This window comes from Rahnella sp. ATs2 (genome assembly GCF_051851855.1).
In the GTDB taxonomy this organism is placed as follows: Bacteria; Pseudomonadota; Gammaproteobacteria; order Enterobacterales; family Enterobacteriaceae; genus Rahnella; species Rahnella variigena.
Genome location: NZ_JBLYPL010000001.1, coordinates 171,386 through 367,716 on the forward strand (window position 1 = coordinate 171,386; position 196,331 = coordinate 367,716).

Consider the following 196,331-nt stretch of genomic DNA (forward strand, 5'->3'; position numbering starts at 1 on the left):
TGGCCCCCATATTCACGGCTTCAATCAGTATGGCTTCGAGCTCTTTCTGCGTTTCACTAATATCCAGCGCGACACGACTCAGTTTCTGCAAAGAAACCAGTTCATAGATTTTGAAATACACGGCCTCGGTGACCCCACCGATCCCGGCAATCTTATGATGATGGATATCATTCATCTTACGAACTTCATACTGCAGAATATGCAGCTCTTCGATTAATGAACGCTGAGAAACGAGATACTCTTGCGTACCCGAGCGGGCAATCAGCATACGATCTTCAATTTCAGCAAAAATCCATTCGCCACTGTGAATGAAATCCTCCGTAAGCCGTATGAAATCCAGGATCACCGGGACACTTCCCTTACAAATGACTGTTGCGCGTTACTGCCCTGATGGACAGCATAGCGCTTACCGTTCGCCGTAAAAATTTCGCCAATACGTACAAATACGGTTTTTGAACCTATAGCTACCGCGGCTTGGGTGATGCCAGCAATCTGCGATAACATCATAACTCTGGGCTCTGCGGCGGCAGGCAACGGTGTGGGTTGAATATCTTTGTCCGCAGATTCATTATTCATATTGAGGATTGGCCCTTGTGTCAGCTCGGCCGCCTCACTTTTTATTTTCGCCATTTCGAGGCGCAACTTGGCGAGTGTCAGCTGCTGTGAAAGCTGATGCTCGGCCTGATTAAACGCTACGTCATCTTCCATCAACCTCGATATATGCTCCTGAATGGGCGCAGGAAGTCCCCCGGCATTCTCGCCAGTGGCTTGAATGTCATCGGCAAAACTGCCAGAAGAAAACAAAGTCATCAGTGCAGTTATTATTAATTTCCTGTTTTGCATACCATAACTCCTGTAATTTTATTATCCTTAACGCTGTCTATTTTTTGGATGATGAAAGCATCCCTGAAAGCTTGTCTCTCCAACAGGCTGGCGGTGTACAATAGCGCCATATAGTTTTTAGACTGTTTAGGGATTTCCATTTCCCAACTCAGTACATTAATCCCATAATTTTTCCCCCTCCCTTTTGCTGCTATTTTATTTTCGATAGCCTGTACAGCAGAGCCTGGTGGCGAGACAATCTTCACGATTTTTCTGGGGTCAGATACTGAGTTATAAGAATAAAGATAGTTCAGCACATCACCGCAAGAGGGCGGATAAATATCCTTTTTATTCTTGTATGCAGACAATATCGGGTTGTCATCCAGTCCTGATTTAATTCCTGCGAAATCAATGGAAGTATCTGAAAAACTGGCAGTATAAACGTTATCAAAAAATATTTTCTGTGCGAGCGTAAACACGCTACCTTTTTTTAATTGATAACTGAACGAACAATTTTTCGCATCGCAGGTATAGACTTCATTGATGTAATTAAAATCAGACAGAATACGCTGACTTTTGGAAATCTCTGCAGCTAATGTTGTAAATTTGGAAATGCTCCCGCCTGACAAATTACTCAAATAGAATTTATCAACCGTACTTATGTCATTAGCTAACTGCTGCGCTTCGCGACGCTTTATCTCATCTCGTTGTTGCGCGGGTTCATAAGCAAAAAAATACCAGCCTGCAATACCGCCGGCAATGAGGAGTAATAGCACTCCGATGGCAATTCCAGCTTTGATTCTGCGGGAAACAGGCCGGGAATTTTTGCGTAATTTAAGTCCCTTTATCATATCGTCATCCAGAAATTATACTGTACAAAAATATTGAAGATGCAATGAGTAGAATTAATACGCCACAGGCAACACCTGACCAGAACAGCCTTTGTCTTTTTTTATAAATTAGTTGATTTTCTTTGCATGATTCAGCAATGCAGTCCAGTTGTGCCGGCGTGATTTCCGATACCTGTAGTCGTGAGTATTTCGATGTGGGTAAGGTTTCCACGATTTCAGTAAAAAAATTTTCTGTAATGACGCAGTCACTTCCACTAATGATGATGCCATCCATAATCATTAACAGATAAATTTTATGATCACCTGCATCGAAATGATAAATACCATCGCCGTAAAGGTTTCGGAGATGAACTGCAAAAGATTCACAGCCCGGTGCTGTCTTTACAGAATAGCCAATCAGTTCATTTGTATTAGCTTCATCCTGTACGCGGTAAACATACATGCGGTGACTTCGCCGTATATTCACCATCCATCTCATATAACCGGCATCCATATTGTCGTGACCGGATGGTTCCCAGATTAACCCTGTCAATATATTATTACGTGACAATGTATTTAACATGATAGCCATCTCAATAAATTAACGATTTAAAGGCGCACGGTAATAGTCAATTCCTACGACCATGACAACGGTATGTTCATTGTCCTCAGTACTTTGTCCATAACCCAACATCTGGTACTGTTTATTTTTACTCAGTTCGTTCATTTCATATTTTGCAACCATGAGTAAACTGCCAGGATTAACCGCCGTGGAGTTAAACATTTCCGTCGTTGTCACATTAGGTAACTGAACGGTATCAAATACATCTATCGAGTTTAACTGGCTCTTGGTAAATCCACTGGTGACTTCCACACGGCCATCCGTCATGACACGCGGAGTGATAATAAAACTGGTGCCGGTGATTATTTCAGCTGTTTCGATCTCGACATCTTCATCACCGCTGTCTTTATTCACCGTCCGTGTACGTCCGGAGACATAGTGCTGAGAATTGGTCATATTGAGCGGAATTGGGGTGTTATTCCGTGTTACAAATGAACCACTCTGCAGCACTTTGCTCCCGGTAAGTGAATACAGTGCGTTCAGTTTAGCGTCGATGCTCAGTGCGCGATCAGCCCCGCCCGCGATAGTCATTCCCCCTCCCAGCATATCCATTATTGCTGTATCGATAATGACGCTGCTGCCCCCATCAACGTAAGACATATTCAGGCCGGCACCATATTCTTCCATTTTTTCTTTATTAAGAGTGAAGATTTTGTAAGTTACGACGAATTGACGATTATTATCATCCTGGTATTTTTTTAATACATCACTCAATACCTTATATTCTGACGGGCGACCGGTGAGCGTAACAATTGAGGCATCTTTAAATATGCTGTACATGCCGCTTGAAACATATTTTTCTGCCATGTTCTCAACGTCATCCCAAAAAGAGGATTCAAATTTAGTTTCAGATTTCCCTGCCAGGCCACCACTGCTGACTGCGTCATTGGATAAATCCAGGCTGGCTTCGAATTTGTTATTTTCGCCGTAAAAATCAAGCTTAATAGCATAAACACTAAACGCATCAATCTTAAGAATATTATTCTCATCCAGATAGGTTTTAACATCATAAAGGGCAGAGACATAGCGCATAAACTCCTCAAAGGTGCCAGTGAAATTAATGCTATGTGCTTCAACATTGACTTTTCCGGCATCGGCACCTTTTACACCCGGGATGTCTAAATTAATCCTATGGCTGACTCCTGTTTGTGCCAATAAAACATCCAGAACGGTGTTCAGGTCTGTAGGTTCATAAGAGTTTATGGCGACTTTTTTAGCAAGCAAGTGCTGACGTGTTGAGCTGTAGTCAACTTTTTTTCCTAAATAAGCTGTGTCATATTTAATATACGGTTTGACCTTCATTTCATCTGCGGACGTCGCACCCGGCAAGGCATCTTTAACATTACTGCGTGAAAAATGTTTATTAAAACTTCCCGCGCAGCCCTGCAAAAGAAGAGTCAATATCATAAATCCAATTTTGGTTTTCATATCCCTATCCTGAACTTTTCAGTTACATATCATCAATAATTAGTACACGATTCTTCTGATAGTTTTTTATAATCAACCCATAGTTTTCAGAAGAAAATAGCTTGCCTAGCTCTGTCAGTACTTCGTCATCATCTTTACCGGCGAGAATGATGTGGCTATAAATTAAATAATCATTTTTGCTCTGCCAGAGAAGCTTATATCCCAGACTTTCTGCCCATTTTTTAATTCCCTGACTCAAAAGTTCACCACTATTGAGTGTCAGAGGGAATGTCAATGGAACCGGTGCGGGCGACAACATCGTTGTAGTAGTAGGTGAAGTAGCGGCTTTCTCTCCACCAGAGAAAGGATTGTGTGGTGTCTCTGGCGAGATATTTGCGGGAACGGGCGTCAGGTTTAAGTCCGCATTAACCGCTGCCTGAGCAAATTGCCCGAGGGACAGTAATAAAGTAATAAACCATCCCAGTAATCTAATTTTCATTTTCTTCATCCTGAAATTTTCAAAAATATACTTACAACCCGTTGGCGATATTCAATCAATTTGGCGGCATGGGTATGGAATCATTTAACTCTGGTTGTTTTATCGAACTACACCATGAGGTCAGTACAACGGAAAGTGAACTCGGGTTAATAACGCTAACACCTTGCCCTGTCACATTGTCAAAAACACCGCTGGTTGCACTGATCACCCAGTAATCACCGTTGGCATCATCATTAATAAAATTCACTTGCACGGCGACGCCACTTAAATGATCCAATACACCTGTAGTGGTTCTCCGGTTATTTTCACTATTGGAAAAGTCGGTGAAGTCTCCACCGTCTTCATCTTCGCCTTCTGATGTTTCCAGCTTACCCACATCAGCCGCTATAGAAGAAATGGCGGCAGCCATTCTTGGGTAAAGCTGTCGCGGCACTTTCTGCGGATCAGCGGGATCGGGCGGAGCCTGAGGGCAAGTTTGTACGGGAAGCTTGATGTGGCCTGGTTCATCAGTGACTTTTTTATTGTAATTATCCGGGTCATTAACAATGACATCATTAGTACCGGTGTCCTTTTTATTGCCAAAGGATTGGTAGGAAACCACCGGGCTGGTCATTAATGCGACGACATTCCCTTTTTCCGGGTCAAATGCTTCACCTTCGAAAATGACATTGGCCATCAACGTACCTGTGACTATCTGATTATTCGCGTTTTTAGCCGTCAGATGCATCACGCCCTCATCCTGATTGCGTCCTGAGCCGTTCTCTGTCTCAAGGCAATGTGCCATCAAATTCTCTTTGTAGTTCCAACATAATTTTTTTGCACCCACAGAACCATCGGCTTTCAGATACTTCCCGACTCCAGCCTCAAAACTAAACCGTATGCCAAGTTGCTCTATATTATTAGGAATATCCTGTATATAAGTACCCAGGCTACCGAAAGGAACTGCATTATCAGTGGGTGATGCACCATTGAGCTTGAGTAAATTCCAGCCTTTGCCATAATTTTCGGCTGTGCTGCTTTTAGCTGAGGAGCGGTAAATCATTTCGCCATGGGAATAGACCAGTCCATAATGAGAAAATGATTCGCTAAACGCTGAAGAGAAATTTTCTATTGAGAACTTATCAATATCCTTCTTTTCACTATGTCCGGGGTTATAAGCCACAATAAAATCAATACGATTGATCGTATGTGTGATGTCATCGCCGACTAAATCAACCCTTTCAAGGACTAAATTGCGATCAGCGCTGCCTCTTGGTTGATTACAAAGAATATATTCTTTGAAGAAAGTGGCATCCGCAGTTCTGCCAGCAGGACTTCCGCATGCCTTACTGGTAAAATAGCCGCGAGACTGGCTGTTATCCCACTGCATGTAATAATCCGTATTCAATGTGTCTGTAATTTTCACGTTTGATGTGCGCTGGCTGTAGGTTTTATTTTTTTGATCGCCAGATATTACATAATTTTTATTGTAAAGTGGGTTTTCGAGAGTTCCAGCGTCAGCTTCACCATCTTTATCTTCATCAACATAAATATAATCTTCATTTGCAAACTTCAATACACCATAGATTTCGCTCACAATAATATTAGTCAGATTTTCCCGAGCAATCGCTTCAATCTGTTTTCTTTTATACACAGTAAAAGTAGCGAGGATAATCCCCATAATCCCCATGACGATAATCATTTCTAAAAGTGTGAAGCCTTTGTTATTACTCGTCGCGGACATTTTACTTACCATGTGGTTCTGTATATAAACTAACTCCTCCAAAAAAGAGGAGGAGTTAGTTATTGATAAATTAACGGCTACCCAGGATCACTGCGTTTGTGCTGCTATTTGCACAAACCATAGAGTAATCAGCAGTCGTCAGATCAGCAGGTGGAGTTGTTGGTACGTCGAGGCTTTTCAGAATACCCACCATGTTTGTAGTCACTGGACGTGTTGAGAGGGCAGGAGAAGCAAGACTCGTTGGAGCAGCAGGTGATGCCCCTGCTGCTGCAGAACTGATTTCAACATATTCCCAATCAGCAGCAACCTGGCTTACAAAAGCACGGCACTCTTGCATATCAAGCCCATTCACGGATACATAGAAACCTTTCAAAGGCGCTCCAGTAGTAGTGGATGTTGCTACGCCGCGGATTTCGAAATAGTCACCAGAAATACCATTTCGGGCTTCGCCATTCGAAATTTTACCCAACTTATAGAGTGTAGAAAGAATATCGCCTGTAGCATCAGTCTTCAGTGCGTTTTCATTCGCAAAACCTAAAGCAGCTGCGCCACCTACTGGGTAAACCCCATCTTTCCCAAACGCATCGACGACGGATACATGGATGGTATTGGTGTTATCACTCAGGTCGGTAATATCCTGAGTGAAGAACGCACGTTGAGCCAACACAACTACACCGGCTGCAATAATACCGATAATGCCCAGAACGATGATGATTTCCAGTAAGGTAACACCACGCTGTTTTTTAAGTTCCTGATACTGATTTGCTTTACGCTTTAATGCAGTAATTGCATTTTTCATACCTTAATCCTTAGGCTTGAAATAAATTTTATAAATCACGTAGTAATACGATCCCGCTGGAATAGAGCAAGATTCTTATAAATAAGAAATATATAGACTAACGTCTTAATGTTATTACTAACGTTTTAAAGGCAGTAGTTCATGGCCATTCCCTTTATAAAAAATCAATCCCGTTAACCAGCGCTGGAAATCATAGAGCAAAAAAAAGAATGCGTACATATAATAAATCGGATCAAACGAATTAAATGCAATCTATATGAGCTGTTGGGGTGTGTTAATATTATGATCATTTTGATGAATATTATAAATATAGTCATTGCCTGACTTGTAAATATAAATTTGAGTGATCATTCTGGGTTGGCTTTTCTATGAGGTAATGAAGGTTTTGTACAGAATTATCAATAATATAGGTGGGTTTAAACTCGATCTCTCAACCCGTTTTTTCGAGTGATTCTATCGGGTAACGACTGCTGTGAGATGAGTCATTTATTACGGATTTTCGTAACTCTTTTTACGAAATAATGTTATTTAAGCATTTAAAAACGCCGGGCAGATTACCCTGCGCGGCGTTTATTTTCCCAGTATTCCTGAAACGTCACACAGGCATATCAATTAGCAGTGCGCGTAACGGTGTAATGGCGGAAACCGTCAGACTGTTTTCCTGATGGATAAATGCGCCATCACCACAGGCCAGTTTTTGTAGCTCGCGGCTGGCCGAACCCTGTGCATCTATCTGTCCGTGAATCGATTGCAAATAGGCGCGAGGTCCGCGTACTGGCAGCGTGATTTGCTCACCCGCCCCTAAATCAAGGTGATGGATCCACACGTTTTGCCGCAGTTGCAGGCTGCCCTTTTCACCGTCCGGTGAGGCCAGCAGAAAATGCGTGGTGTCCGGCAGCGTCATTTTCTGGGTGAGTGCATTTTCATGCTCGGGACAGGCATCCAGCCACAACTGCATCCGCGTTAGCGGCTGACTGGCACTGGTGTTCAGTTCGCTGTAACTGACATTGGGCTGTGCCGATAATAATGCCGCTTCACCGGCTTGCGCCCGGATGCTGTTGCCTGCGCTGTCGCGATATTCCGCGGCGCCCTGCAGGATGATATTCAGAACATCAACTCGCGGATAGGTACGTGGCTGGAAACTGGCACCCGGCGCCAGCACTTCCTGATTCAGAACGCGCAGTGACGCATAGCCCATAAGCTTCGGATCAAAGTAGTGGCCAAAGGAAAATGTATACCGTGCCTGGAGCCAGCCAAAGTCAGCGGTACCGCACTCTTTTGCCGTTCTGCTGGTGATCATGGCGGTCGCCTCTCTTAAAAATTTCGATGTATAAATGGTAAGCGTCTGGACGTGTGATTGTTAGCCAGTTAATCTGGTCGCTATATTCAAATTTCCTGAAAGAGAAAAGAATGGCTAAGGATCGCGCACTCACACTGGAAGCCTTACGGGTCATGGATGCCATTGACCGCCGGGGCAGTTTTGCAGCTGCCGCCGACGAGCTGGGCCGCGTCCCGTCTGCATTGAGCTATACCATGCAGAAGCTGGAAGAGGAGCTGGATGTGGTGCTGTTTGACCGTTCAGGTCATCGGACAAAATTCACCAACGTAGGCCGGATGCTGCTCGAACGCGGACGTGTGTTACTGGAAGCAGCCGATAAGCTGACCGTCGATGCCGAAGCCTTAGCGCGCGGCTGGGAAACCCACATCACTATCGTGTGTGAGGCTTTATCGCCGGCTGCGCAATTGTTCCCGCTGATTGAAAAGCTGGCGCTGAAAGCCAATACGCAGGTGTCATTGATAACGGAAGTGCTGGCCGGTGCGTGGGAGCGTCTCGAGCAGGGGCGTGCGGATATCGTCATCGCGCCCGATATGCATTTCCGCTCTTCCACCGAAATTAACAGCCGCAAGCTCTATAAACTGGTCAGCGTGTATGTTGCTGCGCCGGACCATCCGATCCATCTCGAGGCCGAGCCATTATCTGACGTCAGCCGGGTGAAATACCGTGGCATTGCCGTGGCGGATACCGCCCGTGAGCGTCCGGTGCTCACCGTTCAGTTGCTGGATAAACAGCAGCGCCTGACCGTCAGTACCATTGAAGAGAAACGCAAAGCGTTGCTTGCAGGATTAGGCGTGGCGACGATGCCTTATCCAATGGTCGAGAAAGATATCGAGGAAGGGCGTCTGCGGGTGGTCAGTGCGGAATATAACCGCGAGACGGACATCATCATGGCGTGGCGCCGTGACAGCATGGGCGAGGCAAAAGCCTGGTTCCTGCGTGAAATTCCAAAGTTACTGGCGACGCGGGAAGTGAAGTAAACTGTCCTTCCCCTTATGAAAGGGGAAGGCGCAGAACTCAATCAAAAACGTGTATCGCGGCCGTGTTCAGACTCTAAATCCTGTGCCGGTCCGGTCGAGATAATGCCGTAAGGGTTGATGGTTGCGTGACTGCGGTAATAGTGATTACGGATATGGGCAAAATCCACCGTGTCACGAATGCCCGGCATCTGATAGATATCGCGCAGGAAACCGTACAGATTCGGGTAATCGCTGATCCGGTAGCGGTCACACTTGAAGTGCGTGACGTACACCGGATCAAACCGCACCAGCGTGGTCCACAAACGGAGATCGGCTTCAGTCAGCTGATTTCCGGTGAGATAACGGTGTTTACTCAGCAGTTCTTCGGCCCGTTCCAGCGCGGCAAAAACACCGTCAACCGCTTCATCGTAAGCGTCCTGAGACGTCGCAAAACCCGCCTTATACACACCATTGTTGATCTGCGGATAGACCCACTCATTAATCTCATCAATCGCCGGACGTAACGCCCCGGGATAATAATCTCCGGCTTTTGCGCCCACAGCATCAAACGCGCTGTTGAACATGCGGATGATATCGGCGGATTCATTGCTGACGATGGTTTGCTGTTTTTTATCCCACAGGATGGGCACGGTAACGCGACCCGTATAATCATTCTGCGCCCGCAGATAGATCTCATAGGCGTAGTTGAGATGATACAAATCATCGCCGGTTGCCGCCGGGAAATCAGTGCCGAAAGTCCAGCCATGTTCCAGCATCAGCGGATGGACGACAGAAACCGGAATAAACTCTTCCAGCCCTTTCAGCGTACGCATCAATAATGTGCGGTGCGCCCACGGACAGGCCAGTGAAACATACAAATGGTAGCGGTCACGCTCTGCGGCAAAACCGCCCACGCCATGTTCGCCCGGCGAGCCGTCCGGCGTTATCCAGTTGCGAAACTGTGCTGCTGAACGTTTGAAATGACCGCCGGTCGACTTGGTGTCGTACCAGGTGTCCTGCCAAACGCCATTGACGAGTTGTCCCATATTTCCTCCTTCCCCGTCATCCTTCGAGCCGTAACCCGAATGATTCAGGCGAGATTTACAGATAACTAATAAAAAAGGGCGAGGTGATAAATCACATCGCCCTGCAGGTCACTCTTTTGTCTTATTTAATTATAGCGTGGATGTTGCTCCCTGGTGCCGGGGCAATTACCAGTTTTTCTTGATCAGGCGGTCGATGCTGAATGCGCCCGGGCCGGAAGCAAACAGTACGAAGAAACCACCGGCAATGGACAGGTTTTTCATGAACATCATCTGGTTCACGCCCTGTGCGAAATCAGTGTGGAAAATCAGTGCAGTCAGAATGGTGAAGATTGCAGTGATCAGCGCCGTAGTACGGGTGAAGAAACCAAACAGAATCGCCAGACCGCCGCCGAATTCAAGCAGGATAGTCAGTGGCAGGAAGAAGCTTGGCACGCCCATAGACGTCATGTAACCCGCAGTCGCGGTGTAACCGTTGATTTTGCCCCAGCCTGCAACGATGAACAGGATTGGCATCAGAATACGGGCAACCAGCAAAGCAGTGTCTTGTAACTTGTTCATTTTCTACTCCAGATTAATATGCCCAAGGCGGGCTAAAATGTTACCGGTCCGGTCAGAAAATGTTTCATGCCGTTACCGCATCAGTTGATGACGAGATAATAAGTCGGATGGTTACGCTTTGTTAGCAAGTAAAACTGTTGGAATGCTTCAAATAAATTGAACAGCTGAGAGATTGTTATTCAAAAAGAAAAGGGCTGATTGTTTTCCAATCAGCCCTTTTAACAGGAGGAGGTTGAGGCTATTTGTTGCCGATGGTTTTACGGAACAACCTGACGGTGCCCCAGATGCCAAAAGCACGCCGTGACCAGCGGACGACCGCACTGGGATGGCGGATACCATAAACTGCCAGCAGGCTTGAGCCCACGACCAGATATTTACGCATATCTACCAGTTTTACCCAGTAATGGTCTACTTTCGCGGTGGCCTCCAGCCAGTCAGAACCGGCCTGAGAAAGCTCGCCACGCTGACGCTCGATTTTGCGCAGCAGTCTGACTTTTTCGATAGCGCGGTCCGGAATACTCATTGCTCGTCATCCTTTTCCAACAGGGCGCGATCAACGTCCAGTTGCTTGCGGGTGAGGCTGAGCAACGTGGAGCGTTTGGCTTTCGCCAGCGTCATTGCGCCAAGGATCACTGCCAGAAGCAGCAATACGCCCGTCGTCGTGGCTATCGCCGTAAGACGATAGGCCGGATCGATGGCCCAGAACAACACCACCAGCAAACTCATCAGACCAAAAGCGGTAAGTATCAGGGTAATCCCGACCATGAGCAGTAATTGGAAAATATTGGCCTTTTCCTCTTCCAGCTCGATAACGGCCAGCCTGACACGCGATTCAACAATGCTCACCATGACAGTAGCGATGCGTGAAACGATGTCAAACAACCCTTTTCCTGGTCCTTGTGGTGCAGGTTTAATTGGCTCAGCCATAATTAGCGGCGGGCTAACAGAACGCCGATGACAACGCCGACTGCGGCACCAATACCAACGCCAGTCCAGGGTTTTTCATGTACGTAATCGTCGGCTTTACCGGCAATTTCTTTAGTCTGATAGGCAATCTTATCGCCCGTATCGCTCAGACGTTCGCGGGTATCTTTAAGCAGGGATTCTGCTTTGCCACGCAGTTTATCGAGTTCAGCTTTCGGCTTATCGGTAGAGGTCTGAAGAACTTCTTCCAGCGTATCTGCCAATGACTTGAGTTCAGCGCGCAGTTGTTCTGATGTATTACTAGCCATGTGTAAGTCACTCCATACGTTAACTGATTCGAACTTTTAACATAGCGGATATTCAGGTTATCGCAAATACGAATTATCTGTTAACACCCACAGAAACCCTGAAAAATCCGCTATATCGCGGTAAATCTAACTACGGAAATCGACTCTGGCAGAAAGGATTACTTCGCTTCAGCTTCTTTCAGTTCAGACTTCGCTTCGTCCAGTTTATGCTGCTTTTTGATGACTTTGTCATGATCGCCTTTCGCCTGAGCTTCTTTCAGCTCCTGCTCACGTTCCGCGACTTTTTCACGTTTTTCTTCAATTTTTTTCTGCTTTTCAGCTTGCAGACCGGCTTCGGTGCAATGTTCTTTATTCTCGCGCAGCGCTTTTTCCAGTCCGTCTACACGGTTCTGATTGTTGTGCGCACGAGCTTCGTCGATTTGCTTTTGGATTTCGTTTTGCTTAGTGGCGCAGGTTTCTGGCTGCGATGCCGCAAAGCTGGCCGTGGTGAACAACAGGGCAGGGGCGAAAACGAGGGCGGTTAATGTCAGTTTCATCTTGTAGCTTCCTTTTAATGATTAAGTGAGTGTGGCACTTAATTTCCCAAATGATTAGTTGAGTGAATAACTCGCTTTGAATGATATCACCGCCGAATGAGCGGCGATATCAGATGAATCCCCTTTTGTCGCTAAGGGAATTACCCAAATTTCAGACGGTCGCGATCCAGTTTATGGATCCACGCTTTTGCGGTCGGCTGTTCGTAGTACTGAATCATAAATCCCGGCGGCAGAATATCCTGCAAGGCTTCTTCTGCCAGTTTGCGCTCAGATGAAGAATCAAGCTGAACCACCAGCCCGTCATTGAGCGGCGTAATACTTTTGATATGGATGCCCCGCTGACTGAGGCTCTGGTAAACATAAAATCCGTCAGGCAGTGACGTCCCGGTTCTGGCCGGGCGAATTTGCAGTGCGCTGGCAGGCACCGGCAGGTGCCATAATGCCAGTCCGAACATGGCCACAATCGCGACCAGCATCAACATCCCCGGCCAGATGAATGACCGGCTTTTCAGCCTCTGGCTCATGATGCGCTCTTACCTTTGTTCTGACGATCTGCATGTTTTTTGCGCCACAACACGACGATTGATCCCACCAGTCCGCCGATTAACAACAGCACTGGTAACAGCATCAGGCAATTCATGACCTGATCCTCATACTTGAGGAACAGCGGCGTTTTACCGAGGAAATATCCGAGCGAGGTCAGGATCAGGATCCACAACAAGCCGCTGACCCAGTTGAAAAACTGAAAACGACTGTTGCTCAGTCCTGACAGGCCGGCAATCGTTGGCAAGAGTGTCCGGACAAAGGCCAGAAAACGGCCAACTAACAGCGCCGAAAGGCCGTGTTTATGGAAAAGAGCATGCGCGCGTTCGTGATAATGCACGGGGAGATGTGCCAGCCAGCTTTGTACTATTCGCGTATTCCCCAGCCATTTTCCCTGCGCGTAACTGAGCCAGCAACCCAGGCTCGCCGCACTGGTGAGCAGGAACAGCGTTAACGGGAAATTCATCGCGTCTTTGGCTATCAGAACACCGACCAGGATCAGCAGGCTGTCACCGGGCAAAAAAGCCGCAGGAAGCAGGCCGTTTTCCAAAAAAATGATCATGAATAAAATCAGGTACAGCGCCCAGACCAGTGAAGGGTCTGCGAGGGTTTTATAATCCTGTTGCCAGAGGGCATCGATGAGCGAGGTGATAATTTCCATCTGTCTTGTGAAACTCCATCATTTTCAGTGAGTCAGCAAAAGCATCAGCGGAGAAATTGTCTCGACGCTGCCTGCCTGGCTGATAGGGGAGCCAAATCCCTGGCGGGTTCTTTGTTCTGATGCCGTTGTTTCAGATCCAATTAATTTTAATGGCATTGTATTTACGCGTCATTTTGCTTTCTGAAACGCAGCTCAAACGGGTAAAAAAAGTGGTCTAACTGTAACAAAATACCAATAGCTCAGACAGGTAAATATAGCGCGTTGAGGCCGATCATTTAAGTCTGAAGCGCGTTTGGGAAAGGGTTTTACATTGGCTGACACTACTCGACAGTGTCTGACAGGTTCTGCGGGCGAGCGGGGGAGAAAGTGTAAAACGGCAGGTTGGGGGAATTAACCTGCCTTAAAGGGAATTATTTGGTGTTAAGCGCAGGAGGATCGAGATGCACGACCGGGTTTTCTGAGTACAGATAACGGTCTACGTTGAACTCGAAATCATCACTTGTGGCGCGGAAAAGCATTTGCTTGGTGTTTTCCAGATGCTGCCACATCGCCAGTTTCGCCGCGTGCGGATCACGGCGGATCAGCGCTTTCAGGATCAGGTCATGATCTTCGCACCAGCTTTCAATCGACTTCTCATCGATATGCTCATGCAGTTTGCGCCAGTAAGGATTGTGTAACCGCTGGCTCCACATCTTCTCAACAATGGTCGCCAGTGCGCTGTTTTGCGTCGCCTGTGCAACCTGCACGTGGAATTTTAAATCCCACTCGGAATCACGGAAACGGTCTTCCTGCCGCGCATGTTCCTGAATCTCCATCAGACGCATGATGTCTTGTTTCGTCACCTGAGTCGCGGCGAATTCAGCGATGTTACTTTCTATCAGCTGACGTGCCTGTAAAAGCTCAAACGGACCGGAGGTTCCAAACTCACTACCACAATCCGGCACCACCAGATGGCGCTGCTGGTTTGACATGACATGAATGCCCGACCCTTTACGCACTTCCACGTAACCTTCAACTTCGAGCATGATAATCGCTTCACGCACCACGGTGCGGCTGACATCCATTTCATCGGAAATCAGACGTTCGGCCGGTAACTTCTCACCAACCGGGTACAAACCTGTTTCGATGCGTTCCTTGAGCGTAGCAGCCAGTTGTTGGTATAGACGTCTGGTGTCTGTGGATTCCATATGAGTGCTCTTTAAAGTAGTGAAACCTGTAAGAAGTAAGTGTCGGACAGACCTGTGAACTTATTATACAAGTGCCAGTATACGATTTACGAAAGGCTGTTGCACCGTGCATTGGGCAGAAAGGCTTTGGAGAAATGTCAGAAAACAGCAAAGCCCGGTAAAAGCATTACCGGGCTTTAATACGATGGATCAGGCTTTTGCGGTTTTGAGCGGAGCCGGAGCCACTTCTGCTGCTGAGCGGTTTTGCAGAACAGTCCAGATGATGATTGCACCGAGCAGGTCAAAGACCGCGAGCGCTGCAAACAGCGGGCTGAAACCAATGGTATCGGCCAGCGCACCCACCACCAGAGCAAACATGGTACTTGCCATCCAGGCCGCCATCCCGGTCAGGCCATTGGCTGTCGCCACTTCGTTACGACCGAACACGTCAGAAGACAATGTGATCAGCGCACCGGACAGTGACTGGTGAGCAAAGCCACCGATACACAGTAAAGCGATGGCTGCGTAAGGGCTGGTGAACAGGCCGATCATGCCAGGGCCAATCATCAGAACCGCACCCATGGTGACCACCATTTTACGGGAAACGATCAGGTTAACTTTGAAGTATTTTTGGAATAACGGTGGCAGATAGCCGCCCAGGATACAGCCGAGGTCTGCAAACAGCATCGGCATCCAGGCAAACATCGCGATTTCTTTCAGGTTGAAGCCATACACTTTGAACATGAACAGCGGGATCCAGGCGTTGAATGTCCCCCAGGCGGGTTCAGCCAGGAAACGTGGCAGCGCGATGCCCCAGAACTGACGGTTACGCAGGATCTGCATGGCAGACATTTTCTTGCCGTTGTCAGTCTGATGCTGTGCTTCCTGACCTTCCAGAATGTAATCACGTTCTTCTGTGCTGAGTTTCTTCTGATCTTTAGGATGCTTATAAAACACCAGCCAGCCCAGTGCCCAGACCAGACTTAACGCACCGGTAATGATGAAGGCCAGCTGCCAGCTGTGCATCACGATACACCAGACGACCAGTGGTGGCGCAATCATCCCGCCGATAGAGGAACCGACGTTGAAGTAACCGACGGCAATTGAACGCTCTTTGGCCGGGAACCATTCGCTGCTGGCTTTCAGACCGGCAGGGATCATGGCGGCTTCGGCCATACCGACCGCACCACGGGCGATAGCCAGGCCACCCCAGCTGCTTGCCAGCGCCGTTGCCATACAGAAGATGGCCCACATGATAGCGAACATCGCGTAACCGACTTTGGTGCCCATTACGTCGAGCACGTAACCCGCCACCGGCTGCATCAGGGTATAACAGGCGGAATAGGCGGCGATAATGTAAGAATATTGCTGTGTGCTGATGTTCAACTGGCTCATCAGCGTAGGTGCTGCGGCGGCAATAGCGTTACGTGTCAGATAACCCAGTATCGTGCCGCAGGTAACCAGCGCGATCATGTACCAGCGTAACCCTTTAATCTTAGCCATTTAACTCTCTCCCAGTAAATAATCCGGCGATGACAGCGACAGGCTGTCAGGGCGTTTTTCGCACCACCTGAATAAGCGTGGGGTTCTGGCTTTCCTTAACGTTTTCCGGGTACCACGCCGCCAGAAGATTTCACTGGGAGCTGCCCGATGCTTGACGCACTGCTTTATTGTTATTTGTGCGTTTGGATCCGATGAACGTCCTGGACACCAGAAAGAATGCTTCGCCATGGTCTGATTGAGCCCGGGAAGTGATTTGCCCGGGCAACAGCGAAAGGACGTGGCAGGTAATCTCTGACGCTCTTGTCCGGGCGAAGCAAAGATAACTTGTCATACAGATTTAAAATTTGAATGACATCACAAAACCACATTTATATTGTGTGGTTACTTAACTTTTTTAACTACAGAGTTATTTACTTGATTTTACAATGAAAAGTGCATTTAACATGATGCGGTTCACATTTTTCAGAAACTGATTAACAAAGATAACGAAATTATCGAAACGTAATTGGTGTAACAACTTTACCGAATGATCACATTTAATCTGAACAGTTAATGAACAGGATTGTTTTTCCAAAATGACTGATAAGTTGTCGGTAAGTGTAAAAATGCATTAACAAAGCCCTGAGCAGCAGGCTTCTGGCGCGATATGAAGCGCAGGCGGTAAATGAGTAAGGGGCAAAACGCTGTTTTGTCATATCTGGTACGAATTAACTTGTCATACAGATTTAAAGTTTGAGTGACATCACAAAATGACACTCTGATTGTGAGGATAATAGGTCACAGCGGTTTATAGCTTTAACGCTATTATTTTACAGAGAGTTAGTGGGTTTTTATGGTCTCGGATCGCCCGCTTCGGCAGGGTTAACCCCCTAAAAAGAGCTGGACGACAATCTAAATTGGTGTGATAACTTCGCACCATTGAGTGATAACTCTACAGAATTCATGATGAGGAACCTAAGATGGCGCAGTTTTTAACGGAAGACTTCCTTCTCGACACAGAATTCGCACGTCGCCTGTATCACGACTATGCGAAAGATGAGCCAATTTTCGACTACCACTGCCATTTGCCGCCTGAGCTGATTGCACAGGACTACAAATTTAAAAACCTGTATGACATTTGGCTGAAAGGCGATCACTACAAATGGCGCGCGATGCGTACCAACGGTGTGCCTGAGCGTATGTGTACGGGTGATGCCAGCGATCGCGAGAAATTTGACGCCTGGGCTGCAACGGTTCCTCACACTATCGGTAACCCGCTTTACCACTGGACGCACCTTGAATTGCGCCGTCCGTTCGGTATCACCGGCAAACTGCTTTCCCCGTCTACCGCGGGCGAAATCTGGGAACGCGGTAACGAACTGCTGGCGCAGGATGACTTCTCTGCCCGCGGCATCATGAAACAGATGAACGTGAAAATGGTCGGCACTACCGATGACCCGATCGATTCTCTGGAACATCATAAAGCGGTGGCACAAGATCCCAGCTTTGATGTCAAAGTGCTGCCAAGCTGGCGCCCGGACAAAGCTTTCAACATTGAAGCGGACACGTTCGTCGATTACATGAAGAAACTGGAAGCGGCGGCAGATGTCTCCATTACCCGTTTCAGCGATCTGCGTGATGCCCTGAAAAAGCGTATGGATCACTTTGCGGCGCACGGTTGCAAAGTCTCTGACCATGCGCTGGACGTGGTCGTTTACGGCGAAGCGGATGACGCGACGCTGGACGGTATTTTGTCCCGTCGTCTGAACGGTGAAACGCCGACAGCGCAAGAAATTGCTCAGTTCAAAACCGGTGTTCTGCTGTATCTGGCTTCTGAATATCAGCGTCGTGAATGGGTACAGCAGTATCACATTGGCGCGCTGCGCAATAACAACACCCGTATGTTCCAGCTGATTGGCGCAGATGTCGGTTTCGACTCCATTAACGACCAGCCGCTGGCAGAACCGCTGTCAAAACTGCTGGGCGCGCAGGGTCTGGCCGGTGGCCTGCCTAAAACCATTCTGTACTGTCTGAACCCGCGTGATAACGAAGTGATCGGTACCATGGTCGGTAACTTCCAGGGCGAAGGGATGCCGGGCAAAATGCAATTCGGTTCCGGCTGGTGGTTTAACGATCAGAAAGACGGCATGCAACGTCAGATGACACAGCTTGCCAACCTGGGCTTACTGAGCCGCTTTGTCGGCATGCTGACCGACAGCCGCAGCTTCCTGTCCTATACGCGTCATGAATATTTCCGTCGCATCCTGTGCCAGATGATCGGTCGCTGGGTGGAAGATGGCGAAGCACCGGCAGACATCGAACTGCTGGGCAATATGGTGAAAAACATCTGCTTCGACAACGCCAAACAGTATTTCCAGATCGAACTGAACTGATCTGCATGAACCAGGCAGTCATCACTAGACAGTAACGGAGCGCAGATCCCTGCGCTCCTGAAACAAAATCATAAATAACAAATAATTATCCCAACAAAGAACGACGGCCACGGGGCAATTTTTCCGCCCTCAAAGACCGGAGTCTGAGCAAATTAAGGTGAATGTGAGATGCAAAGGTTAAATCGCCGTGACTTCCCTGGCCGTCAGCACCCGGACAAAATTATTCAATTTGGTGAAGGTAACTTCTTACGTGCGTTTGTTGACTGGCAAATCGACCTGCTGAATGAACATACTGATCTCGATGCCGGTATCGTAGTGGTGCGCCCGATTGATACTGATTTTCCGCCTTCACTGAGCACTCAGGATGGTCTGTATACGACCATCATCAGCGGTCTGAACGAGCAGGGTGAAACGGTGCGTGATACCCGCATCATCCGTTCTGTTAACCGTGAAATTAATATCTACCATCAGTTTGATGAATATCTGGCGCTGGCCCGCGACCCGAATATCCGCTTCGTGTTCTCCAACACCACCGAAGCCGGTATCAGCTATGTCGAGAGCGATCGTCTGGAAGACGCGCCTCCGGCAAGTTTCCCGGCCAAGCTGACCCGTTTGCTGTTCGAACGTTTCACGCATTTCTCCGGTGCGGCTGATAAAGGCTGGGTTCTGCTGCCTTGCGAACTGATCGACTACAACGGCGAGGCATTGCAGGAACTGGTGCTGCGTTACGCGCAACAATGGGCGCTTCCGGCGGCATTCACCCAGTGGCTGGAAAACAGCAATACATTCTGCTCAACGCTGGTTGACCGTATCGTCACCGGTTATCCGCGCAGTGAGGTCGACAGCCTGCAGGAAGAACTGGGCTATCAGGACAGCTTCTTTGACAGCGCGGAGCACTTCTACCTGTTTGTCATTCAGGGGCCAAAAAGTCTGGCTCAGGAACTGCGTCTGGACAAACTGCCGCTGAATATCCGTCTGGTTGACGACATCAAACCGTATAAAGAACGCAAAGTGGCGATCCTCAACGGCGCGCACACTGCGCTGGTGCCGGTGGCCTTCCTGGCAGGACTGAATACTGTGGGCGAGTCGATGAATGACGCGCAAATCAGCCGCTTCGTCGAACTGGCGATCGCCGAGGAAATCTCGCCGGTGCTGGACCTGCCGCAGGATGAACTGACGTCGTTTGCACAGGCGGTGCTCAGTCGTTTCCGCAATCCGTTCATTCAGCATCAGTTACTGTCGATTGCCCTGAACGGCATGACCAAATACCGCACCCGTATTCTGCCGCAACTGCTGGCGAGCCAGGCGAAGAATCAGCTTCTGCCTCCGCGTCTGACCTTTGCACTGGCGGCGTTGCTGGCGTTTTACCGTGGTGAGCGTAACGGAGAAGTTTATCCGCTGCAGGACGATGCACACTGGCTGAGCCGTTTCTCCGGCCTGTGGAGTGATGTGCGTAACGGCAGCCTGCCGTTAATCGGGCTGGTCGAAACTGTGCTGGCTGATGAAGAACACTGGGGACGTGACCTGAATACCGTGCCGGGTCTGACGGCGAAAGTGACCGAGCAATTGCAGGCGATTGATGATCGCGGCATGCGTGATGCGTTGGCGGCTTACAGCTAAGAGAGCAACTATGCAAAGTATCATTCAAATTCATACCGCTGATAATGTCGCTGTGGCCTTGCGCGATATCGATGCGGGCGAGCAGGTTGAAGCGGGCGGGTATTCCGTTGTTCTGGTTCAGCCTGTGGCGCGTGGTCACAAGTTTGCCCTGCGCCCGATTGCGGCCGGGGAAAACGTTGTTAAATACGGTTTGCCGATCGGGCATGCGCTGGCGGACATTGAGGCGGGCGTGCATATTCACTCGCAAAATGGCAAAACCAATCTCAGCGATCTGGACGAATACCAGTATCAGCCTGATTTCGCCACTGTACCTGAACAGATGGCGGATCGTGATGTGCAGATCTACCGCCGTAATAACGGTCAGGTCGGGATCCGTAATGAACTGTGGCTGATCCCGACCGTTGGTTGCGTCAACGGGATCGCCCGTCAGATCCAGACACGTTTCCTGAAAGAAACCAATGACGCGGAAGGCACCGACGGTGTTTACCTGTTTACGCATCCGTTTGGTTGCTCTCAACTGGGTGACGACCATGTGAACACCCGTACCATGCTGCAAAACATGGTGCGTCACCCGAATGCGGGCGCGGTGCTGGTGATCGGCCTCGGTTGTGAAAACAATCAGGTGGATGTATTCCGTGAAACGCTGGGCGACGTTGACGAAGAGCGTGTGCGTTTCATGACGCTGCAAAAATTCGACGACGAAGTGGAAGCAGGACTGGAACGTCTGCGCGAACTGTATGCCGTGATGCGTGACGATAAACGCGTGCCCGGCAAACTCAGCGAGCTGAAATTTGGCCTGGAATGCGGCGGTTCTGACGGCTTGTCAGGCATCACCGCTAACCCGCTGCTGGGACGTTTCTCTGATTACGTGATCGCCAACGGCGGGACTTCCGTGCTGACAGAAGTGCCTGAAATGTTTGGTGCGGAACGTATTCTGATGAGCCGTTGCCGCGATGAAGGTACATTTGAGAAAACCGTTCACATGGTGAATGATTTCAAACAGTACTTCATCGAACATAATCAGCCAATTTACGAGAATCCGTCTCCGGGCAACAAAGCGGGTGGTATCACCACGCTGGAAGAAAAATCGCTGGGCTGTACGCAGAAAGCCGGTCAGAGCCCGGTGATGGACGTGCTGAAATACGGCGAACGTCTCACCACGCCGGGGCTGAACCTGCTGAGTGCGCCGGGTAACGATGCCGTCGCCACCAGTGCGCTGGCGGGTGCCGGTTGCCATATGGTGCTGTTCAGTACCGGCCGCGGTACGCCATACGGTGGTTTTGTGCCGACGGTGAAACTGGCAACCAACAGCGAACTGGCGGCGAAAAAACCGCACTGGATCGATTTCGATGCCGGACAACTGATCCACGATGTCAGTATGGATCAGCTGCTGGGTGAATTTGTGGATCTGATCGTGGCGATCGCCGATGGCCGCAAAGCCAAAAACGAACTCAATGATTTCCGTGAATTAGCCATCTTTAAAAGCGGTGTCACATTGTAACCGCTCAGGTTTATCGTTAGGATGAAACGGCGTTTCAGTTATGAAGCGCCGTTTGCTTTTGCAGCGCAAGACCTCCACGTATGAGACTCCTGACAAATGACGTATTACTGGTTTGCCCAGTCAATTGGTGTTGTGGCCTTCGTGGTCGGCATCACGATGTTTTTCAACCGCAGCGACCGTCGCTTCAAACAACAGCTTTCTGCCTACAGCGCCATTATCGGCGTGCATTTCCTGATGATGGGCGCAGCTCCCGCAGGCATGAGCGCCTTACTGAATTCCCTGCGCACGCTGATTTCACTGCGCACCCGTAACCAGTGGATCATGGTAGTTTTCATTGTGCTGACGCTGGTGTTAGGGCTTAGCCGCGCCCATCACTGGGTAGAATTATTGCCGGTCGGCGCGACAGTGGTCAGTACATGGGCGCTGTTTCGCACCAGCGGGCTGACCACGCGCTGCATTATGTGGTGCTCAACCTGCTGCTGGGTAGTGCACAACATCTGGCTCGGTTCGATTGGCGGATCGCTTATCGAAGGCAGTTTTCTGGTCATGAACGGCTTTAATATCATCCGCTTCCGCCGCCTGCAACTGCGCGGTATCGACCCGTTCGAGGTCGAGAAGAAGATAGTTCAGAAGATGGATGCAAATAAAGCAGCGGAGTGAGATATCACTCCGCCAGAAGCGGATTTACTCGTCTAATTTCAGCGGCGGTAACTGACCAAAAATGCTCAGCAGGCCTTCGCCCCAGCCTTTGCGGATCATGTCGAAATACGGGTGCGTTTCGGTGATGCGGTGCTGTTGCGCGGCACTGAAGCTGTCGGTCGGATAGGTCATCACATCCAGCGGCAGGCCGACGGAAAGATTACTGCGCAGCGTCGAATCCATCGAAATCAGCGCACATTGCATCGCCTGATCCAGCGCGGTGTCGTAGCTCAGCACCCGATCGATAATCGGCTTGCCGTACTTACTTTCACCAATCTGGAAATACGGCGTGTCGTGTGTGGCTTCGATGAAATTCCCCTGCGGATAAATGTGGAACAGCCGCAGGCCTTCGCCCTTAATCTGGCCACCGAGCAGCAGGTTGCAGCTGAAATCCGTGTTGCCGCCCTGATTCGCGCCGCTGTCCCGTGCAATCACTTCACGTACCGTTTCACCCAGCAGGCTGGCGGCATCGTACAGCGACTTCACGTTCAGCAGGTTTTCCCGCTCATCGTCTAAGCCGCGGCGATGCAGCAGGCTGATAATGCTTTGTGTGGTCGCCAGATTTCCGGCGCTCTGGATCACCAGCACGCGTTCATCACTTTGATGAAAAACATGCAGTTTACGGAAGGTGGAAATATGGTCCACTCCGGCATTGGTGCGTGAGTCTGACACAAACACCAGGCCTGAGGACAAGCGCATGGCCACACAGTAAGTCATAAAAAATTTCCTCAGGCGTCAGGTTTATTGTGGTACGTCGAGCATGGCAACGGCCGCGACAGTGCGCATGTCTTCGCTTCCTCCACCCAACCGGATACCGCGGACCGGGCATGCATCAAGATAATCTATGCCGATAGCCAGTTTCAAATGCTGATTCGGTTTACAGGTGTTATTGGTGACATCAAAGCTCTGCCAGCGGTCATCCAGCCAGGCTTCCGCCCAGGCGTGCATGGCCACGTGTGTCGAATCTTCCGAGTAAAGATAGCCGCTGACATAGCGCGCCGGAATGCCCAGACTGCGGCAACAGGCGAGGAACACGTGGGTGTGATCCTGACACACGCCGGTTTGCGCCGAAAACGCCTGAGAGGCGCTGTCTTTGACCGTGGTAGTGCCGGGGTTATAGGGCATTTTCAGCAGCAGTTCGCCCATCAGACTGCACAGACTTTCGTGCTGCGCCTGCGGGCGGTAATAGCGGCTGGCGAAATCGCGGATCGCGCCGTCAGCCAGCGTCAGCGGGCTGGTGCGTAAAAACACCAGCGGCGAAAGATGCCCGCAGTTGTCATCCTCCGTATTGTCTTCAATCTCGACCACACCGTTGGCGACGATGGTGATCGCCTGATGCGGCTGATCCAGTGTCAGAACATGCAACACATTGCCGTAGGCATCCAGCGTGCGGGTGGCATATTCCGGTAACGTCAGATCCCATGACAAAATCTTCTGATGGCTGGAATCCTGCGGGGTCAGGCGCAGGTATTGCGTGCTGTGTTTAACCTGCTGCGCATAGCTGTAATGCGTCTGATGCGTGACATTCAGTTTCATTATTGAGCCTCCAGATAGGTTTGATGAATGCTCTCAGCGATGGCATTGGTCTGGTCAAGGAATTGCATTAACCAGGGACTGAGGCCCATCTCAACAATTTCATCCATTTCGGTGAAACGCAGCTGAGCGTGAAGGGTATGAACACGGCGGCGGGGCAGATTACCCGCCGTGCCGCCGATTTCCTCCAGCTGTTCGGCCATAATTTCGATGCACGAAAGCAGTGAACGCGGTAGCTCGCGGCGCAACACCAGCAGTTCGGCGATATGCTTCTGGCTGAGTTGTTGCTTGTATAACGTGTGGAACGCTTCGCGGGCGCTGACGGCACGCAGTAATGTGTCCATCCGGTAGTATTCGCGCACCGGATCTTCATCGGCATTCAGCAACTGATTTTTGGCATCAAGCAGGCGCGCGGTGCTGTCTGCGCGTTCCAGCATGGTGCCGAGGCGGATAAAGTTCATCGCATCACTGCGCAGTAAGGTACCGAACATCGCGCCACGAAACAGATGTGAGCGTTCCTTAACCCAGTCGAAGAAAGAGTCTGCACCGGCAGAACCGACGCCCTGACGGCGGATCAGTTTCATCTCAATCCAGGTGGCATTGATGCTTTCCCAGACTTCAGACGACAGGCTGCCGCGCACCGCATGCGCATTGTTCCAGGCCATTTGCAGGCAACTGAAAATGCTGCTGTGGTTGAAACTGTCCAGTGCGAAAAAGTTGAGCAGATTGCTCATCGATTCCTGCGGATAGTGCTCACTGAATAACGTGCGGGTGCCGGTCATGGTCAGCGGCACCAGCAGATCATTGTTTTCATCGCGGGCGTTGACGTCACGGATCGACATCATCGACAGCTTGTTGGTCACGTCCAGCAGGCGTGCGATATTTTCGGCGCGTTCCAGATAACGCGCCATCCAGTACAGTTCGCTGGCTGTTCTGCTTAGCATGCGTCATCCTCCGTTGGATTTTCTTCCAGCACCCAGGTGTCCTTGGTGCCGCCGCCCTGTGATGAGTTCACCACCAGCGAGCCTTCTGCCAGCGCCACGCGGGTTAAGCCGCCCGGTACCAGACGGATTTCCGCGCCGGTCAGGGCAAAAGGCCGCAGGTCGATATGACGCGGTGCCAGTCCGTTGCCGACAAACGTCGGGCAGGTGGAAAGCGCCAGCGTTTCCTGAGCGATGTAGTTTTCCGGGCGGGTACGCAGTAAATCGCGGAAGCGTTCAATTTCCGCTTTGCTGGCGGTCGGGCCAATCAGCATGCCGTAACCGCCTGCGCCATGAACCTCCTTCACCACCATTTTTTCCAGATTCGCCAGCACGAAAGACAGATCGCTTTCCTTGCGGCATTGCCAGGTCGGCACGTTATTGAGGATCGGATCTTCCGCGAGATAGTAGCGGATCATCTGCGGCACATACGGGTAGATCGATTTGTCATCCGCTACGCCGGTGCCGATCGCATTCGCCAGCACCACGCCACCGGACCGATAAACTGAAAGCAGGCCGGGAACGCCGAGCATGGAATCGGCGCGGAACGCCAGCGGATCGAGGAACGCATCGTCGATACGCCGGTAAATCACGTCAATTTTGCAGGGGCCGGCGGTGGTGCGCATAAACACCGCGCCGTCTTTCACGAACAAATCGACGCTTTCCACCAGTTCAACGCCCATTTGCTGGGCGAGGAAACTGTGCTCGAAATAGGCGCTGTTAAAGCGGCCTGGCGTCAGTACCACAACGGTCGGATCGTTGACTGGCGTGCTTTCGCGCAGGGTTTGCAGTAAGTGGGATGGGTAGCGGGACACCGGCGCGATACGCTGTTCGGCAAACAGTTCGGGGTATAACCGCATCATCATCTTGCGGTTTTCCATCATGTACGACACGCCGGACGGCGTACGCAGGTTGTCTTCCAGCACGTAATATTCGCCATCGCCGCCGCGCACCATATCCGTTCCGGCAATGTGGGCGTAAGTATCGCGATGAAGATCAATGCCCTGCATGCACGGCTGATACTGATCGTTGGCCAGCACCTGTTCCGCCGGGACGATCCCCGCTTTGAGGATCTTCTGGTCGTGGTAAATATCGTGCAGAAAAGCATTCAGCGCCTGAACCCGCTGGCAGATCCCGCGATCGAGCATTTGCCATTCGCTGGCCGGAATAATGCGCGGCACGCTGTCGAACGGGATCAGCCGTTCCGCACCGTCATCTTCGCCGTAAACGTTAAAGGTAATTCCCACCCGATGGAACAACAGCGCAGCTTCCTCTTTTTTGCGCTGGACTGCCTGTTGATCAGCTTGCTGCAACCACTGCCAGTAGGCCTGATAATGGCTACGGTGCTTGCCATCCGCCATTAACATCTCATCAAAAAAGGGTGAATCGGAAAGGTCAATCTTGATCATCATCACCTCACAAACTGGACAGGCTGCAATTGAATCGTTCAATAACAATGAAGATCAGGCATAAAGTGTGCCAGCGTGCAAAACGGGCTGAAAATCGGGGGAAAACAGACGGGACTGCTTAATTATAGAGCGTGAAAGGGTTTCTTTGCCTGAAAATGGGGCAAAAAAAACCAGCCCGCAGGCTGGTCTGGTGCATGGCTGGCGCGAATTAACGGCGGACGGCGATGGCTTCGATTTCGATTTTTACGTCTTTTGGCAGACGGGCAACTTCAACGCAGGAACGCGCCGGGAACGGAGCGTTGTGTTCAGTGAAGAACGCTTCGTACGTGGCGTTAACGGTGGCGAAGTCATTCAGATCTTTCACGAAAACGGTAGTTTTGACGATGTCTGAAACTTTCAGGCCAGCGGCTTCAACGATCGCCTGCACGTTTTGCAGTGACTGACGTGCCTGCGCAGCGATATCGTCGGCGACCGCGCCGGTTTTAGGATCCACAGGGATCTGGCCGGAAGTGATGATCATGCTGCCCAGATCCACGCCCTGAACGTAAGGACCGATAGCGGCAGGGGCGTTTTCAGTGCTGATTTCGCGGGACATAATGTCTCCTGATTTGAGTTAAAGTGAATAAAAAATTATCCCTCAGTATAAAGGGTTAATCATTGTTCAGCACCACCTGATGCTCAAACTCTTTCTCGCAGTATTTGCATTTCAGGTGCACGCCGTCCGCACGTTGCTTGACTGCAAAGCTGGAATCCACCGGTTCAAAACGGCTGATGCAGTTGCCGTTCGGGCAGCGCAGCACGCCGACAATACGGTCCGGCAGCGTCGGCATCAGCTTCTTCACCACGTCGTAATTGTCGATGCGGTTCACCGTTGCACGCGGGGCATATACCGCCAGCTGATTGACCTGTTCGTCGGTCAGGAAGGTGTTTTCGATTTTGATAATGTCTTTGCGGCCAAGTTCGCCGGACGGCAGGTTCAGGCCGACGGTCACACGTTGTTCAGTCTGGGTAAACTTGAACAGAGACAGCAATTTAAACCCGACCTGTGCCGGAATATGGTCGATAACGGTACCGCATTTGATCGCTTCAACCTGAAGTTTATTGTCGTGCGTCATAAAGTTTTCTCCTCAAGTTTACTGTGCAGTGTCTGCGTTCAGAACCAGCGCCAGCAAAGCCTGACGCGCAAAAATCCCGTTTCCGGCCTGCTGGAAATACCAGGCGTATGGCGTCTTATCCACATCCGGCGTGATTTCATCGATACGCGGCAGCGGATGCAGTACTTTCAGGTGCGGCTGAGCATTCGTCAGGTCGGCGGCGCGCAGCACAAACTGGGCTTTCACGTTGGCATATTCCGACGGATCCAGACGCTCTTTCTGTACGCGGGTCATGTACAGGATGTCGATTTCAGAAACCACTTCATCAATGCTGCTGTGCAGGCTGTATTCGATGCCTTTCTCTTCCAGCAGGCTCAGGATATAGCCCGGCATTGCCAGCGCATCCGGGGCGATAAAGTAGAAACGGTTACCGTTAAATTTCGCCAGCGCCTGCGCCAGGGAATGTACCGTGCGGCCATATTTCAGGTCACCGACCATGGCGATTTTGATGTTGTCGAGACGCCCCTGCGTTTCCTGAATGGTGAACAAATCCAGCAGGGTTTGGGTCGGATGCTGGTTCGCACCGTCCCCGGCGTTGAGCACCGGAATACCGCCGGAGAATTCGGTTGCCAGACGTGCCGCGCCTTCCTGCGGGTGACGCATCACAATTGCATCGACATACGTGCTGATGACCGAAATGGTGTCGGCCAGCGTCTCGCCTTTTTTACCAAGCGACGTGTTGCTGCTGTCGGAGAAACCGACCACCGAGGCACCCAGACGATGCATTGAGGTTTCAAACGACAGGCGGGTGCGGGTTGAGGCTTCGAAGAAACAACTGGCGATCACTTTGTGTTTCAGCAATTCAGGCTGCGGGTTGGCTTTCAGGCTGGCAGCGGTATCGAGAACCAGCTCCAGCTCTTCACGACTGAGATCGTTGATCGAAATGATGTCTTTCTGATACAGCGGATTGGCCATAGTCATTCTCCTGTTCTTTACGCGTAAAAAGTGGGGCACTCAAATTCCGGACAAAAAAAAGCCCCTCAATGAGGGGCTTTCAATAAAACGGTAATACCACGGAAGAACAACGGCAGCGGGCTGCCTGATGGCACGGCGTTTGGTCGATCATCTGAGCACAAAACGTGGCGATTGTTCATGGGTTCTCCCGGCAAATTGTGGCGCATTATAGGCGGCTCACTGACGGCGTCAAGCGGAAAAATGGCCTAGGGCAATCGGTTGCTGCTGTGGTTTTCCTTTATCGCCAGTATCCGCCTGATTGTCCTGCAAACTCTGTCCAGCGCTGTCGTTTCCCGTGGTGCTACCAGCACGGAAGTGCTCGACGCGATCACCCCGAGCACCTCCGGCAAACGGTGCTGATCGATAATCCGTCCCACGGCGCGGCCATAGCCCGACATGACATGGACCACCACAAACTGAGGGTTGTGATCCACATCGGTGACCATTTCACTTACTGACCTCAGGGCATCAGGAACAAGCTGAGACTGCTCATTCAGGGCATAAATCTTTTTGCCTTTGGCATTCTGCACCTTCATCACACCCAGCGTTTTCAGTAATTGTGAAATGGTGGACTGGCCGATATTCCTGTATCCCGCCCGCTGGAATTCCTGCCGCAATTCTTCCTGTGATGAAAAACTCCGGCTGGCAATCAGCTGATGGCAGAGGATCAGTTGCTGGTGTTCTTTTTCAAGTGCAGACAACGTTCTTTTCATGGTTATATTCCCGGTAAATAAAAGGACGTCAACATGGCAAAAAAATCATTTTCTACAAAGACTTAAATCAAAGAACCGAGACTTAACGCTAACATCAGTAATACCAGTAATATCCCCAGTAAAGGTGCGACCCATTTCAGCCAGCGGACATAAGGCACCCGCGCGATGGCCAGACCGCCCATCACGACGGCGGAGGTCGGTGTGACCAAATTGACCAGGCCGGATGCGGACTGATACGCAGTGACCACCAGTTCACGGCCGATATGCGCGAAATCGGCCAGCGGCGCCATAATCGGCATGGTCATCACCGCCAGACCGGAAGAAGAGGGCACCAGAAAGGACAGCACTACTTCGAGCAGGAACATGACGTTGATGAAGATCACGTTGGATAATCCGGAAACGATGCCTTCGGCGCTGTGCAAAATAGTGTGGGTAATCATGCCGTTGTCCATGATCACCACAATGCCACGGGCAATACCGATGATCAGCGCCACGCCGAGCAGGTCGCGTGCGCCATCGATAAAGGTGGAAGTCAGCTCCTCTTCACTCATCCGCGCAACCAGCCCCACCAGGATCGCCGCAGCCAGGAAAACGCCGGAGATTTCCCCCATCCACCAGCCTTTTACCGATACGCCATAAATCATCACCACAAAAGCCAGTGCGAAGATCAGCAGGATGATTTTGCGCACGCCGGTAAAGGGCAGCAGTTCATCGCTGCGGTTTCCGAGAAAGTGGGCGCGGTTGCTTTCCTGCTGATCCGCCACGATGGAGAGTGAGGGATCGCGGCGCACTTTACGGGCATAGCGCATTACCCAGATCACGCAGATCAGCCAGCCGACGATCAGGATCGCCACGCGCAGGCCGATCCCGCTGGTAAAGGGGATCCCGGCGGCGTTGGCGGCAATCACCGTCGCAAAAGGATTGATCGTCGAACCGAGCGTCCCGATGCCTGCACCGAGCAGCACGGTAGCCGCAGCCACCAGCGGATCGAAACGTGCCGCCATCATCACCGGCACCAGCAGGGTATAAAACGGCAATGATTCTTCGGCCATGCCGTAAATGGTGCCTCCGGCGGCGAACAGTGCCATCAGAATGGGGATCATCCACTCTTCTTTGCCCTTCAGCCGGACGGTAACCCGCTCTATTCCGGCGTCGATGGCTCCGGTTTTGGTCACGATGCCCAGAAAACCGCCGATGATCAGAATAAATAAGGCGACATCAATCGCGCCGGCCTGACCGGTGGTGTGGTTGTACAGGCCATCAATGGGCGCGAGGAAAATATCCACCAGCCCCTGCGGATTGCCGGTCACGGCGTGATAGGTGCCTGAGACGGGGACTTCTTTACCCAGTCCGGCATTCATCGCCATGTCGTACTGACCGGCGGGGATAATCCAGCTCAGGCCTGCAACCAGCGCGATAAGCACAAATAAAATGGTGTAGGCAGAAGGGAATTTGAATGTACGCATAAACGTAATCCTTAAAGAAGGCGTGAAGGCAAAACGCCTTCACGCAAGGGGCTTAGTCATCGCCAAGCGTGGCGACCATGACCGCTTTTATGGTGTGCATACGGTTTTCGGCTTCATCAAAAACGATGGAATGCGGGGACTCAAAAACGTCATCCGTCACTTCCAGCCCTTTCATGCCGTAAGCGATTTCCAGCTCCTTTCCGAGTGTGGTTTCTTCGTTATGGAAAGCGGGCAGGCAGTGCATAAATTTGACGTCAGGATTGCCGGTGGCGTTAAGCACCGCGGCGTTAACCTGATACGGGGTCATCAGGCTGATACGTTCTGCCCAGGCAGTTTTTGCTTCGCCCATCGACACCCAGACATCGGTATAAAGAAAATCGACGCCCTGTACACCTTCATCAACGTGTTCTGTCAGCAGGATCCTTGCGCCGGTAGTGCGGGCAATATCGCGGCAGACAGCGACCAGCGTCTCTTCCGGCCAGAAGGATTTTGGCGCGACCAGACGGATGTCCATCCCCATTTTCGCCGCGCCGACCATCAGGGAATTCCCCATATTGTTTCGGGCATCGCCCAGATAAGCGAAGCTGATCTGACTGAGTTCTTTGCCCGGCGAGTGTTCAAGCATGGTCATCAGGTCGGCCAGGATTTGGGTCGGATGAAACTCATCGGTCAGCCCGTTCCATACCGGTACGCCGGAGAATTCCGCCAGCTCTTCCACAATCTTCTGCGCAAACCCCCGGTATTCGATGCCGTCGTACATTCTGCCCAGCACACGCGCGGTATCTTTCATCGACTCCTTGTGTCCGATCTGGCTGCCGCCAGGGCCGAGATAGGTCACGTGTGCGCCCTGATCAAACGCGGCGACTTCAAACGCACAGCGGGTGCGGGTGGAGGTTTTCTCAAAAATCAGCGCAATATTTTTTCCGCGCAGGCAGGGGCGTTCCTGTCCTGTTTTCTTATCGTCTTTCAGCGCCAGCGCCAGGGTGATCAGTTGCTGAATTTCTTCCGGCGTGAAATCAAGAAGCTTAAGGAAATGACGGTTTTTCAATGTAGTAGTCATAAAATCATCCTGAAATAATGAAATGGGAGCGGGTTATTCCGCGCGGATACAGGTGCCTTTCAGGCCGGCCAGAATGGCTTCGCCATCCTCCAGTGCGCCGATCCCCGCCAGCCCGTGACAGGCATCGACAAACTGGCAGGCGGCATTGACTTTCGGCCCCATGGATCCGGCATCGAAGGTCATAGCAGCGAGATCCCGCGGCGTGATGTGATGCAGCGGCCGCTGCTCAGGCGTGCCCCAGCCGAGGTACACCGCATCGGCATCGGTCAGGATCAACAGCGCGTCGGCCTGTAACTGACGCGCCAGCAGCGCCGCCGAGAGGTCTTTGTCGATGACGGCTTCCACGCCCTTCAGCCCGTCATTGGTCTGATGAACCGGCACGCCGCCGCCGCCATTGCAGATGACCAGATAGTGCTGATCCAGCAAGGCCCGGATGGCATCAATCTCGAGGATGCGCTGTGGTTGAGGGGAAGCGACCACGCGGCGAAAATGCTGCCCGTCGGCTTTCATCGCCCAGCCTTTTTCGGCAGCCAGATTTTCCGATTGCGCCTGCGTATAAACCGGGCCGATGTATTTCGTCGGGTTATCAAAGGCCGGATCGAGCAGGCTGACTTCCACCTGCGTCAGCAGGGTGCAGACGCGACTTTCCGGCAGACAATTTTTCAGCGCCTGTTGCAGCAGATAGCCGATCATCCCCTGAGTTTGTGCTACCAGAATATCGAGCGGGTAGGGCGCGACTGCCGGACAGGCGCTGTTTTGCAGCGCCAGTAATCCGACCTGCGGGCCGTTGCCGTGTACCAGCACAACCCGCCATTTCTGGCATAGCGCAGCCAGCGTTTTTGCCGCCACACAGATGTTTTTGCGTTGAAGTTCGGCCTCTAGCGGTTCGCCACGGCGCAGTAATGCGTTGCCGCCCAGAGCGACAACCAGAACAGGTTTGTTCATGAAATTTCCCCGGAGTCAGTGATCAGATGTCGTCGCGTTCAAGCGGGCAGCTCATGCAGCGCGCGCCGCCGCGGCCTCTTCCCAGTTCATCGCCCGGAATGGGGAGAACGGTGATCCCGGCTTTATCGTATTTTTCGTTAGTCCAGGTGTTGCGCTCGTAGCCGATCACCACGCCGGGGCGCACGGTCAGGACGTTATTGGCATCGTTCCATTGTTCGCGTTCGGCCTCGAAACTGTCGCCGCCGGTGGTGATGAGTTTGATGTCATCAGTGCCCAGCGCCTTACCGATTGCCCGCACGAACTGCGGTTCTTCGGTGCGGCGCAGGCCGCCGTGGCCGTCATCGGTCAGCGTCCAGCACTGGGTGGTGTCGCGGACGACTTCCGGGTAGACGGAGAAGGTGTCGAAGTCGATATGGGTCATGACGGTATCGAGGTGCATGCAGGAGCGATGTTTGGGTAATTCCAGTGCAATCACTTTGGTGGCTTGCTGATGTTTGAACAGCGAACGGGCGAGGAACTCCACACCCTGCGGCGTCGTACGTTCGGATAAGCCAATTAATACCGCGCCACGACCAATGACTAATACATCACCGCCTTCCAGTGTCGCGTGGTCATAATTAAATTCATCATCGCCAAAGTAAGTAATAAATTCGTTATCGGCAAAGTGCGGATGCCAGCGATATATGGCTCGCAGATTATTGGTTTCCCGTTTACGCGCCTCTTTTGCCATCGGATTCACCGATACGCCGTTATATATCCAGCAGGAGGTGTCGCGGGTAAATAAATGATTGGGTAATGGATTAATCACAAAATCATTTAACTGATGTGTATCCGTGACCATATTATGAAAAGTATCGGGGATTTCGCTGTAAGTTAATCCGCCGCTCATGAACCGGGCCGTTTGCCGGTGGGGTAAATCTGCCAGCCAGCCGCGGATTTCTTCGGCAAATTGTGGCCCCAGCCGGTAATCCGAGATTTGCCGGCTGAGCAGCCAGTCTTTGGCCTCGCGGTTGTCGAGGGTTTCAGTCAGCAGGTCAGTCAGCAATAAAACTTCCACGCCTTGCTGGCGCAGGGTCTGGCTGAAAATGTCATGTTCTTTCCCGGCCCGCTCAACAGACAGCACATCATCGAATAATAATTCCTGACAGTTGGAGGGGGTCAGTCGCTGCAAACTTAAATTTGGCCGGTGAAGCATCACGCTGCGAAGTTGGCCTATTTCGGATCCTACATAATGCCGTTTCATATTTATCCCTTTTAAAAGACGAAATAATGTTCCGGTCAATTTCAGCTAAATTTCAGCTTAATTTCAGATGAAGAAATCCCGTGGAGAATAAAACGCGTTATTCAGCCTGGAAGGAAGTGCGCCCGGAACGGAGTGAATAATATTCCGCGCAGGCATTTAATATGTGACTTCGATCGCATCAGAATAAAACCATGGTGATGGTTACCTGTTGATTGATAAACATCATTGTTTTATTTATTAGCATATTCAGTAAAGTGAATAATCACCGGAATATGAGAGTAATTATTTCTTCTGACAGTGAGTGACCGTATGAGATAATATTTATTCAATCCTAATCCACTAAAAAATAAAGGGTTTATTCTGAGTTTGCATAGAATGGCTTTTTTTGTGATTAAAGATTTATAACTTCTCAAAAATCCTAAATAACTATTATCTGTTTTCGCTGCTTTGGATTTAATTAAATATGTGACCGGCGGGTGAGTTTTTAGAAATAGTCCGTAAGACCAACAGGATGAAAGCGGCATACTGAATATGCTCGCAGGGTTTATGCAATCTTACTGCATAACCATTGTTTCCCGGCTGGGGGTGACGTTCAGCCGCAAAAATATTTCCCATGAAGTTAAAATCTTGATCCCGCTCTGGCAACCGGACAGCAAACAGGATTAGTATTTATGAAACGCTGTTTCACTCATGCATTACAAACCCGAGGTTATGATGATCACAGGAAACATCCACGCGCTGCATCTCGTTCCTTATCTGCCCGCTGAATTGTGCGAGGCCATTGAATACGTTAAGCAACACATCACTGCGGACACGCCGCTGGGCAAACACGATATCCGTGGTGACGATGTGTTTGTGCTGATTTCCAATGATTCCACCGCGCCGCAGGCCGACCGCCGTGCCGAATTCCACGCCCGTAATCTGGATATCCAGATTGTGCTGAACGGCACCGAAGGCATGACGTTCAGCAACTTACCGGCAGGTTATGTGGATACTGACTGGCTGGAAGATAAAGACATCGCGTTTCTGGCCGCCGGTGAGCAGGAAAAAACCATGATCATGCAGACCGGCGATTTTGTGGTGTTCTATCCGGGTGAAGTGCATAAACCGCTGTGCGCGGTGGGCGAACCGGCCCATGTGCGCAAAGCGGTGGTAAAAATGAACGTCAGCGCATTGTCCGCTTGATGCTTATCGTGTAGCGCTTCGTGCGTTTGATCAGCTTCATCCGCCAGCGGCGCAGTCTGCCGAGGCGTTCCGGGGCTTTAAGTTTGTGTTTGATCCACACCACCTGCCACGGCTGGAGTCGCATCTGGCCGTTAAACGCTTCCCCGCTAATCAGATCTTTCCCTTCCACTGCCAGTTTCAGAACCTGCGAATGATCGCTGATATTGAATACGCAGCTGATCCGATCCTCCGTTTTGGGATCATAACGTTCCATCGCAAACAGCGATTTACCCAGATCAAACACCCGTTGCCCCGCCTGTGGCGAAAATGCCGGATGTTCGCGGCGGTGCTTAATCAGCGCCTGTAAACCGTAAAAAACGCGGGCACTCAGACTGTCCTTTTTCTCCAGTTCTGCCTCAACTTTTCCCAGCTCCAGCTTTTTACGGTTAATACGGCGGTTGATGCCGGACTGATGCATACCGTCAAGATCGTTCTCGCTGCCCAGCAGGCTGTGGATATAAATCGCCGGTACGCCGATAAACGACAGCAACAGCGCCTGTGCGGCGAGAAATTTGCGCGCTTTCAGTCCGGTATCGTCATCCGGTTCGGTCAGCGCGCTGAGGTAATTGATGTTCAGTTCATAAGGCGAATGCGTGCCATCGCCGTTGTCTTTATAAGAGACGCGGCCTTCTTTACGCAGGGTTTCCTGCGCCATGTATTTGCGTTCGTCATCGCTGAGGAAGGTTTCTGTCGGACGCAGACCGATGCCGTCGTGACTGGCTAAAAAGTTGAAATAGGTGGTGTCAGGATAACGTGCTTCGGCATTCAGGCTTTGCGCCCACTGGGTGAGCGTGCTGGTGTCCTGGCGTAAAAAGGCGTGCAGCGTGAGCGGCGGCAGCGGGAACTGATACACCATGTGTGCCTCATCGCCTTCACCGAAATAACTGATATTTTCGTGATGCGGCACGTTGGTTTCGGTGATGATCCGCGTGCCGGGAATCACTTCATCAAGGATGGTCCGCCAGACTTTGATGATGTTATGCGCCTGCGGCATGTGAATGCAGCGCGTCCCGGCCTCCTTCCAGATATACCCAATCGCATCGAGGCGGATCGACTGCCCGCCACTGGCGGCGTACTGCAGCAGTACATCAATGCTTTCCAGCAGAACCTGCGGATTTTTGAAATTGATATCCACCTGATCTTCACTGAACGTGGTCCACAGGTATAACTCATTGCCGTCGGCTTTGATAAACGGCGTCAGCAGCGGCGAGGCGCGGGGGCGCACAACGCGGCTGTAATCCAGCTCGGGATTCGAGGCAATAAAGTAATCTTTGTAATAAGGATCGTCATGCAGATAGCCTTTCATCCATTCGCTTGAGCGGGAGATATGGTTAATCACGCAGTCAAACATCAGGTTGAAATTCGCGGAAAGGTGATGAATATCCGACCATCCGCCGAGATGTTCGTCGATACGGCGGTAGTCGATGACGCTGAAGCCGTCGTCGGTGCTGTACGGATACATCGGCAGAATATGGATGTCGCTGATAATCTCGCGCAGATAGGTATTGGCGAAGTGATTCAGCGTCGCCAGCGGCGGTTGTTCACCGTGACGTATATTGTCGCCGTAAGTAATCAGATAAATGTTGGTGCCATCCACCCAATCGGTGGTGCGGTGCTTGCCGTAATTCCATTTGTCGGCGAGATGCAGGATTTTTTTCAGCAGGTCGGCGATGTGTTCCCTGGGGTAAATCCTGCTTAACAGGCTTTCCAGCCGCAGGACATACTCAAGATTAACTGAGCTCATATCGGTTCCTTCTTACTGCGTTTCTGTTTTTTCTATTGAACAGGTTAAAACCAAAGCGCTCTAAAAAGGGTAGTTGAAAATGAGGTCTTCTGACGGGAACAGGCGGGATAAAGTGCAAAACGTTGTAAATATTGCGACGTGCAGAAAGTTCATCCTTACTGCACGTCGGGGATAAATCAGGCGTTGCCGAGCGTAGCGACCATCACCGCTTTGATGGTGTGCAGACGGTTTTCAGCCTGATCAAACACCACGCTGTGGCTGGACTCAAAGACGTCATCCGTGACTTCCATGCCGCCTTGCAGGCCGTATTCTTCCGCCATTTGCTTGCCGAGCGTGGTCTGGTCGTCATGGAATGCAGGCAGACAATGCAGGAATTTCACCTGCGGATTGCCGGTCAGTGCCAGCATTGCGCTGTTGACCTGATAAGGGCGCAGCAAATTAATACGCTCTTTCCAGACTTCTTTCGGCTCGCCCATGGAAACCCACACATCGGTATACAGGAAATCAGCGTCTTTCACGCCGGCTGCAATATCTTCGGTCAGGGTGATATTGCCGCCATTTTCTTGTGCCAGATGCGTGCAGGTGGCGACCAGTTCGGCTTCCGGCCAGCAGGCTGAAGGCGCGACCAGACGCAAATCCAGACCGCATAACGCGGCTGCTTCCAGCAGTGAATTGCCCATATTGTTACGGGTGTCGCCCAGATACGCCAGACGCATACCTTGCAGCGGCTGGCCCGGTAAATGCTCCTGCATGGTCAGCAGATCAGCCAGCAACTGGGTCGGATGGAATTCATTGGTTAAACCATTCCAGACCGGCACACCGGCGTATTGCGCCAGAATTTCGACTTTATCCTGACCGAAACCACGATACTGAATACCGTCGTACATGCGGCCGAGGACGCGGGCGGTATCTTTCATCGATTCTTTATGGCCGATCTGGCTGCCACTTGGGCCAAGATAGGTGACTTTCGCTCCCTGATCATAAGCGGCAACTTCGAAAGAGCATCGGGTGCGGGTTGAGTCTTTTTCGAAGATGAGCGCGATGTTTTTGCCTTGCAGACTGGCTTTTTCGGTGCCGTTCTTTTTAGCGGCTTTTAATTCTGCGGAGAGTTTCAGCAGTGACGAAATCTCTGACGGGGTAAAATCCAGTAACCTGAGAAAATGACGTTTACTCAACAAACTCATGATGTAGCTCCATAGCGCGTAAGCATTTCGGATTGAATTAAAATTCAATTTAACTGGATGAATATGCAATTACAACCCCGCCGAGAAAACTTTCTCTTTAATAGTGGAGACGCGCCCTGCGGTGTGTGAAAATAGCGTACAAACGTCACATTGATTGAGGACAGAGATATGGCAAACCGTGAATTGCTGGAAGAACAACGTGAAGAGACTCGCTTAATCATCGAAGAACTGCTGGATGATGGCAGTGATCCTGACGCGCTTTACACTATCGAACACCACTTATCTTCAGAAAAGTTTGAAGTTCTGGAGAAAGCCGCAGTCGAAGCTTTCAAGCTGGGTTACGAAGTGACTGACCCTGAAGAACTGGAAGTAGAAGACGGTTCTGTTGTGATGTGCTGTGACGTGATCAGCGAAATCGCGCTGAAAGCGGAACTGATCGACGCTCAGGTTGAACAGCTGATGAACCTGGCTGAAGCCAACGGCGTTAACTACGACGGCTGGGGCACTTACTTCGAAGGCGATGACGACGAAGAAGGTGAAGAAGGCGAAGACGAAGATTTCGTTGATGAAGATGATGACGGGAAACGTCATTAATCTGGCTCCCTCCCCTGCGAAGGGGAGGGCTGGGGTGGGGTATTGATGATAACTCTACATTTGATGTTGTCAGCTAAACCCCCTCCCGACCTCCCCCTTCGCAGGGGGAGGAGTTAATTAAAGCACTTCCCCGTTGCTCTCAATCACTTTCTGATACCAGCCGAAGCTCTCTTTTTTCGAGCGAGCCATGGTGCCGGTGCCATCGTCATTTTTATCCACGTGGATAAAGCCATAGCGTTTGCTGTACTGACCGGTGGTAAACGACACGCAGTCGATGCAGCCCCACGGCGTATAACCCATCAGATCCACACCATCTTCCAGCACCGCTTTTTTCATCTGCTCGATATGTGCTTTCAGATAAGCGATACGGTAATCGTCGTGAATGACGCCGTCATCACCCGCTTTGTCGATAGCACCAAAGCCATTCTCGACAATAAACAACGGCTTCTGATAACGCTCGTACAAAATATTCAGGGTGTAACGCAGCCCGACGGGATCAATCTGCCAGCCCCAGTCAGACGCTTTCACGTGCGGATTTGGCACGCTGCCAGCAAAGCCTGACAAGCCATTATCATCACTCGGATTGTGCGCTGAAATCGCGTTGCTCATGTAATAGCTCAGGCCGATGTAATCCGCGCAGCCGTCGCGCAGCGCCTGCAAATCGCCGTCTTCCATTTTGATGTTGAAGCCGCGACGTTCCCACTCTTTCAGCGCATACGCCGGGTAATAACCACGCATATGGACGTCGCTGAACAGGAAGCGTTCGTGCATCGCCTCAACGGAATACATTACGTCGTCCGGATGGCAGGAGAACGGATACAGCGGCACCATGGCGATCATGCAGCCAATCTGGAAATCAGGGTTGATTTCATGACCGAGCCTGACCACTTTGGCGCTGGCAACGAACTGATGATGCAGCACCTGATACATCGTTTCTTCCGGATTTTCCTCCCCGGTAAATACCACACCGGAGCAGCAATAACCGAACAACGGATATTTCCAGTTACGCTGGTTATTGATCTCGTTGAAGGTCATCCAGTATTTCACTTTGCCTTTGTAGCGTTCCATTACCACCTGGCTGAAACGTACAAAGAAATCCACTACCTGACGGTTTTTCCAGCCACCGTATTCCTTCACCAGATGCCACGGCATTTCGAAGTGGGAAAGGGTGATCACCGGCTCGATATTGTGTTTGAGCAGTTCATCAAACATGTCGTCATAGAATTGCAGACCGGCTTCATTTGGCTGTAATTCGTCACCGTTCGGGAAGATGCGCGTCCAGGCAATCGAGGTACGGAAACATTTGAAGCCCATTTCTGCGAACAGAGCGATGTCTTCTTTGTAGTGCGAATAAAAATCGACTGCTTCGTGATTCGGATAGCTGTAGCCGTCAAGCACGCCGTCGGTCATTACACGGTCAACGCCGTGCGCGCCGCCGGAAAGGACATCACAGATGCTGATGCCTTTGCCGCCTTTGTTCCAGCCGCCTTCCACCTGATGCGCCGCGACTGCGCCGCCCCATAAGAAATCTTTCGGTAACTGATGACTCATTTGATTCTCCCTGGATACTTATTGAGGGCAGATTGCTTCTGCCCTGTAGATCGTAATGTCAGATTTAATTCATTTCTGCCTGAGTGGTACGTCGGGTTTCTGCCTGTACTTTTTTGGTCGCGGCAACGTCGGGTTCATCTTTAAATCCGACCAGCCAGGTAAACAGCGCACCGAGCACAAAGGCGACGGTAATCGACAGCAGGAAACCGAGGAACTGCGGCATGTGGCCTTCTTTGAAGAACACCGGCAGTACGGCGATACCCGGCAGACAGTAGCTCCATGACACGGCGTTAAAGGAACCGGCGATCGCACCGCCGATACCGCCCGCGACACAGCTGCACAGGAATGGTTTTTTCAGGCGCAGCGCCACACCGTAAATTGCAGGTATCAGTGATACCAAACAGGCCGGTGACGCCAGCGGACAGCGAGATACCTTTCATTTCGCGGCTGCGGGTTTTCAGGTACACGCCAAACATACTGCCGGTCATCGCGAAGACTGCGGAGGCCTGCAGACCGGTAAAGGTGTCATAACCCAGCGTAGCGTAGTTGCCGACGGTGACCGGCGTAATACCCCAGTGAACGCCCAGCGTTACCAGCGGCTGCCAGAATGCACCTACCACGAAACCGGCAATGGTCGGGCTGAGGTGATAAAGCGTGTTGTATACGCCGCCAATCGCGCCACCAATCAGGTTTCCGACCGGGCCAAACACCAGCAGCGTCATCGGTACCATAATCGCGATACAGAACATCGGTGTGAACAGATTGCGGATAACCACCGGCAGCACTTTATTAAAGAAGTGCTCGATATACGACATTGCCCAGACCATCAGAATGATCGGGATAACAGACGCGGTATAGCTCAGGTATTTCACCGGAATGCCGAGAAAATCGAGCGTCGGCGCGGAAACCGGAATACCGACTACATTCTGCAGGATATTCGCCATATCAGGATTGCTGACCGCTTCACGCATCAGCTGTTGCATGGCCGGATCGGCGGAGTTGATCGACGTAATCTTAAACGCCGTCACCATATTCATGTAATCAGGGCTGATCAGCGCACAGGCCGTAATCACTGCGGTAAACGGATTGACGTTGAATTTTTTGGCTGCGGTAAACGCAATCATCACCGGCAGGAAGGTAAACGCTGTCCAGGACACAAAGTTGAGAATACGGTAGGTGCCGCTGTTCGCGTCCATAATGCCGACGGCAGCGAGGAAGGAGATAATTCCCTGCAAAATACCGCACGCCGCAAGCTGATAAAGGAACGGTGTAAAGATGCTGGAGATAACATCCATCACGCGGCTGACGATGCCCACATTGGGCGCGGAAACCGGTGCGTTTTCGTCAATCTCAATCAGTTTCAGAACCTGTTTATACGCGTCGCTCACATGGTTGCCGATCACTACCTGCATCTGGCCGCCGGCTTCGATAACTGTAATCACGCCTTTCACGCGTTTTAATTCTTCTTTATCGACGGCGTTATTATCTTTCAGAACAAAGCGTAAACGGGTGGCACAATGTGTGATGCTAATCACATTATTATCGCCGCCAATATATTTAACAATATCCTGAGCTGTCTGAGCGTAATCAATAGCCATTATTTATTATTCTCCTGCGGGTATACAGAGGTGAGCTTTTTTGTTTTTTTACTCGTTGGCAGGAGTGTAGCAAAAGAAAGGGTATTGTCACGATATAACAAAAAACAATTCGGGTGATTTGTTACATCTTAAAAACACCCTGTTTTTTCATTGCGCTGAGTCACGTTTTATTAAAGGTAATTTTTTTCCGATGGTTTCAATAATATAAAGTACGGGGATCTGAGTGGTAATATTATATTGGCCTTCGAGCACGATTTGCGGCATGTGGTAGGAGATGTTGAGGTCTGCCATCCGAGCCAGCGTTGAGGTTTCGCTGTTGGTCAGGCTGATGATCTTGCAGTTATGCTGGCTGAACTGCGTGGCAAAACGCAGGACTTCTTCCGTTTCACCGGAGACAGAGAGAATAATGGCGATAGCATCTTTATACATATCGCTGTTGATCGGAAAATAAGGGTCGTCAATAAAGGTGCTGAATTTCCCGACATTAGAGAAAAAGCGTGCGCTGTATTTTCCGAGTGAACCGGATGTTCCTACGCCAACAAATATAATACGCTGGGCATTCGCTATTTGTTTTGCCGCTTCATCTAATAACTCATCGAACTCGCTGTTATTAATACTTTTGAAATAGCTGATGATCTCGCTAATTCCAAATGAAACAGGTGGCTTTTCTTCATGTTCTAAAAACAGTTTAAAACGGATACGAAACTCAGAGTAACCGTCGCAATCCATTTTCTTGCAAAAGCGCAGAACGGTTGTCGTTGAGACGCCCGCCGCATCAGCCAGTTCACGAATGGTCATGTACATGACCTTATCGCCATTTTTGACGATGTAGTTATAGACCGTCAGTTCCAGTTCGTTTAACGCTGAAATGGCTTTGTGTGTGAACATGTGATGCCTGTTTGCAAAGAGCTGATAAAGAAAGAAACGGTGTCAGAGATGTTTTAACATCGTCACTTCACAGTCGACATGGCCGGTATTGCCCATTGCGCCGTCAATGTGTTGAAAACCCAGACGCTCATACAGCGCGATAGCCTGTGTAAGACTGGCGGTGGTTTCCAGATAGCAGCGGGCAAAACCCTGTGAGCGCGCATGTTCAATGGCCTGAAGCGCCAGACGTTTCGCCAGCCCCTGACCGCGCAGGGAAGGCATGAAATACATCTTCTGTAATTCACACAAATCGTGTTCAGCGCCTGAGAGCGGAGCAACACCGCCGCCACCGGCGACCACACCATCCAGTTCCACCACCCAGTAAGCACAACGCGGCTGGCTGTAGCTTTCATACAGATGATCTAAATTCGGATCAGCGACGGTATAGCCTTTATCGGCAGTCAGGCCAAATTCGGCTGAAACGTGGCGGATTACGTTAGCGATGGCGGCATTATCTTCGGGACGGATCGGGCGCACCAGCACGCTGACAGGAAAGGTGGTCGTCATGTTGCTCACTTAGTTCCCACAATGAATAATCAAACAGACCGTTTTAATACCATCTTAGGGCGTGCAGATGCAACGCCGCAGGCGTGTCCCGCTGATTTTACTTATCTCAAATGAGAATTTTTTTCATTGGCAGAGCCAATAATTCGTTGCCTGCAAGGTCAGGGGCGTGATTAAATCTTCGGCGTTATATATCGTGCTACGCAACCTTCTTTTTTAAGAAGGGTGTTTCTCATTCCTTTCAGGACGAAAGATAAAAATGTCAGATAATAATCACTACAACGATAACCTGCATCAGGTGCGTTTTCATGGCAAGGGCGGGGAATATTTCGCAATATGGCTGGTTAATGCATTATTAACCATCATTACTCTGGGGATTTATTCTGCCTGGGCGACCGTTCGTCGTCGCCGTTATTTTTTAGGTAATACCGAAATTAACGGAGATCGTTTTGACTATCATGCAAAGCCCATTCAAATATTGAAAGGGCGTCTGCTGGTGATCGGCGGCATTATTGTTTTCTATATTCTGGCGGCGATACTCCCTCAGTTAGCATTGTTGATTGCGCTGGCTTTTCTGGCGTTACTACCGTGGGTAGTGATCCGCAGCTGGCGCTATAACGCGATCATGACCAGCTTCCGCGGTGTGCGTTTCAACTATCACTGCAAAGTGGGGCGTGCTTACTGGACAATGTATCTGTGCCCGATTTTATTAATGCTGGCGTTGTATATTCCGATTACTGCCGTGGTGTTGATTGCAGTTCAGATGGCCAGTATTAGCGCCATATTAATAAGCGTCGTAATAGTTGTCGTGGCCTTGGTTCCGGGCGTTGCGGCGGTTCAGGGTATTATCAGCGCGATGACGCATGACTTGTACATCAATAATCACTTTTTCGGAAATACTGCTTTCCGCGCAGAGCTGAAAAAGTCGACCTTTATTAAGTACAGTTTATTAGCCATCGTATTATTCCTGCCTTTCCTGATTGTGGCGTTCTGGCTGATGGGCTCGTTCTTCACCACGATGTACCAGATGGTTGCGATGGGGGTGATGTCTGATGATATGGCCGGTGCAATGCTGTTAAGTAACTTGTTCAGCTTCCTCATGGCTTTCGTCGTGCTGATCGTCGGTGCATTGGTTGTGGCCAGTTATCAGGTGGTCGCCGTACGTAATTATGTCTTAAATCAGACGCACATCGGTGAGCGTGTAAAACTGCGTTCATCCATGAAAACCGCTTCTTATCTGGGACTGCTTTTCACCAATGCGCTGATTGTGGTCTTCTCGCTGGGTCTGGCAACGCCAGTGGCGCATGTCCGCGCTGCGCGATATATGGCGGAGCGCACTGCGGTGGTAGGCGATCTGTCCTTGCCTGACGTTAATGCTCATCATGATGCGGCCAATACAGCGGTAGCAGAAGAAGTCGCGCAGGCATTTGATCTCGGCATCGGTATGTAAAACATGATCATCGAAGGCTTTTATCAGCCTGCGGGACGGGCAGCACGTGAGGCTGCCCGCCTTTTTTTGGACGACGATCAGCGTCTGACTCTTGATGCGCCACCTGCAATTCAGGTTTTTTCTCTGCGCGAGATTGAGGTTTCTGATGCGCTGGGTTCCATTCCTCTGTTTCTTACTTTCCCCGACGGTGGCCGTTTTGTGCCTGCTGATGACAGTGCGTTCCGGCGCTGGCTGCGGCAGCATCGCAGGCCGGGCTGGATATACCGCATGGAAAGCCATAAACGCGGCGTGCTTCTCACACTGGCAGCGACCTGCGTGCTGGTGGCCTTTTATATCTGGGGCGTGCTGCCGTGGACAAGCAATGTCATTGCGCAGCGAATTCCGACGACGATAGAACAAAATCTAGGGCGTCATACGCTGGCACTTTTGAGAGCCAGTGATTTCCGGGATTCGGCGTTGCCTGAGGAAAAACAGATAGCCCTTCAGCGGCTTTTTCAGCAACTGACGCCGCCTTCATTACGCCATGACCGTACGCCGGTCAGACTGAAATTGATGAATATCCCGGACCTCGCCAACGCGTTTATGCTGGCAGATGGCACGCTGATCCTCAGCGATAAACTGGTGGCATTGAGCCCCGGAGATGACGCACTGGCAGGTGTGATGTTGCACGAAATGGGTCATCACGCTTACCGGCATCCGATGCGCATGCTGGTGCGATCTTCGCTGGTATCACTGACGTTGTTGTGGATGACCGGCGATGTCAGCGGGATCGGGGATACGTTATTACAGACTGCATCGCTGGCGAATGAATTGCAGTTTTCGCGCGGGATGGAGCGTGAGGCGGATGACTGGGCGATTGTTGAAATGAAGCGGGAAGGGCGCTCGCTTGCGCAAATGGCTGAGATTTACCGTCGTTTGTCCGCAGAGGCGCAGAATGAGAAAGCGAATAAATATCTACCTGACTGGCTGAGTACGCATCCGGCTATGGCGTCGCGAATAGAGCATATCATGGAGGCTGAGAGGGAGTAGGTGTTGTTAGCAAAGGTGTCTGACGGGCTCTGCTAAAAGAACCCGTCAGACGTTAAAGCTTATTCGTAGGTTATGGTAAAGTTCGCCACCGCATTGGCTGGACCAGGTGCAATATCATCGGCAGTTTGTATATATGCCGCCGTCAGGGGAATGTCTAATGCCCCTTGTTGGGTGGTTGTGGCAACAAATAATTTTTTGTCAAATTCAACCGGCGTATTATTCATTTTCAGCTGAATCCCTACGCCTTCCGCCCCGCCTTTGGTTAAATCAATAATACCGTTTCCCTGAGTAGAGGTGGCATCGAAGCTGATATTCACCGTGGTGTCTGCCAGGCATTGCAGAGGGATCTTGATATTTACCGGTGTGAGCGTTGAATTTTTACCGGTAAAATCTTCTTTTTTGGCAGTGCCCATCGGGACCGGAATAGCACTTGAACCGGTGATATCACACGATCTCCTTTTCACGTATATATCACCCATTTGTATTGTAAAATACTTATGGATTCCAGTACTGTCCTCAATTTGTACAGGGGCAAATATCCCCTGAGGTACGGTGCCGGGGACGATTTCCCCTGTATTAATAAATTCCACCCTGACCGTATTAATATAATAAGGGGTTTTGCCGTCCCCCTGAATGGTTACATACGAACCAGCTGAGGTTACGATCCGGTCATTCACATAAACCCGGAGCCCTACTCCCTGGACACCACTGTTACTGGTTGTTGGATTAATGGTGGAATACTGTGCAGTATTTATTGGTATGCTCATTTTATATTCACCGGAGCAGGATTCAGTTATCTTAAGGTTCAGGTTGTAATTTTTGGTTGCTAAAACCCCGCCCACCGGAACGCTCTCATTTGCGATAACCTCGTCGTTTACCATCAGTATCACTGGGTTAGGTACAAAATCACAGGTGCCCAGCGCCATGGCGTTATTCACGCCACCGATCAATAACAGTAATCCCAGCAGTAACCGGAGACCTGGCTTGACAGCGCCGATTTTTTTTAAAATATTGCTCAAATTCTTCATGTTACTTCCTCATGCCTTAGTGGCATTGCGCCGTAATTTGTTTGATCAGCGCAGACGGGTCACTGGCATTACTGCCAGCCAGCGTGTAAGCGCCTTTACACTGCTCGTTGCTGCCGTTGCCCCATTTCGCCATGATGTTGCCGGTTTCCGGCAGGCCGGTCAGGTACACTTCGCCGTTGTCACTGACAATGCCGGTGACGGTGCTGTCGTTATCCAGCAGGCTGACGGTGGCACCAAATGGCACCGGTTTACCCATGAACAACATTTGCACTAAAGCACGCTGGCCGACGCGGGTTTTGAAGTCCGCACGCACTACCGCGCCGCGGGTTGGGATCACCGTCTGGGTGTTCATGTCCATATCCACATCATCAGCAAAGCTTTCGGTTTCCAGCGTCACGCTGTTTTTACGGTATGGCTGGGCATACGGCACGACCGCATAGCCGCGCCAGTCGGTGTGCACGCCGCTGTTGTTTTCGACATCAACGTCATCGGCTCCCGGCGCTTTCACCAGCGCGATGGTATCGCCCAGCGGTTGTGACAGCGTGATGCCGTTTTCGTGGATCAGTACGCCGCCCTGAATGCCGTAGCTCCACTGGCGGGTATCCTGGTCATAGCTGTAACCGAGGCTGCCTTCGCCGGAGCCGCCTTTGTAATCCATGCTGGCATTACCGGACGCACCGCTGCCCTGATTTTCATATCCCTGCTGTGCGGAATAACTCAGGTTTTTATCATCCAGCAAGGTGCCGCTGATACCGGCCTGCTGAACGGTAGAACCATGACGTTTGGTGCTCATGTTGTAGGTTGCCCAGGTGCCGGATGGCCCCATGAACTTATCGAGCGGCACCGACATGTTGAAGGCAAACACCTGATCTGCCTCGGTCATGCCCGGGTTTTTCGAGTAGTTGTAGTTAAAGCCGTAGGAGATGCCGTAAATGCTGGTGTTGTAACCGAGCTGTAACAGCTTCTCTTTACCGTCGCCGCCCCAGTAATCCTGCTGGCTGCCGCTGACATAAATCGACCCGTAGTCGCCGATTGACTGGTTGACGGATAACTGCATTTTGCTGCGCTGGTTGTGCGAGCGGTTGTAGTTGTCGAAATCGTTGTCGGTGTCTTTCTGGTAATCCTGCACGTCATTGAAGGCGTAGTAGCCTTCGGTAGAGTAACGGTAACCGGCGATTTGCAGGTTAGTGTCCGTTGCCTCGAAGTTCTTGGCATACATCGCCCGGTAGGACTGACCTTTTTTGGTGCCCAGCGCATCATCAAACTCACTGGTGGCTTGGGTGGCATCAAATGACACAGCACCCACGGAACCTAAGTCAAAACCAACGCCGACGTTCGCCGCACGATAGTTTTCGGCATACTGCACGCCACCGTAAACGGTGGTTCGCGCCGTCAGGCCGTAAATATTGGACAGCTGAATAAAGTTAGGGGTCTGAGTATCGTCATTACCTGAACGATATTTACCCAGGGCCAGGTTGTATTTGAAGCGGCCTTCACGTTGCAAAATCGGCACGGAACTGGTGGCAATGTTGAATTTGGTGGTAGAGCCGTCAGATTCCGTTACCGTCACTTCCATATCGCCGCCGTTACCGGACGGATAGAGATCCGTGATGGCGAACGGCCCCGGCGAAACGTTGGACTGGTAGATCACATAGCCATTCTGTTTGATAGTGACCTGTGCATTAGACTTGGCAATGCCGCGCACTGTCGGCGCAAACTGGCTCATGGAGTCCGGCAGCATCTGGTCATCGGAGGCCAGTTGCGCACCGGTAAACTGGATGCTGTCAAATACGTCGGCTGGCGTGGAATATTCGCCCAGCGTCAGTTGCCCGCCCTGCAGGAAACGCACGTCTCGCTGCACATAGGTATTTATCGATTCGAACTTGCTGGTGCTGGTGTCTTCGCCGCCGTGCGAGCCGTCATCTTGCTGATTGCTGTAGGTCGAATAGTTACGCAGACGCCATGCGCCGAGGTTCGCTCCGCTGCGCAGGTTAACGAAGTTACTCTTTGACTGACCGCTGTCGTCGCGCTGCGTGGTAGAGCCGGAATAGCTGTAATTGAGCATAAAGGCGGCGATACCGTTATCCCAGCGCTTCGGGTCAACCGAGTTGCGCGGGCGCATATTTACGCCGATTTGCGGTACGGTAATGTCATAACGCTTGCGGTTTATATCAAGATTTTCAGTGGCCTGCGGCACATAGGCACTCAGTGGCTTGGTCAGCTGTGCATCAGGTGCAACGGCTTTCAGATCCGGAAATGCGTCCAGCTTGACGCCGTATTCCGCCATCTCCGCCGGGGTGATTGCCCCGTAAAGTTTACCGGGTGCATCCGGCAGGCTGACAAACTCAACGTTACGTGAGTCGACCTGCTGGTTATTCAGGTAGATATCCACCTGATAAGTGCCGGGCATCTGCCCGCCCTTTTCAGCGAAATAATCCAGATTGACGTTTTCCATATCGCCGCCATCACCGACGGCTTTAAGCATTTCCGCGTTAAACGTTTCTGCAGAAAAAGCCAACCCGGGAAGAGATAACAATATGAAAAAGGATAAGGGTTTTAATAAAAAAGAGCGGGCAGCAGCGTTACCGTTAAATGCGCCGCTCTTTCTTTTATCACCTTTTCTTCTGGTGTTGTCTTTGTCCTGACGATTTTTAATATTGTTATTTTCCATAATAAACAGACATTCCCGATTTTAATTTTTCAACTTAATTAAATTGATGCTTTGGCTTTTTCTGTTAATCCGCCGAAGTCATTAATAGCCTGCCAGACGATGCTGTTTCCCATCGGAATATTGTCAATTTTTAGCGAGGATTTTGGTGGCACCATATAACCTTCTTTTAACTCTTTGCCATTGATGCTGATTTTAGTCATGTTGACGTAATAAGGCGTCGGGTTACTGGCAGTGATTGCGCTGCCTGAGCGTGTGAAGGTCAGTTGCTGATACGCTTTGGCAATCGCGTCTTTATTGTTCAATGCCGTCGGGCGATAGATCAGTTTGATGCGGGTATTGATAGAGAACTGCAGGGAATTCTTTTCTTTAGATGCAGGAGGAATAGCCAGCGTGTTGATCCAGTAAACAGACTCTTTGTCCTGCGCTAATGACGACGAAGTTTGGGTAATACGCACGGCATTATCCTGACCTGGTTCGATGCGGAAAAGAGGCGGAGTGATAATAAAAGGTACCTTCTCACCTGCTTTGTCAGAACTTACCCAGGAGCGAATAAGATAAACATTAGAGTCTTCGGTATTTTTAACAGAGAGTGAAGCCTCTTTCATATTGCCGTTATAGATAACGCGGGTGGCACCGACAGAAAAACCAGCAAATGAAGGTGCAGATAATGCGATCAGCAATAAAGATAAAATGGACTTTTTATAAAATGACATAATTAACCTTAATAGTTGAAGGTAATGATCTCACTGTAATTTTGATGGAATTAGATGAAATGGCTGAGGGTTACCTCAGCCATTTTATTAAAAAACACACGTATTACAGAGGATATTACTCGTAAGACATAGTGAAAGTTACTGGCACATCAATAGTACCTGCAACAGCAGCACTTTCAGTGGTGGTTTTAGTTAAACCAACCAGGTAGTTCAGGGTATTTGTTGCACCAGGAACGATTTCTTGAGCACCACCAAATTCTTTTGGTGTAATTACAGTGTTGGTTGCAGCATCGGAAATCACAATACCCACGTAACGTGCAGTTGAGTTACCAACAAATACATTTGGGGTAATGCCAGAAGTTTTGCCATCAAGCTTAATTTTAGCAACAGACAAACCTTCCGGGCAGGCAGACAGCGTAATGCTGAATGGCTTCTGCAGTGATGCTGAAGTACCACCAGCAGCCATAGTATTTAATGATGATGCAGCGTAGCTATCAAAATTCACTGGCACGACAGTGCTGGTTGCAGCAACTGAACAAGAGCTTGCGCTCACTTCACCGGTGAAGTTCAGGGAACCATCATCTGCCTGAGCAGCTGAAACACCCAGACCCAACATAACAACTACAGCAGCACTTAATTTTTTCATATTCATGATCGGTTTAATCCTTTTAACCAAATTCTATTAACTTGGTGTTTAATTTTCAGCAAGCTAATAAATCGGGAAATATTAGTTGTAAGACAGAACAAAAGTAGTTGTTGCGTTGAATGCACCACCGGTAACGTCTGTAGAGGTAGACATTGCTGCCGCTTCCAGATTAATGGTCGCAACGCCGGTTTCAGCATTGATCGGTGCAGCTGCAGAAGCAGAATGCATTGGGATCAGGTCGCCGCCTTTGTTGTAAATCGCAATACCCAGGCCGCTTGCGGTTGAATCGGAAGCCAGTGCCAGCAACTGGTTGTTAGTTGCATCAGATGCACCGTTCGCAGTAAACATTACGCCAGTCTGAGAAATAGGGCATTCAGTCAGGTTCAGGACGATGTCTTTTTTCTCTGAAATTGCGCCAACTTCTGCAAAGCTTTCAGCGGACAGGGTATCAAATGGCACGTCAGTGGTGCTGCTTGCATCAACTGTGCATGAAGTTGCAATAAGAGTACCAGTAACATTCAAAGTACCAGTATCACCAGCGTTTGCGCCCATTGCTGCAACCATACCGGCAGCCAGTACACTCATTTTAAAAAACGAAGTCATTTTCATTACTATTCCTTTATTTTAACAAACACGCTCTTCATAAGAGCGGGTGGTGGATGATAAAGAGATTTTATAAGCCGGTACCCCTTATCGTTGGAGCGCATTATTCCTAGTTGTCGTATGAATCACCATGGCATTCACTGAATGTACTATTCAGTAAACTTAAGAATGGATATATCTGTATGAATCATGGTGGATTTATACGATATTTTTATTTTTGAAAAAATACGGCGGATTTCAATTTAAGTTAGTTAAAGGTATAGTTCAGTAAAGTGTATTTAATACCTGATATATCCCTTTGTTTGTTGTTATTAGTTTTATCCTTAAGAGACTATTAATAATGAATCCCCATCTTTTACTCATCAAATTATAAGAAATTTAAGTACAGGTAAGGAGACCAAAATTGAGTATCTTGACTATGATAGATGGTGAGGATGCGAACTCACGCATTTCACCAGAGATCAGAGGACTGGACAGCATGAAAGAAAACACGCTCACCGATCGTTTTAAGATGGTGAAGAATTTTGATCTCAATCTTTTAACCACCTTTGAGGCAGTTTTTATTCATCGCAGTGGGACGAAAGCCGCGGATGCACTGGGCATCACCCCTTCAGCTGTCAGCCAGGCTCTGGGGCGTTTACGTATTCATTATAATGATGCGTTGTTTATCAGGGACGGAAAGGCGCTGGCGCCGACCACCGTCGCGATTGGTATACATGAAGGGCTGGCTGAAGCTTATGACAATATGATTGCCAAGCTGCAGAATATTTCGTTTGATTCTCTGCCGACCCGACTTGTGGTTCACTGCTCGCCATACATCTCTATGTTTACGATTAACGTAATGCGTAAGGTGCTTGATGAAATCGCACCCGACTGTGAGATAGTGCACAGCATCAGCGGCAATTCGATCGCTGAAGCGGAAGATGCGCTGATTTTCCGTAAGGCTGACATTATTTTCGATATACATCCTCACGTAAGTCACTCTCGTGTCAGTCAGCATATTTCCAGTGAAATACCGGTGATGATTTGCCGGAAATCTCATCCGCGCCTGAACGGTAGCCTGACACGAGAGCAGGCCGCGGAGGAAAGCCATATTTTTGTAGATTCCGAGAGTGCCAGTCTTTTGTCTAACCGGTTGGATGTGAATGCTCTGCTGCAACTTGACAGGAAATGTCGGTTTATCAGCCCTTCGCTGCTTTCTATTATTTCGATGGTTGAATCATCCGATATGCTGGCTTTTGTTACGGAACGTTTCTATCAAAAAATGAAAGACTCTTTTGATATTCAAAGGCTCGAGATGGAAGTGACGTTGCCTTCTCAGCCGATCTATATGATTTATAATAAAGCTGCACTCAATAACCAGTTTTTCTCCACGCTGGTGAGAAAGATGACAGATATCTTTATGCAGGAGTTTCAGAACAATACCCCGCGTTAATCAGGTTGTTGCAGAAATAAAAAATGCCAGTCAGGTTTCCCTGACTGGCATTTGTTTATATAAGGTTTAACGCTTATATCAGGCTAAGATTACAGCGCCGCGATCGTGGCTTTCTGTTCTGCCAGTTTCACTTTTGCATCACCGCAGGCAGCAAGACGTTCGCGCTCTTTAGCGACAACGGCTTCAGGCGCACGCGCCACAAAACCTTCGTTAGACAGTTTGCCTTCGATGGACGCAATCTCGCCATCCAGCTTCACCATCTCTTTGTCCAGACGCGCCAGCTCGGCATCTTTATCAATCAGACCGGCCATCGGGATCAGCAGCTCTGCGCCTTCCACCAGTTTGGTGACAGACACCGGGCCTTTGTCGCCGGCAGGCAGAACGGTGATGGATCCCAGACGCGCCAGAGACTTAATGAAGCTCAGGTTCTGTTCCACACGACGCTGTGCATCGGCACTTGCGCCGCGCAACAGCAGTTCCAGCGGTTTGGCCGGAGACAGGTTCATCTCGGCACGCACATTACGGATAGCGATGATCGCCTGCTTGATCCACTCGAGATCGGCCAGCGCCAGTTCGTCTGCTTTCGCTGCATCAAACTCAGGGAAAGGTTGCAGCATAATCGTTTCTGCTGTGATGCCTTTCAGCGATTTCACGCGTTGCCAGATGGTTTCGGTGATGAACGGAATGATCGGATGCGCAAGACGCAGCAGACCTTCCAGCACTTCTACCAGCGTATGGCGGGTGCCGCGCAGTTGCGCTTCGTTGCCACCGTTCATGACCGGCTTGGTCAGCTCCAGATACCAGTCGCAGAACTGGTTCCAGGTGAATTCATACAGAATGCTGGCAGCCAGATCGAAGCGGTAGTTATCCATCGCTTCACGGTACGATTTCACCGTGCGGTTGTATTCAGCGAGGATCCAGCGGTCAGCCAGTGACAGCTCAAGTTCGCCGCCGTTCAGGCCACAATCCTGATCTTCGGTGTTCATCAGCACGAAGCGGCTGGCGTTCCACAGTTTGTTACAGAAGTTGCGGTAGCCTTCAAGACGCTTCATATCCCAGTTGATGTCACGACCGGTAGACGCCAGCGCGGCCAGCGTGAAGCGCAGGGCATCGGTGCCGTGTGGTTCGATGCCGTTCGGGAATTGCTTCTCGGTGCGCTTGCGGATTTTCTCTGCCAGCTGCGGCTGCATCATGTTGCCGGTACGTTTTTCCAGCAGGTCTTCCAGCGAGATACCGTCGATCATATCCAGCGGATCGATAACGTTGCCTTTGGACTTGGACATTTTCTGCCCTTCGTCGTCGCGGATAAGACCGGTCATGTAAACGGTGTTAAACGGAACCTGTGGCTTGCCGTTTTCATCTTTCACGAAGTGCATGGTCATCATGATCATGCGCGCGATCCAGAAGAAGATAATATCGAAGCCGCTGACGACCACGCTTGAAGGGTGGAATGCTTTCAGGTCAGGCGTCTGTTCTGGCCAGCCCAGCGTGGAGAATGTCCACAGACCGGAAGAGAACCAGGTGTCGAGCACGTCTTCATCCTGAGTCAGCACAACGTCTGCGCCCAGATTGTTTTCACTGCGCACTTCCGCTTCGTCACGGCCAACAAACACGTTGCCTTCGGCGTCATACCACGCAGGAATGCGGTGTCCCCACCACAGCTGACGAGAAATACACCAGTCCTGAATGTCACGCATCCAGCTGAAATACATGTTTTCGTACTGTTTAGGTACGAACTGGATTTCACCTTGCTCAACGGCTTCTACAGCGACTTTTGCCAGCGGCGCAGTACGCACGTACCACTGATCAGTCAGCATCGGCTCGATTACTACGCCGCCACGGTCGCCGTAAGGAACGGTCAGATCGTGAGGTTTGATTTCTTCCAGCAGGCCGGCTTCGTCAAACGCAGCGACCACGGCTTTACGCGCAGCAAAGCGCTCCAGGCCACGGAACTGCTCAGGAATATCGTTGGCACATGCATCACTTTCTTCGCCGTTAGTATCAAATACTTCAGCGGTCTGGCGGATATCGCCATCGAAAGTCAGGATGTTGATCATCGGCAGGCCGTGACGTTTGCCGACTTCATAGTCGTTAAAGTCATGCGCAGGGGTGATCTTCACGCAGCCGGTGCCTTTTTCCATGTCGGCGTGTTCATCGCCAACAATCGGAATACGACGTCCCACCAGCGGCAGAATGATCTCTTTGCCGATCAGATCTTTATAGCGCGGGTCTTCCGGGTTAACCGCCACGCCGGTATCACCGAGCACGGTTTCCGGACGGGTAGTGGCGACCACCAGATAATCTTTGCCTTCAGCGGTTTTCGCGCCGTCAGCCAGCGGATAACGCAGGTGCCACATGGAACCTTTGGATTCGCGGTTTTCAACTTCCAGATCAGAGATAGCGGTACGCAGTTTCGGATCCCAGTTCACCAGGCGTTTGCCGCGGTAAATCAGATCTTCTTTGTACAGACGTACAAACACTTCGCGCACGGCGTTGGAAAGGCCTTCATCCATGGTGAAGCGCTCGCGCTCCCAGTCCACGGAATCGCCCAGACGGCGCATCTGACGGGTGATCGTGCCGCCGGATTCTGCTTTCCAGTCCCAGATTTTGTCGATGAACGCTTCACGGCCATAGTCGTGACGGGTTTTGCCTTCTTCAGCCGCGATTTTACGCTCAACCACCATCTGCGTTGCGATACCCGCATGGTCGGTACCCGCCTGCCACAGCGTATTTTTACCCTGCATGCGCTGATAGCGGATCATGGCGTCCATGATGGTTTGCTGGAAAGCATGACCCATGTGCAAGCTGCCGGTAACGTTCGGCGGCGGGATCATGATGGCAAAGCTTTCTTTACTGGTATCACCATGCGGCTTGAAATAGCCCTGTTGTTCCCAGTGCTCGTAAAGCGGCTGCTCGATGTCTTGCGGGTTATATGTCTTATCCATTTCGCTTCGTATTTTCGTCGGTCGATGTGGTGACTGAGGGCGGCGTGGCCGTCGTCAAAGAGAAACCCACGCTGCGATAGGCTTTGTAGCGTTCGCGCGCAAGCTGTTTAAGGGAATCTTCGTAAGGAACGAAGTCTACCACTTCATGGAAAGCAGTAGCAAAATCTGCAAATTCGGGCATCAGGCTGATCAGCAGGTCGCGTGGCGCATTGCCGCGTTTGCCCGGCCAGCATAACTCGACCGGCGCACCAAAGCGCGGGCCTTCTCCGGCCAGATTGTGCGGGACAAAGTGGCTGGGATCGCGCTGCCAGAGCGCTTCATCCAGACGCTCGGCCTGTTTCTGATCTTCACAGGCCAGCAGAACACGTTTGCCCATCCGGTAACGTTCAGCGGCGACCAGACAGGCCAGCGCTTCGTGTGAGCTAAGCTCGCCACTGGCGTCGGGCGCATCGAGAAGAAAGAAGGTTGCCTGTTTCATGATGAGTTCACTGTGCTGCTGAGAAAAAAACAGGGGCGCAACTGGTGCGCCCGCCTGTAAGAGGCCTGGCGAACCAGACCCTGATACCGAAGATTATAACTTATTTAGCCGGGGAATCACTCATCGCCATCAAGCCCTGCGCGGTTCAGCAGGAACTGTGACAGCAGCGCAACCGGACGGCCGGTCGCCCCTTTATTCTTACCTGAACGCCATGCGGTACCGGCGATATCCAGATGTGCCCAGCTGTATTTACGGGTAAAGCGCGACAGGAAGCAACCGGCGGTGATAGCACCACCCGGACGGCCACCGATGTTTGCCATATCTGCAAAATTCGAATCCAGCTGGTCCTGATATTCATCAGCCAGCGGCAGACGCCATGCGCGGTCGCCCGCCTGTTCGGACGCGCCGATCAGCTCGTGCGCCAGCGGATTGTGATTCGACAGCAAACCGGTGATGTGATGGCCAAGGGCAATCACGCACGCGCCGGTCAGCGTAGCAACGTCAATCACCAGCTCAGGATCGAAACGTTCAACGTAGGTCAGCGCATCGCACAGCACCAGACGGCCTTCGGCGTCAGTATTGAGCACTTCTACCGTCTGGCCTGACATGGTGGTCAGGATATCGCCCGGACGGAACGCCTGACCGCCAGGCATGTTTTCACAGCCTGCCAGCACGCCAATTACGTTCAGCGGCAGATTCAGTTCAGCCACCACACGCATCGCACCGTAAACGGCCGCAGCACCACACATGTCATACTTCATTTCATCCATATCAGCCGCTGGCTTAATGGAAATACCGCCGGAATCGAAGGTCAGACCTTTACCGACGAGCACGATAGGCTTAGCGTCCGGATTAGGATTTCCTTTATATTCCATCACCGACATCAGTGATTCGTTTTTCGAACCCTGACCTACCGCCAGATACGCATTCATCCCCAGCTCTTTCATCTGCTGTTCGCCGATTACGCGGGTAGTGATGTTGGTGCTGAACGCATCTGCCAGCTGACGGGCCTGTGACGCCAGATAAGCAGCGTTACAAATGTTTGGTGGCATATTGCCGAGATCTTTCGCCGCTTTGATACCGGCAGAAACCGCCAGACCGTGCTGAATGGCGCGCTCACCGCTGGTCAGTTCACGGCGGGTTGGCACGTTGAAGACCATTTTACGCAGCGGACGGCGCGGTTCGGTTTTATTGCTTTTCAGCTGATCGAAGGTATAAAGCGATTCTTTCGAGGTTTCGACGGCCTGACGCACTTTCCAGTAAGTATTACGTCCTTTCACGTGCAGCTCGGTGAGGAAGCAAACCGCTTCCATCGAACCGGTGTCGTTGAGGGTGTTGATAGTTTTCTGGATCACCTGTTTGTACTGGCGCTCATCCAGCTCGCGCTCTTTGCCGCAACCAATCAGCAAAATGCGTTCTGAAAGAATATTCGGTACATGATGCAGCAAGAGGGTCTGGCCCACTTTGCCTTCAAGTTCGCCACGGCGGAGCAGGGCGCTGATGTAGCCATCACTGATTTTATCGAGTTGTTCGGCAATCGGTGACAGGCGGCGCGGTTCGAAAACGCCGACTACAATACAGGCACTGCGTTGTTTTTCCGGGCTACCGCTTTTTACGCTGAACTCCATGCACTCTCCTGAATCTTAAAGACAAGGGCGGGAGGTACGGCTAGAATGAGTCGCCGGAGACACTCTCCCGTCATTGTGTTAACGACCTGTGTTAACCTAAACGGCGTTAGTTTTTATTTTGGCGGCTATAAGCAAGTTCCTATAGGACACCCCAATTCTCGGTGTTGTAATACTATTTTAGCTGCGAAGGTTGCCATATGATGAGAATAAATGACGGATTAGCGATGAAACTAGCGATTTTCCTTCAAAAAGACAAGTTTTCACAGGCGTATTAAGCGTGATCATCATTAGATATCTGGTTAGGGAAACCTTCAAGAGCCAATTTGCCATTCTGTTCATTTTGCTTCTTATCTTCTTCTGTCAGAAGCTGGTAAGAGTGCTCGGAGCAGCGGTGGATGGCGATATCCCAACAAATTTAGTCCTCTCTCTTCTGGGCCTTGGCGTTCCGGAAATGGCGCAGCTTATTCTGCCGCTCAGCCTGTTCCTTGGCCTGCTGATGACGCTCGGTAAACTTTATACCGACAGTGAAATCACGGTCATGCATGCCTGTGGTCTCGGAAAACGCTCACTGGTCATCGCTGCAATGGTTCTGGCGTTATTTACGTCAATCTTTGCTGGCGCGAACGCTATCTGGTTGAGTCCATGGTCGTCCAAACATCAGGATGAAGTGCTGGCGGAGGCGAAAGCCAACCCAAGCATGGCCGCGATGGTCGAAGGCCAGTTCCAGCAGGCACAAAACGGCAATGCGGTTCTGTTCGTCGGCAGCGTAAAAGGCAAAGAATTCCATAACGTGTTCCTGGCTCAGCTGCGTCCGAACGGCAATCAGCGCCCTTCTGTCGTTGTGGCAGATAAAGGGCACATGCTGCAGCGTGCTGACGGCTCACAACAGGTGATGCTGGACAAAGGCACGCGTTATGAAGGCACCGCATTGTTGCGTGATTTCCGTGTCACGGACTTCACCGATTATCTGGCGGTTATCGGCCATCAGACCGTGCAGCTTGACCCGAATCAGTCTGATCAGATGTCCATGACGCAACTCTGGAACTCTAACGAACCAGAAGCCAGCGCAGAGCTGAACTGGCGTTTAACGCTGATCGTATCCGTGTTTATTATGGCGTTGCTGGTGGTTCCGCTCAGCGTGGTTAACCCGCGTCAGGGCCGCGTTCTCAGCATGCTGCCGGCTATCCTGCTGTATCTGATTTTCTTCCTGCTGCAAACCTCGCTGCGCTCTAACGGCGCGAAAGGCAAGCTGGATCCGTTCCTCTGGATGTGGGGAACGAACCTGCTCTACTTTGCACTGGCATTGGTGCTTAATGCGTGGGATACCTTGCCGGTTCGCAAGATCCGGGCGCGTCTGAGAGGAGTTGCCTGATGTTTGGCGTATTAGACCGTTACATTGGTCGCACTATTTTCAACACCATCATGATGACGTTGTTCATGCTGGTGTCACTCTCCGGCATCATCAAATTTGTCGATCAGCTGCGTAAAGTCGGGCAGGGCGGATATTCTGCCGCCGGTGCCGGGTTATACACCTTGCTCAGCGTGCCAAAAGATATCGAGATTTTCTTCCCGATGGCGGCGCTGCTGGGCGCATTGCTTGGCCTCGGTACACTGGCAACACGCAGTGAACTGGTGGTTATGCAAGCCTCCGGTTTCACCCGTATGCAGATTGCCGCTTCCGTAATGAAAACGGCAATCCCGCTGGTGCTTCTGACCATGGCGATTGGTGAATGGGTTGCGCCGCAGGGCGAACAAATGGCCCGTAACTACCGTGCGCAGCAGATGTACGGCGGTTCATTACTTTCCACGCAAAACGGTTTGTGGGCGAAAGATGGTCACGACTTTATCTATATTGAACGTGTGGCAGGTGAGAAAGAGCTGACAGGCGTCAACATCTATCATTTCAATGATCAGAACAAATTGCAGTCAGTCCGTTATGCCTCTTCGGCAACGTTTGACGGCGGTGAGTGGAAACTCTCTCAGGTAGATGAATCTGACCTGACGGACAACCTGCAGATCACCGGTTCCCAGACCCTGACCGGTGTCTGGAAAACTAACCTGACGCCGGATAAGCTGGGCGTAGTTGCGCTCGACCCGGATGCGTTGTCGATCAGCGGCCTGCACAACTATGTGAAATATCTCAAGCAGAGTGGACAGGAAGCAAAACGTTATCAGCTGAATATGTGGAGCAAAATCTTCTCGCCACTGTCTGTTGCGGTGATGATGCTGATGGCGTTGTCGTTCATCTTCGGACCTCTGCGCAGCGTGCCGATGGGCGTGCGTGTGGTGACCGGGATTTGCTTCGGTTTCCTGTTCTACGTACTTGACCAGATCTTCGGCCCGTTAAGCCTGGTTTACAACATTCCGCCGATACTGGGCGCACTGTTACCAAGCGGATTGTTCTTCGTCATCAGCATGTTCTTACTGCTGAAAAAACGATAACTCCGCAGTGCAGATAAACAAAAAGCAGGCTTCATAAGCCTGCTTTTTTTACGTCTGAAGATTGTCAGCCGGAGCGTCAGATCTCGTTATTACGCACCAGATCGGCGACCAGATCGTTCACGCCATCACTCATGTTCTTAAACTTGGTCAGTTCGCTACGGGTAACCACCACGAACACGCCAACACCGCGCTGCGGCACCATCGCCACATACGTGATAAAGCCGCCGCCACCGCCGGTTTTCTGAATGATACGCGGCAACAACGGCGTTGGCGCCATCGTTACCCAGCCCATTCCCAGCGAGTCCGCCATGCCCGGCACATCCATCCCTTTGAGCGACACCAGATCTGAACGTTTGTAATACATCTTCTGCGCCATATCGGCGGTTGTGGTGCGTTGTCCGAGGAACTGACGCATCCAGCGGCCCATATCGGCAGGCGTTGAATAAAGACCGCCACTGCCCGCTGCTGCAATGGTGTTGATGCACGGACTCGGACGCAGGCCTTCCATCAGGCGCGAACACTGACTGGCATTTGGCGTCAGCGTGGTATCGATCATGCCCAGCGGCTTGGTGATTTGATCGCGCAGCAGTTGTGTATAAGGCTGATTAGCGGCTTTTGACAGCGCATCGGAAAGCAGGTCAAACGCCAGATTGGAGTAAGACGCGCGGGCGCCCGGTGGCACAGTGAGTTTTGCGACGCTCAGCCAGGTCCAGCGATCGCTTTTCGTCGGCCAGGTAAAGACGGCACGATGCGCCGCACCGCCCGGCTGCTCACGCGGCAGGCCGCTGGTATGCGTAGCCAGATTCAGCAGCGTAATCGGATTTGTGCCGCTGTAAGCCGGCACGCGCGCACCGGCCGGAGCATATTTACGCAGCGGGTCATTAATGCTGACTTTTCCCTGCTGCGCCATTTTCACCAGCACTTCGCTGGTAATGAGCTTAGTCAGCGAGGCGATACGCACCACGGAGTCTTCACGCGGACGTAAATCGGAGCCCGGTTTTGTTTCCCCGAAGCTGCGGAAAACCTGCTGATTATTATCAACGACCACCAGCGCCATTCCCATTGCGCCACTGCCGTAAAAGATGTGTTCTGCATGGTCATCCACGACCTGCGACGCCAGACGCGCAGTAGTCTGCGCGTGGCTCCATAAAGGCGTACTGGCGAAGGCCAGCGCGAGGAGCGAAAGAGAGAGTTTTTTCAACAAGCTGGTATCCATCAACAGGGCAAGATCTATTCGTGATTTGTATACTAATGCGAAGTTTGAAAAACGGCACCGGAAAAACGCGGGCAAAACGAAGATTTTTGTCAGCAAATCCTCACCGAGTTGCGGTGTATGACTGTTTTTTCAACACTTAAACCGAACAACACGGGATAACTATTGCGTGACCCGCTGGGCTGGGTATAATGCCCACGTTTTCCGCATACTACTTTCAGTGCCGAAGTGGCGAAATCGGTAGACGCAGTTGATTCAAAATCAACCGCCGCAAGGTGTGCCGGTTCGAGTCCGGCCTTCGGCACCATATGTATGTAAATTAAGTCACCCGCGGTTGGCTTTTTTTATGCCTGAAATTCAGTCCCCGCAAGGCTTTGCCCCGCTTTTCAGTCAAAATAAGTCAACCTGATTCAATCTACATCAATTTGAAACGCCCCCGAGTCCGTAGACTAAGCAGCCTATATTTTGAGCTTCGGATAAGTTTTGGACGCATCATTTCTTCAAATGGCTGGAGAAGGGGATTTACTTTCCAGAGCCAGTTCAGTCAATGCAATCATCCTTTCATAACGCATGATCAGGTGATAAAAGAATAGTGATAGAAAGGATAAGACCATGTATCCGTAAGCAATGGCTGAAATCCAATTGTAGTTTTCCGGGATTTTTGTCAGAGCAGTAATGGTTGCGACAATGCCTGGGAGGATACCCAGCTTATCGATAGGCCCGATCAGAAGATTCATTCTTTTCTCAAGGAATACCCTTTCATTTTTTATCTCTAATAGTCCTAACTTTAACTCCTCCCTTGTTAATTTCTTCAGTGCAGGTAAATATAATGTATCTACTGATAGCTCCGTTTTTACATTAAGGTTAAGAGATTCGCATAAGGGTAAAAGAAAGGAACGTTTAATTTTTGAACGACACTGATAGGCCCTATAGATATGCATGGCTGGAATTGTAAAATAAATTAATAATAGAAGTAAAAGACCAATTAATTTTAACCATTCTATTTTTGTAAGGTAATATACAAAAGCCATTGCTACTGACAGGAAACCCAAACCCGAGATTATTAACAAAAATCGAAAATCTCTTTTGTATGTTTTCTTGTGGGATTTTCTTCTTCTTTCAGCAATTTCGATGGATTTTAATATATTGAGATATCTCATAATTATGCCCAAATTTCCTTTTCAGTAAAAAATATAATGGATACTAAACCCTCAGTTCTTAAACACCTGACTCTGATGCCATTCAATAAACCTTTCCGCCGGCCAGTAAACTTTATCTTGCGGTAAATAAAGTTGTTTTCCGTCACGCTGCCAGAAAAGGTGATCCACAACCGGGCTGCGGTTTACGCCACCGGAAATATGGATAGTCATATGCTCATCTATTCCTATCGCTCCCATATCAAAGGCGGAATGATGAAGGGAACAAAGGGCCAGCCCGTTATTCACTTCACAGGGCCCGCCGTATTGTTTCCAGCGGATATGCGCCGCCTCCAGTCCTACGAGTGCGCCATCCAGCCGCAAATCGTAGCCACATATTGCGCAGCGCGAGTGATATGCCCGCAGAACAATCTCCCTGAAACGCGGATCGCGCGCTTTCATCAGAGACGTAAAATCAAACCCGAGGCGGTCTGCGAGAAGTATCTGGAGGCTTTCCGGGAAACGCTCTGTCATGATCTGTTGCGCCAGCTTGTTAATCATTTCCGGCGCTTCACGAAGGATCTGGTAACTGCTTTCGTCAAAACCACCAGTCACATGATTCTCAATCAGCTCACGTTTTGTCGGCTGAGTATTGCCTTTGCGTGGCTTACAGCTTTCAGTATTTTCCAGTGACCAGAATCCGTCGGTTCTCAACCGCCAGAACGGCATATTCGGATAATAGTCGCGCCGCTTAGGGCCGAAGTCAGCCAGCAATTTTGTCAGCGGTTCGTGGATCTCTTGCCCATAGTCGAAGAGTCGGGGATGGCCTCTCAGGTATTGAGATAGAACATAAAGCAACAGCAGAGGTTTATGCGGCGCGCACTGGTCGCCTTTGCGCCAGACTGCCACATTTGAAATTGCCGTTTGCAGTGCTTTATGAGAGGTCATAGCTGAAGTTTAACAGGTTGAAGTTATTGCGATCATGCTCGCAAAGAATAGGTAATTCAACGCTCTTACGTTAAAAACTATGCGACGCGTCACGAGCGTGTTCTGACAGAACATCATTTGTCCAAAAGAGGTTCCCGGTATGCTGGAATGCTTTCCACCCGCCAGTTAACCGCATAAAAGAGATAAACATTCAGAGGGCGTTTGCCTTCTTTAGTGGACGCTTCAATCAGGTGGCCAAGGGCGATTGCCGGGAAAATGGCGGTTGAGAATAATGCGGGGGGGGGCCTTAGTGAATTCGTGAAGGCAGCAGAAGAGTTAAGGAGAAAGTAGTAAATCCGGGGTTAGGGCCTGGAGGGAGAGTCGGTGAAAAAGGAGTGGGGTCTCATGCCATAACGGCAGCATTGACAGGCGGCCTTTAGGATTTGTCGGCGAGGCCCCAGAAACTAATGCGCCAGCCATTCCTGGCTGACGTCTTCTTTTACACCTGTAATTCAATGAAATAGCAGTCTTCCCGGCCTTAGCATTCTATGGAAATCTACCTCATCAAACCACATCAAGTGTTATCAGTGAATGTTCTGGATTTCATCTTATTTTCTATGCCGCCAATAACAGAATATCATCGCTTTCGGCATTGATTACCTGGGTCAGTTCAGGCCGCTTCTCTGCTAATATCAGCAGGTTTGTCTGATACTCAATACCTGAAATACGCTCTTTTCGGTAGTCGAGGAAAGAACGTATGCTTCCGGCATTGTGTTGAGTCAGTGCATGTATCGTCTCTGGCGATGAAGTTAATGTCTCAACGATAGTTTCATTAATTTCCAGCCAGTCGTTTTGCATTTTTTGCATTGTCTCTATGGCGTATTTGGGCGCATTGATTTTTTGCTGAATATAGCTCAGGCACATTCCAAGATGCATAAAGCGTTCCTGAAGCAGGGATAATTCAGGTAATGAAGTGAGGAAGGTCGGATCGTTTGCTGAACGAGCGCAATTTTTTAAAATCAGGCTGGTAAATTCGTACTGCTCATTGAAAGGACGTATCAGTGTTTTCAGCTGTTCGTAATCATTCATCTCAACAAATTGCCGGGCAGTGGTGATGACAGCATTAAAACGGGCGGTCTGCTGGAATGAGGCCTTCAGCTGGGCATCTAAGGCTAATGAAAGTAGCGTGTCAAGTTTCTCAGTATGCGTATGCAGAATGGACTCGATATTATTAAGTTTCTTACAGACGATGGCGAAGCCAGCAGCTGATACGGCCAGGTTAAGTCCGGCAAGTGCAATATTGGCATACTGAAGATTTTGCAATGTCCCGAGAGAATTTTGCAAGGTGTCAATGCCGCCCTGGATATTGGAAAGTGAAGATTTCAATTTCTCTATACTTTCTGCCGTTTGCTCTGCATTACCTGGAAATTTCAAATGAGCAATAATACTTCCCGCCTTGTCATTCCCTTTTGTAACGCGAATAACACCACCATAAATAGCATAAAGCCCGGTCTTGAGGCCTTCCAAAATTTCTGGTGATTGTTGGAACGTACGGTAAAGAACTTCTGGAATCACAGACATTTTTTAAGCTCCTGGCAAAATTTATCAGTTTCCTGCCTGATATAGGCCTGACGGATACACGCAATGCGTATCACCGCGGGAAGGGTGATACGAAAGGCGGGCCCCGTGAGATCATAAGTGACCCAGGCAGCCGAAATGACTGCTGCTATCGGGTTCATCATTGCAGGAGCGCGGATCGCAATCGCTTTTCCAATCAGGGGGATCCCCGCTTTCGCTGCCACATTGAGTGCCGGAACCATCGCCGAGTTGACCAGCCGGGAAAGTGTATAGGGTCCGCAAGTGGAGTAAAGCCAGGAGACTAAATCAGCTGTCTTCCCCTTTTTCAATAATTTTTCAAGTTGCTGGTTATCAAACTTACAATTATGCGCATTAAATAACGCCTCGATTTCTTCCTTACTCTTCCCTTTAAAAGAGGTAGTCAGAATTTGTTTGATAATTAACTCCTCAATATCGCAGACTGAAGCATTTTTGGGAACTTTCACCCCCATTTTTTTGGCGACATCCGTGGCGACAGCAAGGTAAGAAGGTTGAGATGTTGAACGGAATGCATTAACCACGGTGTTTCCGCCAAACGCACAAATTTCACGCGCTAAATCCGCGCTAATAATGTGAAGTGCTCTGCGTCTCTGGTGTGCCAGAATATTTTTCTTACTGTTTTCAGTCAGTGCCAGACGACCTTTTCCTGAGTCAGTAATGATATCAGCCAGTTCAGAAAGTTGTGCAGGTGAAGCATAACGCAACAACTTATCAAGTGAGAGTGTCTTATTAATCAGAGGCATAGATTGTTCTGAACTCACTTTACTCTTCTCCCTAAAAAATGAAATGACGTGATACTTCGTGTGTTTTTAAACTGACCTTATTTAAGCCGCGCCATTGCGCTCTGGAGCAGGGCATTACTCTGAGCATGATGTGACTCACTGTTTTCAAGCATTGATACCGATGTATTCAAAGCCTGACGCGACTGTATTGGGGCTTTAATACGTGCCATCACGGCAACCGTGTCCCGATATCCCTGGTCAATCCATGAGTCGATGTTTTCAGCCGTGAATCCCAGCAGGTCCTTCATTCCTCCGAGTACGCCTTCGTTACGGCTTAGTGAAGTTTGTGGCCGGATTTCCAGGACTGTGGTATCTGGAAAATGATGGCGATCCCATAATGAACCGTCGCTCAAATGCGTGACGATCACCATATTACAACCGGCATCAACCAGCGGGGTGACCGGCGTATTACCCTGCAGGGTTGCCCATCCACCCATCCCACCATCACTGTAGTGCTTGCCGTTAATGTCGCGGGATTGAAACAGCAGCGGCAGTGCAGCTGAGGCCAACAGTGCTTCTCTTTGCAGGGTTTGAGGTAAGGCCTGAATCAGTTGGAACTCCGAATCTTGTGTTTTACCTACACCAAATTCAGCCAGTGCGCAGCTTATAATATCGGAGAAGCCTCCCTCTGTGGGATAGAGCGAAGCATATAACGGTGTTCCGCTGGCTAATGCATCGGGATCCAAAAACTGGTTCATCAATTCTATTAACGGTTGGTCAGATAATAGAGATTCATCGTCCTGCAGAGCAGAAAATGATCTTATTCCCAGACCGTTTATCAGAGCACCCAGTAATGTTCCGGATTTACTAAGCAGGGGCGAAAGCCCCATTGCGAGGCCATATTGCGTCAGTAACCGCAGATAAGCCGATTTATTGAATTTAAGCACCTCATTAGTGCCCAGATGGTGCCATATCTCACCCATTCGGGCTGCACCTTGTTCCAGCGATGCGGAGGATGAAAGAATGGCGCCATTCAGGGCACCGATGCTGGCACCGGCTATGCAGTGAATTTCCGTGCCGGACTCTGCAAGCGCTCTGATAACCCCAACCTGATAAGCACCAATAGCTCCGCCGCCAGACAGCGCCAGGCCCACTTTTATGGGTTGATTCATTTCAGGTCCTCGCTAAACACTTCGTCGACCATCGCGTCTGCAATGCGTTCTGCTGAACAAATTCGGGGCATCCTGATGGGCAGCGTTTCATAGGATTGAGTAACGGCCCAGCTAATCGGATGACTCTCTTCCTTACACCAGTTAGCCATCCAGTTAATGACCGCAGGCCAGGCTGTGTCTTGTACTGCGCCAGCCTGCCAGGCCAACCAGTTACGGACGTCATGACGCGCATTGGGTTTTGTCCCGAAATCCAGAGCCATCTGGGTCAGCGCCCTGTTTTTCAACATCTCAATAAACTGTTCAGCCTGTTTTGCTTCAGCCTGTCGGATAACATCGCCAAAAGCTCCCCAGCGCAATTCTTCAAGTGCCACGTAGCAACGCCCGGCCAGCGGAAGCGCGGCATAACGTCCTGCACTCCAGTTAGAGAAAATACGGTCTAGATGCAACTGACCCTGTTGAAGGCTATCGACGCGCTGGAGCTGCTCTTCCAGTTTGCCTACGCGTTGGTTAACGTGGCTGGCAAGCTCACGTAACTGTTCACGTGTGTCAGCGGAATATTCCGCAATTTTCGCCGTATCCTGCAACAACGCATTAACGCGTTCGTTGACCCGCGACACGGCTAAATTGGTGCCTGCCAGTGATGACGTCAGCTCGGTGAGCCAGGTAAGGGATGCCTGTATTCCGTCATTAAAAGAAGCGTTTATCGCCTGTTGTCTGGCAGCTGATTGTCCACTCATGCCCTCTTTAATTCGCTGAAAGAATGACCGGTTTTGCGAGCTGCGCAGATGATCGTTTACAACATCAATACCGTTAGCAAAATCGACAACGAATTTTTCAGGAATACACTCAAGTACCTGGCAGGCTTCAATATTAGTAAAAGTCTCTTTAAAAAGTGTCATCAGAGTAGCGCCTCCAGTTCTTCTTTCAGCGCTTTACCGTCGAGTATCATTTCCGGCGTCAGCTTCTGCAATTCATGTAAACGTTCTGTGAGCTGTTCCTGCTGCTGCTTGTCACTTTTGTGATCTTCTGTACTTTGGATCAGAGTATTGCGGAGTTGCTCAACTTTACTTTTAAACTGCTGAAAGAACAGGTCGATCTCAGCAACGATGGGGTCTTTGATTTCTTCCTGAATAATTTTATTGAGTTGTTCGAAATGTTCCTTCCTCTGAACTTTTACTGCTGCTTTTATTTTATTGATATCAACCACTGATTTGACAACCTCCACACTGTAGTCCTCCCAACCCCAGTCGTTGGTGCTAAACCATTTGCATACAGATCCCCACATACTACTGGAGCGGCGATAATGCGTTTCTTTAAACGATTTTTCTTCTAGCAATGTGGTCATACGACTTCTGACAGACAAAGGAGCCTGCAGGTTTTTAACCTGGGGGAACGAGATCTTAATTGAGAATCCACCCTCTTCCAGGCGTGAATTGATCTGGTTAGCAATATTATCTATCGCTCTTAGCGCGTTACCGTGGAAACTCTCTTCAATCCCGGCAACAATATCCGTCAGGGTCGGCTTGATGTCCCCCTCGATTTCATCCAGAAGAGACATGACTGAATTTTCAATTTTAGCTACAAAGGCCTCCGCTGCAGCACGCTCTGCAAATGTCACTACTGGATTATCAGGATCAAAGTCCCTCGTTACCGGTTTGGATCTTTTCGCCAATACCCTGGGAAATTTGCCTAGTGAAGATTCACGTTTTTTTAGCTGCGAAGATTCAATCTCTTCTTTTTCCTGACGTTTACCGTCACGGAAATAATGTTCGATTTGCCCGTCCAGTTTTAACTGAACCTGTGTCATTAAAGCTTCAGATTCCTGTTTGACCCGCAGCATGGAAGCAGTGACTTCTTTATCTACCGATTTCTGGCAGCAATTGACATTTTCGATATCAGTAAGCAGATCATTAATCTGTTGCTGCAATGTAGTAATACTCGCCCTGAGTCCCTGATGGCGCACAGACAGGTATTCTTGGGCGTTTTCAGCGTTTTGCACCAGTTTCGATGCAGCAGAATCCACGGCTAAGGCAGCTGCTTTAGCATGCGCTGCATGAATGACTTCAGTGATCAACTTATCAAACAGCGAATGGCGCCAGATCTTTTCAGCACGGTTCAGGCTCTGGACTTTATCCTGCAGGTCGCTTTCATCCCACATTTGTCCATAAGCCAGTTGGGCAAAATCCTTTACCCATTCTTCACTCATTGGTAGCGCATCAGAATGGCTAAGGACGTTTCGGGCCCGGTTGGCGAGGTATGCCTGGCGGGAAGAGCCCGGATAAACCTGCTCTGCCGTCAGAACGTCACCATCGAGCATTGCCGGAACGTTTTGCTTAACCGTCGGTGCGTCATCGCTGTTACGATCTTTCTGATCGAACTTATTCACCAGAATAAACAGGCGTCCGGCAGCCACTTCGGCAATTGCATTAAGTTCTTTACGCACATTCTGGTCGGCCAGAGAATTTAACTGGGTGTAATCGAGAACGGCCAGAACCGCGGAAGCTTTCTGCAGTTGATCTCGCATCATCGCCTGCAAATGTGGCTGGCCTGCTTCGTTTGGCCCCGGGGTATCGAGCAGGGTTAACGTGCCCTGACTGTCATCCATACTGGTCAGGTGGCTAAATTCCACTTCAATAACCGGGAGTTCATGGAATTCATCATAGGCATCAAAAGGGAATTCGACTTCAAGTTCGCTGGCAAGGCGCACAAGGTCGTTGAGATGGGTCAGACAGGAGAAAATTTCTTCCTCATCAAGATAGGTATCTTTCAACCATTCAACATTGCGGGTGATGGCCAGTAATTTTTTCTTCTCACTGTCCTTTTCCAACTGACGAACAAGATGTTTACCTTCTGGTGTGCTGATTTTCTTATTTAAATCAATCAGAAGGTTATGCAGGGCATCAGTATTATTTAGCTGTAAATCCGGGATAAGCTTACCCGGCACATGGCGAATCAATGTCGGTATTGACGTCATCGGACGATTACGATTGGGCAGAATCTCTTTACCAACAATGGCATTAATGGTGGTGGATTTTCCCGCTTTCATGGTACCGACGACGGCAAGCACGATCTCTTTACGGGCGATTTTTAACCGCTCACCCTCAAGTTCTTCAACTCTTTTCTCTGCCTTATGCCGGGCAAATAACTGCCCCAGGTCATTGGCTAATACTTTCGGTTCGTTAATCATCTTGTGCAGCAATTCAATATTTAACTGCAATAGCCGTCCGGCTTCATCACAGAGTAAAGCAACATTGTTCTCGTGCATGATCATCCTTATTAAAATGTAGAAAGTTCGGTCCCTGACGTCTGGCATTGGCGTTAACTCACAAGGTCTAAACGGCAGAAGAAAAATTTACAATTTGATTATTAGTAACGGCACATGCCTGAAAACCTTCAGGCTAATTTATCAGTCAGATAATGACGGCCTTCTGTTTTGGTTCAGGGGAGAAAAGTTCGGTGCAGCATCAATCACTGACTGCATATTTTCCCGGTTCCCGACATTGTCCTGAAGCGTGTTGACTGAAAAGGGATTGCCATGTAATTGCGCACGAAGGTTATCCCAACGCTGGTTCAGAACTTGCCAGTTCCGCTCGTCGTAAGTGCCTTTGAAGATAACCGGCATAAAATCGATGGTCGGTAACGCATCGCCGCGTTCTCCAGCGTTCAGTGCTTCCTCAAGTTTTTTCTGCCAGAGGCTGTTCAACCGATCGACCCGGCCAATCTGTTGCTCTACCACGCCAGGGTTCCATTCCGGATGCAGCATGATTACCGTTTTGCAGGCCAGATGCAGGTTCAGTCCCTCTCTGGCGACCAGCGATTGAGCGACAAGAACAGAAGGGCGGCTGTATTGGCGGTTGAAGGCCAGATTAATCAAGTTGCGACTGGCTGCCGAGGTTTGTCCATTCATCAGGCGTGCATAGTCACTTTCGCGACGGCTGTACTCTTCATGGAGCCAGTCCACAACAACTTGCCAGCGTTGCTCCGCAAATTGACTCTCCCCGTCGACTTCTTCGTCACTGTCGGGGTTATCACGATCACGCGTGGCATTAACGATATCGGTAAAAACGTCTGCCAGGCGCGCAGGGGAGCGTCGTTCTTCAGCTGTCCCGGTCAGCGAGTAAATAGCCCTGGCAACGATGACCAAATCTTCATTACCATCGCGACGTGGGGCACGTTGCTTAAAGACGTTAAACAGTGTTTTCACACTGTGGCTTTCGCAGGTCGATAATCCCTCATCAAGCCGTAAAATCAGGCTATTGCGAAATGCGATACGGCTGTTATCTAGCTCTTTGTATTGACTGGCAAGTTGTGCATTGATGTCCTTCTGGCTGGCCTCGCCGTCATATAACTGACGCCAGGCGCATTGAACGGCAGGCCACTCGGACACTGGCAACTGTTCATGTGGCCAGTAATTTTGTTTTGACTCCAGCGTTCGCAACATTTCGCGTGCATTAAGTAACTGTACCAGTGCGGTCATTGGTCGGGTAAACCGGCCAAAAACCAACACTTTTTCATCGCGAGAGCAAACCTCCTCTACGGCTTCAACCGCAGCCAGGATTGCAGGATGGGTAAAGAGGGGTGTTTCTTCACCCGTACTTAGAATGGGGGTGAGTTGGCTCTGCCACCATTTGGCACGTTGCTGGCGCTTATCCGCGTGCGCCCTGGTTCCCGGTTCAGTGACTTCTTGCTGATCCGTTTCGAACGGAGGCATCACGTCTTCCTCCGGAGCATTCAACAGCGTGGCGATACCATGCCCGTTGCCAACCGTCAGTCTAAGTCGTTGCGCTGCGCTGTCTTCGTGCATCCGGGAAACAAACGACAGCGCTTCAGCGGCGCAGATCGCCTGTCTCCAACTCATCGGCAGTGAGAAGGTATCCACCACGATCTCTTTCTTACGACGATAGGGACGGGTTGAGTGCTGATGGAATTTTTGTACGGACTCGTCTTCGCGTTTGTCACGACGCAACAGATACGGCGAAAGTGCCTGCTCAAACGCAGCGGAAGCCTGGTAATACTTCTGTTGTGACAGGCTGTTGGCATAGTTTTCCCTGATGTCTGCGACGGCGGCCTGGTAATGTTCTATGGCCTGAATGGCTTCGGGAGAACTGACCTCAATCCGGGCCAGCATTTGTGTCCATTGCTGGCTGTCGAGTTCAATGGGCGTTGCGCTGACGGCCAGTCGTCGGGTTTCACTGGCAGGCTGAATGATATTTTCCAGCAAGCGATTCAGGCTGCTGCTTTGTCCCCGGCTTTTGTGCGCTTCATCGACGATAACAAGTTCAAACGTCCCGAGCCCAAGCCCCACACTGGTTTCAAGATGTTCGCGTTGTATTGAATACACGCCAAAATCTTTATCCGACAGAGCTTTATCCCAGTCGATTTTACGCGTCAGCGATTTCATCTGTTTTCTGGCTGGATGTGCGGCGGGCAGACGACGTATCGCCGCGCTGATTTTTTTAGCAGCAAGCTTGAGATGAGGTTCGGTTAATGAAGGGCAATCACATTTTTCAGACCACCGCCAGCAGAGTTCCGGGAGCAATCCCCAGCGCCATGGATGACTATTTTCGCCCAGTCGCCAGTTCGCCATGGCGTGGGAAACAATCAGACAATTTTCCTCAAACCAGGGGGCGGATGGTATGTCCGTTTCCCACACACTCATATATTGCTTAAGACTAAGCAGCGGTGCGGAAGGGGTGACACCTACCGTTTTTAGCTCCTCCCGCCAGTTGGCCGCCAGTCCACCCGGAATCAAAACGGCGACTCTGCCGCCTGCCGCAATGACGCAACGGGAAAGTGCTGCGGCGATGCGGGTTTTTCCCATACCCACTTCGTCCGCCAGGATAATGCCATGATGTTCAATGCGATCGGCAATTGCCAGCAAGGCTGCTTTTTGCCCGGCATTAAGCTCTACCTGTTCCTGCGTAACCAGTTCGCGTAATAACTCAGTGACGACTGGCCAGCCCTGAAAGTTATTCTTCATTTACACTCTCCGAAATTGCGCAGGGAATCAACACCCCATGCTTGTTCAATACGCATCAGCATCTGCAGATAATCCTGTCCCTTATCACTCTGATCGTCTTCGGCATACACTGGTCGGAAAGGTGCTTCTCTCAGCGGACTGAGAGGATTGATACCAAGATCCATAAAGCGGGTGATATCTCCATTGTCGCTTGCCTGAATCAGTGCCTGTTCGAGACTACGGCACCAGTAAAGCCACTGGCTTTCAGGAAGCGTGGTCTGGCGCTCGGCAATACCTTCGATTAACGCCATTACCTGTCTGACCGGCTGAGAGGAGACCGGCTGGTCGTCAGAATTTATCGTGAAAGAACCCGCTGTTGAGGTTGTCAACATGCTGGTTGGATCAGCAAAATCCACATCGGGTGTGTGAGGAAAACTGGATAGCTGCCAAAGCACTTCTTCCAAATCGAGCGGCCGCAAGGGCGTTGCTGCAATGCGGCCAAGCGCATCAACAACGGGAATTTTTGCACTCTGTGTCCCGTTATCTGCCGGCCAGGCAATGTCCACCCAGCGTGGCATTTCGCCCTGCCATAGAAACCCCTGCGAAACCAAGGGACACGAAGTTCCGCCAGGCGCGAAAGCGGTGATGTTATTCTCGGGGGATCCAGAGTAATGAAGGGTACCCTGACCGTCTGCAAGGGGTGTCCATTTGAGCCAGGTTATGGGCGGTGCAAAGTAGGGAGTGCGTTCCTCCATCTCCTGTCCCGCCTGAAGGGGCATTTGCAGAGCATCACAATCAATCTCTGACTGGATGGGTAGCAACCATGCCAGGGTTTTTTCGGGAGCCAGCTTCCCAGCCGCGGTTCTCGCCAACCGTTCCGGTGAAAAAAATACGCCGGCTTCGAGATTTCCCACGCCTGTTTTCATTCGCTGCATAAAGCCAGGCCCGGTAAGATTTCCTGAGCCCATATAAAGCCAGCACTGAGTCAGCGTATCGCTGACATTGCGGTAGTTAGCACTGAAAATAAATTTGGCATGTAGGGTGCGTTCAGTCTTTGCCAACTGAGAAGGGGGTCTGACAGTGATATGTTGTTCTCTGAGCGTTGCCACATTATTAGCAACCGCCTGACAAGCCTCAGGATTAACATAGAGATCAATTTCCGGTTTTTTTGTTAATAAATCGTCGTCCTGTAAAAGCTGGACAATTTTCTGTGGCACCAATGATTTGTCGCCTTTACCCCCTTCATAGAAACCGGAACCCATCGCAAGATAATTTCTCTTTCCAGCAATGGCAGGCTGTTCCAGCCAGGATTTCAACTGATTAAAGAGTGACCTTTTGCGGTTGTCGACCAAACGGGGTTTACCGTGGGCATATTGTCGACATACGTTAAGCCATGCGTTGACATCCAGCCGCGCCAGTCCTCCGGTCGTTAGCCGGTCATTTATTTCTAATGACAACAGGCTGGTGTCACACCAGGAGGCGATATCCTCAAACAAATTTTGCGCGGCACGAAAATCTGCACAACTTTGTTGAATATCTTTGGTGACGTTCTCCAGTGCTTCACTGGAGAGATCCAGGCACCAGACCAAATCAAGGCTTTCAGTCAGTGTCTCTTTTGTCCAGTTTCCGGTGCTGACGACCAGTCGTAATCGCCAGGCATCTTCCGGTTGGTCAGGCTTAAATCCCAGCAGAGCGATTTTCGCATGAAGTAAATTCAGCGGTGGAGCTGATTTCATCTGGCAATGTAATACGCCGGGGACATCAACGGTGGAAATGGGCTTATTTCCGGCATCAAGAAAGAGTGCCAGCTTTATTTGCCCGTGATGAGCCCGCGCAGCCTGATTAAGGCAGCTAAAGCGATCCACTGCATTTTCCAGAAAGTCATCCGTTGCTGAATAACCACATAGCCAGCCAAAATGCCCCTTATAACCCTCAGGCGCATCAAAATAGTCGGCCAGGGAGGGAGGCAGTGTTGAGAAATCAGCCATTATTCATTTCCTTCTTTAACCAATCCGCCAGTTTGCCATGTAGATCAAGGTTGAGCAGGAACAGGTTGCGGATCCGCCAGGATATTGATGCAGGCCAAAAACCGGAGGCCTCTTCGGCATATTGTTCTTCACCCTCGGTGTTCTGAGCAGATTGAGAGACCCCGCTATCAAAGGCCGGGCCAGGTTCAATCACGTCGCCCTTTAGCTTGAGAATATGACCGTCACGGCTGACCAGTGCGTGCAATAAAGCCACAGGTTCCAGGGTACATTCGCTGCAAAACTGGTTTGCAGCCGCATCACTGTGTTTCAAATCCAAAAATGCTTGTGCGTCAAGTCTCAGCCTTTCAGCCGTGTCACTGATTGCAAGTGGAAGTTTCTGATGCAATGAGAGAGCAGAGCCACGCTGAGACATTTCATATTCCAGAAGATCCAGTAGTGCGAGTGCCGTGTTTTGTGTTTTGAAGAAATAGGCACCCGCCTGTAAGTCGTGCCAGTGAACTGACGAAATTTCGTCAGGGCGGTCTTTCCAGCTCAGTGGTTTAGGCGGGGACTGACGCAAACGATCCATCCATCGCAAGGCGTCCCTGCGACGCTTGCTATCCTCGTCGTTGCCAGCATTTTCCAGCTGGTTTCGTATCAGCAAGCAGGCATCTTGCGATAAGGAGATTAATGGCGAATTGATGGTTTTTGGCGGCTTTCTGTCAGGTGAGCTGATCCATTTTTTCAGCTCAGCCATTTGCGGCGTTTCAAGCCTGACAAGTTGTTCGCCCACCTGACTGCATTGAAAGGCGTTAAAGTTACGCTGAGCATGAACAAATCCCAGTGCGGGCAGTGCTTCAATCGTACTCATACGCATCGGGATGGTGACGTAGAAAGCGCGTCTTCTTGCGGCGTTAAAGGTCAGGCGGTTAGGTTCTAATCTGCGAATCTTACGGATGCCACGCAGGCGACGATCCCGGTTCTTCCCTTCATTCTCCCGAAAGCCCTGCCAACAGCAAAGCGCTTCAATGGCATTCGCGGCTTCGATATTGCTGACGTCTTTGCCCAGCTGAGATGCTATCGCCACCCCCTGTAACGCCATCATCAGTTGGCGCCCAAACCAGACGCCGCCCAAACCTGGCACAGCCCGATGATGGAAGCGCGCAACAATTTCGCTAAGTTGTAAGGTACGTGTTCTTCTAACGGAAGGTACGGTTGCAGGCGCGCAAAGACCCCAGGTAATGTTGTTCAGAGTCATTCTGCGGTGCTTCCTTCCACAACAGGCTGCCGTTGAACGTTACTGACGGCTTCCCCAAAGGCGGCTAAAAACCACTTAAGCATGGCGCTGTCTACCACTGTGGCGGAGAATTCCAGGCGTTGATTGCCGATTTCCCGATGGGTTTGATCCAGTGACAGCGGTGATTCAATCAGATGGAGTCCGGCGGTACGGTCAATTTCAAACGTCAGATATATCTGGTGACCCTCACCAAAACCAAAGCGACCATCATCATCATATTTTTTCAGGTTAAATTCGGCAGGGCGCACAAAGGTGAATGTGCTGATGCTGGCTGCCAGAATACGATTTAGCGCCAGACTCCGTTCGTTGTTATACCCTTCAAAACGGCAGACCAGATACATGCGGGGCCCCTGCTGTGCCAGGCCCAGTGGCATCACTGAGTTTTCACTCTCTTTGCCACTCGCATTACGGTAGGTGATCTTCAGCCAGCGGTTGAGATAGAGAGCTTCGCTTACCGATTCAAAAATACCTTCCGCTATCGGGGGAGGCAGCAAAGGCTGACTGGTTGCCACGACCCTGACCTTGTCCGGCCACTCCGCCTCGAGCCGCCCGGTTCCAATGTCGTGGAGATTTCGATGAGCCTGAGTAAAAAAGCCCGTCATTGATCTTATTAACCTGCTGGGCAGAATCGGCTTGAGGTGTGCTTCGGCCATGGCCAGAATCAGAGATTCCTGCGGCGTTAGCATGGGAAGGGAAACGCCTTTTGATCCCTCTAACCAGCGATATCCATACGGGCGACTGCGTAAGTCGCATTCAATATCAAAATGAGTGCAGAGCATTTCCAGATGACGCTGGATGGTGCGCAAATCGCGCTCAATTCCCGCATGAAGCAATTGTTCGTGTAATTCTTTGGCGGTGGTTTTCCTGCCGCGCGGAATTCGTCGTAACAATTCAAGAGCAAGCAGCGTTGTTTCTATTGTTTCTGGTCGTTTGGCCATGGTTTATTCCCTTTTCGGTCCATACGAAACTGATTAATGCATAAACCCAATTGCGACGTCTTCTCGTTTTTTTACCCGGCATTCCGCTTTAAGAGCGGTAACAAATGCATTAGCGGATGTCAGTGGTTTGAATGCGTGTTGGCGTGATACGACGGAAAAATCCCCAGGCGTCAACAAGGACAATCTCGCTAATTCATTGATAGCAGAAGGTGAGGGCTCACCGAGTTTCAGTTGCTTGCAGTAAAGATTCAGTAGCGCAATTGCCTGATTATCACACATAAAATTAAAGCGAATTTTCAGGTCAAAACGGCGTAATGCTGCTGCATCCAGCACATCGAACCTGTTCGTGGTGGTAATAAAAATTCCGTCGAAATGTTCTATCTGGCTGAGCATTTCATTGACGCAACTGATCTCCCAACTTTGCCGGCACTCTTCCCGGGCAGTGAGAAAACTGTCCACCTCATCAATGAGTAGCACGGCGTTATCCCGTCGGGCCTGCTCAAAAGCCGCGGCAATATTCTGCTCGCTTTCACCGACATGCCTGCCGAATAGTTGTGACGCTTTTTTTTCAATCACGGGGAGCTTCAACTGTTCTGCCAGCCAGTAAGCCCAGGCGGTTTTACCTGTACCCGGGGGGCCATAAAGACAAAAGCGGGCTGAATCGACGGGTGACAAGGAAGCGGCAATCTCGCCAAGCGGGCAGTCACTGTTAATGAATGCCATGTTATAAAATTCAGATGATTTGACTTTAGTTTTTAGCTTTATCGGCAAATGTCCCTGAGCCTTTAGGGTGCTATTAATTAAAAACATTAAATAGTGAGTATGCCTCTCTTCATCCAGTTTATCTTTGATGGAATGCAAAATTGTCCCGGCTCGATTTACAACGGCAGGTGCCAGATAGGGGATGTTGGCCAGTTGTGAAATATCATTATTCGAGAGCGTTGCACCACAAGCTTCACGCAGAATCGTTTCCCGCTGTACCCGGGGAGGGGCGGTTAATTCTAAAACGATATCAAACCGGCGGATGTAAGCGGGGTCCATTTCGCGGATCTCATTAGAGACCCAAAGGGTGGGCACCCTGTTTTCTTCAAGCAGGCGATTAACCCACGCTTTTGGCACGGGCTGGGGCGCCGTTGTTAGCGAACCCTGACTTTCACTAAAAACATCTTCTGCTTCGTCGAGCAGGATGAGTGCTTTTTCCCCACCAAAAAATCGTTGCGCTGCCCGCCATGCGCGAAGACGCCGACTGCCATTGATGGGCCTTGCAGTTTCATTTTCGCTGGTAACTTCATAAATTTCGCTGTTTAACTCTTCTGCCAGCAATCGGCAGAGCTGGCTCTTACCCGTTCCCGGTTGCCCATAAATCAGGATATTCACACCGATACGACTGGATTGAAAAGCATAATGAAGCCACTGCCTCATCACATTGATCGCTGGAATATGCTGGTAATCTTCAAATTTAAGATGTGCGGGTTCACACTGGGAAATCATCCCCCCCAGTAGCCTGGCTGGATCTGTTTCACCCGCAGACAGACGCTCATAAAAGGTCGGAGAAAATGGCTCGAGTTTATTGCGTAATGTATAGGCGCCATTGGTTTCCAGATTCACAAGACCGGTTTTTGTTAATACGCTTAACGGTCCTAATGCGAAGCGGACATCGTCCTCCGTGAGATCCAGTACTGCAGCCAGAGCCCTGTAAACTTTGGCTGAAGTCATCGCTCCAAGGTAGTCAGCGGTATCATCAAGCAGTTGCTCTTGATGGAGTTGCAAAGTGAATTCCAGAATTAAGCTTTCAGCTGGACTGAGTCCAATTCGGCGGGCCAGGCTCTCTAATGCCTGCTGAAATTCAGTAGGCTTCGCCATCGGGATTTGTCGTTCAAGCTCCGCATGACGCAAACGTAATACCCCCAGTATCGATTGCTGTAACTGATGATTGAACTCCTCATCTTCATATTTAGTCAGGTTCAGATATCCAGCCAGAGGCTGATTGTTAAATCCGTGCTGAGTCATGAATTGCTTATGCGCACCTAACCGGAAAAAAAGACGTAATATCCACAGTTGCAGAGTGTTATCACGTTCGAATGACTGAATAAGTTCAGCATTTTGAGTTTTTTGCATATTAGTCCCCTTTAAAAATCTTATTTTCTCCATCGGCGTGACAAGTTGTGTCGCAACTATTCTATTTAATTTTATTTAATATATGAGCATGGTGAGACACACTCTGTCGCAGGCTTGTGTTATGGGGGGGGGGAGATAAGGTGAATGGCGCGGATTACGGGGATGCTTACAGGAGTATCTCCCCCCTGACTTCTCCGCGATATTGGCGTAACCAGCGTTGTGATGTTGAAAGGCCTATATTCATCATTTCAGCAGTCTGGGTCACCGGGTACTTGTGCTGCAGAACCAAAATGACACATTCCTGTTTGAACTCATGGGTAAACGTTTTATTTCGCATTTTCACCTTGGTAGAGTTACTCATTATATCTCTAACAAAGTGTCCAGAATGATTAGACCATTACAGTGTGAAAATTTTAGGAATTACCATATTGATCTCTCCCACTAAAATATTATTATTAAAATTACAGGTGCTAAGAAAAGTTGCTAAGAGGTCAGCAGCCTTGAGATGGAACCTCTCAGAAAAAAGTTGCGGCAGTCTCTTAAAGATTTGAGACTTAAATGGAGAAATAGCATGACACAGAAGAAAAGCACATCCAATCAGATTGATGACTACTTTAAAGCTATGAGCGAAGGCACACTGGGTGAAAGGAAGACATATTTGCAACTTTTTGCCGAACTTACCTCAACGCATAAATCGGTCAGCCGAAAGGACATCATTCGAGGCCTGGTTAAAAAGCTTGAAATGGAGAAGGACGTAACAAAGGCCGATATTTATCGCAATATACTTGAACAGATGCATGAAACTCGGGATAACGACTAGCTAAGCAGGCATAATTTTCAATGTATAAGAGAAAAAATACCGGACGAGAAAGTTACTAAATCCACTGAGTAAAAAAATTTTCAAGACTACATTAAGCATTCAATATTTATGCTGATATTAATAAGGAATTCTATTATATACCTCTGTCATTGTAGACTGAAGATTCTATATTAAAATGATGAGTGCGCCATTTAGTGGGGTGGGGCTCGAGTTTATGAATATACCGTTGCTCCTTCGTAAATTTATTAGCCCAACTATCATACTTCGCTACATGCAATTTAAAAAGTGTGAAAAAAACTCATACATTGTTCCGTACAATGTATGAGTAAGCCAAGTGGCCAATACCAGGGAATCAAAAACACTATAATAAATAGTGAGTTAGTAAATTTCCTGAACCGGGATGAACTTATTGATTACAAGTGTCTGACCGAAATTTAAGTTCTAGAATTGTTGCATGTGAATGAGCTTAATTCTGTATTCCAGTAAAGTGCTTACTTTATATTTCTGCATAGCTGACCTTAAATGAGAGCTAACTGTTTTAGGTGTTATGCCCGTTATTGTACTTATCTCATTATGGCTTAGACCTTTCCTGAGCAGATCAGAGACTTTACGTTCCTTATTTGTTAAGGCTAAATTTTCAGTTCTTACAAAAAGATTATTCCTAATTAAAGGCGAACCAAACATAACCATTTTAAAGATGTTTAAAATCTGATCTAATCCTGTGTCAGGGGCAATAAAAAGTGCATTTTCATACCCTCTTATGCCTCTCACAACTTCTGACATTGAAAAAGTACAGAAAACGATCACTGCCCCTCCTCTATCAAGCGAAGGGCTACGTTCAGGTAACTTTTCAAATATGCTCCTGGAAGATAAGACGACAATATCAGCTTGAAAATAATCGTTATATCTTGACTCATGTCGATTAATGAGCCTTACATTTACTACATGAGAATGATATATATCATCTAAAAGTTTTTGCAAGCCAACCTTAAAGTAATAATCCTTGCAGTAAATAGAAAAAAGTGAATTTCCATATGACAACATATTCAAAGTCCATATTAATAGCAACAGCTCTAGCGAATTGCAATTGAATATCTTAAGCAATCGCTAATAAAAAAACTTAAAGATCGTTATCCTTTTTACCAACAGGAACTAACTAAAGCAACTCGTCAAAGCTGTAAGGAGAAATGACATAATGAGCATAATCCTAATGTCGAAAATGAAATAGTGGCTTCTCTTTAAATTAACAAACCAAATAAAATAGGAATATTCATACTGCACGTTGTGCCCAATTAGGATTGAAGCGATATAAACTAGGATTTTTCACATGCAGCAAGAAATAATAACATAAGTGATTAATAATAATCATAAATCACTAATTGCTAGCAACGATAGATACAATCACATTGATAGAAATTAACATTTTAAACGCCTTGATAATTTAAAATGAATAATCAATTCATTCCAAAGAATGCCCCGTTGTGGACGTTTCATCATGGTTGAAGTGAAGACGTTACTCACCCCACGGTGGGCGGAATAAGATATGCAAAAAGACAATTAAGTATAGAGTTCACTGACATCTTCCATTTCGCGTTGTTAGATTCCTGATATAAATCATGGTGACTAACTCAATTAAAGCCATCGAGAGTATCGATATGTGAAAGCTTTACTCTGTACTCTAACAAAGTCTTAACTTTAAATTTGGTCATGGCTGATCTTAAATGTAAACTCACAGTCTTTGGGTTAATGCCTGTAAATTGACTAATATCATGTTGATTTAGTCCTTTACTCAATAGTGAAGACACACGCATTTCATTACAGGTCAAGGGGGCCAAACCCGTCTTTGTAAACAAAGATTTTTTTGCTCCTTCCGTACCAAACACTAGCACACAAAAAATCTGAGCTAACTTCTCCAGTTTGACATCCATCGGAATACACGAAACGAGATCGTATCCTGTAATACCGGTGAGTATGTGTGTCATTGAGTCAGAACAAAATATTATTGCAGCGTGATTCTTTTTTTTCTTAAGAATTTTTTCAGGTATTTTCTCATATATAGCCTTAGAAGACAGAACTATGATGTCAACGACAAAATAGTCAGCGAGCTCTAATTCGAATGGAATGCCATTATTAACAGGCAATTTAACTGATGAACATATGTCCTTAAAGATTTCTTGTAATCCTATTTTAAAAAAACGATCTTCACAATGAATAGAAAATAAACAACTCCCAATTACAAACATAATCAGACCTAGTTATTGAATTTAATCTTGATATAAAATAAAATATCCGCAGCATGGCTAAAATGCATATCGTAATTAAAAAAAACACTTTAACCATCATGCATATAGAATATTTCCCATATCATTAATGAACGCCAAAAGGGAATGCTAAGTATTTCTATCTCAGAATTTTACATTACTGTTCCTGACAGGATAGTAGTGAGTGATGTTTATCATGACACTGTTTAACTAAACAGTAGTCTAACAACATCAAAGATAAAAACTTAATCCACTATTGATAACGATTTATAAATCTTTAAGATTACTGAGCCCTGCCTGCCTTACAGAACTCCGCACGTATTTATATTATTAACGCATTGTTAGTCATAAATTTAAAATCAATGTAATAATATTTCATTATCGTGTAAATTAATGTTTATGTTGGCGTTATGTATCTTGATGTGAGGAATAAGATATGTAAATTAATGAATTTTTGTACACTTAAAGTAGTTGGATGTAATTGGACATGGTTTTTTATATTCTCCGGGAAAAAGGCTGGTATTCATTCAGACTCAAAGAAACATTATATTCATGAAGTCAGAGCAAGCTGAGATATTCCATGATGTAGTAGTTATCACTGTGCAAGCTTCAATAAAATTAGCGTATTAATAACCAGACATCACTGCGTTTTCTGCCCGGCTGCGGCCACCGAAGCCTCAGGGTTTATATCCAAACCCCATCCGGGGCATGGATTTTGTTTTTATGCGTTGTTTGACAGGCGACGACTGCGCCTGTTGACAGTTATAAAACCTTACACCCGCGAATGCCTGGGAATATGTGTGGGAAAGGATCAGCATTGGGCAGCAGTGGACAGAAGTGGCTGGGATGCTGACAACCACGCGCTCAGGCTCTTTTTACCGTATTTGCAGAGAATCGATACATAATGTTGCTAGGTTATTGATAAGAATAAGTAATGCCTATCAATGATTTTGCAGTACCACTCTTTAAGTCTTTGGATGTATCACGGACGTAACTAAATCCTAAAGTAAGTGCCATCGGAAGGTTTTTGTCAGAACCCACAACACCGCCGCTGTTGCCAATAAAATACTTAGTCTGGCCGGGGATATCTTTTGCTGAGCCATCAGGACCGAAAGAAAGCTGGGTTCCGGAAGAATTCGTTAATGTGAAACCTATACCCGAAGCTGTTGAATCAGAGGTTAAGGAGGTGATAGTGCTTCGATTAGCAGGATTATTTAAATCTGAAACTGAGTAATATAGTGCGATGCTTGGATCGCAAACCAGCGAGAATGTTACCTGCTGAGTATTTATTAATTGTGATGCAGCCGAATTGAGTAAAGAAGACATGGCCACAGCCCCCATGTCAACAGAAGCTGTCACGACATTTGGGGTACAAGTTCTAATTGAAGCTCTTACATTTGCGCTACCTGTACTGATATGAATAATTTCCTGGAGGGTATTTGTTTCATCGTAACATTCGAAACGGAACATTTCTTGCCCCGGAATTAAGGTATAGCCATCATTAGGGCGGTCTGAACCTTTCCAAATATACGAACCATAAGTAGTAGGTATTCCATTATAAACGCGTGCACCATTATCATAATTACCACTCCAGACAGTAGTTCTGACTGTTTGTCCGTAAGTTATCATCGCTGCATTAGATGACACATTATAAAAGGGAATTAGTGCAAACCCCGGTGCGCCAGTATCAAACAAATACATAACACTAGAACCTGCACTTGAATAAGTCTGACCTAAATAGCTTGCAACTGGAACGTAATCAACCCTTCTAAGGCTATAATTAATTGTATTGTTCGAACATATTTTTACCTGCCTGCCTATCCCCGAACCAGCTAAGACAGTAGCAAATGCCATGCTATCCGCAGCATTATTAATAACAATGTCCCCAGAAGTATAATTCCTCGAGTAATAAGACTCAACTACAGCAAGACCTTCTTTAGGAAAACAAATTAAGGTTAATACTATAAAAAAAGGGAACAAGTAAGTGCTTTTGTTCATGATTCATCCTTATAATCAACTATTAAAATTATTCATATGTATTTTTTTAAGTATTGAGTCATCATCGTCGACTACAAAAACCCAAAAATTACATTTCTTCAATTTGCAAAATTTACTTACATTGACTTTCCCTTCAGGAATTAAAGTTATTCTGCTATCTAATTTCTCAGTGCTCGGATATTTTATATTGATAGTCAAAACGAAATTGGAATGATTTCTTAACCAAAAAATGTCATTACCTTCCTTTACCAAGGCAAGGAGCGCAGGATCAAATTTTGAGAGATTATCATGTCTGTAAATCAAATTAAAATGTGACCTCAGTGCCAATGATATTGTACTGAAATCCTTCATTTTCTTTGAGTTGGGTATAAATGCAATAGTCAGTGAATATAGTTGGTCGGCTTTAATGTTTTCTATTTTATCTGGGATCAGCATCTGTATATTAGATGTGTTCTTAGCAAGTAAAAATAAAGGAGGGGTTACGACAAAGCGACCTTCATCGTTTCCAGAAATATTGGTTTTGACTAAATAATCATTTTCATTGTCATTGATGATTTTTATAGGCAAACTTTTGGTATTTTGAGTAATTATAAAACGGGTTCCGACGACAGAAACACCTGCCAGAGAGTCCGCACTCAATATAATCAGAGACAATATTAAGATAAAAACTATTCTAGTCATAGGAGATTTCAAATGATGTGACGCCCGTGACTTTTCCGGGAGACATTTCGCCAGATGTTTTAACATAGGCAGCGTAGAAACTTAGTTTATTAATATCCGATGAATGAGTTAAATTAAAACTACTGAAATTATTCCTGATGTCCAGGTTAGTTATATTCATGTCATATAATCCAATGGCTACACCATTTGCTTCACCCTCTGCACCAGAATTAATCTGAAGCAAATTAGGCATTTTCTCATCGCTAGCTCCAGTAAATCTCACGTTGACTGTGTTAATTTCTAAAGGACAATTTTCAATTATTATATTAAATGGTGTGAGACCAAAAGGGACTCCTAAATTCTTACCATTTAAGAGTCCAGTCGTCATGTTAACAACGGAGTTATCGCTCCCTGAAGAAAGAGAGCAAGTTGATGAGCTCAACTTTGCACTGATATTTATAGTTATCTGCTCAGCACTACCTGGAAAACAGGTAAAAATAAAACTCAGACAAATTAAAAATTGTTTAATCATAATACATATCCAGGAAAAGTACTGATGACGCGTCACCAGCTGCAACAGGGACTGCGACCGCTCTGTATTGCAAGAAGAATTTTAAATTATATTTTTCGGTCGTTACAGGTGAACCCAGGGCTAACTTGGTATTCAAAGGAATTCGGTTACCTTTGTCATCTAATATTTCAATAGCAAGCCCTTGCGCAAGAGGTTCCGACATATCTGGCTGGCCCTTAATCTTTAGCAACGTCGGATCCAGTTCATTGGCCTCACCTGTAAATTGGTAAGAAATGTTGCTCGAAGTACCCAGGCAGTCTAAACCAATGTCTATCTCTTCCTTATTACTCACATTCCCTGGCGCTTTGAAGGCAGATGTATTCAAGTCAGAAAAAACAACATTCTTGGTGAGGTCTTCACTATTTACATTACAATTTTGATCTCTCAAGGCGCCATTGATACTCACCATCACATCAGCAGCGTAACTGCGTAGGTGTATAGCGTTGATCAGAACAAACAAGAACATATACTGGAAAAATTTAAGTTTCAATGCACATTCTCCTCAATGACATTCGACCTGAGTTCTATTTATTGTTCTGGATTTAAAATTCTCGTCATAATGTATTACAAATTTACAAGTGTCCTCATCATCCCATTTTACTTTATAGGTGGCATTGTTACTGACTCCAGTCAGATATACTGTTCCATCATCATTGGCAATAGCGAATGAGTTATTTCCTTCTTCGCTCACGATTGTTCCAAATCGTATAGGTTTGTTTTTATATTTAACCGAAACTAAGAAGTTATAGCCTCTTTTAACATCAAAAACTACTTTCGAGACAGCGCCTCGCGTTGGCGCCACTTTGATAACTCTGCCTTCTACATCAAAGTCATCACCAAATGTTAAAGGATCCAATTCAACATCATTATAATGATATGGCGATGCATAGGGGATAAGAGCATACCCATGCTTATCTATAGTAATGTTTTCTCCTGCCCGGTTAATTCTTGCTCCGCTAGCACCAGCAGCTTCAACCAGGATCGCAGTGTCATTCGCTTGTTGAGAGAAAACAATACCATTTTCATGTGCTAAAATAGAACCGCTAACTCCGTAATCTGCTTGTTTTGTTACAGGGGAGAATGTTAAACCTGATTTAAATCTTGCATAATCAGACCTATAATTAGCGGAAAGATATGTTGTATTGTTATCATGTTCTCTGTTAATACTTTGATTTATATTATAATCCATTCTATTGTCTAACGCAGTACCATACAAGCTTGTATTATTATTGTATGTTCCATCCTGTTTGTTATAAGTATAGCTATTGGAAATATATGCAATGTTGTTCCGCCCGCGACCGGAAAGGGGTATGGTAAAAGATACAAAAAACAAATTATTTTTTGTTTTATTGTACTCATATTTATTAAAACTTAAGGACAGCATCATGTTATTGAGTTTGTTAAAGGTTTTATTCCAACCTGCTTGAATGTTTTTCGATGTACCGCCGTTCCAATAATCCGTAGTATTACCCCATAGAGATAACTGCCCAAAATTGTTTAGATTTTGGGATATATTCCACTGATATGAAGCTTTCCTTGCACCGGAATAATTATAGTTCACTGACTCTCCAGTAAGCGGGTCAATATACTGGTTGTTATTTTTTTGAACCGCTTCATTAAGTGAGTAATAATTAGATGTTGAATATCTATAGCCGGTTATCTGTATATTTGTTCCAATATCCTGGAAAGACTTTGAGTACAACACTCTATAGGATTGTCCAACTTCTTTGTCATGCGCATCCTCAGTGTAATACGAATTGATGGCATCAAATGATAGCGCACCAATCCCACCTAAATCTTTTGCTAAACCGAGTCCTAAGGATCGATAATTTCCTGATAACTGAGTACCACCATAAATTGTAGTTTCATGCGGCAAGCCAAATGAAGCAGAACCTTGAAAAAATGATGCTTTCCTGGCAGCCTGGAGATCAAGTTCGCCTGCTGTAGCAGAATAATTATATAGTCCCGTTTTTAACAAATTAGGCAATGTAGAGTAGGGAATTATAAAATTTTTAACAGTACCGTCTGCAGCAATGAGTTCTACCTGATAATCACCACTGCTACCTACCGGGTTCAAATCCTTAATATCGTAGGGGCCTGCATCAACATAAGTTTGGTATACAATTACACCATTTTGTCTAATTGTTAACTTAGAGCGGCTATCTGCTATACCTTTAATCGGAGGTGAATACCCTCTTTCACTTTCCGGACGCATTTCTTCAGATGTAGCCAGTGTAACACCAGTATAGGTAAGTGAATCAAATAAATTAGATCCTAATGAATTTTGACCTATGATTAGATTGCTTTTAAGCCCCTGAATAGCTCTGCTCGCAAAGACGTTATTTATCTTTTTTTCATTGTGATGACTTACACCGTAATGACTCTGATTCCAGTAGATATTACCATTAAAACGCCATGCTCCGTAGTTCAGCTTATTATTAAAGCTAAAATAAGACGATGAAAAATTGGAGTTATTTGTGTTTTTTGAGTTACTCCCGGTAAAGTCATAATTACTAATAAATACGGGAATACCATCATCCCAGTCTCTTACATCAGCCAGGCTAGAGCGTGTGGCATCAAGATATATTTGAGGTATAGATATTCTCAGAAGCAGCTTCGACATCTCGACCTGATACGATGAGCCACTAACATTTTTTTGTAAGTCTATGCATTTACTATTATCTCCAATAGCTCGCAATTTCTTTTTTAGACTATCGTTAAATGGCATAAGGTCAACTAACTCAGATGTGAAGCACGGTTCAACTTTTTTTTCCTTCGAATTCACTTCGACAAAACGAATTTTACTGTTCTTGATGAATTTGTCGCCTACATAAACATCAAAATAATAAACGCCAGGTGTAACGTTATTATTTTTAGATATAAATGATAAATCATGCAGAGAAGCTACATCACTACCTAAGAACAATGGATTGAAATAATCCTCAGCATGTACCTGAGCTATGCGTACAAAAAGCAAAGCAAATGTAATAAATCTTAAGGAATACATTTCTAGATCCAATCGTTTATTTTTTAAAATTAAGACTATAACTTGCAAGTATTATTATTGACTTGCACTCCATAATCGTTGATGAAACTATATTTTATTTCTGATCCTGATGATTTTATAGCAATGCTTACATTGCCAAATGGGGCAATGGTTTCCGCCTTAGAAACTTCTTTGTTATTGATGCTAACATTGACCATATTTACGTAGTATGGTGATGTGTTTTTAATTTGTAATGTTTTACCGTTGAGCTGGCAAGCGAGCGTTTTTGCAGCATCGCTCGCTTCGCTATTCAAATCATTTGGCCTTATGAATAATTTTATTTTTGTTGTAATTGAAACCAATAGCGAGTTATTAAGCTCTTGTTCCTCTTTACTTAAAGATGGGATCACTTTAGCATTGAAATAAAAAAGTTCCTCTCTGTCATTGGGTAATTTATTTTTATCACCAGCATAAACAATACGTAATACGCTGTCAGTATTTGCATTTAACACAAATAGTGGTGGAGTTACGATAAAGTCATCGACTTTATTTCCCTGCTTATCGGTAACCCAGGATTGGACGAGGAAATTATTTTTCTTATCGTTATTAAATATTTTTATCGCAGTTTGACTTTTATCTGCCGGGTATATTAAACGAGTAGCCCCTAACGAGACCCCTTCGGCGAAAGCAGGGGGCATAATAAAAGTTAAAATGAGTAAAATTAATAAATTAAATTTCAAGGTTTTCCCCTGGGATTATTCAATTATTAGCTGGTCTCGAGTACCAGCTAATATTATTATTTAGTTATAGGTAAGCATGAAATTTGCTACGGACTGAACTTTGCCAGCACCGACTACGGCTGCAGTGGAAACATAGTCCGCTGCAAAATTAATAGTCGATGTAGCGCCTTCGTTCAATGCTACTGGTGTGGTTTGTCCAGTACCTAGAGCTAAGGCTTCATTATTTGGCCCATAAATCTGCAACCCGACATTTGTTGCAGCGCCAGCGCCTGCATTATTTGCCAGAAGGTTAGGTGAAGTCGCATCAGCTTGTCCTGTGAAACTTACGCTAACATTTTTATATGTCGTCGTGTCGCAATCCTGCAAGGAAATGGTGAATGGTTTACGTGCATTAGCTACCTGGTCTTTAGCAGTAAATACGCTTGATCTCACAGTATCCAGATTAACAATTTTATTTGTGTCGTCACTGGCAACAGAACATGCGCCTTTAGTAATTTCTCCATTAAAAGTTACCTGGCCGCCAGTTGTTGTAACCGGATCAACTTCACCCTCAGCATAAGCAGCTGATGCTGAAATTAAAAAACCGAAAGCAAAAGCAGGTAGTAACACATTCTTCATTTTCATAAAATCTTCCTTGCTGTAATTACCAATGTTAAGTGTTGAGAACGCTAACCCCGGCAGAACAGTATTTCAGACATACCGGGAAGCGGAGCAAGTTTAAGGGTATCAATTCTCCAGAATCAAGCTGGTATTAATTCCCCTGTCATCCTTCACTGATGATATTTGTGGGTATAATCCTAAAAATATCATCTTTGGCAAATTAAGATTTTCCTCGATTTGGATTTTAAAAATATATTCAGATCAATAATTTTTCGTACAGTAAACATCCAGCGGTTAGGAGTAATCGCATTTTTCATGGTTTCTTAAGTTATATAATTAGTTATAACAACCTGTCTCACCTCATAAAACGTCAGAAATTAATTGTCAAAAACATTTATAAATAACTTTTTGTCATCTTTTTTGCCCCTCAATACTGCCTTATCACCTTTATGAAGCTATGAGTTGGGTGACATCATCCACATGCTGACCGAAATCATATCTATGGAACTGCTAAAGCCACCTTTTACAACTGATTGACTGTATCCAGGGGATGGAAATCGCTGATTTTATAAATGCTAAAGCCCGTGAGGATGAGAACTGTCATCTGAGGCAGTTTTCCCAAAGCGAAGACTGGTAGTTCAGGCACATAATCGGAGGTTTGGTAGGACTCAGGCTGCTGTCACATAAATGTAATATGTCCGAATGATAGTAAAATTTGAAACTTGCCGATTTTTCACGTCAAAAAATCATTCGCAACTTCAAAATAACCAACTCAGGGGAGAGGGATGTTATTTACGTTTCTGTGAACTATCACGTTAACTGAGAAATCAGTCGCGGTTATATCTGTATTTACACAAAGCCAAGGGGGGGGAAGTGGCAGACAGATGTAATCGCTATTCTGCTATCACAAGGTTTAGAGTGCCCGAAGCTGTAAACCACCATAGAGATAATAATCTAAATATAGAAATGTACAGACGGGCAGGGGACGTTGACAATTAATCAGACTGGATTTATTAACGCTAAATATAGATTAAACACTCGTTTCATGCCCATCAGTATCTTCCTCTTATTTTTTATAAGGTTTAGCAAACCAAACCAATAAAGTGAGTGTAAGAAAAACATAAGACGAAACAGAGAATATTTCATTCGCAGAAATCAGCAGTGATTGCTGAGTAATGGTCTGATTAATGTATTCCAGCGCCTGAGAAGTGCTTAATCCTGCCGTTTTTAAACTGCTGATGTAATGCTCAAAAACAGGATTGGCAGAATTAATATTTTCTGTTAACTGGGCGTGATGCACCGATTCTCTCCGGCTCCATAACGTCATCGTCAAAGATGTCCCTACAGAACCTGACAGAGTGCGCAAGAAATTACTCAGGCTTGTAGCACTGGCCAATTTATCGTAAGAAAGTCCTGCTAAAGATATCGTTGTTAAAGGCAGAAAGAAGCACGCAACCGCAAACCCTTGTATCAACTGCGGCCAAATAATAGACGTAAAATCGATCGTCGGCGTGAAAGTAACAGAACGCCAATGATAGCATATGAAATAGACCGTAAAGCTGAATGTAACCAGCAGCCTCATGTCTATGTTCTTATTGTAGCGACCAATGAGTGGAGCGATGATCAGTGGCATTATGCCTATCGGTGCGTAAGCTAAACCAGCCCAAACTGAAGTATAGCCATATACACTCTGTAAAAGTTGAGGCATCAAAACAATAGCGCCGGAATAGATAAGATAGGCGCAAACAATACATAAAATGGCGATGCTAAAATTCAGGGATTTGAAAAGACTTAAGTCAACCAGGGGGTTTTTATCTTTTATTTCATGCAGCACGAATAAGGGCAAAGCCACAACGCAAATTATTGTGAGCGTCACAATCGTGGAGGAGCTAAACCAGTCAAGGTCTTTGCCTTTATCCAGCATTATTTGCAGAGACCCCACTCCCAATACCAGCAGGCTTAGTCCGATCAGATTGAGTTTCACTGGCTGAGTGGCAGTTTCCCGGCCCTTCAGTAAGAAAGAACAAACTAAAACTACCGCGATACCCATAGGGACATTAATAAAAAAGATCCATCCCCAATGGTAATTATCGCAAATATAGCCCCCGAGAATAGGGCCAAAAATCGGGGCGATGATAACGGTCATAGACCAGATAGCTAAAGCGTAGGTGCGTTTCTCCGGGGGATAATTGCGCAGGAGCAGGCTTTGAGATAACGGAATGAGGGGGCCTGCGACTAATCCCTGAATGATACGAAAGAAAATCAGCATATCGAGACTGGAGGCCACTCCGCAACAAAACGATGTCATGAAAAAGAGTGTGACAGACATTAAAAAAAGACGTCGTTCTCCTAAACGCAACGAAAGTCGCCCCGTGACAGGAATCGAAATAGCATTCGCCACACCAAAAGATGTAATAACCCAGGTTCCTTCATCGGAAGAAGCGCCCAATGACCCGGAAATCGTTTGGATCGCCACATTCGTTATTGTTGAGTCGAGCATTTGCATAAAAGTCGCCATTGCCAGCGCAATAGTGACAAAAATTAGGGTGCTGCCTTTCAGCGGCGGGAGTACTGATGATGAACACGCCATTATTGTGCCCCGTTTCGCGCAATAATCCCGGTGATCACACTTTCAATTCCCCGTGTTTCGACCACAAGCGCCTTACTGCTTAAGGCGGGGGTTGAGATAACATGTTTTGAAAGTGTTTCATCACCCACCTCATTTTGACCGCTGGAATAGAGCTTCGCCGTCGTGGAGAGACCAATTCGCAAGGGATGTTCAAGCAGTTGCGCTGGATTGAGTGCGACCCGCACTGGTACGCGCTGAACGACTTTAATCCAGTTACCTGTGGCATTTTGCGCAGGCAGGAGGGAGAAACTACCTCCAGTTCCCATATTTATCCCGGTGACATGTCCTTCATATGGGACTTCATCTCCGTAAATATCACTGATAATGGTCACTTTCTGGCCTAAAGAAACGCCGCTAAGCTGGGTTTCTTTGAAGTTTGCATTAACCCACATTTGTTCAACAGGAATGACTGACATCAACGTTTGCCCGGCAGAAACAGTCTGACCAACCTGCACATTTCTTTCTGCGATATACCCTGTCACCGGGCTGCGGATCACCGTACGTTGCAAAGTGATCCATGCCTCTCGAACGGCATCTGCGGCCTGCAAAACCTGCGGTTGTTCATTAATGGGCGTATCAAGCAACAATGCTTTGCTGGCTTTATATTGCTGAATGGCTGCATCTAATGCTGCTTTTTGGGAGGACACCTTATTTCGATAATGTTCAAGCGCCATTCTGGCAATCAATGCATCATGGCTCAGTCCGTTTTGACGCTCGTAATCAGTTACCGCCTGGCTGTACGCAATTTTTGCCTGAATGACATCTGCTTCAAGCTGGTCATTCTGAAAGGCAAGTTGTTGTGTTTGCCTGACAACATACGCCAGGTTATGTTTAGATTTTTTATAAGCGAGTTGTGCATCGGTATCATCAAGAACCGCCAGCACATCACCTTCTTTTACAAATTCGGTGTCAGTATGGTTAACCGTAATGACACTTCCATTAATGAGCGCTGATACCGGATTTATGTTTCCTGCTACATAAGCATCATCCGTGGTTTGCACGTTTCCCAGTAAGAGATATCTATATGCTAAGGTCACGAGGGAAATTGTTATAATCATAATAATAATGCTAGTGATGACTATTTTTTTATTCTTAAAATCTATTTTCACCGGATATTTCCACAATAATTTCTTGATGTCGACGCTGTCAGACATCAATGACAAAAAGGCAGAACTCAGTAAAGAGTTTAACTTCCTGATAACTTGGGTTTAAGCTGCACGTTCTGGAACTATTAGATAATAGAAAGGCATGGTATTTATAGAAGAATGATTCGTATTCTTTGTAGAATTTTTCTTACGTATGTAATCGATGGCTGAAATAATTAATCTAAAATTAACAATATTAAAACAATATATTGCTGAATGCGTATAGCTCTCATCTTTAACTATGCCCTCATTTATATTGCGTTTATATTCACTCCCATAATAAATGTTAGAATGTTTTTCATGTGGCAACCTCACTAATTAATATTTAACGACTCGCATATTTCAATTGTAAATGTCGTAATATGTATTTCTCATATTTTCTCGGACACAGGAAATTTGAAGGAATTGATGTTTAATTTTTGTTAAATCAAAGGATGATGATTTAATAATGAAGGCAATAATCGTAGACGACCACCCTATCGCACTCATCGCGATAAGAAATTTGCTTAATGCAAATGGAATAGACATTTTGGCAGAACTGGATGAAGGGGGAAACGTCGTCAAAAAAGTCGAAACGCTAAAACCCGATCTTCTTATCATTGATGTCGACATCCCTGTACTAAGCGGTATCGAAGTGCTGGAGCAATTACGTAAGCGTCGTTATTCAGGGGCTATTATCGTCATTTCGGCTAAAAATGAAGTCTTTTATGGACAGCGCAGTGCAGAATTAGGCGCAAATGGATTTGTCAGTAAAAAAGAAGGACTTAATAATATTATGTCTGCAATTGAAGCTGCCAATAATGGTTACAGTTATTTCCCTTTCACGCTGAGTCGTTTTTACGGCGAGACAACAAGTGAACAAGGCAAACTGGATTCACTTTCCATGCAGGAAGTAAAAGTTTTCAGATATATGATTAACGGTACTGATTATACCAGTATCGCCAGTAAAATGAACATTAGCAATAAAACAGTTTGTACCTATAAAAGACGGTTGTTAGAAAAGCTTAACTGTAATTCTTTGATGGATCTTTTTAGTTTTGCGCAAAGAAATAAGCTTGGATAAACTCATGAAGATTTTTGCGTTTATACTTTTAATTGTGCTATTCCCTGTAAATGCGGCCACGGTAAAGAATATTGAAATTAAAAATAGTTTTATTAATAATTTTGAGAGGGTCAAATTAAGTAAGGATGAAATACGCCTGATTGCCCGTAAACAGAGTCTGGTTATTGGTACATGGACGCCTGAGATTTCACCCGTTGTTTACGATAGCGTTGACCATTATTACAGAGGAATTAATGCTGATTATCTGGCGTTAATGCAAAAGAGCCTGGGTGTTAAGATCACTATTACACTGTATAGCAGCGAGGCCGAAGCACTTGAAGAACTCAGAAAAAACCACGTCGATATGCTGCTTACCCCATTGACGCGTAAAGCCTATGAAGAGGATGATTTACTGCATAGCTCGGCTTTAGTCAGAACCTATCCGACGCTCGTGACATCCTTAAAAAACGCGATGCAGCCTTTATCAACAGATAAAACGGTCACTATTGCATGCTCTGAATCATGCCCTCCTGCCGGGAGTATCAAAGCTGACTTCCCTAATGCAGTGATTAAATATTATGATACTGATTATCTCGCCATGTCATCAGTTTCAGATAATGAAAATACTTACTTTATTGGTGATAACATCTCCACCGGTAATTATATTTCTCAGTTTTTCCCTCAGTCACTCTCAGTGATACGTTACTTTCTTCAGTCAGATCTGGATAATCACTTCATTTTTAATTCTGAACAAATCATACTCTGTGAAACTATCAATAACTTTATTCATGCAATATCAAATGAAACAAATATTCAGATTACACAAAACTGGCTAGACAGAGGGAACCTCTCATTTTTAAATAAGCCAATTTCATTAACTGGCCGAGAGAAGAGTTGGCTTAAAAAACATAAAAAAATACGTGTGCTTGTCAACCCATACTATCCTCCTTTCACAATCACCAATCACGAGAATGAAATTCGCGGCATTATGGGTGATATCTTGAATCTTATCCAGATACAAACCGGTATGGAATTTGAACCGGTATTTACTAATTCAAATGCTGAAATGATTAAGATAATGCTTAAAGGGGAGTGGGATCTGATCCCCGCCGCCACTTATAGCAGTGAAAGGGTAGATCATATTTCATTCAGTGATCCTTTTATGAAAGTCCCTTTTGTCCTGGTAACGAAACTAAAACGAGCAGTGGATACTTCGCTCAAAGATATTACTCAGGTCGCAATACCTTCTCACTTTACCATTGACCGTCAACTCAGGGATAAGTACCCACAGGTAAAATGGATCTTAGTAGAAAACACCAGCATTGCTATGAATATGGTGAATAAAGGTGAGGTTGATGCAGCAGTGACAACTCAATTATCAGCACGCTATATCATCGATCACTATTATCCTAATGCATTAAATTATATGCGCCTCTCAGATATGCCGCTTGCACCAATCAGTTTTGCCTTATCCAAAAGCGATCCTGAATTGAAATCCATTTTAAACAAAGCTCTTATGTCGATTCCACCGCGAGAGATACTTCAGTTGACTGAAAAATGGTCAAAGATGCCTAAAGTTCAGATTGAAACCTGGAACCTATACAGCAAGCAATTTTATCTCGTTATCGCGTTAGCCGGAACACTGATTATAAGTAGCCTGATTTGGGGAATTTATCTGTTAAGTGAAGTACGTAAACGTAAAGAGTCCGAGCGTCAGTTGGAAATTCAGCTTCAGCTGAAAGAATCTCTTTCCAGCGCACTTGAAGAGGAAAAAAATAAAGCGATTCTTGCAACGGAAGCAAAAAGTCAGTTTCTCGCCACGATGACACATGAATTGCGCACTCCTGTCAGCTCCATTGTGGGTTTCTTAGAATTACTGGACGGTCATAAACTCGATGATCAACAACATCGGGAAGCTATTTCACAGGTATATTCCACAGCGCAATCATTGTTAGGGTTGATCGGCGAAATACTTGATGTTGATAAAGTGGCGTCAGGTAAATATCAGATTCATTACCAAAGAACCGATGTTAATAAACTGATTCTTGAAATATGCCGCTCTTTTGAGGGGATTACGCAGAAAAAAAATCTTTCATTAAATGTTAATATTACTCTTCCCAATGATATACAGATACTCGTTGACCCTCAGGCACTCAGGCAGATTGTGAATAATCTCATCAGTAATGCTTTGAAGTTTACTGATAAGGGTTGGGTTCAGGTGTGTGTGCATCAGCATAGGTTTAGCGACTATCAAACCGGAATTCAGATCCTTGTCAGTGATACCGGATGCGGTATTTCCCAGGACGAACAGGCGACACTTTTTACGCGTTACTCCCAGGCCAGGTCCGGACGTTTGCAAACCGGGTCGGGCTTAGGGCTGGCGATATGTAAAGAGCTCGTTTCGCTGATGCATGGCACACTCACGATGGATAGCCAGCCCGGCAGCGGAACGACTCTTACCCTCAACTTACCTGTGGAAATATGTGCGCCACAGCCAGACATTTCCTCAGTACCTCAAAGTGAGCCTTTAGCTCTCGCCCCTCTCTCTATTCTGATAGCAGATGACCATCCAGCTAACCGCCTGCTGCTCAGGAGGCAATTACAAAATATCGGTTATGAGGTGCATGAAGCCAGTGACGGGGATGTGGCAGAGAAAATGCTAGGGAGAATGCATTTCGATTTGTTGATTACTGACATTAATATGCCGGGCAAAGATGGAATTACACTTTCTAAAGACATACGAAAAAGCCATCCCACTTTACAAATTTGGGGACTGACGGCAAATGCTCAGGAGCACATGCGAGAGAAATGTTTGCAAAGCGGGATGAATCTCTGTCTTTTTAAACCCGTTTCCCTGGGAACTCTGACCAATGAACTCAATAAGCTTGCGCGGGGGCGTCCGGTTACACCTGCGATTTCTCATCTCAATGTGGATGTACTTAATCGCAACACTGGCGGACAAAAGGATCTGCTCAATGAGCTGATTCAGGTTTTCTATCGTGAAGCTAAGAAGGATCTGGCTGAAGCTGAGAAGGCAATCACAGTGGGCTCTTTCAGCAAGTTCAGGCAGGCCATGCATCGCCTTCATGGTGCTTCTCAGCTTCTCGAAATAGCAGAACTTAAAACAATTCTTGTCCCTGTTGAAGCCATGGATGAGATTGAGTTGACGAATGAATATTGTCTGTCAGTGCTGAAATCAGTCAGAAGCATTTTGCAGGACGTCAGTGAAGAGATCACCATTATTTGTCCGGCAGACATTCAAGAACTGCCAGACAGATAATAATAGTGATATTTCAAATCATTTGGTTAAATCTATAAGCTGGCTTTCCACCACAATTCCATCTTCTGCGCTTTTCAACATCAGATTGGCTTCGTAGTATTTGCCAGTGTTGAGCAGATGGGTGGTCTCGGCAACGGCATGGCGTGTTTGCTGTAATGGCATCAGATACTGATTTTGCACCACGCTCATGCCAGCTAAACGCAGCGTGTCGACGGCTCCTTTTGGATCGCCCTCAGAGATTTTCTCGTTTGCCTTTTTAATGGCGGCCTCTTTTTCTGGTGAGGCAACGAAGTTCTCTGAAATCGAAAAATTAGAATTAATGATAATATACTGATCGTTAATCATCTTCGCTTTATGATCCATCTTGGTGAACTTGCTCCAGTCTGTGCTGGTATCAGAGAGCAAGGTCGTCGCGTTAGCGATAAAGTTTTCGGCTGTTCCAGTATGCCCCTGAAATATGGCGACTCTGGCCAATTGTATATCGCGCATCGCATCAAATCCCTGTCCGGCCATGTGCAATACCTCTCCGGCTTCGCGTTGAACCTTTTTAACTGAAGTGGTTTCCGTTTTAACATCGGCCGTATTTTCTGACGCCCAAACTGGAGTCGCGGTCATCACGGTAGCTATCATGCTGGCTAATAATAAGTTTTTCATAATAATATCCTTTCAATAAATTGTTTCTGGAAAACATTTATAGAATAGGGTTTACATTGCCTGATGGTAATAGGACCGCCACCTTTATTGTGAGAGATATGACTTACACTTGTCATCCCTGTTTAGTATGGATTACAGATGTGAGATTGAGATGATAATGACGGGATGTTTATCCTATGTATTTTGATGAAAACAAAGAATAGATTGTCACAACAAATTCGTTATTGAAAAAATTATTATATCTTTATCTTTATCTTTATCTTTATCTTTATCTTTATCTTTATCTTTATCTTTATCTTTATCTTTATCTTTATCTTTATCTTTATCAGGCAGAGAAAATTGAATAATACCAATGAAAAAATAGCTCATCTTTCCTGGTGCGCGCTGATAGCTCTTTACATCAACAATCACAGACATCCATCACAGGATGCCGCACAAGAAGACCTTTTTTTACGTCGCTGGCTAACAAATGCCCAACACCAAAAAAGGTTTCCCAAAGAAGTGGCGGGATCACTCAATGACATTATCTGCTATAGCAGGCAGTTAAGTCGGAAGGTGAGAATAAAAGAATATTTGCTGGATATATGGAACAGTTATTCAAGGTCAGAAGAGGACCCGCTGTCGTTATGAAACTGTCGTTATGAAGCTGCCCTCAGCATCAATATATTATTTTACGGTATCCACCCGACAAGAGGCATCATGCGTGTTGGAAAAATTTTACTTTTAACTCTCACTTCTTTCATGTTGCCGCAGTCCCTGGGCTCAACTATAGCTACGGGAAATACGGTTCCGCCAAAGATGGTTACATATGAAGAGTTTATTTTCCTGGAGTCAGATGATGTGTTTCCAATGACAACTTTGGAGACTGCAAATGACAAGGTTGTCCAAAGTTATAAATTAATTAGTTCCCATAAAGTAAGGCGTTTTTTATTGCGTCTATTATCGGGAAAATAACGTATTGATTATAATTTATTTATTGCAGAATTTGAATTGTAAACAGGTAACAGAAGTCACTGACTGTGGCGCGGTTTTATTTATCGTCTGTCAGGTCATAGTCTCCATGACATAAACGCTATCGAATTCCCCCGGCACCGTTCAATCTTTGATTTGGTCATTTATTGGCGTTGCTTATATTTTTAAATAAAAAACTTTTAATGGTTTATAAAGTGAGCGAGCATATGAAAGTTACACAATCGAATAAAGATGACGTTTATGCGTCAGCAGAGTTAGCATCATCATTACCCACTTCAGTTTTTCCAATAGCAGAGTGTGAGCCTCGCAATATATTTAATGCGATTCGTGATGAATTATTACTTGATGGTAATTCACGTCAGAACCTTGCGACTTTTTGTCAGACCTGGGTAGATGATGAAATCCGGGAACTTATGGATTTGTCCATCGATAAAAATATGATCGATAAAGATGAATATCCGCAAACTGCTGAAATTGAAGCTCGTTGCGTGCGAATGCTGGCGGACCTGTGGAATTCCCCCATGCCGACAACCACGCTGGGTTGTTCCACCATTGGTTCTTCAGAAGCGGCAATGCTTGGCGGGTTGGCACTGAAGTGGCAGTGGCGCAAGAAGCGCGCTCTGCAGGGGCTTCCTTCTGACAAACCAAATCTGATATGTGGCCCGGTTCAAATCTGCTGGCATAAATTTGCCCGCTATTTCGACGTTGAACTGCGTGAGATTCCATTGGAAGGCGATCGTCTTATCATGTCGCCGGAAGAGGTACTTAAGCGTGTGGATGAAAATACTATCGGTGTGATCCCTACGCTTGGCGTGACATTTACCTGCCAGTATGAGCCGGTGAAAGCAGTAAGCGATGCTCTTGATAAACTTCAGCTGCAGACCGGGCAGGACATCCCCATGCATATTGACGGCGCCAGCGGCGGTTTTCTGGCGCCATTCTGTGCCCCGGAACTGGAGTGGGATTTCCGTTTACCACGAGTTAAATCCATCAACGCATCAGGACATAAATTTGGTCTGGCTCCGCTTGGCGCTGGCTGGGTGATATGGCGCGAGTCGTCAGATCTGCCTGAAGAGCTAATTTTCAACGTTAATTATCTGGGCGGAAACATGCCGACCTTTGCGCTTAACTTTTCACGCCCTGGCGGTCAGATCGTTGCGCAGTACTACAACTTCTTGCGTCTGGGACGAGAAGGGTACGCAAAAATCCATAATGCCTGTTACGCCACAGCCCAGCATCTGGCGGCAGAAATCGGCAAGCTTGGGCCGTTTGAGATCATTTTCGATGGCGACAGCCAAAAAGGTATCCCTGCACTGGCCTGGACGCTGAAAGAGGGTGCTTACCTTGGCGGTTACACGCTCTACGATCTGGCTGAGAAGCTGCGCGTGCGTGGCTGGCAGGTGCCGGCTTACTCCATGCCGTCCCACCGAGAAGATTTGGTGGTTCAGCGCATTCTGGTCCGTCACGGTGTGAGCTACGACCTCGGCTGCCTGCTCATTGAAGATATGAAACGTGCGCTGAATGACTTCATGAGTCACCCGCTCAGCCAGCCTTCCAGCGCATCACGCACGGGCGGCTTTAATCACGCATAAACGCGTGACTTCTCTTGTTCCGGGGTGACCCGACAGTCCCCCCCCTAAATTTCAGATTAAAACTTACTGAGAAGACTCTGCGCTTCCTTCAGGAGATCAGTTATGGCGAGCACAATAAAAAGCGCCGCACCTAAACAATTATCGTTGTTGGGCTTTTTTGCTATAACGGCGTCGATGGTGATGGCCGTTTATGAATACCCCACGTTTGCAACCTCGGGTTTTTCCCTTATTTTCTTTCTGCTGTTAGGCGGCCTGTTGTGGTTTATTCCCGTCGGTCTTTGTGCGGCCGAAATGGCGACGGTGGAAGGGTGGCAGGAGGGGGGTGTTTTCACCTGGGTTTCTAAAACGCTCGGTGAAAAATGGGGATTTGCGGCTATTTCGTTCGGTTATTTGCAAATCGCGATTGGGTTTATCCCCATGCTCTATTTTGTGCTGGGTGCGCTCTCTTACATCCTCAAATGGCCGGAGCTAAACAACGATCCGATAGTAAAAACGGTAGCGGCGCTGGTAATCCTCTGGGGGCTGGCTTTAACGCAGTTCGGCGGCACCAGGAATACGGCACGTATTGCAAAAATCGGTTTTTTTGCAGGTATCCTGCTGCCTGCATTAATTCTGGTTGTTTTGGCGCTTAGCTATTTGCATTCCGGTGCGCCGGTGGCTATCAAAATGAGCATGTCGACTTTCTTCCCGGACTTTACCCAGATGGGTACCTTAGTGGTATTCGTGGCGTTTATCCTGAGTTACATGGGTGTTGAAGCTTCTGCAACCCATGTCAACGAAATGAAGAATCCGGGTCGGGACTATCCGCTCGCGATGCTGTTGTTAATGGTTGCGGCCATCTTCCTGAGTTCTATTGGCGGGTTGTCTATCGCTGCAGTGATCCCTCACAGTGATATTAATCTTTCGGCAGGTGTAATGCAGACTTTCACCGTGCTAATTAATCACTTTGGCAGCGGTTTTGAGTGGGCTATCCGTGTTATTGCCGCGTTGTTGATGTTGGGAGTATTGGCTGAAATTGCTGCCTGGATTGTCGGGCCTTCTCGTGGAATGCTGGTGACGGCGCAAAAAGGCATATTGCCCGCGAGTTTCGCCAAAATTAATAAGAACGGTGTGCCCGTCGTTCTGGTGATTTCCCAGTTAATCATCACTTCTGTAGCTCTGATTGTTCTGACCAATACAGGCGGCGGCAATAATATGTCATTCCTGATTGCGCTGGCATTAACCGTTGTTATTTATCTGTGCAGCTATTTCCTGCTCTTCCTGGGATATATCAATCTGGTGCGCAAGCAGTCGAAAAACAAGCGAACCTTTAATATTCCTGGTGGAAAAACGGTAAAACTTAGCGTTGCGATGGTCGGTTTACTGATTTCAATGATTGCCTTTGTGGTCTCGTTCTGTCCGCCTTCTGGTCTGCCGGGCGGGGAGGCGAACCACCTGTACGCGGGTCTGCTGATCGTCAGCTTCCTGGTAGTGGTATCGATTCCGTTCATTATCTATGCATTGCATGATAAGCGTGGTAAGGCATGTAATTTAACACTTGAACCTATCACTACAGATTCAGCGCCTGAAGGACATTTCTTCATTCATCCGCGCGCGCGTTCGAAACATCATATCTTTGTAGGTGATAAAAAAATGCATTGATTGGAAACAAACAGACCAGTATGACTGGTCTGTTTACTTGTTTCGTGTCTGACCTACTTTATCGCTTCTTTCAGGATCTCATTTATAAAAGTTTGCCTGACAGCTTAATAAAGAAAAATACATCACTCAGGCTGTTAATACCTCTAAATAAATCACCGGCTGAAATGCTTTCCCTGAAGCATGACTTCACCCCGATCTTGTCCCCCACATTATTTCTAAACAACCCCAAAAAATGCCGCGCCTCCACCAGCGCATGCCGGTACAAAAACACCCTGATTATTATGTTCTGCTCCAGCCTGGCCAGCCGGATGATTTCCGCAATCACCTCTATATAGCTTTGTGCCCTGACGTCAAAATAATCGCTGCGATGCGTGATGGAATCGGCATTTACCTTATAAGTGTAATCTTTGCTGTCGGATAAACAGAATCGACCATTGGCCGCTGCAAGGTGAATGGTCCAGAGAATATCTTTGTGGCTTTTGCCGGACTGAAAGGAGAGGGAATGCTGGCGGATATAAGATGACCTGATGATCTGCAGCCACAGATAGTGTGGCCATTCGTGATGCGTCACGCAGTGGCGTATCCAGTCATGCCCGGATAGGTTTTTTCCGTAGGGCTGTTTGACATGCACAGCCGTGTTGGATGAAGAGGACCCTGTGCGCCAGGCATTGAAGATCATCACATCGGCCTGAGTGTTTATCGCGTCCTGCCAGCGTTCATAAATGAATCCGTCTTTAACGTCGTCGTCTGCATCAAGAAATATCACCCATTCGCCGCGATGGATATCCAGAGCGGCATTGCGTGCTGCATAGACGCCCTGATTTTCCTGCTCAATGAGGATGAACCGGTTGTCGCAGACATCCCGGATAAGATTGCCGGTAGCATCAGTGGAACCGTCATTAACGATAATGAGTTCAATAACGACACGGGTTTCCCTAAGGATCTTGCTGATGAGGTGACCGATGGTCTTTGCGGCGTTATAGACAGGAATGATGATGCTGACATCAATCCGTTCAGTTTGAATTTCTGAAATGAGCGTCATTCGTCATCATGCCTTTTGACCGGGATTTCTCTTCTTTCCCTGATTTCCGATTGAATATCGTAAATGCATTCCTCGCAAAGCTCTTTATCCTGAGAAAATAACCGTTCGATGAAGTTTCTTTTTTTATTGCATCGGGTGCATCTTTTCATTTTCATCTCGTATTCGCATTATTCTTCATTTGGTATTTTCGCGGCGTAACAAATCCCGGCTTCAAAATGAGCCGCTAATAATATAAGAGTTTTAATCCACGTTCAGGAACGCCAAGGATAACCAGAGCTGGCTGGCAAAAGATAATCGTTTTGATAGATCAATAAGTAAGAACTGATCGTTAGTACCGATCGACTTGCTGAGCTGGTTAACGACTTCATCGCTGCTGGCCGTCCGTCTTCCCGCAGACTGACTTCATGCACCCTGAAGCCAGTCCTTTGTGGCGCGATGACTTTGCCGGATTGCCGCCGGTTCACATCATCACGGCGGAATACGATCCGTTATGTGACGAAGGCGAGGCGCTGTACTCCCGGCTGACTGAGAAGGGTGTTGAATGTACTGCTCAGCGCTATCTGGGTGTCATTCATGGATTTTTCCAGCTCGGTGGGATCAGCAAGACAGCGCGAAATGTCATGCGGGAGATCGCCGCGCACGTCAGTTCATCGGATAAGCCGTAATTTTTTTCATACGCATCAGGCTGCTGTTGGCCTGCTCGCATAATTCAAAGAGCACAGGGATCAGATGCGCTGATGCTTTCAGGTAGCCGCTGACCTGTGCAATCCCCTCCGGTGGGATTATCTCGCAGTTCTCCAGTCCTTCACTCAAACACAATAATCCCTGACATAGTCCGCCGGCGGACTCCGATGCCAGCGCGCTGAGATCATAAAGCTGCGCTTCCCCGAAGTGGCTGAGATCCAACCCTTCAATCAGTGAACGAAAAACGGTGACAGAGTTTGCGGTGAAGGCCGTGCTGTTTTCAGTATTAGTCATGAAGATCATTCCATTGTCAGTGAGTCGAGGCCCCCTTTACTGGCGGGGTGATTGCCGCTGCCAGAGAACTGTATGCCTGTTCATGCTGCAAAGAAATAACCTGTTTATATTTACAGTGGTTTGTTGTCGGAACTGGAAGATGTCTCGCAAAATTCGCACAGAGAATCGGGGATATTCACCACCAGAATGATATCCATGAGATAAAAATTGAAATTGGTTAATTAATAACAGTCTTTTCCGGATATTATTCTGGCGATTTTGAATTAACTCAAATTCAATGTGATAATATTAAGTGGTTGTCACGTAATGTCATTATCACGCTGGCATGATTTACTTATTGATGCTATTTTTAGGATGTAATTGTTATTAAATATTTCAATTTTTTGTTCCGTCAAGTTTACAATTGCTCGTATTTTTATCATGTTGTTCTGTATTTAATCACTAAAACATAAAAATTTTCTTATAGTTACATATCACAATATTATTGTTTACTAATTACTCCCTATATACAATTTTCTTATAAGGAACTTTCTGAATTTTCACTTTGTCCCCCGTCATACCTATGTTAATTATTTATACGCGGCGCAAGACCGCACACACATCACATAAATAATAAAGACAGGGTAATAATGAGCAATTTAAAAGCGTCAATCTTAATTGGCGGCGTCGTGCTGTCGGCATTATCTGCCAGCGCCCGGGCCGAAATTACTGTTTTAGATAAAAATCCTCAGAGTAATGCTTTGCTGGCGCCATTAAGCTTGCAGGTCGGCGGCAGCATCCGTCCTGAGTGGATTTTCAATAACGGTCCGGAGCCTGGCTATTATAAAAATGGTCACGATGGTGGCACCCGTTTCCGCTTCCGTGGTGATTATAAACTGACACAAGATACCTCAGTCATCGCCTACTACGAGCTGGGTGTGGACATGGCGAACCTGCTGGGCATGAATGATCACTATCCGGAAGGTGGTCAGCGTGATACTCAGCGTCAGTTATATGCAGGCTTTAAAGATGACCGCTACGGGACATTAACCTACGGCCACCAGTACGGTATTTATTATTCTGTCGTCGGGATTAAAAGCGACGTCTGGGATAACGATGGTCATGCGGGCGGTACCGGTATTGGCATTAACGGCAGTTACGATGGTGCAAATAAGCCTAAAAACAGCATTAAATATACCAACGACTTTGGTCCTGTGACGTTATATGCCAACTACTTATTACCTGAAGATGAAATTCAGGCGGGCGAGGATCAGCACTATCGCCGTAATAATGGTGGCGGTTTAGGCTTCGATTATAAACTCACCAAAGATTTAGTCTGGAGTGCGGCGTATAGCCTGACTGACGCCACGGTGAAAGATAACCAATATAACGAAAAAGATTATCACCAGCAGTTGTCTGGTACCGCATTAACCTGGCAGCCAAACAACTGGTACATCGTCGGCACCGGCAGCTATTACAAAGATTTCGTGCCGAGCACCCGTGAAAATCCTGTTGAACATTATTTTGCTGGCAGCGGTTACGGCGTGGAAGGGTTCGTTGGTTATACCTTTAATATCGACAAACCGTTCCTGAAATCTATCCAGCCATACGTTGCAGCCGATTCCCTGCAACTGAAAGGCGGCGAAGAATATCACGCGAACCACGTCTATCTGGGCGCGGGTACCACCATCGGTTACGGCTTGTCTGTTTACGTGGAACGCACATTAGCGCACACCACCGACGACGAAGCAGACGCCACCTGGGTTACCGTCTTCTACGATTTCTAATTCACACGCCTCGTGGATCATCAGGCCAGCGCAGTTGCGCTGGCTTTTTTACGTCTGTGAATCCGCTTAGTGCGTCAGTGTTTCCGGCACTTCTATAGCCACCACGTCGTCATCGCTAAAGGGCATTTCCAACGTCTGATACAGCACTTCCAGCCGTTCACAAAGAATATATCCCAGCAGGTCTTTCGCCTGCGGATTATCCAGCGACACAATGGCATAAGACAACGCACGACAGTGATCGACGATCTCTTCCAGTTCCAGCGGGGTATTGTCGTAAAGGTTAGGCATTTTGAGTACTCCAGAAAATAGTGAGTTTGCTACCACTGGAGACGCTAACCTCGGGGTGGTAGCTCAAACAGCGTTAGCGTTACCGGTTTTCTGGATCCGGTGCTTCGTGAGAAGCCACTGTCTGAGCCACCATAATTGGGGTGAGTGCAGACCGTACCACATTGGCTCTATTTTCATAGAGTTGTAGGTACCAGAAAATGACAGAACGCTAATTCTGACTGCGGATTTTGCCGCAGCGAAGAGAGTCTAATACGTGGGAATTTGTACAGTAAGAGGAATTTTTAGGCAGTTTGCAGTTTTGCGAGATGTCTTGGAAATCGGAATGATTTCTGCTAAATACGTTGCTTAACTGACAGATTTCCTGGTGCAGACTATATAATCCTGGTATCTTTACTGATAACTTTAGAGGCTAAAATCGGTTTCATAATGAAAGAAAAATCAATTCCCATTGTCGATTTATTTGCAGGGCCAGGTGGGTTGGGTGAGGGGTTTTCTGCATATCAAGATAATCATGCGTTTAAAATAGTTGTTTCAGCAGAAAAAGATGCTGACGCACGGAAGACATTATTATTACGAGCATTTTACAGAATATTAAAACGAGAAAATGCTGAAGGCTTGCAGGACTACTATGATTTTTGTAATGGGATAGCTTCTAAGCCTTATACAAATGACACATTGGATCAATGGACAAAGGCTGATGCAGAAGCTAGGCAAATAACTTTAGGTTCAATTGAGGGAAATACTGAACTTGATGAAATAATTGAGTCAAAGATAGATACGTCTGAACCGTGGGTATTAATTGGAGGTCCCCCATGTCAGGCTTATTCTTTAGTTGGGAGAGCTAGAAATAAAGGGAATAGTGAGTATAAAGCCGAAGATGACAACCGCCATTTCTTATATAAAGAGTATCTTAGGATAATTCAACAGTATTGCCCTTCCATTTTCGTAATGGAAAATGTTAAAGGAATACTCTCTTCAAAAGTAAATGGTAAGCGCGTCTTTGATGAAATACTTACTGACTTAACTGACCCTGATGCTGCATTAAAACGTGTTGGGAAAGGTTTTAAATACAGAATATGCTCCTTAGTTAGTGAGCAGGTTTTTAAGGCTGGAGATGATCCCAAAAGTATCGATCCAAATAAATTCATAATACGTGCAGAAAATTACTCTGTTCCGCAAGCTAGACACAGAGTAATTTTAGTAGGTATAAGAGAAGATATGCCAGGTACACTGGGATCACTTTTAATCAATGACCATGTCACAGTTGAAGATGCTATTAGTGAATTACCTCAATTGAGAAGTAAATTAAGTAAAGGCAAAGATTCTGCTGAACGATGGAAAAAAATTATTAAAGATCAGCTATGCTCACTTGCGAAAATAACGACAGACAAAAGCCTATCTAGTGAACTTAAAAACACAGCTTATGAAATCATAGAAAATGGAATAACTGGGAGTTTGAGATTCCCAAAAGATGATTATTCATCAGGATGTCACTCATGTAATTCAAATTTGATAACAGAGTGGTTTTCTGATAATCGTCTTCGGGTCTGGTTGAATCATGAAACTCGCGGGCACATGGATAGCGATTTAGGAAGGTATGGTTATGCAGCTGTTTTTGCAAAAATAAACAACCGGTCACCCAAAGGACATAAGGAATTTGATATTCAGGGACTTAAACCAGAGCATAAGAACTGGGAAAGTGGCAAGTTCTCTGACAGATTTCGGGTTCAATTAAAAAAGTACCCATCAACCACAATAACAAGCCATATTTCAAAAGATGGGCATTATTTTATTCATTATGACGCCCGGCAATGTAGAAGCCTTACTGTTAGAGAAGCTGCCAGGCTACAAACATTCCCGGACAACTATTTCTTCCAAGGGAATCGGACACAGCAATTTCATCAAGTCGGAAATGCTGTGCCACCTTATTTGGCTTATCAAATCGCAAAGGTATTATTTGACTTTTTTAACAATGTCAAGAAGTGACTTTGACTGCGTTTCGTTTGGTATTTTGTGAGGAATTGATAATGCTAATTGTAAAAGAACAATTTCTTTCTCAGTTAGCAATTTTTCAGTCAGTCCCTTTTGAGCAATGTCTTTCCATTCTTGATTTGTAATCTTAATAACTTCCTTCTGCGCATATATTCCGGCATCAATTCTTTGCTGTTTTTTAGCAACTTTTTCATCTGCAGCACTAACCGAAACAAGAACTAATTCATTTTTGAACTCTTTAGAAATCAAAAGGGAAATATCGCAAGCAGTTTTTTTAATTTCATCCCAACAAGCTTCTTTTTTGGCCCATTCAGAAATATTAGATATTCCTTGAGTAGGAGAAAGCAATATTTTGTTAACATGAGATGATAGTATTTCCAATGTATTTATCATGCCATTAGAAAGACTTTGTTCCTTCCATATTTTCTCATAATTGATATTCATTTCTAATATTTTACAACATTCAGATAATAATGCTAAGGTATATGCAACTATATTTGCTCTATAACCACCATTATACCAACTTTGAGAAGAAACTAATTTTTCAGTACATTGGAAAGTTATTGCTCTTGAGATGGCCCTTTTGTAGTAATATTCATTAAATACATCAGATTTTGATTTCCACTCTTGAGCAATACGTGATGCATATTGAGTAAAGTTTTTTTGAGCTCCTAAATTTACCCATTTTGGATGTTCATCCCATACATTTTCATATTTTGCTAAATCAGTTTTAGTAAACATTTGATTTTTAGGATTTCGAGACTTAAATTCGGTTTGCTCTCTCTTGTTCATATTAGTTAGTTCATTAGCATATTGGCCACGAGCCCTTTCATAAAACCATTTAGTTTCTCTTAGTTCACCTTGTTTTGCCGGAGCCCATAATTTTCTCGAAAATTCTTGCATCCTGATATGGAAAGGATGATTAGAGAAAAAGTCAGCTGCATTTACGCGATTTTGTGTATTTGCATACTCAGATATTTTAGGCACAAACTCTTCGCTTTTACTTTGGTCAACAATCGATAGTTTCATTTGAACGAACACTTTATCGAGAGATGCCTTCTCCTTATGTTGAGTATGAAATAATGACGCCGTTGTTTGTCCACCGTTTACAATCTGAAGGTCACTGATAGTCGTTATTAATAATCCCTGGTTAGTGCTAAGTGTATCTATTTTTTTTGCAGTCGCAGTAATTCCATTATTATAAGAAAAGAACATATCAGGTTCATTTAAAATAGTCGATTTTATTCCCTTATTCACTGAACCTTTTGCTTGTAAAAAACAACGTACATTTTGTTCTAATAAACGTGCATCATATTTTTCATAAATTGAGGACAGTACCTTTCCAGGAATGACTACTAAGTAAGACTCAAGTGCATCACCGCCCATGTGAGCTGGTAAGCACGGGAGGCCGTTTCCAAAAAGACTCATAAGGTCAATTTCTATAGATTCTTTTTGGCCTTGCGAAGAAGCTTGTCTATGAAGACGGCTTATATCCCATATGTGGAATGAATTAATTACTTCGTTCTCAACAATATCTTCTATGTTTTTCACCTGAGAACTTAGAGCTCTTTCTGAGAAAATAAAATAATTAATCTTTCTTATATTTTCTCTACGATCATAAAGTTGTCTGGATAAGCTATATTCAGGGCTTGTTTCGTCTAGGCCGTCATAAAACTTATCCTTAAGGTTTATTTTTGCAAACTGTGTTACTTTCTTAAACATGGAATCAATTTCAGTTCTAGTAAGGCTCGCTAGCTCATTTCTACTATCAAAGTCAGCAATAAATAAATTAAGAATTCCATCTTCAGTAAATCCAAAACCATCGACCCTTAAAGCTAAGGTACCAGCCTTACCACGATAGTGGCATAATTCAAACTCCTCAATAACACCACAGTCTATAAGGTCTTTACTTATATTTTCCATGAAATTATAAAGTTGGAAATCATCTCCATTCATTGAACTAGCCAATAAATCTTGGCGAAAATCATGGAAAAACTCTTCAGTTGTTTGATTCATCATGATCTCCAAGTAATTTTATTCGGTATTTCGAAACGGGATATGTCGGTTAGTAAAATTTCATAACTTGTTCTGACGATGCCAACAGGAAGATTACTTTTCGTCAGTCTAGGAAAGTCATCAATTATTGAGAAAGTCTTTTCATTTTTAATTATAAATTGTGGTTTATTATATTCTTCCAATGGTAAATAACCCGCAAAAGAAAGTTTAGAGTAGAAGGTGTCTATTTCTTCAAGAGACTCAAGATGGGTAGTAATATGTTCAACTAATTGGTTCAAGGATGATCTGTTTTCAACATCCTCGCTTTCGCCAAGAGCATAAATTTTGAGTGATAGTTTTTTAAATTTACTCTCAAGTTGATCCTCGGAAGATATCTTTACAGTGCTTCTTTCATCCCCATTCAAGGATTTTATTTCAATAGCTATGTTATTAAAAATAAAATCATGTTGGACCTTTTCGGGGCCCTTCCAGGCATCTAATATACTTTGATGATCCTCAGCACTTGCTTCACTTAGCAAGGTCATTAGAAATGTCAATTCTGCATACAGCCCCCTTATTTGCGATGGGGTTAAAACATGCATTCTTTTACTTGCTAAAAATAATTTCCATCTTTTTATAGCTTCAAAAACCTTATATATAGTTTTTGATGAATCTGCTGCAGTCATTGAAAAAATAATAGAGTTAATAAGGAGTGTAAAGATGTCTTCATCAGAATCATTTTCAAGAGTTATCACTAAATTTTGTTTTTCATGACTATCTTGTCGAAGATCGATATCTAAACCAGAAATTGTAATTTTGTGTTTTTTGAAAATTAACTCTTGGTTTCCTTTAAGACATATAATGAATAATTCTTTACCATATTCATTTCTACCAATAAATAGATCATGATTGCATTTGACCGCTAGTTTTCTAACATTTAGATTGGACTGAGGAATGGAAATGCCATCCCAATTGAATAAATTATTCATCCCAATCCTCCTCTTCATCGGGGGTGTCATATACACTTCCCATGAAACTTTCTAACCATACTTTGTTGACTTTTATCTCAATGGATTTTGTGAGTAAATTTGTTGGGAAACTTATACCAAATGCCGGTACGATATGTTTTATTTCATTGTTGTCTTTATTTTCATAAAACTCTAATAGATGAACCATTAATAATGGTTTTGAGCGAACATTTCTATAATCCCAGTCAGAAATGTTCTTATTACCACAATTTTTTTCAGCTTGTACCAACTGCTCTGGGGTCAGCCCCAACATTTCATCTGACTTACTCGCAACTCTACTTTTCGCTGTCTGCCAGTAATGTTCTTCTTTAATTAATTTTGCAGATCTACGAGTTTGTACACCTAAACTAAATTTTTCCAAGTTATCATCATTGCCATTTTTTACCGAGATTAGTAAAACATCTGATTTTTTACAAATATCAGAGATTTCTCTAAGATATTTAAGGGCATTAGACTTTTTAAAAGCAAACTTGCTATGAGCTTGAAATTCTTGGAGGAAGTTTTCGATATTTTCTGTATTTACATCTTTAATAAACCATCCTTTCTTGGTATCTACGATCTGATTTACTCCTTTCCCAAAGCCTTGTTTCCAATAGTTAGATATGAGATTAATATTTTTCTCATTAATTGAAGATGAGAATGGTAATATGTCACTCTCAATCAATCTTCCACAATAATTTTGCTGTACGATTAAGTCTTCACCATGCCTCATTTTATTTACTGCTGTTATTAAAAGTTGGTCAGGGTGTTTTTTTACATACAATCCAAATTGCTTAGGACTAAGTCTATCTCTACGCATCTGCTTAACTTGGGATCGTAATTCTTCTGTAGCAGTTGCTATATGGGCATACCACTCTATAGAATCATCGCTTAAATATACACGACACAAATCCTCATAACCTGTTCTGTACCCAAACCACCTCCCCATTTGCATTAACGTGTCATACATTTTAGTATTTCTATACATATAGCTTATGCAGAGCCCTTCAATTGTCAAACCTCGAGAAAGACTAAGACCTCCAACTGCAATAACCGACAACCCCTCATTTTTATATTCTGCATAATCAAGATTATCTTGAGATTTACCATTTATAACAACTGATTTAAGTGTTTTGAAAACACCGTATAAATTATCCTTTATTTCTGACCAATCATATCCGCAGTTATTAAATTCTTCCTTAAATAACATGTGTAAATCGGCCATATGCTTGTTTTTCTCAGATAAGTCATTAGGCATTTTATAATTAGCTAATATTGATTCTTCTAATGACTTAATATATTGACTAATAAGACTTTTAACATTGTTCTGTATGTCAATAAATCTTGATACATTAATCATCATGGAGCAGTGTTTATTCTCTTGTCCTCTTAAATTACGGATTCGTCGTACTAAAATAAAGGAGTTTATAGCTTTATATAAAGATGGTGGCAACTCAGTTATTTGGTCATCTTTTTTGTGAGATAAGCTGATGTATTTCTCCGCATCAAGTATTTTATGCAATATCTTTTCACTAGTAACATCATCTATAAATACCTTCTCTGGCCCAAAATATGTTGTAGGAGAATCTAAGCAATATATAAAATCTTTGGGGAATAACTCATTATACGCTTCAGGATCATACGACTCTGGATTAATGAATATATTTGCAAAGGGTGTGGCTGTATAACCTACGTAGCAAGACTTCTCAAACAAGCTAACTATTTTCCTTATCATAAAATTAGTTTGTGTGGGATCGACATCTTCTTTATTGGTGTTAATTGAGGCATTGTCCGCCTCATCATCGATCATGAGCATTGGGATATCAGCTATTTTGCCATCACCTTTAACATTCATTTCTTTCAACCAAGTAAATAGTGATTTTAAAGTTGAGACATTCTTCTTTATAACCAAAATAATTGGTTTGCTGAAATCATTAAGCTCCCATCCACTATGTCCAGCAGTTGATTTATTAAAGTCTTGATAAATATTAGTTAATGTTGCAGGGTGGGGGTATTTATTATGACCTACACCGATCAGACAGCGATTATTCGGATCGCTTGATTTTCCAACAAATCCTTCATCCACACGCTCTTGGGTCTGTTTTCTTAAATTATTATGAATGCCAGCAATTACTATAATGAATTTATAACCAGCATCAGCTGCACGAGAAACAACGCTTAAATAGTTTGCCGTTTTGCCTGATTGTACATTTCCGATTACCAGACCTCTGCGGTCCCAGGTACCGTCACTTGTTGGATCTTGTAATAAACCGACTATATTCTTGCTTACATCGGAAAGGCTTTGTATTAGATTATTATTCCATCCTTGCCCTCTAAGATATTTTTCATAGGAGTCTGAGTAAATCCAATTTATTTTATTATTTGTATAGACCCATTTTTCATCATGTTTTGCTTCTGGGTCTACCAATGATACACCCACCCCCATACTAGTAACGATGTCAACCATTACCTGGTTTACAACTGGCTCTATAGGGCCTGTATATTGAACTAATGGGGCAATCATTTTCGCAGCATTTTCAATATCTAAATGACTTGGAGTTTCCTTCGCCGAGCCAAATAATTGTATTAATGAGTTAATAATACTGTTTTGAGAACTATTAAAGTTGATGTCACTCATAAAATTCCTTATTGATGTAATCGTCTATTGCTGCTTCTTTTCCATTAAACAGACCAGTAGAAAGTACTAATGATTTATATTGCTCGGCATCTATATTCCCATTTATCACTAATAACTCTTTAAATCTATCCAAACTGCTTGTTAATTCTTTATCATCTATTTTAGGTGTTAGCATTTCTTTTGGTGATAACGAAAAATCTGAATAAATCATTTCTAAAGGAAGCGATGCAGAAATTGCATTGAGAATAAATTTTTGATTAACTTTATTATTAGGGTTTTCTATTAGAGATAATATTAATGGATGTTGAGCATTAATTTCATAGTGTATATTATCTGCTTCGGCGTATCTTTCCCATAGCGGGCAAGAGGACTCATCAAATAGTTTTTTACCACGTCTGCGATGGACATCTGTACTTCTGTTTATTATTTTATTTAGTATTTGTCTCATTCTCTCTCTAACCTGCTTTGGTGGGCTGGCTCGAGATTTTTTTATATCAATAGTCCAATCTTCATCTAAATTATTGTTGAAATCAATTTGGACCCTTGCTAGTTTTGTCGATTCCCCTTTAGCAATCATTCTAAACCAATCTCCCCAAGCCATCAGTCTCCCATTTCGGTATATATATGCACCTTGATTGGATATAAAGTCACTACGGTTTTGATAAAACTCATACTCAGCCGCAGTAAGTTTACTATGATGGGGAAGTATGTAAGGTTGTATTGTAACGATGTTATTTTCAACAATTACCTTTTCCTCCGGCATCATCTGAGTTGCTTTTATTTTTCTGCAGAAAGGATCAAAGGCTGTAATCTGATGACCATTTATTTTTATCTTTATTTTAGTTTTGATAGTGTCATCATTTGTGAGAAATCTATGGAAAACAAGTGATAAGTGTTTTCCTAAAATAGCCAATTTTTCGTTTACTAGTGAATCTCTAGTTTCACCAATAAGAGTTTCAAAAAGTCGATCCAATTTTCTCCAAATAACAACCGTTCCATTTTTTCCTAGAGAATCTTCAAAGCCTAAATCTGAAATATCGTCTTGATCAAGAATACTAATAATCCATTCATCTCGCTCATCAACTATATCTAAGTCCCATTGTGCTGCGCTCACCGCATCATCTTTTTTTGTTAATACAGTGAGTTGTCGGCATTGAGAGAATGACGCGGTCTTTAGCCCTAGACCAAACCTGCCAAGATCGTTTTCTCCCCGCAAGTCGTTGGGATTGCGTGACCCATGTTTCATGGCCCCGATTAATTCTTCGGAAGACATACCGCAACCATTATCAATGATAGCTAATTGCGGCTCTTTTGAATTTAAAAAGCAAAAAATGCTAACTTCGGTAGAATTAGCTGAAATACTATTATCAACTATGTCGGCAATAGCTGTCTCTAGTGAATACCCCAGATCGCGCAGTGATTCAGATAATGCTGAAGCGCTAGGAGGAAGGCATAATTCCATAGCCATAAATTGTATAAACTCATCGATTCATCATTACTAAAAAATGAACTAGTTTATACGTTATGTCAAAGAGTAACTGCAGCATGTACCTCACTATAAAGGCACCTGTTATCAGGTTAATAATTTCAATTGTTATTATTTCTTTTTTGAATCAAATGTCCTCTATTTACAAGTCAGTAACTTTGATTTGGGTCAATCAGACTACATTACTCTATTGAAACTAGAGATTTTTTCGTAATCTTTGTATCACTGATTAATTCTTTATTAATGGAATTTATTACAGTAAGGAATGAATATCCTTTATCAAAATCAAAATTCCTTCTCAAGAAAACATCAAGTGTAAGCGCATTTTAATCGGCTATTATTGAGTTTATCTACCTAAAACCCCCCATCGTATGACAGACGTCCACAACAAAGCCACCCGCAGCAAAAACATGGCCGCGATTAAGAATCGCGGCACTAAACCGGAGAGGATGTTACTGCATCTTCTCCGGAAGCGGGGCTATTCGCCTCTTCTGAACGTCAAAGAACTGCCGGGAACACCAGACCTGGTTTTACCTGAATATGGTGTTGTCATCTTCGTGCATGGTTGTTTCTGGCATGGTCACGAAAACTGTAAGTATTTCCGGCTTCCCGCTACACGTCCGGAATTTTGGCTAAACAAGATCATGCATTCAAAGCAAAGAGACAAAGAATGCATCAGCCAGCTATTAGCTGAAAACTACAGGGTCGCCATATTTTGGGAATGCAGCCTCAGGAGCCTCCCTCTGCATATGATCAATTTCATGCTATCCGGGTTTGATGCCTGGATTCATGATGCATCTTCCGACCGTATCGAGTTTTCCTCCTCGACAGTTTCCTGAAATCCCCCTAAAAAATCCTTCCCATCTCCAGCTGCCCCATCAGTAACGCGTTATCACTGTAATCCACCGGGACGGCGACCACGGCGGGGCCTTGTACGTCCATGGCGGCGCGGAGGGTGCTTTCCAGCGTTTCGGCGGAGGTGACGGCGAAACCTTTGGCGCCGAAGGCGTCGGCGTAGGCTTTGAAATCAATCGGGCCGAACTGGATGCCGGAGGTGCGCTGGTATTTTTTCTCTTCCTGGATTGCCACCATGTTGTAGGCCTCATCGACCCAGATGATGTGCAGCAGGTTGACGCCCAGACGGACGGCGGTTTCCAGTTCCATGCTTGATTGCATAAAGCCGCCATCGCCGGATACGGAAACCACTTTGCGACCGGGATCGACCAGCGCAGCACCGATGGCCCATGGCAGCGCGACGCCCATGGTTTGCTGACCGTTGGAAATCAGCACCTGACGGGCGCGGAAGCTGTAAAGGTAGCGGGCGATCCAGATGTGGAAACTGCCCATATCGACGCACAGGGTGACGTCGCTGTTGACGATGTCCTGCATCGCGCGCACCAGACGCAGCGGGTGGATCGCAAACTGGTTCAGGCTTCGGCCTTTCTGGGCCAGCAGTTCACGTTGCTGGCGGCGATCCTCAAGGATCTCGACAGCAGAGGCGCTCAGATCGATGCGTTGCGGGATCTGTCCGGTCAGCAGATCCAATGTGTCGGCGATGTCGCCCACCAGCTCAACGTCCGGCAGATAGTCGCTGTCGGTTTCGGCGGGCATCACGTCGATATGTACCAGTTCGGCGGTGCCGTTACTCCATTGCGCCGGTTCATACTCGACCGGGCTGTAACCGATGGTGATCACCAGATCTGCATTGCGAAGCAGGCGGTCACCGGCCTGATTGTTGAACAGACCGACGCGTCCGGCGAAGCGGTGGAAGGAAGCCTGATCGATAACCCCCGCCGCCTGATAGGTGCTGGTGACCGGCAGATCGCTTTTGTGCAACAGACGTCGGATCGCTTCGGCGTTACGTGGCTGGCTGGCCATCAGGCCGAGCAGCAGCACCGGATTTTTTGCCTGTTTCAGTAACTGTGCGACCTGCAATATCGCGTCGTGCGGCGCGCTGCCCAGTACCGGCGGTTGCGAGGTGAGTAATTTACCGCTGGCCGGTTCGTTGACGATATCCATCGGCAGGCTGATAAATGCCGCACCCGGACGCCCGAACTCGGCGGCGCGAAAACCGTTCGCCAGCACTTCGGCCAGCGCAGAAGGCGAGGTGACTTCGGCGGAATACTTGGTGACCGGGCGGAACATCGCCACGGTGTCCATGGTCTGGTGCACCTGTTTGACGTGGTCGGCGCGTTTAACGGCACCGCCGAGTGCGACCAGCGGATCGCCTTCCGATGTCGCGGTGGCGACGCCGGTGATCAGGTTCGAGCAGCCGGGGCCGGAGGTGACCAGCGCGACGCCCGCTTTACCCGTCAGGCGGCCAACGGCACCGGCCATAAAGGCGGCGTTGGCTTCGTGGCGTACCGGAATAGTTTTGATGGGGGAATCGACCAGCGAATCAAATACGCGGTCGATTTTTGCGCCGGGAATGCCGAAGACGTGTTTGACACCCTGTGCTTCAAGCTGCGCGACGACCAGATCCGCACCGCATTTCCAGTCGGTTTTACTGTCTGAGTTTTTCATGGTTTTCATCCTTCTTTCTGCGGTCTGTTAACTTTCAACCGACTGAATCGCATCATTTAAATCATCAGGGCATAAGTTGGCGTGCAGGAAATCGCTGTCCTGCGGAAAGTCGATCAATAGCTTTTCGACCGTGCCGAAGGTCAGCACGCCGCGCTCAACCTGATAATCCAGCACATGGCCGCCGCTGCTGCGTTCCTGATTGATAAAATGCTCGTGATAGCCCGCCACGTTAATGCCCTGCATATAGGCCGGTGTCAGAAATCCAATCAGCACGCCCTGGCTGTGTTCGATATGAAACGTCGGCTGGGCTTCGATGGCTTCCAGCATCGGTTTATACGGGCGGTGCTGTTCCGGCACGGTACGGGTCTCGACGCGGCTGAACTCGCCATCAATGCGCAGGGCGCAGAAGGTGTTCTGGCTGGCGACGACGTCGTCGATCACCTTATGGATTTGCTCGCGGGTATGCGGGTGGTCAATCACGTATTCATCAGTCGGGTTAAAGAATGTCATGACGGCGAACGGTGTTTTTTGTTCAGGAAGGGCGCGCCGGGCGCTGCCGTCGCCGCGTAACTGGAAGATGTTGCTGTTGAACGCGATCAGTTCGCCGTCGAGATGGTTGAAGGTACCGAGACCAAAATCGCCGTGTTCCAGCAGGTCTGCCATGGTGGTGTCACCTTCATACACACCGCTCAGCAGGGCGCTCATCAGCGACGACTGATACAAAACGCGGTCAGGATGCTGATGTTTAAACGCTGTTGCGGTGCGGGCAATGTCCGCCACGCAGGAGCAGGATTCGGAATGGTTTTTCATGCAGGGGTCTCCGTCGAATAATTAACTTTGCTAACTAAAAGGTTGACCCCATTCCGCCCTGAGTTCCAATATGAGGAGGTGTTCACTTTGAGACGTTTTTGATATGGAACTTCGTCACCTGCGCTATTTTGTCGCGGTAGCAGAGACGGGACACTTCACCCGTGCTGCCGAACAGCTTGGGATCTCCCAGCCTCCGCTGAGCCAGCAAATCCAGCGGCTCGAACATGAAATCGGTACCCCTTTACTCAAACGCCTGACCCGTGGCGTCGAGCTGACCGAAGCCGGAAAAGTGCTGTACGACGACGCACAAACCATCATCAAACTGACCGATGCCGCCCTTGAGCGCACCCGCGCCGTTGCGCGTGGTATGAACGGTACGCTGCGACTCGGCTTTGCCACGTCGACAGCGTTTAACCCGCAGGTTTTTGCGTTGCTGCATCGCTTTCGGGATAAATATCCTGGCATGGTTCTCGAACCGCTGGAAAAGGATATGGCGGGGCTGATGACGGCTATGAGCGAGGGCGCGCTGGATGCGGCGTTTATCCGTCTGCCATGCGAGCGCAGCAAAGAGTTCAGTTTTAAGGTGCTGGATATCGAGGAAATGATGGTGGCGCTGCCCAAAACCCATCCGCTCAGTCAGGGAAAGGAAGTCCGGCTGTCGGCGCTGCGCCACGATACGCTGATCACCTTCCCGCGAGATTTATCGCCGGGGCTTTATGATGCCGTCACGCATGCGTGTGAAGAGGCTGGATTTTCGCCGCGCTACGGGCAGCAGTGTCCGCAGATTACCTCGGCGCTGAGTATGGTGGCGACAGGATTTGGTTACGCGCTGATACCGGCGTCGCTGAGTAAGATTGATGAAGCCAATGTGAGGTGTCTGCCCCTGGCAGGGCAGACATTAACAACGCAGATCGCGCTCGCCTGGCGCAGAACGGATAACTGCAAGGCGGCGCTGCATCTGGTGGGATTGTTGTCGGTTAAACCACAATAATCACAGACACGCGGCGGTTCTGAGCGCGTCCGGCCTGGGTTTTATTACTGGCGACAGGTTTGCTCTGGCCCAGTCCACGGGTATGGATATTGGCGCGCGGCATTCCGGCATCGGCAAAGGCGGCGGCGACGGTGTCAGCGCGGCGCAGCGACAGATCGTTGTTGTAAGCCGGATCACCGTAGTTATCGGTATGGCCGTCGAGATTGACCTTGTTCAGGCCGACGTGCAGAAGTTCGCCCGCCAGTTTTTCCACTGACTGCTTACTTTCGGCGGAAAGCTTATCCTGATTATTGCCAAACAGAACTTTGGCATCCAGTCCCAGTTCCCAGCCCGCATCGGTTTGCGAGAAACCGTTCTTTTGCAGCACGGCGATTTGTTCCGGTGTTAATCCCGCAGGTTTACTCTGACAGGCGGCCAGCAGCACAATGCACAGCCCTATTGCGGCGAACTGATACCAGGATTTGAACGTATTGCAGGTCTTCATAGTCATTAATTCCTTTTAGTGTTTCATCGCGACAGGAAGCGGCATGCCTGAAGACACATGCCAGCAACTGCCGGATATTCTTTTAGAGCGATACATGGCCTCATCGGCCTTTTCGAGAATTTCTTTCGCACTGTTTGCCTGTGAAGGTGAAAGCGCAATGCCGATGCTGAGTGACACATCCAGCGTTTTGTTGTTGAGCAAAATGACCGGCGTTTTCATGATCTCGACAATCCGCTCGGCGAACGCCACCGCTTCCGCGGTAGAGATCATCGGTTCAAGCAGAATGGCAAATTCATCGCCGCCCAGACGGGCCAGCACATCCCCCTTACGCAGAGTTTTTGCCAGTCTTTCGCCAATCACCATCAGCACCCGGTCGCCGGCGGCGTGCCCGAGTGAATCATTGATTTCCTTAAAATTATCAACATCGATGAACAGCAACGCCAGCGATAGCGGTGCGCGCACCGGATTGAAACACTGATTAAGGGTATCAATGAAAAACGCGCGATTATGCAGACCGGTCAGGCCGTCGTGCAACGCTTTTTTTGTCAGCGAAACGTTCTCGTTCCTCATATGGTTTTCCCAGGCTTCCAGCTCGGTCAGCAGGCTGTTGAAGTCCTGGCTCAGTGTATGCAGCTCGACTATTGGCGCGGAAGGAACGCGCAGACTAAATGACCGGTTAGCACTGACTTCATGGGTGACATGGGTAATGTGGCCGAGAGCATCGACGATGCCTTTTTGCATCCGGCGGGAAAAATACAGCGCGACCAGCGCGGTCAGCACCAGACAACCGAGCAGGCTCAGGATAGTTTCCGCCAGGAAGCCAATCAGACTGCTGCCGTTACCCTCAAGCCAGATGGTGCCGATGACCGAGCCGGAATGCACCACCGGTACGGTCACAGGGTCCGGAAATGCCACATGGCCGACGAACTGACCCAGTTTGTCCCAGTTGCTGTGGATCGGGCGTTGCCACTCGGTGAATGTCGCGCCCGCCGGAGTCAGAATTTTAGCCTGCGTGAAATCGCCACGTCTGGCGATAAATTCCAGCGAGTCATGCGCCGCCGAAGGGTCATTAAAGACCAGTGCCGCTTCCGTGGTGTAACCGATGGCGCGCGCGGTCAGTTGCAGATTGCTTTCCGCGTGAGAGCGCAGGGCGATTAACGCCAGCAACGTCAGCAGGAAACCGGCGAGACCGATCGCCGTTAAAATCACAATCACATGAATTCGGTTCAGTGCAGCGCTCAGCGTCGGACGCTGGCCTGACTGTTCAACCTCAGGAACAGGAATTTTGTTTTTCATGGTCACTCCTTTTCCCTGGCAAGTTGTAATACGGCGGGATTTACCCGCACGCCGCTGCGGGACAGCGTGTCCAGATTCAATTTGAATCCGGTATGAAGTGGCGTCATCACCAGACAAAATGCATTCAGTAATGCACAGGCATCATCCTGTTCACCGATAGTGAGAATTGCATGGCCTTCCAGGCGCTGATGTAAATCTGCCTGCTGTTCCGTTGTCATGTTGCCGGAATAAATAGCGTCGCACTCAGATGTGAGCAGCGGGCTGTCGAACGGAAGCGTCATGACTTTGAGTGGCCGGCCGGTGAATGCGCTGCCATCAGGGGTGAGTTGCGCGGCGTATTTCACGGGCGGGGTGATGCAAAGCGTTAAGACGGAAGTGGGCGTTGCGCCTGGCCAGCGCGAATAGCTCAGGATGCCATTGACGGTCTGCGCGACAGCCGCATCCGCCTGCGGATCGCTGTCTTGTGCAACACCCGATGTCAGCGGAGCGACCATCAGCATCAGCAGCAGGACAATGCCATACGCAGCCTTAATAAAACGGCGTAGTGATATCCCTGCTGGCGGGCAAAAAGGTGATCGGGCTTTTCCCATTGAGTCGCTCTGTGTTTCTTCCGGTTGAAATGATTTCCGCAGCGTAAGAATAACTTTATCGGCAATAGTTCCGAAAGCGTAAGTGGAAAAATTTTCCTTCTGTAACTGCGGTCGTGTTGTGGCGTATTTTTTACACAAGTCAGAAAACAGAGGAAATTCAGAAGGAATATTAACGTATTCCGTTTTATCGAGGGAGATTTTAGTGGTCAATTTATGAACGATTTAGTTCAGGGAGTCAGACTATAAATAATACATGTTGCTGGTATTTCAATCGTTATTTAAATAATAGTCACGGGCATAACAAAATATCACAAAAAATAGATGTTACCGTAATCACTATTTGATGAATTTAAATTAGAGAAAATGTTAATGGTTTGGAATTTAAAGGAATATCAGTCCGCGTTTTAAAGATATTCGTGACCATGATCTCAAAGCTACGCGGTTATCCAGATTTTTATGCTGCTGATAGGTATCATGCCCGCATTAATGGTATGTTTTATCCGTCAGGGTGGTTTTTTTGATGACGGGTGCAGTAAAAAAACATCAACCATTCCTGGGGAAACGGAATTATTTTTATAATTAGGTGCTGAGGAATCATGGATAATACAACAATCGGGACGCTGTCTAAAAAATCGGTAAGTTCCTGGCGTAAAACTGACACTATGTGGATGTTAGGTTTATATGGAACAGCAATTGGTGCAGGTGTTCTCTTTCTTCCTATTAATGCCGGTATTGGCGGTCTCATTCCTTTAATCATTATGGCGATCCTCGCCTTCCCAATGACATTCTTCGCTCACCGCGGATTAACCCGGTTTGTATTATCAGGAAAGAATGCCGGTGAAGATATTACGGAAGTCGTGGAAGAGCATTTCGGTATTTCAGCCGGTAAATTGATTACTCTGCTTTATTTCTTCGCTATTTATCCTATTCTGCTGGTTTACAGCGTGGCGATCACCAATACGGTTGAGAGTTTTATTACTCACCAGATGCATATGAATGCGCCACCGCGTGCGTTGCTGTCTCTGATCCTCATTTTGGGCTTAATGACGCTGGTGCATTTCGGTCAGGATATGATCGTGAAAGCGATGAGTATTCTGGTCTTCCCGTTTGTTGCGGTGCTGATGGCGCTGGCGCTGTACCTTATTCCTAACTGGAATACGTCAGTGTTTGAAAACGTCTCCATGTCCGGCAATGGCGTGGGTCACGGTATGCTGATGACACTATGGCTGGTCATTCCGGTGATGGTGTTCTCCTTCAACCACTCGCCGATTATCTCCTCTTTCGCAGTTGCAAAACGCAAAGAGTATGGCGAAGACGCTGAGAAAAAATGTTCACGTATTCTGGCATTTAGCCACATCATGATGGTTATCACCGTGATGTTCTTCGTCTTCAGCTGCGTACTGAGCCTGTCTCCGGCAGACCTGATGGAAGCTAAATCGCAGAACGTGTCTATTCTGTCTTATTTAGCCAACCACTTCTCTAACCCGGTCATTGAATATATCGCGCCATTTATTGCCTTTATTGCGATTACTAAATCTTTCCTCGGCCATTATCTGGGTGCGCGTGAAGGTTTCAACGGCATGGTAATTAAGTCATTGCGTGGTAAAGGGAAAACTATTGCCCTGCCAACGCTGAACCGTTATACCGGCATCTTCATGTTATTAACTACCTGGTTAGTGGCAACCCTGAATCCAAGTATTCTGGGTATGATCGAAACGCTGGGTGGTCCGATTATTGCGATGCTGTTATTCCTGATGCCGATGTATGCGATTCGTAAAGTTCCTGCGATGAGAAAATACAGCGGCCATATCAGCAATGTGTTCGTAGTGATTATGGGTCTGATTGCCATGTCAGCCATCGTATTTAGCCTGATTGGTTAATGAATAAAATATTTAAAGCTAAGTGAAATAAAGTGGGCGGGAATTTTCCTGCTCACTTTCCTCCCGTATTTTTTGCCCGTCATCTTATTCACATGGAGTGCCCACCGTGATCAGCGTCTTCGATATTTTCAAAATTGGTATTGGTCCTTCCAGTTCGCATACTGTTGGCCCGATGAAAGCCGGGAAAATATTCACTGATGAACTTATCTCTTCTGGCCATATTACTCATACCACCCGCGTGGTCGTCGATGTCTATGGTTCTTTATCGTTAACCGGTAAAGGCCACCACACCGATCTGGCGATCATCATGGGGCTGGCTGGCAATATGCCGGACGATGTGGATATTGATGCGATCCCGGCGTTTATCCGCCAGGTGGAAACTTCCGGGCGACTGATGCTCGGCAAGGGCGCGAAGGAAGTGGATTTCCCGGCCGGTTCCGGGATGAATTTCCATTTTAATAATCTGCCTTTACACGAAAATGGCATGACAATCAGTGCGTTCAACGGTGATGAGCTGCTGTATACGCAAACCTATTATTCAATTGGCGGCGGCTTTATTGTCGAAGCCAGCAAATTTGGCCTGCAGGATGAAAACCCTGTGGAGCGACCTTACCCGTTCCGTTCGGCCAGTGATTTGCAAAAGCATTGCACCGACACCGGCCTGTCACTGTCGGCGCTGATGCTGCAAAACGAGCTGGCCAGCCATACACGTGCAGAAATCAGCGAACACTTTGCGGCTATCTGGAATGTGATGAGCGAAGGCATTACGCGCGGTATTCATACCGAAGGGCTGTTGCCAGGCCCGATGAAAATCAACCGTCGCGCCGCGGCGCTGCGTCGTATTCTGGTGACGCAGGATAAAAACAACGTTGATCCGATGGGCGTGGTGGACTGGATCAATATGTACGCGATGGCTGTGAACGAAGAAAACGCGGCAGGCGGAAGGGTTGTGACCGCACCGACCAACGGTGCGTGTGGCATCATTCCGGCGGTGCTGACGTATTACGATCAGTTCATCCGTCCGATCAGCCCGGATTCTTACAGTCGTTTCTTCCTCGCATCCGGCGCGGTGGGCATTCTGTTCAAAATGAACGCCTCGATTTCCGGTGCAGAAGTCGGCTGTCAGGGCGAAGTCGGCGTGGCCTGTTCCATGGCGGCAGCCGGTCTGACTGAGCTGCTGGGCGGCAGCACGGCGCAGGTGTTTATGGCGGCAGAAATCGCCATGGAACATCACCTCGGGCTGACGTGTGATCCGCTCGCCGGACAGGTTCAGGTGCCGTGCATCGAACGAAATGCTATTTCGGCGGTTAAAGCGGTCAATGCTTCACGTATGGCACTGCGCCGTACCAGCGAGCCGCGCGTGTGTCTCGATAAAGTCATCGAAACCATGTACGAAACCGGCAAAGACATGAACTCAAAATACCGTGAAACCTCGACCGGGGGCTTAGCGATTAAAGTGTTAGCGTGTAATTGATTTCTTTCTACATCATTTCCTAAAAAGGCGGGAAACCGCCTTTCTCGTCTCCTTCCTGATTTTTGTCCTGTGCTATGTTTTCAGATACCTGCATTACGCAGAGGTATGTTTTTTTCTGCCTCACAACACCTGGAAAACAGTTAAAAGGAAAGATCCGGCATGTCTAAATTCTTTATGAATGACCGTAAGTCTCTGATTAACGATGTTATCGAAGGGGTGATCCTGACCTCTCCCTACAAAAATCTGGCAAAACTGGACGTCGATCCGGCTATCCGCGTGGTCGTTCGCCGCGACTGGGATAAGAAAAAAGTCGCCCTGATTTCCGGCGGTGGCTCCGGTCACGAACCGGCACACGTCGGTTTTGTCGGTAAGGGTATGCTCACCGCGGCGGTATGCGGCGAAGTGTTTGCGTCACCGAGCGTGGACGCCGTGCTGAATGCGATTGTGGCGGTCACCGGTAAAGCGGGCTGCCTGCTGATTGTGAAAAACTACACCGGCGACCGTCTGAACTTTGGTCTGGCGGCCGAGAAAGCTAAAGGCATGGGCTACGACGTCGAGCTGGTGATGGTATCCGACGACATTTCTCTGCCGGACAACAAGCAGCCTCGCGGCATCGCGGGGACGGCGCTGGTGCATAAAATTGCCGGTTATGCCGCAGAGCAGGGGAAATCTCTCAAAGACGTCACCAAAATTGCGCAGCAGGCCATTGATGCCACGGCGAGTATTGGAGTGGCTGCCGCAGGTTGCAGTCTGCCGGGCGGCGGCGAAGATGAAGAAGAACAGCGTATCGAATCGGGCCACGTTGAGCTGGGATTGGGTATTCACGGCGAGCCGGGCGTCTCGACGATGAAAACTCAGAACAGTAAAAAAGTGGTGGATACGCTGGTTGAAAAGCTCCAGCAGCATGTGAAAAAAAGCGACAAGCTGGCGGTATTGATCAATAACCTCGGCGGTGTTTCTCCGCTTGAAATGAGTCAGATTACTAAAGAAGTGGTGCATTCAGCGCTGGGCAGTTCGGTGCGTTATCTCATCGGACCCGCCTCACTCGTCAGTGCGCTGGATATGAAAGGTTTTTCGCTTTCCGTGATCGCGTTGAAAGGCGGAATTGAAGAGGCGTTGCTGGCAGAGGTGGAGGCCGCGGGCTGGCATCCGCTGGTTAAGCTGGAAAAACTGGCGACCAAGAAAGGTAAAGCCATCAGCGATAAAAAATCTGTTAAGGCATCATCGAATGCTGAAGTCGGCAAGATCGTCGAAACCATCACACAGACACTTTCCGGTCTGGAAGATGAACTGAATAAGCTCGATGCCAAAGTGGGTGACGGCGATACCGGTTCGACATTTGCCACCGGCGCGCGCGATATCCAGAAGCAGAACAAAGGCAAAAAATTGCCGCTGAATAATGTTGCCGATCTTCTTGGCGTAGTCGGCGATCGTCTGGCAACAGTGATGGGCGGATCGAGCGGCGTGCTGATGTCGATCTTCTTCACGGCTGCGGGTAAGAAAGTCGCTGAGGGCGAGAAATTACCAAAAGCGCTGCTGTTCGGTCTTGAGCGCATGAAGCATTATGGCGGTGCTGACCTCGGCGATCGCACGATGATCGACGCACTTCAGCCCGCGCTGGAAGCCCTTGGCAAGAAAGATGCGCTGAAAGGTGCAGCGAAAGCCGCCGCCAAAGGTGCCAAAGACACGGCCAGCATGAAGAAAGCTAACGCCGGGCGCTCATCCTATCTGAGCAGCGACAGCCTGAAAGGCGTCAAAGATCCGGGTGCCGTCGCAGTCGAAAAAGTGTTTGAAGCACTGGCGAAGAAATAAGAGTTTTTCTTTTAAAATAAAGGCCTGCGGCAAATTGGCAGGCCTTTAAGAGAATGTCATTACCCGTCCTTTAACTACGTTACGTTATGAAAATTCGTTTTTGTTTATCAGCGAGTAGGTCTTTGTATCCTTTATTCTCTGGGTTTTACCGGAATACGTTTGCTCTGAAATAAGCAGTCGTCCAACGCGCACACTTTCTCTGGAACATTGGTCGTAAAAAGGATCGTAAGTTCCACGGCCACATTTCCCCTTCAGGCCACGGTTCGACCATTTATTCATTTTCATTTTCCATTCGAGAGAATAATGCGCCAGAGGACAGACAATTTTTCCCCACGGGTCGCAAATTAACGTATTTTCCATAATTTTTCCGCTGCCGCGCGGGGGTTCAGTTCCTACTAATACCAGGCTGTGATCGACAGGGTGCTTGAGAAAAATAGTGAGTATTTTTATTGGCGTTTTGACGAGTTTTTCAAGTTCACGAATATGTTCAGTGAGATACCAGAACGCGATCATGGCATTTTCACCACAGTTACCGGCATTGCGTATCCCGTTGCGGTGATCCTGTTCGTACTTCCGATAAACCTGTTGTGGTGCCAGTTTGAGCTTTCTGTTAGCGGCCAGATTCAGAGAACGATCCCTGTCTCCGCCCAGAGAATGCATCCGGTACTTGTCGGGATTGGTCATCATCAACCCATCGATCATTCTTTTATCAGGATAGAATTTATTGGCTGATTTCATGGGGATTCTTGAGCGTGTATAAAGCATCGCTTCCCTGAGTTTTGGCAACAATAATTTTTGAAATTGTTTACTGTCCATGGCCATGATGATCCTTCAATGTGAAAGTAATTAACGGATCATTTGAGCACTCTTTAATCCGCAGATACAGGAAATGACATATTCAGAAATCTCAATTACGGAGGAAATTAAATAGCCCGGTTGGGATCCCGATAGCTAAAAAGAAGAAGTTGATCTAAAACAAATTTAGGCGATTTGCTCACCCGCAGTGGTTTCTGTCCCCGTATAATTTGCGGCCAATTATTTGCCGCCGAACGAAGAAACTACATTATGCCAGTCAGCCTGATCCAACCCGATCGCACCTTATTTTCTTACCCACGTTACTGGGCGGAATGCTATGGCACCGCGCCGTTTTTCCCAATGAGCCGGGCGGAAATGGATGAACTGGGCTGGGACAGTTGCGATGTGATCGTGGTGACTGGAGATGCGTACGTCGATCATCCGAGTTTTGGCATGGCGATCATTGGCAGGATGCTGGAAGCACAGGGGTTTCGCGTCGGGATCATTGCTCAGCCGGACTGGACCAACAAAGAAGATTTCATGCGGCTTGGCAAACCGAATCTGTTTTATGGCGTGACTGCCGGCAATATGGATTCGATGATCAACCGTTATACCGCCGACCGGAAGCTGCGCCATGACGATGCCTATACGCCGGGCAACGTGGGCGGTAAACGTCCGGATCGCGCGACGCTGGTTTACACTCAGCGCTGCAAAGAAGCTTTCAGCGATGTGCCGGTGTTGCTCGGCGGCATTGAAGCCAGTCTGCGGCGTATCGCGCATTACGATTACTGGTCCGATACCGTGCGGCGCTCTGTGCTGGTGGATTCCAAAGCTGACATGCTGATTTATGGCAACGGCGAAAGGCCACTGGTGGAAGTGGCGCACCGTCTGGCGGCGGGCGAATCCATTACGGATATTCATGACGTACGCAATACGGCGGTGATGCGTAAAACGGCGCTGATCGGCTGGAGCGGTGTGGACTCCACGCGCCTCGATAAGCCGGGGCGCATTGAGCCGATCATGAATCCGTACGGCGAAGACTTACCCTGTTCAGAAGGTGAACTGCCTGCGCCAGATGCCCCGCAGCCGGTGACGGTGCGTGCGCCTAAGCCGAAACCGTGGGAGAAAACCTACGTTCTGCTGCCGTCATTTGAAAAAGTGAAGGGCGACAAGGTGCTGTATGCCCATACCTCGCGCATTTTGCATCATGAAACCAACCCGGGTTGTGCCCGTGCGCTAATGCAAAAACACGGTGACCGCTATGTGTGGATCAATCCACCGGCAATTCCCCTTTCTACTGAGGAGATGGATGAAGTCTTTGGATTGCCTTTCCAGCGCGTGCCACATCCCTCTTACGGTAAAGCGACTATTCCGGCGTATGACATGATCCGTTTCTCGATCAATATCATGCGTGGCTGTTACGGCGGTTGCGCATTTTGTTCGATCACCGAGCATGAAGGGCGGATCATTCAGAGCCGCTCGGAAGAGTCGATCGTGCGTGAAATCGAAGAGATCCGCGACAGCGTACCGGGATTCACCGGTGTAATTTCCGATCTTGGTGGTCCGACGGCCAACATGTATATGCTGCGCTGTCAGTCGCCAAAAGCGGAGCAAAGCTGCCGCCGTGCTTCCTGCGTTTACCCTGAAATCTGCACACACATGGACACCAACCATGAGCCGACGATCAACCTTTATCGCCGTACGCGCAGCCTGAAAGGTATCAAGAAAATCCTGATCGCTTCGGGAGTACGTTATGATCTGGCGGTAGAGGATCCGCGTTATATTAAAGAGCTGGCAGAGCATCACGTGGGCGGTTATCTGAAGATCGCGCCGGAGCATACCGAAACCGGGCCACTGTCAAAAATGATGAAACCGGGCATGGGCAGCTATTACCGGTTCAAGGAACTGTTCGACAGCTACTCGAAACAGGCCGGGAAAGAGCAGTATCTGATCCCGTATTTTATCTCTGCGCATCCGGGCACGCGCACTGAAGATATGATCAATCTGGCGCTGTGGCTGAAGAAAAACCGCTTCCGTCTGGATCAGGTGCAGAACTTCTATCCGTCACCGCTCGCCAGTGCGACCACCATGTATTACAGCGGCAAGAATCCGCTCAGCAAAGTGGATTATAAAAGTGAAGATGTGGTGGTGCCGAAAGGGGATCGTCAGCGGCGGTTGCATAAAGCGTTGCTGCGCTATCATGATCCGGTGAACTGGCCAGTGATCCGCGAGGCACTGACCGCAATGGGGATGCGCCGCCTGATTGGGATCCGGCCTGATTGTCTGGTACCCCCGGATGGATTTGATCCGAAGTTTGCACCGTCACGTTCGGGGAAAGCGAAACCGGCGGCTACGCGATTTACTGCCTCAAAAGCGCAAAATCCGGGTGCCGTAAAAGGAAAACCCGCCGGTCAGCGGGTTAATCGAGGTAAAAGACCGGTTTAAGATCGCTACTGATCGGGCTGTTATCGGCATTGGCAGGCATTACGTCTGCCATATGCTTCCACCATTTCTGGCAAATATCCGTTTTTGCCACGGCATTCCATCTTTCTTCAGATTCAATTTCCACATAGCCAAACAGCAGATTACGTTTTTCATCAAGAAAAATGCTGTAGTGATGTGCGCCGTGGGCTTTCAGGGTTTCCGCCAGTTCCGGCCAGATAGGCGAATGACGACGCTGATATTCATCGTGTGCATCTGGATTAACCTGCATAACGAAGGATTTACGGATCATGTTTGCTCCAGGTTGGATTTACTCCCTCCCCTGCGAAGGGGAGGGCTGGGGTGGGGTATTAATGGCAGCGTTGAATCTGAAGTTGCCTGCTAAACCCCCTCCCAACCTCCCCCTTCGCAGGGGGAGGAGTAAGGAAATTACACCTTTTTCTTCCCCTTCACAGAGGCAGAAGCTAAAAATTACATCGCTTTCAGATAAAGCTCGCGAACTTCTTCACGTGTTGGCGTACGCGGATTACATGGCGCACAAGGGTCAGCCAGTGCTTTATCCAGCCAGCCTTCAATATCGGATTCCTTAATCCCCAGTTCTTTGAAACCGGACGGGATCCCCACGCGGGCGGATAATTTACGGATCGCGTCAATAGCCGCCATGCTGGCTTGGGTTTCGCTGATCCCTTGCGTGTGCACACCCATTGCTCGGGCGATATCGGCAAAACGGTGCGGGGCAGAGGAACGGTTAAACTCTTCAATGACTGGCAGTAAAATCGCATTACACACACCGTGCGGCAGATTATGCGTCGCCCCTGGCTGATGCGCCATCGCATGGACCAGTCCAAGCCCGGCGCTGTTAAATGCCATGCCAGCCAGATATTGTCCCTGCGCCATTTTCTCGCGAGCTTCAATATCGTCGCCGTGATCGACGGCTTTCGGCAGCCATTGCGTGATGGTAGAAATAGCGGCGAGCGCCGTCGGATCAGTCAGCGGATGCGCGCCAACAGATACATAGGCTTCAATCGCGTGCGTCAGCGCGTCCATACCGGTTGCCGCGGTAATGCCGGCCGGGATCTTGAGCATAATCGACGGATCGTCAACGGCGATATCGGGGATCAGATTTGCATCAATGATCACTTCTTTCACCTGACGCTGACTGTCGATGATCACCGCATTACTGGTGAGTTCAGCGGCAGTACCCGCGGTAGTGTTGATCGCGACCAGGAATACACCCGGTTTAGTGACTTTGCCGACACCGGAATACATCGTGGCCGGCCCCGGATTAGCAGTCAGAATCTTGATGCCTTTAGCGGTATCAATCGGGCTGCCGCCGCCGAAAGCGATCAGATAATCGCACTGGTTTTCCTGATACAGACGGAAACCTTCGTCAACATGAGCCGAGGTTGGATTGGGCACCACGCCGCCGTAAATGGCGTAAGGCATTCCTGCCTGTTTAAGTGCGGAGAATAAACTGTCGAGCAGACCCAGTTCGATTAACTGGCCGTCGGTGACGATAAGCGCTTTGCCGTGTTGTTTGGTCGCCAGCATCGCAACCATATCTTCGATTGCGCCCTGACCGTGAAGGCTAATTTTAGGAAGTGCCAACATGAAACTCATAAAAATTCCCTCTATAGAGTAAGTAAAATAGATGTTCTGTTGTGCGCTGCTCCGTGGTCTTTGCCATTTCCTGCTACGGGAAACATCCCCTGTTCCCCGTGCAGGATTTATGTGGTCTGGAGCATTAAATGCCGGATCAGGCTTTCAGTGCGGCCTCGAAAGGCGTGACGTCAAAACGTTTGCCGAGGGCAATCAGTTCTTCAGTCTGGATGGTTTGTTTCATGCCACCCATAGAAATCACTTTCACCAGAATTTCCGCCGATTTTTCAGCGGTGTCGATCAGGCCGAATGCGTCATCCAGCGTCGGGCCGCAGCCGAAGATGCCGTGGAATGCCCACAGCACCAGGCTGTGATGTTGCATCCGGTCGGACGTGGCTGCGCCGATGCCGTCGGTACCCGGTACCATCCACGGCACGATACCCACGCCGTCGGGGAAGACCACAAGACATTCAGTGCTGCATTCCCACAATTTGCGGGTGATTTTGGCGCTGTCGAGTTCCAGTACGTAGGTCAATGCAATCAGGTTAGTGGCATGGCAGTGCATGATCACACGATCCTGACCGTTAGTGACACGTTTACGCACGGCGTGAGATTGCAGATGCGATGCCAGTTCTGACGTCGGCAGACCACCTGCGGTCAGGCCCCAGAGGATTTTATAGCTGGCGCCTTTATCATCGAGCTGAATAACGGTCAGCGCTTCTGAAGGTGCGAGTTGCACGTTACGGAAGAATTTACCGGAACCGGTCACGATGAAGTATTCGTTGGCCAAATCCGGCGCGTGCTGTGTCAGTTCAACCGTGCGTGGCTGGGCGTAAAAATCGTTCTTATAAGGTGCAACATCTTCTGGCAGCAGTCGCATACTGACGTTGCCGCCGTTGCGCTCATCCCAGCCTTTCAACCACATATCGGTGGTCGCTTTAACCATGCCCTGCACAAACCACGAGGTAAATAATGTTTTCATCAGTTCTTTCCTGCAAATAAGGTGAATGCTTTTCTTCGGTGCTGTCAGCAATACTTTGGGTTTATCAAACCTTAGCGTTTAGCCAACACGCTGGTTTCGTAATGGCGAACGGTATCCAGCCACTGGCCGCCGACCGGTACGTCGTGGCGCTGGCAATACATATCCCACACGGCCTGCCATGGCAGGGATTTCTGTTCTTCCAGCAGTGCCAGACGCGCGGTGTAATCGCCTTCAACTTCCAGTTTTTTCAGTAAATCTGTCGGTTCCAGCAGCGCTTTAAGCAGGGCTTTTTTCATGTTACGGGTGCCGATAACCCAGGCAGCGATGCGGTTGATCGAGGCATCAAAGAAATCCAGCCCGATATGAACGCGGTTAAACAGGTTGTGGCGGACAATTTCGCTGGCGATGGCCTGCGTTTCGTCGTCAAGCAACACCACATGGTCGCTGTCCCAGCGAACCGGACGGCTGACGTGCAGCAGCAGGCGTGGCACATACAGCATGGTGGCGGAAATTTTGTCGGAGATCACTTCAGTCGGATGGAAGTGACCGGCATCAAGGCACAGCGCGGTACCACGGCTTGCGGCGTAACCGAGATAGAATTCGTTTGAGCCCACGGTGTAGCTTTCTGAGCCGATACCGAACAGTTTGCTTTCGACGGCGTCAATGTGTTCGCTCAGAGCAAACTTCTCAGAAATCACTTCATCCAGTGCAGTCATCAGACGCTCACGTGGTGCCAGACGATCCACCGTGAGGTCTTTCATACCGTCCGGTACCCAGATATTCATCACGGAAGGCGTGCCCAGTGCGCGACCAAATGAGGCCGAGACGCGGCGGCTGGCCTGGCAGTGTTCAATCCAGAACTGACGGACTTCCGGGTTCGCGCTGGAGAGCGTAAAGCCGTCGGCGCTCATCGGGTGTGAGAAGCAGGAAGGATTGAAATCCAGCCCAAGTTTGTTTTTCTTCGCCCAGTCCACCCAGTTAGCAAAATGCTTTGGCTCGATTTCATTACGCGCAACGGGCTGATCGGATTCCAGGTAAATCGCATGCAGGTTAAGCCGGTTAGGGCCAGGAATCATCGAAATAGCCAGCTCTAAATCAGCCCGAAGCTGCTGAGCATTCCGCGCTTTACCGGGATAATTACCGGTCGCCTGGATACCACCGGTCAGATTGCCTTCCGGGTTTTCGAAGCCAGCGACATCATCCCCCTGCCAGCAATGGATAGAAACGGGCAGGGTATCGAGTTGTTTGATTGCAGCTTCGGCATCAATACCCAGCTGTGCAAAGCGTTCTTTGGCAAGTGTCCATGCTTGATCGATAGATGAAGTCATACTGCGAGTTCCTCATTGACGTGACAGAGCGCCTGGAAACGGCGCCAGTGAATAGCGAAATCCGCGTGTATACGTGGAATGTAATGGTGTTGCTCAAAATTCGTGGCGACGATGCGACGAAATTCAGCGTTATCTTTGACGGCGTTCAGCGCCATAAGCTGGCAACCGATATTGCCCAGGGTTGACGCTTCAACCGGACCTGCGCTGACGCTGACCTGGCAGATATCAGCACAAAGCTGGTTCAGAAACTGGTTCTGGCTGCCACCGCCGACGATGTGAATATCTTCCAGCGGCGAGCCTTGTAAATCAGCAAGTTGCAATGCGATTTTGCGGTACAACATAGCAAGGCTGTCGAAAATACAGCGCGCCAGCTCTGCAGGTGACTCCGGCACCGGATCACCGGCCTGACGGCAGGCATCGCGAATGGCATCCACCATAGAGGGCGGATTAATAAAACAATCTTCGTTCGGGTTAATCAGATAAGTGAACGGTGTGACGTGTTTAGCCAGTGTGATTAAGGACGGCAAATCCTGAATGTTCAGTTCGCGGCAAACACGCTGGAACAACCATAAGCCCATGATATTTTTCAACACCCGATAGCTGCCGTTGATGCCGCCTTCGTTGGTGATGTTGTCGTGGAGTGCCTGCGCATGGTTAAACGCTTTCGGGCTTTCGATGCCCATCAGCGACCAGGTACCGGAGCTGAGATAGGCGCTGCGTGAACTGGTCAGCGGGGCGGCAACCACCGCACTGGCGGTGTCGTGTGTTGCCACGCTGAACACCGGCACACTGCGCCCGCGAGGGCTTTTCCACAGCCCAGGAGAGTTGCCCGGCTGTGTCGGTTTTTGCAACCAGTGGCGTGGCACACCCGCCAGTTTCAGCAAATCTTCATCCCAGTCGCCGGTGGCGAGATTGAGCATCTGTGTGGTGCTGGCGTTGGTGTATTCCCAGTTCATTTTGCCGGTGAGGCGGTAAAGAAAATAATCCGGGATCATCAGCATGTGTGCAGTTTTACTGACGATTTCAGGCTGTTGTTCGCTCAGCGCACGCAACTGGTAAAGCGTGTTAAATGGCATGAACTGAATACCGGTTTTTTGGTACAAATTCTCGCGGCCAAACTGCTGCTCCATTCGCGCCATCACGCCTTCGGTACGGTTGTCACGATAAGCCACTGGCAAACCGACCCGCTGGCCCTGTTCATCAAGCAGCACGTAATCCACACCCCAGGTATCAATGCCGATACCGTCAAGCTGAACGCCGGATGCGTCGAGGCGATTCAGCCCCTCAAGAATGTGTTTTTCCAGCGCATCCAGATCCCAGGTATCGTGGCCATCAACGCGGATCAGGTTATTAGGAAAACGGTGGATCTCTTTCAGTGTCAGCGTCGCTGCCGGCTGCGGATCCTGACGGGTAAACGTCGCCAGCATCACCCGGCCGCTGGAAGCGCCGAGGTCAATAGCGGCAAGATGGTGAGTTCTCATAGCGGCCATTCCTTATTGAATATATGGCCAGTGTAGGGGAGGCGTTGTGGGGGCACCTTCCGGTGATTGCCACGGGTTTTGGCGGGATGGCAGCATTAAAAAGGTAGATGGGAGGCAGATCACATAACGGTTCAAAGCTGACTGAAACTGTGATTTACCGCGTCTGCGTCATGCGGGGCAGACGATTGTGATCGTTGCCGCAGATCTGCATCACGGCAGGGGGAATCTTTAAAATATGACCATTTATGACGTTTTTAACGCTGCGGTTTGAAGGTAAGAAAGCGGGGCACAAGGTAGGGTTGTTTCCCGAAACACAATGATTTTGAACCGGAGGCGATAAATGACGTTACTGAGAGGTGATGATTATTTTGCGGCACCTGAATTGACCGTGACGGTTGAGCGGCGGCTTCCGCAAGACGTATTCCCGGAGCACTACCATGATTTCCACGAGATTATGCTGGTGGAAAGCGGATCGGGTGTGCACATTTTTAATGACAATCCCTACACTCTGACCGCCGGTACGGTCTGTTTTGTCCGTGCCAGCGATCACCATCTTTTTGAAAATGTTGATAATCTTCGTCTGACCAATGTGTTGTTCCGTTCACCGAAAGCGTTCCGTTTTATTCAGGACGTCGGTCATTTTTTGCCGCAGGAACATCATTATCAGTCGCAGATCCACTGGCAGCTCAGCCCGTGCGTGCTGCAACAGGTACTGAGCTGTATTACTCAGCTTGAAGCATTACCCGACAGCGTTGAAATGGAACACATCGCCACGCGCGAAAGTCTGTTTTTACAACTGCTGATTTTGCTTTATCAGGATTGTTTCCAGCCACAATTGCGAGATACCTCGGAAAACCGGGTCAATCAGCTTTTGCAATGGCTCCAGTCACATTACAGTGAGGATGTTAACTGGACTGAAGCCGCGGAACGTTTTTCGCTGGCACTGCGAACCCTGCACCGGCAGATGAAGCATTACACGGGCATGACACCGCAGCGTTATCTCAACCGGCTGCGTTTACTCGAAGCGCGCCGTCGTTTACATCATAGCGATCAAAGTATTACCGATATCGCTTATGCCTGCGGGTTCAGTGACAGTAACCACTTCTCGACACAATTCCGTCGGGAGTTTTCGGTGTCGCCAAAACTCATGCGTGATCAGATGCGTTAAACGGCACCTCTCGCAGTTTCGGGAATGTTTATCTGAACTGCCTCGTTTATATTGTCGTCAAACGGGTTTGAGATTGTCGCTATGTCGCTAAGACTTTTTAAAAATGACTTCTTTCTGACGGGAATAAATTCGGTTGTGGTGGCGGAACGTCATCCGCAGGCGGATTTCCCCAGTCACGATCATGATTTTGACGAGCTGGTGATTGTTTGGCGCGGCAACGGCCTGCATATCTGGAACGATATCCCTTATCCCATCACTTGCGGTGACCTGTTTTATATTAGTTCGCGGGATCGACACAGTTACGAATCGGTCAACGAGCTGGCGCTGGATAACGTGCTCTTTTGCCGTGAGCGCTTCGGCCTGGCGGCAGACTGGTCGCAATTATTGCCCGATGAGAATGTCAGTCAGGAGCAACGCTACTGGCGGCTGAGTACGCTTGGAATGTCAGTTTTACGCGATAAAGTGGAAGAATTGGCAAAAGAATGTATGAAGTCGGAGCCGCTTTCCGTGCAACTGAGTGAAGCGTTACTGATGCAACTGGCGCTGTTATTACTGCGTTTTCGCCAGCGTCCAGACAGCGGGGCATTACCCGATGCACATCAGCTGGATTTATTGCTGATGGCGCTGCGAGCAAACATCGCTGAATCCTTCCATCTGGAGACGTTCTGCCAGCAGCATGCGCTGAATCCTCGTGCTTTACGATCGTTGTTCAAGCAGCATACCGGTATGAATGTGAGTCATTATTTGCGTCAGCTGAGGCTTTGCCGGGCAATGAGTCTGTTGCGCTATGGCAGCATGACGATCAGTGATGTGGCGGCAGAATGCGGTTTCGATGACAGTAATTATTTCTCGGTGGTCTTCAGTCGCGCCTGTGGAGTATCACCCCGTGATTACCGGCAGCGTTTTATCGGGCAGGGTGGGAAGATATCTTTGTCACTGATGACGGCAGAATAATTTCTGCCGTCTTTTAATGAGTGGTCTTTTGAAGTGTGTAGTGGATTTACAATGCCATTCCCAGACCGACGATATTCGCAGCCAGAATAATCACCAGCGCGCCGATACACAAAACGCGCACCGGTTTTTTCCCGACGCCAAGCCATTCTTTCAGCACCAGACCCACGATGCCGCCGCACAGTACGTAGAAGCTCATGTGCAACATCCAGCTCATATAATCATATTCTGCCGGAATGCTGGCATGACCCCAGGCGTAGAAGAAGAACTGCAGATACCACATCACGCCGCCGATAATGGAAAAAATGGCATTGGTGAGCAGCAGGGATTTCGCCACAGACATATCGGCCCGGAACGAAATGGTTTTGCGGGTTGCCAGGCGGACGAAGCAGAAGCCCAGGTTCACGATGGCGCCGCCTCCCATGATCACGACGTAACTTGGCAGCGCGACATACAGCGGGTCAATGCCCAATGCGCGTGCGGCCTCATGCATCGGGACTGCGGCACTCATGGCGAAAGACATACCGGCGGAGAAAATCCCGCACATCACCGCCAGAATCAGCCCTTTTCGCAGATTGAACTCTTCGGCTTTAATGCCCAGTGCTTTTTCTTTCAGGAAACCTGCATAGCTGACAATAGCTACGCCGATGACCGCAACAAATACACCGAGCAGCGTAAGCTGGCCGCCTGTTGTGCCGAACAGCATGCCGATTTTGCCCTGAAGAATGGGGGTCATCAGCGTACCGATAATCAAGGTGATGCCGATGGCGATGCCGATCCCCATAGACATGCCAAGATAGCGCATGGTCAGGCCGTAGTTGATATTGCCGATGCCCCACATCGCGCCAAAAAGGAAAATGGGCAGCAGGGTTGCGAAGGTGAATGATCCGTAATAGGCCCAAAAATCAGGCAGCAGGACGTAGCTGACTGCCCACGGCAGGATGATCCAGGAAAAGAAGCCGCCCAGCGACCACATGGTTTCCCATGACCAATGTTTTACTTGTTTGAATGGCGCATAGAAGCAAGCTGCGCTGGCCGCTCCTATCAGATGCCAGATAATCCCTAAAGCTATCGAACTGTTCATACACCGGACCTTTTTATGTAGAGAAACGTACTGGTGAAGAGATAAGTAATAATTGCCGCGCCTTACTGTTCCGTCAGAAGTCAGGGCTGCGGCTGGACGGTAGTGTAAGAAGTGTCCGGCAGAGCGACCTTCCGGTCAGTGCCACAGGAAAATGAGTGCTGGCACTCGCCGGAAGGTCAGGGTGAGTCAGTTCACAGATTAAGAAATGGAGAAAATAATGGTGTTAAAACAACAGAGTAGCGTGTTTTTTTGACGCATGGAATGAGAAGAATGAGCGCAACCGGCAGGTCGTTCAGTACATTGGAAAGATGGTCTTTAGGATTATCTTTATCGGGGTTATTAAAGCAGGATTGAACGATGAAAATGGATTATTTAAGCAGATTGATGAAATCGAAAAGTAACATTGTTCAGTAACATTCGACATGATAAATAAACTGTTTAGCTTTTAGCCAGAATCGTTAATCTGGCTAAAAGCTGAATGATTATGCAAAAGAAATGAATGTCCGGCCTTTAATAAAGACTATCTGTCCACTTAAAATATGTCACAGGAAAATAAAAACAATAAACACGCTGTTATCATTGTTACTTTCAAACACTATCAGGCCATTCTTTCTTCAATGGATGCCTCAACGGTTTCCTCTTCCCACGCATAAAATATTTTATTGCGGCCGCTATTTTTTGCGTTATAGAGAGAGGTATCTGCTTTACCTAAAGCCTGAATAAAGTCGCCTTCCTCCAGCGCAGCCAGCCCGGCACTTACTGTGACGTGGGTCGATACCTGCGCATTAAACAAATGCGGGATATTCAACCCGAGGACTTTATTCTGGATACGTTCGGCCATGCGAACTGCATGTTCCTGTTTTACATTGGACATCAGCACCAGAAATTCTTCTCCACCGTAGCGCACAACTACGTCGCGCGAGCGCACGGCATCACGGATGGCAGCAGACACGCGCACCAGCGCCTGGTCGCCCATCGTATGGCCATAGTTGTCGTTGTAGGCTTTGAAGTGATCGATATCCAGCAGCATGACGTAGTGGCCGGAGGCCTGATTAAACAGGGTTTCCAGTTTGTTTTGCAGTCCGCGCCGGTTGTACAGGCCAGTGAGCGGATCCAGCATACTCAGGTCGCTGAATTTCTCCCGCTCGCTGTAAAGGTTGGATAGCATTCTGCGTGTAAATTCATCGCTGCGTTTTAACATCAGATGATGCAACCACAGGCCTATCAGCGGCAGGGAAACGGTAAATAAGATACGCCCGATATGTTGAAAATCGTCGAGAAAGATGACGCAAATAGTCGAAGGTACTGCGTGGAGGCAAAAAGCCAGAAAATTATCTGATAAAGCGATAGCACTGATAAAGAATATACTGAGCAAACTGACCAGCAGATAATTTTTATCTGTCTGACTAATTTCAGCAAAACGAAATGCAATTTGCCATCCCCATAACAGCCCGACGATGACAGAACACATATTCAGATGCGCAGAATAATTTTTCTTACTGAAAAATGAAAATATTAATCCTGCTCCGCAGAGACCAAAAATCAGTACCAGCGGAAAAGGCATTGAGGATGCGCCTTCTGGCGGAGAAACCATAGAAAATAGCGCAGTGGCACTATTTAAAAAAAAGAATAGCAACATCGCCAGCCGATGTTTGCTTTTCAGCAGCTCATCATAGGAATGAGATATCATCAAATTTACTCTATTTAGCGTGTGGTGGTCTGAATAGATAAAGTGTTTTATCGCCTTATACCGCGGGTGTATTCCGTGTAAACAGGCTAATAGTTCAAATGGGTAATTATTAGAATTCAATAAATGTCGTTATTAGTGTCACTATTTTATAGGGCTGCATGGCTAATTTGTTTTACGGCTTCAAAATTAGCACTTTTGTCGACAGGTGTCACCCTAACGGAGGGTACCGCTGCAAATAGGTGGTAAATGAGAAAAAATCCTATATGATATTGGTTCTCATTATCAACGTTTGGAGCAGGGTTATGATACCGGCGATTGTCATAGCATGTGGGATCTGGGCGGTTGTCTGGATACTGGGTAAACGTCTCACCAGTGGCTGGGGTGTGTTGCTGCCCTGTGCGCTGATGCCTTTGCTGGCGCTGACGCATATGACGCTCGACCAGCTACGGATGCTGGTGGTAGTCGCAATGCTGGCGACGCTGGTCATGTTGTTTCATCGCACGTTACGTCACTATATGCTGTTGCCGTCATTTATGGCGCTGGCAGGTGGACTGGCTGCGGTCACGCTGAATTTTAGTCTATAGTGATAAGTGATTGTTACAAAAAAAGGAATCAAAAGAGATGAAAAACAGGAAGCACAGTAAAGCCGCAGGGATTTTTTATTTTCTGAAAGCGAGAGAGTTGATACAGGAAGGAAAAGCCGGAGAACAGAATCATGTGGTGCGAAGAGAGGGACTTGAACCCTCACGTCCGTAAGAACACTAACACCTGAAGCTAGCGCGTCTACCAATTCCGCCACCTTCGCACAGATGATTTCTGCTTACTGCTGATTTGATTTATATCACCGGAGTGGTGCGAAGGGAGGGACTCGAACCCTCACATCCGAAGGACACTAACACCTGAAGCTAGCGCGTCTACCAATTCCGCCACCATCGCGTACCGTGCCGTGCAATATAAATCTTGTGGTTGTTTTGGTGCGAAGGGAGGGACTCGAACCCTCACATCCAAAGGACACTAACACCTGAAGCTAGCGCGTCTACCAATTCCGCCACCATCGCTTCCAATTGATTACTGTGTTGATGCATTCATCGGAATGTCATCAGCAAGTAACACAACCACGGGGGCGAATTCTAGAGATTTTCCCACAGGCGTCAATAGTTATTTCCCCCATTTCGGACGTTTGATGTAAAAAACAGCATATTCACCGTGAATGGTTCAGTGTGCCAGAGAGTCCTCAGGTTAATCGATGGTTTAATCAACGATTTTTCCCGGAATGGCTTTCTGATTGTCCGGTTGAACGGGGCTGGAAAACAGCGTGATCAGCCAGTCAAGCAGCACACGGATCCTTGGCGCAAGAAAACGGCCGGGCGGGTACATGATGTATAACGGCATCGGCGGTGGAAGATGCTGATGTAATACTTCCACCAGTTCGCCCTTTTCCAGTTCCTGCGCCATCGCCAGTTCTGAAGCCTGTATCAGTCCGAAACCGGCTTTTGCGGCGGCGACATAAGCGTCAGCACCACTGACGGTCAGTTTGCTGAGTAATTGTCGCTTTTCAACCTTTCCGTCAGTCATGAAATCCAGATGCGAATCAGCCCGCTGATGGGCAAAAAAGTAGCCGACAGCCTGATGTCCGGCGAGATCTTCCGGCGTTTCTGGTGTACCGAATTTCGCTAAATACGCAGGTGAGGCGCAGGTGATTTGTTTCAAATCCGCCAGATGGCGCGACTGCAAATTGTCATCTTCTGAAGGCCAGGCGCGCACCACACAATCCACACCCTGATCGAGCAGATTGATGGCGTTATCATTGGCGCTGACGCTCAGGGTAATTTGCGGATAGCGCTGGTAAAACGCCGGTAACGCGGGGATTACCATCACGCGTGCCAGAGAATGCGGCATATCGATGCGGACAATGCCTGCGGGCTGATTTTTGTGATGTGCAAACAGGGCGTCGGATTCTTCCAGCGCCGAGATCAGTTGCAAACAGCGCTGGTAGTAAATTTTGCCTTCGTCGGTGATTTTCACCTGCCGCGTGGTGCGTAAAAACAGGCGAACCCCGAGCTTCTGTTCCAGCCGTTTAAGGGGCGTGCTGACTGTCGCCCGTGGCAGATTCAGGTCTTCCGCTGCACGGCTAAAACTTTCCAGTTCGGCAATACGGATAAAAATTTTCATCGCCAGAATTTGGTCCATCACTTTCCCGCTGATTGTTTGCGATTTATGAACAGTGTTGCACGTTTTCGCTGATTTATCTTTCCTGACATAACAACCACACTTCACTTCGTTACTTCCCTCTTAGAGTCAAAAAGGAAAATCCGATGAAACAACGTCAGTTGGGTAAAAACGGTCCGATGGTATCTGCACTGGGACTGGGTTGCATGGGCATGAGCGATTTCTATACCACGGGTCTGGATGATAAAGAATCGATGGCAACCCTGGAGCGTGCGCTCGAAATGGGCGTCACGATGTTTGATACCGCCGATGTTTACGGGCCGTATACCAATGAAGAACTGCTCGGGCGCTTTCTGAAAGGGCGTCGCAATCAGGTCTTTTTAGCTACCAAATTCGGTATTGTACGCGACCCGGCTAACCCGCAGGCGCGCGGGACCAACGGTCACCCTGATTATGTCCGCAAGTCGGTAGAGGGTAGCCTGAAGCGTCTGGGCACCGAGGTTATCGACCTTTATTATCAACACCGTCCGGATCCCACCGTGCCGGTTGAAGACACCATGGGCGCGCTGTCCGATCTGGTGCGTGAAGGGAAGATCCGTTATATCGGGCTGAGCGAAGTGCCGGTGAGTATTCTGGAAAGGGCGCATAAAGTTCATCCGGTCACCGCGTTGCAGACAGAATATTCACTCTGGTCGCGGGATGTGGAAGCCGATATTTTACCGGCGTGTGAACGCCTTGGGATCGGTTTTGTGCCTTACAGCCCGCTGGGTCGTGGGTTCCTGACCGGACAAATCCGTTCAGTGGATGATCTGGATGCAGATGATTACCGTCGTGAAAGTCCGCGTTTTCAGGGCGAAAACTTCGCGAAGAATCTGCAACTGGCGGAAAAAATCGGGGAACTGGCGCAGGAAAAAGGCGTGAAACCGTCGCAGCTGGCGCTGGCATGGGTACTTTCACGTGGCGACAACATGGTGCCGATCCCTGGCACCAAGCGTCGTCATTATCTTGAGGAAAACATCGCCGCGCTTGATGTCTCCCTGAGTGAAGCCGAAATCGCGGCGATCGAAGCAGTGTTTCCTTTCCGCGTGGCAGCGGGTGACCGCTACAACGCAGAAATGATGCGTATCCTCAGCGTCTGACTGATTAACGTTTTTTCTTTTTCAAATCGCGCGGCGGACGGCCACGGACGGCTTTATAAACCTTAAAGCGGCCGTTCTGTGCCAGCACTTCATGGCTGCCAAAAGCATCATCGAGCAGGGCGGCATACGGCAGGAAGGCGTTAGCCACAATGCGCAGTTCACCGCCAATGTTCAGATGGCCCACTGCGCCACGGATCAGCTGCTCAGCCGCTGTCAGGCTGGTTTGCAGACCTTCATGGAATGGTGGGTTGGAGATGATCATGTCAAAACGACCGGCAATGTCGGAATAGACGTTGCTGGCGATCACTTCGCCCGGCAGGTCGTTCGCCGCCAGTGTGGCGCGGCTGGCTTCTATAGCGGCAGCGCTCACATCACTGAGCGTGACTTTCATCTTCGGCGAGTACATGGCCAGTACCGAAGCCAGCACGCCGGAACCGCAAGCCACATCCAGCACTTTGCCTTTCACCGGTTCTTCAAACGTGTTGATCAGCAGCAGGCTTCCGCTGTCCAGGCCTTCACGGCTGAATACGCCCGGCAGGGTTTTAATGGTCACTTCTTCGACCATGTACTGATCCCACCAGCCGTCGGCATCAAATTCAGGCTGTTTTTCCAGGCGACCATGATACAAACCGCAACGACGCGCGCTGTCGATTTTGCTCAGTTCACACAAACCTTCCAGCGTGGTTTCAGCGCTGCGTACGCCACTGCGGTTTTCACCGATGACAAACACGTCAATGCCGACCGGCAACTGTGAAAGTAAGTTGAACAGCTGGAATTTCGCTTCCAGTTTGCTTTTCGGCCAGTAATACACCAGCACATCGCAAGGCGCGATAAGCTCAGCGTCAGCCAGTAAACCGAACTGAACGTTTTCGCCCAGACTTTTGCTGAGCATCTGCCAGTGATGATACATATTGGTGTGAACGCGGACTTCTTCGGCGTCAATTTCAGCTGGCAGATTGTCTTGTAAGTCGCCGGCGAACAATACGCGGCGGCCTTCGAATTCTTCGCTATGGCGCAGTATGACTTCGCTGGCCGGAGTTAATGCAGACATCAGGGTGAGGCTCCTCAGGAATGAACGCGGGATTATATACTCTTCGCCTCTGATTGAGTAATCGAGCTTTATTGGCGCATATTCGCTGTGTTTGCTAGCATAGCCGGGCTTTTCGCACTTCAACCGGCAGGAAACAGGCATGGCATCCAGACGAGACACACTGTTACAGCAACTGGGGATCACCCAGTGGACGCTGCGCCGGCCCGCGGTTTTACAGGGCGAAGTGGCGGTCAGCCTGCCTGCGGACACTAAACTGCTGATTGTGGCAGATGTTCCTCCTGCGGAAGATGACCCGCTGGTCACCGATGTTTTACGCAGTCTGGCACTGGGTGCTCATCAGGTTTATCGCCTGACGCCGGAACAGGTCGCCATGTTGCCTGAAGATACCCGCTGCAATGTCTGGCGACTGGGGTTAAGCGAACCGCTAACTCTCGCCGGTCCGCAGTTATCCAGTCCGGCTCTGGCCGAACTCTATCAAGACGCCGGCGCAAAACGCGCGCTCTGGCAGCAGATCTGTGAAAATGAACAACATTTCTATCCTGACCATCGCTGATCTTCCCCGCGCATTTGAAATTGAGCAGGCCAGCCATGCCTTTCCGTGGACGGAAAAAACGCTGGCCAGCAATCAGGGCGAGCGCTATCTGAATCTCAAGATCATGCAGGGCGAAGTGATGGCCGGTTTTGCTATCACCCAAATCGTTCTCGACGAAGCGACGCTTTTCAATATTGCCATCGATCCGGCTTTTCAGCGTCAGGGCTTAGGCCGCACATTGCTGGAAGAAGTGATACAACAGCTTGAGCAGAAAGATGTTTTCACCTTATGGCTCGAAGTCCGCGCCTCTAACGCTAAAGCTATCGCGCTCTATGAAAGCCTCGGTTTTAACGAACTCTCCGTTCGCCGCAATTACTATCCCGCCGCACAAGGCCGCGAAGATGCCCTTATGATGGCGCTCCCGCTGGGGTAAAAACAGCTAATTTGTTGTAATCTACGCATCATTACATCTAATAAGTTGTATTGATGTGCTATGACAACTAATCTGTTGTTAAGCCATGCGAACGGACACCCTCATGAAAACCCTCAAGCAACTCCCGGAACTTCTGAAACAAAGAAGAATACAACTGGATCTGAATCAGAAGGATATGCTGATGCGAATCGGTATGTCTCAGCAACAGTACCAGCGTATTGAAGCGGGGGCCGATCCGCGACTTTCGACTCTTCTACGCATTCTGGAGGGCATGGATCTTGAAATGATGCTTGTGCCGCGTCAGCGGGTGCAGGAAATTGAGGCATTACTGGAGGGTACGTCGAGACTGACGGTGAATGAAAGCCAACCAGACAGCTGGAATGACCTTCTGCATGATCTGGACGATTAGCCATGACAAAACAAACAGAGTCTGTCGAGGCACTGGCTTTATATTTACATGATCAGCGGATTGGCGTACTGGCTCATTATTCCGGCAGCCGAAATATCCTGACTTTCGACCCTGCTTATGCGGCTTTATCTTGGGAGGATAAGCCGGTTTTTACATTGTCACAAAAGTCACACTCTGATTACTTGCATCGCCCGCTGGTTTCTTCTCTCCGTTTACCCCCTGTACTTTCTAATTTGTTACCGGAAGGGGCTTTGCGGGCATGGATGACGCAGTCACTAAAAATCCATCACGATTCAGAATTCCCTTTACTGGCATATGCGGGAAAAAATCTTCCGGGTGCATTGCGGGTCAGACCCGTCCTCAGAGATGAAATGCCAGCCTGGGCTAAAGTGTCTCGTGGCGACCGGCTTGAGCCTGTTCAGATAGATGTTCGTCAGCAGGCCGATAAGTTTTCGCTGGCTGGCGTTCAGCTGAAGTTTTCTGTACAGCAGGAACAAGGACGCTCCAACGTCAGCGCTGAAATCGGCGAAGATAGCTGGATAATCAAAACGCCTTCGGTAGTGCATCCTTCGCTCGCGGAGAATGAATTCACTGCCATGACACTTGCGGCAAGTGCGGGGGTTGAAATCCCTGAGATTAAGCTGGTCCATCTTTCTGAAATCGATAACTTGCCCGACATTCGCCTTCCTGATGAGCCTTTTGCTTTTAGCATTAAGCGTTTTGACCGCAGTCCTGCCGGGCGTATACACACGGAAGATTTTGCTCAAATTTTTGAGGTGTATGCCCATCGGAAATACGGGCGCCATAACTATGAACAAATCGCAGCGGTGCTTGATCGTGTTGGTTCTGCCGGGTTGGCTGATGTGCAGCAAATGGCACGCCGGTTACTGGTCAATATCCTGCTGGGAAATGGCGATGCGCATTTGAAAAACTGGTCGGTTATCTATCCTGACGGAATAAATGCCCGACTCTCTCCGGCTTATGACATCGTGAGCACGCGAATTTATATGCAGGATGAACAAGGAGTGGCACTGAATATGGCCCGGGAAAAACGCTGGGCTGTGATCGATTTCGCGACTTTTGAAAAATGGACAGACCGAATCGGAGTGTCATGGCCTGCGATAAAAGTGCATCTGAATGATGTGCTGAGTATTGCTCGCAAAGAATGGCATGACAGGCTTGATTCGCTCCCTATGGCCGATGCGCATAAAGTGATTTTGCGACGCCATTGGGCTTCATTGCCTTCTGACTTCAAACTCTGAGTTTTTCTCGCACACACCATACAAAAAAACCATTGATTGCCCATCCCGGCTAAATCAGTGAAAATAGCCGGCTATAACTTTTATTACCGCTTTGCCTGACGTCATCTTCTGACGTGATGTTAAATCCTATGCAGGGCGGACCAACCGCAGAAACGTGAAAAACATGTCTCCAAGTGAATACGCCCTTGAAGTGGCCAAGCGTCGCACATTTGCCATCATCTCTCACCCCGATGCCGGTAAAACTACGATTACTGAAAAAGTTCTGTTATTCGGACAGGCCATTCAGACCGCCGGTACAGTAAAAGGCCGCGGCTCCAGCCATCACGCCAAATCCGACTGGATGGAAATGGAAAAACAACGTGGTATCTCCATCACCACATCCGTGATGCAGTTCCCGTACAAACAGTGTCTGGTTAACCTGCTCGACACCCCGGGGCACGAAGATTTCTCCGAAGATACCTACCGTACCCTGACCGCGGTTGACTGCTGTCTGATGGTGATCGACGCTGCGAAAGGTGTCGAAGACAGGACCCGTAAGCTGATGGAAGTCACCCGTCTGCGTGATACGCCGATCCTGACTTTCATGAACAAACTCGACCGTGACATCCGTGACCCGATGGAAGTGATGGACGAAGTGGAGCGCGAGCTGAAAATTGCCTGTTCTCCGATTACCTGGCCGATCGGCTGCGGTAAATTGTTCAAAGGGGTTTACCACCTCTATAAAGATGAAGTGTATCTGTACCAGACCGGTAAAGGTCACACCATTCAGGAAGTTCGCGTCGTTAAAGGCCTGGATAACCCTGAGCTGGATGCTGCTGTCGGCGAAGATCTGGCTGTGCAACTGCGTGAAGAGCTGGAACTGGTTCAGGGTGCATCCCATGAATTCGATCACGAAGCTTTCCTGCAGGGCGAACTGACGCCGGTATTCTTCGGTACTGCACTCGGTAACTTTGGTGTTGATCACATGCTCGACGGTCTGGTGGACTGGGCGCCTGCGCCGATGCCACGTAAAACTGACCTGCGTGAAGTGAAAGCCGATGACGAGAAATTCACCGGTTTTGTGTTTAAAATTCAGGCCAATATGGATCCGAAACACCGTGACCGCGTGGCATTCATGCGTGTGGTGTCCGGTAAGTATGAAAAAGGCATGAAACTGCGTCAGGTGCGTACGGGTAAAGACGTGGTGATTTCTGACGCGCTGACCTTTATGGCCGGCGACCGTTCACACGTTGAAGAAGCCTATCCGGGCGATATCATCGGCCTGCACAACCACGGCACGATTCAGATTGGCGACACCTTTACCCAGGGTGAGAACATGAAGTTCACCGGCATTCCTAACTTTGCCCCTGAACTGTTCCGTCGTATCCGCCTGCGTGACCCGCTGAAGCAGAAACAGTTGCTGAAAGGACTGGTACAGCTTTCAGAAGAAGGCGCGGTACAGGTGTTCCGTCCGATCTCTAACAACGATTTAATCGTTGGTGCGGTCGGTGTGCTGCAGTTTGAAGTGGTCGTGGCGCGTCTGAAAAGCGAATACAACGTCGAGGCGATTTACGAATCCGTGAACGTCTCCACCGCGCGTTGGGTGGAATGCAGCGACGTGAAGAAGTTCGAAGAATTCAAACGCAAGAACGAAACCAACCTGGCACTGGATGGTGGCGATAATTTGGCCTATATCGCCCCAACGATGGTGAACCTGAATCTGGCTTCAGAGCGTTATCCTGAAGTGAAATTCCGTAAAACCCGCGAACATTAATCTGTTCCTGTTTGTGGAAAGGCGACATTTATGTCGCCTTTTTTATTACTTCTGAATTTAACATTAATTAAATATATATTAATTTACTTGCTTAATTGCGCTCTATTATTACATTCCTGAATGTTTAAATGCAGAAAATATGTCTGGCTTATTAAATAATCTTAATTGTAATTATTAGTGCGATCTATTAGTTTTTGATTAGTTTGTTTCCGAATAGATATGTCATTATACGTATGCCACAAATTACTTCATATTTATTTGATATGTATCGCAATAAACACATGCTTTGCATTTATGTATTAATAAATAAATTCTCAATTCACCATAGTTTCAAATACGTTTTCTCGTAAAACATATATGTATTCTATGAATATCCCGCCGTGGCAATGATATATATATAAGGAATGTAAGTTATGAAAATGAATAAAATCACACAGATGTTGTGTGTTGCCGGTCTGACGGTGGCCTCTGCCAGCGCCTTTGCTCTTGAAGCGTGGAATGGACAGGAAGGCGGCGACACCTATGAAGTTATCTTCGACGGCGGCGTTTACTCTAACGCCTGGTGGGTTGGTGCCACCAATTGCCCGGGCACGGCTGAACAAGATCAGGGTGCCAACCCGTGGCGTAAAGTACGCGACGCATCCGCGACTGAAATGAGCCAGTATGGCAACCCGACAGTTTGTGAGATCGCCGGTGACGGTACCCAGAATAATTATGTCAATTATGACAGCAGCCGTGATTATTTAGCCGGTGATATTGTCCTGGCAAATGGCATGACGTACAAAACGTCTAAAGCAACGCCTGCACACAGTTTCGCACCAGCAGAAAATAACCCGTGGGTAGCTTATGCGCCGACGCCGGTCTGGAGCAGCAGCACAACCTATAATCAGGGTGATAAAGTTCAGAAAGACGGCGTGATGTATGAAGCTCTGTTCTACACCGTTAATAATGATCCGTCTCTGGCAGCCAATCAAAACCCTGAGGGAAATAACGGCCATCCGTGGAAACCGTTAGGTGCAGTACAATCTTATTCTCAGGATCAAATTGATAACGCGCCAACGCTGAATATCAATACATTATATCCTGCTAATTCATTGGTGAAATATAACGGCAAGAATTATCAGTCTGCTGTCATCGTTCAGAAAGTGAAACCAGACGATGTGACCCCATGGGCTGTTTATATGGACTGGAGTGGCACCAAAGAGCGAGTGGGTACGCCGAAGAATCCATGGCCTGCCCAGTTCTATGCGCCATATGTCGATTTCACCTTAAACATGCAGCCTGACCTGGTAGGTCTGGCGAAAAACCAGAACGTTAACCACTTCACCATGGCCTTCATGGTCGCTAAAGATGCTAACACCTGTGTACCGACGTGGGGCACTGCTTACAGCGTCACCAACTACGCACAATACAGCAAAATCAAAGCATTGCGCGAAGCGGGCGGCGATATCATGGTATCGATCGGCGGCGCGAACAATGCACCACTGGCCGCTGCCTGTAATAACGTGAATGATCTGGCACAGCATTATTACGATATCGTTGAGAACCTTAATCTTCAGGTGCTTGATTTCGATATCGAAGGCAACTGGCTGGCGGATAAAGAGTCTGTTCAGCGTCGTAATGCTGCCGTCAAATTGGTGCAGGATCGTTGGGCTGCCGAAGGCCGTCACATCGGTATCTGGTATACCTTGCCGGTTCTGCCAACCGGTCTGACCCATGAAGGGATGGAAGTGTTGCAGGATGCCAAAGATCAGGGCGTGGTGCTTACTGGTGTGAACGTGATGGCGATGGACTACGGCAACATTCAATGCCAGTCAGCCAACACTGAAGGCCAGAATATCCATGGCAAATGTGCGACGTCGGCTATCGACAATCTGTTTGCTCAGGTGAAAGGTTTATACCCTGAGAAGAGCGCGGCGCAGGTCTACGCCATGCTGGGGACGACCCCGATGATCGGCTATAACGACGTGCAGGGTGAAGTGTTCTATCTTTCTGATGCCCGTCTCGTTTACCAGCAGGCGAAAGATTATGGCCTGGGTATGATTGGTGCATGGTCTATGGCTCGCGATCAGCCGGGTGTTTCTGGGCAAGTTTCCGCAGAACACAGTGGTATGACACCGGAACAGGCTCCGCTCTATGCTTACAGCCAAATCTTTGCGCCAATCACCAGCGGTTCAGCCGCACCGGTAGCAACTAATACGCCACCGGTTGCGAATGCGGGTATGGCTCAGCAGGTTAGCGGCACCGGCGTGATTACACTGGATGGTTCCGCCAGTACCGATAAAGATGGCGACAGCCTGACTTATCAGTGGAAACAAGTTTCCGGCCCGGCAGTGACGCTGCAAAACAGCAAGTCAGCTAAAGCGACATTCAGCGTGGCGCAACCGGTGACCAATGCGGTGTACACCTTCTCTCTGACAGTGAGTGACAGCGAAGGCAGCACCACGGCGCAAACCAGCGTGAATGTGATTGATGCCTCTAAACCTGTCGCACCGTCCGTTACCCTTGAATCCACGTATACCGTGACTTCAGGTGAATCGCTGACACTGACAGCAAAAGTGACCGATCCGGATACGCAGGCTGCTGATTTGCATTATCAGTGGACTAATCCGGCTGGATTGCCAGTCGCACCGGCTCAGGGTGCAGCATCCAATACTGAAGTGATCAATGCACCACAAGTGACCGTTGATACACGCTTCACTGTTGACGTGACCGTGACCGATAACACCGGTTTAACGGATACCGCGACCACCACGGTTCTGGTAAAAGCTAAAGCGGCGGCGGCAGGTTACGACTATGTTTACCCGGAAAGCAGCGAGAAATACGTGGCGGGTACTAAGGTATTAGGCAGTGATGGCAGCATCTATCAGTGCAAACCTTTCCCATACTCTGGCTGGTGTGGTCAGGCAGCCTGGGCTTATGCACCAGCTACCGGTACTAACTGGCAGGATGCATGGGACAAGCAGTAATCTAAAACCAAAGTCTGATTTTTAAAGCAAATTTTTAACCCAATAATGCCAAATGGCTCCTTTTACAGGAGCCATTTTTTTATCTGAAGCGTGTCCGCCTCCAGATATTTCCTATCACTATGCCGATATTTTGTGCAAATTTAGGGGGAAACCTTCGGACTTGTCTGCATTAGGGTCCCTATTCGACGATCTTCCTACACATTTGATCATTCTTGACTATATTAAATGTGTGTTCAGGAAATGGTGGCTTAAAGCACTGCATTAAAGTCACTCAACAGAGAGTTATATCGCGAGGCAATTAAAAGCCAGAATAAAACGATGTACTCTGCTACAAGGACAGTAAAAACAGCAGCAATACAATTTGTTAGAAGGCGTCACCAAGAATGTGACGTACAGAGCCGAAATCAAGGCTTATAAACCGAAAGGAAGAAATCGATGAAAAACTCTAAATTTGCCTATTCCATGATGGCCGTAGTACTGGGTACCGCACTGATGAGCGGCAGCGCTCTGGCTGCGACGACTACAGATAGCGCAGGTGCAAAAATCGATAGCTCCATGAAGAAAGTTGATAACTACATGGGCGACAGCGCCATCACAGCGAAAGTAAAAAGTGCACTGGTGGATGATAAAGCCATCAAAAGCAGCGACATTTCCGTGACCACCAATGCAGGCGTCGTTACGCTGAGCGGTTTCGTTGGTTCACAGGCTGAAGCTGAGCAGGCGGTTGCTGCCGCAACTAAAGTTGAAGGTGTGAAATCTGTCAGTGACAAACTGCACACTAAAGACAGCAAAGACCAGAGCGTGAAAGGCTATGCGGGCGACAGCGCAACAACAGCGTCTGTGAAAGCAAAACTGCTGGCCGATGACATTGTCCCTTCACGTAATGTAAAAGTTGAAACCACCGAAGGCGTAGTACAGCTTTCCGGTGCAGTGAAAGACCAGGCACAGTCTGACCGTGCTGAAAGCGTTGCGAAAACCGTTGATGGCGTGAAAAGCGTCAAAAATGACCTGAAAGTCGCACCGTAACGATATTCTGCTCTACCTGTAGTACAAGACCTGAAGTACAAGACCTGAAGTACAAGGCGCCTTCTCACGGGCGGGCGCCTCATCTTTTGAATAACGCATAACAATATTTGTGTTGCCCGCTGAATATTCGGGACGGATAAGATTTGCCTGATTTCGGAAAAATATCGTGTCAGAAGCTCTAACACTTTAATTTTTCGACTACCTTTATTAAGTAAGAAGTTTTGTTCCCGGCATACGGTCGGGAGATAAAGTGTCAAAAGGCAGATGTTTAACAGTGAGTCCGGCCCGAAGCGGGGCACCACCTTTTAAACTGGCAAAGTGAAAATAGGGTATAAAGGAGAAGCTTATGTTTCGTTGGGGCATTATTTTTCTAATCATCGCGTTAATCGCGGCGGCTCTCGGTTTCGGTGGTTTGGCGGGTACAGCTGCCTGGGCTGCAAAAATCGTCTTCGTAGTCGGTATCATTCTGTTCCTGGTCAGCCTGTTTACCGGTCGTAAACGACTCTGACCGCATCAATGATTTGATGCCAAAAAGTGTTAATGAATGACATCGCCCCCTTCAATGAAGGGGGCGATTCTTTTTATGTGCGATCTGGCTGTTAACAGGACGTAACGATTTTATCGCTGAAATTTGGCAAGAATTTCACGTAAATCAGTCAGACAAGGTATGCTCAGAAATGAAGGCCGCTGAGTGAGGCCGATTTTGTGAGGATAGCCCGTTGGGATACAGAATACCTGTCACGCTGGGGAACATAGAACCACTGGCGTATAAACCGTATACACCCGGCAAAATAGCACTGGTGTGCGAAGGCGGCGGACAGCGGGGCATTTTTACAGCTGGTGTGCTGGATGAGTTTCAACGCGCGCGCTTTAATCCCTTTGATTTATATCTGGGCACGTCTGCCGGCGCACAAAATCTCTCTGCTTTTGTCTGCGGACAACCTGGTTATGCCAGAAGAGTCATTACCCGCTATACCACCAGCCCCGACTTTTTCAATCCTCTGCGTTTCGTGCGCGGCGGGCACCTTATCGATCTCGACTGGCTGGTGGAACAAACGGCCAAAAACATGCCGCTGGCGATGGAAACTGCTGAAAAGCTGCTGATCGACGGGCGTGAGTTTCTGATGTGCGCCTGCCGCAGTGATGATTATTCAGCGAATTACTTTGCGCCGACGCGCGATAACTGGCTGCCGGTGATCAAAGCCTCCAGCGCCATTCCGGGCTTTTACCGTATGGGCGTCGATCTTGATGGCGTGAGTTATCAGGACGGCGGCATCAGCGATGCGATCCCGGTTGAGGAAGCTTATCGCCGTGGCGCCGATACGATTGTGGTGATCCGCACCGTTCCCTCGGCGATGTTCTATACGCCGCAATGGATGAAACGCATGGAGCAATGGCTGAGCGAAAGCAGCCTGCAACAGCTGGTGCGCATGATGCAGCATCACGAAGAAAGCTATCACCGCATCCAGCAGTTCATCGAGAATCCGCCGGACGATGTGCGTATTTTTGAAATCTTCCCGCCAAAACCTTTAGCCAGCCACGCGCTGGGCAGTCGTCTGCCCGCGCTGAATCAGGATTACCATCTTGGGCGCCGCTGCGGGCGTTATTTCCTGTCAGCTGCGGCGCACTGGCTGTTGCCGCGTGAAAATGAACGGCCTTATCCGCACATTGAACCCCGCGTGACACGTCGCCCTCAGCAGGTTGTCATACCGCAGGACGAACCGGAAAACGTGATCCCGCTGGCTGCTTCAGCCAGCACGGTGGAGCAGATCATTTTGGATCCCGCCGTGCTGACGGATATGGTCGCCGACGGCGGCGTTGTGCGTCCGGCCGCCTTCAAAGATAACCTGGTTCATGATCCGCAGCCGAAACGCGTGGCATCTGATATGCCACCGGTAGAAAACGGTGCATCAGAAACCTATCCCGCCAGTGAGGGTGATAAGTTGTGAGTCATACCTTCGTCGATACGCACTGTCATTTCGATTTTCCGCCGTTTACCGGTGCGGAAGCCGAAAGTTTGCGTCTCGCCGGAGAAGCGGGCGTCCGGCAGATCATCGTTCCGTCGGTTACGTCAGATCGTTTTCGCGGCATTCTCTCACTGGCAAAAAAATTCCCGCAGCTGCACGCGGCACTGGGTTTGCATCCCCTTTATATCAGCGAGCACAAAGACAGTTGCCTGGAATTACTGGATTCATTGCTGACTCAGCGGGATCCGCACCTGGTGGCGGTCGGTGAAATCGGGTTGGACTTATACATGGAAACGCCGCGATTTGAGCAACAACAGCGGCTGCTGAAAGCGCAGTTCGCCATGGCAAAGCGCGCAATGCTCCCGGTGATTCTGCATTCGCGGCGCAGTCACGATCAGCTGGCGGCAATGTTACGGCAGGCTAAATTGCCTGCTACCGGCGTGGTACATGGTTTTGCGGGCAGTCTTTCGCAGGCGCAGGCGTTTATCAAACTGGGCTTCGCGATAGGTGTGGGCGGCACTATCAGTTATGAACGCGCGCAGAAAACCCGTCAGGTGATGGCGCAATTACCGCTTTCTTCTTTGCTTCTGGAAACCGATGCGCCGGATATGCCGTTGCAGGGTTTTCAGGGCCAGCCCAATCGTCCGGAGCGTGCTGCTAACGTGTTCGACATACTGTGCAGCCTGCGCAGTGAAACCCCTGAACAGATTGCCGCCGCATTGCTCGACAACACCCGTCGTATCTTCAATTTATCCGCTTTGTAATCCGTCCCCTCCTGATTTTGTGATTTAAATAACATTATCATTTGCCTTTCATGCTTTCCTGTAAAAGGGTTTCTTCAGGCTATGTAATTTATGTTCTCTTTAAAATGTTATTATTATAACATCACTCGTAAGATCGCCGGTCGGTGATCGCTGTATATCCGTGCGCACTCCGTTTGTCATGAATCGGGTATACACTCTTATCTGGACCAAATACTGAGCATAACGCCAGTGAAATGTGATTTAGATCTCATTTCACTAAGCAACGTTGCAAACGGTTTTCATTTTGTGTGAAATACTGCACACAGGAACCTGATGTGACGTGTTCAAATAGTCACAACGACTTGGCGTCAGCCAATCAAAGCGCGGTGAGAAGGATCTCAGTTGCCGCGTAAGCCACGACACGCTGCTTACGCACGCTATCTTCAAGGAACCAAGTCCGCTCGCCAACCGTGCAGAATTCATTTCCCGTCGGACTCCGCCGGAACGAATTCATGACTGTATGCTCAGTTCTGGCCGGTCGCTGGAATTGAAAATTGTTGGAGAGTTATATGACCGATTTAACCGCCGCAGCGCAACGTGCGCTGAACCTGATGGATTTAACCACCCTGAACGAAGACGACACTGATGCAAAAGTGATCGCGCTTTGTCACCAGGCGAAAAGCCCGGCAGGTAACACCGCTGCTGTCTGTATTTATCCTCGTTTTATTCCTGTTGCCCGCAAAACTCTGCGTGAGCAAGGTACGCCTGATATCCGCATTGCGACTGTCACTAACTTCCCGCACGGTAACGATGATCTTGATATTGCGCTGGCAGAAACCCGCGCGGCGATCGCTTACGGTGCCGATGAAGTTGACGTGGTATTCCCGTACCGCGCACTGATCGCCGGTAACGAGCAGATCGGTTTTGAGATGGTTAAACAGTGCAAAGAAGCCTGTGCTGCCGCTAACGTTCTGCTGAAAGTGATCATCGAAACCGGTGAACTGAAGCAAGATGCGCTGATCCGCAAAGCCTCCGAGATCGCGATTAAAGCGGGCGCTGACTTCATCAAAACCTCTACCGGTAAAGTGCCTGAAAACGCCACTTTGCACAGCGCTGAACTGATGATGAGCGTGATTGCTGAAATGGGCGTCGGCAAAGCCGTTGGTTTCAAACCGGCCGGTGGCGTGAAAACCGCTGAAGATGCTGCGCAATATCTGGCACTGGCTGACCGCCTGCTGGGCCGTGAATGGGCTGACGCACGTCACTTCCGTTTCGGTGCTTCCAGCCTGCTGGCAAGCCTGCTGACCACATTGGGTCACGCTGGCCAGAAAGCCACCAGCAGCTATTAATCACTGTTGTTATGCCTGTGCCGTGGCGCTGTTTTACAGCGTCCGGTACTGGCGTTCACATTTAGCGTTCAGCTCAGGCAGGGGGATACCTTGTTTCTCGCACAAGAAATTATTCGTAAAAAACGTGACGGTCAGCCTTTAAGCGACGAAGAAATTCGTTTCTTTATTAATGGTATTCGTGACAGTCAGGTTTCTGAAGGACAAATTGCCGCACTGGCAATGACTATCTATTTCAACGATATGACCATGAAAGAACGTGTTTCGCTGACCATGGCGATGCGTGATTCAGGGACCGTGCTCGACTGGAAAAGCCTCAATCTGAACGGTCCGATTGTCGACAAACATTCGACCGGCGGTGTAGGTGATGTGACCTCCCTGATGCTAGGCCCGATGGTGGCGGCATGTGGCGGCTATGTCCCGATGATTTCAGGTCGTGGCCTCGGTCATACCGGCGGTACGCTCGATAAACTCGAAGCTATTCCTGGGTTTGATATTTTCCCGGATGACAGCCGTTTCCGCAGCATCATTCAGGACGTCGGCGTGGCTATTATCGGCCAGACCAGCTCGCTGGCACCGGCGGATAAACGCTTCTACGCGACACGCGATATCACCGCAACCGTTGACTCTATTCCGCTGATCACTGCTTCGATCCTCGCCAAAAAACTGGCCGAAGGTCTGGATGCGTTGGTGATGGATGTTAAAGTCGGTTCCGGTGCATTTATGCCAACTTATCAGCTGTCCGAAGATCTGGCGCAGGCGATCGTGGATGTGGCGAATGGCGCGGGTTGTAAAACCACGGCGCTGCTGACTGACATGAATCAGGTGCTGGCATCCAGTGCCGGTAATGCGGTGGAAGTGCGTGAAGCCGTGCGTTTCCTGACCGGCGAATACCGTAATCCGCGTCTGCTGGAAGTCACGATGGCGCTGTGCGTTGAAATGCTGCTGTCTGGCGGACTGGCGAAAGATGACGCCGACGCCCGCAGTCAGTTGCAGGCAGTGCTGGATAACGGCAAAGCAGCGGAAGTCTTTGGCCGCATGATTGCCGCGCAAAAAGGCCCGACCGATTTCATCGAAAATTACGACAATTATCTGCAACAGGCCACGCTGAGCAAACCGGTTTACGCTGAAACCAACGGCATTGTCAGCGCAATGGATACCCGCGCGCTGGGGATGGCGGTCGTTTCACTGGGTGGCGGTCGTCGCCGTGCCAGCGATGCTATCGACTACAGCGTTGGTCTGACCCACATGGCGCAACTCGGCCAGCAGGTGGATACCCGTCAGCCACTGGCGATGATCCACGCGAACAGTGAAGCGGCCTGGCAACAGGCGGCGCAGGAAGTGCGGGCGGCGATTGTACTGAGTGACAAAGCGCCGGAAAGCACGCCGGTGGTTTATCGCCGTATCAGCGGCAAAGCTTGATTTCAGGCTAAATCGCCCCCATTTAAGATTGATCAGGTGCGCGGCAGTTCCGCGTGACCCAATGCGTAACCATTCGCAGGAGAGCAAAATGAAACGTACATTTATCATGGTGTTAGACTCATTCGGTATCGGTGCCAGTGAAGATGCCGAGCGCTTTGGCGATGCCGGTTCTGATACATTGGGCCATATCGCGGCTGCCTGTGCGCGTGGCGATGCAGACAAAGGCCGTAAAGGTCCTCTGAATCTGCCGAACCTGACCCGTCTGGGGCTGGCGAAAGCCGCTGAAGAATCCACCGGTAAAATTCCTGACGGCATGGACGGTAATTCTGAAATTACCGGTGCATATGCTTACGCCAGCGAATTGTCTTCCGGCAAAGACACCCCGTCAGGCCACTGGGAAATCGCCGGTGTGCCTGTTCTTTTCGACTGGGGTTATTTCAGCGACGCCACCAACAGCTTCCCGCAGGAACTGCTGGATAAACTGGTGGAACGCGCCAATCTGCCGGGCTATCTCGGCAACTGCCACTCTTCCGGTACCGTGGTACTGGACGATTTGGGCGAAGAACACATGAAAACCGGCAAGCCGATTTTCTACACTTCCGCTGACTCCGTCTTCCAGATTGCCTGTCACGAAGAAACCTTCGGACTGGATCGCCTGTATGAACTGTGCGAAATCGCCCGTGAAGAACTGACTGAAAGCGGATACAACATTGGCCGTGTGATTGCCCGTCCGTTCATCGGCGACAAAGCCGGTAACTTCGAGCGTACCGGTAACCGTCACGATTTAGCGGTTGAGCCACCGGCACCGACCATCCTGAAAAAACTGGTTGATGAAAAAGACGGCCACGTGGTGTCTGTCGGTAAAATCGCCGATATCTACGCGCAGGTCGGTATCACTAAAAAAGTGAAAGCCACCGGTCTGGATGCGTTGTTTGACGCGACAATCAAAGAGATGAAAGAAGCGGGTGACAAGACCATCGTCTTCACCAACTTTGTAGATTTCGACTCCTCTTACGGCCACCGCCGTGATGTGCCGGGCTACGCTGCGGCGCTGGAACTGTTCGACCGCCGTATGCCGGAACTGCTGGAACTGGTGAAAGAAGACGACATCATTATCTTCACCGCTGACCACGGTTGTGACCCGACCTGGCGCGGCACGGATCATACCCGTGAGCACATTCCGGTCCTGATCTATGGCCCGAAAGTGAAACCGGGCTCATTGGGCCACCGCGATACCTTCGCGGACATCGGTCAGACCGTTGCTAAATACTTCGATCTGACACCGATGGATTACGGCAAATCAATGCTATAAACCCTGCGTCTTTCAAGTTGTAGCGTTGTTGGCTTCGCGCCTTCACCCCAGTCACTTAGTTGTCTAAGCTCCTGGGGATTCACGCGCTTGCCGCCTGACTACAACTCGAAATCCATTGGGTTTACTTCGTTAATTTTTATACCAATTTTAGGAAAAGATAATGGCAACTCCACACATTAATGCTGAAATGGGCGACTTCGCTGACGTAGTGCTGATGCCGGGCGATCCGCTGCGCGCCAAGCACATCGCGGAAACTTTCCTTCAGGATGTTAAGCAGGTGAACGACGTGCGTGGCATGTTGGGCTTCACCGGCACTTATAAAGGCCGCAAAATCTCTGTTATGGGTCACGGCATGGGCATTCCTTCCTGCTCAATTTATGCCAAAGAATTGATCACTGAATTCGGCGTGAAGAAAATCATCCGCGTGGGTTCTTGTGGTGCTGTGCGTGCTGATATCAAACTGCGCGATATCGTGATCGGCATGGGTGCCTGCACCGATTCCAAAGTGAACCGCATGCGCTTCAAAGACCACGATTACGCGGCTATCGCCGATTACGACATGGTGCGTAACGCCGCTGATGCAGCGAAAGCCAAAGGCATCAATGCCCGCGTGGGTAACATCTTCTCCGCTGACCTGTTCTACACACCAGACCCGCAGATGTTCGACGTGATGGAAAAATACGGCATTCTGGGTGTCGAAATGGAAGCCGCTGGTATTTACGGCGTGGCAGCAGAATTCGGTGCAAAAGCGCTGACCATCTGTACCGTTTCCGACCATATCCGTACTCACGAACAAACTACTGCCGCTGAACGTCAGACGACCTTCAACGACATGATTGAAATCGCGCTGGAATCCGTTCTGCTGGGCGACAAAGAATAAATTCTGCAGATCTTGCAGTAACTAAAACGGGCGCCGGATGGCGCCCGTTTTGCTATGCATTTAGCTATGCATATTAATTCGTCTTCTTGGTGGAGAACGAACCTTACCCGTAGCTATTTCTTTATAAAATAGAATATTACGGATGGTCTCTGTTCATTTTGCGATGGAATTAGCTATGCATTTAGCTATGCATAGCCAGGGTGATTAAGCTGTTTTCCTGACTCACTTCGGCCGGCTTCTTTTGAGGCTGCGGTAAGCGGCCTGTGCGGCTTCTTTGGTTTGTGCTTCGGTCGCTGGTTTTGCCGGTGCGACCTCAGATTCCGGCTCAGGAATGTTCAGTACCGGCGGCGGGCCGAACTCGTCCGGCTCATCTTCCTGTTCGTCATCTTCTTTGAGCGGTTTGCTGGCGGTCAGCAGGAACGGCGATTGCTGCCAGCGCGAACGACGCCCTTGCAGCAGCGTGCGGGCCAGAATAATACCGACACCCAGCGCAGCGAGCATCATCAGACGTAACAGATTGGTGGTGTTATCTACCTGCTTGGATTCAGTCGCCAGTACGTGCGTGTCCAGCGTGATACGTAAAAATCCGCTCGGACCGTTTTTATCCTCAATAGGCACCACAATCTGATGATTGAAGTAGCTGCCTGCGCGTTTACCATCGAGCGATAATCTGTCGCGTACCGGCACCTGTTCGCCTGCATGGGCGACCAGGGAGCCATCTGACTCATAAACGCTGGCATCGAGAATGCGGCTTCCGTCGGTAAGCTGACTCAAAATAGTGGAAATTTGTGCGATATCGGCGCCATCATTAGTGCTGTCCATCAGCGGCGCGAGCGAAAACGCCACCTGTTTGGCGAGCGTCTGGGCAAGCTGTTCCACCTGCGTCGAGCGTGCCAGTTGGTGACCCAGACTGAAATAGGATGCGCCTTGCATCAGAATGACTAATAACGCCAGACTAATCAATACGATAGCGGCGCGGTGCAGGCGAAATTTGAGTTTGGCCTTGGCCATTCTGTTTCCTTGCGTTTTTCGAAGACTTTATGTTGCCAGAAGACGTCACGATAAGGTAGCTTGATGCCTCATTTTACCCTGCATCCTTCAGGCTGCCTCTGCGTTGGCTGCCTTCATTCACTCCGGTCACTGACCTGTGTCAGCTCCCGGAGATTCATTCAGTTGCTGCCTTGATGCAACTCGAATGATTTTGGGTAAATACTGATATTTGTTTTCCTAATGCCATAACGCCCTACAGGAGCCATCATGCCAAACAGTCTGACCTATTGCGATCTTCCTGCGGAGATCCACCAATGGCCGGGACTTCCCCTTTCATTGAGCGGTGACGAGGTCATGCCGCTGGATTACCGGGCCGGACATACCGGATGGCTGCTTTATGGTAGAAAACTCGATAAAACGAGCATTACGCAGTTCCAGCGCCGGTTAGGTCGTGCTCTGGTGATTGTCAGCGCCTGGGCGGTGGAAGGTTATCAGGTTGTGCGCCTTGCCGGTTCGCTCACTACTGATGCGCAACAGCTGGCTGAATCTTTCGAATTTGATGTCACCCAGCTTGGCAAAGTGCCTTATCTGCGCACGCCAGGTCTGCTGGTGATGGACATGGATTCTACCGCGATTGAGATTGAATGCATCGACGAAATTGCCAAACTGGCAGGCGTCGGTGAACAGGTGGCGGAAGTCACCGAGCGTGCGATGCGTGGCGAGCTGGATTTCTCCGCCAGTCTGCGCCAGCGCGTGGCGACCCTGAAAGATGCAGACGCGGGTATTCTTGAGCAGGTGCGCGAAACCCTGCCGCTGATGCCGGGACTGACCGTGATGGTTCAGCGTTTACAGGAAGCAGGGTGGCACGTTGCAATTGCTTCCGGCGGCTTTACCTATTACGCCGAATACCTGCGCGATAAGCTGAATCTGATTGATGTCGCGGCGAACGAGCTGGAAATTCGCGACGGCAAACTGACCGGGCGTGTGATTGGCCCTGTCGTCGACGCGCAATATAAAGCAGATACCTTGCTGAAGCTGGCGGAAAAACTGGGGATTCCTCAGGAACAAACCATTGCGATTGGCGACGGCGCCAATGACCTGAAAATGATGGCGGTGGCCGGTCTGGGCATTGCGTATCACGCAAAGCCGAAAGTGTATGAACAGGCTTCAGTCTGTATCCGGCATGCGGATCTGCTTGGGGTGTTGTGTATTTTTAGCGGCAGTCAGGCTTTATAAATTTCTTTTAAATATCATCGAGGTAAGTTGTGGCAAAAGCAGCAAAACGTGCATTTGTTTGTAATGAATGTGGCGCAGATTATCCGCGCTGGCAAGGGCAGTGTAGTGCCTGTCAGGCCTGGAACAGCATTACTGAAATCCGTTTGGCGGCTTCCCCGACTGTGGCGCGTAACGAGCGTCTGACCGGTTACGCCGGTGATGCAGGCGTCAGTCGCGTGCAGAAACTTTCCGATATCAGCCTTGATGAACTTCCGCGTTTCAGCACCGGTTTTAAAGAGTTTGATCGCGTACTGGGCGGCGGCGTGGTGCCCGGCAGTGCGATCCTGATTGGGGGTAATCCCGGTGCAGGTAAAAGTACGCTGCTGCTGCAAATTCTGTGTCATCTCAGCGAAAACATGAAAACCCTGTACGTCACCGGCGAAGAATCTTTGCAGCAGGTGGCGATGCGTGCGCACCGTCTGGGGTTACCGACGGCCAATATGAATATGTTGTCGGAAACCAGCATCGAACAGATTTGCGACATTGCCGATAAAGAACAGCCTAAACTGATGGTGATCGACTCCATTCAGGTGATGCACATGGCGGATATCCAGTCGTCACCGGGCACGGTTGCGCAGGTTCGTGAAACGGCAGCGTATCTGACCCGTTTCGCCAAAACGCGTGGCGTGGCGATCGTGATGGTGGGTCATGTCACCAAAGACGGTTCACTGGCCGGTCCGAAAGTGCTCGAGCACTGTATCGACTGTTCCGTGCTGCTCGATGGCGACGCCGATTCGCGTTTCCGTACGCTGCGCAGCCATAAAAACCGTTTTGGTGCCGTGAACGAACTCGGCGTGTTCGCCATGACCGAGCAGGGGCTGCGTGAAGTCAGCAACCCTTCAGCAATTTTCCTCAGCCGTGGCGATGAAATTACTTCCGGCAGTTCCGTGATGGTGCTGTGGGAGGGAACGCGTCCGTTGCTGGTTGAGGTTCAGGCCCTGGTTGATCAGTCGATGATGGGCAATCCGCGTCGCGTGGCGGTTGGCCTTGAACAAAACCGTTTAGCCATTTTGCTGGCGGTCTTGCATCGTCACGGCGGTTTGCAGATGGCGGATCAGGATGTGTTCGTCAACGTAGTTGGCGGTGTGAAAGTCACCGAAACCAGCGCGGATCTGGCGCTGCTGCTCTCTCTTGTCTCCAGTCTGCGTGACCGTCCGTTGCCGCAGGATTTAGTGGTCTTCGGTGAAGTCGGGCTTGCAGGTGAAATTCGTCCGGTGCCGAGTGGGCAGGAACGTATTACGGAAGCGGCAAAGCACGGCTTTAAGCGTGCGATTGTGCCGCATGCCAACGTGCCGAAGAAAGTCCCGGCGGGTATGCAGGTATTTGGCGTCAAAAAGCTGGCCGATGCGCTGGCGATCCTCGACGATTTGTAACTGTTCTATGCTGTAGCTTTTCTCCGCTGTAATTCGGGGCTGCCTTTGTGCTATTTTTTGTTTAGCTATTTTGTTTAGTACAGCAAACCTGGGGACAAGGCATGTCACAGTTCGACTATCTAAAAACCGCGATAAAACAACAGGGACGCACGCTGCAACAGGTGGCCGAAGCCAGCGGGATGACCAAGGGTTATCTTAGCCAGTTGTTGAATGCAAAGATAAAAAGTCCCAGCGCTCAGAAGCTGGAGGCTTTGCACCGCTTCCTTGATCTTGAGTTTCCCCGTCGTGAAAAGAATATCGGCGTGGTGTTCGGCAAGTTTTATCCGCTGCACACCGGCCATATCTATCTGATCCAGCGCGCCTGCAGTCAGGTGGATGAACTGCATATCATCATGGGCTATGACGAGCCGCGCGATCGCGAGCTTTTTGAAAACAGTTCCATGTCCCAGCAGCCAACGGTCAGTGACCGTCTGCGCTGGTTACTGCAGACGTTCAAATACCAGAAAAACATCCGTATTCATGCCTTTAACGAAGAGGGGATGGAACCCTATCCGCATGGCTGGGACGTCTGGGGACGTGGCATTAAAGAGTTCATGAGCCAGAAAGGCATTGAACCCAATACCATTTATTCCAGCGAAGAGGCTGATGCGCCGCAATACCGCGAACATCTCGGGATTGAGACCGTACTGATCGACCCGAAACGTTCGTTTATGAATATCAGCGGTCGTCAGATCCGTCATGATCCGTTCCGTTACTGGGATTATATTCCGACAGAAGTGAAGCCGTTCTTCGTGCGGACCGTGGCGATCCTCGGCGGAGAATCCAGCGGGAAATCGACGCTGGTGAATAAGCTGGCTAACATTTTTAATACCACCAGTGCATGGGAATATGGCCGCGATTATGTGTTCTCGCACCTGGGTGGCGACGAAATGGCGCTGCAATATTCTGACTATGACAAGATCGCGTTGGGTCAGGCGCAGTACATCGATTTCGCGGTGAAATATGCCAATAAAGTGGCCTTTATTGATACCGACTTTCTGACCACTCAGGCCTTCTGTAAAAAATATGAAGGGCGTGAACATCCGTTTGTGCAGGCGCTGATGGACGAATACAAATTCGATCTGGTTATCCTGCTGGAAAACAACACGCCGTGGGTGGCCGACGGCCTGCGCAGTTTAGGCAGTACCACCGACCGGATGTCTTTCCAGAATTTGCTCATCGAAATGCTGAAAGAAAACAATGTGGATTACGTACATGTTGAATCTTCAGATTACGATCAGCGTTTTCTCGAATGTGTGGAACTGGTGCAGAACATGCTGGCAGCCGATACCAGCCGTTTAAACGAGCCGCCTGTTATCTGACCGGGCACAAATAAAGAGCGTGTATTATCCGGGATACGCGCTTTTTTATTATCATTCATGTGGTGAATGATAAATTACAAATGCATTTTATATAATTATTAATGAATTCATCTGATTATCTTTCTGTGTGATTTTATTAATTCATTTTGTAACGCTGTAAAATAAAATTCTCTTTTTATTCATAGGATTGAGTGATACCCCTTTTTTAGGGATTTTATTACGCATTTTATGTGTAAATATCTGACCTGAAATAAAAATACAGTGGCGGCCGTTGAGATTTATTTCTCCGATTATACTCATTCATTATGCCTCTCATTCCCGCTGAGGCTTTCTAAGGTGATCCGAATGAATTTATCATTCAAGCCCTGGGGTATCGCAGTCTTGTGCGGCGTGGGGGCATTTGCTCTGGCGAGTGTGATGTTTATGCAAGGCTGGCTTCCGGTCAGCAGTCAGGCCGAAACCACGACGCAGACTGCGCCTGCGCCTGTGCCTGCCCCCGCCGCCGCGCCTTCGCCAGCAGTCCCTGTTGCTGCACCCGTTGCCCCTGCGTCATTTACACAAGCTCAGCTCGATCAATGGGTCGCACCAGTCGCGCTGTATCCTGACAGCCTGCTTTCGCAGGTGCTGATGGCGTCGACTTATCCGACTAACGTGATTCAGGCTGTGCAATGGTCGCGTGACCATCCGCAAAGTCAGGGGGATGCCGCCGTCACTCAGGTCGCGAACGAACCCTGGGATCCGAGCGTAAAATCGCTGGTCGCTTTTCCGCAACTGCTGGCGCTGCTGGGTGAAGATCCGGCATGGGTACAGAATCTGGGGAACGCGTTTCTGGCGCAACCGGATGACGTGATGAATACTGTGCAGAAATTTCGCGAAGTGGCGCAAAAGAGCGGGGCGCTGAAAAGCACGCCGCAGCAGACGGTGACCGTTAAACCGAAACCGGCTTCAACAACGGTGGTGAAAAGTGCGCCGTCGCAGCAAACGATTGTGATTGAATCTGCCGATCCGCAGGTAGTGTATGTGCCGAGTTACAACCCGAATGTGGTTTACGGCGCCTGGCCGACACCGGCCTATCCGCCGGTATATCTGCCACCGCCTCCGGGACAACAGTTCGTGAACGGCATAGCATCGGGGATCGGGTTTGGTGTCGGTGTCGCCGCGACGTATGCGATTTTTGGCAGCATCGACTGGGATGACGACGATCATCATCATGATGATTATGACCATCACGACGATCACCACGACGATCACCACGACGACGGGCATCATGGCGGTTCGCAGAATAAATACGTCAATGTGAACGTTAATAATTACAACCGTATCTCCGGCAACAATAACAACGGGCTGAATCATCCGGGCGCATCGAATACCGCAGGCTGGCAGCATAATCCGGCCTACAACGCCGGTTTGACGAACCGCAGCACGAACCTCAATGGTGCGACGCAAAACCGTGCACTGAATAACGCGGCGCAGCGTAATAACTATCGTGGTTTCGACAACGACACGCGTGGTTTCGATAACGACACGCGCGGTATCAGCAACAATAATGCCGTCGGACGCAACGGGGGCGGTGTGCAGAACCAGAATCTGGATCAGCGCCGTCAGCAGGCAGCGTCGGTGATGAATCAGCATCAGAACACCCCGCAGGCGCAGGCGCATACACAGCAGCGAAACCTGCCGCGTTCAGCCCCGGTAGCCAATGCCGGAGACCGTGCCGGTACACGTAATGTGACGGGGCATCCGTTGCCTCAGCATCAGCAGTCGTTGTCTCAGCACAATACGAACCGCCAGCCGTCGCAGCAATTAAATCAGCATCAGCGACAGAATCTGAATGCATCACACAGCACAGCATTTAGTGGCAATTCCAGTCGTAGTCCGTCGTGGCAACAGCAGCAATCGCGGGGTAATCAGAGCCGCGAACATATGCAGAACTTCCAGCGGTCACGCCCTGCGAATGCAGAGCCAGCTCATTTACACCGTCGCTAGACTGACGAGGAAAGGTAATGAAGAGATTGCGTAATATTTTGATTTCCGCAGGCCTGCTGTTACTGCCCTTAACGGGTTTCGCGCAGCAGACATTTACCAGCCCTGAGCTGGCCGCGCAGGCGCTGGTCAAAGCCATTGAGGCACACGATGATGCGTCACTTGAACAACTTCTCGGTAATGACTGGCAGGTCTATCTACCGCCAAAAGGTGTGGATCCGGATGAGGTTGCTCGCTTTCTGCGGGACTGGAATATCAGTCACAAGATTGCCGAACAGGGTGATATTGCTCACCTGAATGTCGGGCCGGAGAACTGGCAGTTGCCGATCCCGATGAAACACACGGCGCAGGGCTGGTCATTTGATATGGCCGCCGGTGCTGCTGAAATTGAAACCCGTACGATTGGTCGCAATGAGCTTTCTGCCATTCAGGCCGTGTCAGCGTATGCGGATGCCCAGCACGAGTATCAGCAGATTACCGGGCAATATGCGCAGCGCTTTGTCAGCACTGAAGGGCAACACGATGGCCTTTACTGGCCGGTGAAAGAGGGCGAAGCGCCTAGTCCGCTGGGGCCAGCCTTTGGTGATGCGCAGGCAGGCTCTGATTATCACGGCTATTACTATCGCATTCTGACGTCGCAGGGTGCGAATGCCAGCGGTGGCGCCTTGAGTTATATCGAAAATGGCAAGATGAACAAAGGTTTTGCGCTGATCGCCTGGCCGGCGGCGTATGGTCATACCGGGGTCACCAGTTTTATGATCAATCAGCAGGGCGAGGTGTATCAGCAGGATTTAGGCGAGAATACTGATGCCGCGGCAAAAGCGATCACGACATTTGACCCCGATGCTAAATGGCAGAAAGTAGACGACGGCGAATAGCGGAAATATGTGAATGAAAAAGCCCCGGCATGAAAGTGACGGGGCTTTTTTAGGCGACAGCGTATTTAGAAAGCGACGACGACTTTGCCCTGCATATGGCCGTCGAGCACTTTGGCGTGGGCCGCTTTGATGCTTTCCACGGTCAGGCCGTGAAGGGTTTCGCTTAGTGTGGTTTGTACTTTACCTTCATCCACCAGCGCGGCGACTTGTTTGAGGATCTCGCCCTGTTCGGCAATATCCGGTGTGGTGAACATGCTGCGGGTATACATCAGTTCCCAGTGCAGTGCGGCGCTTTTCAGTTTCAGTTTGTTCATGTCCAGCGGATGTTCGTTTTCAACGATGGTACAGATGTGGCCCATCGGTGCGATCAGGTCAGAAATGGCTTCCCAGTGGCCGTCGGTGTCGTTCAGACACAGAATAAAATCCACCTGTTTGATATCGTGCTTCGCCAGTTCACCTTTCAGATCTTTGTAATTCACGGTCAGATCCGCACCGCGATCCAGGCACCATTGTGCCGATTCCGGACGGGAAGCTGTCGCGATCACTTTCACTTTGCTGCGCAGTGACGCGAACGGGATCGCCAGTGATCCGACGCCACCGGCACCGCCGATGATCAGCAGGGTTTTATCCGCAGAGGCATCCTGAATTTTCAGATGTTCGAACAGTGCTTCCCATGCGGTCAGCGTGGTCAGTGGCATGGCGGCGGCTTGTGCCCAGTCCAGGCTTTTCGGTTTGACGGACACAATACGTGAGTCGATCAGCTGTTCCGTTGCATTGCTGCCGGAACGGGTAATATCTCCGGCGTACCAGACTTCATCACCCGCTTTGAAATTTTTCACTGCGCTGCCGACGGATTTGACGATACCGCTGGCATCCCAGCCCAGTACTTTTGGTGCATCCAGACCGCTTTTTTGCACGCCTTTGTGCACTTTGGTATCGACCGGATTGATTGACACCGCTTTCACTTCCACCAGCAGGTCGTAATCTTTCGCGACAGGCTGTGGTAATTCAACAGCGATAAAGTGAGCCGGGTCTTTTGGATTTACTGCGATTGCTTTAATGGTCATGTTTTCTGCCTCCGTTAGGTATACAGACAGTCTAGTCGTCATGACGCAACCTGATAAGATGGACAATAACTAACAAAGTGTTCGGCTTAGGTGAACAATCATGTTTAAACAGTTGCAGGATATGGCGCTCTTTGCGCTGGTGGCGGAATGTGGCAGCTTCACGCAGGCTGCCAGCCGGGCGGGATTACCTAAATCCAGCGTCAGTCAGCGTATCAGCCAGCTGGAGAAATCCATCGGCCTGCGGTTGCTGAACCGCACGACGCGGCAGCTGAACCTGACGTTTGCCGGTGAACGTTATCTGATCCACTGTCAGGAAATGATGCAGGCCAGCGAACGGGCTGAACTGGCGATTCGCCGTCTGCGCGATAACCCGAGCGGACGTTTGCGGATCACCAGCCCCGCCGGTCTGGGAGCAACGCTGCTGGCGCGGGTGAATGTTGAATTTCAGAAACGGTATCCCGATGTGTCGCTGGAAGTGTCAGTGTCCGATGCGATGGTGGATCTGGTGCAGGAAGGTTTTGATATCGCGCTGCGTACCGGTAAACCGCAGGATTCCTCGCTGATTGGTCGTGAACTGGGGCACAGCCCGCGCTATCTGCTGGCATCACCGGCGTATCTGGCGCAGCATCCGGCGATTGAAACGCCGCAACAGCTTGCATCGCATCACTGCATTGCGCACCGGGCCTGGTCGGAATGGGTGTTGCATCATGGCGAAACCTATCACCGCTGGCTGCTGCCTTCCGCGCATACTACCGACAATCTGCTGTATGCGCGGGAATGCGCGCTGGCGGGCGCAGGCATCACGCTGTTACCGGCCTTTTTATGTCACGGCGAAGTGGCAAATGGCACGCTGGTGCGCGTGTTGCCAGAATGGGAAGCCGAGGGCAATGATCTGTATCTGGTCTATCCGGGGCGGAAACTGAATTCGCCGGCGCTGGCCTGTTTCATTGCGTTTATGCTGGAAGAGTATGGTTTTGCGAAGAGCTACAGCGAGGCGCTGGCGGGATAAATTTCAGGGAATGACAGCCAGAAAAAAGGCCCGTTTCCGGGCCTTAGCAATTTTATAAAGACGATTACTTGATCATCTTTTTGTACTTGATGCGCTTCGGCTCTAACGCTTCGGCACCTAAAGTACGTTTTTTGTATTCTTCGTATTCGGTGAAGTTACCTTCGAAGAATTCGACTTTGCCTTCATCCTGATAATCGAGGATGTGGGTCGCGATACGGTCGAGGAACCAGCGGTCATGGGAAATGACCATTGCGCAGCCCGGGAACTCCAGTAAGGCGTTTTCCAGTGCTCGCAGGGTTTCGATGTCGAGGTCGTTGGTCGGTTCATCGAGCAGCAACATGTTACCGCCAACCTGCAGCAGTTTTGCCAGATGCAGACGGCCACGCTCACCACCGGACAACTCGCCTACGCGTTTGCCCTGATCGACACCTTTGAAGTTGAAGCGGCCGACGTAAGCACGGCTTGGCATTTCAGTGGTGCCGATGCGCATGATGTCCTGACCACCGGACACTTCTTCCCACACGGTTTTGCTGTTGTCCATGGAATCACGGAACTGATCCACAGACGCCAGTTTCACGGTATCGCCCAGCTCGATAGTGCCGCTGTTGGCTTCTTCCTGACCCGACATCATGCGGAACAGGGTTGATTTACCGGCGCCGTTCGGGCCGATAATGCCAACGATAGCGCCTTTCGGCACGGAGAAGGACAGGTCGTCGATCAGAACGCGATCACCGTAAGACTTGCTCAGGTTTTTCACTTCGACAACTTTGTCGCCCAGGCGTGGACCTGGTGGAATGAACAGTTCGTTGGTTTCGTTACGTTTCTGGTATTCGGTGTTGTTCAGCTCTTCAAAGCGTGCCAGACGGGCCTTGCCTTTAGACTGACGGCCTTTCGCACCCTGACGAACCCACTCAAGCTCTTTCTCAATAGACTTACGACGGGCCGCTTCAGAAGAAGCTTCCTGCGCCAGACGTTCATCTTTTTGTTCCAGCCAGGTGGAGTAGTTACCTTCCCACGGAATACCTTCACCGCGGTCAAGCTCAAGGATCCAACCGGCAACGTTATCGAGGAAGTAACGGTCATGGGTAATCGCCACAACGGTACCTTCGAAGTCGTGCAGGAAGCGTTCCAGCCATGCCACAGATTCTGCATCCAGGTGGTTGGTCGGTTCGTCGAGCAGAAGCATGTCTGGTTTTTCCAGCAGCAGACGGCACAGTGCCACACGGCGGCGTTCACCACCGGACAGCGTGGCGACTTTTGCATCCCAGTCTGGCAGACGCAGTGCATCAGCAGCACGTTCCAGCTGGCTGTTCAGGTTATGGCCATCATGCGCCTGAATGATCTCTTCCAGTCTGCCCTGTTCAGCGGCCAGTTTGTCGAAATCAGCTTCTGGTTCTGCGTACAGCGCATAGACTTCATCAAGACGTTTTAACGCGCCCACGACTTCAGAAACGGCTTCTTCCACGGACTCACGCACGGTGTGTTCCATGTTCAGCTGAGGTTCCTGCGGCAGATAACCGATTTTCAGATCAGGCTGCGGACGTGCTTCACCTTCGATGTCGGTATCGATACCGGCCATGATGCGCAGCAGGGTGGATTTACCTGAACCGTTCAGACCCAGAACACCGATTTTGGCACCAGGGAAGAAACTCAGGGAGATGTTCTTAAGAATATGACGCTTCGGCGGAACAACTTTGCCGAGGCGATGCATGGAATATACGTATTGAGCCACGTTGTTTTGAGCCTCTTTCTGCGGACCGCGCGCTTTCTGCGAAGGGCAGGCGCTGCGGCATAGTAAGCAGCCCCGCCTGACTGCGGCATGACTGATAAGGGTTCCGACTGCGAAGTTTAGCGTGTTTCAGTCGTGTACCCAACCATCAGGTTCACAGTAAGGCAAGAATGTTGCCGGCAGCGGACAGGAGAGGAGGCTTTCAGCCGAAGGGAACGGTGAACTCATCCGGTTCGCTGGCCGGACGTAATGGCTGGACGCGCCCCACAAACATGCCGGAAGTCAGGATGTCGGTGAGCTTAACAACATGATATATCGCCTGTTTATTTTGCGTCTTCACCTTACGTTTGATATTGCCTTTGTGTGAAGCCACGGTTTTCTGTTTGATATTCAGATGTTCGGAAATGATTTGCGTATTCAGTCCTGACATCCACATTTTTAGAATGCTCGATTCCGTCCGGCTCAGGCTGACCGGCGTAAGATCCAGTGATTGTTCCGTTTCACCCGCACGCGACAGCTGCAGGTTGTGGGCGATCAGCTGATAAATCGTGGTCGTCCTGATAGATTTCGACAAAATGATGATGTTTTTGCGGATCGGCACATAGTTCTGATAATTGAGATTCTCTCTGGAGATAAAGACAAAGAAAAGCGTGCCGGGATGCGCGTCGATCACTGCCCTGAGGGCGTGACCGGAAGGCGCATCAGACGTAAAACAATCTTCATTCACAAAGATGATTTCAGGCGTCAGGGAATTGCATGTGGCTTGCAGTTCGTTGATGTCCTTGAGCGAAAGAATATCTTTCTGGTGTTGTCCGTTAAGTTGCAAGAGCGAATGCAATGCCAGCTGTGTGTAAAAACACTTATCTACAATGAGCGATGACATTGGGTTTACCTGTTTTTTGGCCTCTGTATGACTGCAGTGCAGAGAAGCTCGTTTTTATAAAAATGACCGTACAGCGATAGGGCATTCCCGTGAAAGTTGCCGGTCGTCGGCGAAACTAACATTGCTGTGTAAAGGGATACCCTGGCGAGAGTAATAAAGCGGGAAGAGATTGATGTAAATCAGCAGAAGGGGTTTTGGAACGTTTTGTGAGATCTTTGAGACGAATTGAGAGCGGGAAAGATGAAAGTTTCAGAATTGTGACGTTTTTTATCGTAAAACGCCGGGCTACGGAAGGTAACCCGGCATAAGGATAAATCGTCAGACTTTCTTGCGGATGAAGCGGTTAACCAGCCATTTCTCGATTTCGACAATCACGAAGATCATCGCACCGACCACCAGCGTGATACCCCAGAATTTCAGCGGCATCGGTACGGTGCCAAACAACTGGTTCATGACTGGCAGATAAATCAGCGCCAGCTGCAGCACCAGTAATACGCCGGAAACAATCCACAATCCTTTGTTGACGAACACTTCGCGGGTCAGCGGGAAGCGGTCCATCACGCGGCAGTTAAACATATACACCCACTGCGCGGTAACCAGCGTCTGTAACAGCACGGTACGGATCAAATCGCTGCTGTAGCCACGCGGCTGCATCCAGGCTTCAAGAACGAAGGCGCTGCAGGCAATCAGAATACCGACGAAAGCGATACGCCAGACGGCATGCAGATCCAGTACGTGCTGACCTGGTGCGCGAGGACGGCGACGCATCATGCCTTTCTCACCCGGCTCGAAGGCCAGACCGAACGACAGCGTGGTGGAGGTCGCCATGTTCATCCATAAGATCTGCACCGGCGTCAGCGGGATCACCGCACCGGCCAGAATTGCCAGGATAATCAGCAGCCCCTGCGCGAGGTTAGTCGGCAGAATAAACAGAATCGTTTTCTTCAGGTTGTCGTAAACGCGACGTCCTTCTTTTACCGCACTGGCGATGGTCGCGAAGTTGTCATCGGTCAGAACCATGTCTGCGGCTTCTTTGGTGACTTCAGTGCCTTTGATACCCATTGCGATACCGACGTCGGCCTGTTTCAGCGCTGGCGCGTCATTCACGCCATCGCCGGTCATCCCGACTACTTCACCGTTTTCCTGCAAGGCTTTGACCAGACGCAATTTATGCTCAGGGCTGGTACGGGCGAAAATATCGTACTGGCTGGCAGCGACGGCCAGTTCAGCGTCATCCATATGCTCAAGCTGGTAACCGGTGATGGAGTCGCCGCTGTTGCCGATGCCTAACATTTTGCCGATAGCCATCGCGGTTTCCTGATGGTCACCGGTGATCATCTTCACGCGGATCCCGGCCTGCTGACACTGTGCAATCGCATCAATGGCTTCAGGGCGTGGCGGATCCATCATGGCGGCAATCCCGGTGAACACCAGTCCTTCCTGCAGGTGGACATGGTTCAGGTCGCCTGCAATTTCCGGCTCATCTTTGACAGCCGCAGCTACCATGCGCAGACCCTGACGGGCATAGCGCGCCATCTCTTCTTCCCAGTACTCGCGGCGGAAAGGCTGGACGCCGTTTTCAGTCAGCTCAAGTTTCGCTAAGGAGAACAGAACATCCGGTGCGCCGGTCACAAACAACTGGGTTTTGCCGCCGATGCGCTGCAAGGTCGCCATGTATTTATGTTTGGAATCAAACGGGATTTTATCCAGAGATTCAACCTGACCGGTATGCAGACTTGCTTTCGCTGCCAGCACTTTCAGTGCGCCGGACGTCGGCCCGCCGGTAATTCCCCAGTGGCCTCTGTCGTCCTGAATCAGCTGGCTGTCGTTACAGATATCCACGGCAGTGATGAAGGTGTTGAGCACCGGCATACTGATGACATCCACCTGGCGCTGCGTTTGTGCATCCACGATGCGGCCTTTTGGCTGGTAGCTTTCCCCTTCCACATCGTAAGCACGGTCTGCCAGAATCACCGCTTTCACGGTCATTTCATTCATGGTCAGCGTGCCGGTTTTATCCGAGCAAATGACGGTCATTGAGCCCAGCGTTTCGACGGTCGGCAGTTTGCGGATAATGGCATGATTACGCGCCATCGACTGCACGCCCAGCGACAGGATAATCGAGATAATTGCCGGTAAACCTTCCGGAACCGACGCGACAGCCAGACTGATCAGCGACAGCAGCAGTTCGCCCAGCGGCATATCACGCAGGATGAAAGCGAACACAAACAGGAACGCCATCATCAGCAGGATCAGCGCGAAGATGCCTTTGCCCAGTTTGTCGATTTGCTGCAACAGCGGGGTACGCTGCGCTTTAATCGCTGACATCATCTGGCTGATGTGGCCCAGCTCCGTGTCCTGACCGGTGGCATAAACCACACCGGTGGCGGTGCCGCCGCTGATCATGGTGCCGGAGAACAGCAAGTTGTGGCGATCGCCGATCATGACTTCATCGTCGATGACCTGAGCGTTTTTGATGACGACGGTGGATTCGCCGGTGAGGATCGCTTCTTCGACCTGCAGGTTATGCGCGCTGACGATACGGATGTCTGCCGGGATTTTGTCACCGGGACGCAGTTGCACGATATCGCCGGGCACCAGCTGGTCGGCATTAATGGTTTGAACTTGTCCGTCACGCATCACTACGGCCTGACTGGACAGCATGTTTTGAATACTTTTCAGTGATTTTTCGGCGCTGTTCTCCTGAAGAAAACCAATCAGCGCATTGATCACCGCTACGCCCAGGATGACGAAGGTATCGACCCAGTGTCCCATCGCACCGGTCACGACGGCGGCGGCGAGCAGGATGTAAATCAGGACATCATTGAAGTGCGCCAGAAAACGCATCAGGGCACTTTTGGATTGTTTTTCCGGTAATGCGTTCGGGCCATATTTATTCAGGCGCTCGCTGGCTTCCTGCCGCGTCAGGCCATTTTCGCCGGTTTCCAGGCGCTGCATAGCCTCGTTACTACTAATCTGATACCAGTTTTTGTTTTCTGCTGCGGCAGAGGAAGAAGGGCTGGCATTCGTTTTTACCGATGAAGTTGAATGAGTCATATACTTTTCCATAAGCGAAGAACTGGGCTGTTATTAATATTTCAATCCTGACGGCGAAATAGCGAATATCAATTAATCAATTTTACAATAGGGAGTAATCATAATTAATTCGGAGTAAATAAGTTTGATCTGAGCCAATAAATACTTTTTGCAGAGAATTAAATAATAAAAATCATTAAAAAACATTATCTTATGTGAATTAGGAATTTGCGTATTATTCCCATTTTATTTAACGTTTGTTTAGGAAGTGGTTATCTGGGTAAATTGATGTAAATAAAGCTGAGTTTTGTCAGCGTGGCTATTTAATTTCGAATTGTAAGGCTGCTATCTATTTGTAATTAACTGATGAATACCCGTTAATTATCTGCGGGTATAATGTCCGCTCAAATTATTCCTGCCGCGATATTCTGTGACAGAAAATAGATCTGCCTCCGTCTGGTAAGTGCCGGACGCTTGCACCACACTGTGTAAAGTTTGTGATGCTGTCTCCTCATCGCTTCAATTTTAAAAATGAATCGATTAGCGTAGTAGCTGTCTACACAATGCAGAACAGTTTCGGCACAACCCGCGAGGATAAAGGTAAGTATGGTCAAGGTGGACAAATGGCACTCTCTGGCACTGAGCGTGTTGCTGGTAACAGCATCGGGCGTGGCGAAAGCGGACTCGCTGGACGCACAGCGTCAGCATTATATGCAGATTAAACAGGCGTGGGATAACAATCAGATGGACGTTGTCAGCCAGCTGATGCCAACGCTGGAAGACTATCCTCTTTATCCTTATCTGGAATACCGGCAGCTGACGCAGGAACTGGGGGATGCGACACCGGCGCAGGTGAACGCATTTGTGAAAGCGAACCCGACATTGCCGCCTGCGCGTTCTTTGCCAGCCCGCTTTGTCAATGAACTGGCGCGCCGTCAGGACTGGAACAGTTTGCTTTCATTCAGCCCGCAACCGCCGAAACCGGTGGCGGCGAGCTGTAACTACTATTACGCCAAATGGGCGACCGGCGATCAGAAAACAGCGTTTGATGGTGCGAAAGACATCTGGCTGACCGGCACATCACTGCCCAATACCTGCGATAAATTGTTCTCGGTCTGGCAGGGCGCAGGCAATCAGACCGCGCTGACGACGCTGCAACGAATTGGCCTGGCGATGAAAGCGGGTAACACCAGTCTGGTCAGTTATCTGGCAAAGCAGTTGCCGCCGGATTATCAGACCATGCGCGATGCGCTTGTCGATCTGCAAAATAATCCGAATACCCTCGAAAGCTTTGCACGCAATGTCGGTCCGACTGATTTTACCCGTAACGCGACCAGCATTACGTTCGCGCGCATTGCCCGTGATGATTCTGAGAATGCCCGTTCGATGATCCCGGTGCTCGTGCGCTTGCAGAAGATGAGTGACAGCGACCGGCTCGAACTGGAAGAAGCCGTTGCCTGGCGTTATATGGGCAGCGACGCCACACCGGAACAGGCGGCATGGCGCGATAACGTCATTTTGCGCAGCCATTCCACCACGCTTGTTGAGCGCCGCATTCGTATGGCGCTGGCCGCCGGAGATCGTCAGGGGCTGAACCAGTGGCTGCAACGCTTGCCGTCGGATGCCCTGCAGGAAGATGAATGGCAATACTGGCGTGCGTCCGTGATGATTGATAACGGTCAGCGCTCGCAAGGCGAAGCGATGCTGCGTACGTTAATGAAAGGCCGCGGATTCTATCCGATGGCGGCGGCGCAAAAGCTGAACGTGACTTATCCGATGCAGATTTCTGTCGCGGCTAAGCCAGATTCAAGTATTGCGAAATTGCCGGAAGTGGCGCGTGTGCGTGAGCTGATGTACTGGCAGATGGACAATCTGGCGCGTACCGAATGGAGTTATCTGGTCAGCAGCCGTACGGAATCGCAGCAGTCGGCGCTGGCGCGTTATGCGTTCGAGCAAAAATGGCCGGATCTCAGTGTGCAGGCCACCATTACCGGCAAGCTGTGGGATTATCTCGAAGAGCGTTTCCCGCTCGCGTGGCCGGATGAATTCCGTCGTGCGACCAACGATAAAGGCATCACGCAAAGCTACGCGATGGCGATTGCCCGTCAGGAAAGTGCGTGGAATCCGAAAGCCCGTTCGCCGGTTGGCGCTGCCGGTCTGATGCAGGTGATGCCTGCGACTGCGCAACATACCGTCGACATGTTTGGGTTGCAGGGCTACAGCAATCCGGGGCAATTACTGGATCCGCAGATGAACATAACGATCGGCACCAGTTATCTGGAATATGTCTATCAGATGTTTGGGCGCAACCGTATTTTGTCCAGTGCGGCATATAACGCCGGGCCTTCACGCGTAAATACCTGGTTAGGTAACAGCGCGGGCAGGGTGGATTCAGTGGCGTTTATCGAGAGTATCCCTTTCTCTGAAACTCGTCGATATGTTAAAAATGTGTTGGCATATGACGCGTTTTATCGCTATTTTTTACATCAACCCGCCAAGATTTTGACGGATGCCGAATGGCAGAGGCGTTACTGATCCTTCGTCGTTTATGGTAAGCTGCTGTACTAGTTTAATAGTATGGCAGCCATCATGACCCAACGACCAATCAATGACCCTGCTCTTTCCCAACAAGGCAATGAGGACTGGCAATGCTTCCTGGCATTGCTGCAGCATTCTTTTGCTGAAAATCTGCATCAGGATTTGCTGCAACTGCTGCTTACGCCCGACGAACGTGCGGCGCTGGGTACGCGGGTGCGGATTATTCAGGAACTGATGCGCGGAGAGTTGAGTCAGCGTGAGCTGAAAAGCCAGCTGGGAGCGGGTATCGCCACGATAACACGTGGTTCGAATGGCCTGAAAACGGCACCGGCGGAGCTTAAGGAATGGCTGAGTGAGCACCTGCTGACAGACAAAACGGACGACTGAAGCGTCCGTTATCGTCTGATATTTTAGTGCGTTTGGGTTCTGACCTGATACACCGAATTATGAAAAGGCGCTAAAGCCAGTACCAGCGCCTGATGATAAACGCTGGTACGGGTCAATTTTCCTGCTGTAAAGACTCCGATCGCGCCGCCTTTACGTTTTACTTCTGTGATACCCGTCAGTTTTTCCATCTCATCTCCCAGTTCGCTGCCCTGGTTAATTCCTTGTAAAATAATTTCAGGTAACATCAGGCTCGCTGAACGGGATTCACCACGCTGGTGCATATTCTCAATCACCATCCAGGCGAAGGTCATATTGTCTTCGATACCCGCTTCCACGCCGACCCAGAAGTCTGCCTCGGGGCGAACCTGGCGGGCGCCGATAACGCGATGGCGCGCACCGGTACGGGTTTCATTACTGCCGATAGGTTGACTGGGAACACCACTGTCGACGTCAATGCCTTCAATGCGGAATGCCTCAGCGCCGAAAATGTCTTCAAAAGCCATAGCGATAGCTTTGATCTTTGCCGGGTTAGTGGTTGCAGCGACAACATGGTACATAGAGTTTTAGCATCCTTTAGCAAATTTCACGCAGTATAACGGAAAACACTCATGTTACAGGTATATCTCGTCCGTCACGGCGAAACAGAATGGAACGCCGCACGCCGTATTCAGGGGCAATCAGACAGCCCGCTGACGGCCAAAGGTCTTTATCAGGCGCGTCAGGTTGCTGAGCGTGTGCGTAATGAAGGGATCACCCACGTCATCACCAGTGACTTAGGACGTACCCGCCATACGGCGCAGATTATCGCTGATGCCTGCGGGTGTGAAGTGATCAATGAGCCGCGTTTGCGCGAATTACATATGGGCGTGCTGGAAGAGCGTATTCTGGACGGCCTGACAGAGCAGGAAGAAGTATGGCGTAAGCAGATGGTCGATGGTTCACCGAAAGGGCGTATTCCTGAAGGTGAAACGATGACGGAACTGGCTGAGCGTATGCGTGCTGCACTCGACAGCTGTCTGGATTTACCGGAAGGCAGTAAGCCTTTGCTGGTCAGTCACGGTATTGCACTGGGCTGCCTGATCAGTACCATCCTCGGGCTACCTGCTTATGCGGAACGTCGTCTGCGTCTGCGTAACTGTTCTTTATCGCGTGTCGATCACCAGCAAAGTGCCTGGCTTGCGAATGGCTGGATTGTGGAAACAGCGGGCGATGTATCACATCTGGAACTGCCCGCGTTAGACGAGTTGCAACGCTAACGCCAGAAGGCGTTAGCGGCGGATTGGGATCAGGTAATCACACTGTAGTTCGGTTGGCGTAGTGCCTGGGGCACGGCCATTCGTGTAAAAGCGTTCGATATCCTGTCCCTTTCTGCGGGTCAGTTTCAATGTCGGCAGACAGGTGCTGTACAGCGTCAGAATAAACTCCTGCAAATGCTCCGGCGTGCCATTGTAATGGAACATGGCATATTCGCCGTGCTGCAACACAATTGGCTGACCTTCAACGTTTTCCGGCAGGTGCTGAGCTTCCAGCGCGGTCGTGTACAATACTTCCTGCTCGTCATCTTTTTCCTGGCTTGGACGCGAATGGTGCAGGCCATAAAGTATTGGTGGCAGCGTTTTTGCTTCACCAATATATTGACGCCAGAAATGACGACGCATCTCGTTTCGGTACGTGGTGATTTGCTCCAGCGTACAGGCGTAACTCTGCGTCATCCCGACCAGATGCTGTTCCGGCAGTGAGATATATTCAGGCTGCGGCAGAATAAAAGCGCCCAGACGGATTGGCGGACAAATCCCAAACGAATGCCAGTCTTCAGCACGACGATACAGTGCCGGTGTTTGTGCAAATTGTTTTTTGAATGCCCGGGTAAATGTTTGTTGAGAATCAAAACGATACTGAAGGGCGATATCTAAAATCGGGCGACTGGTGAGACGCAAGGCCACGGCCGCTTTCGACAAACGGCGGGCACGAATATAAGCGCCAATGGCATTATTAGTGACATCTTTAAACATGCGCTGCAGGTGCCACTTGGAATAGCCGGCCTTGGCTGCGACATTGTCGAGTGACAAGGGCTGGTCTAAATGGGTTTCTAACCAGCTAAGAAGGTCACGAATGATTCCTGCTTGATCCATAGATCGTCCTCGTTGAACTAAGATAAATGCACAGAATGATGGGCGGCATAATAGCAACTTTTTACCGATAAGACTTCCTAAGAATTTTTTGGCTATCTGTGCTATTTGCCTGTGTTACAGAGTATTTCATTCCGAAAGTGTGAATACACTCTTTCTCCGTAGGGTTTCTTTGGAAAACAACGTCATGGTGATGACGTGGAGTAACTTAATGAATAGATGTTGGATTTTTGTTTTTTCGATGTTTGCTTTTTGTTCTGCAGCGGTGCATGCAGAGCAGGTGGGTTCGGTCGATACCGTCTTCAAACTCTTCGGTCCCGACCATAAGATTGTTGTCGAGGCCTTTGATGATCCTGATATTAAAAATGTAACTTGTTATATCAGTCGTGCGAAAACCGGTGGCATCAAGGGCGGTTTAGGGCTGGCAGAAGATACCGCTGATGCCGCGATTTCCTGTCAGCAGGTGGGCCCGATTGAGTTAAGCGACAAGATTAAGCAAGGCAAAGACAAAGGAACGGTTGTTTTTCAGAAACGCACATCGCTGGTGTTTAAAAAGCTGCAGGTGGTCCGTTTTTATGACGCGAATCGCAACGCACTTATTTATCTGAGCTACTCCGATAAAGTGGTGGATGGTTCACCGAAAAACGCACTAAGCGCGGTACCGATTATTCCGTGGGCGCATACCGCTCCGTGAGTTCTCAGCAATGCGCAAAAAACAAAAGGCCAGCTTTCGCTGGCCTTTGACGTTTTTTTCACAGGATACCGTCTCACCGGATACAGTGCGGTTGGCAACCTTTTGTATCAGTCTTCCAGATCACCGCAGAAACGATAGCCTTCACCATGAATGGTGGCGATGATTTCCGGGGTGTCAGGCGTCGCTTCGAAATGTTTACGGATGCGACGGATAGTGACGTCAACGGTACGGTCATGAGGCTTCAGCTCACGGCCGGTCATTTTCTTCAGCAAATCGCCACGGGTTTGGATCTTGCCCGGGTTTTCGCAGAAGTGCAGCATGGCGCGGAATTCGCTGCGCGGTAACTTGTACTGCTCACCTTGCGGGCTCACCAGCGAACGGCTGTTGATATCGAGTTCCCAGCCATTGAATTTGTAGCTTTCAACCAGACGGCGTTCTTCGCCGGTGGTGCCCAGATTCATGGTGCGGGACAGCAGGTTGCGTGCGCGGATAGTCAGTTCGCGTGGGTTGAAAGGCTTAGTGATGTAATCATCAGCGCCGATTTCCAGACCCAGAATTTTATCAACTTCGTTATCGCGGCCAGTCAGGAACATCAAAGCAACGCTGGCTTGTTCGCGTAATTCGCGTGCCAGCAGCAGGCCGTTTTTGCCTGGCAGGTTGATGTCCATGATAACCAGATTGATGTCATTTTCGGACAGAATATGGTGCATTTCTGCGCCATCATTAGCTTCATGTACCATGTAGCCTTCTGCTTCAAAAATGCTCTTTAACGTATTACGTGTCACTAACTCGTCTTCGACGATCAGAATGTGAGGGGTCTGCATGATTGCTACCTAAGATTGCCAACAAATAGAAAATAGGAGTACAGAAGTCCTTGTTATCCCAGAGAATTTTGATGCTTTATTGGGCATCTCACTCGTTACATGACTAAAGTACGTAAACGCGTTCTCGATGCAATTTCCATCAACGACAACAACATCGCAAGCTCGGTCAGGGATTCCACTTTCTGCAGTTCCACGGGGTCCTAAAGCGGCGCATATCCTAACCCTATTAACAGCAATATAACAGCGAGTGCCGAAATTACCACTCAACAAAATTACGGTTTGTTGACATATATCAAGTTCAATTGTAGCACGGTAACAGAACAGTGAAAAACACTTACAAGAATGCACGCTTGAGTCACATTTCAGCATTTATTGTACACGATTCAGCAAATGATTAAGAATCGGGAGATAAATGCAAAATGGTGATGATTCCTTATTATATATCCATATGAAAATTAATGATAAATTTTTCATTCATGTTTGCTTAATCGGGCCAGCACCTTTTTTACCTGCAAGGTAAGGTTTTCCGATAAAATAAAGGAATATATTCAGCCGACTGTTAAGTTCTTGTGAAGAATATAAGCCATGAATAGATTTGGAACAGGGTAAAATTTCATCGCTTAAATACTGACGGCAATTTCTTTCCCTTTTGCAAAGGCCCGATATGCAACTTCATATTATTTTAGTTTCGCCGGCTCGCCCGGAAAATGTCGGTGCGGCAGCTCGTGCAATGAAAACCATGGGTTTCGCATCGTTACGTATTGTCGACAGCGGGGCGCATCTCAGGCCGGAAGCTGGCTGGGTTGCGCATGGTTCGCAGGAGATCCTGCAAAATGCTCTCCATTTCAATACGCTTGCGCAAGCCCTGGCTGATATCGATTTTACCGTAGCTACAACTGCCCGCAGCCGGGCTAAATTTCACTATTACTGCACACCGCAGGAATTGCAGGTGCAGCTCGAAGAAAAGAGCCAGTGGATCAATCATGCCGCGCTGGTCTTTGGTCGTGAAGATTCCGGCCTGACGAATGAAGAGCTGGAACTGGCGGATGTGCTGACCGGCGTACCGATGGTGGCCGATTATCCGTCACTCAATCTGGGGCAGGCGGTGATGGTGTTCTGTTATCAGCTCTCTTCGCTGAATCAGGTGACCTCGGTAAAACCTGAAATTGCCGAAGCAGGACAGCTGTCAGCGTTGCGTGCCAGAGTCGGGCGTTTGCTTGAAAATGTCGGGGCAGAAGATGACCAGAAATTGTCCGACTGGCTGCATCAGCGCCTGGGTCTTTTGCAGCAGCGTGACGCCGCAATGCTGCATACTTTGCTGCATGACATCGAAAAAAAGCTGACCTCATGATGTGAGGGGATTTTCTGCCTGAACAGTTTGATATCCGGTGTGATGGGAACACAGCTGGCGATCACACTGGAAAGGGTTTTAAAGGCAGACAATTATACAGTTGATTTTGTCCGTGACTAAGCGGTGAAAAACAGAAAAAAATTGACTTGTCGTGCCTTATGCTTTAGCTAATAGAGGCAGACAGAGTACAAACCCTAAGACAGACAGAAAATAAAAATGCGAATCATCAGCCTGAATACAACAATTATTACCACCACCGATACCACAGGTAACGGGGCGGGCTGACGCGTACAGGAAAAAGAGAAAAAGCCCGCACCTAACCAGTGCGGGCTTTTTTTTTACATTTAAACGAGAGCTTCAGGAGAGTACCAGAAATGCGAGTGTTGAAATTTGGCGGGACCTCGGTAGCAAACGCAGAACGCTTCTTGCGGGTTGCGGACATTATGGAAAGCAATGCGCGTCAGGGACAGGTCGCAACGGTTTTATCCGCGCCTGCCAAAATTACCAACTATCTGGTTGCCATGATTGAGCGAACTGTCGCAGGACAGGACATTCAAACTATCATGAGCGATGCTGAAAACATTTTTGGTCAGCTGATTACCGGTCTGGCGGCGGCGCAGCCGGGCTTTGATTTGCCAAAGGTGAAAGCGTTTGTCGATCACGAATTCGCTCAGCTCAAACAGCTGATGCATGGCATTACCCTGCTGGGCCAATGTCCGGACAGTGTGAACGCGTCCATTATCTGTCGTGGTGAAAAACTTTCCATTGCCATCATGGAAGCGGTATTTCTGGCGAAAGGTTTCGGCGTCACCGTCATCAATCCGGTTGAAAAGTTGCTTGCACAGGGGCATTACCTTGAATCCACCGTGGATATCAACGAATCCACCCGCCGTATCGCCGCCAGTGCCATCCCTGCCGATCACATTGTGCTGATGGCCGGTTTCACTGCCGGTAATGAAAAGGGCGAACTGGTGGTGCTGGGTCGTAACGGCTCCGACTATTCAGCCGCCGTACTGGCCGCCTGTTTACGCGCTGACTGTTGCGAAATCTGGACTGATGTCGATGGCGTTTATACCTGTGACCCGCGCACTGTACCCGATGCCCGCTTGCTGAAATCGATGTCGTATCAGGAAGCGATGGAGCTTTCGTATTTTGGCGCGAAAGTCCTTCACCCGCGTACCATCCTGCCGATTGCTCAGTTCCAGATCCCTTGCCTGATTAAAAACACCACTAACCCGCAGGCGCCGGGTACCCTGATTGGCAGCGAAAGTCTTGATGACAGCACGCCGGTAAAAGGCATCACTAATCTGAATAACATGGCGATGATCAACGTTTCCGGTCCGGGAATGAAAGGGATGATCGGCATGGCGGCGCGTGTGTTTGCCGTGATGTCCCGTTCCGGCATTTCCGTGGTGCTGATCACGCAGTCTTCTTCCGAATACAGCATCAGTTTCTGTGTGCCGCAAAGCGAACTGCAACGCGCCCGTAAAGCGCTGGAAGACGAGTTCTATCTTGAGCTTAAAGACGGCCTGCTCGAGCCGCTGGACGTCATGGAAAAGCTGGCGGTGATTTCCGTGGTCGGCGACGGCATGCGCACGCTGCGCGGCATCTCAGCGAAATTCTTCTCGGCTCTGGCGCGCGCCAATATCAATATTGTGGCGATCGCTCAGGGCTCTTCCGAACGTTCTATCTCCGTGGTCGTCAATAATGACGATGCGACCACCGGCGTGCGCGTCAGCCATCAGATGCTGTTCAATACCGATCAGGTGATCGAAGTATTCCTGATCGGCGTCGGCGGTGTGGGCGGGGCATTGATCGAACAGATCCGCCGTCAGCAGACGTGGCTGAAAACCAAACACATCGATCTGCGCGTCTGTGGCATCGCTAACTCCCGCGCGTTACTGACCAACGTTCACGGTATTGCACTGGAAACCTGGCGTGATGAACTCGCTGCTGCGAAAGAACCGCTAAATCTGGGGCGTCTGATCCGTCTGGTGAAAGAATATCACCTGCTGAATCCGGTGATCGTCGACTGTACCTCAAGCCAGGAAGTGGCCGATCAATATGCTGATTTCCTCGCCGACGGTTTCCACGTGGTCACGCCAAACAAAAAGGCCAACACGTCTTCAATGAATTACTACCATCAGCTGCGCAAAGCGGCGGATGGCTCACGCCGTAAGTTCCTTTACGACACCAATGTCGGCGCGGGTTTACCGGTTATTGAAAACCTGCAAAACCTGCTGAATGCCGGTGATGAACTGCTCCGTTTCTCCGGTATTCTGTCCGGTTCTCTGTCCTTCATCTTTGGTAAGCTGGACGAAGGCATGTCGCTGTCCGCCGCGACCTTGCAGGCGAAGGAAATGGGCTATACCGAACCGGATCCTCGTGATGATTTGTCCGGTATGGACGTGGCGCGTAAGTTGCTGATCCTGGCGCGTGAAGCCGGTTACAAACTCGAACTGTCGGATATCGATGTGGAATCTGTTTTACCGGCGTCCTTTAACAGCGAAGGAAGCGTGAGTGATTTTGTCGCACGCTTGCCGGAACTGGATGCAGAGTTCGCCCAACGCGTGGCCGATGCTACCGCTGCAGGCAAAGTATTGCGCTATGTCGGGGCTATCGAAGACGGTCAGTGCAAGGTAAAAATCGATGCCGTCGATGGTAATGACCCGCTTTATAAAGTAAAAAATGGTGAGAATGCGCTGGCGTTTTACAGCCGCTATTATCAACCGTTGCCGTTGGTTCTGCGTGGCTACGGCGCCGGGAATGATGTGACGGCGGCAGGTGTATTTGCCGATCTTTTGAGAACGCTGTCATGGAAGTTAGGAGTTTAATATGGTTAAGGTGTATGCCCCGGCTTCAATCGGGAACGTCAGCGTAGGCTTCGACGTGCTGGGCGCGGCCGTGTCTCCGGTCGATGGCACGCTGTTGGGCGACTGCGTTTCTGTCGAAGCGGCCACAGAGTTCAGTCTGAAAAACGAAGGCAAGTTTGTGTCTAAACTGCCTGACCGCATGGAAGACAACATCGTTTATCAGTGCTGGCAGCGTTTCTGTCAGGAAATCGGCAAAGAAGTGCCGGTGGCGATGACGCTGGAAAAAAACATGCCGATCGGTTCCGGCCTGGGTTCCAGCGCCTGTTCGGTGGTCGCCGGTCTGATGGCGATGAATGAATTTTGCGGTAAGCCGCTCAGTGAAAACCAGATGCTGTTGCTGATGGGCGAGCTGGAAGGGCGTATTTCCGGCAGCGTGCATTTCGATAATGTCGCACCGTGCTATCTGGGCGGCATTCAGCTGATGCTGGAAGAACTCGATATTATCAGCCAGAACGTGCCAAGCTTTGACGACTGGTTGTGGGTGATGGCGTATCCGGGCATCAAAGTGTCGACGGCAGAAGCGCGTGCTATTTTACCCGCGCAGTATCGCCGTCAGGATTGCATCAGCCATGGTCGTTATCTGGCGGGCTTTATTCATGCCTGTCACACGCAGCAACCTGCGCTGGCTGCGAAACTGATGAAAGATGTGATTGCTGAACCTTATCGCACCCGTCTGCTGCCGGGCTTTGCAGAAGCACGCAGCGCCGCAGAAGAAATCGGTGCGCTGGCTTGCGGGATTTCGGGTTCCGGTCCGACGCTGTTTGCGGTTTGTAATGACAGCGCAACAGCGAAACGTATGGCTGACTGGTTGCAGACGCACTATCTGCAAAATGACGAAGGCTTTGTTCATATTTGTCGTCTTGATACCGCGGGCGCGCGGGTATTGGGATAACTCGATAATTTATTGGGATAACTAATGAAACTGTACAACCTGAAGGATCACAACGAGCAGGTCAGCTTTGCTCAGGCCGTCAAACAAGGTCTTGGAAAACAGCAGGGTTTATTCTTCCCGCTGGATCTGCCTGAATTTGAACTGACTGAAATCGACCGCTTGCTGGAACTGGATTTCGTCACCCGCAGCAGCCGCATTCTTTCTGCTTTCATCGGCGATGAAATTCCTGAAGAGGAATTACATCAGCGTGTGAAAAACGCCTTTGCTTTCCCGGCACCGGTAGCGAAAGTGGAAGAAGACATTGCCTGTCTGGAACTGTTCCACGGTCCGACCCTGGCCTTTAAAGATTTCGGTGGCCGTTTCATGGCGCAGATCCTGACGCAGGTTTCAGGCGACCAGCCGGTGACCATTCTGACCGCAACGTCGGGCGATACCGGCGCAGCCGTGGCGCACGCTTTCCACGGTCTGAAGAACGTTCGCGTTGTTATCTTGTATCCGCGTGGCAAAATCAGCCCGTTACAGGAAAAACTGTTCTGTACCCTTGGTGGCAACATCCATACTGTCGCCATCGACGGTGATTTTGACGCCTGTCAGGCGCTGGTCAAACAGGCGTTTGATGATGAAGAACTGAAACACGCGCTGAAGCTGAACTCAGCCAACTCCATCAATATCAGCCGTCTGCTGGCGCAGATCTGCTACTACTTTGAAGCAGTGGCTCAGTTGCCTCAGGAAGCGCGCAATCAGCTGGTCGTTTCCGTGCCAAGCGGTAACTTCGGGGATCTGACAGCCGGTTTACTGGCGAAATCTCTCGGCCTGCCGGTGAAACGCTTTATCGCAGCCACTAACGCCAATGATACCGTGCCGCGTTTCCTGTCTGACGGCGAATGGGATCCGAAGAAAACCGTAGCGACATTGTCGAACGCCATGGACGTCAGCCAGCCAAATAACTGGCCACGTGTGGAAGAACTGTATCGTCGTAAAACCTGGCAGCTGAAAGATCTGGGCTTTGGCGCAGTCAGCGATGACACTACCGAAGATGCGATGCGCGAGCTGGCGAATATCGGTTATATCTCTGAACCTCACGCGGCTATTGCTTACCGTGTACTGCGTGATCAGCTGCAACCGGGCGAATTTGGTCTGTTCATCGGTACTGCGCATCCGGCGAAATTCAAAGAAAGCGTGGAAGCGATTTTGGATCAGGACATCGGTTTGCCGAAAGAACTGGCGGATCGCGCAGATCTGCCGTTGCTGTCGCATAACCTTCCGGCTGATTTCAGTGAAATGCGCGCATTCCTGATGGCGCTGCCTGAATAAAGACCGTGCTTCAGAAATGCAAAAGCCCTCTTCGCGAGGGCTTTTTTACGCATACTGCTCAGGTAAATCAGCGTTCCGGGCGGGTAAATACCAGCTCGTTGCCCTGTGAGCGTGATTCATCAAATTCGTAACCTTCCAGATTGAAATCCTGAAGTTGTTTCGGCTTATCCAGACGCTCTTTGATAATGAACCGGCTCATCAGGCCACGCGCTTTTTTGGCGTAGAAGCTGATGACTTTATACTTACCTTTCTTCTCATCAAGGAAGACAGGTTTGATGATTTCCCCATCCAGCAGTTTAGGTTTCACCGCTTTGAAGTATTCATCAGACGCCAGATTCACCAACACTTTGCTTTTCTGTTCGCTGAGTAAGAGATTCAGTTTTTCAGTCAGTAAATCGCCCCAGAACGCATACAGATTCGCACCCTGCGGGTTTTCCAGACGGATACCCATTTCCAGACGATAAGGCATCATTAAATCCAGCGGACGCAACAGACCGTATAAACCGGACAACATGCGCAGATGTTTTTGGGAAAAATCGAAATCTTTCTCGCTAAAATCTTCCGCCTGCAGACCGGTATACACGTCACCTTTAAAGGCCAGAAGCGCCTGTCGGGCATTTTCCGGGGTGAAATCCGGCTGCCAGTCATTGAAGCGTTCAGCGTTCAGATGGGCCAGTTTATCGCTGATCCCCATCAGTGAAGAGATCTGCGCCGGGGACATTTTACGCGCCACGTTGATCAGTTCACTGGATTTATCCAGCAACTCTGGTTGGGTATAGCGCGTTGTCGCAAGCGGGCTTTCGTAATCGAGCGTTTTGGCAGGTGAAATAATGGTCAGCATAGTCTTGTCCGTTGGTCAGTGACGGTTCAAATTCAGAATTTTTCGTTGCCATACTGTAGCAAAAAAGTCACTGCGATGGGGGCATGACAGCAATAGGTAAAAGCGGTGAAAATCAGCGCGGAGATGACGTTTTATCCCACACACCCGGCTCAAGCTGACCGCGTAATTCAGGGAAATGTTCAGGATTAAAGACGGGAGTTTTGCCCATCCGCCGCTGCCGCTCATAATCCTTAACCACTTTAACCGCGATGCCGGAAAGCAGCAGCAGGGCGGTGAGATTAAGTATGGCCATCAGCGCCATGAAGATATCAGCCAGCTTCCAAAGCATCTGGAGTTCCATCAGGCAGCCGCCGAAAACCATCGCAATGACCAGCAACCGGAAAATCAGCAACTTAACCGGGGAAGCGCTGTGAACAAAACTGAGATTATTTTCAGCATAGACATAGTTGCCGGCGATTGAAGTGAACGCAAAGGCGCACACCAGCATCGCCAGAATAACCGAGCTCCATTCTGGCAATGCCGGGTCGATGGCCAGGCGGAGCAGGCGAACTCCTGTGGGCGCTCCGGGAATATCCAACGCGCCGGACGTTAAAATAATCAACGCTGTAGCGGTGCAAATTACCACCGTATCAATAAACACCGCCAGCATTTGGTTAAAACCCGAAGCAGCCGGATGGCTGACTGCTGCCATCGCCGCGACATTTGGCGATGAACCGACACCGGCTTCACTGGCAAAAGCCCCGCGCTGCATCCCCTGCGTTATCGCCTGAGTCACGCCATAAGCCAGCGCGCCGGATGCTGCTTCCTGCAGGCCGAAGGCGCTTTTGAATATCAGTGCGAATACCTGAGGAAGCTTTTCGACATGATGACCAATGACCCAAACGGCCAGAAGCAGCCACGCAATGGCCATCAGCGGGATCATCCATTTGGACAGCCAGGTAACGGCGCGGATCCCGCCGAAAATCAGCAGGGCAACCAGTGCCGCTAAAATACAGGCGGTTGTCAGCGCCGGAACATGCAGGAGATGGAATGATGCCTGAGCAATCGAATTGGCCTGTAACGCACTGAAAATAAAGCCGCAGGAAATGACCATCAGGAAGGAAAACAGGATCCCCATCCAGCGCATTCCCAGCCCTTTCTCCATATAGTCTGCCGGTCCACCACGAAATTTATTACGCGCACTGGTGCCTTTGTAAATCTGCGCCAGCGTGTTTTCTATCAGCGCAGTCGCCATGCTGAAGAGCGTAATAATCCACATCCAGAAAATGGCTCCCGGCCCGCCGAGCGCAATCGCAATGGTCACGCCTGTCAGGTTACCGGTACCCATTCGTGAAGCCATACTCAGACAAAGTACGCGCCAGGGGGATGTTCCGCGGGGATCGGCGTTGCGTTTAAAAAGGGACGGAGAGAAGAGGTGGCCAAAACGACGAAACTGAATGAACCCAAGACGGAAAGTGAGATAAATACCGCTGCCAAACAGCAGGTAAATCAGGATTGTGCTCCAGAGAATTGTGTCGAAAAATTCCAGCAAGTCATTCATGAATTGTCCTTGGTTGATTTACCCTTCATCGTTTTTATTAATTGGCTTAAGGGCAATGACCACTTTGGATGGCTAACATACCTTTTTTATCAAACCGGTGACATATGCATTTTGGCTGAAATTGTGTGTTTTGGAAGGTGATAAATCCATAGATGTTCGTAGCCGAGCATGCCGCGAGATGCGCCTTGCGCGTGGCTTTTTGCATGTTATCATCAGCCAAAGGCAAGGCATGAAAATGCCTATACGAAAACGTCCAAACGATGAGATATGCCAAAATGACCGATAAACTGACTTCCCTACGCCAAATGACTCAGGTTGTTGCTGACACCGGAGATATCGCGGCAATGAAGTTGTACCAGCCGCAGGATGCGACCACCAACCCGTCACTGATCCTCAGCGCTGCGCAAATTCCTGAATACCGTAAACTGATCGACGAAGCAATCGCCTGGGCACGTGACCAGAGCAGCGATCACGATCAGCAGATTACTGATGCCGCTGACAAACTGGCAGTAAACATCGGTCTGGAAATTCTGAAACTGGTCCCGGGCCGTATTTCAACAGAAGTTGATGCCCGTCTGTCTTACGACACTGACGCGAGCGTGGCCAAAGCCAAACGTCTGATCAAACTGTATAACGATGCGGGCATCACCAACGACCGTATCCTGATCAAACTCGCTTCGACCTGGCAGGGTATCCGCGCTGCGGAAAAACTGGAAAAAGAAGGCATCAACTGTAACCTGACCCTTCTGTTCTCCTTCGCTCAGGCTCGTGCTTGTGCAGAAGCGGGCGTGTTCCTGATTTCTCCATTCGTTGGCCGTATCCTCGACTGGTACAAAGCCAATGGCGACAAGAAAGAGTTCGCGCCGAATGAAGATCCGGGCGTGGTGTCTGTGACCGAAATCTACGAATACTACAAACAACACGGCTACGAAACTGTCGTGATGGGCGCAAGCTTCCGTAACATCGGCGAAATCATCGAACTGGCTGGTTGTGACCGTCTGACTATCGCTCCTGCGCTGCTCAAAGAGCTGGCAGAAAGCGAAGGTCCGCTGGAGCGCAAATTGTCCTTCTCCGGTGAAACCAAACCACGTCCTGCGCCACTGACTGAATCTCAGTTCTACTGGGAACACAACCAGGATCCGATGGCTATCGACAAACTGGCTGACGGTATCCGTAAGTTTGCAGTTGACCAGGGTAAACTGGAAAAAATGATTTCTGACCTGCTGTAATCAGCGCTCAGTTTTCGACAAAAAGCGGCTAATCAGCCGCTTTTTTTGTACCTGCGATAAAACCACAGGCCGGTTACCGATATACTGAGACAAATTACGAAGAAAAATGCTGTGGAGAAATAGCATGAATACATTCCGAATTGGTCTGGTATCGGTGTCGGACCGCGCCTCAAACGGTGTTTATCAGGATAAAGGCATTCCGGCGCTGGAAGCGTGGCTGGAGAAAGCGCTTATTACCCCATACAAACTGGAAACAAGACTGATCCCAGATGAGCAGCCGCTCATTGAACAGGCGATCAGCGAACTGGTCGACGAGAGTGGCTGTCATCTGGTGCTGACCACCGGCGGAACCGGCCCTGCACGCCGTGACGTTACGCCGGATGCCACGCTGGCGGTGGCCGATCGTGAAATGCCGGGCTTCGGTGAGCAGATGCGCCAGATAAGCCTGCACTTTGTGCCGACGGCGATCTTATCGCGTCAGGTTGGGGTTATCCGCAAACAGGCGCTGATCCTCAATTTACCCGGTCAGCCGAAATCAATTCAGGAAACGCTGGAAGGCCTGAAAGATGCTGACGGTAAGGTGATTGTTTCCGGTATTTTCGCCAGCGTGCCGTACTGTATCCAGCTTCTCGACGGACCTTACGTCGAAACGCATGATGAAGTGGTAGCAGCTTTTCGTCCAAAAAGTGCCCGCCGCGATACAAAAAACTGAATAGCCCCCGATTTCAAAATTAACAGAAGTTACGCGTCAGGCACTCTGGTGTGAAAAATATTTGCCGTTATAGTAATGATTACTTTACATGAGGTGGCAAAACCTTTTTCCATTTTACACTCTGGTGTCTGACGGTATCCCTATGCAACACGCACAATCGCGCCGGTTGAACCGGCAGGACTACAAAACGCTGTCCCTGGCTGCATTGGGTGGCGCACTCGAATTTTACGATTTCATCATTTTCGTCTTCTTCGCTGCGGTGATTGGCGATCTCTTCTTCCCGGTCAACATGCCCGACTGGCTGCGGCAGGTGCAGACCTTCGGTATTTTCGCCGCCGGTTATCTGGCACGTCCGCTGGGCGGCATCATCATGGCGCATTTCGGCGATTTAGTGGGTCGTAAGCGTATGTTCAGTCTGAGTATTCTGCTGATGGCCTTGCCGACACTGGCGATGGGTTTATTGCCGACTTATGCGTCGATTGGCATTGCAGCACCGCTGTTATTATTGCTGATGCGCGTATTGCAGGGTGCGGCTATTGGCGGAGAAGTCCCGGGTGCATGGGTGTTTGTGGCCGAGCATGTGCCGCGCAGCCGCATTGGTTTTGCCTGTGGAACGCTGACGGCCGGTTTAACATTGGGGATCCTGCTGGGTTCTCTGGTGGCAACTTTACTGAACACCAGCATGACACCGGTAACAATCAGTCAGTACGGCTGGCGTATTCCGTTCTTTATTGGCGGTATTTTCGGTTTGATCGCCATGTATCTGCGCCGCTGGTTACAGGAAACGCCGGTCTTTATTGAGATGAAAGCGCACAAAGCGCTGGCGGATGAGCTGCCTCTGAAAGCCGTGGTCGCCAATCATAAAAAAGAAATTGTGGTCTCGATGCTGATGACCTGGCTGTTATCGGCCGGGATCGTGGTGGTGATTCTGATGACACCAACCTGGCTGCAGAAACAGTTCGGTATTCCGGCTGCAGCGGCATTGCAGGCAAACTGTCTGGCCACCGTGGCGCTGATGGTTGGCTGCATCATCTCAGGCAGCGTTGTGGATCGACTTGGTGCCAGCAAAACATTCATCTTCGGCAGCCTGTTCCTGGGGATTTGCACATGGTCGTTCTATCACATGGTCGCGGCGGATGCGTCGGTACTGATGGGCATGTACGGGCTCGCCGGACTGAGCGTGGGCGTGGTCGGTGCCGTGCCCTATGTGATGGTACGGGCATTCCCGGCTGAAGTGCGTTTTACCGGTATTTCTTTTTCATACAATGTGGCATATGCGATTTTCGGCGGCCTGACGCCGATCTTCGTCACGCTCATTATGCGTCTGACCCCGATGGCTCCTGCGTACTACGTGCTGGCGCTGTCCGCAATTGGTCTGCTGACCGGTATTTATCTGAGCCGTGACCTGAACAGTGAAGCGGCGAAAGAAGCGAAATTTGCCGAGCGTGTCGCATCCGGCCAGTAAGTTTGTTTCAGATATTAAAAAGCCCTGCAAT

165 protein-coding genes, 4 tRNA genes, 2 pseudogenes and 1 other annotated feature (1 of these 172 cut by a window edge) are annotated in these 196,331 nt (G+C 48.9%); of the genes and pseudogenes, 64 read left to right on the top strand and 107 right to left on the bottom strand.

Features of this window, described 5'->3' with window-relative positions; genetic code table 11:
- The 9 genes from ACJY2G_RS00800 to ACJY2G_RS00840 all read right to left on the bottom strand — a co-directional run.
- On the bottom strand, positions 1 to 346 hold the start of the coding sequence (locus tag ACJY2G_RS00800) for an ATPase, T2SS/T4P/T4SS family (protein WP_430319889.1). The gene continues 1,184 nt to the left of window position 1, outside the view; only the first 346 of its 1,530 coding nucleotides appear in the window; it begins with the start codon at positions 344 to 346; its stop codon lies off the left edge, out of view.
- Entirely contained in the window at positions 343 to 843 is a 501-nt protein-coding gene (locus ACJY2G_RS00805; RefSeq protein ID WP_430319890.1) for a hypothetical protein, read from the bottom strand. Before ACJY2G_RS00805 ends, ACJY2G_RS00800 begins: the two co-directional genes overlap by 4 nt.
- The gene (locus tag ACJY2G_RS00810) at positions 825 to 1,673 is read right to left on the bottom strand and encodes a hypothetical protein (RefSeq protein ID WP_439291043.1); all 849 of its coding nucleotides are present in this window, start codon (positions 1,671 to 1,673) and stop codon (positions 825 to 827) included. The genes ACJY2G_RS00805 and ACJY2G_RS00810 overlap by 19 nt, the downstream gene beginning before the upstream one ends.
- Before the next feature lie 4 nt (positions 1,674 to 1,677).
- The gene (locus tag ACJY2G_RS00815) at positions 1,678 to 2,235 is read right to left on the bottom strand and encodes a pilus assembly protein (protein ID WP_430319892.1); all 558 of its coding nucleotides are present in this window, start codon (positions 2,233 to 2,235) and stop codon (positions 1,678 to 1,680) included.
- Between the two features lie 18 nt (positions 2,236 to 2,253).
- Positions 2,254 to 3,702 carry a type II and III secretion system protein gene (locus ACJY2G_RS00820; RefSeq protein ID WP_120162145.1) on the bottom strand — a complete coding sequence of 483 codons (1,449 nt, stop codon included), beginning with the start codon at positions 3,700 to 3,702 and terminating at the stop codon, positions 2,254 to 2,256.
- A 22-nt stretch (positions 3,703 to 3,724) separates the two neighbouring features.
- Positions 3,725 to 4,180 (bottom strand): TcpQ domain-containing protein, encoded by a 456-nt coding sequence (locus ACJY2G_RS00825; RefSeq protein WP_430319893.1) that lies wholly within the window; start codon positions 4,178 to 4,180, stop codon positions 3,725 to 3,727.
- A gap of 55 nt (positions 4,181 to 4,235) precedes the next feature.
- Positions 4,236 to 5,903: a prepilin-type N-terminal cleavage/methylation domain-containing protein gene (locus ACJY2G_RS00830; protein ID WP_430319894.1), complete on the bottom strand. Its 1,668-nt coding sequence runs from the start codon at positions 5,901 to 5,903 to the stop codon at positions 4,236 to 4,238.
- Positions 5,904 to 5,973: 70 nt separating this feature from the next.
- The gene (locus tag ACJY2G_RS00835) at positions 5,974 to 6,702 is read right to left on the bottom strand and encodes a type IV pilus major pilin (RefSeq protein ID WP_120162144.1); all 729 of its coding nucleotides are present in this window, start codon (positions 6,700 to 6,702) and stop codon (positions 5,974 to 5,976) included.
- Between the two features lie 595 nt (positions 6,703 to 7,297).
- On the bottom strand, positions 7,298 to 8,002 hold the full coding sequence (locus ACJY2G_RS00840) for a pirin family protein (RefSeq protein WP_430319895.1): 705 nt from the start codon (positions 8,000 to 8,002) through the stop codon (positions 7,298 to 7,300).
- A 110-nt stretch (positions 8,003 to 8,112) separates the two neighbouring features.
- Here ACJY2G_RS00840 and ACJY2G_RS00845 point away from each other — a divergent pair, with 110 nt between their 5' ends.
- Complete coding sequence (locus tag ACJY2G_RS00845; RefSeq protein ID WP_112288085.1) at positions 8,113 to 9,018, top strand: LysR family transcriptional regulator; 906 nt, start codon at positions 8,113 to 8,115, stop codon at positions 9,016 to 9,018.
- Positions 9,019 to 9,059: 41 nt separating this feature from the next.
- Here the strand turns inward: ACJY2G_RS00845 and ACJY2G_RS00850 are convergent, their stop codons facing one another.
- From ACJY2G_RS00850 to ACJY2G_RS00895, 10 genes are all read right to left on the bottom strand, one after another.
- Positions 9,060 to 10,043: a glutathione S-transferase family protein gene (locus ACJY2G_RS00850; RefSeq protein WP_439291045.1), complete on the bottom strand. Its 984-nt coding sequence runs from the start codon at positions 10,041 to 10,043 to the stop codon at positions 9,060 to 9,062.
- Between the two features lie 165 nt (positions 10,044 to 10,208).
- A complete protein-coding gene (locus ACJY2G_RS00855; protein ID WP_112288087.1) occupies positions 10,209 to 10,601 on the bottom strand; it encodes a DoxX family protein in 393 nt (130 codons plus the stop codon).
- A gap of 238 nt (positions 10,602 to 10,839) precedes the next feature.
- Entirely contained in the window at positions 10,840 to 11,124 is a 285-nt protein-coding gene (locus ACJY2G_RS00860; RefSeq protein WP_113876740.1) for a YqjK-like family protein, read from the bottom strand.
- Positions 11,121 to 11,528 (bottom strand): phage holin family protein, encoded by a 408-nt coding sequence (locus tag ACJY2G_RS00865; protein ID WP_112288089.1) that lies wholly within the window; start codon positions 11,526 to 11,528, stop codon positions 11,121 to 11,123. The genes ACJY2G_RS00860 and ACJY2G_RS00865 overlap by 4 nt, the downstream gene beginning before the upstream one ends.
- Before the next feature lie 2 nt (positions 11,529 to 11,530).
- On the bottom strand, positions 11,531 to 11,833 hold the full coding sequence (locus tag ACJY2G_RS00870) for a DUF883 family protein (RefSeq protein WP_013577208.1): 303 nt from the start codon (positions 11,831 to 11,833) through the stop codon (positions 11,531 to 11,533).
- 158 nt (positions 11,834 to 11,991) lie between these two features.
- Positions 11,992 to 12,369, bottom strand: coding sequence for a DUF1090 domain-containing protein (locus tag ACJY2G_RS00875; RefSeq protein WP_112288090.1), 378 nt, complete (start codon positions 12,367 to 12,369; stop codon positions 11,992 to 11,994).
- A 140-nt stretch (positions 12,370 to 12,509) separates the two neighbouring features.
- On the bottom strand, positions 12,510 to 12,893 hold the full coding sequence (mzrA, locus tag ACJY2G_RS00880) for an EnvZ/OmpR regulon moderator MzrA (protein WP_112288091.1): 384 nt from the start codon (positions 12,891 to 12,893) through the stop codon (positions 12,510 to 12,512).
- Positions 12,890 to 13,573: a DedA family protein gene (locus ACJY2G_RS00885; protein ID WP_112288092.1), complete on the bottom strand. Its 684-nt coding sequence runs from the start codon at positions 13,571 to 13,573 to the stop codon at positions 12,890 to 12,892. Before ACJY2G_RS00885 ends, mzrA begins: the two co-directional genes overlap by 4 nt.
- Positions 13,574 to 13,983: 410 nt before the next feature.
- The gene (gene exuR / locus ACJY2G_RS00890; RefSeq protein ID WP_120162139.1) at positions 13,984 to 14,760 is read right to left on the bottom strand and encodes a transcriptional regulator ExuR; all 777 of its coding nucleotides are present in this window, start codon (positions 14,758 to 14,760) and stop codon (positions 13,984 to 13,986) included.
- A gap of 189 nt (positions 14,761 to 14,949) precedes the next feature.
- Complete coding sequence (locus ACJY2G_RS00895; RefSeq protein ID WP_112288094.1) at positions 14,950 to 16,242, bottom strand: MFS transporter; 1,293 nt, start codon at positions 16,240 to 16,242, stop codon at positions 14,950 to 14,952.
- A gap of 959 nt (positions 16,243 to 17,201) precedes the next feature.
- Here ACJY2G_RS00895 and uxaC point away from each other — a divergent pair.
- The 4 genes from uxaC (at position 17,202) to ACJY2G_RS00915 (ending at position 22,395) form a co-directional block, all read left to right on the top strand.
- On the top strand, positions 17,202 to 18,614 hold the full coding sequence (uxaC, locus tag ACJY2G_RS00900; protein WP_120162137.1) for a glucuronate isomerase: 1,413 nt from the start codon (positions 17,202 to 17,204) through the stop codon (positions 18,612 to 18,614).
- Between the two features lie 168 nt (positions 18,615 to 18,782).
- Positions 18,783 to 20,234, top strand: a complete 1,452-nt coding sequence (locus ACJY2G_RS00905; RefSeq protein ID WP_120162136.1) for a tagaturonate reductase — start codon at positions 18,783 to 18,785, stop codon at positions 20,232 to 20,234.
- 10 nt (positions 20,235 to 20,244) lie between these two features.
- Positions 20,245 to 21,735 (top strand): UxaA family hydrolase, encoded by a 1,491-nt coding sequence (locus ACJY2G_RS00910; protein ID WP_439291049.1) that lies wholly within the window; start codon positions 20,245 to 20,247, stop codon positions 21,733 to 21,735.
- A gap of 96 nt (positions 21,736 to 21,831) precedes the next feature.
- The gene (locus ACJY2G_RS00915) at positions 21,832 to 22,395 is read left to right on the top strand and encodes a YgjV family protein (protein ID WP_439291050.1); all 564 of its coding nucleotides are present in this window, start codon (positions 21,832 to 21,834) and stop codon (positions 22,393 to 22,395) included.
- Positions 22,396 to 22,419: 24 nt separating this feature from the next.
- On the opposite strand, the gene ACJY2G_RS00920 is transcribed toward ACJY2G_RS00915, so the two are convergent.
- The 12 genes from ACJY2G_RS00920 to arcA (ACJY2G_RS00975) all read right to left on the bottom strand — a co-directional run bounded on the left by ACJY2G_RS00920 (position 22,420) and on the right by arcA (ACJY2G_RS00975) (position 33,891).
- The gene (locus ACJY2G_RS00920; protein ID WP_439291052.1) at positions 22,420 to 23,151 is read right to left on the bottom strand and encodes a peptidase; all 732 of its coding nucleotides are present in this window, start codon (positions 23,149 to 23,151) and stop codon (positions 22,420 to 22,422) included.
- 24 nt (positions 23,152 to 23,175) lie between these two features.
- A complete protein-coding gene (locus ACJY2G_RS00925) occupies positions 23,176 to 23,970 on the bottom strand; it encodes a transglutaminase family protein (RefSeq protein ID WP_112288100.1) in 795 nt (264 codons plus the stop codon).
- Complete coding sequence (locus tag ACJY2G_RS00930) at positions 23,970 to 24,911, bottom strand: alpha-E domain-containing protein (protein WP_439291054.1); 942 nt, start codon at positions 24,909 to 24,911, stop codon at positions 23,970 to 23,972. Before ACJY2G_RS00930 ends, ACJY2G_RS00925 begins: the two co-directional genes overlap by 1 nt.
- A complete protein-coding gene (locus tag ACJY2G_RS00935; RefSeq protein WP_439291115.1) occupies positions 24,905 to 26,356 on the bottom strand; it encodes a circularly permuted type 2 ATP-grasp protein in 1,452 nt (483 codons plus the stop codon). The genes ACJY2G_RS00930 and ACJY2G_RS00935 overlap by 7 nt, the downstream gene beginning before the upstream one ends.
- 208 nt (positions 26,357 to 26,564) lie before the next feature.
- The gene (ridA, locus tag ACJY2G_RS00940; RefSeq protein WP_120162132.1) at positions 26,565 to 26,951 is read right to left on the bottom strand and encodes a 2-iminobutanoate/2-iminopropanoate deaminase; all 387 of its coding nucleotides are present in this window, start codon (positions 26,949 to 26,951) and stop codon (positions 26,565 to 26,567) included.
- A gap of 55 nt (positions 26,952 to 27,006) precedes the next feature.
- A complete protein-coding gene (gene pyrI / locus ACJY2G_RS00945; RefSeq protein WP_013577172.1) occupies positions 27,007 to 27,471 on the bottom strand; it encodes an aspartate carbamoyltransferase regulatory subunit in 465 nt (154 codons plus the stop codon).
- Between the two features lie 18 nt (positions 27,472 to 27,489).
- On the bottom strand, positions 27,490 to 28,425 hold the full coding sequence (gene pyrB, locus ACJY2G_RS00950; protein ID WP_112288103.1) for an aspartate carbamoyltransferase: 936 nt from the start codon (positions 28,423 to 28,425) through the stop codon (positions 27,490 to 27,492).
- Positions 28,426 to 28,670: 245 nt separating this feature from the next.
- On the bottom strand, positions 28,671 to 29,177 hold the full coding sequence (locus ACJY2G_RS00955; RefSeq protein ID WP_113876747.1) for an arginine repressor: 507 nt from the start codon (positions 29,175 to 29,177) through the stop codon (positions 28,671 to 28,673).
- Between the two features lie 62 nt (positions 29,178 to 29,239).
- Positions 29,240 to 30,643, bottom strand: a complete 1,404-nt coding sequence (locus tag ACJY2G_RS00960) for a YfcC family protein (protein ID WP_120162131.1) — start codon at positions 30,641 to 30,643, stop codon at positions 29,240 to 29,242.
- Positions 30,644 to 30,695: 52 nt separating this feature from the next.
- Positions 30,696 to 31,703, bottom strand: a complete 1,008-nt coding sequence (gene argF / locus ACJY2G_RS00965) for an ornithine carbamoyltransferase (protein ID WP_430319901.1) — start codon at positions 31,701 to 31,703, stop codon at positions 30,696 to 30,698.
- A gap of 33 nt (positions 31,704 to 31,736) precedes the next feature.
- On the bottom strand, positions 31,737 to 32,648 hold the full coding sequence (arcC, locus tag ACJY2G_RS00970) for a carbamate kinase (RefSeq protein WP_439291058.1): 912 nt from the start codon (positions 32,646 to 32,648) through the stop codon (positions 31,737 to 31,739).
- Positions 32,649 to 32,670: 22 nt separating this feature from the next.
- The gene (gene arcA / locus ACJY2G_RS00975; protein WP_430319903.1) at positions 32,671 to 33,891 is read right to left on the bottom strand and encodes an arginine deiminase; all 1,221 of its coding nucleotides are present in this window, start codon (positions 33,889 to 33,891) and stop codon (positions 32,671 to 32,673) included.
- Between the two features lie 714 nt (positions 33,892 to 34,605).
- Between arcA (ACJY2G_RS00975) and ACJY2G_RS00980 the strand changes: the two genes are divergently transcribed.
- Positions 34,606 to 35,076 (top strand): YhcH/YjgK/YiaL family protein, encoded by a 471-nt coding sequence (locus tag ACJY2G_RS00980; RefSeq protein ID WP_430319959.1) that lies wholly within the window; start codon positions 34,606 to 34,608, stop codon positions 35,074 to 35,076.
- On the opposite strand, the gene ACJY2G_RS00985 is transcribed toward ACJY2G_RS00980, so the two are convergent.
- Positions 35,057 to 36,859, bottom strand: a complete 1,803-nt coding sequence (locus ACJY2G_RS00985; RefSeq protein WP_439291060.1) for a sugar phosphorylase — start codon at positions 36,857 to 36,859, stop codon at positions 35,057 to 35,059. The genes ACJY2G_RS00980 and ACJY2G_RS00985 overlap by 20 nt on opposite strands.
- A gap of 176 nt (positions 36,860 to 37,035) precedes the next feature.
- Positions 37,036 to 38,043, bottom strand: coding sequence for an ornithine carbamoyltransferase (gene argF, locus ACJY2G_RS00990; protein ID WP_430319905.1), 1,008 nt, complete (start codon positions 38,041 to 38,043; stop codon positions 37,036 to 37,038).
- A gap of 168 nt (positions 38,044 to 38,211) precedes the next feature.
- Between argF (ACJY2G_RS00990) and rraB the strand changes: the two genes are divergently transcribed.
- Positions 38,212 to 38,637: a ribonuclease E inhibitor RraB gene (gene rraB, locus ACJY2G_RS00995; protein WP_112288111.1), complete on the top strand. Its 426-nt coding sequence runs from the start codon at positions 38,212 to 38,214 to the stop codon at positions 38,635 to 38,637.
- 117 nt (positions 38,638 to 38,754) lie between these two features.
- Here rraB and ACJY2G_RS01000 read toward each other — a convergent pair whose 3' ends face one another.
- The 4 genes and pseudogenes from ACJY2G_RS01000 to ACJY2G_RS01015 form a co-directional block, all read right to left on the bottom strand.
- Complete coding sequence (locus tag ACJY2G_RS01000) at positions 38,755 to 40,188, bottom strand: 6-phospho-beta-glucosidase (RefSeq protein ID WP_113876754.1); 1,434 nt, start codon at positions 40,186 to 40,188, stop codon at positions 38,755 to 38,757.
- A 64-nt stretch (positions 40,189 to 40,252) separates the two neighbouring features.
- Positions 40,253 to 41,786 (bottom strand): annotated as a pseudogene (locus ACJY2G_RS01005) (PTS transporter subunit EIIC).
- Between the two features lie 147 nt (positions 41,787 to 41,933).
- Complete coding sequence (locus ACJY2G_RS01010; RefSeq protein WP_112289436.1) at positions 41,934 to 42,674, bottom strand: MurR/RpiR family transcriptional regulator; 741 nt, start codon at positions 42,672 to 42,674, stop codon at positions 41,934 to 41,936.
- A gap of 42 nt (positions 42,675 to 42,716) precedes the next feature.
- Positions 42,717 to 43,220, bottom strand: a complete 504-nt coding sequence (locus ACJY2G_RS01015) for a GNAT family N-acetyltransferase (protein ID WP_120162208.1) — start codon at positions 43,218 to 43,220, stop codon at positions 42,717 to 42,719.
- A gap of 256 nt (positions 43,221 to 43,476) precedes the next feature.
- Here ACJY2G_RS01015 and ACJY2G_RS01020 point away from each other — a divergent pair, with 256 nt between their 5' ends.
- Both ACJY2G_RS01020 and ACJY2G_RS01025 read left to right on the top strand, forming a co-directional pair.
- A complete protein-coding gene (locus ACJY2G_RS01020; protein WP_430319907.1) occupies positions 43,477 to 44,667 on the top strand; it encodes a YjgN family protein in 1,191 nt (396 codons plus the stop codon).
- A 3-nt stretch (positions 44,668 to 44,670) separates the two neighbouring features.
- Complete coding sequence (locus ACJY2G_RS01025; RefSeq protein ID WP_430319908.1) at positions 44,671 to 45,696, top strand: M48 family metallopeptidase; 1,026 nt, start codon at positions 44,671 to 44,673, stop codon at positions 45,694 to 45,696.
- Positions 45,697 to 45,755: 59 nt separating this feature from the next.
- On the opposite strand, the gene ACJY2G_RS01030 is transcribed toward ACJY2G_RS01025, so the two are convergent.
- The 5 genes from ACJY2G_RS01030 to ACJY2G_RS01050 form a co-directional block, all read right to left on the bottom strand.
- Positions 45,756 to 46,724: a fimbrial protein gene (locus ACJY2G_RS01030; RefSeq protein ID WP_439291063.1), complete on the bottom strand. Its 969-nt coding sequence runs from the start codon at positions 46,722 to 46,724 to the stop codon at positions 45,756 to 45,758.
- Between the two features lie 16 nt (positions 46,725 to 46,740).
- Entirely contained in the window at positions 46,741 to 49,395 is a 2,655-nt protein-coding gene (locus ACJY2G_RS01035) for a fimbria/pilus outer membrane usher protein (protein ID WP_439291065.1), read from the bottom strand.
- Positions 49,396 to 49,433: 38 nt separating this feature from the next.
- Positions 49,434 to 50,108, bottom strand: a complete 675-nt coding sequence (locus ACJY2G_RS01040; protein ID WP_120162122.1) for a fimbrial biogenesis chaperone — start codon at positions 50,106 to 50,108, stop codon at positions 49,434 to 49,436.
- Positions 50,109 to 50,223: 115 nt separating this feature from the next.
- On the bottom strand, positions 50,224 to 50,760 hold the full coding sequence (locus tag ACJY2G_RS01045) for a fimbrial protein (protein ID WP_430319909.1): 537 nt from the start codon (positions 50,758 to 50,760) through the stop codon (positions 50,224 to 50,226).
- Positions 50,761 to 50,835: 75 nt separating this feature from the next.
- Positions 50,836 to 51,363, bottom strand: a complete 528-nt coding sequence (locus tag ACJY2G_RS01050; protein ID WP_120162120.1) for a fimbrial protein — start codon at positions 51,361 to 51,363, stop codon at positions 50,836 to 50,838.
- A 397-nt stretch (positions 51,364 to 51,760) separates the two neighbouring features.
- Between ACJY2G_RS01050 and ACJY2G_RS01055 the strand changes: the two genes are divergently transcribed.
- On the top strand, positions 51,761 to 52,792 hold the full coding sequence (locus tag ACJY2G_RS01055) for a LysR family transcriptional regulator (protein ID WP_244220171.1): 1,032 nt from the start codon (positions 51,761 to 51,763) through the stop codon (positions 52,790 to 52,792).
- Between the two features lie 89 nt (positions 52,793 to 52,881).
- On the opposite strand, the gene ACJY2G_RS01060 is transcribed toward ACJY2G_RS01055, so the two are convergent.
- The 3 genes from ACJY2G_RS01060 to pepA form a co-directional block, all read right to left on the bottom strand.
- On the bottom strand, positions 52,882 to 55,737 hold the full coding sequence (locus ACJY2G_RS01060) for a valine--tRNA ligase (RefSeq protein WP_430319910.1): 2,856 nt from the start codon (positions 55,735 to 55,737) through the stop codon (positions 52,882 to 52,884).
- The gene (locus ACJY2G_RS01065) at positions 55,730 to 56,215 is read right to left on the bottom strand and encodes a DNA polymerase III subunit chi (RefSeq protein ID WP_112289445.1); all 486 of its coding nucleotides are present in this window, start codon (positions 56,213 to 56,215) and stop codon (positions 55,730 to 55,732) included. Before ACJY2G_RS01065 ends, ACJY2G_RS01060 begins: the two co-directional genes overlap by 8 nt.
- A gap of 116 nt (positions 56,216 to 56,331) precedes the next feature.
- Positions 56,332 to 57,843 (bottom strand): leucyl aminopeptidase, encoded by a 1,512-nt coding sequence (gene pepA, locus ACJY2G_RS01070; protein ID WP_112289446.1) that lies wholly within the window; start codon positions 57,841 to 57,843, stop codon positions 56,332 to 56,334.
- 277 nt (positions 57,844 to 58,120) lie between these two features.
- Here pepA and lptF point away from each other — a divergent pair, with 277 nt between their 5' ends.
- On the top strand, positions 58,121 to 59,215 hold the full coding sequence (lptF, locus tag ACJY2G_RS01075) for an LPS export ABC transporter permease LptF (RefSeq protein WP_112289447.1): 1,095 nt from the start codon (positions 58,121 to 58,123) through the stop codon (positions 59,213 to 59,215).
- Positions 59,215 to 60,285, top strand: a complete 1,071-nt coding sequence (gene lptG, locus ACJY2G_RS01080) for an LPS export ABC transporter permease LptG (protein WP_112289448.1) — start codon at positions 59,215 to 59,217, stop codon at positions 60,283 to 60,285. The genes lptF and lptG overlap by 1 nt, the downstream gene beginning before the upstream one ends.
- Before the next feature lie 76 nt (positions 60,286 to 60,361).
- Here lptG and ampH read toward each other — a convergent pair whose 3' ends face one another.
- A complete protein-coding gene (ampH, locus tag ACJY2G_RS01085; protein ID WP_112289449.1) occupies positions 60,362 to 61,501 on the bottom strand; it encodes a D-alanyl-D-alanine-carboxypeptidase/endopeptidase AmpH in 1,140 nt (379 codons plus the stop codon).
- A gap of 219 nt (positions 61,502 to 61,720) precedes the next feature.
- Here ampH and ACJY2G_RS01090 point away from each other — a divergent pair.
- Positions 61,721 to 61,805 (top strand) — tRNA-Leu (locus ACJY2G_RS01090).
- A 193-nt stretch (positions 61,806 to 61,998) separates the two neighbouring features.
- Here the strand turns inward: ACJY2G_RS01090 and ACJY2G_RS01095 are convergent.
- From ACJY2G_RS01095 to ACJY2G_RS01155, 13 genes are all read right to left on the bottom strand, one after another.
- The gene (locus ACJY2G_RS01095) at positions 61,999 to 62,658 is read right to left on the bottom strand and encodes a hypothetical protein (protein WP_430319911.1); all 660 of its coding nucleotides are present in this window, start codon (positions 62,656 to 62,658) and stop codon (positions 61,999 to 62,001) included.
- A 51-nt stretch (positions 62,659 to 62,709) separates the two neighbouring features.
- Entirely contained in the window at positions 62,710 to 63,582 is an 873-nt protein-coding gene (locus tag ACJY2G_RS01100; RefSeq protein WP_430319912.1) for a phosphorothioated DNA-binding restriction endonuclease, read from the bottom strand.
- Between the two features lie 594 nt (positions 63,583 to 64,176).
- Positions 64,177 to 65,142, bottom strand: a complete 966-nt coding sequence (locus ACJY2G_RS01105) for a hypothetical protein (protein ID WP_430319913.1) — start codon at positions 65,140 to 65,142, stop codon at positions 64,177 to 64,179.
- Positions 65,133 to 65,939, bottom strand: coding sequence for a hypothetical protein (locus ACJY2G_RS01110; RefSeq protein ID WP_439291069.1), 807 nt, complete (start codon positions 65,937 to 65,939; stop codon positions 65,133 to 65,135). Before ACJY2G_RS01110 ends, ACJY2G_RS01105 begins: the two co-directional genes overlap by 10 nt.
- A gap of 59 nt (positions 65,940 to 65,998) precedes the next feature.
- The gene (locus ACJY2G_RS01115) at positions 65,999 to 67,072 is read right to left on the bottom strand and encodes a patatin-like phospholipase family protein (RefSeq protein WP_112289454.1); all 1,074 of its coding nucleotides are present in this window, start codon (positions 67,070 to 67,072) and stop codon (positions 65,999 to 66,001) included.
- Complete coding sequence (locus tag ACJY2G_RS01120) at positions 67,069 to 67,971, bottom strand: diguanylate cyclase regulator RdcB family protein (RefSeq protein ID WP_430319915.1); 903 nt, start codon at positions 67,969 to 67,971, stop codon at positions 67,069 to 67,071. Before ACJY2G_RS01120 ends, ACJY2G_RS01115 begins: the two co-directional genes overlap by 4 nt.
- The gene (locus tag ACJY2G_RS01125) at positions 67,971 to 70,337 is read right to left on the bottom strand and encodes a dynamin family protein (protein ID WP_430319916.1); all 2,367 of its coding nucleotides are present in this window, start codon (positions 70,335 to 70,337) and stop codon (positions 67,971 to 67,973) included. Before ACJY2G_RS01125 ends, ACJY2G_RS01120 begins: the two co-directional genes overlap by 1 nt.
- A gap of 141 nt (positions 70,338 to 70,478) precedes the next feature.
- On the bottom strand, positions 70,479 to 73,052 hold the full coding sequence (locus ACJY2G_RS01130; protein ID WP_430319917.1) for an SNF2-related protein: 2,574 nt from the start codon (positions 73,050 to 73,052) through the stop codon (positions 70,479 to 70,481).
- Positions 73,049 to 75,019, bottom strand: a complete 1,971-nt coding sequence (locus ACJY2G_RS01135) for a hypothetical protein (protein WP_439291072.1) — start codon at positions 75,017 to 75,019, stop codon at positions 73,049 to 73,051. The genes ACJY2G_RS01130 and ACJY2G_RS01135 overlap by 4 nt, the downstream gene beginning before the upstream one ends.
- Positions 75,012 to 76,256, bottom strand: a complete 1,245-nt coding sequence (locus ACJY2G_RS01140) for a hypothetical protein (protein WP_430319919.1) — start codon at positions 76,254 to 76,256, stop codon at positions 75,012 to 75,014. The genes ACJY2G_RS01135 and ACJY2G_RS01140 overlap by 8 nt, the downstream gene beginning before the upstream one ends.
- A complete protein-coding gene (locus ACJY2G_RS01145) occupies positions 76,253 to 77,233 on the bottom strand; it encodes a helix-turn-helix transcriptional regulator (RefSeq protein WP_112289459.1) in 981 nt (326 codons plus the stop codon). Before ACJY2G_RS01145 ends, ACJY2G_RS01140 begins: the two co-directional genes overlap by 4 nt.
- Positions 77,234 to 77,266: 33 nt before the next feature.
- Positions 77,267 to 79,351, bottom strand: a complete 2,085-nt coding sequence (locus ACJY2G_RS01150) for an AAA family ATPase (RefSeq protein ID WP_430319920.1) — start codon at positions 79,349 to 79,351, stop codon at positions 77,267 to 77,269.
- A gap of 166 nt (positions 79,352 to 79,517) precedes the next feature.
- Positions 79,518 to 79,712: a transposase gene (locus tag ACJY2G_RS01155; protein WP_430319921.1), complete on the bottom strand. Its 195-nt coding sequence runs from the start codon at positions 79,710 to 79,712 to the stop codon at positions 79,518 to 79,520.
- Between the two features lie 210 nt (positions 79,713 to 79,922).
- On the opposite strand from ACJY2G_RS01155, the gene ACJY2G_RS01160 reads away from it, so the two are divergent.
- Positions 79,923 to 80,171: a biofilm development regulator YmgB/AriR family protein gene (locus ACJY2G_RS01160; protein WP_159281389.1), complete on the top strand. Its 249-nt coding sequence runs from the start codon at positions 79,923 to 79,925 to the stop codon at positions 80,169 to 80,171.
- 441 nt (positions 80,172 to 80,612) lie between these two features.
- Here ACJY2G_RS01160 and ACJY2G_RS01165 read toward each other — a convergent pair whose 3' ends face one another.
- The 11 genes from ACJY2G_RS01165 to ACJY2G_RS01215 all read right to left on the bottom strand — a co-directional run bounded on the left by ACJY2G_RS01165 (position 80,613) and on the right by ACJY2G_RS01215 (position 93,725).
- Entirely contained in the window at positions 80,613 to 81,215 is a 603-nt protein-coding gene (locus ACJY2G_RS01165; RefSeq protein WP_132966393.1) for a helix-turn-helix transcriptional regulator, read from the bottom strand.
- A 584-nt stretch (positions 81,216 to 81,799) separates the two neighbouring features.
- On the bottom strand, positions 81,800 to 82,414 hold the full coding sequence (locus tag ACJY2G_RS01170; protein ID WP_430319922.1) for a helix-turn-helix domain-containing protein: 615 nt from the start codon (positions 82,412 to 82,414) through the stop codon (positions 81,800 to 81,802).
- 933 nt (positions 82,415 to 83,347) lie between these two features.
- A complete protein-coding gene (locus ACJY2G_RS01175; RefSeq protein ID WP_147243259.1) occupies positions 83,348 to 84,430 on the bottom strand; it encodes a fimbrial protein in 1,083 nt (360 codons plus the stop codon).
- A 15-nt stretch (positions 84,431 to 84,445) separates the two neighbouring features.
- On the bottom strand, positions 84,446 to 85,111 hold the full coding sequence (locus ACJY2G_RS01180; RefSeq protein ID WP_159281388.1) for a fimbrial biogenesis chaperone: 666 nt from the start codon (positions 85,109 to 85,111) through the stop codon (positions 84,446 to 84,448).
- Positions 85,104 to 85,622: a fimbrial protein gene (locus ACJY2G_RS01185; protein ID WP_430319924.1), complete on the bottom strand. Its 519-nt coding sequence runs from the start codon at positions 85,620 to 85,622 to the stop codon at positions 85,104 to 85,106. Before ACJY2G_RS01185 ends, ACJY2G_RS01180 begins: the two co-directional genes overlap by 8 nt.
- Positions 85,615 to 86,151, bottom strand: coding sequence for a fimbrial protein (locus ACJY2G_RS01190; RefSeq protein ID WP_113876266.1), 537 nt, complete (start codon positions 86,149 to 86,151; stop codon positions 85,615 to 85,617). Before ACJY2G_RS01190 ends, ACJY2G_RS01185 begins: the two co-directional genes overlap by 8 nt.
- Before the next feature lie 12 nt (positions 86,152 to 86,163).
- Positions 86,164 to 88,668 carry a fimbria/pilus outer membrane usher protein gene (locus ACJY2G_RS01195; protein ID WP_120349700.1) on the bottom strand — a complete coding sequence of 835 codons (2,505 nt, stop codon included), beginning with the start codon at positions 88,666 to 88,668 and terminating at the stop codon, positions 86,164 to 86,166.
- Between the two features lie 35 nt (positions 88,669 to 88,703).
- Positions 88,704 to 89,387, bottom strand: a complete 684-nt coding sequence (locus tag ACJY2G_RS01200; protein ID WP_244220175.1) for a fimbrial biogenesis chaperone — start codon at positions 89,385 to 89,387, stop codon at positions 88,704 to 88,706.
- Positions 89,388 to 89,447: 60 nt separating this feature from the next.
- A complete protein-coding gene (locus tag ACJY2G_RS01205) occupies positions 89,448 to 90,011 on the bottom strand; it encodes a fimbrial protein (protein WP_430319926.1) in 564 nt (187 codons plus the stop codon).
- Between the two features lie 1,042 nt (positions 90,012 to 91,053).
- The gene (locus tag ACJY2G_RS01210) at positions 91,054 to 92,577 is read right to left on the bottom strand and encodes a DHA2 family efflux MFS transporter permease subunit (protein WP_430319927.1); all 1,524 of its coding nucleotides are present in this window, start codon (positions 92,575 to 92,577) and stop codon (positions 91,054 to 91,056) included.
- Positions 92,577 to 93,725 (bottom strand): HlyD family efflux transporter periplasmic adaptor subunit, encoded by a 1,149-nt coding sequence (locus ACJY2G_RS01215; RefSeq protein ID WP_430319928.1) that lies wholly within the window; start codon positions 93,723 to 93,725, stop codon positions 92,577 to 92,579. The genes ACJY2G_RS01210 and ACJY2G_RS01215 overlap by 1 nt, the downstream gene beginning before the upstream one ends.
- A 484-nt stretch (positions 93,726 to 94,209) precedes the next feature.
- Here ACJY2G_RS01215 and evgA point away from each other — a divergent pair, with 484 nt between their 5' ends.
- Positions 94,210 to 94,824, top strand: a complete 615-nt coding sequence (gene evgA, locus ACJY2G_RS01220; RefSeq protein WP_430319929.1) for an acid-sensing system DNA-binding response regulator EvgA — start codon at positions 94,210 to 94,212, stop codon at positions 94,822 to 94,824.
- A complete protein-coding gene (locus tag ACJY2G_RS01225; RefSeq protein ID WP_430319930.1) occupies positions 94,817 to 98,083 on the top strand; it encodes a response regulator in 3,267 nt (1,088 codons plus the stop codon). Before evgA ends, ACJY2G_RS01225 begins: the two co-directional genes overlap by 8 nt.
- An 18-nt stretch (positions 98,084 to 98,101) precedes the next feature.
- Here the strand turns inward: ACJY2G_RS01225 and ACJY2G_RS01230 are convergent, their stop codons facing one another.
- Complete coding sequence (locus ACJY2G_RS01230; RefSeq protein WP_430319931.1) at positions 98,102 to 98,737, bottom strand: YfdX family protein; 636 nt, start codon at positions 98,735 to 98,737, stop codon at positions 98,102 to 98,104.
- A 207-nt stretch (positions 98,738 to 98,944) separates the two neighbouring features.
- Positions 98,945 to 99,148 carry a hypothetical protein gene (locus ACJY2G_RS01235; protein ID WP_439291119.1) on the bottom strand — a complete coding sequence of 68 codons (204 nt, stop codon included), beginning with the start codon at positions 99,146 to 99,148 and terminating at the stop codon, positions 98,945 to 98,947.
- Between ACJY2G_RS01235 and ACJY2G_RS01240 the strand changes: the two genes are divergently transcribed.
- The 3 genes from ACJY2G_RS01240 (at position 99,077) to gadC (ending at position 102,942) form a co-directional block, all read left to right on the top strand.
- Positions 99,077 to 99,367: a DUF2913 family protein gene (locus ACJY2G_RS01240; protein ID WP_113876274.1), complete on the top strand. Its 291-nt coding sequence runs from the start codon at positions 99,077 to 99,079 to the stop codon at positions 99,365 to 99,367. The two genes, ACJY2G_RS01235 and ACJY2G_RS01240, sit on opposite strands and share 72 nt — an antisense overlap.
- A gap of 548 nt (positions 99,368 to 99,915) precedes the next feature.
- Positions 99,916 to 101,301, top strand: a complete 1,386-nt coding sequence (locus ACJY2G_RS01245) for a glutamate decarboxylase (protein WP_112289466.1) — start codon at positions 99,916 to 99,918, stop codon at positions 101,299 to 101,301.
- A 102-nt stretch (positions 101,302 to 101,403) separates the two neighbouring features.
- On the top strand, positions 101,404 to 102,942 hold the full coding sequence (gene gadC, locus ACJY2G_RS01250; RefSeq protein ID WP_113876275.1) for a glutamate:gamma-aminobutyrate antiporter: 1,539 nt from the start codon (positions 101,404 to 101,406) through the stop codon (positions 102,940 to 102,942).
- An 82-nt stretch (positions 102,943 to 103,024) separates the two neighbouring features.
- On the opposite strand, the gene ACJY2G_RS01255 is transcribed toward gadC, so the two are convergent.
- Positions 103,025 to 103,984 carry a glycosyltransferase gene (locus tag ACJY2G_RS01255; RefSeq protein ID WP_430319932.1) on the bottom strand — a complete coding sequence of 320 codons (960 nt, stop codon included), beginning with the start codon at positions 103,982 to 103,984 and terminating at the stop codon, positions 103,025 to 103,027.
- A gap of 377 nt (positions 103,985 to 104,361) precedes the next feature.
- On the opposite strand from ACJY2G_RS01255, the pseudogene ACJY2G_RS01260 reads away from it, so the two are divergent.
- Positions 104,362 to 104,649, top strand: a pseudogene (locus ACJY2G_RS01260) (alpha/beta hydrolase fold domain-containing protein); the annotation flags it as partial.
- Here ACJY2G_RS01260 and ACJY2G_RS01265 read toward each other — a convergent pair.
- Positions 104,627 to 104,962 (bottom strand): hypothetical protein, encoded by a 336-nt coding sequence (locus tag ACJY2G_RS01265; RefSeq protein WP_112289468.1) that lies wholly within the window; start codon positions 104,960 to 104,962, stop codon positions 104,627 to 104,629. The pseudogene ACJY2G_RS01260 and the gene ACJY2G_RS01265 sit on opposite strands and share 23 nt — an antisense overlap.
- Positions 104,963 to 105,591: 629 nt before the next feature.
- Here ACJY2G_RS01265 and ACJY2G_RS01270 point away from each other — a divergent pair.
- Entirely contained in the window at positions 105,592 to 106,728 is a 1,137-nt protein-coding gene (locus ACJY2G_RS01270; protein ID WP_439291077.1) for a porin, read from the top strand.
- Between the two features lie 66 nt (positions 106,729 to 106,794).
- Here the strand turns inward: ACJY2G_RS01270 and ACJY2G_RS01275 are convergent, their stop codons facing one another.
- Complete coding sequence (locus ACJY2G_RS01275; protein WP_439291079.1) at positions 106,795 to 107,016, bottom strand: hypothetical protein; 222 nt, start codon at positions 107,014 to 107,016, stop codon at positions 106,795 to 106,797.
- 426 nt (positions 107,017 to 107,442) lie between these two features.
- Here ACJY2G_RS01275 and ACJY2G_RS01280 point away from each other — a divergent pair, with 426 nt between their 5' ends.
- Positions 107,443 to 109,002 (top strand): DNA cytosine methyltransferase, encoded by a 1,560-nt coding sequence (locus tag ACJY2G_RS01280; protein ID WP_439291080.1) that lies wholly within the window; start codon positions 107,443 to 107,445, stop codon positions 109,000 to 109,002.
- Here the strand turns inward: ACJY2G_RS01280 and ACJY2G_RS01285 are convergent.
- The 4 genes from ACJY2G_RS01285 to ACJY2G_RS01300 are packed head-to-tail and all read right to left on the bottom strand — an operon-like array spanning position 108,970 to position 116,116.
- A complete protein-coding gene (locus ACJY2G_RS01285; RefSeq protein ID WP_439291082.1) occupies positions 108,970 to 111,027 on the bottom strand; it encodes an AIPR family protein in 2,058 nt (685 codons plus the stop codon). The genes ACJY2G_RS01280 and ACJY2G_RS01285 overlap by 33 nt on opposite strands.
- Positions 111,024 to 111,992 carry a PD-(D/E)XK motif protein gene (locus ACJY2G_RS01290; RefSeq protein ID WP_439291083.1) on the bottom strand — a complete coding sequence of 323 codons (969 nt, stop codon included), beginning with the start codon at positions 111,990 to 111,992 and terminating at the stop codon, positions 111,024 to 111,026. Before ACJY2G_RS01290 ends, ACJY2G_RS01285 begins: the two co-directional genes overlap by 4 nt.
- Positions 111,985 to 114,648 carry a Z1 domain-containing protein gene (locus ACJY2G_RS01295; protein ID WP_439291084.1) on the bottom strand — a complete coding sequence of 888 codons (2,664 nt, stop codon included), beginning with the start codon at positions 114,646 to 114,648 and terminating at the stop codon, positions 111,985 to 111,987. Before ACJY2G_RS01295 ends, ACJY2G_RS01290 begins: the two co-directional genes overlap by 8 nt.
- The gene (locus ACJY2G_RS01300; RefSeq protein WP_439291086.1) at positions 114,641 to 116,116 is read right to left on the bottom strand and encodes an ATP-binding protein; all 1,476 of its coding nucleotides are present in this window, start codon (positions 116,114 to 116,116) and stop codon (positions 114,641 to 114,643) included. The genes ACJY2G_RS01295 and ACJY2G_RS01300 overlap by 8 nt, the downstream gene beginning before the upstream one ends.
- 389 nt (positions 116,117 to 116,505) lie before the next feature.
- Between ACJY2G_RS01300 and ACJY2G_RS01305 the strand changes: the two genes are divergently transcribed.
- The gene (locus ACJY2G_RS01305) at positions 116,506 to 116,973 is read left to right on the top strand and encodes a very short patch repair endonuclease (protein WP_439291088.1); all 468 of its coding nucleotides are present in this window, start codon (positions 116,506 to 116,508) and stop codon (positions 116,971 to 116,973) included.
- Between the two features lie 7 nt (positions 116,974 to 116,980).
- Here ACJY2G_RS01305 and alsS read toward each other — a convergent pair whose 3' ends face one another.
- Together alsS and budA are read right to left on the bottom strand one after the other, a co-directional pair.
- The gene (gene alsS / locus ACJY2G_RS01310) at positions 116,981 to 118,657 is read right to left on the bottom strand and encodes an acetolactate synthase AlsS (protein ID WP_439291090.1); all 1,677 of its coding nucleotides are present in this window, start codon (positions 118,655 to 118,657) and stop codon (positions 116,981 to 116,983) included.
- A gap of 27 nt (positions 118,658 to 118,684) precedes the next feature.
- On the bottom strand, positions 118,685 to 119,467 hold the full coding sequence (budA, locus tag ACJY2G_RS01315) for an acetolactate decarboxylase (protein WP_120161994.1): 783 nt from the start codon (positions 119,465 to 119,467) through the stop codon (positions 118,685 to 118,687).
- Between the two features lie 103 nt (positions 119,468 to 119,570).
- On the opposite strand from budA, the gene ACJY2G_RS01320 reads away from it, so the two are divergent.
- The gene (locus ACJY2G_RS01320) at positions 119,571 to 120,458 is read left to right on the top strand and encodes a LysR family transcriptional regulator (protein ID WP_112289474.1); all 888 of its coding nucleotides are present in this window, start codon (positions 119,571 to 119,573) and stop codon (positions 120,456 to 120,458) included.
- On the opposite strand, the gene ACJY2G_RS01325 is transcribed toward ACJY2G_RS01320, so the two are convergent.
- From ACJY2G_RS01325 to ACJY2G_RS01335, 3 genes are read right to left on the bottom strand one after another with little or no spacing between them, the layout of a single operon-like run.
- On the bottom strand, positions 120,445 to 120,942 hold the full coding sequence (locus ACJY2G_RS01325; protein WP_439291092.1) for an OmpA family protein: 498 nt from the start codon (positions 120,940 to 120,942) through the stop codon (positions 120,445 to 120,447). The two genes, ACJY2G_RS01320 and ACJY2G_RS01325, sit on opposite strands and share 14 nt — an antisense overlap.
- A gap of 15 nt (positions 120,943 to 120,957) precedes the next feature.
- Positions 120,958 to 122,238, bottom strand: coding sequence for a diguanylate cyclase domain-containing protein (locus tag ACJY2G_RS01330; protein WP_439291094.1), 1,281 nt, complete (start codon positions 122,236 to 122,238; stop codon positions 120,958 to 120,960).
- Positions 122,239 to 122,240: 2 nt separating this feature from the next.
- Positions 122,241 to 122,828 carry a YfiR family protein gene (locus ACJY2G_RS01335; protein ID WP_430319936.1) on the bottom strand — a complete coding sequence of 196 codons (588 nt, stop codon included), beginning with the start codon at positions 122,826 to 122,828 and terminating at the stop codon, positions 122,241 to 122,243.
- A 596-nt stretch (positions 122,829 to 123,424) separates the two neighbouring features.
- On the opposite strand from ACJY2G_RS01335, the gene ACJY2G_RS01340 reads away from it, so the two are divergent.
- From ACJY2G_RS01340 to ACJY2G_RS01350, 3 genes are all read left to right on the top strand, one after another.
- Complete coding sequence (locus ACJY2G_RS01340; protein ID WP_113876283.1) at positions 123,425 to 124,708, top strand: HAAAP family serine/threonine permease; 1,284 nt, start codon at positions 123,425 to 123,427, stop codon at positions 124,706 to 124,708.
- A gap of 106 nt (positions 124,709 to 124,814) precedes the next feature.
- Positions 124,815 to 126,182, top strand: coding sequence for an L-serine ammonia-lyase (locus ACJY2G_RS01345; RefSeq protein ID WP_430319937.1), 1,368 nt, complete (start codon positions 124,815 to 124,817; stop codon positions 126,180 to 126,182).
- A 159-nt stretch (positions 126,183 to 126,341) separates the two neighbouring features.
- A complete protein-coding gene (locus ACJY2G_RS01350) occupies positions 126,342 to 127,994 on the top strand; it encodes a dihydroxyacetone kinase subunit DhaK (RefSeq protein ID WP_113876284.1) in 1,653 nt (550 codons plus the stop codon).
- An 84-nt stretch (positions 127,995 to 128,078) separates the two neighbouring features.
- Here ACJY2G_RS01350 and ACJY2G_RS01355 read toward each other — a convergent pair whose 3' ends face one another.
- A complete protein-coding gene (locus tag ACJY2G_RS01355; protein WP_120162005.1) occupies positions 128,079 to 128,810 on the bottom strand; it encodes a hypothetical protein in 732 nt (243 codons plus the stop codon).
- Positions 128,811 to 129,059: 249 nt separating this feature from the next.
- On the opposite strand from ACJY2G_RS01355, the gene ACJY2G_RS01360 reads away from it, so the two are divergent.
- Entirely contained in the window at positions 129,060 to 131,234 is a 2,175-nt protein-coding gene (locus ACJY2G_RS01360) for a YgiQ family radical SAM protein (RefSeq protein ID WP_279918424.1), read from the top strand.
- Here ACJY2G_RS01360 and rhaM read toward each other — a convergent pair.
- The 5 genes from rhaM to rhaB form a co-directional block, all read right to left on the bottom strand.
- Positions 131,209 to 131,523: an L-rhamnose mutarotase gene (gene rhaM / locus ACJY2G_RS01365; RefSeq protein WP_120161989.1), complete on the bottom strand. Its 315-nt coding sequence runs from the start codon at positions 131,521 to 131,523 to the stop codon at positions 131,209 to 131,211. The two genes, ACJY2G_RS01360 and rhaM, sit on opposite strands and share 26 nt — an antisense overlap.
- 179 nt (positions 131,524 to 131,702) lie before the next feature.
- Positions 131,703 to 132,851 carry a lactaldehyde reductase gene (gene fucO / locus ACJY2G_RS01370; protein ID WP_129639674.1) on the bottom strand — a complete coding sequence of 383 codons (1,149 nt, stop codon included), beginning with the start codon at positions 132,849 to 132,851 and terminating at the stop codon, positions 131,703 to 131,705.
- Between the two features lie 136 nt (positions 132,852 to 132,987).
- The gene (gene rhaD / locus ACJY2G_RS01375; RefSeq protein ID WP_120161987.1) at positions 132,988 to 133,812 is read right to left on the bottom strand and encodes a rhamnulose-1-phosphate aldolase; all 825 of its coding nucleotides are present in this window, start codon (positions 133,810 to 133,812) and stop codon (positions 132,988 to 132,990) included.
- A 71-nt stretch (positions 133,813 to 133,883) separates the two neighbouring features.
- Positions 133,884 to 135,140, bottom strand: coding sequence for an L-rhamnose isomerase (locus tag ACJY2G_RS01380; RefSeq protein ID WP_430319938.1), 1,257 nt, complete (start codon positions 135,138 to 135,140; stop codon positions 133,884 to 133,886).
- Entirely contained in the window at positions 135,137 to 136,621 is a 1,485-nt protein-coding gene (rhaB, locus tag ACJY2G_RS01385) for a rhamnulokinase (protein WP_120161986.1), read from the bottom strand. The genes ACJY2G_RS01380 and rhaB overlap by 4 nt, the downstream gene beginning before the upstream one ends.
- Before the next feature lie 340 nt (positions 136,622 to 136,961).
- Here rhaB and rhaS point away from each other — a divergent pair, with 340 nt between their 5' ends.
- Both rhaS and rhaR read left to right on the top strand, forming a co-directional pair.
- On the top strand, positions 136,962 to 137,789 hold the full coding sequence (gene rhaS / locus ACJY2G_RS01390) for an HTH-type transcriptional activator RhaS (protein ID WP_279918421.1): 828 nt from the start codon (positions 136,962 to 136,964) through the stop codon (positions 137,787 to 137,789).
- 81 nt (positions 137,790 to 137,870) lie between these two features.
- Complete coding sequence (gene rhaR / locus ACJY2G_RS01395) at positions 137,871 to 138,743, top strand: HTH-type transcriptional activator RhaR (RefSeq protein ID WP_120161984.1); 873 nt, start codon at positions 137,871 to 137,873, stop codon at positions 138,741 to 138,743.
- A 46-nt stretch (positions 138,744 to 138,789) separates the two neighbouring features.
- Here rhaR and rhaT read toward each other — a convergent pair whose 3' ends face one another.
- Both rhaT and ACJY2G_RS01405 read right to left on the bottom strand, forming a co-directional pair.
- Positions 138,790 to 139,824, bottom strand: a complete 1,035-nt coding sequence (rhaT, locus tag ACJY2G_RS01400; RefSeq protein ID WP_112289043.1) for an L-rhamnose/proton symporter RhaT — start codon at positions 139,822 to 139,824, stop codon at positions 138,790 to 138,792.
- A 598-nt stretch (positions 139,825 to 140,422) separates the two neighbouring features.
- Entirely contained in the window at positions 140,423 to 141,514 is a 1,092-nt protein-coding gene (locus ACJY2G_RS01405) for a GGDEF domain-containing protein (protein WP_430319939.1), read from the bottom strand.
- Positions 141,515 to 141,816: 302 nt separating this feature from the next.
- Here ACJY2G_RS01405 and ACJY2G_RS01410 point away from each other — a divergent pair, with 302 nt between their 5' ends.
- Positions 141,817 to 142,098, top strand: coding sequence for a DUF1435 domain-containing protein (locus ACJY2G_RS01410; RefSeq protein WP_112289049.1), 282 nt, complete (start codon positions 141,817 to 141,819; stop codon positions 142,096 to 142,098).
- A gap of 134 nt (positions 142,099 to 142,232) precedes the next feature.
- On the opposite strand, the gene ACJY2G_RS01415 is transcribed toward ACJY2G_RS01410, so the two are convergent.
- The 4 genes from ACJY2G_RS01415 to ACJY2G_RS01430 form a co-directional block, all read right to left on the bottom strand.
- Positions 142,233 to 142,319 (bottom strand) — tRNA-Leu (locus ACJY2G_RS01415).
- Positions 142,320 to 142,364: 45 nt separating this feature from the next.
- Positions 142,365 to 142,450, bottom strand: a tRNA-Leu gene (locus tag ACJY2G_RS01420).
- A 36-nt stretch (positions 142,451 to 142,486) separates the two neighbouring features.
- A tRNA-Leu gene (locus ACJY2G_RS01425) sits at positions 142,487 to 142,572 on the bottom strand.
- 193 nt (positions 142,573 to 142,765) lie between these two features.
- Entirely contained in the window at positions 142,766 to 143,704 is a 939-nt protein-coding gene (locus ACJY2G_RS01430; protein ID WP_439291099.1) for a LysR substrate-binding domain-containing protein, read from the bottom strand.
- 125 nt (positions 143,705 to 143,829) lie between these two features.
- On the opposite strand from ACJY2G_RS01430, the gene ACJY2G_RS01435 reads away from it, so the two are divergent.
- On the top strand, positions 143,830 to 144,822 hold the full coding sequence (locus ACJY2G_RS01435; RefSeq protein WP_430319940.1) for an aldo/keto reductase: 993 nt from the start codon (positions 143,830 to 143,832) through the stop codon (positions 144,820 to 144,822).
- 4 nt (positions 144,823 to 144,826) lie between these two features.
- Here ACJY2G_RS01435 and rsmC read toward each other — a convergent pair whose 3' ends face one another.
- Positions 144,827 to 145,873: a 16S rRNA (guanine(1207)-N(2))-methyltransferase RsmC gene (rsmC, locus tag ACJY2G_RS01440; protein ID WP_217148467.1), complete on the bottom strand. Its 1,047-nt coding sequence runs from the start codon at positions 145,871 to 145,873 to the stop codon at positions 144,827 to 144,829.
- Positions 145,874 to 146,012: 139 nt separating this feature from the next.
- Here rsmC and ACJY2G_RS01445 point away from each other — a divergent pair, with 139 nt between their 5' ends.
- The 14 genes from ACJY2G_RS01445 to deoD all read left to right on the top strand — a co-directional run bounded on the left by ACJY2G_RS01445 (position 146,013) and on the right by deoD (position 161,927).
- Positions 146,013 to 146,426, top strand: coding sequence for a DNA polymerase III subunit psi (locus ACJY2G_RS01445; protein ID WP_112289038.1), 414 nt, complete (start codon positions 146,013 to 146,015; stop codon positions 146,424 to 146,426).
- Positions 146,395 to 146,838 (top strand): ribosomal protein S18-alanine N-acetyltransferase, encoded by a 444-nt coding sequence (rimI, locus tag ACJY2G_RS01450; RefSeq protein WP_430319941.1) that lies wholly within the window; start codon positions 146,395 to 146,397, stop codon positions 146,836 to 146,838. Before ACJY2G_RS01445 ends, rimI begins: the two co-directional genes overlap by 32 nt.
- A gap of 103 nt (positions 146,839 to 146,941) precedes the next feature.
- Positions 146,942 to 147,247: a helix-turn-helix domain-containing protein gene (locus ACJY2G_RS01455; RefSeq protein ID WP_120161979.1), complete on the top strand. Its 306-nt coding sequence runs from the start codon at positions 146,942 to 146,944 to the stop codon at positions 147,245 to 147,247.
- A 2-nt stretch (positions 147,248 to 147,249) separates the two neighbouring features.
- Complete coding sequence (locus ACJY2G_RS01460; RefSeq protein ID WP_279918419.1) at positions 147,250 to 148,509, top strand: type II toxin-antitoxin system HipA family toxin; 1,260 nt, start codon at positions 147,250 to 147,252, stop codon at positions 148,507 to 148,509.
- 163 nt (positions 148,510 to 148,672) lie between these two features.
- A complete protein-coding gene (gene prfC / locus ACJY2G_RS01465; protein ID WP_120161977.1) occupies positions 148,673 to 150,262 on the top strand; it encodes a peptide chain release factor 3 in 1,590 nt (529 codons plus the stop codon).
- 413 nt (positions 150,263 to 150,675) lie between these two features.
- Positions 150,676 to 153,231, top strand: coding sequence for a PKD domain-containing protein (locus tag ACJY2G_RS01470; RefSeq protein ID WP_430319943.1), 2,556 nt, complete (start codon positions 150,676 to 150,678; stop codon positions 153,229 to 153,231).
- A 435-nt stretch (positions 153,232 to 153,666) separates the two neighbouring features.
- Complete coding sequence (osmY, locus tag ACJY2G_RS01475) at positions 153,667 to 154,257, top strand: molecular chaperone OsmY (RefSeq protein ID WP_430319944.1); 591 nt, start codon at positions 153,667 to 153,669, stop codon at positions 154,255 to 154,257.
- A 346-nt stretch (positions 154,258 to 154,603) separates the two neighbouring features.
- A complete protein-coding gene (locus tag ACJY2G_RS01480) occupies positions 154,604 to 154,765 on the top strand; it encodes a DUF1328 domain-containing protein (RefSeq protein ID WP_013577105.1) in 162 nt (53 codons plus the stop codon).
- A 211-nt stretch (positions 154,766 to 154,976) separates the two neighbouring features.
- Entirely contained in the window at positions 154,977 to 156,206 is a 1,230-nt protein-coding gene (locus ACJY2G_RS01485) for a patatin-like phospholipase family protein (protein WP_430319945.1), read from the top strand.
- Positions 156,203 to 156,988 (top strand): TatD family hydrolase, encoded by a 786-nt coding sequence (locus ACJY2G_RS01490; RefSeq protein WP_439291102.1) that lies wholly within the window; start codon positions 156,203 to 156,205, stop codon positions 156,986 to 156,988. Before ACJY2G_RS01485 ends, ACJY2G_RS01490 begins: the two co-directional genes overlap by 4 nt.
- A gap of 548 nt (positions 156,989 to 157,536) precedes the next feature.
- The gene (gene deoC / locus ACJY2G_RS01495) at positions 157,537 to 158,316 is read left to right on the top strand and encodes a deoxyribose-phosphate aldolase (RefSeq protein WP_112289029.1); all 780 of its coding nucleotides are present in this window, start codon (positions 157,537 to 157,539) and stop codon (positions 158,314 to 158,316) included.
- 90 nt (positions 158,317 to 158,406) lie between these two features.
- Positions 158,407 to 159,735 (top strand): thymidine phosphorylase, encoded by a 1,329-nt coding sequence (deoA, locus tag ACJY2G_RS01500; RefSeq protein WP_112289028.1) that lies wholly within the window; start codon positions 158,407 to 158,409, stop codon positions 159,733 to 159,735.
- A gap of 88 nt (positions 159,736 to 159,823) precedes the next feature.
- On the top strand, positions 159,824 to 161,047 hold the full coding sequence (deoB, locus tag ACJY2G_RS01505) for a phosphopentomutase (RefSeq protein WP_439291103.1): 1,224 nt from the start codon (positions 159,824 to 159,826) through the stop codon (positions 161,045 to 161,047).
- 160 nt (positions 161,048 to 161,207) lie between these two features.
- On the top strand, positions 161,208 to 161,927 hold the full coding sequence (gene deoD, locus ACJY2G_RS01510; RefSeq protein WP_013577098.1) for a purine-nucleoside phosphorylase: 720 nt from the start codon (positions 161,208 to 161,210) through the stop codon (positions 161,925 to 161,927).
- Positions 161,928 to 162,149: 222 nt separating this feature from the next.
- Here deoD and ACJY2G_RS01515 read toward each other — a convergent pair whose 3' ends face one another.
- Positions 162,150 to 162,938, bottom strand: a complete 789-nt coding sequence (locus tag ACJY2G_RS01515; protein WP_112289025.1) for a YtjB family periplasmic protein — start codon at positions 162,936 to 162,938, stop codon at positions 162,150 to 162,152.
- A gap of 246 nt (positions 162,939 to 163,184) precedes the next feature.
- Between ACJY2G_RS01515 and serB the strand changes: the two genes are divergently transcribed.
- The 5 genes from serB to ACJY2G_RS01540 all read left to right on the top strand — a co-directional run bounded on the left by serB (position 163,185) and on the right by ACJY2G_RS01540 (position 169,787).
- The gene (gene serB / locus ACJY2G_RS01520) at positions 163,185 to 164,153 is read left to right on the top strand and encodes a phosphoserine phosphatase (protein WP_112289024.1); all 969 of its coding nucleotides are present in this window, start codon (positions 163,185 to 163,187) and stop codon (positions 164,151 to 164,153) included.
- Between the two features lie 29 nt (positions 164,154 to 164,182).
- Entirely contained in the window at positions 164,183 to 165,565 is a 1,383-nt protein-coding gene (gene radA, locus ACJY2G_RS01525) for a DNA repair protein RadA (RefSeq protein ID WP_112289023.1), read from the top strand.
- Between the two features lie 101 nt (positions 165,566 to 165,666).
- A complete protein-coding gene (gene nadR, locus ACJY2G_RS01530) occupies positions 165,667 to 166,926 on the top strand; it encodes a multifunctional transcriptional regulator/nicotinamide-nucleotide adenylyltransferase/ribosylnicotinamide kinase NadR (protein WP_112289022.1) in 1,260 nt (419 codons plus the stop codon).
- Positions 166,927 to 167,271: 345 nt separating this feature from the next.
- Positions 167,272 to 168,912: a DUF3300 domain-containing protein gene (locus tag ACJY2G_RS01535; protein ID WP_439291107.1), complete on the top strand. Its 1,641-nt coding sequence runs from the start codon at positions 167,272 to 167,274 to the stop codon at positions 168,910 to 168,912.
- Positions 168,913 to 168,929: 17 nt separating this feature from the next.
- A complete protein-coding gene (locus tag ACJY2G_RS01540; RefSeq protein ID WP_430319948.1) occupies positions 168,930 to 169,787 on the top strand; it encodes a DUF2950 domain-containing protein in 858 nt (285 codons plus the stop codon).
- A gap of 65 nt (positions 169,788 to 169,852) precedes the next feature.
- Here the strand turns inward: ACJY2G_RS01540 and ACJY2G_RS01545 are convergent, their stop codons facing one another.
- Positions 169,853 to 170,854, bottom strand: a complete 1,002-nt coding sequence (locus ACJY2G_RS01545) for a zinc-binding alcohol dehydrogenase family protein (protein ID WP_430319949.1) — start codon at positions 170,852 to 170,854, stop codon at positions 169,853 to 169,855.
- 100 nt (positions 170,855 to 170,954) lie between these two features.
- Here ACJY2G_RS01545 and ACJY2G_RS01550 point away from each other — a divergent pair, with 100 nt between their 5' ends.
- The gene (locus ACJY2G_RS01550; RefSeq protein ID WP_112288879.1) at positions 170,955 to 171,863 is read left to right on the top strand and encodes a LysR family transcriptional regulator; all 909 of its coding nucleotides are present in this window, start codon (positions 170,955 to 170,957) and stop codon (positions 171,861 to 171,863) included.
- Between the two features lie 64 nt (positions 171,864 to 171,927).
- Here the strand turns inward: ACJY2G_RS01550 and ettA are convergent, their stop codons facing one another.
- From ettA to ACJY2G_RS01565, 3 genes are all read right to left on the bottom strand, one after another.
- Positions 171,928 to 173,595, bottom strand: a complete 1,668-nt coding sequence (gene ettA / locus ACJY2G_RS01555; protein ID WP_217174691.1) for an energy-dependent translational throttle protein EttA — start codon at positions 173,593 to 173,595, stop codon at positions 171,928 to 171,930.
- Positions 173,596 to 173,794: 199 nt separating this feature from the next.
- Entirely contained in the window at positions 173,795 to 174,475 is a 681-nt protein-coding gene (gene rcsA, locus ACJY2G_RS01560) for a transcriptional regulator RcsA (RefSeq protein ID WP_120161969.1), read from the bottom strand.
- Positions 174,476 to 174,793: 318 nt separating this feature from the next.
- A complete protein-coding gene (locus ACJY2G_RS01565) occupies positions 174,794 to 177,532 on the bottom strand; it encodes a cation-transporting P-type ATPase (RefSeq protein ID WP_120162004.1) in 2,739 nt (912 codons plus the stop codon).
- A gap of 594 nt (positions 177,533 to 178,126) precedes the next feature.
- Between ACJY2G_RS01565 and sltY the strand changes: the two genes are divergently transcribed.
- Together sltY and trpR are read left to right on the top strand one after the other, a co-directional pair.
- Positions 178,127 to 180,046, top strand: a complete 1,920-nt coding sequence (sltY, locus tag ACJY2G_RS01570) for a murein transglycosylase (protein WP_439291117.1) — start codon at positions 178,127 to 178,129, stop codon at positions 180,044 to 180,046.
- A gap of 54 nt (positions 180,047 to 180,100) precedes the next feature.
- Entirely contained in the window at positions 180,101 to 180,436 is a 336-nt protein-coding gene (gene trpR / locus ACJY2G_RS01575; RefSeq protein WP_112288875.1) for a trp operon repressor, read from the top strand.
- Positions 180,437 to 180,459: 23 nt separating this feature from the next.
- On the opposite strand, the gene yjjX is transcribed toward trpR, so the two are convergent.
- Positions 180,460 to 180,993, bottom strand: coding sequence for an inosine/xanthosine triphosphatase (gene yjjX / locus ACJY2G_RS01580; protein ID WP_439291110.1), 534 nt, complete (start codon positions 180,991 to 180,993; stop codon positions 180,460 to 180,462).
- 51 nt (positions 180,994 to 181,044) lie between these two features.
- Between yjjX and gpmB the strand changes: the two genes are divergently transcribed.
- A complete protein-coding gene (gpmB, locus tag ACJY2G_RS01585; RefSeq protein ID WP_113876304.1) occupies positions 181,045 to 181,692 on the top strand; it encodes a 2,3-diphosphoglycerate-dependent phosphoglycerate mutase GpmB in 648 nt (215 codons plus the stop codon).
- A gap of 12 nt (positions 181,693 to 181,704) precedes the next feature.
- Here gpmB and robA read toward each other — a convergent pair whose 3' ends face one another.
- Positions 181,705 to 182,568: an MDR efflux pump AcrAB transcriptional activator RobA gene (gene robA, locus ACJY2G_RS01590; protein ID WP_095924588.1), complete on the bottom strand. Its 864-nt coding sequence runs from the start codon at positions 182,566 to 182,568 to the stop codon at positions 181,705 to 181,707.
- A 208-nt stretch (positions 182,569 to 182,776) separates the two neighbouring features.
- Here robA and creA point away from each other — a divergent pair, with 208 nt between their 5' ends.
- Positions 182,777 to 183,259, top strand: coding sequence for a protein CreA (gene creA, locus ACJY2G_RS01595; RefSeq protein ID WP_120161967.1), 483 nt, complete (start codon positions 182,777 to 182,779; stop codon positions 183,257 to 183,259).
- A gap of 107 nt (positions 183,260 to 183,366) precedes the next feature.
- On the opposite strand, the gene arcA (ACJY2G_RS01600) is transcribed toward creA, so the two are convergent.
- Positions 183,367 to 184,083, bottom strand: coding sequence for a two-component system response regulator ArcA (arcA, locus tag ACJY2G_RS01600; RefSeq protein WP_112168192.1), 717 nt, complete (start codon positions 184,081 to 184,083; stop codon positions 183,367 to 183,369).
- Positions 184,084 to 184,747: 664 nt separating this feature from the next.
- Between arcA (ACJY2G_RS01600) and ACJY2G_RS01605 the strand changes: the two genes are divergently transcribed.
- The 5 genes from ACJY2G_RS01605 to thrC all read left to right on the top strand — a co-directional run bounded on the left by ACJY2G_RS01605 (position 184,748) and on the right by thrC (position 190,513).
- Complete coding sequence (locus ACJY2G_RS01605) at positions 184,748 to 185,434, top strand: tRNA/rRNA methyltransferase (protein WP_120161966.1); 687 nt, start codon at positions 184,748 to 184,750, stop codon at positions 185,432 to 185,434.
- A 216-nt stretch (positions 185,435 to 185,650) separates the two neighbouring features.
- Positions 185,651 to 185,719 carry a thr operon leader peptide gene (thrL, locus tag ACJY2G_RS01610; protein ID WP_071823645.1) on the top strand — a complete coding sequence of 23 codons (69 nt, stop codon included), beginning with the start codon at positions 185,651 to 185,653 and terminating at the stop codon, positions 185,717 to 185,719.
- Positions 185,658 to 185,774: a sequence feature (Thr leader region), on the top strand. (Overlaps the previous gene by 62 nt.)
- A 34-nt stretch (positions 185,775 to 185,808) precedes the next feature.
- Complete coding sequence (gene thrA / locus ACJY2G_RS01615; RefSeq protein WP_430319952.1) at positions 185,809 to 188,268, top strand: bifunctional aspartate kinase/homoserine dehydrogenase I; 2,460 nt, start codon at positions 185,809 to 185,811, stop codon at positions 188,266 to 188,268.
- 1 nt (position 188,269) lies between these two features.
- A complete protein-coding gene (gene thrB / locus ACJY2G_RS01620) occupies positions 188,270 to 189,199 on the top strand; it encodes a homoserine kinase (RefSeq protein ID WP_430319953.1) in 930 nt (309 codons plus the stop codon).
- A gap of 24 nt (positions 189,200 to 189,223) precedes the next feature.
- Positions 189,224 to 190,513 (top strand): threonine synthase, encoded by a 1,290-nt coding sequence (gene thrC / locus ACJY2G_RS01625; protein ID WP_430319954.1) that lies wholly within the window; start codon positions 189,224 to 189,226, stop codon positions 190,511 to 190,513.
- A 67-nt stretch (positions 190,514 to 190,580) separates the two neighbouring features.
- Here thrC and yaaA read toward each other — a convergent pair whose 3' ends face one another.
- Positions 190,581 to 191,354: a peroxide stress protein YaaA gene (gene yaaA / locus ACJY2G_RS01630; protein ID WP_430319955.1), complete on the bottom strand. Its 774-nt coding sequence runs from the start codon at positions 191,352 to 191,354 to the stop codon at positions 190,581 to 190,583.
- Between the two features lie 112 nt (positions 191,355 to 191,466).
- Entirely contained in the window at positions 191,467 to 192,894 is a 1,428-nt protein-coding gene (locus ACJY2G_RS01635) for an alanine/glycine:cation symporter family protein (RefSeq protein WP_430319956.1), read from the bottom strand.
- Between the two features lie 275 nt (positions 192,895 to 193,169).
- Here ACJY2G_RS01635 and tal point away from each other — a divergent pair, with 275 nt between their 5' ends.
- From tal to ACJY2G_RS01650, 3 genes are all read left to right on the top strand, one after another.
- Positions 193,170 to 194,123, top strand: a complete 954-nt coding sequence (gene tal / locus ACJY2G_RS01640) for a transaldolase (RefSeq protein WP_112291902.1) — start codon at positions 193,170 to 193,172, stop codon at positions 194,121 to 194,123.
- 124 nt (positions 194,124 to 194,247) lie between these two features.
- Positions 194,248 to 194,835 (top strand): molybdopterin adenylyltransferase, encoded by a 588-nt coding sequence (mog, locus tag ACJY2G_RS01645; protein ID WP_112291897.1) that lies wholly within the window; start codon positions 194,248 to 194,250, stop codon positions 194,833 to 194,835.
- Positions 194,836 to 194,977: 142 nt separating this feature from the next.
- Positions 194,978 to 196,300 (top strand): MFS transporter, encoded by a 1,323-nt coding sequence (locus ACJY2G_RS01650; RefSeq protein ID WP_430319957.1) that lies wholly within the window; start codon positions 194,978 to 194,980, stop codon positions 196,298 to 196,300.
- The last annotated feature ends 31 nt before the right edge of the window (positions 196,301 to 196,331 follow it).

Excerpts from the sequence above, each read along its gene's own strand:
- ACJY2G_RS00805 (WP_430319890.1), bottom strand. The coding sequence starts at position 843 with ATGCAAAACAGGAAATTAATAATAACTGCACTGATGACTTTGTTTTCT.
- ACJY2G_RS00810 (WP_439291043.1), bottom strand. The coding sequence starts at position 1,673 with ATGATAAAGGGACTTAAATTACGCAAAAATTCCCGGCCTGTTTCCCGC.
- ACJY2G_RS00815 (WP_430319892.1), bottom strand. The coding sequence starts at position 2,235 with ATGTTAAATACATTGTCACGTAATAATATATTGACAGGGTTAATCTGG.
- ACJY2G_RS00820 (WP_120162145.1), bottom strand. The coding sequence starts at position 3,702 with ATGAAAACCAAAATTGGATTTATGATATTGACTCTTCTTTTGCAGGGC.
- ACJY2G_RS00825 (WP_430319893.1), bottom strand. The coding sequence starts at position 4,180 with ATGAAAATTAGATTACTGGGATGGTTTATTACTTTATTACTGTCCCTC.
- ACJY2G_RS00830 (WP_430319894.1), bottom strand. The coding sequence starts at position 5,903 with ATGTCCGCGACGAGTAATAACAAAGGCTTCACACTTTTAGAAATGATT.
- ACJY2G_RS00835 (WP_120162144.1), bottom strand. The coding sequence starts at position 6,702 with ATGAAAAATGCAATTACTGCATTAAAGCGTAAAGCAAATCAGTATCAG.
- ACJY2G_RS00840 (WP_430319895.1), bottom strand. The coding sequence starts at position 8,002 with ATGATCACCAGCAGAACGGCAAAAGAGTGCGGTACCGCTGACTTTGGC.
- ACJY2G_RS00845 (WP_112288085.1), top strand. The coding sequence starts at position 8,113 with ATGGCTAAGGATCGCGCACTCACACTGGAAGCCTTACGGGTCATGGAT.
- ACJY2G_RS00850 (WP_439291045.1), bottom strand. The coding sequence starts at position 10,043 with ATGGGACAACTCGTCAATGGCGTTTGGCAGGACACCTGGTACGACACC.
- ACJY2G_RS00855 (WP_112288087.1), bottom strand. The coding sequence starts at position 10,601 with ATGAACAAGTTACAAGACACTGCTTTGCTGGTTGCCCGTATTCTGATG.
- ACJY2G_RS00860 (WP_113876740.1), bottom strand. The coding sequence starts at position 11,124 with ATGAGTATTCCGGACCGCGCTATCGAAAAAGTCAGACTGCTGCGCAAA.
- ACJY2G_RS00865 (WP_112288089.1), bottom strand. The coding sequence starts at position 11,528 with ATGGCTGAGCCAATTAAACCTGCACCACAAGGACCAGGAAAAGGGTTG.
- ACJY2G_RS00870 (WP_013577208.1), bottom strand. The coding sequence starts at position 11,833 with ATGGCTAGTAATACATCAGAACAACTGCGCGCTGAACTCAAGTCATTG.
- ACJY2G_RS00875 (WP_112288090.1), bottom strand. The coding sequence starts at position 12,369 with ATGAAACTGACATTAACCGCCCTCGTTTTCGCCCCTGCCCTGTTGTTC.
- mzrA (WP_112288091.1), bottom strand. The coding sequence starts at position 12,893 with ATGAGCCAGAGGCTGAAAAGCCGGTCATTCATCTGGCCGGGGATGTTG.
- ACJY2G_RS00885 (WP_112288092.1), bottom strand. The coding sequence starts at position 13,573 with ATGGAAATTATCACCTCGCTCATCGATGCCCTCTGGCAACAGGATTAT.
- exuR (WP_120162139.1), bottom strand. The coding sequence starts at position 14,760 with ATGGAATCCACAGACACCAGACGTCTATACCAACAACTGGCTGCTACG.
- ACJY2G_RS00895 (WP_112288094.1), bottom strand. The coding sequence starts at position 16,242 with ATGGCTAAGATTAAAGGGTTACGCTGGTACATGATCGCGCTGGTTACC.
- uxaC (WP_120162137.1), top strand. The coding sequence starts at position 17,202 with ATGGCGCAGTTTTTAACGGAAGACTTCCTTCTCGACACAGAATTCGCA.
- ACJY2G_RS00905 (WP_120162136.1), top strand. The coding sequence starts at position 18,783 with ATGCAAAGGTTAAATCGCCGTGACTTCCCTGGCCGTCAGCACCCGGAC.
- ACJY2G_RS00910 (WP_439291049.1), top strand. The coding sequence starts at position 20,245 with ATGCAAAGTATCATTCAAATTCATACCGCTGATAATGTCGCTGTGGCC.
- ACJY2G_RS00915 (WP_439291050.1), top strand. The coding sequence starts at position 21,832 with ATGACGTATTACTGGTTTGCCCAGTCAATTGGTGTTGTGGCCTTCGTG.
- ACJY2G_RS00920 (WP_439291052.1), bottom strand. The coding sequence starts at position 23,151 with ATGACTTACTGTGTGGCCATGCGCTTGTCCTCAGGCCTGGTGTTTGTG.
- ACJY2G_RS00925 (WP_112288100.1), bottom strand. The coding sequence starts at position 23,970 with ATGAAACTGAATGTCACGCATCAGACGCATTACAGCTATGCGCAGCAG.
- ACJY2G_RS00930 (WP_439291054.1), bottom strand. The coding sequence starts at position 24,911 with ATGCTAAGCAGAACAGCCAGCGAACTGTACTGGATGGCGCGTTATCTG.
- ACJY2G_RS00935 (WP_439291115.1), bottom strand. The coding sequence starts at position 26,356 with ATGATCAAGATTGACCTTTCCGATTCACCCTTTTTTGATGAGATGTTA.
- ridA (WP_120162132.1), bottom strand. The coding sequence starts at position 26,951 with ATGTCCCGCGAAATCAGCACTGAAAACGCCCCTGCCGCTATCGGTCCT.
- pyrI (WP_013577172.1), bottom strand. The coding sequence starts at position 27,471 with ATGACGCACGACAATAAACTTCAGGTTGAAGCGATCAAATGCGGTACC.
- pyrB (WP_112288103.1), bottom strand. The coding sequence starts at position 28,425 with ATGGCCAATCCGCTGTATCAGAAAGACATCATTTCGATCAACGATCTC.
- ACJY2G_RS00955 (WP_113876747.1), bottom strand. The coding sequence starts at position 29,177 with ATGAAAAGAACGTTGTCTGCACTTGAAAAAGAACACCAGCAACTGATC.
- ACJY2G_RS00960 (WP_120162131.1), bottom strand. The coding sequence starts at position 30,643 with ATGCGTACATTCAAATTCCCTTCTGCCTACACCATTTTATTTGTGCTT.
- argF (WP_430319901.1), bottom strand. The coding sequence starts at position 31,703 with ATGACTACTACATTGAAAAACCGTCATTTCCTTAAGCTTCTTGATTTC.
- arcC (WP_439291058.1), bottom strand. The coding sequence starts at position 32,648 with ATGAACAAACCTGTTCTGGTTGTCGCTCTGGGCGGCAACGCATTACTG.
- arcA (WP_430319903.1), bottom strand. The coding sequence starts at position 33,891 with ATGAAACGGCATTATGTAGGATCCGAAATAGGCCAACTTCGCAGCGTG.
- ACJY2G_RS00980 (WP_430319959.1), top strand. The coding sequence starts at position 34,606 with ATGATCACAGGAAACATCCACGCGCTGCATCTCGTTCCTTATCTGCCC.
- ACJY2G_RS00985 (WP_439291060.1), bottom strand. The coding sequence starts at position 36,859 with ATGAGCTCAGTTAATCTTGAGTATGTCCTGCGGCTGGAAAGCCTGTTA.
- argF (WP_430319905.1), bottom strand. The coding sequence starts at position 38,043 with ATGAGTTTGTTGAGTAAACGTCATTTTCTCAGGTTACTGGATTTTACC.
- rraB (WP_112288111.1), top strand. The coding sequence starts at position 38,212 with ATGGCAAACCGTGAATTGCTGGAAGAACAACGTGAAGAGACTCGCTTA.
- ACJY2G_RS01000 (WP_113876754.1), bottom strand. The coding sequence starts at position 40,188 with ATGAGTCATCAGTTACCGAAAGATTTCTTATGGGGCGGCGCAGTCGCG.
- ACJY2G_RS01010 (WP_112289436.1), bottom strand. The coding sequence starts at position 42,674 with ATGTTCACACACAAAGCCATTTCAGCGTTAAACGAACTGGAACTGACG.
- ACJY2G_RS01015 (WP_120162208.1), bottom strand. The coding sequence starts at position 43,220 with ATGACGACCACCTTTCCTGTCAGCGTGCTGGTGCGCCCGATCCGTCCC.
- ACJY2G_RS01020 (WP_430319907.1), top strand. The coding sequence starts at position 43,477 with ATGTCAGATAATAATCACTACAACGATAACCTGCATCAGGTGCGTTTT.
- ACJY2G_RS01025 (WP_430319908.1), top strand. The coding sequence starts at position 44,671 with ATGATCATCGAAGGCTTTTATCAGCCTGCGGGACGGGCAGCACGTGAG.
- ACJY2G_RS01030 (WP_439291063.1), bottom strand. The coding sequence starts at position 46,724 with ATGAAGAATTTGAGCAATATTTTAAAAAAAATCGGCGCTGTCAAGCCA.
- ACJY2G_RS01035 (WP_439291065.1), bottom strand. The coding sequence starts at position 49,395 with ATGGAAAATAACAATATTAAAAATCGTCAGGACAAAGACAACACCAGA.
- ACJY2G_RS01040 (WP_120162122.1), bottom strand. The coding sequence starts at position 50,108 with ATGTCATTTTATAAAAAGTCCATTTTATCTTTATTGCTGATCGCATTA.
- ACJY2G_RS01045 (WP_430319909.1), bottom strand. The coding sequence starts at position 50,760 with ATGAATATGAAAAAATTAAGTGCTGCTGTAGTTGTTATGTTGGGTCTG.
- ACJY2G_RS01050 (WP_120162120.1), bottom strand. The coding sequence starts at position 51,363 with ATGAAAATGACTTCGTTTTTTAAAATGAGTGTACTGGCTGCCGGTATG.
- ACJY2G_RS01060 (WP_430319910.1), bottom strand. The coding sequence starts at position 55,737 with ATGGATAAGACATATAACCCGCAAGACATCGAGCAGCCGCTTTACGAG.
- ACJY2G_RS01065 (WP_112289445.1), bottom strand. The coding sequence starts at position 56,215 with ATGAAACAGGCAACCTTCTTTCTTCTCGATGCGCCCGACGCCAGTGGC.
- pepA (WP_112289446.1), bottom strand. The coding sequence starts at position 57,843 with ATGGAGTTCAGCGTAAAAAGCGGTAGCCCGGAAAAACAACGCAGTGCC.
- lptG (WP_112289448.1), top strand. The coding sequence starts at position 59,215 with ATGTTTGGCGTATTAGACCGTTACATTGGTCGCACTATTTTCAACACC.
- ampH (WP_112289449.1), bottom strand. The coding sequence starts at position 61,501 with ATGGATACCAGCTTGTTGAAAAAACTCTCTCTTTCGCTCCTCGCGCTG.
- ACJY2G_RS01095 (WP_430319911.1), bottom strand. The coding sequence starts at position 62,658 with ATGAGATATCTCAATATATTAAAATCCATCGAAATTGCTGAAAGAAGA.
- ACJY2G_RS01100 (WP_430319912.1), bottom strand. The coding sequence starts at position 63,582 with ATGACCTCTCATAAAGCACTGCAAACGGCAATTTCAAATGTGGCAGTC.
- ACJY2G_RS01105 (WP_430319913.1), bottom strand. The coding sequence starts at position 65,142 with ATGTCTGTGATTCCAGAAGTTCTTTACCGTACGTTCCAACAATCACCA.
- ACJY2G_RS01115 (WP_112289454.1), bottom strand. The coding sequence starts at position 67,072 with ATGAATCAACCCATAAAAGTGGGCCTGGCGCTGTCTGGCGGCGGAGCT.
- ACJY2G_RS01120 (WP_430319915.1), bottom strand. The coding sequence starts at position 67,971 with ATGACACTTTTTAAAGAGACTTTTACTAATATTGAAGCCTGCCAGGTA.
- ACJY2G_RS01125 (WP_430319916.1), bottom strand. The coding sequence starts at position 70,337 with ATGCACGAGAACAATGTTGCTTTACTCTGTGATGAAGCCGGACGGCTA.
- ACJY2G_RS01130 (WP_430319917.1), bottom strand. The coding sequence starts at position 73,052 with ATGAAGAATAACTTTCAGGGCTGGCCAGTCGTCACTGAGTTATTACGC.
- ACJY2G_RS01135 (WP_439291072.1), bottom strand. The coding sequence starts at position 75,019 with ATGGCTGATTTCTCAACACTGCCTCCCTCCCTGGCCGACTATTTTGAT.
- ACJY2G_RS01140 (WP_430319919.1), bottom strand. The coding sequence starts at position 76,256 with ATGACTCTGAACAACATTACCTGGGGTCTTTGCGCGCCTGCAACCGTA.
- ACJY2G_RS01145 (WP_112289459.1), bottom strand. The coding sequence starts at position 77,233 with ATGGCCAAACGACCAGAAACAATAGAAACAACGCTGCTTGCTCTTGAA.
- ACJY2G_RS01150 (WP_430319920.1), bottom strand. The coding sequence starts at position 79,351 with ATGCAAAAAACTCAAAATGCTGAACTTATTCAGTCATTCGAACGTGAT.
- ACJY2G_RS01155 (WP_430319921.1), bottom strand. The coding sequence starts at position 79,712 with ATGAGTAACTCTACCAAGGTGAAAATGCGAAATAAAACGTTTACCCAT.
- ACJY2G_RS01160 (WP_159281389.1), top strand. The coding sequence starts at position 79,923 with ATGACACAGAAGAAAAGCACATCCAATCAGATTGATGACTACTTTAAA.
- ACJY2G_RS01165 (WP_132966393.1), bottom strand. The coding sequence starts at position 81,215 with ATGTTGTCATATGGAAATTCACTTTTTTCTATTTACTGCAAGGATTAT.
- ACJY2G_RS01170 (WP_430319922.1), bottom strand. The coding sequence starts at position 82,414 with ATGTTTGTAATTGGGAGTTGTTTATTTTCTATTCATTGTGAAGATCGT.
- ACJY2G_RS01175 (WP_147243259.1), bottom strand. The coding sequence starts at position 84,430 with ATGAACAAAAGCACTTACTTGTTCCCTTTTTTTATAGTATTAACCTTA.
- ACJY2G_RS01180 (WP_159281388.1), bottom strand. The coding sequence starts at position 85,111 with ATGACTAGAATAGTTTTTATCTTAATATTGTCTCTGATTATATTGAGT.
- ACJY2G_RS01185 (WP_430319924.1), bottom strand. The coding sequence starts at position 85,622 with ATGATTAAACAATTTTTAATTTGTCTGAGTTTTATTTTTACCTGTTTT.
- ACJY2G_RS01195 (WP_120349700.1), bottom strand. The coding sequence starts at position 88,668 with ATGTATTCCTTAAGATTTATTACATTTGCTTTGCTTTTTGTACGCATA.
- ACJY2G_RS01205 (WP_430319926.1), bottom strand. The coding sequence starts at position 90,011 with ATGAAAATGAAGAATGTGTTACTACCTGCTTTTGCTTTCGGTTTTTTA.
- ACJY2G_RS01210 (WP_430319927.1), bottom strand. The coding sequence starts at position 92,577 with ATGGCGTGTTCATCATCAGTACTCCCGCCGCTGAAAGGCAGCACCCTA.
- evgA (WP_430319929.1), top strand. The coding sequence starts at position 94,210 with ATGAAGGCAATAATCGTAGACGACCACCCTATCGCACTCATCGCGATA.
- ACJY2G_RS01230 (WP_430319931.1), bottom strand. The coding sequence starts at position 98,737 with ATGAAAAACTTATTATTAGCCAGCATGATAGCTACCGTGATGACCGCG.
- ACJY2G_RS01245 (WP_112289466.1), top strand. The coding sequence starts at position 99,916 with ATGAAAGTTACACAATCGAATAAAGATGACGTTTATGCGTCAGCAGAG.
- gadC (WP_113876275.1), top strand. The coding sequence starts at position 101,404 with ATGGCGAGCACAATAAAAAGCGCCGCACCTAAACAATTATCGTTGTTG.
- ACJY2G_RS01255 (WP_430319932.1), bottom strand. The coding sequence starts at position 103,984 with ATGACGCTCATTTCAGAAATTCAAACTGAACGGATTGATGTCAGCATC.
- ACJY2G_RS01265 (WP_112289468.1), bottom strand. The coding sequence starts at position 104,962 with ATGACTAATACTGAAAACAGCACGGCCTTCACCGCAAACTCTGTCACC.
- ACJY2G_RS01270 (WP_439291077.1), top strand. The coding sequence starts at position 105,592 with ATGAGCAATTTAAAAGCGTCAATCTTAATTGGCGGCGTCGTGCTGTCG.
- ACJY2G_RS01275 (WP_439291079.1), bottom strand. The coding sequence starts at position 107,016 with ATGCCTAACCTTTACGACAATACCCCGCTGGAACTGGAAGAGATCGTC.
- ACJY2G_RS01280 (WP_439291080.1), top strand. The coding sequence starts at position 107,443 with ATGAAAGAAAAATCAATTCCCATTGTCGATTTATTTGCAGGGCCAGGT.
- ACJY2G_RS01285 (WP_439291082.1), bottom strand. The coding sequence starts at position 111,027 with ATGATGAATCAAACAACTGAAGAGTTTTTCCATGATTTTCGCCAAGAT.
- ACJY2G_RS01290 (WP_439291083.1), bottom strand. The coding sequence starts at position 111,992 with ATGAATAATTTATTCAATTGGGATGGCATTTCCATTCCTCAGTCCAAT.
- ACJY2G_RS01295 (WP_439291084.1), bottom strand. The coding sequence starts at position 114,648 with ATGAGTGACATCAACTTTAATAGTTCTCAAAACAGTATTATTAACTCA.
- ACJY2G_RS01300 (WP_439291086.1), bottom strand. The coding sequence starts at position 116,116 with ATGGCTATGGAATTATGCCTTCCTCCTAGCGCTTCAGCATTATCTGAA.
- ACJY2G_RS01305 (WP_439291088.1), top strand. The coding sequence starts at position 116,506 with ATGACAGACGTCCACAACAAAGCCACCCGCAGCAAAAACATGGCCGCG.
- alsS (WP_439291090.1), bottom strand. The coding sequence starts at position 118,657 with ATGAAAAACTCAGACAGTAAAACCGACTGGAAATGCGGTGCGGATCTG.
- budA (WP_120161994.1), bottom strand. The coding sequence starts at position 119,467 with ATGAAAAACCATTCCGAATCCTGCTCCTGCGTGGCGGACATTGCCCGC.
- ACJY2G_RS01320 (WP_112289474.1), top strand. The coding sequence starts at position 119,571 with ATGGAACTTCGTCACCTGCGCTATTTTGTCGCGGTAGCAGAGACGGGA.
- ACJY2G_RS01325 (WP_439291092.1), bottom strand. The coding sequence starts at position 120,942 with ATGAAGACCTGCAATACGTTCAAATCCTGGTATCAGTTCGCCGCAATA.
- ACJY2G_RS01330 (WP_439291094.1), bottom strand. The coding sequence starts at position 122,238 with ATGAAAAACAAAATTCCTGTTCCTGAGGTTGAACAGTCAGGCCAGCGT.
- ACJY2G_RS01335 (WP_430319936.1), bottom strand. The coding sequence starts at position 122,828 with ATGGGAAAAGCCCGATCACCTTTTTGCCCGCCAGCAGGGATATCACTA.
- ACJY2G_RS01340 (WP_113876283.1), top strand. The coding sequence starts at position 123,425 with ATGGATAATACAACAATCGGGACGCTGTCTAAAAAATCGGTAAGTTCC.
- ACJY2G_RS01350 (WP_113876284.1), top strand. The coding sequence starts at position 126,342 with ATGTCTAAATTCTTTATGAATGACCGTAAGTCTCTGATTAACGATGTT.
- ACJY2G_RS01355 (WP_120162005.1), bottom strand. The coding sequence starts at position 128,810 with ATGGACAGTAAACAATTTCAAAAATTATTGTTGCCAAAACTCAGGGAA.
- ACJY2G_RS01360 (WP_279918424.1), top strand. The coding sequence starts at position 129,060 with ATGCCAGTCAGCCTGATCCAACCCGATCGCACCTTATTTTCTTACCCA.
- rhaM (WP_120161989.1), bottom strand. The coding sequence starts at position 131,523 with ATGATCCGTAAATCCTTCGTTATGCAGGTTAATCCAGATGCACACGAT.
- fucO (WP_129639674.1), bottom strand. The coding sequence starts at position 132,851 with ATGAGTTTCATGTTGGCACTTCCTAAAATTAGCCTTCACGGTCAGGGC.
- rhaD (WP_120161987.1), bottom strand. The coding sequence starts at position 133,812 with ATGAAAACATTATTTACCTCGTGGTTTGTGCAGGGCATGGTTAAAGCG.
- ACJY2G_RS01380 (WP_430319938.1), bottom strand. The coding sequence starts at position 135,140 with ATGACTTCATCTATCGATCAAGCATGGACACTTGCCAAAGAACGCTTT.
- rhaB (WP_120161986.1), bottom strand. The coding sequence starts at position 136,621 with ATGAGAACTCACCATCTTGCCGCTATTGACCTCGGCGCTTCCAGCGGC.
- rhaS (WP_279918421.1), top strand. The coding sequence starts at position 136,962 with ATGACGTTACTGAGAGGTGATGATTATTTTGCGGCACCTGAATTGACC.
- rhaR (WP_120161984.1), top strand. The coding sequence starts at position 137,871 with ATGTCGCTAAGACTTTTTAAAAATGACTTCTTTCTGACGGGAATAAAT.
- rhaT (WP_112289043.1), bottom strand. The coding sequence starts at position 139,824 with ATGAACAGTTCGATAGCTTTAGGGATTATCTGGCATCTGATAGGAGCG.
- ACJY2G_RS01405 (WP_430319939.1), bottom strand. The coding sequence starts at position 141,514 with ATGATATCTCATTCCTATGATGAGCTGCTGAAAAGCAAACATCGGCTG.
- ACJY2G_RS01410 (WP_112289049.1), top strand. The coding sequence starts at position 141,817 with ATGATACCGGCGATTGTCATAGCATGTGGGATCTGGGCGGTTGTCTGG.
- ACJY2G_RS01430 (WP_439291099.1), bottom strand. The coding sequence starts at position 143,704 with ATGGACCAAATTCTGGCGATGAAAATTTTTATCCGTATTGCCGAACTG.
- ACJY2G_RS01435 (WP_430319940.1), top strand. The coding sequence starts at position 143,830 with ATGAAACAACGTCAGTTGGGTAAAAACGGTCCGATGGTATCTGCACTG.
- rsmC (WP_217148467.1), bottom strand. The coding sequence starts at position 145,873 with ATGTCTGCATTAACTCCGGCCAGCGAAGTCATACTGCGCCATAGCGAA.
- ACJY2G_RS01445 (WP_112289038.1), top strand. The coding sequence starts at position 146,013 with ATGGCATCCAGACGAGACACACTGTTACAGCAACTGGGGATCACCCAG.
- rimI (WP_430319941.1), top strand. The coding sequence starts at position 146,395 with ATGAACAACATTTCTATCCTGACCATCGCTGATCTTCCCCGCGCATTT.
- ACJY2G_RS01455 (WP_120161979.1), top strand. The coding sequence starts at position 146,942 with ATGAAAACCCTCAAGCAACTCCCGGAACTTCTGAAACAAAGAAGAATA.
- ACJY2G_RS01460 (WP_279918419.1), top strand. The coding sequence starts at position 147,250 with ATGACAAAACAAACAGAGTCTGTCGAGGCACTGGCTTTATATTTACAT.
- prfC (WP_120161977.1), top strand. The coding sequence starts at position 148,673 with ATGTCTCCAAGTGAATACGCCCTTGAAGTGGCCAAGCGTCGCACATTT.
- ACJY2G_RS01470 (WP_430319943.1), top strand. The coding sequence starts at position 150,676 with ATGAAAATGAATAAAATCACACAGATGTTGTGTGTTGCCGGTCTGACG.
- osmY (WP_430319944.1), top strand. The coding sequence starts at position 153,667 with ATGAAAAACTCTAAATTTGCCTATTCCATGATGGCCGTAGTACTGGGT.
- ACJY2G_RS01480 (WP_013577105.1), top strand. The coding sequence starts at position 154,604 with ATGTTTCGTTGGGGCATTATTTTTCTAATCATCGCGTTAATCGCGGCG.
- deoC (WP_112289029.1), top strand. The coding sequence starts at position 157,537 with ATGACCGATTTAACCGCCGCAGCGCAACGTGCGCTGAACCTGATGGAT.
- deoB (WP_439291103.1), top strand. The coding sequence starts at position 159,824 with ATGAAACGTACATTTATCATGGTGTTAGACTCATTCGGTATCGGTGCC.
- deoD (WP_013577098.1), top strand. The coding sequence starts at position 161,208 with ATGGCAACTCCACACATTAATGCTGAAATGGGCGACTTCGCTGACGTA.
- ACJY2G_RS01515 (WP_112289025.1), bottom strand. The coding sequence starts at position 162,938 with ATGGCCAAGGCCAAACTCAAATTTCGCCTGCACCGCGCCGCTATCGTA.
- serB (WP_112289024.1), top strand. The coding sequence starts at position 163,185 with ATGCCAAACAGTCTGACCTATTGCGATCTTCCTGCGGAGATCCACCAA.
- nadR (WP_112289022.1), top strand. The coding sequence starts at position 165,667 with ATGTCACAGTTCGACTATCTAAAAACCGCGATAAAACAACAGGGACGC.
- ACJY2G_RS01535 (WP_439291107.1), top strand. The coding sequence starts at position 167,272 with ATGAATTTATCATTCAAGCCCTGGGGTATCGCAGTCTTGTGCGGCGTG.
- ACJY2G_RS01540 (WP_430319948.1), top strand. The coding sequence starts at position 168,930 with ATGAAGAGATTGCGTAATATTTTGATTTCCGCAGGCCTGCTGTTACTG.
- ACJY2G_RS01545 (WP_430319949.1), bottom strand. The coding sequence starts at position 170,854 with ATGACCATTAAAGCAATCGCAGTAAATCCAAAAGACCCGGCTCACTTT.
- ACJY2G_RS01550 (WP_112288879.1), top strand. The coding sequence starts at position 170,955 with ATGTTTAAACAGTTGCAGGATATGGCGCTCTTTGCGCTGGTGGCGGAA.
- rcsA (WP_120161969.1), bottom strand. The coding sequence starts at position 174,475 with ATGTCATCGCTCATTGTAGATAAGTGTTTTTACACACAGCTGGCATTG.
- ACJY2G_RS01565 (WP_120162004.1), bottom strand. The coding sequence starts at position 177,532 with ATGACTCATTCAACTTCATCGGTAAAAACGAATGCCAGCCCTTCTTCC.
- trpR (WP_112288875.1), top strand. The coding sequence starts at position 180,101 with ATGACCCAACGACCAATCAATGACCCTGCTCTTTCCCAACAAGGCAAT.
- yjjX (WP_439291110.1), bottom strand. The coding sequence starts at position 180,993 with ATGTACCATGTTGTCGCTGCAACCACTAACCCGGCAAAGATCAAAGCT.
- gpmB (WP_113876304.1), top strand. The coding sequence starts at position 181,045 with ATGTTACAGGTATATCTCGTCCGTCACGGCGAAACAGAATGGAACGCC.
- robA (WP_095924588.1), bottom strand. The coding sequence starts at position 182,568 with ATGGATCAAGCAGGAATCATTCGTGACCTTCTTAGCTGGTTAGAAACC.
- creA (WP_120161967.1), top strand. The coding sequence starts at position 182,777 with ATGAATAGATGTTGGATTTTTGTTTTTTCGATGTTTGCTTTTTGTTCT.
- arcA (WP_112168192.1), bottom strand. The coding sequence starts at position 184,083 with ATGCAGACCCCTCACATTCTGATCGTCGAAGACGAGTTAGTGACACGT.
- ACJY2G_RS01605 (WP_120161966.1), top strand. The coding sequence starts at position 184,748 with ATGCAACTTCATATTATTTTAGTTTCGCCGGCTCGCCCGGAAAATGTC.
- thrA (WP_430319952.1), top strand. The coding sequence starts at position 185,809 with ATGCGAGTGTTGAAATTTGGCGGGACCTCGGTAGCAAACGCAGAACGC.
- thrB (WP_430319953.1), top strand. The coding sequence starts at position 188,270 with ATGGTTAAGGTGTATGCCCCGGCTTCAATCGGGAACGTCAGCGTAGGC.
- thrC (WP_430319954.1), top strand. The coding sequence starts at position 189,224 with ATGAAACTGTACAACCTGAAGGATCACAACGAGCAGGTCAGCTTTGCT.
- yaaA (WP_430319955.1), bottom strand. The coding sequence starts at position 191,354 with ATGCTGACCATTATTTCACCTGCCAAAACGCTCGATTACGAAAGCCCG.
- ACJY2G_RS01635 (WP_430319956.1), bottom strand. The coding sequence starts at position 192,894 with ATGAATGACTTGCTGGAATTTTTCGACACAATTCTCTGGAGCACAATC.
- tal (WP_112291902.1), top strand. The coding sequence starts at position 193,170 with ATGACCGATAAACTGACTTCCCTACGCCAAATGACTCAGGTTGTTGCT.
- mog (WP_112291897.1), top strand. The coding sequence starts at position 194,248 with ATGAATACATTCCGAATTGGTCTGGTATCGGTGTCGGACCGCGCCTCA.
- ACJY2G_RS01650 (WP_430319957.1), top strand. The coding sequence starts at position 194,978 with ATGCAACACGCACAATCGCGCCGGTTGAACCGGCAGGACTACAAAACG.